We start from the raw sequence: 230,686 nt of genomic DNA, 5'->3' as shown, positions 1-230,686 counted from the left end.
CGATGCTGAACAGTAAGAATGCACCTACTCTGAGGGTTTCTGAAGAATATAAAGATATCCTGACGACGTATTCCCATGATAAGAATTCTTCTGAGCATAAACAGGCCGCTTTATTTATCAAGCAGAAACTGGATGCTGCCAAATGGTATATTGATGCCATTAATCAGCGTCAGAATACTTTATTGCAGACCATTACTGCAATTGTAAAGTTTCAGAAAGACTATTTTATCACCGGTGATGAAAAATCTTTAAGACCTATGATTTTAAAAGACATCGCTGACATTACGGGCTTTGATATTTCTACGATTTCCAGAGTGGTAAAAAGTAAATATGCTGATACTCCAAACGGAATTGTTTATCTGAAAGACCTGTTCTCAGACAGTCTTACCAATGACGACGGGGAAGAGGTCTCTACAAAAGAAATCAAGACACATCTTCAGGAAGTTATCAGCAAAGAAAATAAGAGAAAGCCTCTTACCGATGATGCTCTGGTAGTGATCCTGAAAGAACAGGGGTACAATATTGCCAGAAGAACGATTGCCAAATACCGTGAGCAGCTCAATATTCCGGTGGCGAGATTAAGAAAAGAACTGTAAAGTATTTCAACAATATAAATAATGCTCAGAAAAACTGAGCATTATTTTTTATAAGATATTCATAAACAAGAAGCATTACTATCAGCGTTTTTTATTTACATTTTTATTTTCTCTAAACCGAGTTCTTTTACGGAAATTTCACGCATTTCTACCTTCCGTATTTTTCCTGAAATCGTCATAGGGAACTCATCTACAAATTTCCAGTATTTCGGAACTTTATAGTGGGCAATCCTGTCTTTACAATAGCTTAATAATTCTTCTTCGGTTACCTCAAATCCTTTTCTCAGCTTCACCCATGCCATGACTTCTTCCCCGAATTTTTCACTCGGAACACCGATAATCTGAACATCAAGAATATTAGGATAGGTATACAAAAAATCTTCAATCTCCTTAGGTGAAATATTTTCGCCACCCCGGATAATCAGGTCTTTTATTCTTCCTGAAATGGTAATATATCCTTCTTCATCCATCACCGCCATATCGCCGGTGTGCATCCACCGGGCATCATCAAGCACCTTTTTTGTATTTTCAGGATCATTCCAGTACTTCAGCATGACAGAGTACCCTCTTGTGCACAATTCACCATGTTCACCGCGTCCGACCGTTCTCCCTTGCTCATCCACAATTTTTATTTCAAGGTGGTCCTGGACGGTTCCCACGGTATTCACCTGTTTTTCAAAAGGAGTGCCTATTAAAGTCTGGGTAGAAACGGGAGAGGTTTCGGTCATGCCGTAGCAAATGCTCATTTCTTTAATATTCATGAGGCTTTCTACCTTTTTCATGATCTCCGGAGGGCAGACAGATCCGGCCATGACTCCTGTTCTTAAACTGGAGAAATCAAATCTTTCAAAATCTTTTACCGCCAGCTCTGCAATAAACATCGTGGGTACTCCGTAAAGTGATGTGCACTTTTCCTCAGAAACTGTTTTCAGGGTAATTCCGGGATCAAAACTGTCATTCGGAATTACCATACAGGCCCCGTGGGCAGTACAGCATATATTTCCGATCACCATTCCGAAACAGTGATAAAACGGAACCGGAATGCAGACTCTGTCTTTTTCGGAATACCTCAGCCGTACACCGATAAAATAGCCGTTATTCAGGATATTATGATGGGAAAGTGTGACCCCTTTGGGAAAGCCGGTTGTTCCCGAAGTATACTGAATGTTTACAGGGTCATCAAACTGTACGTATTCCTCAAAGCTGTGTAATATATCATCAGAGATTTCCTGACCGTTGTTCAGGAATTCTTCCCAATTGTCATCAAAGAAAATTTCTGATTTTAGAGTGATGCAGAATTCCCTGGCGTCGGTAATCATTTTTTTATAATCGCTGGATTTGAAAGCCAGCGAGGAGAAAATATGTGACATTTCCGACTGATTGATCACAAAGATAAGCTCACTGGTCCGGTAAGCAGGATTGATATTCACTAAAACAGCTCCTATCCTTGCAGTGGCATACTGCAGAAGAACCCATTCGTAACGGTTGGTAGACCATACTCCTACGCGGTCCCCGGTCTTCACACCCAAAAAGATAAGCGCCTTGGCGACAGCGGTAGTCTGATTATAAAATTCCTGATAAGTAGCCCTGTAGCTTTGATGTATACAAACTAAAGCTTCGTGATTGGGAAATTTTTCAACCGTGTGTTTTAAGTTACTTCCGATCGTTTCTCCCAATAATGGAATCTCTGAAGCACCGTGAACATATGATAATTGCATAAAATAAGAGATTTGGATCAATAAAATTAATAATAATATCCTAAATCTCTTTATGTAACATTAAAATTCCTGCGATTCTATTTCTTTTAACTGCCTTAGATTTTTATCTAATTTTCTCATGATAATTCCGTACACAATTTTATAATAAAGCCAGATCAAAAGCACGGCGACCGCGGTACTGATGATGGCTCCGATGATAAAACCTGTAAGGGTGGAATTCGTCACCTCAATATTCTGGGTATTTAAAACATACAATATAAATAAAGTAAAAACAGAGGTAAATGAAATCAACAGGATAATATTAATCAGAATAAAAGCGTTCACGGTTTTCTTAAACTGAATAATTTTTAGAATTAACTTTTTTAAATTTTCTTCAATTTTTATTTTCTTGTAATTCTGATAGAATTTGTAAACAAAATAAGCAGTAATAGAAAGGCTCAACACTTTTAACACTACATAAATGTTGTCGAGCGAACCTTCAAGTTCCGTTGTTTTTCGGGCGCCCAGTTTTTCCAGGATACTGATGAAGCTGTTGGATTCTTTTCCCTGAAGAATGTAAAATAACCCCAATATGGAAAAGAATATAAATTCTACAACACTGATCCATAGTATATACTTCACATAATTCCGTGACTTTCTATTAAGCATCTCGAGGATGGCACTGTGGTCATATTTTTGCTGAACAGGTTGTTCCTGCCATGTTTTCTTGAAACTGTCTAAGTCAAATTCAGGCATATTTTTCCATTTGTTCCTTTAGGGTTTTCTTTAATCTGTTCATTTTCACGCGCGCATTTACTTCGGTAATTCCGAGGTTTTCTGCAATATCCTTATAAGGCAGGTCGTCAAGATACATCATTACGATGGCTCTTTCCACATTCGGCAGTGTTTTGATCACGGTATAGAGAAGTGAAATCTGCTGCTGTTTATCATCATCATCTTCTACAAAATCCCGGTGGTTGATATCCAGTTCATTGGTAGGGAGGCTTTTGCTTTTTTTTCTGAAAAGTGTAATGGCAGTGTTCAAAGCAACACGGTACATCCACGTAGAAATTTTGGAATTTCCTTTAAAAGAATCATAGCTTCTCCAGAGCTGTAGAACAATTTCCTGAAAAAGGTCTTCTTCATCTTCAAGAGAATTTGTATAGAGACGCGAAACCTTGATAATCAGTCCCTGATTATCTTTAATAAGCTGCGCGAATTCTTTTTCTTTTGAAGCCAATGCGGATGTATAAATTAAGTAGCGAAGATATAATATAATTTGAAAATTTGAAAATTAAGTAATTTGAAAAATGAGTGAATAAAGTTTTTTTTAAAATAATAGCATAAACCTTACTGTGAATTAAAAATTTTCAAATTATCACGTTGCCAAATTTTCAAATTCTCTATCTTTGCAGCCACGAGAAAATCGGCCTGTTGATTCTTATTTCGGTAAGGGTAGGAAAGTCCGGACACCGTAGAGCATCAAAGCGGATAACATCCGTCACCCGTGAGGGTAGGACAAGTGCAACAGAAAGCAGGTACAGTTCGGCTGTAGTGAAACCAGGTAAACTCTTTGTGGTGCAATGATAAGTATATCGGTTCTTTTCAGCAATGAAAATAGGGGTTGCTCGCCCTGAAAGCCGAGGGGTAATCAGCTTAATCCCTTTAGCAATAAAGGGAGTAGATAAATAACAGGCGTCTCATTCTTGCAGTGGGATACAAAATCCGGCTTATAGATTTTCTCGTTTTTATTATGAATGATCGGTGGAAATCATCAGAAATACAAAAGCGGAGAATATTCTCCGCTTTTCTGTTATAAATGAATTTTGTTTATATAAGGAATCGCACTTTGCTGATACGTTTAGTTTTCAGCTTTTACTTTATTGCGGATTTCATTATTTTTTTGTGAATAGATCTGGGTGGCCCAGACAATAATGGCACTCATATCTCCATTTGTTTTTCTGGTCAGTTCAGCTTCTGTAACACCGGTAGAAAGTATTAATGCTTTGGACGCAGGTACCAGTAAAGCTTTTCTGCGGTCGCTCAGTTCAGAGGTATTTCTTTTTTTCTCTTCTTCGGTAGGTCTGTTCTGAGGATCGCCCAGGCTTTTGAACGCCTTACTGAAATTGTCCATTTCGGGAGTTTTCATGCTTTCAACAGTGTTTACGGCTGCAGATTCATTATTACAGGACACCGCTGTAAGACTTAAAGTGGCAAAAGCTGCCAGTAGAAAATATTTTTTCATAATAGTTTTAGATGGATAGATTGTAGGTAATTGCTTAATTATTTCGATGTGACTGATATTTACGGATAATCGTAAACCTGCAGATAGGTATATACGCCTCCTATGGTAAACCATTCTGCTTCAGAGTAGGTTCCGAGATCGTAGTATACACCTCCGGCTGCGGGCTCTCCCATAGAAAACTCGTCTGTACCGTTACCCGCACTGTCTTTGGCTATGAAGTGAAATATTCCCCATTCTACCATTGAACTTACGGTATCCATAACCGGGTCGCTAAACAGATGAGTTCCTCCGTATACCGGATCTGTAACGTACCATGTGTCGATGGGTAAAGTAGAAAACCCTGAAGTGCTCAGCGTTTTATATTCAACATCGGTCACAAATTCAGGTACTGTATAAACACCGTACGGAGCATTAGGAGCCGCATAAGCTACCGGACTGCCAGTGGAAAGATTCCCTGCCATCAGTCTCCCCTGAAGACTGTAATGGCTGAAATTATTAATGACCAATGCTGTGCTTTGGGAAAAGGCGAATGTTCCGCAGATCAGCAATAATGAACATATTATTTTTTTCATATTAGAAAATTTGTATATAAGTGTAATTATTTCCTCCGGATGTTATCGTAAACCATTCAGCATCACCGTAAGGGGTCGTGATATAAGATTCATTGGTAATACAAGGGGCTACATCTGCCCCGAGGTTTCCGTTAAAGAAAGTTTCAGGATTATTGGTTCCTTTGTGATACATCTGGAATTTAGAGCCTACCCATTTGGTATTGTTGGAAATAACTCCTCCGGGCAGGAGGCTTGGGTGATTCCAGGCTCTTGGCATCTGATTGGTGGCAGAAAGCGAAACGTTCCATGCCGCCATTGGGTAAAGCGAGGTTCCAAACTGATCCCTGTAGTTTTTATATTCCAGGTGCAGTCCGTTTATTTCGTTGGAGTCTGCAGGAACCACGACCATATCCGGATTGTTGGAACTTATGATTGGATAGCAGCCCCCGGCAACATTCAGGGCCTGAATATTTCCGTGGAAATCATAAGCCAGTGAGTAGTTGTTTATGATAAGCGTGCTCCCCTGTGAGTACGCAAGGCATGCAGCGAATAAGCTTAATGATGTTATAATCTTTTTCATAATCTTAGTTTTCAGTTTTTACTTTATTACGGATTTCATTATTTTTTTGTGAATAGATCTGGGTAGCCCAGACAATAATGGCACTCATATCACCGTTTGTTTTTCTGGTCAGTTCAGCTTCAGTAACACCGGTAGAAAGTATTAATGCTTTGGATGCCGGTACCAGCAAAGCTTTTCTCCGGTCGCTCAGTTCAGAAGTATTTCTTTTTTTCTCCTCTTCGGTAGGTCTGTTCTGAGGATCACCCAGGCTTTTGAAGGCTTTACTGAAATTGTCCATTTCCGGGGTTTTCATGCTTTCAACAGTGTTTACGGCTGCAGATTCATTATTACAGGACACCGCTGTAAGACTTAAAGTGGCAAAAGCTGCCAGTAAAAAATATTTTTTCATGAGTATTATTTAGATATATTATATAATGTTATGGATAAATGGTAAAATAAGTCACCATATCGGCTCCTGAAGAAATCGTAAACCATTCTGCCTCTACTCCCGTGGTAGCACCGATTTGAGATGAGTTGACCACAAAACCTGCATTCGCGGCTATCGCTGGATCTCCTACTTGAAAAGAATCGTAATTTATTCCGGTGGAGATATCTTTAAGCGAGAATATATAGCCTGCCCAGTCATTATTGGGTTTCATATACGAGCTTATGAAAGGGTCATTATAATTGTAGGTTCCTGAGTTTGCCGGATTTGCCGGATCATTTACGTACCATTCATCAATGTCCATTATATTTCCCGTTCCTCCGGATGTATCAAAGCTTCCATATTTATGATAGATACCTGAAGGCATGGTATAGGCTCCGTAAGGAGTAGGATTGGGCGCTGCAAACATAGATAAACTATTACCCGGAGTCTTGCTTCCGGTAAAAAACCTTCCTACGGCATGAAAATTCGTATTGTAATTGTTCATCACAAAAATGGAACTTTGGGAATAGAGCATTGCGCCTGCTAATAACAACAGGGCTGCAGTTATCTTTTTCATGTTAATAATAGGTCATTAGTAAATTTCAAAATAAGTAGTTACAGTCGTTCCCGAACTTATGGTAAACATTTCAGCAGATCCTGAAGGACAAACAAAAGAATCCGGAATGAAAGAGGAATTACAGCTTCCGAATACCGCAATATTTGCATTAAATAATGGAACAGAAGCTCCCGTGGCAGGATCGGTCATGAAAAATTTAGATCCGGCCCATCTGGTATTATTAGAAACGGTACCACCGGGCATTACTGCGGGATGATTCCATGTTCTTGGGATAGACTGATTAGTTGCACTTGTACTGACTAGCCATGTAGAAACAGGGTATAATGAGTTGGTAAACTGATCTTTGTAGTTAGTGAATTCCAATTGGGTGCCTGTAATCGTATTGGAGTTTGCCGGAACCACAATAGGATCTGGCGTCCCGTTACCTACCATTGGATAGCAGTTACCTCCGGTAGGGGCTGGATTAGCGGCATAAATATATCCGTTAAAGTCATAAGACGAATAATTATTAAGGATAAGTGTTCCTTGTGCATAAGCTATAGCAGCCGCACAAATTCCGATTGCAGATAAAAATTTTTTCATAATCTTAGTTCTCAGTTTTTATTTTATTACGGATTTCAGCATTCTTTTTTGAATAGATTTCGGTAGCCCAGATAATGATAGCACTCATGTCACCATTTGTTTTTCTGGTCAGTTCGGACTCTGTAACACCGGTAGAAAGTATTAATGCTTTGGACGCAGGTACCAGTAAAGCTTTTCTGCGGTCACTCAGTTCAGAGGTATTTCTTTTTTTCTCTTCCTCCGTAGGTCTGTTCTGAGGATCTCCCAGACTTTTGAACGCTTTACTGAAATTGTCCATTTCCGGGGTTTTCATACTTTCAACGGTATTTACGGCTGCAGATTCATTATTACATGAAACGGTGCTAAGGCTTAGAACGGCCAATGCCGCTAATAAAAAATGTTTTTTCATGGATGAAATTTAGATGTTTGTTAATGTATTTTTTTTGCATAATCCTATCTGGCAGAATGTGAAATTCAGCTTAAAATAGTGACAATACGTTTTTTATGATAAGATTAATATACCTGAAGGTAGGTGTAGCCTCCGATATCAAACCATTCGGCTTCTGAATAGGAACCCAGTTGATAACTGGAGCTCGTAAACCCTATGCCTGATGATATTGCAGGGTTACCGATACGGAAATCTTCATAAGAATTTCCTGCATTATCTTTTGTCTGAAAATAAAAGGTAGCCCATTCTGAAACAGGTACAAGTGCACTTACAGCAGGATCATTATAAGGAAACATTCCGGCTGCCAGATACCAGTTGTATATGGGAAGCGTAGATAAACCTGACGTATCGAAAGATGTATATTGTATGTCGGTCATCAGCGCAGGTACGGTATATGAGCCGGGTGTGTTGGGTGCAGCGATTAAATAAGCATTGGCGACAGTCGGACTTCCTGCAATCAGTCTGCCGACCAGATTATAAGAACTGTAGTTATTAATGACTAAGCGGGTGCTTTGGGAGAAAGTGCAGCAGCCCAGAAGCATAAAAGCAAGCAGTATTGTTTTTTTCATATCAATATATATTTAAATAAGTAATGGTATTGGTTCCTGAGTTGATGGTGAATATTTCCGCACTTCCGGAAGGACATGTATAATAATCCGGAACGGTGGTATTACAGGTGCCGGCTACTGCAATGTTGGCATTAAATAACGGTACCGGAGCTCCCGTGGCAGGATCAGTCATATAAAATTTAGATCCTCCCCATTTTGTATTGTTGGAGACAGCTCCGCCGGGCATTACTGCAGGATGACTCCATGTTCTCAGAACGCCCTGATTAGTTGCGCTGGTGCTGACTTCCCAGGTAGCGATTGGATAAAGGGAAGCGGTGTACTGATCGCGGTAATTATCGATTTGTAATGCCAATCCGTTACCGATATGGGAATCTGCCGGAACAACAAGGGGATTTGGATTACTGCTGCTTACCAGCGGGTAACATGTACCTCCGGTAGGAGTCGGATTACCGGCGACAATGGCTCCGTTAAAATTATAAGCAGAATAATTATTAAGAATAAAAGTTCCCTGTTGTGCATAAGCTGATAATACCAAACAAATTCCGATGATGGTTAAAAACTTTTTCATCGTTTAATTTTCGGATTTTGCCTTGTTACGGATTTCAGCTGTTTTTTTCGAGTAGATTTGGGTGGCCCATACTATGGTTGCACTCATATCATTATTGGTCTTTCTGGTCAGTTCAGCTTCTGTAATGCCGGTGGAAAGAATTAATGCCTTGGAGGCGGGTACCAGTAATGCTTTTCTTCGATCGCTCAGTTCCGACGTATTTCTTTTCTTTTCCTCTTCCGTCGGTCTGTTTTGAGGATCCCCCAAGCTCTTGAAAGCTTTGTCGAAATTGTTCATTTCCGGAGTCTTCATGCTTTCAACAGAATTTACTGCTGCTGATTCATTATTACAGGAAGATAGCCCTAATATGATAAAGGCTGCTAATAATAGCTGTTTTTTCATAGTTATAATTTAGTGATTGGCTGAATAAAATAATTTTTTGATAAATATAAATAAATTATTCATTACATAGTTAAAATTTTTCACTTTTTGGTGTATTTTATTTAACCAATCACTTTATTGTCCTATGATTTATTGTAGATTATACACAGAATTACTCATCTTCCAGGTTTTTTTTTGCGGTCTGAAGTGCTACGATCTCTTCTTGTGACACCTGTGGGTAATGAAGATCCATTTTTTCTAAGGCATCGATAATAATCTGAACAGCGGCAACTCTTGCAAACCATTTATTGTCTGCGGGAAGGACGTACCATGGAGCATAATTTTTAGAAGTCTCATTAATTGCAGTTTCATAGCACTCCATATATTGATCGAATAAAGCCCTTTCCGGAAGGTCAGCAGCGGAAAATTTCCAGTTCTTATCCTGTTCATTAATTCTGTCGAGAAGCCTTTTCTTTTGTTCATCCTTTGAAACGTTTAAAAATATTTTAATAATGGTGGTTCCATTATCAGAAAGATGTTTTTCAAAGTTCCGGATACTTTCATATCTGTTTTCCCAGAACTTATCGTCAAAGTCTTTTACAGATTTCCATGTTTTTTCATTTAAATTATATTCAGGATGAACTTTACATACCAGTACACTTTCATAGTGAGAACGGTTGAATATACCAATCATACCTTTAGTAGGAAGAGCGAGATAATGTCTCCACAGAAAATCGTGGGAATATTCTCTGGAACTCGGCGTTTTGAAGCTGGTTACGGTACAGCCCTGAGGATTTACCCCTCCGAAAACATGCTCTATAAGGCTGTCTTTTCCGGCAGCATCCATCGCCTGAAGCACTACCAGAAGAGATTTGCTGCCGTCGGCATATAATTTTTCCTGTAAATCACGAAGTTTTTCTTTCTCCTGAATCAGTAACTGGGCTCCCTGATCTTTGGTGATTTTTCCTTCATATTTCGTAGAATATTTTTTCAGTGAAAATTTTCCTTTAACTTCAAAGTCATCTGAGAAATTGGTGTCCATATATTTTATTAATTAAGGTTATAATTTGCGTTCAGTGATAGCCCGCTATAATCCGGCCTTTGAAAATCCAAACGTTACATAAATATAATAAAAAAACCGCCTCTGAAGGAGACGGTTTTTCAATTTTTATAAGTAGAGCTTACTTTGCCGCTACTTTTTTGGCTTGTTTTTCCATTTTTTTTGCTGCTTTCGCTTCAGCTTTTGTAGCCGGAGCCGCCGGAGCTACAGTAGCAGTTGCCGGAGCATTGGCATCTACCGTTCCTTTGATGTAGATCACGCTTCTGCTATTGGCAGGGTCATTAGAAAAAACTTCAATCATTTTGTTAAATCCACCATTGATCGCAGTGTTGTATCCAACTTTGATTTTTGCAGATTTTCCCGGCATAATAGGATCAGTGCTGAATTCAGGAGTGGTACATCCGCATGAGGCTTTTACGTTTGAAAGAACCAAAGGCTTATCACCAGTGTTGGTTACCGTAAAAAATCTAATACCGTCAGCATTAGGCTTTACTGTACCATAGTCAAAAGTAGTCTTGTCAAATGTAATAGTTTGTGCAGATGCTAAAGCAAATGTTCCGAATAACGCAATTCCTGCGATTAATTTTTTCATATTCTTGAATGTTAATATGTTTGTTAGATAAATTTTGAGAAACAAAGTTAAAAATTATTTTAATTCATACTTAAAATTTTTTTTCTTTAGACTATTTTTGCAAATTGTAAATTAAAGAAACAGAATTTATGCAGATTTCAGAAAAGTATAATCCACAGGAAACAGAACAGAAATGGTACAATTACTGGTTGGAAAACAAGTACTTCCATTCAGAACCCAATGATAAGCCGCCTTATACTGTTGTTATTCCTCCGCCAAACGTTACGGGGATCTTACATATGGGCCATATGCTTAATAATACCATCCAGGATGTTCTGGTCCGCCGTGCAAGAATGCAGGGCTTTAATGCCTGCTGGGTTCCGGGAACCGATCACGCTTCTATTGCTACGGAAGCTAAGGTAGTTGCCAAACTGAAATCTGAAGGGATCAGCAAGTCTGAGATCACCCGCGAAGAATTCTTAAAACATGCCTGGGACTGGACTGATAAGTATGGAGGAACGATTCTGGAGCAGCTGAAAAAATTAGGCTGTTCCTGTGATTGGGACAGAACCCGCTTTACCATGGAACCGAAACTTTCTCAGCAGGTCATCAAATCTTTTGTTGATTTATATAATAAAGGACTTATTTACAGAGGATACAGAATGGTCAACTGGGATCCTGAAGCGAAGACCAATATTTCTGATGAAGAAGTCATTTTTAAAGAGCAGAACGGAAAATTATATTTCCTTAAATATAAGATCGAAGGTTCAGAAGAATTCCTTTCGGTAGCTACAACGCGTCCTGAAACTATTTTCGGGGATACGGCAGTCTGTATCAATCCTGATGATGAGAGATATGCTCATCTTAAAGGAAAGAGAGTAATAGTGCCGATTGTAAACAGGGTGATTCCTATTATTGAAGACGAGTATGTAGATATTGAATTCGGAACCGGTGCGCTTAAAATTACTCCGGCTCACGACATCAACGACTATGAAATCGGTCAAAAACACAATCTCCAGATGATTGATGCTTTGGACGATGATGGAAACCTAAATGAGCATGGTTTGCATTACGCCGGCAAGAACAGATTTGAGGTAAGAAAACAGATCGCGAAAGAGTTAGAAGAAAAAGATCTTTTGTTAAAAGCAGAAGATTATGTAAATAAGGTAGGAACTTCAGAAAGAACAGGCGCCGTTATTGAGCCTAAAGTTTCAGTTCAGTGGTTTTTAAAAATGTCAGAAATTGCCAAACCGGCTTTGGATGTTGTGATGGATGATGAGGTTAAATTTTACCCTGAAAAGTTCAAAAATACGTATAAACACTGGATGGAAAACATCCGTGACTGGAATATTTCACGCCAGCTTTGGTGGGGACAGCAGATTCCTGCGTTTTATTACGGTGATGGGGAAAATGATTTTGTAGTTGCCGAAAACATTGAAGAAGCATTAGTTTTAGCAAAACAAAAAACCAATAATGATCAGCTTACAGCTGAGAACCTGAAACAGGACGAAGATGCTCTTGATACCTGGTTTTCATCGTGGTTATGGCCGATGTCTGTATTCGACGGATTGCTGGATCCTGAAAATAAAGATATCAATTATTATTATCCGACTTCAGACCTGGTAACAGGTCCGGATATTATTTTCTTCTGGGTGGCAAGAATGATCATGGCAGGATTGGAATACAGAAAAGAAGTTCCGTTCAAAAATGTATATTTTACAGGGATTGTAAGAGATAAACAGAGGAGAAAGATGTCAAAATCCTTAGGGAACTCACCGGATCCGCTGGAACTGATGGATAAATACGGTGCTGATGGGGTCCGGGTAGGAATTCTGTTAAGTTCTGCAGCCGGGAATGACCTGCTTTTTGATGAGGATTTGATGCTTCAGGGAAGAAATTTCATGACGAAGATCTGGAGTGCATTCCGTTTGATTAACATGTGGAGTCATGAAGATAAGCCGGCGAATACAACAGAAAATCAGACCATTGAATGGTTTGAAAATAAATTAAACAAGACCATCGTTGAAATTGATGATCAGTTTGAAAAGTTCAGAATTTCTGATGCTTTACACCTGATTTATAAACTCATCTGGGATGATTTCTGCGGTTCTTATCTTGAAGCAGTTAAACCCAATTACGGAGAAGGAATTTCTAAAGAAGTTTATGGCAAAACAGTTGCTCTTTTCGAAGAATTAATGAAACTGGTTCATCCGTTTTTACCGTTCCAGTCAGAGGAAATCTGGCAGTTAATTTCGGAAAGGACTGCCGATGAGGCTTTGGTTATTGCTCAGCAGAAGAAAGCGGAAGCATTTAATGAAGACATTATCAGAAACTTCGAAACAGCCTCAGAAATCATTTCGGGAATCAGAAATTACCGTCAGACTAAAGGGATATCTCCAAAAGAAGCGGTAGAAATTTATACCAATACTTCGGAATTCGCGAATGAGCCTGTTATTAAAAAGTTAGCCAACGTTTCAGAAATTCATTTCCGAACGAAGACAGATAAACCAAGCTTTACCTTCCTGGTAGGCGCAACGGAAATTTCTATTCCATTAAGTGAAAATTTAGACTTGGGAGAAGAAAAAATAAAAACAGAAGAAGAATTGAAATATTTAAAAGGATTTTTAATTTCTGTTGACAAAAAATTATCTAACGAGAAGTTTGTGGCCAATGCAAAACCGGAAGTTGTAGAAGTAGAGCGCAAGAAACAAAAAGATGCTCTGGACAAAATTGCCATTCTGGAAGATAAATTAAAAACTTTATAAATAAACAAACCTTCAAGGTTGAAAAACTTGAAGGTTTCAAATACAATGACACACATAGAAAACATAAAAAAACTATTCTCTAAAGACTTTGTCGAAAGTCCTTTGCTGGAAAGTTTTGAAGTGGGTAAAATATATCTTTCCAGTGGAAAGCTGGTGGCCTGCGATCCTCTGATCACCAATGATATGCAGCCCTTTTCCGTACAATTTCCGAAAGGAGACTTTTCTGTTTTATTACACAAAGAAAGAGAGAGCAACTGTGTAGCGTATGCTGAGATTATTTTTAATAACTCAGCTGTTTCCGAATGGAAACTGGCCACAACACCCGGGCAAGACCTGAGAGATCTCTCCGAAGGAGAGGTTTTCGGATTTCCCGTGGAAAGCGGAATGGGATGTTTTATGGATGTTGATACCCAGAACAGCCTGAATGAATTGGAACAGAAATTATATAAAAGCAAAGGAGCCGATTTTCAGGGAATTTATGAGGAATTTTTCCATGAACATTTTTTTGATGAGAACGGCGCTATTGATCAATATGCTTTCTTAAAACCTAACGAAAAACACCCAGGAACAATATTCGCCTTTGAAACAGGTTATGGTGAAGGTTTTTACGCCAGCTATATCGCTTTTGATAAAAATAATGCACCGGTAAAAATAATTACAGAATTTATAGAGATTAGTTGATCAAAGTTATTATTTTTGAGAGCAGCTTGTCTGTTATCATTTATTAAATCAAATAAAACATTAAAACGATACAAAACACAATGAATTTCTCATCTGAACAACCAAAAATCATCGTTGTAGGAAGTTCTTCTATCGATCTTATATTAGAGACCGAAAAAGTTCCCGCATCAAACGAAACCGTTATCGCATACCATTCTGAAAGCTATTTCGGAGGAAAAGGAGCGAACCAGGCAGTAGCAACGGCAAGGCTGGGAGCCAGCGTTTATTTTGTGGGTTGTGTGGGGATGGATCCTCTGGGGCAGCAGATTATGAGAAATCTGGTCAATGAGAATGTGAATGTAGGCTTTGTACATGAAACGGATAAGGAAACCACGGGGACCGCTTATGTGACAACCTGTGACGGAGATGCAGCTATTGTAGTCGTTCCTGCAGCCAATAATCACCTCAGTATTGAGCATGTGGAAATGGCAGATAAGTATTTTCATACGGTAGACCTGGTATTGGTACAGCTGGAGGTTCCGATGAAAGTTATTGAATATACCGTACGGAAAGCCAAGAAATATCGTAAGATGGTCGGATTATATGCCTCTCCGGCGGCAAGAGTACATGATGATATTCTGGAAATGGTAGATTTTATTGTGGCAAAAAGCAGCGAACTCTATATTGTTTTTGGAGAAGAGGAGAGGGAGAAGATTCTTAAAAAATACTTCAATAAGGTTTTTGTAAGAGATGATACCAATTCTACCGTGTATTTCAATGGTACCGAAATGAAGTACTACCGGAATGATAATGATAAGACCTTTTATAAAATGGGAACCGGCGACGGTTTTACATCGGGTTTTGCCGTAGCATTATGTCACGGGAATTCTATTGAAGAATGTGTAAAGTTTGGAAATGATGTTTCTATCAGAGTTGCCGCTAAAAAAGGATCGCAAACCGGACTTCCACGAGTGTCGGATTTCTATTCATAAATTATTTATTACATATCGAAAGTTTAAAACTTAACGTAAATAACAAACTAAAATATCCACTTTTATAGTGGATATTTCTTTTACAATATGGAAAAGCTTAGTCTCATCACCAGGGATGATATTTCAGTCATTGCGCATCTCTTTTTGCCTGAAAGAAGCAATAACAAACTTCTGCTGATCAATTCTGCGACGGGAGTCAGACAGCAGGTCTATTTTTCTTTTGCGAACTATTTTTCTCAAAAAGGATTTACCGTCATTACCTACGATTACCGTGGAATCGGACTTTCAAAACCTGAAAAGATGAGAAATTTTAAAGCTTCAATGCGCGTGTGGGAATCCGAGGATTATAGAACAGTTACCGATTATATTAAAAACAATTACAACGACTATCAGAAATATGGTCTCGGACATTCTGTGGGAGCGTTAATTTTAGGGATGAACAAAGATTCAGAAATATTTGAGGAATTTGTTTTCGTAGGAACTCAGAATGCGTTTGTCGGAAACTTAAAATTCAGGACAAAAATAGAAGCGTATCTTGGCTTTGGAATTATGCAGCCTATAACTACCGGGTTATTAGGCTACTTTCCAGCACATTGGTTTGGATTGGGAGAAAGTCTTCCAAAAAATTGCGCTTACGACTGGAGAACCTTAATTTTGAACAGGAAATCTACCAACAGACTTTTGGAGAAAAGTGTTGATTTCTCTAAAGAATTAAACCAGAAAGTATTGGTGATCCGGGCAGAAGACGATGTATGGCTTACAGAAAAAGGTGTGAGAAACTTACTGGATGATACCTATCCGAACCTGAAACCTGTTTATCGGCTGGTAAAAACTTCAGAATCTGAAAAGGGAGAAATAGGGCACATTAATTTTTTCAGAAGCTATAATAAAAAGCTTTGGACTATTATTTTAAATGAATTGATATGATGAATACTTTAATCGAAAATACAATATCTTTTGTAAAAGAAAAACTGGCAGGTGCAGAAGCAGGACATGACTGGTTTCATATTGAAAGAGTATGGAAACTTTCAAAAAAGATAGCGGAGACAGAAAGATGCAATACCGATATCGTTGAACTTTCAGCATTACTTCACGATATCGCAGACCCGAAATTTCATAATGGAGACGAAACGATCGCTTTAACAGTGTCACGTGAGTTCCTGGAAAATCAGCATGCTGAAGAGCGTACGATTGAGCAGGTCTTGTTTATTATCAAGAATATTTCATTTAAAAACAGGGGAGAAGCTCCCGAAAATCTTCCTGTTGAATTAAAGATCGTTCAGGATGCTGACAGAATAGATGCCATCGGAGCGATCGGCATCGCACGGACCTTTAATTTTGGAGGATTTAAAAACAATCTGATGTATGACCCCAATATCGAACCGAAATTAGAGATGTCAAAAGAAGAGTATAAAAAATCTAACGGAACAACCATTAATCATTTTTACGAGAAATTATTGCTGTTAAAGGATTTAATGAATACAAAAGAGGGTAAAAAAATAGCCGAGGAAAGACATGATTTTATGTTGCTTTTCCTCGACCAGTTTTATAAAGAATGGAATGTAGACTAGAAAATGTTGTAGCCCAAAATAATAGATGCGTAGCTTATCTGTGCGCTTTCTGTAAAAGAACTTTCCAGAATCTCGTGAGACGTACTGTATTGGAATTCAATACTATATTTATTATTGTAAGTATACCCAGCTCCTACTGAAAAACTTTTAAAAAGTTGTGAAGGAGCTAAATTCGCCTGATCAAAAATGTTTCCTTCATAATCAAGGTCCATCGTTTTTGCCTTACCGGTTTTCAGTCTCAAAACATTTAATTGAGCATTCACAAAAAATTTAGACTTATCATTTAGGTACATATAATGTCTTATCCCTATCGGTAGGTTGATAAAAGAATAACTGTCCATGCTGATGTTATAAAGTTCATCATTAGCCGGTTGGGTTATTTTATCATTAGAATAAAAAGAATAGGTTGGTTCAAATAATATTGCCCATTTATTTCTGTTGAAAGGAAGTACTATTTCAGCCTCTATACCAATTCTGAAATTAGTTTTTGATGCGAAATTTTGATTTCCGAACATATTATTGATATCCATTTTAGAATAAAAATTGATCCCTGGTCTAATACTTAAATTAAATTTTGTTTTGTTTTTATCTGACAAGACAGGGCTGTTGGGAGTTACCCCGCTTATGGATTCATTGTGTGTTACAAATAATTTTTTCAGGCTGCTTTCCGTATATTTAGTGTTGGGAATTGATTTTTGAACATCAGCGTCATTAGAAAATATAATCTTTAATTCATTAATATATCCTTCATTTGTCGCAATTTTCATATTATCCCCATTAGGATAATATTTTTTATAGGTTAAAGGTTTGATATCTGAATTTTTACCTGTATCTGCATAAAAATATCTGGTGATGTTCTTTCCTTTATACAAATATAAATTTTTATCCCCGGAAGCAGTTTCTTTTAAGAATACCGTATTTTCCTTATATTCAGGTTCTCTTTTATAAGAAAGGAAAGAGATATCATCTGATGAATAATCAATAGGTCCGGTATAGGAAACATACTTATTATAATTATAGGTTCCGAATTCTTTAATCGCTAAAGGACCTCCTACTTCTTCCCTGGAGTTTTCATCTGCTTTATAGACAAACTCACCAGGACTGTTAAGCCAATCTACATTTTTAATCAGTACTTCCTTTTTTTCCCCGTCATTGGTGATAAGATATCCTTTTTCAAATTTCACCTGAGCATTTAAAAGAAATGCAAAAAATAATAAAAAAACTAAAAAAGTCTTTTTCATAGTTAATCGTTTTTAAATTTCCCGCAAAAGTATTGATAAAAAAGTATCTTTGCAACATGGTATTCATCATCTTTATCATATTTTGGGCATCTTTCATCTCTTTGTTTTTATCTAAAGTCAAAAAAGGGAAGACTGCTGAATGGGCAAGATTATTTCGTATTGCGACACTGGTTTTTTCGATTTCTATTTTTACCTATTGGTTTATCAAAAAAAGCGCGGTAGGAATAGTGAAAGATTCTGTATCTCTTCAGGTGATTAACAAACTTCCTCAGGCTTTAGATTTTTATGTTATTAATTTAAAAGATAAAGATAAAAATGGAATTCCTGATACCAAGCATATTGGTAAAATACGCCCTGAATATTACCGTATAGAATATCTTAAAATGGATACCTCTGATGAATACTGGATTGTGGGATATCTTGGAAAGAAAAATCTGGTGTATTTTTCACAGCATTCGGTACCCAATAAAAATATTGACCAGGTTATTGAAATCCAGAACTATATCAATCAAAGTCTGAAGCTTTCGGAAAAAGCGAAAAAAGAGGTTGAAAACTATAATTATGAAAATATAAAGCTTGGAATCTGGGTTACCCTGGATTTTCTTCTGGTATTTATTAACCTCGTTCTGCTTCTCAGGAAGCGTAAAATATAATTTTAAATACAGTTTCCTGATTATTCAGGGATAATCTAAAATCAGCATTATTTTTTCTTTGAGCTCCTCGGGACAATGTTTTATCAGGCGATCTTTGCTCTGTTCACTGAGTTCTGATCGGTCGAGCCATTCGGTAATATTGGGGCTGAGGTTTTCTTGAACACAAAATCTTTTTATTCTGCCATTTTCATAGAAAGTATAGCTGTCTCTGCGGCAGTTATTACTGGCAATACGGATGGTACAAATTTCTTTTTCCATTTTTTAATATTCAAATTAGATTGATCTAATATATTGAATTTTTCAGTGCATGGTGAGATTTGTAAAACCTTTTCGATTGTTAATCAATCAGTTAAACTTTTACATCCGATTGTTTTTTTTATAAATATTTATTAATGATTTAGTGCTATAAAATTAAAATTTAATTAGATTTAAAATAAGGTTTCCGTGCTTTCAGTTGCCATTTTAGGTATCGGAAGGTCTGTTTTCCATTCCTCATTCATCTTTTTAATAAAATAAGCGGAAAGAAGTGGCGAGGCTTTCTCTACGTTCTGATGGACAAAAAAATATAAATTTTGAAGTCCATCTTTTTTCCATTTCGTAAGATGTTTCAGCCAGTCGTCTAATCTTTCATAATCACTTTCTGCATTGGCACCTACATACCGTATAAATGCATTGGGAGTAGTAAGGCGCATATGAAGCATGTCTCTTCGTCCTGCAGTATCTACAATAATGTTGGTAATGCCATGGGTCTCGAAGAGCGTGCACGTTGTATTAAAGATGTCTTCACCGGTAAACCATTCTGTATTTCTCAGTTCGATTCCTAACGGAACTTCCCGGGGCCAGCTTTTTACAAATTTTTCTAATCGGTCATAATCTTTCGGTTTAAAATTATCATGAAGCTGCAGAAAGACCATGCCTAGTTTTTCATCAAAATTTAAAACAGCGCCGGCAAATTGAGTGACGGCATCATCAATATTAAGAAGTCTTCTGAAGTGCGAAACGGTATTGGTGATTTTAGGGAAAAATTTAAAATTTTCCGGGGTCTTTTCTTTCCATGTCTGTACCTGTTCGGGAGTCGGCATCCCGTAGAACGTAGCATTGAGTTCAATAGAATTAAACTGAGTGGCATAATACGTCAGTTCATCCTTAGTCCCTTTCGGGTAGAAACCTTTAAGGTCGGTTTTATTCCATTTTGCGCATCCCACAGAGATGGTCTCCAGTCCCTTTTTATTTTTCTTTAAAATGTCCTTTGTTCTGGGATGGTCTTTGGGTAATGTAAAATCTATTTTTGAAGGATCTTCTACTTGTCCGAATTTCATAATACTATTTTAAAAATTAAATGGTCTGACAAATATAACGAAAAGGCTAAAAACGCTTGATGTTTATCTTTCATTTAACAGTGTATCGGATAAAAATGCATCCGGCACGCTGAAAGCGTGCCGGATACTATATTGAATATTATTTGCAGGATTTATGCTTCACAAGCTGAACAGCTAACAAAATTAACCATCATTTCTTTGGAAACAGAAGAACTTCTTTGGTAGTAAAGTGTTTTTACTCCTTTTTTCCAGGCCTCAATATAAAGATAATTAACATCTTTTACAGGCATTGTAGAAGGAATCTGTAAGTTAAGAGACTGAGCCTGATCGATATATTGCTGTCTTTGTGCTGCCTGAGAGATAATTTCCATTGGAGAAATCTCTTTGAATGTTTTAAATACTGCTTTCTCTTCGTCAGTCAGCTCTTTTAAATGTTGCACAGAACCATGATTCAGCATGATCGTTCTCCAGGTTTCTTCATTGTCAAGGCCTTTTTCTTCTAACAATTTGGCTAAATATTTGTTTTTACGCATAAAGTTTCCTTTAGCTAAGCCGGCTTTGTAATAATTAGAAGCAAACGGTTCAATCCCGGGAGAGGTCTGTCCTAAGATCGCAGAACTTGAAGTGGTAGGAGCAATGGCCATGGTAGTGGTATTTCTCAAGCCATATCCTTTTAACAATTCCGGTTCCCCGTAGATATTTGCTAATTCTCTTGAAGCGAGTTCTGCCTGTTCTTTGATGTGTCTGAAAGCTCTCGCATTGAATTGAGTGGCTTCAAAGCTTTCAAACGGAATCATATTTTTCTGCAGGTAAGAATGATATCCTAAAACACCCAATCCAAGGGCTCTGTGACGCATGGCGAAGTTTCTTGCTCCCTGAAGGTAGTAGTTTCCTTCTGTTTTTTCGATAAACTCAGTTAAAACGGCATCCAGGAAATAAACGGCCAGCTGTACAGCATTCGTATCTTTCCACTCATCGTACAATTCTAAGTTCATGGATGATAAGCAGCAAATGAAAGATTCTTCTCTTGTAGACGGAAGCATGATCTCCGAACAAAGATTGCTTGCATTCACCGGCATTCCAAGATCTTTGTAAACCTGTGGTTTATTCCTGTTCACATTATCTGTAAAGAAAATATAAGGAAGACCTTTCTGCTGACGGCTTTCAAGAACTCTTGCCCAGATCTTACGCTTATCCATATCTCCATCGATCATATCCTGCATCCAGTAATCAGGAACGCAAATCCCTGTGAATAAATTTTGAATCGGGCTCCCGATATCTTTAATTGATAAGAACTCTTCAATATCACCGTGATCAATATCCAGATAAGCGGCAAAGGCTCCTCTTCGTACCCCTCCCTGAGAAACGACATCCATCGCGGTGTCAAACAGTTTCATGAAAGAAACGGCGCCCGATGATTTCCCATTATCAGTTACTGCAGTTCCTCTGTTACGGAGTTCTCCAAAATATCCGGAAGTACCGCCTCCGATTTTTGTCTGCATGATAACTTCACCCATTTTGTGGGTAATTCCCTCGATACTGTCAGGAATATGAACGTTGAAACAAGAAATAGGAAGACCTCTCTGTGTTCCCATGTTTGCCCACACAGGAGATGAAAAGCTGATCCATCCTTTGGTGATCATTTCTTTGAAAGCGGGCTGAAGTTCCGGTTTGTATAATTTTTTGGCAGCAGCAGTGGTGATTCTGTCGATTGCCCCGTCTACAGTTTCTCCCTTCAACAGATACCCTCTGTTAAGCATTTGCTCAGACTCTTCATTGAGCCACCATATATTTGAATTTTGTTCTTCCATAATTGTTGTATATTTTCGAATTCCTCTGTTTTTACCCTTGGGAATTTTGTGCTAAATTGATTGTAAAATTTTACTTCATAAGAACCATCAGGCCCGCTTTCATCTCTTAATTTCTAAACACTCAAAACCTAGTCATCGATGTGCTTGAATAATGTAAGTTACAATTACATTAATCCGTGTTTTGTTTTTGTTTTTATCCTTAATGTGTCATTCTGAGCTTGTCGGAGAATCTGTATTATAAATACTTCGGCAGGCTCGGCATTACATCGCGAATACTAACAGCTTTGACGCTCGCTTCGCTCGCGCATTTTCCAGTTAAATTCTAGAAAAGATCATTTGCCGTAATACTCTTATCGTGTTTTGTATAATCTACCGGTCTTTTGGCAAAGAAATCATCCATAGAATTGGCAAAAACTTCTTCTTCGAACCATACCATTGGTTTGTATTGTTCAGGAGAAACATCGTAGCGGGTGTCCATATTGATTTTCTTTAAACTGTCATCTACACGGTATTTCATAAAATTTAAAAGATCTTCTTTTGAGAAAACATTCAGCTCGCCCAATTCGAAAATCCAGTCCAGGATTTCACCTTCCAGTTCTATAGACTGGTCTACCAGGGTATAGATATCTTCGATATCAGAATCCGTTAACAGATCAGGCTGTTCTTCACGGATTTTGTTGATTAGATAAATTCCGCCGTTTGCGTGAATCTGCTCATCGATAGAAGTCCATGCGATGATATTGGAAACATTTTTCATGAATCCCTTAAATCTTGTGAAAGAAAGGATAATGGCAAACTGGGAGAATAGCGATACGTTTTCGATCAGGATGCTGAATAATAAAAGTGAAGAAACATATTCTTTAGGAGTTGTAGAATTAGCATGTTTCAAAACGTTTGATAAGAAATCAATTCTCTTTTTTATAGCAGGAATCTCTACTACGGAAGAGAATTCTTCATTGTATCCCAATACCTCCAATAAGCGGGAATAAGCTTCAGAATGGCGGAATTCACATTCTGCAAAAGTAGCTCCTAGACCATTAAGCTCAGGCTTTGGCATATGGTGGTACAGGTTCCCCCAAAATGTCTTTACGGACACTTCGATTTGTGCGATGGCCAGTAGCGCATTTTTTACCGCATGTTTCTCGTGTGGTTCTAACTGCGAATGAAAATCCTGAACATCTGCAGTAAAGTCCACTTCCGAATGCACCCAGAACGATTTATTGATGGCTTCTACAAATTGAAGAACCTCAGGGTATTCAAATGGCTTATAGCTTACTCTTTTATCAAAAATTCCCATATTAATATCTTTTAAATTAAATAATCAGATCACTATGAATAAGGCTCGGAAATTACTCAAAAACCTGATTTTATGTGACTTATCATTCGAAAGTTCTTCACAGAAAAAGTGGTTTTGTTTTGTGCCGTGCGAAGCACAAAGGTCGAAAAAAAGAACTGTATTTAAAAGGGGTAAAGAGTAATTGATTGAGTTTTAACCTTAAAAGTTTTCCACATTTACATAAAACATCGGCTGATATTGACTTACACGGGATTATTGTTCAAAAATGTACATTATTGATATGTTACAGTTAAACAGTTTTTCATAAAACCTTTTAAATAAAGGCTTATGTTATTAAACAATAATTTAATTAAAGAAATTTTTATTCTTGTAACAAATTGAGTTTAACATCTACTTATTAGGCATAAAAACATATGTCACTTAATGTTAGTAATTCAGGATCTACATAAATCATACGATACGGGAAAAAGTAAACTGCATGTTCTCAAAGGCATTAATCTTAACATTGCTGAAGGGGAGTTTGTTTCCATTATGGGAAGTTCCGGTTCCGGAAAATCTACCCTTCTTAATATTATAGGCATTCTCGATGAAAAGGATTCAGGAATTTATGAGCTGGATAATGTTCCTATAGAACATTTGTCTGAAATAAAAGCAGCGGAATACCGTAGTAAGTTTCTGGGGTTTATTTTTCAGTCTTTTAATTTAATCGGTTATAAAACCGCTCTCGATAATGTTGCACTTCCTTTATACTATCAGAATGTTCCAAGAAAAGAGCGAAGCCAGAAAGCGATGGAATATCTTGAAAAGGTAGGACTCGCGCAGTGGGCCCATCACTTACCGAACGAACTTTCCGGAGGACAGAAACAGAGAGTTGCCATCGCAAGGGCTCTTATTACCAACCCTAAAGTAGTATTGGCGGATGAGCCGACAGGAGCTTTGGATTCTAAAACAACCCATGATATTATGAAGCTCCTTCAGGATATTAATAATGAAGGAAAAACGATCATCATTGTAACTCACGAACCCGATGTGGCAGCACAAACCAAAAGAAATGTAATTTTAAAAGACGGGATTATAGAAAGTGATGAGTTTATAAAACAGATTGTTTTAGAATAAGAAAGAAATTTAGAGAAAGAGGCTTCTATTAGTAACATAAAAATCAGCGGGAAGATTGAAAACTTCCATTATTAGGCTTACCGCTTCAAATTTAAATATATGTTTGATCTAGATCGTTGGCAGGAAATATTCAGTTCCATTCGCAGTAATGTATTGCGAACAGTGCTTTCCGGCTTTACCGTGGCTTTGGGATTATTTATCTTCATTGTTCTTTTCGGGATTGGCACTGGTCTGCAGAATGCTTTTACCGAAGGGTTTGCGCGGGATGCCCAGAACCTGATTTCCATATTTACAGGAAAAACGACTCTTGCATACAATGGATTGCAGTCTGACAGACAAGTGGTCATGAACAACAGCGATTATGACTTCCTGGTGGGTGTTGATAAGGAGAAAGTAGGGAATGCCACGCCACGATATACCGCCAGCTTATTAGTGAAATATGGTAAAGAAAGTGGGAATTATCAGGTAAATGGTGCCGATGCGGAAGAAAAATATATCGAAAACCGAACGATGATTGAAGGGCGATATCTTGGTCCCATGGACCTGGAAAGAAAACAAAATGTTGCCGTCATCGGAAGAATGGTTCAGAGAGATCTTATTAAAAACGGAAGCCCCATTGGGAAAGATCTGGATATCAACGGGACCATGTTTAAAGTTATCGGTGTGTTTTCTGATGACGGAGGAGACCGGGACGAAAGACATATTACCGTTCCTATTACTGCTCTACAGCAGATGAAAAAAGGCTCTGATACGGTAAGCACAGTATATATTGCTTATAATGAAAAGCTGAATCCTCAGGAGGCCATCAAATATGGGGATGAACTTAAGGATAAACTGAAAGCCAGAAAAAGTGTGGCTCCCGATGATGAAAACGGGGTGCGGGTCTGGAATAACGCTCAGAATATGAACGATACTTTTACCTTTATGGCAGTTCTTACCGCCATTGTAGGATTTATCGGGATGGGAACACTCCTGGCAGGGATCATCGGGATCAGTAATATCATGGTTTATATTGTAAAAGAAAGAACCAAGGAAATCGGGGTAAGAAAAGCCATCGGCGCAAAACCCAGAAGTATTGTAGCCCTTATCGTTCAGGAAAGTGTTGTTATTACCGTCGTCTCAGGATTTGTGGGTGTGGGGCTTGGAGTACTGGCTTTACATCTGATAGGAGACGGTCTCGAAGAGTATTTTATAAAAAGTCCGAGTGTAGGATGGGGAACTATTTTCACAGCATTTATAGCACTGGTTTTTTCAGGACTTATCGCAGGATTTGTTCCGGCTTACAGAGCTTCCAGAATCAAACCGATTGAAGCTTTGAGAACAGAATAATTCAATTTGAAAATTTGAAAATTAGTTAATTAAATTAAATCTGAATTAACTAATAACTCATAACTCATAACTCATAACTCATAATTAATAATTAATAACTTAAAAGAGTGAACATCTTATTTAAAAAGGATACCTGGCAGGAAATTTATTATTCACTCAAGAATAATAAGCTTCGAACATTCCTTACCATGATCGGTGTAGGATGGGGCATGTTTTTATATGTAAGTCTGCTGGGCGCAGCGAAGGGAATGGAAAATGGTTTTGATAAACTGTTTTCAGGCTTTGCCACCAATTCTATTTTCCTTTGGGCTCAGAATACAAATATCCCTTATGAAGGTTTTCCAAAAGGCAGGCAGCTGCATCTTAATCTGCCGGATATCCAGATGCTTAAAAATAAAATTCCTGAAATAGATTATATATCTCCGCAGAATGCCAGGGGAAGTTTTACAGGAACCGCCGGAGAATCAATGTCCAGAAACGGTAAAAACGGAACCTATTCTCTTTCCGGAGATTACCCTATCGGAAATAAAATTTCAGAAAAGAAGCTGATCTTCGGGCGCTATATCAATGATGCGGATGTTTCAGGCAATAAAAATGTAGCCGTCATCGGTGAAGAAATTTATAAAAACTTTTTCGATTCCAAAAAAAATGAAAATCCATTGGGACAGTCGATCAATATAAAAGGCATCTTTTTTAACATCATTGGTGTTTTCAGGGTGAAAAAAGGAGGAGGTTTTGAAAATGACCAGACTGCCTTTATCCCGCTTTCTACGTATACCAAAATGTATAATGCGGGGGACCAGATCGACATGTTTGCTATTGTGAGTAAGCCGAATGCCAATGTAAATGAGGTGGAAGAAAAAGTAAAGCAGGTTTTGAAAACTAAAAATAAAGTATCGCCTGAAGATACCAACGCATTCGGCAGTTTTAATCTTGGAAAGGAATTCAAAAAACTGACCGGCTTTCTTACCGGAATGCAGCTTTTAACAATTATCGTGGGAACTTTGACAATTCTGGCCGGGGTAATTGCCATTTCGAATATATTGTTAATTACCGTAAAGGAAAGAACTAAAGAAATCGGTATCAGGAGAGCTTTGGGAGCAAAGCCATCCGAAGTCCGGAACCAGATTTTGCTGGAAAGTGTTGTGATTACGCTGTCCTCGGGCCTGCTCGGATTTATATCGGGAATCTTCGTGCTGATTATTTTAAATATGCTTACCCAAAACCAGGACGCGTTTCCGTTTTATAATCCTACCGTTAACTATGGAAATGTTTTTGCGGCTCTGTCCGTAATGGTTATATTGGGATTGGTTATCGGAATGATTCCTGCACAGAGAGCTGTAAAAATAAGACCCATTGAAGCATTAAGGACGGAATAAAGAATTACGTAAATAAAAAAATAAACTATTATATGAAAAAGAAATTCACCTGGAAAAAAGCCATTTATATTGTCTTGGGGCTTTTATTTGCAGTGGCATTGTTCTCGGGAATTGGATATCTCGTAAAATCAAATTCTAAGCAGAGCGAAGCTTTCCTGACCAGAAAACCTACCATTCAGAACATGGATGATAAAGTGATGGCAACCGGAAAAATCGTTCCCAAAGAAGAAATTGAAATCAAACCCAATATTGCGGGAATCATCGATAAAATTTTAGTGGATGAAGGAGATAAAGTAGAGGTAGGACAGTTGATCGCAACCGTAAGAATTATTCCGAATATTGCAGATGTAAACAATGCCCAGCAAAATGTAGATAATTCCCAGCTCCAGATTAACAATGCAAAACTCAATGTTGATAACATGCGCAAGCAATTTGAAATACAGGAGAAGTTGTACCGGCAGGGTGTTGCTTCAAAACAGGAATATCTGAATGCACAGCAGCAGCTGTATTCTACCCAACAGACATTGAAGAATGCACGGCAGCAGCTGGTAACTGCACAGAAAACATTACAGATCGTGAAAACAGGTTCTACTCCCGAACTGCAGGGGCTCGCTACAACCCAGATCCGTTCCAAAGCTTCTGGTACTGTTCTTGAAGTGCCCGTAAAAGTAGGAAGCCAGGTTATTGAAGCGAATTCATTTAATGCCGGAACGACCATATGCTCCATTGCTGATCTTAATTCCCTGATTTTCCAGGGCGAGATTGATGAAGCGCAGGCAGGAAAGCTAAAGCAGGGCATGGGAATGAATATTGTCATCGGAGCATTGCAGAACAAAACGTTCCCGGGCAAATTAACAATGATTGCTCCTAAAGGAAAAGATACAAACGGGACCATCAAATTTCCTGTAGAAGGGGATGTGAATAACCCAAATAATGAATACATCAGAGCCGGATTCTCGGCAAACGGAGAAATCGTCCTGAATTCTCAGAAAAATGCCCTGTTATTGGATGAATCCCTTGTTCAGTATGAAAAAAAGAATGGTAAGGATATCCCTTTCGTTGAAGTGAAACAAAAAGATGGTAAATTCAAAAAAGAATACGTAAAACTGGGAGCCAGTGACGGAATCAATGTTCAGGTTCTTCCCGGATCTCCCATTACAAAAGACTCTGAAGTCAAAGTCTGGAATCCTTCCGATAAAGATAAAGAAGAGTTAAAAGAAAAACAAAAATAATAAACGATCACTATAGGTTTTAACTGTAGGTCCCGGGAAATTTTCCCGGGATTTTTTGTTATAATAATAAAAATTAAAGCTTTATAGAAGCTTTGGAGCTGTTGTTAATATATCAAATGCTTCAATATTCCGGAGATAAGTAGTTAAAAGAAATTCTAAACAATTAATGAGAACAATCGGCACAATACCCTGAAATAAATCCATTAAAATTAACAGACCGGTAACCTTTCGGTAGCTTAACGTCCATTTCGTTGGGAAGACATTCTATTTTCTCACAGGCTAAGCATCTGAAATGAAAATGTTGATGATGGTGTTTCTTTTCTGAACAGTTGACGCAAAATGCAAAATAAAATTTACCATCATCACCTAAGATTTTATGCACAATACCATCTTCACAGAAACTGTTTAAAACCCTGTAAATCGTTGCCCGGTCTATCGTTTCTCCCAGTTCTTTCTGTAAAATTTCCTGACTGACTGCTGATTTCGAATTTTTTAATGAATCCAGGATCAGCTGCTTGGTGACGGTATTTCTTTTTGCCATGTTACAAATATAAAAATTATTATTGCGATTATGTCGCATTAGTGAAAATTTGTTTTACTTTTGCAATAAGCAATAAGCAATAAGCAATAAGCAATAAGCAATAAGCAATAAGCAATAAGCAATAAGCATATGAAAAATTTTGATGTTATCATTATCGGGGGCAGCTATGCGGGATTATCGGCTTCTATGGCGCTAGGAAGATCTTTACGCAATGTCTTGATTATAGACAGTGGAAAACCCTGTAACCGGCAGACTCCGTACTCACACAATTTTATCACGCACGACGGCAGTACGCCGAAAGAAATTTCAGACCTTGCAAAAGAGCAGGTTCTGAAATATGAAACCGTGCAATTTCACGAAGGGGAGGTTGTGAAAATGATAAAAAATGCCACAGAGTATACGGTTACTACAGCAAATAGTGAGGAATTTTATGCGAAAAAACTGATTATTGCGGCAGGAATTAAAGATGTTATGCCTGATATTCCGGGGTTTTCGGAATGTTGGGGAATCTCTATTCTGCATTGTCCGTATTGCCATGGTTATGAAGTCAGAAATAAAAAAACAGGCATTCTTTCTAACGGCGATATAGCATTTGATTTCTCAAAACTAGTATTTAATTTAACCAAAGATCTGACGTTATTTACAAATGGAAAATCAGGTTTTATCCTTGATCAGACTGATCAACTGGAGAGGAATAAAATCGAAATTACCGAAGATAATATTGCAGAAGTTCAGCATGAAAATGGTCAGATTCAGAAAATTGTCTTTGAAAACAGCCGGGAAGTCTCCTTAGAAGCTCTGTACGCAAAAATTCCTTTTAAGCAAAATATCAATACTGAAGATTTAGCATTGGAATTAACGGAACAGGGGTTTATTAAAGTGGATGCGATGCACAAAACGAATATTCCGGGAGTTTTTGCATGCGGAGATAATGTTACAATGATGAGGTCGGTTGCCAATGCAGTCGCCCAGGGGAATTTTACGGGAGCTGTTGTTAATAGAGAATTGGCAGAAGAAGAGTTTTAAAGTTTCAGTTCATATGTTTTTTTTATTCTTCATAGCGCTGCTGTGAAGAATTTTTCATTATAACGGTTAATACAGACAAAAAAAATAGGATAATTGTCCCGTAGGCTTCCATATACAGGAAATAGCAGTGACAATTATAAGTTTTATTGGCTGTGAACAGCCGGAACATAAATTCCGCCAATACTATATTCAACTTAATTTTCTGGCTCTTTAAAATCAACAGCCTGTTAAAATTCGTCAGAAATAAAGAATTATTGCGAAAAGTTCATTAGTGAAAAGCTTTACCGGTATTTTATTAAATTTTAAGACCAAAATCATATTTTACGATACCGAAATCTCAAAGTAATTTCCGTACATTTGGGGTGAAAAATTTCAAAAACTAAAAGTAAAATGGACATTATTTTCGACCTGATTGAAAAGGAAAGACAAAGACAAACTCATGGAATTGAGCTGATTGCATCAGAAAACTTTGTTTCTGATAACTTAATGAGTGCTATGGGAAGCGTATTGACAAACAAGTATGCTGAAGGATATCCCGGAAAAAGATATTACGGAGGATGTGAAGTAGTAGATGAGGTTGAAACGCTTGCTATCGAGAGAGCAAAAGAGCTTTTCGGAGTAGATTATGTCAATGTTCAGCCACATTCCGGTTCTCAGGCTAATGCGGCAGTTTATCTGGCTGTTTTAAAACCCGGTGATAAAATCATGGGGATGGATCTCTCTATGGGAGGTCACCTTACGCATGGTTCGGGAGTAAATTTTTCAGGAATTCAGTACAATGTGGTTTCTTACGGAGTTCAGCAGGAGACAGGCCTTATTGATTATGACCAAATGAGGGAAGTGGCTTTAAGAGAAAAACCAAAAATGCTTATTGCAGGTTTCTCAGCGTATTCCAGAGATCTGGATTATGCTAAATTCAGAGAGGTTGCTGATGAAATTGGGGCTACCCTATGGGCGGACATTGCTCACCCGGCAGGATTGGTAGCAAAAGGACTGTTAAATAACCCTTTTGAACATTGTCACGTCGTAACAACAACGACTCATAAAACCTTAAGAGGTCCCAGAGGAGGAATGATCATGATGGGTAAAGATTTCGAAAATACATATGGTCATAAAACACCAAAAGGCGAGATCAAAATGATGAGCCAGGTTCTTGACGGTGCGGTTTTCCCTGGAATTCAGGGAGGTCCTCTGGAGCATGTGATTGCGGGTAAAGCAGTTGCATTCGGAGAGGCTATCGACGGAAAATTCGAAATCTACGCCAAGCAGGTGAGATCCAATGCTCAGGCTTTATCAAAATCAATGATCGACAGAGGATTTGATATCGTAAGCGGAGGTACAGACAACCACCTGATGCTGGTGGACCTCCGGAATAAAAATGTAAACGGTAAGGAAACTGAAAAAGCACTTGTGAAGGCTGATATTACATGTAACAAAAATATGGTTCCGTTTGATGATAAATCACCATTTACCACTTCAGGGATCAGATTGGGTACAGCAGCCATCACGACAAGAGGCCTGAAAGAGAACGATATGGATACTATCGCAGAATTAATTTCTGAAGTAGTCGATAATATCAAAAATGAAGAGGTTCTTGGCTCGGTAAGAAAGAGAGTGAATGAATTAATGGAAGGGAAGGCCTTATTTAATTATTAATCGTTATCTTAAATTAAAAATATAGAGAATGGGCTTTTGCTCATTCTTTTTTGTATCCTATGGAAAAGAAATCTTTAACTTTTTCTGAAATTAAATTGAAGCTGGTAAACTACTGTGTTTATCAGGATCGATGTCACGCAGAAGTAGAGCAGAAAATGAAAGAATTTCTCTTAATCGAAGAAGCCAAAGAAGAAATTATGCTTTATCTTTTAAAAGAAAATTACCTGAACGAGGAGCGCTTCACCCGGAGTTATATCCGAGGAAAGTTTTATATTAAGCATTGGGGGAAAAATAAGATTAAAATCAATTTAAAGCTAAAGCAGATATCTGAAAAATTAATTAATGCCTGTTTTGATGAGATAGATGAGGCGGATTATGAAAAAACCATAAAAAAAATGTACGAAGATTACTACTCAAAACAAAATGGATTAAAAGAATACCAGAAAAAATCCAAGACAGTAAAATATTTAATAAGCAAAGGTTTTGAATATGAAAAAATAAATAATATTTTTGATTAATATTCATTTTTTTTACCTACAGTTTTAAATTTTTATCCGTTGTCAAATTAGCGCGTTATACCCATTATGATCTTATACCAGACTGCTGAGGCAGGTTTGTATGGTATGATTTTTGTTAATAGTTTGTTCCTATTTAAAATTTATTTTTTAAATTTAAAGTATAGATGGAATTTTATCTTAATTTTGCAGTGATGCATCATGATTATTTCGAGTTGGAATGATCAACTTAGACATTTTAAATATGAACACAAATACAGACAATGTACGATTCTCTTAGAAAAAGGATTTTTGGAGGAGATAATGTTGTCAATCTCTCGGATGTAAGGTATTTACCTAGATGGATAATTCTTGTAATAGATATTATTATTCTGGTTATATCTTTATTTCTTTCCACTTACATCATCGAAAAAATCAGTCAGAAAGAATTCATTTATCATGAAGATAAAAGCATTGTATTTGCCTCTATCATATTTGTAAATACGATTTTCATGTATTTATTCAAGACCTATGCCGGAATTATCAGACATTCTACTTTCATAGATCTTTTTAAATTGCTGATCTCCTGTTTTTGCACCATGTTTGTCATCGGGACAATAAATGTGATCTATTTCTGGATGACCGGCAGAAAGTTTATGCTTACTCCTTATCTCGTACTTTATTTTGTAATTTCTTTCATGGGATTATTCTTATTCAGATTATATGTAAAGGAGTTTTTCCATATTGTAAGAGAATACAGAAGAAGTTCTCTGAAAAAAAGGATTTTGGTATTGGGGATTGATGAGCAGTCTATTGCGATTGCACGGGCCATCCTTGATAATCCAAGCCTTCCTTATCAGGTGGTGGGTTTTCTGACGCAAAGAACAGATACCAAAAGAGCCTCTCTTTTGGGGAAGACGATTTATGAAAAAAAGAGAATAGAGGAGAGTTCCAAAGAAGATCTTTTTATCGACGGTATTATCATCGTAAAGGAAATGATGTCTAAAGATGAAATGAATTCCTGGGTAAATCTCTTTCTTGAAAAAGATCTAAATATTTTCAAAGCGCCGTCTGTACAGAAATTAAGAGACAGTGATCTTGGAGGTTCTATCCGAAATCTGCAGATCGAAGATTTACTCAACAGAAAACCTATTAAGATCGTTAATGAAGAAGTAAAAAGCAGACACTTCAATAAAGCTGTACTGGTAACAGGAGGCGCCGGTTCTATAGGAAGTGAAATTGTAAGGCAGGTAGCACAGTTTAATCCTTCCTTAATCGTTGTGCTGGACCAGGCTGAGACTCCGCTGTATGATATCGAACTTGAAATGAAGGAAAAGTTTCCCCATATCAGTTTTAAGTTTGTGTTAGCAGATGTTTCTAATAAATATAGAGTAGAACCCTTATTTCAGGCCTATAACTTTTCGATGGTCTATCACGCGGCTGCTTATAAACATGTTCCGCTGGTAGAAGAAAATCCGCACGAAGCAATTTTGGTAAATGTACTGGGATCTAAAATAATAGCCTCTTTATCGAGCAAATATGAAGTAAACAGATTGGTGATGGTTTCTACAGATAAAGCTGTAAATCCTACCAATGTAATGGGAGCTTCAAAAAGGGCTGCCGAACTGTTTGTTCAGTCTCTTCAGAATGTTGAAGGGAATACAACCAAATTTATAACCACAAGATTCGGAAATGTACTGGGATCAAACGGATCCGTGATTCCTCACTTTAAAAAACAAATCGAAGCCGGAGGTCCGGTAACAATTACCCATCCTGATATTGTAAGGTATTTCATGACCATACCTGAAGCATGTGAACTGGTATTACAGGCAGGTACAATGGGACAGGGAGGGGAGATTTTTGTATTCGATATGGGAGAGCCCGTGAAAATCCTGGATCTGGCAAGAAGAATGATAAAATTATCGGGATTTGAACCCAATATAGATATCAAGATTATCTATACAGGATTAAGGCCCGGCGAAAAACTGTATGAAGAATTGTTAAGTGACAATGCTAAAACACTTCCTACCCACAATGATAAAATCATGATATCCAAAGATCCGCTTATGGAGTTTTCAGATATCGATTCATTAGTAACTTCAATTACTAAAGCTTCTTTTAAGAGAGATAAGGTTGAAGTCGTAAAAATATTAAAAATAATAGTACCCGAATTTAAGAGTAACAACTCTATCTACGAGGTATTGGATAAATAAGAAAATGTATATTTGTACAATTTTTAAAATATGAAAACTAAAGTATTGGTTCTATTTTCTGCAGTGGTACTGGTTTCCTGTAAAACAAACCAGAACGCTCATAATGATTTGAATTATATGCAGAATATAGAACAAATCGCCACCGAAACATCCATTAAAAATTCTAGTTCTACGATACAGCCGGGCGATCAACTGGTGATTTTGATTACTGCAAAAGATATGGATGTTGTCAAACCTTTCAATCAGAATTATTCATCGGCAGAGTTGGTACAGACTAATACCTATGCCGGAGGAAATACTCCCAACCAAGGTGTAAGTACTATTTCCGGACCAACTTATATTGTGGATGCGGACGGCAACATTGATTTTCCGGTCTTAGGGGAACTAAATACAAAGGATAAATCTTTAATAGATTTTAAACAGGAGCTCAGGAATAAAATGACAAAATATATCATTAACCCCACGGTTAATGTAAGACTGGCCAATTTCAAAGTTACCGTTTTAGGAGAAGTAAACAGACAGGGAGATTATATTATCAGTAACGGACAGGGAACTATTCTGAATGCATTAGGGCTTGCAGGAGACTTAACGATGTATGGAAAAAGAAACGATGTCCTTGTCATCAGAACAGAAAATGGCATAGTCTCACATGGAAAAATCAACTTACAGGATGCCAACCTTATCAATTCCCCTTATTATAATCTTAAACAAGGGGACGCAATTATTGTCCCGGCTAATAATACAAAGGATTTGTCTTCTAAACAAAACCCCAATACAGGTCTCTATTTAACAGCAGCATCTATAGCAATTACGGCAGCAGCAGTTATTGTAAGTTTAATTAGGAAATAAAAACATTAATGGATAATCAGTATTCCGCAAAATCATCTGAAGAGAAAGATATTTTTAATAATATAAATATTAAAGAAATAATTAAGCCCTATACCAGAAGATGGGGATGGTTTATTTTAAGTGCCGTTATTGCTGTCATAGTAGGTTACACCGCTCTGAAATTTATGACTACTGTATATGACATACAGACCACCGTTTTAATTAAAGATGCAAAAGGTTCATCTTCACAGGTTTCTACAAATGATCTGGGTGTTCTGCCCGATCTTTCGAGTTTTGGAGGATTAAAAACAAACAGTATTGCTAACGAAATTGAAATCTTGAAATCTAAAAGATTAATGCGGGAGGTGGTTGTCAACCAAAATCTGCAGACCAATATCGTTGCAAAAGACGGAATCCGGAAGATCGAATTATACAAAGAGTCTTCGCCCATAGAGGTTAAGGTGATTAATGAAAAACAGTCTTCGCCCAGTGATGTTAATGTTTTACAGCTAAACATTAAAGGAGAAAAGCTTATCTTAAAAGATGAAAAAACAAAAAAAGAGATTATTTCAGGATTTGGCAAAACCATCAGTCTTCCTTATGCCAATATCATCATCATCAGGAATAAGAAATATAATCCACAATTAACAAAGAAAGTAGACGTAGGTGATTTAGAATTGGAGATTTCATCTGTTGAATCGAAAATTACAAGTTTGCAGGGCAGCCTGGATGTTAACCTTGTTAATAAAGATGCTACAGTCGTGAGGCTGGAAATGAAATATCCTCAAATTTCTAAATCTGCTGATATATTAAATTCTTTAGTTGTTGCCTATAACAATGATGCCATCGTAGATAAAAACTTAGAATCTAAAAAAACCCTTGACTTTATTGAAGACAGAATTAAAAAGTTATCAGTAGAATTGGGACAGGTTGAAAACGAGAAAGAAAGTTTTAAATCAAAAAATAACCTTACTGATTTAGAAACAGAAGCAAAAATAAATTTAGAGAGTTCTTCTGCTGCCAGAGCAAAACAACTGGATATTGATGCACAGCTGGAATTAACGAATGAGCTGCTAAGTTTCGTTTCAAAACAGGGTCAGTATCAGGCTTTGCCTTATAATATAGGCCTGAACAATCAGGATGCGCTGGCAGGTATTACGACGTATAATCAACTTGTTTTACAGAGAAACAGGTTATTAGAATCTGCGACTCCCGAAAACCCTACAGTCATTGATATTACACGACAGATGGCGACGATGCGCTCTTCAATTATGCAGAGTCTTCAGAGAAACAGATCGGGACTTGAATTGGCCAGAAATGAATACCAGGGAGAACAAAATAAAGTATCCAGTAAAATATCAAGACTTCCTTCTATTGAAAAAATATTCAGAGGGATAGAAAGACAACAGCAGATCAAGGAAAATCTTTACCTTTTATTACTTCAGAAAAGAGAAGAAACCGCAATCGCCCAGTCTATTACAGCCCCTAAGGCTAGGGTAATCGACACTGCTTTTGCTTCAAACGTTCCGGTTGCCCCTAAACGGAGTATCATCCTGATGATCGCATTGGTGATCGGATTGATAATTCCTTTGTTAATTATTTATTTAACGGAATTGTTTAATAATAAGCTAGTTACTAAACATGATTTGGAAAAATTAGCGCATGCTCCTATTATTGCTGAATTACCAAGTTTAGAAAAGGGTGATTCCGACATTGTTCAGATGAATGATATTACTCCTATGGCAGAAGCATTCAGAATTCTTATTACAAATATGAATTTTATGCTGGCGAAAATAACGGGTAGAGGGAAGGTTGTATTTGTTACCTCAACGGTTAAAGGAGAGGGAAAAACCTTTACCTCTGTTAATTTAGCTTTAACATTGGCGAATCCTAAGAAAAAAGCGATTATTATCGGATCCGATATCAGAAACCCTCAGCTTCAACGTTACAATCCTGCAAGAAAAGGGTTAGTAGGTCTTACCGAATATTTATATTCGGATCACACGACTATAGAAGATGTTATACATGTTTCATCATTTAATCCTTATTTAGATGTTATCTATTCAGGAATGATCCCTCCAAATCCGACTGAACTGTTATCGAATGGCAGATATGAAGGTCTATTGGATAAACTTAAGGAAAGATATGACTATATTATTTTAGATACGGCTCCATTATTGCTGGTTACAGATACCTTCTTAATTGCTGAATTATCTGATGTTACAATATATGTTTCAAGATCAAAATATACGGAGAAGTCTTTGATAGAATTCGCCAATAATAATATAGACCAGGGAAAAATAAGAAATGTAGGATTCGTATTGAATGATGTAAGCAGGGAGAACCTGGGTTACAGTAATAAATATGGGTACGGATATAATAATGTAGAAGAAAAAACATGGATACATAAACTGAAAAATATATTTAGTAAATAATGATGAAAAATTATAAAATTGCGATCATTGGACAAGGGTATGTAGGTTTACCTCTGGCTTTGGAATTTTCTGCTCATTATCCTGTATTGGGATTTGATATTAATACAGAAAGGGTCGATCAGTTAAATGAGGGCAGGGATGTTACTCTTGAGGCTGATATAGACAAACTTCATGATTGTCTTAAGAAAGGCAGAGAGTCTGATAAAACAGCAGGATACAAAGCTACAAGTACACTGTCTGATATCTCCGACGCAAATATATTTATCGTAACTGTTCCCACTCCGATTGATAAATATAATGCTCCGGACCTGAAACCTTTGATTTCTGCTTCAAAAATGCTGGGCGAAATCATTAAAAAAGGTGATGTCATCATTTATGAATCTACCGTTTTTCCTGGCTGTACAGAAGAAGAATGTGTACCTGTTCTAGAGGAATATTCGGGTTTAAAATTCAATGAAGACTTTTTTGTAGGGTATTCACCGGAAAGAATAAATCCGGGAGACAAGGTAAATACCCTTACCAGTGTAAAGAAAGTGACCTCAGGTTCTACCACAGAAATTGCAGAAGAGGTTGACAATTTATATAAAAAAATTATTACTGCCGGAACTCATAAAGCGCCCAGTATCAAAGTAGCTGAAGCATCCAAAGCTATTGAAAATGCTCAGAGAGATGTCAATATTTCGTTTGTGAATGAACTGGCACTGATATTTGATAGAATCGGGATAGATACCCATGATGTTTTAGAGGCAGCAGGAACCAAATATAATTTCCTTAAATATAAACCGGGCCTGGTGGGAGGACACTGCATTTCCGTAGATCCTTATTATCTTGCCCATAAAGCAGAACAATTAGGATATCATCCTGATGTTATTCTCTCCGGACGTAGAGTTAATGATTCTATTGCAAAGTTTATTGCTTCAAAAGTTGTAAAACTCCTTATCGAAAAAGGTGGAGTCATCAAAGGATCAAAATCACTCATTCTTGGAGTTACCTTTAAGGAAAATTGCCCGGATGTCAGAAATACTAAGGTTGTTGATATCTATAAAGAACTGATCGATTATGGTATTAATGTAAGCATTTTTGATCCTTGGGCAAGTAAAGAAGAGGTGAAACATGAATATGGTGTTGACATATTAGATCATTTGCCGGAAGGTGAAACATTTGATTCTATTATTATTGCCGTTTCACACGACGAATTTTTAAAAATGGATATCAATCTGCTGAAAAGAGAAAATGCCGTAGTATTTGATGCTAAAGCATGCTTAGACAGAAAATTGGTAGATGCTAGATTATAAATATAAAATATGACACCCAGACTCATTTCCCTTCCCAAAATTTACGACAAAAGAGGTAATTTATCTTTTTTCGAACATCCTGATCAGTTGCCTTTTGAAATACAGAGAACCTACTGGATTTATGATGTACCGGGAGGAGAGGTACGGGGAAGTCATGCCTTCAGAGAACAGCAGGAATTCATTATTGCACTTTCAGGAAGTTTTGATGTGGTGATTCATGACGGAGATGAAGAACAGCGATTTTCATTAAACAGATCCTATTATGGATTATATATTCCCAAAATGTACTGGCGAAGACTTGAAAATTTCTCTACCAACTCATTGGCGCTCATCGTATCAGATAAATCTTATACTGAGCATGATTATATCCGTGATTTTGAAGAATTTAAAAAGCTTTTGAATGGAAAATAATCTTTCAGTATTTGATTGTAGTGTTATTGATTTGGGAAAAATCAGTTTTGATGAAGGGAATCTTACGGTGGTTGAAAATAATTCCTCCTTTCCTTTTGATATTAAAAGAATATTTTATCTATACGATATCGCGGGCGGAGAAAGCCGGGGTGCGCATTCTCACAGAGAATGTCACCAGTTTCTCATTGCTGCCAGCGGAAGTTTTGAAGTTTCGTTAGATGACGGAAAATTCAAAAGACAGGTTCTTCTGAACCGTCCGGATTTGGGGCTGCATATTCCCCCTGGGATTTGGGCTTCCGAAGTTAATTTTTCTTCAGGTGCCATTTGTCTGGTTCTGGCCTCACATCCTTACAATGAATCCGATTATATAAGAGATTATGAAACGTATCTAAAAATACAGCATGGCAAATAGAATTCACAATTTAGCAGATGTACAGACCGAAAATGTGGGAGAAGATACCATGATCTGGCAATTTTGTGTAGTTTTGAAAGGGGCTAAGATTGGGAGAAACTGTAATATTAATTGTCAGGTTTTTATCGAAAATGATGTCGTGATCGGCGATCATGTCACGATAAAGCCGGGAGTTCAGATTTGGGACGGTGTGACATTGGAAGATCATGTATTCATCGGACCCAATGTTACCTTTACCAATGATTTGATACCGCGTTCCAAGCAATATCCCGTAGAATTCAGTAAAACATTGGTAAAGAAAGGGGCTTCTATAGGAGCCAATGCTACTATCGTTGCAGGAAATACGATTGGAGAAAATGCGTTAATCGGTGCAGGCAGTGTGGTTACAAAAGATGTTCCTCCCTATACCGTGTGGTTTGGAAACCCGGCAAAACAAAAAGGAACGATTAATGAAAAAGGAGAAATCTTATATATTTAAGCACTTATGATCAAATTCTTGGATTTACAAAAAATCAATCTTCAGTACAAAGAAGAAATTGAAGCAAAACTGCTGGAAGTTTTTCGTTCCGGATGGTATCTTATGGGAGGTCAGCTTTCTAAGTTTGAAGAAAATTTTAATCATTATACCGGATGCAGCCATTCTATAGGAGTAGCCAATGGTCTGGATGCGCTACGGCTTATTTTAAGAGCCTATATCGAACTGGGAGTTATGAACAAAGGGGATGAGATTATTGTTCCTGCCAACACCTATATTGCCTCCATTTTGGCTATTTCAGATAATGGTCTGGTTCCTGTCTTAGTAGAACCGGATCTTAATAACTATAATATTGATATTTCAAAAATTGAAGAAAAAATAACTTCAAAAACAAAGGGCATTTTAATTGTTCATCTGTATGGAAGAATCATTTTTTCAGAAACATTACAGCAATTAGCCCAAAAACACAGTTTAAAAATTATTGAAGACAATGCCCAGGCAATTGGAGCAGAGTGGAACGGTAGCAAATCCGGAAATCTTGGCGATGCGGCTGGTTTCAGCTTTTATCCCGGGAAAAATCTGGGTGCGTTGGGAGATGCAGGCGCTGTAACGACTAACGATGAGAACCTTGCTAAAACAATAAGAGCTTTGGCTAATTATGGCTCAAATCAAAAATATGTCAACCTTTATCAGGGGCTGAATTCGCGACTGGACGAAATTCAGGCGGCCGTTCTGGATGTTAAATTAAAATATATTGACCAGGAGAACGATATAAGAAGAAATATTGCAAAACGCTATATCAGCGAAATTTCAAATCCGAAAATTATACTTCCTGAAAGTCCCGAAAATGAAAAAGAACATGTATGGCATGTTTTTATCATAAGAGCCGAAAACAGGGAAGCACTTCAGGCTTATCTTACTGATAAAGGGATTCAGACCCTTATTCATTATCCTATTCCTCCACACAGACAGCATGCTTATAAAGAATGGAATGAAATGTCATTTCCCATCAGTGAGAAAATACATCAGGAAGTGCTCAGCCTTCCTATTTCACCTGTCATGAGTGATGAGGAGGTGCAGGAAGTGATCAGGGCTGTTAATACATTTTAATAATATGGATATTGCAATTTCCATATTAATGCCTGTATACAACGGAGCGCCTTTTTTACGGGAAACACTCAATTCATTAGTGAAGCAGACTTTCAGAAATTTTGAAGTTATCTGCATTGATGATAATTCCACAGACAACAGTCTGCAAATTCTTAATGAATATGCTGACCAATATGATTTTATAAAAGTTTTTACAAAATCGAACGGTGGGACAGCTGCAAAATCAATTAATTACGGACTGCAGTACTTAAGTGGTGAATACTTTATGTACAGTTCCCAGGATGATCTTTTTAGCGAGAAATTATTAGAGGCTAATTATTTAAAATTAAAAGAAACTGACGCAGATGCGATCGTTCCCAATACAGTATTCTATTATTCTGAGGATAATCAAAGCAAAGGTATTTTTGGACTTAATAATAATTATTCGCAGGTTTTATCAGGAAAAGAGGCATTTTCTTTATCATTAAATTGGGAAATTACAGGATTTGTACTATGGAGAACAAATTTACTTACGAATTTCGGTAATAAATTTTTTGATTTTGGGATCAATAGTGATGAATATACTACGAGATTACTATATTTCTACAGTAATAAAGTTGTTTTTACGGAAGAAAATTTTTATTACCGACAAAACAATCCGAATTCCATAACAAGAAAATGGAATCCCAGATTACTGGAGTCTTTTATAACCATAGAGATGCTTGAAAAATTTGTTAAAGATAAAGCGGGAAATAATCATTTGGATATTATCAAAATAAGGGAAACATTTTATCATGAAATACTCAGAATTACTTCTATATTTTATAAAAACAGAGAGGCTCTTACAGAGGATGATTTTAAAATAACAGAAAGTAAACTGAAAGAAATATACAGAAAGAACAAATATAAATTTAAAAGTGTGACCTTAAAGTCAGCAAAGCAAAATATGATTAAAATGTTTGTTCAGCAAAATTATAATTGTTTAAAGTACTTTCATTTATTTGTAAATGTAATTAAAAAATAAATGAAATCTCAAAAAGAATCATCAAAACAAATCCTTAAATCCATCTCTATATTTGGAGGCGTGCAGGTTTTTTTGATAATTATCAATTTAGTGAAGGTAAAAGCTGTTGCTATGTTCATCGGGGTAGATGGAGTAGGACAGTTTTCTATTTTTAATAATATTCTTACTTTAATCACTCTTTTTGCCTACCTGGGCTTAAACTTTAGTGCTGTAAGAAGTATCTCATTATCATTTGAAGAAAATGATCATCAAAAAATAAAAAGGACATATAACGTATTTAATTACTGGACCATTTTATGTGCTTTTTTTGGGATGATCATTACTTTAATTGGGGCTAAGTATATCAGTTTGGCTTCATTTGATAATGATTCACGTAAATTAGAAATCTCTATTTTGTCTTTGGGAGTACTTTTTACCATATTGTATAACGGTAATAATGCCTTTCTTCAGGGAAGCAGGAAACTTAAAGAGATGGCAAGATCATCTTTTTTAAGTGCCCTTATGGGAGTGGCTATAAGCGTTCCTCTGTTTTATCTTTTTAAACAGGAAGCTATCGTATATTCTATAGTACTTACCGCTTTGTTATCCTTTCTTTTTTCTTATTTTTTAGTCAAAAAAAGTAAGATAGGAAGTATGAAAATTCCTGTTCGTGAAATTTGGAATGAAGGAGGTGAAATGGTAAAGCTAGGCCTGGTTATGATGATATCATCCTTTATTGGAACTTTGGTAACGTATTTAATTAATATTTTTATTGTTAAATTTGGCTCTTTAACTGATTTGGGCTTGTTTTCTGCGGGTAGTGGAATAACGACCCAATATATAGGCGTTGTATTTACGGCAATGGCCGCAGATTATTTTCCAAAATTATCCTCAATTTCAAATGACCGGGACAAGGTAAACGATCTGGTCAATAATCAGGGAGAAATTCTGTTAATCATTGTTTGTCCGATATTACTCGCACTGATATCCTTCGCGCCGTTACTGATATCGATTTTGTTAAGTGAGAAGTTTCTGGCAATTTCCACGTTTATAGGTATCATGTCTTTAGCAATGCTTTTTAAAGCTGCATCTTATCCTATAGGATATATTTCATTTGCAAAGGGAGATAAAAAGGTTTTCTTTTTATTTGAGGGTATACTGAATAGTGTCCTTATCTTATTAGGGCACACATTGGGATATTATTTTGGAGGTATTAACGGTATTGCCTGGGGAGTCCTAATATTGTATATTGTCTATTTTGTAAGTATTAATGTATTAACAAGAAATAAATATCATTTTGTATTGCGAAAGGAATATCTTCATATTTTGGTGGTTTCTACACTGATATTAGGACTGGGGCTTTCAAATGTTTTATTTATTGATCATATTTATTTGAGATATGCCAACACGATGATATTAGGACTGTTTTCAGTATATTATTCGTACAATAAAATGAATAAAAAGATGGATATTTCTATATTTATTAAAAGTAAAATAGAAAAATTTAAAAATAAGAAAAAATGAAAATTATAATTCCCCTTATAGGCGCTTTCGGGAAATCGGGAGGCTACAGGGTTTTATCACAATTGGCCAACTTTTGGATCAAAATGGGGAATGAGGTAACATTTTTATCTCATAACAATGGTGAAGATCCTTATTTTCCTACTGATGCGGACATAATGTACTATGATAATTCAGGTAATGTTGAAAGCAGCAAAATAAATATAAAACCAAAATCTGTTTTCGACTTTTTTATATTAAGAAAGGCTCTTAAAAAGGCACTTGATAAAATGGAAGCTGATGTCGTTTTGGCAAATCATTCTTTTACAGCTGATCCTTTAAAAAAATCTATCATTAAAGCAAAGAAATTTTATTATGTTCAGGCTTACGAACCGGAATATTTTTACCACAGGAATTTAAAAGATTTTATACTTAAAAGAGCCAGTGAAAAATCTTATAGGCTAGGGTTAAATACAATAGTAAATGCGTCTATGTATATGGATTATAAAGGGATAAAAACCCACCGGGTTGTTTTTCCCGGCTTGGATCTTGATATTTTCAAACCTCTGTCTAAAATTAAAAACGATTCAAAGATCATACTGGGAACCATAGGGAGAGTGGAGGCATATAAAGGAACTTCATATATTATTGAGGCTTTTAAAAAATTGAGGAAATCCCACGGTGAAAAAATAGAATTACATGTAGCTTTCGGAGAAAAGCATCTGGAAGAAACAGAAGGCATCACCGTAGTAATACCTCAGGGAGATAACGAATTGGCTGAATACTATAATTCTCTGCATATATACATCAGTGCGGGAACAGTTCAGCTGGATGCAGTACATTATCCTGTTATTGAAGCGATGGCCTGCAAAACACCGGTCATTACAACAGGTTATTATCCTTCCAATAAAAATAATTCCTGGATTGTACCGATAAAAAATGCAGACGCAATTGCCGAGGAAGTTGACCATGTACTTAGAGATCCGGATCAAATTAAAAAAGTAAAAACGGGTTATACAGACATCAAAGAATTTGACTGGAACAATATAGCAGGAAAAATGCTGAAATATTTTAAAGAGTAATATATTATATTGCTACAACTGAAAGGGGCTAGAAAAAAATGGAAATCTATTATTTATTATTTATATTTATAACCGTCTTGGGTATACTACCGATTGACAGAAAACTCAAAACATCTGTCATTATAGCTGTTCTGACTATTTTTGCTGGGACAAGAGTAGATATCGACAGCGATTATCCTTTATATCGAGATGTATTTAATTTTATTCCTGATACCTTTTCCGAATATAAAAAACTCTATGAATTTGAAAGCTGTCTCTATTTTGTAACAGAATTTTCGAGATCTATTTTTTATACAAAAGAACATATCGTTAATTTTTCATTTTTAACCTTTGCATTTCTGGGAGTGACTACAAAAATCATTTCTATTTCGAAGTATGCGAACTATTATGTACTATCAATTTTAATATATCTCACAAACCTGTTCTTTATACAAGAAATGACCACGATAAGGGCAGGGGTGGCTGCGGGGATATTTTTACTCGCCATACCGGATATGATTGAAAAGAGATACTGGTTGTTTTTCCTGAAAGTAGCTTTATGTTTTGTATTCCACTCGAGTAGCGTATTTTTTATTATTGTTTTTGTTATAATAAAATTTATTCCTAATCTTAAATATTACTACATAGGCCTGGCTGGTGCTTTTATACTGTTAGTTTTAAATCTGGATATTGTATCTCTGCTAAGACTTGATTTAATATTTCCAAAAGTAGCGGTTTACCTGGAAATTATGCGGTGGCTGGATGAAGAGAAAGTAAATTTATTTAACTTCAGAATTATTTTCTCCATGTTTTTCTTTTTTTACTTTGCTTATCATTATAAGAAGTATATTAAAGATGATCCCTACTTCGATACATTGTTCAAAATACATATCATCTCACTGATACTTTTCTTCGCTTTAAGTTTATCAGCAGTAACTTTTTCCTTGCGTTCTTTTGAACTCTTAAGTGTAATACAGATACTTTTATACCCTTTACTGATAAAAACACTGGCCCCTAAATTTAAAATCTGGGGATATGCTGCTATTATCATTATTTGTATATTTCAGCTTTATTATACTGTAGAGATATCAGGTATCTTTAAACCATATAAAACCTGGCTTTAAAACAATGATTTTATTTGGAATAGTAACATACAGAGAAAAATTTTGGGAATGTAAATCTTTTAAGTCCCTTTATGATTCATTTAAATTAAATAAAAACGGAGCCAAAATGCATGTTTTTATTTTTGATAATACCGATATTGAAGACTGGAACTTAGTGATACCTGTTTTTGAAGATATCGAGCTTAAGTACATCAATGACAAAAGAAATCCGGGAATTTCTTTTGCGTATAATACCATTGCTGGCTATGCCCGAAATAATAACTGCAATTACATTACATTCTTAGATCAGGATACGGAACTGCCCGATAATTTTTATGATATTTATAAAAAATATTCATTAATGGATTATCCTTTATGTGTTCCGCAAATTTTTGCTGATAACAGATTGGTATCTCCGAGTCGCTATATAAATTTCAGATCTGTTTTGTATGAAAATTTTGATACTGATGAGTTAGCTCTTAAAGGAAATTCCTGTATCAATACAGGAATGATGATTAAAAATGAAATATTTTTCCTGAATAATGGATATAATCCTAAATTAAGATTAGATTTCTGTGATCATGAATTTATAGAAAGGCTATCTCAATTTGACTTAAGAATGAAAATAATGCCGATTAGAATTAATCAGAATTTTTCATTTTTAGACAATACAGAAAAACAGGATATTTTCAGGTATACATTATTTATAAAAGATCTAAAAGCATATGCACGTTCTACCAATAAACAAATGAAGATGTTCTTTTATGTCGATTTACCAAGATTGGCAAGTCTTACTTTGCGGCACAGAAGTTTAGCATTTGTAAAAATCAGATTAAAGTCATAACCATACATGAAAAGAAGATGAAAAATACGGGCGTATCGATATGCATGGCAGTTTACAACGGAAATAAATATATAGAAGGACAATTGATTTCCATTCTTAATCAGTTACATGAGGAGGATGAAATCATTATTGTGAATGATTTCTCCAGAGACAATACTATCGAAATTATCGAAGGATTTCAGGATCCGCGGATAAAAATTTTCCATAATGAAAAGAATAAGGGACATGTAAAATCATTTGAAAAAGCGATCAGCCTTTCTACAAATGAGTTGATATTTTTAAGTGATCAGGACGATATTTGGATGCCCGGAAAGATTACTTTTTTCAAAAAATATTTTGAAGAACAAAAAGTTCAGTTAATTTCATCAAGCTTTATTTGCTTTGATAATGATTATAATATTAATAGTGACGATAAATATAAATTGTATAATAGCGATTCTACAAAATATTATGAAAATATATTCAGAATATTTAAAGGGAATATCCCATACTTTGGATGCGCCATGGGATTTAGAAGAGAATTTTTAGAGGTGATTCTGCCTTTTCCTGATTATGTAGAAGCACACGATTTATGGATCGGAATGGCGGCAAATATTGTTAAATCCAATTTACATATTGAAGAAAACAGTATCTTGCACAGAATCCATGATGCTAATGCCACTCCTTTACAACGTCCCTTTTTCAAAAAAATAAAATCCAGAATTATTTTTATAAAATCATATCTGGAACTTAGAAAGAGAAATAAATATTTTGATATATTTAAAACATAATTCATATTCCAATGTTATTAATACTCATACACAAACATAAATGAGAAACTATCAAATTTGTACAAAAACTATAATGGACACTTCAGACCCCAGGATTTCTTTTAATGCTGCCGGAGAAAGTGATTATTATACTAATTTTATGAATAGTATTCTTCCGGAGTGGAATTATGGAGTGGGCAAAGAAGATGAATTAAATAAAATTTCAGAGAAAATAAAAAAAAGCTCTTTAAACAGAGATTTTGATTGTATTATTGGTGTAAGCGGAGGATTGGACAGCTCCTATGCCGTTTATGTTGCCAAAGAAATTATGGGTCTTAACCCCTTACTATATCATGTCGATGCGGGCTGGAATTCACATCAGGCTACCGGCAATATAGAAAAACTGATTAACGGACTGAATTTAGAACTTTATACGGATGTTATCAATTGGGAAGAAATGAAAGATCTGCAACGAGCCTTTTTCTATTCTCAAATCCCGGAGTTGGATTACCCTCAGGATACTGCTTTTTTTTCGAGTTTATATAAATTCGCCAAAAAGAATAAGATCAAATATATCCTGACCGGTGCCAATTACAGTACAGAATGTTGCCGTGAGCCGGAAGAATGGGGGGCATATCCTGGAATAGATAGAGTTCTGATTAATGATATTTATAAAAAATTCGGAAATAAAAAACTTAAAACATTTCCGATAATCGACATTCTTATGTATAAGGTTTTCTATAAGTATTTTGTCGGAATGAAAGTGATTCATCCTCTGAATTATGTGCCGTATGTAAAAAAAGATGTAGAGAAATTACTTCAGGAAAAATTCGGATGGCAGCCCTTTCAGCATAAACATCATGAATCGAGGTTCACCAGATTTTATGAGGACTTTTGGTTACCGAAAAAATTTGGATTTCATAAGAGACGGGCGCATTTTTCAAGCTTAATCTTAACAGGACAGATGTCCAGAGATGAAGCACTGGAGAGAATTGCAAAACCGGAGCTTGATGAACTTACTTTAAAAAATGAATTTGAATTTGTAGCCCATAAAATGGGATTTAAAGTAGAGGAATTATGGGAGATATTCAAAGGAAAAAACAGAACTTATAAAGATTTTAAATCTAAACGGGGGCTGATAGGAATGGGGATTGTTATCACCCGAATGTTAGGGTTAGAAAGAAGGCTATTCAGATGATCACAATTATAAATTACGGAATAGGAAATATAAATGCTTTTGTAAATATTTATAAAAGATTAGATATACCGGTAAATATAGCTGCAACTGTTGATGACTTAAATAATAAGGTAGATAAAATTATTCTGCCGGGTGTAGGTTCATTTGATTATGCGATGCAAAGGCTTACTGATTCAGGTATGGTAGACCGGTTAAATGAGCTTGTATTACAGGAAAAAAAGCAGGTATTGGGGATCTGCGTGGGAATGCAGCTTATGGCGGAATCCAGTGACGAAGGAACATTAAACGGATTGGGATGGATTAAGGGGCAGGTGAAAAAACTAAATGTAGAAAATATTCATCACCGGTCTAAATTACCACATATGGGATGGAACGATGTAGAGCCGGCAAAGAATCACAGTATTTTTAATGAGATCAATGAAAAACAGCTTTTTTATTTTTTACATTCTTATTATTATAAGCTTGAAAATCCTGAAAACTGTCTGGCTGTGACTCATTATGGACAAACATTTGCCAGTATTATCGGCAAGGATAATATTTTAGGGATACAGTGTCATCCGGAAAAAAGCCATGAGGCTGGAGAGCTGTTTTTAAAGAATTTTGCTAAATTATAATGTTTATGCTGAGACCAAGAATTATAGTTAGCTTGCTGTTGGAAAATGAGGGTTTGGTAAAGACTAAAAAATTTAAAGACCCCAGATATATAGGTGACCCTATCAACACAGTGAAAATCTTCAATGAAAAAAAAGTTGACGAACTTTGTATTTTTGATATAGGCGCCACTACCCAAAAATATGAACCCAATTATGATCTTATTGCCAAGATTGCAGCCCAGTCCGGGATGCCGATTTGCTACGGCGGAGGCATAAAAAGTGCAGAGCAGGCACAGAAAATTTTTAATCTCGGTATTGAAAAGATTGCTGTGAGCAGTGTTATTTTTACAGAACCCGATATCATCGAATCTATTGCAGAAAAAGTAGGGGTTCAAAGTGTGGTTGCTGTCCTGGATATTAAGAAGAAAATGTTCGGAGGTTATGAGATTTATATTAATAACGGAAAAAAAGTAATTACAGAAGATGTCTTTTCGCTCGTTTCCAGATTGGAAAAAAAAGGAGTCGGCGAAATAATAATTAACAATATAGATTTAGATGGAACAGGAAAAGGATATGATTTCAGCCTTATTGAAAAAATAACCGAAAAACTAGCAATCCCGGTAACAGTAGTGGGAGGAGCCGGCTCCCTAAATGATATAAAAAAATTAATTGAACATTTCGGTATAATTGGAGCAGCTGCCGGCAGTCTTTTTGTTTTCAAGGGGAAATATAATGCTGTCCTTATCAATTATCCGGATCATGAATTAAAAAATACTCTTTACTAATAATTATTATGCAAATACAAAATAAAACACTGCTCATTACAGGCGGAACAGGTTCTTTCGGTACCGCAGTCTTGAGAAAGTTTATCAATACAGAACATTTTAAAGAAATCCGTATTTTTTCTCGTGACGAAAAAAAACAGGATGATATGAGAAACCAGTTTAAAAACGATAAACTGAAATTTTATATCGGTGATGTAAGGGACTATAAGAGTATTGAGTCCGCGATGAGAGGAGTGGATTATGTTTTTCATGCTGCTGCTTTGAAACAGGTTCCTTCCTGTGAATTTTTTCCGATGCAGGCTGTAAAAACCAATGTGGAAGGAACACAAAATGTGATAGATGCCGCAGCAGAAAATAAAGTTAAAAAAGTAATTTGCTTAAGCACAGATAAAGCAGCTTATCCTATTAATGCCATGGGAATCTCCAAGGCAATGATGGAAAAAGTTGCTGTTGCCGCTTCCAGAAATTTAGACGAAACAGTGGTCTGTCTTACCCGCTACGGAAATGTAATGGCTTCCAGAGGTTCTGTTATTCCTTTATTTACAAAACAGATCAAAGAAGGAGGTGACATTACCATTACGGATCCCAACATGACGCGTTTCCTGATGTCATTGGAAGAAGCTGTGGATTTAGTATTATTCGCTTTTGAACATGGAAATCCGGGAGATCTTTTCGTAAATAAAGCACCGGCGGGCACCATTGGAGATCTGGCTCAGGCTTTGAAAGAAATGTTTAAGGCAGATAATCCAATAAAAATTATCGGAACCCGACATGGCGAAAAATTATACGAAACCCTTTGTACCCGTGAAGAAATGATTAAAGCCGAGGATATGGGAGACTTCTATAGGATTCCTGCGGATAACAGAGATCTGAATTATGCACAATATTTCTCTGAAGGAAGCAGAGATATATCCACAATTGAAGATTACCATTCTCATAATACCGAACAGCAGGGTGTTGAGGGGATGAAAAAACTGCTGATGAAACTTCCGTTGATTAGAAAAGAAATTTTAGGGGAAGATCTTCTACAGTATCCTGATTAAAAAAGTATGGAGATTCCCAAAATGATCAGCGGCGGAAAGTATTCGGATGAAAGAGGGCATATTATTTTTAATAATGATTTTGATATCTCTGAAATTAAAAGAATTTACTGTATAGAAAATACGGATACCGATTTTATAAGAGGCTGGACCGGTCATAAGGTTCAGCAAAGATGGTTTTCTGCTGTTCAGGGAAGTTTTACCATAAAGTTAATAAAAATTGATAATTGGGAAGCTCCGTCAAAAAAACTGGATATTTCAGAATTCAGAGTGAACTCTGAATCATTAAATATAATTTATATTCCGGGAGGGTACGCGACTGCAATTCAGGCTGTCGAAAGTGGCTCTAAACTGCTTGTTATGTCGGATTATTCCTTTGGGGAGATCGTGGATGATTATCGTTTCCCGATAGGTTATTTTGAAAAATTAAAATAATGAAAAAAATTGGTATTACCGGACAAAATGGATTTGTCGGTTCGCATCTATATAATACAATAGGTTTACACCCTGAAAAGTTTGAAATAATAAATTTCGAAAAAGAATTCTTTGACGATCAGGATAAATTAAACAAATTTGTTCGACAGTGTGATGTTATAGTGCATCTTGCGGCTATGAACAGAAATCCGGATCCTGAAGTGATTTATAACAATAATATCGATCTGGTAAAGAAGATCATTCAGGCTTTGGAAAGTACAGATTCTAAAGCACATGTTATTTTCTCATCATCCTCCCAGGAGGAAAAAGATAATCTTTACGGGAAATCCAAAAAAGAGGGCAGACAGCTTTTAGCAGAATGGGCGGAAAATTCAGGCGGAAAATTTACAGGAATGGTCATTCCAAATGTTTTCGGGCCTTTCGGAAAACCCAATTACAATTCTTTTATTGCTACTTTTTGCTATAAACTGACTCACGGAGAAACACCCACGATAGATCATGACGGCGAAGTAAACCTGATTTATGTAGGTGAACTTATTCAGGAGATTATTCAGGAAATTGAAAGCAATGAATCAAAAAAAGTATGTGAGATTTCACCTACTTCTGTGAATAAAGTATCTGAAGTTCTTCAGAAATTGGAAAATTATAAGAAATTATATTTTGAAAACGGAGAAATTCCGGCTTTGGAAACAAATTTTGATCTAAATCTTTTTAACACATTCCGCTGCTATTTTGATATCAGAAACCATTATCCTGTAAAATTTACCCAACATACAGATCCCAGAGGAGCGTTTGTTGAAGTGATAAGACTTGGAATCGGCGGACAGTGTTCTTTTTCTACCACAGTACCTGGAATTACAAGAGGAAATCATTTTCACACAAGAAAAATTGAAAGGTTTGCTGTTATTAGAGGAAAGGCATTAATTCAATTGAGAAAAATCGATACAGAGGAGGTTCTTGATTTTTATCTGGATGGTAATGAGCCGGCCTATGTAGACATGCCTGTTTGGTATACCCATAATATTAAAAACATAGGAGAAGAAGAGCTGTATACGATCTTTTGGATCAATGAAGCATTTAATCCTGAAGATTCAGATACTTATTTTGTTGAAGTCTAATTAGGAATCTTGGGAGACCGGAAAGAGGAATTTTTGTTTTTCAGAAGTTCCTCTTTTAATTTTGTGTTACCTTCAACACCGGTATCGATAGTATTTCTGGAATAATCTGAATCAGCTCCCAGTTTTATTTTATTAGGATTTACGCTTTCCAGTGAGTTAATGGTCACATTTTTTTCAAAGATATTATTAATAGAGCTTCCGCTAAGTTGATATAATGTTTGGTTTTTATCATTATTAGCAGTATCTCCCGTCACTGCAAAAAAGTTATTATTAATCAGATTATTATAGGAATCCTTTACAGAGATGCTTACGTAGTGCTGTTCAAAGTAATTATTTGTTATGATATTGTTTGATGCTCCATCAATAACGACTGCTCTGCCATTACTCTTTAGATTGGATAACTGTGAAGTCTTGTCCTGGACTAAATAACCTGCAAGATTATTTTCAATCATATTATCGTTAATAAAGTTCGCAAATGATCTTCCGGTGATGTAGATACCAATGGAATTATGCCTCACTTCACTCTTGGTGAGATAAACACTTGTAGATTCTTTATCAATAAGAATTCCTATACCATTATTACGTACGAAGCAATTATTCAGGAAAGTATAATATGCTGACAATATCTCTATTCCGTTGTTTGAAAAACCTTCTACCTGCACATCCTCAATACGGGTTCTTAACCCATAAATTTTTAAACCTGAACTGTTGGTAATATTGGATTTAATATTCTTTTGTGCTAATATATCTCTGTTATTACTGTTTGGACCTAAAAAAGTAATATTTTTTATATAATTATAGCCATTGTAAATTATATTTTCGTCATAGTTTTTCTCAAGTATGAGAGCTTCGCAATTAGCATCTTTTACTTTGATAATCGTACTGTTCACAAACTCGCCGGTTATACTGATGTACTTATTAAGCACTATTGGTTTAGAAATTAAATAGGTGCCGGAGGGAAGGTAAAGATTGACATGCTTTTTCTGACTGCTGTATTTTGCTTTGATATCATTAACGGCATTGGTGAAAGCTTTAGTATCATCAGAGAGCCCGTCACCTTTTGCACCATACGTTTTAATGTCTATATTTTGGGAATAGGCGAAAATACTTATGATTAAAAATAAAATTGTTGAATATCCTTTCATACTTTTTTTGTCAATCGTGGGTTTAAATATAATAAAAAATTATCTTTGTAACGGCAAAAAAATACAATGGAGAAACTAAAAGTAATGACAGTCGTTGGAACGCGGCCAGAGATTATTAGACTTTCAAGAGTCTTGTCTGCTTTAGATCATTCTGAAGCTATCGAGCACATTATTGTTCATACAGGGCAAAATTATGATTATGAGCTCAATCAGATTTTCTTTGAAGACTTAGGCCTTCGCAAACCTGATTTCTTTTTAGAAGCAGCGGGAAAAACAGCTACAGAAACGGTAGGAAATATTCTAATTAAAATAGACCCCCTTTTGGAAGAAATAAAGCCTGATGCTTTTCTCGTCCTGGGAGATACCAATTCCTGCCTTTGTGCAATACCTGCAAAGAAAAGACAAATCCCGATTTTCCATATGGAAGCAGGAAACAGGTGTTTTGATCAGAGAGTGCCGGAAGAAACCAACAGAAAAATTGTAGATCATACTTCCGATATTAATTTGACATATTCTGATATTGCACGCGAATATCTTTTAAGAGAAGGTCTTCCAGCCGACAGAATTATAAAAACCGGTTCTCCGATGTTTGAGGTCCTGAATCATTATCTTCCTCAAATTGAAAATTCAGATGTATTAACAAGATTAGATCTGGAAGAAAGAAAATACTTCGTGGTTTCGTCTCACAGAGAGGAAAATATCAATTCAGATAAAAACTTCAGAGGATTAATTGAAAGCCTTAACGCGATTGCTGAAAAATTTGGATATCCGATTATTGTCTCTACCCATCCGAGAACAAGAAATATGATCGATAAAATGAAAGTTGAAGTAAGACCTGAAATTCAGTTTCTGAAACCTCTGGGCTTTCATGATTATAATGCTCTTCAAATGAGAAGTTATGCTGTTTTATCAGATTCAGGAACGATTTCGGAAGAATCTTCCATACTGAATTTCAGAGCCTTAAATATCAGAGATGCCCACGAAAGACCGGAAGCAATGGAAGAAGCATCTGTCATGATGGTAGGCTTATCTCCTGAAAGAATTCTGCAGGGCTTAACTCAGCTTGAGCAGCAGAAAGTAGGATCAGAAAGAAATTACAGACCTGTCGCAGATTATTCTATGCCTAATGTATCCGAAAAAATGGTCAGAATTATTCTGAGCTATACCGATTATGTTAACCGTGTTGTCTGGAGTAAGAAATAAAAGAATGAATATATTATTTCTTACATTAGCCAAAATAGATACTTTACAGCAAAGAGGCATTTATCATGACCTTATGCGCCAATTTTCCAGTCATGGTCATCACCTCTACATCGTATCACCGTCGGAAAGAAGAGAAAAGGTAAAAACAAGTATAAAACAGGAAGAAAACACCAGGTTTCTAAATGTGAAAACACTTAATATCCAGAAGACCAATTTTATTGAAAAAGGAATTTCAACCCTTTTAATAGAAGAATTATTCTTAAGAGCAGTGAAGAAATATTTTCGGGATGTAAGGTTTGATCTCGTTATTTATTCCACTCCGCCAATAACCTTTACGAATCTCATCAGATATATTAAAAAAAGAGATCAGGCTAAAACATATCTTTTGCTGAAGGATATTTTTCCACAAAATGCAGTAGATATGCAATTGATGTCAGATAAAGGCTTTCTTTACAGATATTTCAGAAATAAGGAAAAAGAGCTATATACTATTTCTGATAAAATTGGATGTATGTCCAAAGCAAACGCAGATTTTGTATTACAGCATAATTCATATGTTTCAAAGGATAAAATTGAAATTAATCCCAATTCTATTGAATTACAACCTTTTAAAGAGCTGTCGGTTAAAGAAAAATCTGAAATTAAGACCCAATATAGTATTCCTGCTGATAAAATGGTTTTCATTTACGGCGGTAATTTAGGAAAGCCACAGGGAATAGATTTTCTGATAAAAACCTTACAAGCCAAGAAAGATGATGAAAAAGTGTTTTTTGTGATTGCTGGATCAGGAACAGAATACGGAAAGATAAAAAACTGGATTTCTGATGCTAATCCCAAAAATGTACTGTTATTGTCTGCCTTGCCTAAAGCTGATTATGATCTTCTTGTTCAGTCCTGTGATGTAGGTTTAATATTTTTACATAAAGATTTTACCATTCCGAATTATCCTTCGAGGCTTTTATCATACTTAGAATTTAAAATGCCTGTCATCGCTGCCACTGATACGAATACAGACATTGGCTCAGATATTGTTGCGAATGGTTGTGGATTTTCCGTAGAGTCCGGCAATATTGATGAAATGATGAAGGCAATTGATGAATTCGCTGAAATAAATGATGCTGAACTTGAAGAAATGAGACAAAGGAGTTTTAAATTTTTAGAACGAGAATTTCAGGTGCGTGCTTCTTATGAAAAAATAATAAAATCTGTTAATCAGGCTTTATAGTTTTAAATTTTAAAATACAATAATACCAATATATTTCAAGTGAATAAAAATTCTGTAATCTTCTTAATTTAAAATAAACAATGTATAAAGTATTTATAAAAAGGTTTTTAGATATCATTGTTGCTCTGTCAGTCATTATATTTTTGCTGCCTATATTTATTGTTATATATATCCTTGTAAAAATCGACAGCCCGGGTAATTTTTTTTTCTTTCAGGAGAGATTGGGATATAAAGGTAAAATTTTTAAAATATATAAGATAAGAACCATGTATGATAAGGAAAGGGTGGCCGATAGGGAAATTCTAAAAAACGATGTGGAAGTTACAAAAGTAGGATACTACCTGAGACGTTTCAAAATAGACGAACTTCCCCAAATTATCAATGTATTTAAAGGAGATATGTCTTTAGTCGGGCCACGTCCCTGCTTGCCACGACAGTTAGTAGAATTTAATGAAGATGGAAAAAAACGTATAGAAGTTGTTCCAGGTTTAACAGGACTATCTCAGGTAAATGGGAATATTCACTTAACCTGGGAACAAAGATGGAAATATGACCGTGAATATGTAGAAAATCAAAGCATCATTCTTGACGTTAAAATAATACTTAAAACTTTTTTAATACTTTTTCACGGAGAAGATAAATATCTAAGAAGTCCTGATGTATAAAATATTGGTTATAGGAGCTGTAAGTTCAACAGCTCAGATTATTAAAAAACTTGTTGAGCATAATTTGGAGATAACGGGAATCCTCGGTTATGAACCAAGACATACGGAAAAAGTTTCGGGATGGGAAGATTTATCTTCTATATCCTTATTATATAATATTAATTATAAAGGTTTTGTCAAAATTAATGATCCGGAGAACATTTCGTGGGCTATTGATAGAAAACCTGATATTATTTTTGCTGTCGGGTTTTCGCAGTTATTACATAAAAAGTGGTTTTCAGTATCAAAATTAGGTTGTATAGGTTTCCATCCTACAAAACTTCCGCTGGGTCGGGGAAGGGCACCGCTGGCATGGATTACCCTGGAGCAGTCCTATGGCTCGGCTTCTTTTTTTCTGATGGGAGAAGGAGCTGATGACGGACCTGTTTTTGTACAGTCAATTTTTAAAGTGGAACAAGACGATGATGCCGGAATTATTGAGAAAAAAATTATGCATCATATTGATTTGGCATTAGATCAATGGCTTCCGGAATTAAAAAAAGGATTTTGGAATCCTGTACCTCAATGTGACCATCTGGCTTCTTACTATGGCATAAGAAAAGAAGAAGACGGGTTAATCGACTGGAGCAATAGCGCGGGATACATTAACCGTCTTGTAAAGGCAGCATCCAGACCACATCCCGGAGCATATACATATTACAAGGATGAAAAATTACTCATCTGGTCTTGTAGAATAGAAAATGATATTCAGTTCAGGGGTGTTGTGGGTAGGGTTTTGTTAAAAAAGGATAGTGGAGAATTTCTTATTCAGACAGGAGAAGGACTTCTGTGGATTGAGCAATATACGTATAAAGACACCTCCGATATTTCAGTGAGCGTTGGAGACAAGCTTGGTTACAATATTGAAGATGAGATCTATAAAATAAAAGCAATCTTAAAAAAAATACAAAGTGAATAGAGTAATAGTAATAGCACCGCATTCGGATGATGAAATTATTGGTTGCGGAGCAACCATTGCCAGACATATTAAAAATGGTGATGAGGTAATTGTGGTCATTGCCACCAATGCTTCTATTGGAGCTCCTGAGCTTTATTCATCAGATCAGATAAAAAGTACCCGTGCTGAAGCAATAGCTGCTCATCAGTTTTTGGGGGTGAAAGAAACTATTTTCTGTGAGTTTCCTGCACCAGGGCTAAATGCATTTCCTGAATTTAAAATATCTTTAGAGATTTCTAAAATATTCCAAGAAATAAAACCGTCCCACCTGTATCTTCCACATCCGGGAGATATTCATCAGGATCATAAAGCCATCTACAGAGCCTGCCTGGTAGCGGCAAGACCACAGGGAGAAGAGAAAATATCTAACATATACTGCTATGAAACACTATCGGAAACAGAATGGACCCCAATGCAGGAAAAGGCTTTTGTGCCTAATCATTTTATAGATGTCACCGATGTTTTTTCAAAAAAACTGCAAGCCATGCAATTTTTTAAATCACAAATCAGAAAATTTCCTCACTCCCGTTCTCTTGAAGCATTTGAAGCTTTGGCAATGTACAGAGGAGCAACTGTGGGCGTGGCAAGGGCCGAAGCATTTGTTGTTGAGAGGCAGCTGGTATTGTGAAACTTTATAATACTGTACCTTAATTATAAAAATACAGCATTGGTACCGATAACAGTTTTTCTCTGATAAATAGAATATGAATTTTATCCGGGCAGCACAAGAATCACTTAAAGGAAATAAATAAATATGAAGAAAATAGCAATAATTGGAGCAGGAGGATTTGGACGTGAAGTTAAAATGTTAATTGATCAGATAAATCATAAGGAAAATCAATTTCAACTTGTGGGCTTTTATGATGATAAGCATTACGAAAATCATATCAATGGAGTTCCTTATCTAGGGAAAATTGAAAACATAAATATGATAAATGATCCACTTTGTCTTGCCGTAGCCATTGCAGACCCAAAAATTAAGCAAAGAGTATTAGACAAGATAGATAACGTAAATATCGAATATCCTAATTTGATCCATCCGTCTGTAATAATAGGTCAGGATAATGTTAAACTGGGTAAAGGAAATATTATTTGTGCAGGTGTCATTATTACAATTGATATTGAAATTGAAGATTTTGTTATTCTGAATCTGTCTTGTACAGTCGGGCATGATACACAAATTAAAAAATATTGTTCTTTTATGCCTACAGTTAATATTTCTGGAGAAGTCATTGTTAATGAAGCGGTATATGTAGGAACAGGAGCGAAAATTATCAATCTTTTGGAGATAGGAGAAAATACAATAGTAGGAGCAGGAGCAGTGGTTTCAAAAAGCCTTCCTGCAAACTGTACTGCAGTAGGAATTCCGGCAAAGCCAATTAAATTTCACTAATATTATAAAGTAAATGAACTCAAAAATCTGGCTCTCCTCCCCACACATGGGCGGAAACGAACAAAAATATATCAATGAAGCTTTTCATGAAAACTGGGTGGCACCGTTAGGTCCCAATGTTAATGGTTTCGAAGAAGACTTGGAAAAATTTTTAGGTAAAGAAGTTAAGGTCGCTGCTTTATCAGCGGGAACAGCCGCTATTCACCTGGCTTTAATAGAATCAGGTGTTCAGCACGGAGATGAGGTGATTTGTCAGTCGATGACGTTTTCCGCCTCCGCAAATCCCATAGCGTATTGTGGGGCAACGCCTGTGTTTATAGACAGTGAACCTGAAACATGGAATCTTTGTCCAAAAGCTTTACGGGAGGCAATCGAAAACAGAATGCTAAAAGGTAAAAAACCAAAAGCTATTATTGTCGTTCATCTTTACGGAATGCCTGCGAAAATGGATGAAATAGTAGCTATTGCCAATGAATATAAAATTACAATCATCGAAGATGCTGCAGAAGCCCTCGGTTCTTCTTATAAAGGTCAGGCTTGCGGAACATTCGGGCGTTTCGGTATTCTAAGCTTTAACGGGAATAAAATTATCACCACTTCAGGAGGCGGAGCTCTGGTTAGCCATACCATAGAAGATAAAGACAAAATTGTTTTTCTTTCTACACAGGCCAGAGATAACGCGCCTCACTACCAGCATTCTCATATCGGATTCAATTACAGAATGAGTAATATTGTTGCCGGTATCGGAAGAGGGCAGATGGAAGTCTTAAAAGATCGTGTTAAGGCAAGAAGAGCAATGCACGATTTTTATATTACATTATTCAAAGATATTGAGGGAGTAGAAGTTTTCTCAGAGCCGGATTCTGATTTTTATTCTAACCATTGGCTTTCTGCAATTACTGTAAATCCTGAAATAACAGGAAAAACAAGAGAGGATTTAAGGCTGGCATTTTTAGAAGATGATATAGAATCCAGACCGTTATGGAAACCGATGCATCTCCAGCCTGTCTTTTCAGGAGCTCCTTACTACGGGACTAACGTTTCTGAGAAATTATTCGATAACGGTTTATGCCTGCCGTCGGGATCCAATCTTACAGACGAGGAAAGAGAAAGAATTAAAAATGTAATCAATAAATTTTTTAAAGATTAATATATAAATCCGATGAATTATAGGTTTTGGAAAGTTATTTTTGACTGTACACTGTCAGTTCTTCTAATCATTCTCCTACTGCCTTTACTAATTCTATTGGTTATTATAACAAGCCTTGACATGGGATCCAACGGTATTTTCTGTCAGAAAAGAGTGGGGCAGAACGGCAGACTTTTTACCATTTATAAATTAAAAACCATTCACCCTGGAAATGCAAGAAGTTCTTCGATAGGATTGTTCCTCAGGAAGTATAAACTTGATGAGCTTCCCCAGTTATTTAATATCCTGAAAGGAGATATGAGCTTTGTAGGTCCGCGTCCCGATATTCAAGGATATTATGACAGACTCGCAGGCAATGATCGGAAGGTTCTGCAGCTGAAGCCGGGATTAACGTCTGAAGCGAGCATAAAATACAGTAACGAAGACTTTTTACTTAAATCACAGGCAGATGCCCGTTCTTATAATGACGAAGTACTATTTCCGGACAAAGTGAAAATGAATCTGGATTATCTGGAAAATATGTCTTTTAGAGAAGATATTAGAATTTTATGGAAAACATTTTTGAAAATAATAAAGTAAATTTACAAACCTTATAAGCCTGAATAAATACATTATGAAAATAAAAGAAACCCCCTTAAAAGACTGCTATATCATCGAACCCACAATTTTTGAAGATGACAGAGGTTATTTTTTTGAAAAATTTAATGAAAAGAAATTTGAAGAGCTAACGGGTTTGAACGGTCACTTCGTTCAGGATAATATTTCAAAATCCTCTTACGGTGTTTTAAGAGGTCTCCACCTGCAGAAAGGTGAGCATGCTCAGGCCAAACTGGTTTCATGTCTGGAAGGAAAAGTCTGGGATGTGGCAGTAGATTTAAGAGAAGAGTCCCCGACTTTCGGACAATGGTTCGGAATAGAGCTTACCGCGGAAAATAAACTTCAGCTCTATGTACCCCGTGGCTTCGGACATGGTTTTTCGGTACTGAGTGATCATGCCGTTTTTGCTTATAAATGCGACAACTTTTATAATAAAGAATCCGAGGGGAGTGTAAGATTTAATGATCCGGACCTGAATATAGACTGGAAGATTGGGGAGGAAAATGCTGTTCTATCTGAAAAAGATAAAACCGCTGCCGCCTTTAAAGAAAAAAACTTTTAATAGTTTATTGAAAACCACTTCATTAAGTGGTTTTTAATTTTTTAGGACAGACGCTCTAATATTTGTATCTTTGCACACTCAAAATCAAAAAGATGCGCACAAAATCTGTAGGTAAAAAGAAAATCAATGTTGTAACGCTTGGATGTTCCAAGAATGTTTATGATTCTGAAGTTTTAATGAGTCAGCTTAAAGCTAATGGTAAAGAGGTGGTTCATGAAGACAAAGGAGATATTGTAGTCATCAATACCTGCGGATTTATCGATAATGCCAAAGAAGAATCTATCAATACGATTCTTGATTATGTAGAGGCAAAAAACAGAGGTGAAGTAGAAAAAGTTTTTGTGACAGGCTGTCTTTCTGAAAGATATAAGCCGGATCTGATCAGGGAAATTCCCGATGTTGATCAGTATTTCGGGACCAGGGATCTTCCTATCTTACTGAAACACCTGGGTGCTGATTACAAGCATGAACTGGTAGGTGAGCGTTTAACAACAACCCCTAAGCACTATGCCTATTTAAAGATATCCGAAGGCTGTGACAGACCCTGTTCATTCTGTGCCATTCCTTTAATGAGGGGAGGACATGTTTCCACACCTATCGAAAAATTAGTTTCAGAAGCTCAGAAGCTTGCGAGAAAAGGGACAAAAGAGCTGATTTTAATCGCTCAGGATTTAACCTACTACGGTTTGGATATTTACAAAAAACGTGCCCTTGGAGATTTATTAAAAGAGTTGGTGAAAGTGGAAGGAGTAGAGTGGATTCGTCTCCATTATGCGTTCCCAAGTGGTTTTCCTGAAGATGTTCTTGATATTATCCGTGAAGAACCCAAAGTCTGTAATTATATTGATATTCCGCTTCAGCATATCAATTCTGATTTACTGAAATCGATGAGGAGGGGAACAACCCACGAAAAGACAGATGCGCTCCTGTCAAAATTCAGAGAGAAAGTTCCGGATATGGCCATCAGGACAACTTTAATAGTAGGTTATCCCGGCGAGACTCAGGAAAGGTTTCAGGAACTGAAAGATTGGGTAAGAGAACAGAAATTTGACAGGTTAGGATGTTTTACGTATTCCCACGAAGAAAATACCACTGCTCACGTATTGGAAGATGATATTCCGCAGGAAGTAAAAGAAGCGAGAGTAGAAGAAATTATGGAACTTCAGTCACAAATCTCCTGGATAAAAAATCAGGAAAAAATCGGAAAAACCTTTAAATGTATTTTTGACAGAAAAGAAGGAAGCTACTTTGTCGGCAGAACAGAGTATGACTCTCCTGATGTCGATAATACGGTACTGGTCCCTGCGGATAATACCTATATATCAATCGGAGAATTTGCAAATGTTAAAATTACATCAGCCGAGGAATTTGACCTTTACGGCGAACTCATCTAATGAGCAGATAATTAGATCTATATAATCTATAAGCAAAAATTTTTAAATCTAAATTTTTCTTACATTAACCGAAATTAATGCCTCTCGTACAATATTTGATTTTTGATAATAGATTGATTTTTAATTGATTGAATTTTTCAATCTTAATATTTTATATTTTTTTTAATATAATATGTACAAATTTTAAAATTATATCTTAACTTTGCGACATGAATAATTTTATTTCAATATTATTCACCGTTTTAGAATCTTATTCATTGAATGTTAATTGTTTAAATAAATCGAAGAGGCAATGATTTTTGAATGACCCTTATTTTTTATTAATTAATTGTTTTTCTGTATTTAATGATATCGTTAGTTGGATTAGTCCATCAGGATATATTAGCATCGGTGAAAAAAAATTGTAATTAAAATCTTTAAAAACTTATGAAAAAAATTTTATTAACAGCGACTGCATTAGTCGGCTTTGCAACAGTTGCTCAGGCTCAGCAAGGACGTGTTGGGGTTAACACGACAACTCCGGCTGCTACTTTAGATATAGCAGCAAACACGGGTGATGCTACAAGACCTGATGCACTATTGGTCCCTCGTATGACAAGAGCGCAATTGACAGCTAAAGATGCTGCTTATGCTAACACAGGAACAGGTGCGACCAACCAGACAGGGGGTCTAGTTTTTGTTACAGCGATTGATGGCACAGCCAGTGCTAAAACGACTAACGTAACCACTACAGGTTTCTACTATTATGACGGTCCAAACGCTGTTTGGGTTGCCGTAGGAGGAGGCGGTGCTGCTACTGCTGCAAGGTATGAAACTATAAGAGGAAATGTAACGACTGTTAATGCAGCTGCTTATACAGTTGCTCCTACAGATAATGTAATTGTTACACAATTTAACAATACCGTTACCATCACACTTCCTACTCTTACTAACAGCGCAGCAGATATCGGCCGTATTGTTAAAGTTGCGAATAATAATACTGCTGCATCAGGATTGGCTTTTTCAGGTCCGTTACCTACAGGAGCTAACTTAACGGTTAACCAGGGTAGAGGAATTGAATTCATTTGGACTGGAACTCTTTGGGCCGTTCCACAAAAATAATCCCGTTTGTTCCATAAAAAATTAATTTTAAAATTAGAAACAAGATGAAAAATATATTTAGTTTTTTAGCCTTTGCAGTTTTCGGTTCGGCAATTAATGCTCAGCTGGGTGTGAATATCGGCATGCAGACCAGTATCAATAATTCAAACGTAGGTTTGGATTTAAGTAGCTCTTTTAGCACAGAAGCAGGTGCTGGAGCGTATCAGGGTAAAGGTGTTATTATCCCGAGTGTGGATTTGGTAAACTTCCAGTTTGATACTTCTCTTGCAGATGGGATCACTTTCCCTACATGGTTCGATGGTATGATTGTATATAATAATGCTACGGGTACTACTTTAACAGCAGGTCAGAGATCTTCTACTGCTACTGCGGTAACGCCGGGTTATTATTATTTCTATAATCCTAGTGGTGCTGCAAACAGTGCGGTTCAGCAGGGTGTCTGGAGACCTCTTGGCGGAGGAACCTCAAGAGTAAATGTAGGTACTACTGAAACTGCTACCAATACAGCTATTAATAATGCTCAGGTTTATGCCATAAAAGGAACTTTTGCAGCTAACGGAACTTCAACAGCTGTAAATATTCCTTCTCCTACTGGAATGACTTCTTTGTACTCCATTACGATCTACAGAGCAGGAACCAATACGGTATATGACAGAAGCTTATATTCTTATACTTTAGGAACTGCTGCAGGAAATGCGATTACTGGTTCTCCTAGTATGTCTGTAGTGTATCCTAACGGTACCTATGACTATGTATTAGAATATTTAAAATAAGAGATACATTCTTTAATAAATAAAAAAACCAATGATTGATCATTGGTTTTTTTATTTTGTTATATCACGATGAACACAGTCGACATTTTTTTTAATTATTTGATTATGAATATGTTAAAGAAATCTGATTTGATAAAATATGCAATAGTTAGTTAATTATATTAACTTTTTACCATTTTTTTTAACACTTTTTAACATAGCCTTGTAAAACCCCTGTTAATAGGTAGTTGCAGTTATTTTTAAGATAATATTTAGAATATATTAACGCTTGTTAACAATTGGAATAGGGACTTAAGAAGAATCCTGATACATTTGTCCCCGTCAAAACCAATAAAAGTTCAAAATGATGAAAAGATTCATTCTCGTAATCATAATGATGATTTCAACCTTTGGTATATATTCTTTCAAGAATAATGCCATAGATGCGAAAAAAACAAGTTATGCATCGTACTACCACGATAAGTTTAACGGTAGAAAAACCGCAAGCGGAGAAATATTTGATAATGCAAAGTTTACCGCAGCAAACAGAACGCTTCCTTTTGGTACTAGTATTAAAGTAACCAATCTGAACAATGGTAAAGAGGTGATAGTGAAAGTAAATGACAGAGGTCCCTACCATTCATCAAGAGCTTTAGATATGTCTAAAGCCGCGTTCGATGAAATCGGAAGTACAGATCATGGTACTATTCCGGTGGAGTATGAAATTGTCGATTAAATTTATGATTTTAAATTAAAAGAAAGCCAACTGATTCAGTTGGCTTTATTTATGTGGCATTACAAGTTTAATTCCACCAGAGCAGGACAATGATCGGAATGTACCGCTTCCTTTAAGATAACAGCCCGGGAAAGCTTATCCTTCAGTGTATAGGAGGTAAAGTTATAATGGATCATGAACAAAAGTTGGGGACTATGCAAAAAGTTGAGAGAGTCTGAACAGGAAAAATGCTTTGTCTTTTACTCCCCGAAGCTGTAATCTGAAGTTTTTAATTTTAGCATTAAAAGATTCTGCCGAAGCGTTGGTACTTCTTCTGTCGAAAAAGTTTAAGATGCCGCTGTAATGATTCATTATTGTTTTTCTTAAAACTGAGAATGATTTAAAACCTGATGTTTCAACATCCCTGAACCAATGCGCTAACTTTGTCATGGCAATAGATTTGGGAATATTCTGATTGTAAATCTTTCTTAATCCATCCGATAACCCATATGCCTTCTTTAAATCAGGATATTCTGTAAATAAAATTTCAGCTCTCTGCATTTGAGAAGGCGTCCACTTTTCCCTGCTTTTGTAGAGTAAATACCTGCTTCTTGCCAGAAGCTGTTTGCGGGTATCACCGTTTTCAAACGTTTCTATCTCAATAGGCTCCCTGTTTTTCTTTGCTTCATCGAGCAGGCTATTTTCCCATTCTATAGCTTCCCAACGGTAGTTGATCCTTAATTCCTGAAGGGCTTCAGTGGCGAGCTTCTGAACATGGAACCGGTCTATGACCTTAATAGCATCAGGGAAACAGCGTTTGGCAATAAGCTTCATAGACCCGGCCATATCAAGGGTAATTTCCTTTACATTTTTGCGAAGCTTCCTGTTTATTTTCAGAAGCTGCTCAATGACCTCTTCACTCTGTGTACCTTTGATAATGGCAACAATACTGCCTTTCCTGCCTTTTGCTTTTTTGGAAGTAAGAACCGTGTATAATTCTCCCTGGGAAAGAGCAACTTCATCCAGAGACAGAGAAGAGGAGCAATTTTCCGGATAAAGAATCCAATCTTCCGCATGGGGCTTTTGGAGCCAGTCTTTGAACCCGCTTAATGATTTTTTGTATTGCCTGCGGAATGTCTTTCCCTGTACCCCATACATCTCACCGATGGTTTCTAAGGGAAGGGCTTTAGTATCGGCTGATTTTTTTTAAGAACTCCGCAAAGTCCTTTGTCATGCGGGTTCCAACGGCAATGAGATTCCAGTCTCTCTGCAGGATCTTACCAGATTTTATATCGGTCCATCTTCTTCGTCTGATGTGAAGTTTTACAGGTTTTCCACGGAGAGGAAAGTCATTAACCGTGATTTCTTCATGAAAGCCTTTGGATTGTAGATGCAAAGAGGAAAGCTCTTTGGGAACAGTATTTTTTTCCTCAAAATAAAGATGAAGCAATCCTTCTTTTTCTTCAAAATGGGTAATATCAAAGTATTCAACCAGATATTCCGGTAACAGTAATTTTAATAATTCTTTCTCAGATGACATCTGGTAAAATTACATTTATTAATTTTTCTCCCCAACTTTTTATACTGATCCGTTATAATCCAATCGCCAGCCTTTATTTTTTGCCCTTGAATTCTGTCTGTAACTCCACCAGGTATAATGGTCCGGTTCACGGTTAAAATATCTGAAGCTGTCGATCAGTTCACATTCATTGATGAAATCCGTCATCCATTCCCTTTCCATAGGCAAAAATCCTGAAACATTCTTTAAACGAACCGGATCATGAATATCAATAGCTTCATGACAGATATTAAAGTCTCCCGAAATGATCAGGTTTGGAATTTCTTTTTTTAATTTTTTTATATATTCTGAAAAGTCATGACAAAACTGCATTTTAAATTCCAGCCTTTCAATATTAGAAGCAGAAGGAACATAGACTGAAATCACAGAAAATCCGTCAAAGTCCGCGCGGATAATCCTACCTTCATTATCATAGCTTTCAATGCCACAGCCATACTCCACATGATGGGGTGCTGTTTTTGATGCTATTCCGACCCCACTGTAGCCTTTTCTTACTGCTGAGTGCCAGTAACTGAGATAGCCCGCTTTTTCAAGGCTTTCGATATCAATCTGGTCGTTTCCCGCTTTGCTTTCCTGAATGCAGATAATATCAGGATCTGCAGCTTGCAGCCAACTCAGGAAATCCTTTGTGAAAGCGGCACGGATTCCGTTGACGTTATAAGTAATTAATTTCATGATTCAAAAGTATTAATAAAAAAGAAGCGGAAAAAATCATTCGATTTTTTCCGCTTCCTCAAATTCTGAGTTAAATAAGTTATGAGAATTATTTAGGCTCTAAAATACTGATCGGGATGATGCATTCCTCCAGAGAAATACCGCCATGCTGATAGGTTTCTTTATAATAGTTCACAAAGTGGTTATAATTCTTAGGATAGGCGAGGAAAATATTATTTTTAGCAAAAATATACTTCGAGCTTAAATTTCCTTTTGGTAAGAATAATTTTTCGGGATTGGTGATGGCCCAGACATCGCTGTCATCATACGTTAGGCTTTTTCCTGTTTTGTAACGGATGTTGGTAGACGTTTCTCTGTCGCCCACCACTTTGCTTGGTTTTTTTACATATACCGTTCCGTGATCGGTGGTAATGACAAGCTTAAATCCGCTTTCTGCGGCTAACTTGATAATTTTAAGCAGGGATGAATTCTCAAACCAGTTCAAAGTTAAAGAGCGGAAGGTCTTATCATCACGAATTAACTGGTCAACAATGTGATTATCTGTCTTTGCATGAGAAAGAATATCAATAAAATTATAAACAATCACCAGAAGATCATTGTTTTTGTGCTGGTTAAAGTCATCATAAATCTTTTTTTCAAAATCGGCATTCAGCACTTTCAGATATTTCATTGATTTGGAACTTAGGCCAATTCTTTTCATCTGATCTTCCAGGAAATCGCGTTCAAATTCGTTTTTATTTCCGTCTTCATTATCATTAAACCACTTATCAGGAAAACGCTTTTCAATTTCTGAAGGCATCAGGCCGGCAAAGAATGAATTTCTTGCATATTGAGTAGCAGTAGGAAGAATACTGTAGTAATAATCTTCCGATACCTTATTGTAAAATTTGGTAAACAGGGGTTCAATAACCTTCCATTGGTCATAACGCAGATTATCTACCATAAGTAAAAGAACTTTTTCTTTCTCTACTTCGGGTTTTACCTTTTCTTTAAACAGGGTGTGGCTCATATTGGGCTTGTCATTTCCGGTGAGCCATTCCTCATAATTGTTTTCGATAAATTTTGCAAACTGGATATTGGCCTCTTCCTTCTGAGATTGAAGAAGATCGGCAAACTCATTATCAGCGACCTTGTCAAACTTAAGCTCCCAGTTCACAATCTTTTTGTAATATTCTGCCCATTCCTGGTAAGTTCGCAGATAAGAAAGTTCCATAGAAAGATTCCTGAACTCCTGCTGATACTGGAGAATGGTTTTCTGCTCAACCAGGTTTTCTTCCTGAAGATTTTTCTTGAGGGATAATAAAATCTGGTTAGGATTCACGGGCTTTAAAATATAATCGGCAATCTGTGAACCGATGGCTTCTTCCATAATATGCTCTTCTTCGCTTTTTGTTACCATTACGATTTTAAGAGCGTTGTCTTTCTCCTTAATCATCGGTATTGCTTCAAGTCCTGAAATTCCGGGCATATTTTCGTCAATCAGAGTTAGTGCGAACTTTTCAGAGTCCATTAAGTCCAATGCTTCATTCACATTATTAACGGGGGTTACGTGATACCCTTTTTTTTCCAAAAATACGATGTGAGGTTTGAGTAAATCTATTTCATCATCTATCCATAATATTTTTTCCGACATAAATCTTTTTTTTACATGGTTGTACTATCAAATCACCGACCATTTCCCTTATAAAAACCCACAAAAAAGTGGCTAAAAGGTTAAATATTAGTTAAAAACTATGGCGCAGTCTGTTTGCTGATCTGTGCATCAATTTACTGTTTTTAAACGATTGCCGAAAGAACTTTAAAAAAATAATTAATCCTCAAAGAAAAGCCAATTACAGATCTGCAATTGGCTTAAAAGTTTATTTATAAAATTTCCAGAATTTCTTCTACAATATCAAAACCACTGTTCCTCTCATAATACACCTGAAGATCATTTAAAAATACTGATCTTGGATACTGATCGGGATCGTGTTTGAATTTTGCCAGAAGTTCAAGTCCGTGCCGGGTTCGGGGACCCCAGTGGGAGATGAGATTGAAGTTTTCATCAAGAAAAATGACAATTGGTATTGCTTCATTGCCGTTCGTTAAAAATAATCTCATCAGATCAGGATTTTCGTTCCGATAAAGAATTTTCAGAGGATTTCTGCTATCAAAAAACTTTTCAATGACAGGAATAGCCTGGCTACAGTCACCACACCAGTCTTCAGCAATAATTAGTATCCTGCCGTGAAAATTTTTCTCTTCCAGCTTTTTTTGCTGTTTCAGATCCGGAATATAATTTTCCATGATATGATGAGCCCTTTGAATTGTTAACAGCTGCTTGTCTGCCAACTCATTGTTTTCCTGAGCCTCAATTTTACTTTGGATCCCGCCAATATAAGACTCAAAAGACATTCCTTTTTTCCAGAATTTTTCCATTTTGTGTCTTTATTGAATCAGTTTTGTTTTCTTTTATAGTAAGCCAGACCAAAAGGATTGGTTCCTACCGTGATGGTAGAGGATGGGGTAAGGGTTCCTGATGAAGCAATATTATAAGCAGACACCGTATTGGCAGAGGCCCCGGAATGAGTGACGAACATTTTGTTTCCCTGCTGATTTACTACAATATTGTGAGGAACAGGAGTAGGTGATGGTAGAGGATTGCTTGCCGGGCTACCTGTCGCGGTACTGATTGAGTATAGCTGCGCCCCGGTGATATTGCTTACGAAAAGGATGTGTTGATCCGGAGATGGGAAAACCCCGTGAGCTCCGGTATAGTCTTTTTCAAAAACCAGATCCATGGTATCTGCATTTAGGGAATATACTTTTCCGGACTGACAGGGAACATATAATCTGTTATCAGAAAGGCGGAAGAGATGAGGGTCTTTTCCGACCAGTACTTCATTGGTTTTTGTATAATTTGATGTTGAATATTTAAAAACCTTATCAGGAGAAGAATCGCTGGATATTACGGAAACGTAAGCTGCGGTACCATCAGGCGTCAAAAATACATCATGTGGCTTCATCCCTACATCGATGGTTTTTGTCACTGTGTTTGATGCCAGATTAATAACGGAAACCGTATTGTCTATGTCATTGGCTACCCATAATTCTTTTCCATTGCCATCGGCCCACATGTGGAACACACCGTTTCCAACGCTTACAGAGCTTTCAATTGCCTGGTTTTGCGGATTAATGATATATACTTTTTTTCCTGCCCTGTCCCCTACATAGAGTTTGTCCGTTTTTGGAACATAGACCACATACATGGGTTCCGAATTGGGAATAGGTAATGTTTTAGTCACAGAATTGGTAGCGGGATCAATGAAGCTGACACTGGCACTGCCACGGTTTGCAATAACGATTTTTTCCTCAAAAGGTTTAGGCAAAGGAGCGTTTTCATTGTTATTACTGCAGGAAATACTGAATGCTAAGCTCAAAAATAGAGTTGAGGCAAATAATTTTTTAGGTTGAATCATAAAATAATTTTTCATAATGTTTGTATTTATTATATTAATGCTGTTTTCAGATTTACATTTTATCTGCTGACAAACGTTTTTTGTGGAAATATTAATCAGCATGATAATATAGTCGGATGTCTCATTAGAACCTGACAGCTTGAATAAAAAAAATCAAAAAATATTTTATTGATTAATTATTGGGATTGGGCTGAATACACAATTGTATGCTGATCAACTGTTGAATTAACTTTAAAACCTTAATTTTGCAGCATAAAAAGGATATTTCTAATGCAGAATAAGCTTAAGATCATCAACGATCCGGTTCACGGATTTATAAGGATTCCTCATGAAATTCTATTTGATATCATTGAACATCCCTATTTTCAGAGATTAAGAAGAATAGGCCAGACCGGACTTCTGAATCTGATATTTCCGGGAGCAACGCACACCAGGTTTCATCATGCGTTAGGAGCAATGCACCTGATGTTTACGGCTATCGAAACGTTGAGACAAAAAGGGGTGAAAATTTCTGAAGAGGAAGAAAAAGGAGCAATGCTGGCTATCTTAATGCATGATATTGGTCATGGTCCTTTTTCTCACGCCCTGGAAAGTATGTTGATGGACGACTGGCATCACGAAAACCTCTCTTTATTACTAATGAATCGGCTGAATGATGAATTCAACGGGGAATTGTCCGTTGCCATTGAAATGTTTCAGGGGAAATATCACCGGAAATTTTTTAATCAGCTTATCTCCTCACAGCTCGATGTCGACAGGTTGGACTATTTAAAACGGGACAGCTTTTTTACAGGGGTTTCTGAAGGAAATATCAATACCCAGCGAATTGTTTCCATGATGAATGTCTGTGAGGAGGGAGAGCTGGTGATCGATGCAAAAGGAATTTACTCTATTGAAAACTTTCTTACTGCTCGGATGTTCATGTACTGGCAGGTATATTATCATAAAACCTCAGCTTTGGCCGAGTTTCTTCTGGTAAAAATTCTGGAACGCGCAAAATATCTTGTTTCCCGCGGCATATCTCTTACCGCTACAGAAAATTTAAATTACTTTTTACACCGAGGAAAAAGTGCAGCTACAGAGGAAGACATCCAAAGGTTTACCCAGCTCGATGATAATGATATTATTCAGGCCATGAAAAGCTGGCAAAACTCAGATGATTTCATTTTGTCATATTGGTGTCGGTGTGTCATCCAGAGAAACCTTCCGAAGACCGTGATTTCATCTCATGCCTATAACCGTGATTTTATTGAAGAAAAAATAAAGAATGTTAATGAATTTTTCGAAATTGACAATGGTGCTGAGCTGGTTCACGAAATCAAAAGAAAACTTCTTCCTTATGACACCGAGAAACAGCCCATTTATTTACTGCAGAAAAACGGTCAGAAAATCAGAATGGAGGAGTCGCAGGACCAGCTCTTGTCTGGCTTGATGATCAATAAAACGACCAGGTATATTCTCACCTTTCCCAGAGATATGCCTGCCATAATTTCTTAAAGTATATTAAAATTTACGATCCGAAAACTAAAAAATGTTTGCGAATTACAGAATTTCTTATCTTTGCAGAATATGGAATTTACAGCTTCGCAAATTGCAAGTTTTATTGACGGGAAAATAATAGGTGACGAAAATGCACTTATTACTGGCGTTTCACCAATTGAAAGTGGAGAAACGGGGCATCTTTCTTTTATAGCACAGGATCGCTTTTCCCATTATCTGGACACTTCAAACTGTTCCGTGATTATTGTTTCTGAAACCCTTCTGGAAAAAGATTCTTATAACTCAACTGTTATTGCCGTAAAAGATGCCTATCTTTCATTTCAGGTTTTAATGAACCTGTATCAGGAAATGCAGGGCCGAAAAGAAGGTATTGAAGATGGTTCTTCCATTCATCAGACTTCCGTAATCGGTGATAAAGTCTATATCGGTGCCTTTACCTATATCTCAGAGAAAGCAAAAATAGGAGAAGGATCTCAGATTTTTCCGCATGTGTACATCGGAAAAGGGGTAAAAGTAGGTAAAAACTGTAAAATAGACAGCGGAGCCAGAATTTATGATTACTGTATCATCGGCGATAATTGTGTGATACACTCCAATACGGTAATCGGGGGTGACGGGTTCGGTTTTCAGCCCACTTCTGAAGGATTCAAAAAAATTCCTCAGTTAGGAAATGTGATCATTGAAGATGACGTGGAAATCGGATCAAACTGCAGTATCGATAGAGCGACTATAGGCTCTACAGTCATTGGAAAAGGTACAAAAATAGATAACCTTATCCAGATTGCACACAATGTGAAAATAGGAAAGAATAATGTCATTGCAGCACAGGCGGGAATTGCAGGATCTACAACCATCGGTGACTGGAACCAGATTGGCGGCCAGGTAGGTGTGGTGGGTCACATTAAAATTGGCAGTCAGGTGAAAATTCAGGCTCAGAGCGGGGTGAATTCCAGTGTGAACGACAGGGAAACCTTGTATGGCTCTCCGGCAATTAGCTATAACGACTATCTGAGAAGTTATGTGCATTTCAGGAATTTACCTGAAATTGTAAACAAAATAAACAATCTTGAGAATACCTCAAAAGATAAAACTAATGAGTGATATGCAGAAAACACTTCAACAGGAAGTGACACTTTCCGGAATCGGACTTCATACTGGTAGAGAAGTAAAATTAACCATGAAGCCTGCAAAAGAAAATACAGGTTTTGTATTCGTAAGAACAGATCTGGAGGGGCATCCTCAGGTTGAAGCTGATGTTAACTATGTTGTAGCTACAGAAAGAGGAACGACATTAGAAAAACTAGGCGTAAAAATTACTACATGTGAGCACCTTTTAGCCGCTTTAGTTGGATGTGATATTGACAATGCAGTGTTAGAAATGGATGCTTCCGAACCTCCGATTTTAGACGGATCTTCAAAATTCTTTGTAGAAGCCATTGAAAGCGTCGGCGTTGTTGATCAGGGTGTGGCCAGAGAATACCTGGTGGTAAAAGAGGTTCTTACCTACAGCGATCCGGCTACAGGATCTGAAATCACCATTATCCCTTCAGATACGTACGAAATTACAACGATGGTTGATTTCGGAACTAAAGTTTTAGGAACTCAGAATGCGACCTTAAAAAATATTTCAGAATTTAAAGAAGAGATTTCATCTGCGCGAACATTCAGTTTTTTACATGAATTGGAAATGCTTTTAGATCATGGCCTTATTAAAGGCGGAGATATTTCTAATGCTATTGTATACGTAGATAAAGATCTGACTCCCGATACAACGGAAAAATTAAAGAAAGCTTTCGGAAAAGACGAAGTATCGATCAGACCCAACGGAATTCTTGATAATCTGAACCTAAATTATCCAAATGAAGCGGCAAGACACAAATTACTGGACGTAATCGGTGATTTAGCTTTGGCAGGAGTGAAAATAAAAGGAAAAGTCATTGCAAATAAGCCCGGGCATTTCGTCAATACCCAGTTTGCGAAAAAACTTAACCGTCAGTGGAAACTGCAGAAGAAGAAAAACGTTCCAGATTTTGATCTGACAAAAGAGCCGGTATTCGATATCAACGGAATTATGAAGCTGATGCCTCACAGACCTCCGTTTTTGTTAATTGATAAAATCCTTGAGCTTTCGGATTCTCATGTAGTAGGACTGAAGAACGTAACCATGAACGAACCCTTCTTCGTAGGTCACTTCCCTAAAGAACCTGTGATGCCGGGAGTTCTCCAGGTGGAAGCTTTGGCGCAGACAGGAGGAATTCTCGTATTGGCCAGTGTTCCGGATCCTGAAAACTATTCTACCTATTTCATTAAGATTGATAAGGTGAAATTTAAAAGAAAAGTAGTACCCGGAGATACGATCATTTTCAAAATTGAATTAATAGAACCTATCCGAAGAGGTATTGTGCATATGCAGGGTTACGGGTATGTAGGAGATGCTGTAGCGGTAGAAGCAGAATTAATGGCCCAAGTTGCAAAAAATAAAGTTGATTAAATGATTCATCAATTAGCAGCCGTAGATAAACGCGCGAAAATCAGCAAAAATGTAATTGTAGAACCTTTTACTACAATTGCCGGTGACGTAGAAATCGGGGAAGGAACTTGGATCGGTCCGAATGTCACCATCATGGATGGAGCGAGGATCGGAAAAAACTGCAGAATTTTTCCTGGAACGGTGATCTCAGCCATTCCTCAGGATTTAAAATTCGACGGTGAAGATACTCAGGTCATTATCGGTGACGAAACTACGATCAGAGAATGTGTAACGGTAAACAGGGGGACAAAAGCCCTTGGATTTACCAAAATTGGGAAAAACTGCCTGATAATGGCCACTTCTCATATTGCACACGACTGTGTCATCGGAGATCACGTTATCATTGTGAACGGTTGCGGTATTGCTGGTCACGTAGAAATAGGTGACTATACGGTAATGGGAGGTTTATCTGCTGTTCACCAATTTGGTAAAATCGGGAAACATGTCATGATTTCCGGAGGTACTCTGGTGAGGAAAGATATTCCGCCGTACGTAAAAGTGGCCAGAGAGCCAATGTCTTATGCAGGAATTAACTCTGTGGGACTCAGAAGACGAGGTTTTACCAACGAGAAAATCTTTGAAATCCAGAAAATTTACAGAGCGATCTTTCAGATGAAAATGAATGTTTCACAGGCAATCTTATATATTGAAAAAGAAATGCTTCCTACTGCAGAAAGAGATGAAATCCTTCAGTTTATACAAAATTCTCCGCGAGGGATCGTAAAAGGGTACGGAACCGGAAAAGACAGTTAGAAATCATTTTGATTCTGAACAATTTATATAAAAAACAAAAGATAATTATACATTAATGGCAACAAGTAACGATATCAGAAAAGGTCTTTGTATAGAATTTAGCAATGATATTTTCAAAGTAATTGAATTTCTTCACGTAAAGCCAGGCAAAGGTCCTGCTTTCGTCAGAACAAAATTAAAATCTGTAACCAACGGAAAAGTATTGGATAATACTTTCTCTGCAGGTCACAAAATCGATGAAGTAAAGGTAATTACAAGAAAATTCCAGTACCTTTATGATGATGAGAACGGATTCCACTTTATGAACAATGATGACTTTTCTCAGTTATATCTGAATAAAGAAATGATTGAAAACTCAAACCTGATGAAAGCAGGTGAAGAAGTTACCATCATCTTAAAAGAAGCAGATGAAACTCCGCTTTCTGCCGAACTACCGCAATCTGTTTATTTAGAGGTTGTAGAAGCTGATCCGGGTGTGAAAGGAAACACCGCAACGAATGCGCTTAAAAATGCAATTGTCGAAACAGGAGCTAGAGTAATGGTTCCCCTGTTCATTGAGCCGGGAGACAAAATTAAAGTAAGTACGGAGGACGGAGCTTACTTAGAAAGAGTAAAGTAATTATTAAGATAATATGAAGCTGGAAGCATAACAACTTTCAGCTTTTATTTTTATGGCAGCTCCTGTAGTGTACCCTGAGCCTGTCGAAGGGCCTTACTTAGTAGGGCTGCCGTCTGAACCTTAAAAAAATAAACCTTTTCGAGACTTTAAATCTTAAAAAGGGTGATAAAATTTAAACATCATTTAGAAAAATATGACGTTCCATCAGCCACAAAAACTGAAAACTATTGCAGATCTTATCGGATCAAAATTTATAGGTTCTGAAGACTTTCCGGTATTAGGAACTAATGAAATTCACAAGGTACGGCCAGGTGATATTGTTTTTGTAAATCATCCGAAATATTACGGTAAGGCTTTACATTCTGCAGCAACCGTTATCCTGATTGACAGGGAGGTAGAATGTCCCGCAGGAAAAGCACTTCTTGTCTCCGATGACCCTTTCAGGGATTTTAATAAGATCAATACTCACTTTACGAGAATAATCAATTTCACCGAAGAACTGCATGATGCCGAGATCGGAGAAGGCACGAAAATTCACCGTACGGCTGTCATCGGGAATAATGTTACTATTGGAAAGAACACCCTTATTTTCCCGAATGTGGTGATCGGAGACAGAACGGTCATCGGTGATAACGTGATCATCCAGTCCAATACGGTATTGGGAGGCGATGCTTTTTATTACAGAAAACTTCACGGAAACTTTGACCGCCTGATTTCTGTTGGAAATGTCATTGTGGAAAATAATGTAGAAATAGGAAACGGCTGTACCATAGACCGGGGAGTTACAGATTCTACGGTCATTGGCGAGGGCTCTGTGTTGGATAACCAGATCCAGGTCGGGCATGATACAGTAATCGGTAAAAAGTGTCTGATCGCTTCTCAGGTAGGAATCGCAGGATGTTGCATCATTGGTGATGAGGTAACTTTATGGGGCCAGGTGGGTATAGCTTCCGGTAACAAGATTGAAAGCGGATCTGTTATTCTTGGCAAGACGGGAGTAAACAGAGATCTTGAGAAAGGAACATATATCGGGATGTTTGCAGAAGATTTTAAAACCTATCTGAAGAAAGAGGTAAAACTGAGAAATCTCAAATAAACAAATGGAAAGTTTTATCTTAAATCAAAGAAAAATAAGTAAATTTGTGAGCATTAATAAAATAGTAAAATAAATTAAAACAACAATAAAATGTCAATTTTAGTAAACAAAGATTCTAAAGTAATTGTACAAGGATTTACAGGGAACGAAGGGACTTTCCATGCAAGCCAGATGATTGAATACGGAACAAACGTGGTAGGTGGTGTTACTCCGGGAAAAGGGGGTAGCGAGCACTTGGGAAAACCGGTATTTAACACGGTTGCTGATGCTGTTGAAAAAGCTGGTGCCAACGTAAGTATCATTTTCGTACCTCCTGCATTTGCTGCAGATGCAATCATGGAAGCGGCGGAAGCAGGTATCAAAGTTATCGTATGTATTACTGAAGGTATTCCGGTGGCGGATATGGTAAAAGTAAAATCTTATATCGCTGACAAAGACTGCAGATTAATCGGTCCGAACTGTCCGGGAATTATTACTTCTGAAGAAGCTAAAATTGGTATTATGCCAGGTTTTGTTTTCAAAAAAGGTAAAGTAGGAATCGTTTCAAAATCCGGAACACTTACGTATGAAGCGGCAGATCAGGTGGTAAGAGCCGGTTTCGGTATTTCTACAGCCATCGGTATCGGTGGTGACCCTATTATCGGAACAACAACCAGAGAAGCTTTGGAATTATTCATCAACGATCCTGAAACTGAAGCCGTAGTAATGATCGGAGAAATCGGTGGAGGTCTTGAAGCGGAAGCGGCAAGATGGTACAAAGCCAGTGGCTCTACAAAACCTGTTGTAGGTTTCATCGCGGGACAAACGGCTCCTAAAGGAAGAACAATGGGACATGCCGGTGCGATCGTAGGTGGTGCGGAAGATACCGCTCAGGCTAAAATGGAAATCATGAGAGAAAACGGAATCAACGTTGTAGATTCTCCTGCTGATATTGGCGTAACAGTGGCTAAAGTTTTAGCATAACATAAAAAAACAACAATATATGAAAAAAATTTTATTAACCTCAGCTGTGGCACTTTCTGCAATGTCTTTCGCCCAGATCGATTTCAGCAGTACAAGATTCGGTGTATCAGCAGGAGGTAATTATTCCGGTGTGAAAAATGCCCACAATCCCTCAGGAAAAAGATTTTCCATGCAAGCCGGCGTTTTAGCTTTGATCCCTATGGGGAAGTCCAATCAGTTTTTCCTTCAGCCTGAAGTTCAGTATTTCGGAGCAGGAGAAACGGGTAAGAATAAAGATGCTAAAGGTGTCGATGGTTATGATGCAGTCTATGCAAATAATTATTTAAGTGTGCCGGTAAATTTTAAAGCCTACTTCTCCGAAGCCGAATCGGAATTTTTCGGAGTAGCAGGACCAAGGTTCAATTTCTTATTAAGTCAGAATGTAAAGAACGTTCCTGCCTCAAAACCTTACTATGATCCGGATTATAAATCTGATCTTGGTAATCCAAAACTAAACGGGAAAGCCAAAAGCTTTAACTTTGGAATTGGAATTGGAGTAGGATACAGCTATAAGAGACAATTGGAGCTTACGGCAAGATATGATTTCGGTCTGTCGAATACCTATCCTGGTCTTGATTACGAACCTAAAGGAACGAGTAAAAATAAGTCTGAGCAGGTTCTCAGCTTAAGCTTAGGCTATATCTTTAATTAAGAATTTTTATTTCATAAGAAATCCCGAAACTCTGCAGTTTCGGGATTTTCTTTTTATGTATAATTTTAGGTGAACTTATCCTTTTATCCACTTCCAGATTTCTTTTAATGTTGCTTTATTACCATACATTAAAATACCCACTCTGTAAATTTTCCCTGCTAAGAAGATCATAAAAATCGTGGTCACCAACAGCAGAACGATCGATAAAGCAATCTGCCAGGCCGGAACACCGAAAGGAATTCTCGCGATCATCGCAACGGGAGAGGTGAAAGGAATAATCGATAACCAGAAGCCTAGAGGTCCGTCAGGATTATTCATTAAAGAAAAACTTCCATACATTCCCAAAGTCAGCGGTAAGATTGCAAATAAAGTAAATTGCTGCGTTTCCGTTTCATTGTCTACGGCAGAACCTATGGCTGCATAAACAGAGCTGTAAAATATGTAGCCAAGCAGAAAGAATACGATAAATACAAAAATGATTAACGGAAAATTAAGTTCCAGTAAGCTGTGAGAAACCTGAGTGGCAATCTGGGCGATGTCAAATTTATTTAATAGCTCTTCATTGGCACCCGGAATATTTTTCTGAAGCGACGAAAACCCGGTATTTAAAACCAGAGCGCCGATCACAGACATGGTAATCCAGATCAGAAACTGGGTTAAAGCGACCATCGTTACTCCAAGAATTTTCCCCATCATCAGTTCAAAAGGCTTTACTGATGAAATGATGATCTCTACAACGCGGTTGTTCTTTTCTTCTAAAACACTTCTCATAACCCGCACTCCATAGATGATGATAAACATAAAAGTTACATACATCAGGAGAATGCTCAGTCCGCTTTTGACTCCAAAAGTGATATCTGAATCTTCTTTATTGTTGTCAGAGACATTGATCGTTTTCAGGGTAAAACTTTTATCAAGATTATTCAGCTCGGTTTCAGCGATGCCTAATTGTTTGATTTTTTCTTTCCTGATGACCTCTGTAATATCAGAAACGATTCTTTTTTTCGTGTCCAGTCCGATTTTACTGTTGATCACCAGTCTCGTATTTTGCTGAAGACCATTAAAATCCTGATTTTTTAGTTCCGGCAGAATCAAAATCCCGTCCAGAGATTCATTTCCTTTTAAATTATTGATCTTGGATTTTTCATCAGCGGCAGAAACAAAAACATAATTCAGCTGATCGTCAGATTTCAGCTTACTTTTAAACAGTCCGCTTTTATCCACTACCTCAATAACGCTGTGGGATTCGTTCGCTTTGAACATCAGGCCGATCACTGCACCGAAAGCGATAAGCATGATCGGAGCCAGTAAGGTTAATATGATGAAGGATTTCTTCTTAACCTGCGTAAGAAACTCCCTTTTTGTGATTAAAAAAATATTATTCATGATTAAGAGTTGTTGCTTACCGCATTAATAAATACTTCGTTCATACTGGGAATTCTTTCGTCAAAAGATCTCACTTTTCCAACATGCACAAGGTCAAGAAGAATATGGTTCTGATCGGTTTCATTTTTTAAATCAAAAGACACAAGATTGTTTTCATGGATCATATTGAAAATTTCGTATTTGCCTTTGAATGTATCCAGCTGACTGTTATTTACCTCCGAAAGCGTAACTCCGAAGATGTTTTTTTTGAATTTTTCTCTTACGTCAAAAACCCTACCGTCGATAATTTTTTTAGAATTATCAATTAATGCGACATAGTCACACATTTCTTCCACACTTTCCATTCTGTGGGTAGAGAGGATGATGGTAGTGCCGTTATTTTTGAGATCGATGATCTGGTCTTTAATTAAATTGGCATTTACCGGGTCAAAGCCTGAAAACGGTTCATCAAGAATCAGCAGATGAGGTCTGTGAAGAACGGTTACCACAAACTGGATCTTCTGAGCCATCCCTTTTGAAAGCTCAGATAATTTCTTTTTCCACCATTGATCGATGTTGAGTTTGTCAAACCACTTTTTCGCCTCCTGTAAAGCATCATTTTTACTCATTCCTTTCAGCTCTGCGAAGTAAAGAATCTGATCTCCTACGCTCATATTTTTGTATAAGCCCCTTTCTTCGGGCATATAACCGATATCTTTAATGTGGTCCGGATTCAGCTTTTTTCCGTTGATGAGAACTTCCCCGGAATCAGCCTGGGTAATCTGATTGATGATACGGATGAAAGAGGTTTTTCCGGCTCCGTTCGGGCCTAAAAGTCCGTAAATGCTCCCTTTGGGTACGTGGATACTAAAATCATCCAGTGCTACCTTTTTCCCGGCATTGTAGGTCTTTCGAATATGTTCAGCTTTTAGCATTAAATTGTTTTTACAATTGGTATTAAAAAGTCCCGAAAGTTACGGAATAATTGAAACAGAATTAATGTAAAAGAAAAAATCCTGATGTTTATCAGGATTTAGTTTTATTGTTTTACGATTTGAGTAACTTTCTGTGTATTGTCGCTTAAGATATAGCGAATTAAATATTTGCCGGGTTTCAGTTTTTCGATATTGATCTCTCCCGAATTCATATTCACCGAGTAATTCGCAACCTGGGTACCCAATATCGAATAAAAAGTCACACTTTTGATTCGTAAAGAAGTGTCTTTTGCTTTAACGATAAGGAAATCCTTTGCAGGATTCGGATAAGCGACAAGAACTCCGTCATCAGCTTTTTGTGAGATGGAACCAGGCTCTCTGACTTGTGCTTTTAAATTGTTGGAAAATCCAACAAAACTGCCTGTAAATAATAATAAAAGTAAAAGTTTTTTCATCAAGTTTAATTTATCTAAGTATTTCCTAACAAAAGTAAAAAATTCTACAATCTCCTGCAATAGTTTTTTATAGAACTTATAGTAAATTTGTAGAAACTTATTCAAAAAGTATTCCAAATGATACATTCAAGAAATAGAAGACTCAGAGTCAATGATTCTATAAGAAGTCTGGTAAGAGAAAATGTTCTTACAACGAATGATTTTGTGATGCCCATCTTTGTCATGGAGGGCGAAAACAAACAGGAACCGATTCCATCGATGCCGGGAATTTTCAGGAGAAGCATCGATCTGACGGTAAAGGAATGTAAGGAATTATTTTCTTTAGGTGTGAAGGCGGTGAATCTGTATATGAAGGTGTCGGAACATGTAAAAGACAATACGGGGAAAGAAGCCTGGAATAAAGACGGGCTGATGCAGAATACCATCAGAGCCATTAAAAATGCTGTTCCGGAAATGATCATTATGCCTGATGTGGCTCTTGATCCATACTCCATTTACGGTCACGACGGAATTATCGAAAACGGTAAAATCGTAAATGATGCCACCAACGATGCACTGGCCAGAATGTCCGTTTCTCATGCGGAAGCCGGCGCTGACATTGTGGCACCAAGCGATATGATGGACGGAAGGGTTCAGGTGATCCGCGAAGCACTGGAAGATAGCGGGTTTACCGATGTAGGGATTCTGAGCTATGCGGCAAAATATGCAAGTTCTTTTTACGGACCCTTCAGAAGTGCATTAGACAGCGCTCCGAAAGATGATGTGGAAATTCCGAAAGATAAAAAGACCTATCAGATGGATTTTCATAACTCCCGTGAAGCATTGAACGAAGTTTTTAAAGATATCGATGAAGGAGCGGATATCATTATGATTAAACCAGGGCTTCCTTATCTGGATATCGTTTCAAAAGTTCGTGAAGCCATTGATCTTCCGGTTGCAGTATATAATGTAAGCGGCGAGTATGCCATGGTAAAGGCTGCAGCACAAAACGGCTGGCTGGATAATGATAAAACAATTATTGAAAGCTTGACATGTTTTAAAAGAGCAGGAGCCGATATGATCTTTACGTATTTCGCAAAAGAAGCGGCGATGATTTTAAACAGGTAATTCAATTACGAGTTATGAATTATGAGTTATGAGTTATAAGCTGGTCAGCATTGCGCGATGTGCATGGCTGTATACACTTATAACTCATAACTTCTAACTTAAAACTAATTTAAGAGATATCAAAATCTTTTCCCTTGGTAAACTTGGCTGCAAAAGGAGCCTGGTTTCCGTAATACTTTAACACGAAATGTTTTTTTGTGTCGGTATTAATTTTTGTCTCGACCTCAACATCCTGAGTCTGAAAGCTTACCTCTACACCGATTCCCGATTCTTTCTCAAGATAAATTTCCACACTTTCGGCATAAAAAAGAGAAGTACTCAAAAAATTAAACTTTACATTTTTCCGGTATGTTTTTGATTTAGCCTGGGTAAATGCAGAATAACTTCTTAAAATCTCAATTCCCGGAGAATCGATATTGGTAATTCTGGATTTGGTCACCCCGTTGACACGCACTGAGAAATCCCTGACACTTTTAATATTTCCGTTAATTCCGATATTAAATAATGAAGGAAGTGAAAGACCATACTCGATCATGTTATCTTTGGTAAACTCAAAGTCGGGGATAAGTGCCGGAAATTTTTTTACGTTCATTACCTGATCTTTAATCGTGCCAAGCTGATCTCCGGAAAATAAAAAACCAATCAGGTTATTTCCTGTTGTCCGCCAGTTCCGGCCATTCCATTCAAAAATTTCACAGAGTAAAGTGTCGGCAGAAGAGTGAGGCAGAAGATCCATGTCCTGCCATTTAAAAACTTCCTTTGCATAAGGCCTGCGGTTGATAATATTGAGTCCCAGGTCCAGCGCCAGAAGATCCGTTAGCTGTTGATTGTTTTCCATAATAAATTGTGTTGTTGATGTGCCATAAAATTATGGAAATAAAACAGAAAATAAGCACGTTCAGATTAAATCTTAAAGCCAGCCTTTTTTACCGTAAACATAGGTATCATCGAATTGTTTATCACTCATAAACAGATATAAAATACCTTCGATAAAAGGAATGATGGATGCAGCACCAAAGGTGATGATGTTCAGCACCAGCGGTATGATTCCTTCTTTGGTATATCCAAGGTAAAATTTGTTTAAAGCCAGCCATCCGACCAGAATTCCTAAAATAGCAGCAGGAATTTTCTTTTCAGAGCGGTAAGGACCGTTGTTCTGCTGATTATAACTGTATTGTGATTTTGTATATCCGTAATTTTCCATTTTAATATTTTTGATTAGATAAGTAGCACCTGACATAAAACGTTACATTTAAGAAACACCGGATATTAAAATTTCATAAAACTTCAGCTCCCGGTTTTTAATCTAAAATTTGAATTCAAAAAAACTTTATCTTTGCCACTATGATTTTACGAGGAGAAAACTTAATCAAAGAATACGGTCCTAAAAAAGTGGTAAAAGGCGTTTCTGTACAGGTTCAGCAGGGAGAAATCGTCGGTCTGCTGGGTCCGAACGGGGCAGGGAAAACCACTTCGTTTTATATGATTGTGGGTTTGGTTAAGCCTACTTCAGGGAAAATTTTTCTGGATAAGCAGGAAATTACCACCGACGCGATGTATCGCCGGGCTCAGAAGGGGATTGGTTATCTGGCTCAGGAAGCCTCGGTTTTCAGAAAACTTTCAGTGGAGGAAAATATCATGGGCGTTTTACAGTTGACGAAACTTTCAAAACGTGAGCAGCAGATCAAATGTGATGAACTGGTGGAAGAGTTTTCTTTGCAACATGTCCGTAAAAACCGCGGGGACCTTTTATCAGGAGGTGAAAGACGTAGAACAGAGATTGCAAGATGTCTTGCGACAGACCCCAGTTTTATTCTTTTGGATGAGCCTTTTGCCGGAGTAGACCCGATTGCGGTAGAAGATATTCAGAAAATTGTAAGAAGTCTTACAGATAAAAACATCGGAATTCTGATTACCGACCATAATGTACAGCAGACGTTAGCCATTACCAATAAAACTTACATCATGTTTGAAGGACGAATTTTGAAAGAAGGTCTCCCCGAAGAACTGGCAAATGATCCGCAGGTAAGGGAAGCCTACCTTGGTGAAAACTTCGTTTATCAGAATATTTTTGACAAACCGAAAAAGAAAAAATACGCCTATAATATCTGGGCCGGAAATTTTGAATCCAAATCTCAGTTTCAGGGTTTCGTTAATGAAAACTTTAATCAGTTTGATGACCTGCGGCTGATGTACGGTTTTGAAGATATCAGTTTTGCATCCCTTTCAAACTCGGAAATTGAGTACATTTTTAATAATGTAGTAGACAAAAATGCCAATAATTCTTTCATTTTTCAAAGAAAAGAAATCAATTCTCACTACACATTAGAACAGGCCGAGGCTGAATCTAAAGCAGCTGGGAAATCCGAATTGCATTATCTGACCACGTATTTTTACGAAGTATAAAATGTAAAATAAGCAATTAGACTTGCTGAAAAATAGAATAAAACGTACCTTTTCTCTCGGAAACGGTACGTTTTTTAGTTAAAATAATTCCTATGGCAAAACCTTTCAACAGAACCGTTACTTTATTCGGAATTTATAAGCAGCTTGTTCCCTTTATACGGCCTTATCGGCTGATGATCTACGGAACTTTGTTTCTTACTTTTTTAGGCGCGCTTGCGGCCCAGGTCAATCCTCTCGTTTTAAAATACACGGTAGATGAAGTTACAAAACTCACCCATCTGCCACATCCGATGTCAGAAGGAATTCATATTCTGGTGGTCATTTCGATTATTTTGCTGGGTAAAGAACTGCTGAATATCTTCATTAATTTCGGTCAGAAATTTTATGGGGAAAAAATAAGGATCAATGTAAGTTCGGTCCTGGCCCAGTCGGCGATTGACAAGATTCTGACCTATCGTGTCGCTTATTTTAACGATGAAAACCACGAATCCGGAAAACTGCAGATCAGGATCGACCGGGGAATTGAAAGCTTAACCAGACTCGTTCAGAACTTCTTTATCGATATGCTGCCCCTGTTTTCCAATTCTATTATTGCACTGGTGATCATGTACATACAGAATGTTTATGTAGGAATTGTTTCGACGATCATTGTCCCAATCTACTTTTACATCAGCTCACTACAGGCCAGGAAGCTCGGTGGGGTTAGACGTACATTGAGAAATCAGCGTGAGCAGAAAACTTCAGGTTTGTTAAATCTGATCAATTCCATTATGGTTATTAAAAGTTTTGTCCGCGAAAAATTCGAAGGGAAAAAACAATACGATCTGCAGATGCAGCTGATGGAAAGCCAGATGTTTACCCGAAAAACGAATTTTATCTATGACGGTTTAAAAACTTTTATCGAACAGTTTGGGGTTGTGCTCATTATTCTGCTGACAGTTTACCTGGTGTTGGATCAACAGATGACCATTGGTGCGATTATGCTTCACATTATGCTTTTTAATAATGTATCGGCTCCGATCCGGCAGCTGCACAGGATTTATGATGATATGAATGATGCGATGATCTATGCTGAAGGCTATTTCGATATCTTAAATGCTGATGCCGAAAAAGAACCTAACGGAAGCTTTACTGAAAAAGAAATTAAAGGACATTTTGAATTAAAAAATGTCAATTTTACTTATCCTAACGGTGCTCAGGCCCTGCATGATGTTACTATGAAGATTGAAAATGGAAAGACAACGGCATTGGTGGGCCTGAGTGGAGCCGGAAAATCAACAATAATTAATCTTCTATGCAAATTTTACCTTCCGGATTCCGGAGAAATTTTACTGGATCATGTTAATTTAAATGATTTTGACAATACTTTTTTAAGAGGTGACCTTGGATTGGTTCTCCAGAAAAACCATATTTTTCAAGGAAGTATTGAAGATAATATCCGTTACGGAAATATGAATGCCACTTTTCAGGAAATTGAAGAGGCTGCTAAAAAAGCATATCTTCACGAGCAGATTTTAGACCTTCCGGAAGGCTACAGACACGATGCCACACAGCTTTCAGGAGGACAGCAGCAAAGAATTGCCATTGCGAGATTGTTCCTGAAAAATCCTCCGGTTATTTTTCTTGACGAGCCGACAGCAAGTCTGGATGCCATCGCTACCGAACAGATCAAAAATTCCCTGGATGCCATAAAAGAGGGCAGAACGGTGATCATCATTTCCCATTCTCTGTCTCAGATTTTAGATTCGGACACCATTTATGTGATGAAGAAAGGCAGAGTCGTAGAAAGTGGGACGCACGACGAACTGGTACAGACCAATGGAACCTACCGCGAAATTTTCGACGCATCAGCAAGAAGTCTGAACCTGGATAAGCTGGTGAGTACTTTTAAAGATAATTAATTAGATATTAGATATTAGATATTAGATATTAGATATTAGATATTAGATATTAGATATTAGATATTAGATATTAGATATTAGATATTATTTTTGCTAAACTCTAAACTCTAAACTCTAAACTCTAAACTCTAAACTCTAAACTTCTCAACAAACAATGAACGACCATTACCTGAAAAAGCTCGACCGTGTAACTGCTATTCTTACCCAGCTGCAATCTAAACCACTGGTCAGGGCGCAGGATCTGGCCGCCAAATTTGATGTAAGTGTCCGTACGATTTACCGTGATGTAAAAACACTCGAAAATGCCGGAATTCCGATCGTCGGAGAGGCAGGCAGCGGATATTCCCTGATGGACGGCTACAGGCTCCCTCCCGTGATGTTCACCAAAGAGGAGGTTTTGAGTTTTATCACTGCTGAAAAACTGATGCAGAAATTTTTGCATCAAAGCCTGGGAAACCATTATCAGTCAGCTATGGAAAAGGTACGCTCAGTATTGAAATATTCGGACAGGAATTTGATTCATCATATTGAAAAACAGATTGATGTTTACAATTATCATCCAAAAACAGAAGATCACATCCGCAATATTATCCCTATCATTCTCGAAAGTATTGCCGAAAAAAAGCAGCTGACCTTAGAATATATGACGGTAGATTCTACAGTTTCCACGCGGACCATTGAAGTGGTGGGTGTCTTTTTTGAGTTTAATTATTGGTATATCATGGCGTTCTGTACATTGAGAAATGATTTCAGACAGTTTAGAGTAGACCGGATTCTCCAGATTTTTAAAACAGAAAATCCTTTCCTGCAGGAATACGGACAGATTAATGATTACCGGCAGAACCCCAATGGAAATAAGACAAGAGTCAGGCTTCTGGTCGAGAAAAAAATTATCGGACATCTTGTTAACTCAAAAAAATATTACGGTTTAATCGAAGAGATTGACAGAGAGCAGCGGGTTGAATTAATCTTTGAAACCGACTGGATAAAAGAGGGATTTCCCAGATGGTTGATTACCTTTGCTGATTATGCTGAAATTTTGGAACCAGAATCTCTGAAAGTAAGTCTGAAAGAACTGATATTTAAAATTTCAAAAAATTGTTAAGTATTTACTCAAAATTATGAAGTCTTTATTTTTACGTGGGTTTTTATTGTGCACAATCGGTTTTTCAATCTGGATTTCGGCCTGCTCCGTATTTGAAAAAAACTGGATTTCTCTAAAAATACCTCTGTCAAATTTTTAGATATTCATACCGAAAAGGAAGGACAGGTGAATATTAAATCTGCCACCCTTACCTTAAATAAAAATAATGAATATGTTGGGAAAGGTTTTCCAATAGGTTACGATAACAAAGAATTCGGGACATCGGAGACCTTTACAAAGCTTAAAGCAAACATCATTAAGTTTTTTAAAAATATACTTCCCACTCAATAATAAATGAAAGCTTTCAGAAATTCTGAAAGCTTTCTTGTTTGGAAATGTTTGAATGGACTGTATTATTTTCTATCAGTAGTTTCAGTCTCCACAAAGGCATTAAAGATCTTAAAATCTCGCCCAAAAAAAAGGAGGTTCTATTCCTAAAGCCCGTAAATAAACAAATCCCTGGCCACGGTGATGAATTTCATTATCAACAAAATACAAAATATTCTGGTATACCGGGAATTCATACTGGCCAAACAGGTTGAAGGTCTCCTGTAAGCGCTCTTCAGAAATCTGATTAAAATAAGTATTGATCACTTCGGTTTCCTCATCCCATTTTTTCAAAAGATCTTCTTTGGTCTTCGGATTAAAACCTTCTTCATTGTAAGCTTCCATATTTCTATCCACGATTCCCTTTAAAGCCGGTCCTCCGATACTAATGAGTTCAACGGTAAGTCTTGCAAAAGGTCGCATTCCGCCTATTGAAAACTCGAATAATTCTTTTTCAGGAAAAGCTTCAATGACTCTTCTTGTTAAGTTTCTATGTCCCTGCCAATGCTCTAATAGTTGTTCTGAGGTCATAAATTGTTTGGTGATGGTGGTTGTAGTTGACATAATCTATTTGTTTTAAGTGTTATTGTTGGTGCAAAGGTAAATCAGAGTTATGACAACAGTTTGTCAGTAGAGTTTCGGTAGGAAAAAAAAATTTTACTTACCTGAAATAATCCTGTGGGTTTTGCGTTAGATAAGGATACTTCAGACAAGGTCTGGTGGATAAATAATTTAAGAGTGGCCGGTCTTTTGGACCGGTCATTTGCTTGAAAGAGTATATAGACAGCAAATGTAAAGGTTTATAGAAATTCTGTTTGAGATGAAGATCCATAAAAGACTTGTCAGCCTTTCCGGAAAAAAGTAATTTAGTACGATGAAAATTTACACAAAAACAGGCGATAAAGGCCAGACAGCGCTTTATGGCGGAACGAGAGTGTCCAAAGCCAGTGCACGGGTCGACAGCTACGGCAATATAGACGAGCTCAACTCATTCATCGGAATCGCAAAAAGTCATATTGAAGATACAGAAGTCCTGAGACAGTTAAAAAAAATCCAGTTTGATTTATTTACGGTGGGTTCAGAAGCGGCCACTCCGGTTGATAAATTAATGCTGGCGAACGGAAAGTCGCGCCTTCCATTAGTCATTTCAGATACAGAAATTGAAGAACTGGAGAGCTGGATGGATGCTTTTGATGATACACTGGAACCGCTGCAGTATTTTATCCTTCCCGGCGGTGGAAAACCGGCAACATTTCTGCATGCGGCCCGAACCATCTGCAGGAGAGCTGAACGTTCATTGGTTTTTTTAAACGAATCAGAAGAAGTTCGCCCGGAGCTGATTAAATATCTAAACCGGCTTTCAGATTATCTTTTCGTTTTGGCAAGATATATCTCCAAAATCAATAACGAGCCGGAAGAATACTGGAACCCGAATGAAAGGTAGTATGAAGAAAATAGGTTTGTTATTGCTGTTTGCGTCGGGTCTCGTTTTTTCACAAAATTATCTTGAGGAGGGCAATAACCTGATGAGTCAAAACAGATTTGCAGAAGCAGAAGACGTTTTCCGGAAAGGTGTGAAACAGGAACCTGATAATTTAATTTTAAAGTCACAGCTGGCTTTAACCTTGACCAGTCAGAATAAAAATGATCAGGCTGAGAAAGTTATTACCGGAATATTAAAAAAAGATCCGTCCTTTTCAGCCGCTCTTTGGTATGGTGGAATAAATAATTTCTCAAAAGATCAACCGGATTTCAGAAAAGCCATTGGCTACTTTGAAAGATTGTATGCCATCATTGACAAAAATTCGGATCAGTATTTCGCCCTCAATTTCTATATTGGAAATTCATACCGCAATGTGCTGAATATAGAAGGTTTATCTTATGATGAGGTCAACAGAATGTTGGAAACGTATAAAGTATATATTGAAATGCAGCCGGATGCAGAAGATATACAGGAAGCCAAAGAATTTGTTCAGAAAATCGAAGAGAACAGACCCGGGAAAAATGTCAGAAAATGGAGAATGGTGACCGGATAATCAATTATTGAAAAGCAAAAGAAACAGATAAAATGGCAGAAAAGGCATTACTTTTTATCAACGGGGAACCGCCAAAGTCTTTTCCGGAGTATCAGGATTATACACTGATCGCCTGTACGGACGGAGCTTTCCATTACCTGAAAAACCGGAATTTTCCTTTGGATCAACTGGCTTTTATTTCAGGAGATTTTGATTCCCATTCCGGAAAAGATGAAGGTATTCATCATAAAAAATTCATCCATACACCGGATCAGGATAAAACAGATTTTCATAAAGCATTGGAGATCATTGCCGATAGAGGTTTTAAAAATGTCGACGTGTTAGGCGGAAGTGGCGGTGAGCAGGATCATTTTTTAGGAAATCTTACTGTGGCTTTCGGATTTAAAGATCATTTGGACATCAGATTTTATGATGAGTTTTCAGAGTATTATTTTATCCCCAAAAACATAATTATTCATCAGGTAAAAAATAAAATGGTTTCATTATATCCCTTTCCGTCCGTTGAAAATATTACGACAAAAGGATTAAACTGGCCTCTCAGTCATGGAAGTTTGAGCATAACATCAAGAATCGGAACCAGAAACTTCGCCGTGGAAGATGAGGTATCTATCCAGTATGAAAAAGGGGATTTACTGATTTTTGTAGGAAAAAATACTTTGCCACAGGAAACATAGATCTGATAAGTCATTCAATCCTTCCTGATTATGGACGGAGGCCTGTCGTCAGAAGGAGCAGACTTTAGCCAACCTTAAAAATCAAAATACACCCCTCTCTGAAATCCAATATCCTGCAAAACATGAAAGAATTGCTTAAAATATTATTTCTGATCATTACATCATGCTGTATTTATTCCTGTAAGACACAGCACATTTCTACACCCGAATACGGCAGGACTGAAACACGACAAAATATCACCGTTGAAAAAGTCTATAATTTCAGAACAATCGGAAATATAAAAAATAAGGATGGACGCACATTAAAGGAAGGAAAATTTTACCGCAGCGCACATCTTCACAGCCTGAAGAAAAGATCTTTCAGTGACCTCAAACGATTAGGAATAAGGCAAGTTATTGACCTTAGAAATTCGAAAGAAATTGCCCGTAAACCGGATCATCTTCCCGATAATATTGGGTATAAAAATTATTCGGCATTTGAGGATAAGGGCGATCAGCTGGATCAGGCAAAAAAACTTGTTTTAAAAGGGAAGGTAAACAGCGATGACGCGAATAGGAGAATGCTGGATTTCTATAAAGAATATGTCATCGAAAACCCTGAAATCATCAGGCAGATCATCATGGAAATTCTGGATTCGGATCATCCCGTTTTATACCACTGTACTGCCGGAAAAGACAGAACAGGAATGATATCTGCATTAATTTTAACGATTTTAAAGTTTGATAAAGAATCCATCTATAACGATTATCTCCTGTCAAATAATTACAGGAAAAAATTGGTGAACAAAAGGCTCAATCTGGCCACCTCCGTACATTTTCTGTATCCGAAAATGGATATCGGCGTACTGGAAAAGCTAAGCTGGATAGAATCGGATTATCTGGATTCCGCTTTTAATGAAATCAATAATAAATACGGTTCAACGGATGTTTATATTCAAAAGGTTTTAGGAATTTCTGAAAATAAGCGGGAACAATATATTCAAAAGTTTACGTATTGATAATTTATGTGAAGTTTTTACTAAGAAACACCTGGAAAATTATAATAATTTTAACGTTAAAAAACCAATCTTTTTTAGCAATTTTGCATTTCTTAATTCACTTGTTTAGAAATGAAAATAAAATACTCGGAACTTATTGATCAGACGTTGTATTTTCCTACGGAGGAATTCAATGTGTCTGAGAACAATTTGTTGTTTCACGACATTCCATTAATGGATGTTGTTGAAAAATTTGGCACCCCGCTAAAAATTAGCTACCTGCCGAGAATTTCTCAAAATATCCAAAAAGCCAAGAGCTGGTTTAAGGAAGCTTTTGAGAAAACCGAATATAAGAAAAATTATAGATATTGCTATTGTACAAAATCAAGTCATTTCAAATTTGTGCTTGAGGAAGCACTGAAAAATGATATTTCTATTGAGACTTCTTCTGCTTATGACATGGATATCGTAAAATCCCTTTACGAAAATGGCAAAGTAGATAAAGATATTGAAGTAATCTGTAATGGTTTCAAAACCGATGATTATCTGACCAAAATCTCTGACCTGATCAACAACGGATTCGAAAATATTACCCCGATTCTGGATAATTACCGTGAGCTTGATAAATTAACCGAAAGTATTGATACCACTTTTGACATCGGAATCAGAATCGCTTCTGAAGAAGAGCCGAAGTTCGAATTCTATACCTCGAGACTGGGAATCGGGTATAAGGATATTATTCCTTATTACAGCCAAAAAATTGCTGAACACCCGAATGCAAGATTGAAAATGCTTCACTTCTTTATCAATACGGGAATCAAAGATACGGCGTACTACTGGAACGAATTATACAAATGTCTCCGCGTGTATGCACGTCTTAAGAAAATTGCTCCGGAAGTGAATTCACTGAATATTGGTGGTGGTTTCCCGATCAAGACCTCTCTGCAGTTTGATTACGATTACCAGTATATGGTGGAGGAGATTGTTTCTCAAATTAAAAAATTCTGTGAAGAAGAAGGGGTAGAGGAACCTAATATTTATACTGAATTCGGAAGCTTCACCGTAGGTGAAAGTGGAGCGAACATTTATAAAATCATTTCCCAGAAACGTCAGAACGACAGAGAAAAGTGGAATATGATCGATTCTTCTTTCATGACCACCCTTCCTGATACCTGGGCTATCTCAAGACACTTTATCATGCTTCCGTTAAACCGTTGGGATGATACTTACGAAAGGGTATTCTTAGGTGGGCTCACTTGTGATTCAGACGATTATTATAACTCGGAACAGCATACCAATGCTATTTATTTACCGGTCTTCAGCGATACAAAACCTTTGTATATCGGGTTTTTCCATACCGGTGCCTACCAGGAAGCGATCAGCGGATTTGGTGGAATTCATCACTGCCTGATGCCTCAGCCGAGACACGTGCTGATTCAGAAAGATGAAAACGGGGAACTGCAATATGAGATATTCCGCGAAAAACAGGAACCTGAAGATGTGCTGAAACTTTTGGGATATAAATAAGGGCAGCATGGCCAAATAATTTATTAAATTGAACAGAATACAAGCTTGGGAAGGAAAGCTTTTTCTACTATTGATTTTTCTATTATCAGTAAATATTTTAGCACAAACCAATTGTGCATTTAAAGAGATACAGTATAGTAAATTAGAAAGGAATCAAATAAATTTTATCGGTCAGCCTCTGAGAGAATTTATTAAAACATTAGATTTACCCATATCATCTATCAGTTATCAAAAAGAAGATGAAGATGGATTAGATAGAATCGTATTAAGATTTGACAGCAGAGAATCTTATAATAAATTGAGGAGACAGAACATTATGCCTGGCAGAATTACACTTAGTTTTAAAAATGATCATATCACTAAAAGTGTCTTTAAAAGACTGAAGAATCATTATGGCATCATCGAAAGTGACCCTTTAAAAATAAAAGAATTCGAACTTTTAATAGTTCACGGGATAAATGTCAACGCTGACAGCAAGATACAAAATAGTAATCTATAAAGTAAAGCTCTCAATTTGAGAGCTTTACTTTTTAAAAATATTTTGAAACCTTATCCGTTTCAAGTTCCGTATAATCTGACACAACGGTGTCTGCCAATGTATAATCCTGGTTTTTGGAATGTGGGCTTCTGTAGGCGGCACAGAAAATATGAGCACGATGTGCTGCTAAAATGCCGTTGGTAGAATCTTCAATGACCATACAGTTTTCAACAGGTTCGCCAGCCATTTCAGCAGCTAACAGGAATACCTCAGGATGAGGTTTTGATTCTTTCAGATCGGCTCCGCTTATTTTTCCGCTGAAATATTTTTCGAGGCCGAATTTTTCAAAAACCATATTAATAGTGGTCATGGTTGCGGAAGAAGCCAAAATCAGGGTCACCCCATTTTCATGATAATGCTGGATGAGTTCTCTTACTCCCTGAATTAAATCAAATTCATCATCATTATAAAAGTAATCTTTAAAATGGGCTCTTTTGATGGCTGCAATATCCTCGTAGGTATGGCTCAGGTCAAACTCACTGATTAAAGTGTCGCAGACTCTCTTGGTAGAAGCTCCTGTAAAAGAAGTGTATAATTCTTCGGAAACGGCAATTTCCAATTGGTCGAAGGTTTTAAAATAAGCTTTTCTGTGTAATGGTTCTGTATCTACAATTACTCCATCCATATCGAAAAGAACAGCTTTTAAAGGCATATTTTGAATTTTTTACAAAGGTAATAATTTTGACTGGAAGGGAGTAGCTGGCAGTTGAAGCGGAATTATAAAAAGTCTGAATGATTCATGTCAGACTTTGCGTTTCCGTAAAAATTCTGGCTCGGGGTCTCCATCTCCCATCTTCTTTGTATCTTTGCCGAAATCATTTAATTTTTAAATAAGACATGAAAACATACGCGGGAATTCCTGAAGAAAATGCGTCGTTAGAGAACTCTAAAGTAATGTTGGTAACTGTTCCCTACGATGGAACTTCAACCTGGGGGAAAGGAGCTGATAAAGGTCCTGAACTGTTTTTGGATGCTTCTGAAAACATGGAGCTTTATGACATCGAAACCCAGACGGAACCTTATCTGGAAGGAGTTTACCTGGCCGGAGAAATTTCTGAAAAATCTTCGCCGGAAGCGATGACAGAAGCGGTGTACCAAAAAACAAAAGAACTTTTGAACCATGATGGCAAATTGTTTACGCTTTTCGGAGGTGAACACTCTGTTTCGATCGGTTCGATCCGCGCAGTTGGTGAGAAATATGAAAACCTGACGGTTCTTCAGCTAGATGCACACACCGATTTACGTCCTGAGTTCCACGGTTCTACTTCCAATCATGCATGTGCTGTTTTTGAAGCCAATCAGAAGCACAATCTGGTACAGGTCGGAATTCGTTCGATGGATATCGAAGAAGCGGAATATTTACCGGAGGGAAGGGTCTTTTTTGCCCATGAAATTGCGAATAACGGGAACTGGATCAATGATGTTCTGGAAAAGGTTTCAGGAAACGTGTATATTACGATAGATCTTGATGCTTTCGACCCGTCGATCGCTCCGTCAACAGGAACTCCCGAACCGGGTGGTTTGCAATGGTATCCGACACTGGAGCTGTTAAAAAAAGTATTTGAAAAATGTAATGTTGTCGCTTTTGATATTGTAGAATTAATGGATTCTCCAATGGCAAAGCCAAGTGCATTCCTGGCTGCAAAGCTCTACTACAAAATGCTTGCCTATTACCATATAAATCAAGATTAAAAACTTCACAGGAATCGGATTTTTTCTGCCAGAGATTCTTTGGAAATTTGTGAGGTAAAACAAAATGCTATGTCCACACAGAATCAAATAGATTATAACCGGATTGCAAAAGCCATCGCCTATATCCGGGAAAATTTTAAGCTTCAGCCGGGACTGGATAAAGTGGCAGAAGAGATAAATCTCAGTCCGGCTCATTTCCAGAAGATATTCACGGATTGGGCCGGAACAAGTCCTAAGAAATTTTTACAGTTTATCAGCCTGGAACATGCTAAAAAATTACTGAAGGAGGAAAAAGCAACGCTATTTGATACCGCTTATGAAACGGGATTTTCAAGTACAAGCAGATTGCATGATTTGTTCGTGAAAATCGAGGGCATGTCTCCGGCAGAATATAAAAACGGTGGGAAAAGCCTTACCATCAGTTACAGTTTTTCCGAAACGCCTTTTGGAAAAGTAATCGCAGCTTCCACAGAAAAAGGAATCTGTTACATGGCTTTTGAAAACGATAAAGATAAAGCATTGGGAGATTTGATTTTAAAATTTCCCAATGCTTCTTTTTTGAAAAACAGGATGGATTGCAGAAAAATGCCCTGTCCCTGTTTAATAAAGACTGGACGAAGCTCAATACCATCAAATTGCATTTAAAAGGAACCGATTTTCAACTGAAGGTGTGGGAAAGTCTCTTGAAGATCCCGATGGGGAAACTTACCACATATGGAAACTTAGCCGGAAAAATAGGACATCCTAAGGCCTCACGGGCGGTGGGAACGGCCATCGGAAGTAATCCGGTCGCTTTTTTAATTCCGTGTCACCGCGTCATTCAGGGTTCCGGTAACCTAGGAGGATACCGATGGGGAAGTGACAGAAAACAGCTGATGGTAGGATGGGAAAGCTCCAGGGTGTATTCTGAGGACTCTGTTTTATAGTACTTTTAATCCCAAAGTATACACAGAAGTATTTTGACCTGATTTCAATGATCCCATCGATAGAAACAGGCTTCAGTCCGTTTAAAAAGAAATAAGAAATTTACTGAAGTCTTCTTGAAATTTAACGGTAAATAAATGATTCCATCAGTAGGAACGGGCTTTAGCCCGTTTTAAAAAGAACAGTGAATCCATTGGCTTTAGCCGAAACTTATTGTAAATACAAAATTGGCATCATTCAATAAAAAATCCGCTTGCTTAAGAGTTACTAAAGAACTGCTTGGGTTATTCGGAACAACAGAAATGCTGATCATTAAACACAAAATTTTAAACTTTATGTTGACTTTATTCGAAGAACTATCAGATTATCCTGTAAACATCCTGCCGCATGACGGAACCGTTCACTATTACGGAAAAGTTTTCTCCAGTGAGAAATCCGGTTTTTATTATGATTATTTACTTAATCAGATTCCATGGGAAAATGATGAGGCGGTCATTTTTGGAAAATTAATCTTAACAAAAAGAAAAGTGGCTTGGTTTGGGGAGAAACCATTCGAATATACGTATTCTAAACGGACGAAACATGCTAAGTTCTGGACGCCGGAATTATTGGAATTGAAGCAGAAATGTGAAGAAGTTTCAGGAGAGACCTATAATTCCTGTCTGCTGAACTTATACCATGATGGAAACGAAGGAATGGCTTATCACAGTGATGGCGAAAAAGATTTAAAAAAACACGGAGCCATCGCATCACTTACTTTCGGAGCGGAACGGAAGTTTCTATTCAAACATAAAACAACAAAAGAGAAAGTGGAGATTTTCCTTGAAAACGGAAGCTTACTTGTCATGAAAGGAATCACACAGGATCACTGGCTGCACCGGCTTCCCCCGACTACAAAAGTAAAAACTCCCAGGATAAATTTAACGTTTAGAACCATCGAGGAAGATTAATAAATCTCCTGGAGATTTCAAAGATCATTACATTCTGAGCTGTATTTTGATATTCCCACAAATAAAAATGCCCCTAAAAAGTGTCTAACTTTTGGGGGCAACCTATATCTGAACAGCTTTTAAATTTATTTTAAAACCTCAACTTCAATTGCACTATCTTCGAAAATCTTAATAAACGCTTTCGTATAATCTTCCTTTGTTGCAAAATTCGGATTGTCTAAGAATTTCTGCGGATTAATGGCAAACAATGGAAACCAGGTGGAACTGATCTGTATCTGGATTTTATGTCCTTTTTTAAAAGTATGAACAACATCCTGCAGCCTGAAATTCACCGCCGTTTTCTGATTCGGCACCAAAGCTTCTGCCCTTTCTCTCGAATTCCTGAATCGGGCAGGCATAATTTCACTTCTTACCATCTGGTGATAATTTCCATAAATCACCCCTTCTTTTTTCTCAGCAGGTTTAAAGTCTTCAGGATAAACATCGATTAATTTCACTGCAAAATCTGCATCTGTAGAAGTGGAGGCAATATTTAATTTAGCCATCATTTCTCCTGCGAAAGTTAGGTCATCGGTAAGAACATCCGTTGTAAAAGTTAAGACATCGGGTCTCCCTTCTGCGAATCTCTGGTCCTCCGACATATAATTTCTCGGTGTAAATCCATTGAAATCTTTCAGGTTGTCAGAGCTCAATACAGGATTTTCAGGATCACTGTAATATTCGGAAAATCCTTGTCCGGAAGTGTTTTTCAGCGTTTTATTTGATAAATAAAACTTTACTTTCTGTGCTTCTTTCGGAGGGTAGGTTGTAAATTCGCGCCATTGTTTTGATCCTGTATCATACATTAATGCTTCCGGCAAACCGACATCCTGTTTTGTATTGCCTTTTAAATAATGACTGAAAAATTTTGTTTCGATATTTTTCTGATAATAGGTGGCAATGCTGTCTCCGAAATAGATCTCATTGTGAAAATGTTTTCCGTCTTCACGTCCCCAGCCTCCATGAGAGAAAGGTCCCATGACGATGGTATTTTTAGCTTTCGGGCTTGTTTTTTCAATGGTCTTATAAATATTTAGTGGGCCCGACAGGTCTTCTGCATCAAACCAGCCTCCGACCGTCATTACCGCATGATTTACATTTTTAAGATGAGGAAGAAGGTTTCTTTTCTGCCAGAATTCATCATAGTTGGTATGATTCATAATTTCCGTCATGAAGAAATTATCTTTATAATATTTTTCGTAACCGTCTTTTAAGGTTCCCATGTCTCTGTAAAATTTCAGACCGTCTTCAGAGGTTGTTTTGATCATAGAATCCGTGTACCAGGCCTTATTTTCAGGCTTCGTTTTCTGAACTCCGAAAACCGGAAAAGTCCTGAAATATCCCATCATAAATCTCCCGTTATGAAGAAAATCGTCATTCCAGAAATCTGAAATCGGAGCCTGTGGAGAAGAAGCCACCAATGCAGGATGCTGGGCCAGTACGCCTACAGCCGTGTAGAAACCTGGATATGAAGTTCCGTATTGCCCGACTTTACCGTTATTGTCTTTAATATTTTTCACCAGCCAGTCTATGGTGTCGTAGGTATCTGTACTTTCATCCACATCCTTCCTGGTTTTGCGCTCCACTTGTGGTGTCATATTGGTGAAGGTACCTTGACTCATGTATCTTCCGCGAACGTCCTGAAATACAAAAATATATTTGTCTTTCATTAAATACGGGTTCGGGCCAAGTTTGGTTCTGTACTCATTTTCACCGTAAGGCGCAATGCTGTAGCAGGTTCTCTGCATTAAAAAAGGATACTTATTCTTGCCGGAAATGTCCTTCGGAATGTAGGCAATTGTGAAAAGCTTTACACCGTCGCGCATGGTGATATAAAATTCTTTTTTGGTGAAGTTATCCTTTACAAACGAATCTGCAGGTGCCTGCTGGGTCTGTGAACTTCCAAAAATGAAAAAGAAAAGAAATAAAACAGTTACATGAATTCTCATACCTAAAATTTGACGCTAATTTAATGATAAAAATACTTTGGATACTCCCTTTAAAATAAATGACCGGAAAAAATTCCCGGTCATTTTGCTGCTGAACTGATTATTTTATTTTCCCGCCATTTTTTTTCCGGCAAATTTATTGAGCTTCATGGTCAGTGAAAACATGATGTAGCGTTTAAGAATCAAATCTTCACGGTCTTCAAAATAAGCGCTGGAAATGGTTCTTCTTACGCTTTGATTCTGGTTGAGGACATCATACACTTTTACTTTTGCGGTAAGTTGTTTGTCGAAAAATGCATATCCTAAACTCGTGTTCCAGAAATAAAAATCTTTTTTAAAACCCGGGGCAATATTGGAGTTGGTATTATATTCAAAATCATTACCAAATACCAGTCTGCTTTTGAAAAGGTAGTTGGTAAGTTCCAGCTTCAGTGACTGGTTGGAAGTCTGTACCTTATCAACACTGTAGTTGGTATAGTTTGAGAAATTATACCCTAATCGGTAAGAAGGGCGTATGGTCACTTTATCCTTAATCTCATAGGTAAGATTAAACCCGGGATTAATGTTGTAATTGTTGCTTGAGAACTCCTGGCCGTTGACGAAACCTCTGCTGTAGCCAAAGTTCATATTAAATCTCGGATTAATGGTCAGCTTATTATTTTTCCATTTAAATGTTTTGCTAAAGCTTCCTCCGAAATTGAAGTTTTTATTTCCGCTCACATTTTCATAGGTGACAAACTGTTTTCCGGATTCATCGTAATAAGAATAGTTGATGATGTCATTATTAGCATAGGTCAATCCGATATTGAGGTAATAACTTATATTTTTCACCAGATTGGATGTGTTGAAATAAAGGTACGTCCGGTTTGACCAGGTGTTTTTAAGATCCGGATTTCCTCTGTAGACGATCAAAGGATTCGAATAGTCCTCATAGGGGGTCAGCTGTTCTGCGCTCGGAATGGTGTAATCAGCAGAGTTGTAGATACTCAGGCTCTTACTTTGTGAAAACTGGTACTGTACACTTAAGCTGTATTTCGGCAGCGCAAAGTTTTTTTCAAGATTATACTGCTGGCCGTTGAAGATGGATCTTACTTTCATATCAGAAATGTCAAGTCCGACAGATCCCCATGTGCTTAGCTTCTTTTTATTGATTTCAAAGGTTAAATCCGGCGATATCTGGTTGATCCTCTGATTCATACTGTTCGAAAGAAGTATATTGTAATCTGAATATTGACCTGTATTCTCATCAAAATCATTAACATTTCTGATATCTCTGTTGTTCGCCGAACTGTAATTGACATTAAGACTTATGGTTATCGAATCTGATAAAGGTTCCGTATATCCTACACCGAAACGGTAATTATTGCTCTGATTTTTTATTCTTGCCAGCTGATTTCTGGAATCTATACTTACAGAGTCCGGTTTAGGATAAAATATAGTATTTGATCTGTTCAGATTATCATTTTTAGATTCTGAAATGGTTGTGCTCATGTTGGCATAAGCCACTCTACCTTTCTTTTTAAATCTTTTTGACAAATAAATATTGGGACTGAAGCTGTTGCTTTCCGATTTTGAGCTGGTATACGAATCACTTTCATTCAGAAGACTGTTATCACCGAATGTTTTGGATTTCAGGTTGTTAAAATTTAGACCTTCTGTTCTCGAAAATGAAGGCGAGATATAAACACTGGTCAGGGAATCAAGTTTAATTCTTGCTGAAGTGTCGAAGTTGTACTGCTTTGATTCATTTTCACCGTTGCTTTCAGAATCGGTTTTCAGGGTAGAGTCAGGCAGTAAAGTGGTTCTCGAGACTTTGGATCTGGTCTCCAGATTATTATCAGTATGCATCAGACTAAGGCTTTCAAGATCTGCGTTTTTCCCTAACTTGTCGCTGTAATTTAATCCGATCGTGGTAGATCTCTGAATCCCTTTTGCATTTCCGCCCGGCATGTAATAAGTGGTACTTCCCGAGGTCCTCACACTTCCGCCCTGCATCAGCCATGAATTTCTTCCATGCCCCATACTGTCGAAAACCTCGTCATTCGAAAAACCCTGCGAGTTGATGTTATTGGAAGAAGCAAGAAGACTTACTTTCGTATCATTTTTAAAATAACTGATCAGTCCGCTGCCTTCATATCTTTTGTCACTCCCGTATCCAAGAGTAAGCCTGGAGATCAGCCCTTTATTTTTCTTCTCATCGATATTAAAATTTATGGTCGCATTATTGGACTTGGCCTTTTTTCCGTTAAGTTCCTCTTCCTTCGTTTTTGTTGTTGTAAACTGGATGTTCTTAATGATATCGGCAGGGAGATTCTGTAAAGCGATTTTCCCGTCTTTGTCAAAAAAAGGTTTTCCATTGATCATAATCTGATCAACTTCCTTTCCGTTGACCGTTATTTTTCCGTCATTATCGATCTCCACACCCGGGATCTGTTTCAGGAGTTCTTCGATTTTACTGTCCGGACGGACCTTAATGGCAGAGGCGTTAAACTCTATCGTGTCTTTTTTTATTTTTACAGGAGAAGCCGTAATTTTTACTTCATCAATGTCGACCACCGAGTTTTTATCCAGTTCGATATCCCCAAGGGAAACAGATTGACTGATCTTATCAAATTTCTTGGAATAAGAATTTAGTTTTTCAGCATCCACTTTTAAAACGGTGGGTTCATTAATCTCATCTGTTTTTAATGAAAATTTACCGAAATTGTTGGTAGAGGTGTAGTTGATAATCGATGAATCTTTTTCTTTCAGGAGGTAGACCGTAGCATTTTCGACGGGCTTTTGATCAGAGTTGGATACTTTTCCGTCGATGTTTAATTTTTGTGCATGTAAAATAACAACATGAGTTGCTAAAAATAGCAATACGAGTAATTTCTTCATTAATAGTTTTTTTTGAAGGCACAAAGTAAAGAAAAAACATCCCTGGAATGGGATGTTCTTAAGTTAAATAGCGTTAAAATTCTATATTAAGCTCTCAAGTATCTCGAATAAGCATATCCTTCCTGACCTTCGGCATTCTTAACCTTCCACCAGTCATCGGAAGTCTGTTCAATAAGGGTAACGGATGAGCCTTTTGTAGCCTTTCCTACAACAGCAGCTTCTGTTGAAGGCTCCTGTCTGATATTTAAATTAGATTCTTCCGTGGCTACGGTAAGAGAAGCGCCGGCAGAAAGACCAGCAACCTGTACATCGATGTTAATATCCGAAGAAGAATAAGTAGAATCGATAGCTCCCAGAGCATTCCACACTGCATCTTTGGCAGCTGTATTAGTGGCATTTCCGGAAACATACAGAATTCCGTCCTGCTCCTGAACCTGTAAATTTGAAATTCCTGCAGACTGGGCCGCAGAAACTACCCCTGAATATTTATCCTGTAATGTGCTCATTTCTTAGTTTTTAACGGTGTAATTATAATTAACTTTTCCCACTTTCAAAGCGTCTACAGATTCTTTGATTTTTCTGGCCTGTGCTGCTGTAACGTTTCCTGTTAAGGTTAATTCACCATTCACAACCTCTACTTTTACAGTAGGGAAATCTTTCACGGCATCTTTTACTTTCTGCTGAACTTCAGGAGCTACCGCAGATTGTGTTTCAACCGGTGCCGGTGTTGCAGGTGTCGCCTCAACCCTTGTCATATCATGTACACTTTTGATTCCTGGAATTGCTTTCAACTGAGCGATCATATTATCTTTAGATGCCTGATCAGCAAAAGTTCCGCTCAGGTGAGCTTCTCCGTTTTTCACTTCTACACTTGCACCGGGATTAGACGTTACGATAGTAGTAGCCTGACTCTGAAGGTCTGCATCGGAAACTTTTTTCTTACAAGAGACTGCTCCGAAAGAGACTGCTATAGCCAATGCGGCCATTGCGATCGTTTTTTTCATAATTGTATATTTTAATGTTGTTAATACAGGTAAATGTAATAATAAAATTTATACCAAAGGGATGAAAGCCTGAAAAATCTTTTTATTTTTTTTTGCAATATTTTACAGGCCAGAGACTTAGTTTTAAAATATGGATTTTTCATGTGAAATTTATTGCCTTTTAACAAAATAGGGTGCCAATTGTAAAAATATTATATTTGCGGAACTTGAATTATAGATATGAAAGGACAGAATAAACTATTTATAGCAATTATTATTGCACTGATAATAGGAGTGGGAATCGGAGGATTCGTGCATACACAGTATCCCGGGAGTGCTGAACCTTTTTCTAAAAATATAAAACTTTTAGGAACCGTGTTTATCCGCTTGGTACAGATGATCATTGCTCCTCTGGTCTTCACGACCCTGGTGGTCGGAATCGCCAAAATGAGTGATATCAAGATGATCGGAAGAGTCGGAACAAAAGCCATGTTGTGGTTTATTTCTGCTTCTCTGGTATCTCTTTTTATCGGCTTGGTACTGGTCAACTGGATGGAACCGGGACATGTTACAAAACTTCCGATTCAGGATGCTGCATCGGCAGAAGAATTGTTGAAAAGCAGTAAAGGTTTCTCGATGGAAGATTTTGTAAAACACATTATCCCTAAGAGTATTTTTGAAGCTTTTGCCACCAACGAAGTCCTGCAGATCGTGGTATTTTCCATCATGTTTGGGGTAGCTTTAGCGAATATGGGGGAAGAGTACGTGCAACCGGTAATCAAATTATTTGATATTATAGCGCACGGAATCCTGAAAATGGTCGGATACATTATGTGGTTTGCTCCATTGGGAGTACTGGGAGCAATCGCTGCGGTAGTCGCCACGAACGGTTTTGAGATTTTTAAAGTCTATGCAGTGTATCTGAGAGACTTTTTCTTTGCCCTCGGAATCCTATGGCTGGTCCTGTTATTAGTAGGATATTTAATCCTGGGAAACAGGCTTTTCGAATTGTTGAGAAGAATAAAAGCACCGTTACTAATCGCATTTTCTACCACCAGCTCAGAAGCTGTTTTTCCGAAGCTGGTAGAGGAACTGGAAAGATTCGGATGCAACAGCAGAGTGGTTTCTTTCATCCTGCCGTTGGGATATTCTTTTAATTTGGACGGAAGTATGATGTACATGACATTTGCTTCTATTTTTATTGCTCAGATCTACGGTATTGAAATGACATTGGGACAGCAGATTACCATGCTTTTGGTATTGATGTTGACCTCGAAAGGAATTGCCGGGGTCCCGAGAGCTTCTCTGGTCATTATTGTGGCCACCTGTTCCATGTTCGGAATTCCGCCCGAAGGGATTGCTTTGATTCTCCCTATCGATCACTTCTGTGATATGGGAAGAAGTATGACAAACGTTCTTGGAAATGCCCTGGCGACGTCGGCCGTTTCCAAATGGGAAGGTCAGCTGGAACATGGCAATGGGAATGAGGTAGTCTAAATATAATATTATTCAGCTTAGGCTGATAGAATGGTCAATAGTGGGTATGTCTTCATTATTGACCATTTTTGTTTGGAGCCTGATCCCGCTTTCGCTACTCGCTATTTTCAGTTTCGGCGGCGGCAAAGCCGCCGCCGAAACTGAAAATAGCTCAGACATGCCGCTCAATCGGGGCTAGGGTAGTAGTCATTACTTTCACCGATTGCCATCTTTATAATATCATGACTGAAATCTTCTGTCCCTCAATTTTAATGATCCTGAGAATGATCAATAGTGCAGATCATAGGGCTTAGATCAATATTCTTCTGTAAGATCGCAAATACAATTTTTAAAGAAATCTTTACGATATTTGTTTCAGAAACGTGCTCACGCTCTATAATATTCTGTCGTTTGCACAGATGGAAGCTGTGTAGCATAAAATTTACAATTCATGAAATTACAAAATTATAAAAATTCGATTACTGAAAACGGATATACCATCATTAACCGTATTTTTTCTGACGAAGAAATTGAACAGATCAGTAAAGTGATTCAAAATGCGGATACTTCCAACGAGACTTTCCGCAAATCGGAAAACCTATTTGCCATAAGACAGTTTCTGAAGGAAATTCCCGAGGCTGTAAATTTGATTTTTAATGAAAATATTAAAAAGGTTATCAAAGAAATATTCGGAGACCGATATTTTGTGGTGAAGAGCATTTATTTTGATAAGCCTGAAAAATCAAACTGGTATGTTGCCTATCATCAGGATCTCACGGTTTCTGTAGATCAAAAGGTTGAATTGCCGGATTTTGGGCCCTGGACCACGAAGCAGAATCAGTTTGCGGTACAGCCACCCTTACATATTCTTGAAAATATTTTTACAATAAGAATTCATTTAGATGATACCGACGAACACAATGGTGCCTTAAAAGTGGTGCCCAAATCGCATGCAAAAGGAATCTACAGACCCGAGACCATCGATTGGAATACCGAAAAGGAAAAGATCTGTACCGTAGAAAAGGGCGGAATTATGATTATGAAACCTTTGCTTCTTCACGGTTCCAACCGGACGACAACCGGGAGGAAAAGAAGAGTCATCCATATAGAATTTTCTGATATGGAATTGCCGGAAGCACTTAACTGGGCTGAGAAAATGAACTAGCCTGATAAAAAATGATAATTGCTCCGCAATGGTCAGCAGACCTGTATGGAGTCGTCCCGTTAAAAAAGCAAAACCCTTCGGATCCGAAGGGTTTGTTGATATAAAATTTTCAAGATAATTATTTTACAGAAATTTCATCAATAAAAATATAAGCATCGCCACCCGCTCCCTGATGCCATTCCGGAAGCTTTCCGAAATGATAGGCTTTCACTTTGATATAACGTGCCTCGGTAGGCAGAATGTCTGTAGAGAAATCTTTAACCTGAACAGTTTCATCTTTCGGATCTAGTATATTGTCAACCGTTTTAAGAAGAATATAGTCTCGTCCATTCATAGATGCGTAATATTCTACCTTTTTAGGCATTAAAATCCATGCTTTACTGTCCTGAAGGAATGTCGATGACAGGGTACTGATCTGTTGGGGAGATTTCATGTCGATCACCGCTTCAAAAGTCTGTCCCTGATATCCCAGCCATTCTCCTTTTCTCCAGTTGGCATCACCGTTTATACCGTCAATCAAGGATAGTTTTCCGCTTGCCGTATACTGTGGAGTAGGAATAGTATTCACCGTAATAGCCCAGTTGTTGGGCCTCCTGTTGAAGTTGGCGGTAACGATTGAACTTTTCTCACCCTTTCTTTCTGCGTATGCGGAAACCTGGGTGGTCTTTACAATGGTGAACGGTCCTTTATAAGCGGTAAACGTCTTCCGGACATTTGCGTCACCCTCATCCATGGTCATGTAGTAGATTTTGTCGTTCGGATTCAACGCCGTGATTTCTACTTTTGTATTTAAATCAAAGATTCTGGAGGCAGAAATAACAGGCGTAGCTGTTAGCTCATCATATTTGTAATCTTTAGCCGGTTTTACATTCTCAAAGCCCAGCTTTCTAAGCTCATCCCGGCTTGTGTTTTTTGTGATGACTCTTGTCGTTCCGTCTTCCAGATGGATTTTAACCTCATCAAAATAAGGCTTTGTTGTCTGCCATTCGGGTAGCCCCGGCGTTACGGAATAAATTCCCATGCTGCTCAGAATATACCAGGCACTCATCTGTCCGCAATCTTCATTTCCGATCAGCCCGTCCGGTGCATTTTTATAATAATGGTCAAGAATATATCTGATTTTAGCATCTGTTTTTTCAGGTTTATCCACATAATTATACAGGTACGCGATGTGGTGGCTCGGTTCATTTCCCTGGGCATATTGTCCGATCAGTCCGGTAATGTCCACCTGCTCTCTCCCGGTCGTTTTATCCGGAGCGGAGAAAATAGCGTCAATAAACTGTTCGAATTTCTCCTTTCCCCCGTGAGCCGCAATCAGTCCCGGTATATCCTGCTGAACAGAGTAGGAGTAATGCCAGGAATTTCCTTCCGTATAATTGTTATTTACTTCCCTGGGCTCGAATGGCTCATACCAGTTTCCGTTTTTTCTCGGCTGCATAAATCCGTTCCTGGGATTATATAAATTCTTCCAGTTCTGAGAACGTTTCATGAAATATTGGTAATCTTCTTTTTTGCCCAATATTTTAGCCATCTGGGCAATACACCAGTCGTCATAAGCATATTCTACGGTTTTTGATACACTTTCATGCTCATCATCGATGGCAATATAATTATTTTGTTTGTAAGCATTCAGACCGAAAATATCCAGCATGGCAGAATTTTTGGAAGCCTGGAAAGCCTTCTCGTAGTCAAAACCCTGAATTCCCTTAGCCATCGCATCTGCGATTACAGATACGGCATGATAACCGATCATACATTCCGTTTCGTTGGAAGCGAGTTCCCACACAGGCAGTTTCCCACCCTGTTCATATTGTTTAATAAAGGTATTGATAAAATCGGACGTTCTTTTTCTGTCAATTAAGGTCATCAGAGGATGGGCCCCTCTGAAGGTATCCCAAAGTGAGAACACAGAATAATAATCGAAACCTTTTGCCATATAAAACTTATGGTCGCGGCCCCTGTATTTTCCATCGGCATCCATATTAATGTTCGGTTGTGTGAAAACATGATACATCGCAGTATAGAAAATGGTCAGTTTATCTTTATCAGAAGAGGTAACTTCAATTTTTGATAATTCTCTGTCCCAATCTGCAGCAGCCTGTTTTCTGACCAGTTCGAAATCATCGGACTGTCCTTCAGCCAGCATGTTTTTTGTGGCACCTTCATATCCTGTCGGAGAAACGGAAACTTTTACATTTATTTTTTCTCCCTTTCTGACCTGAGATGAAAATGCTAAGGCCAGTCTGGTTCCCGTGAAAAGATTATTTTCATCTTTTCCATTAACCAGTTTTTGTGAAATTTTCAATGGTTTTGAAAATTCAATTCTTGCGTAAATATACTGGTTGGTGGCCCAGGCTTCACTCCTGCGGAATACTTCAATGGTTTTATCATCAATGATTTTAACCTCACCTTCAAGCAGTTTATCCCTGTGATTAAGGTCCAGGATGATATTTGCATTTCCGGATTTGTTAAAAGTATACTCATGATAACCGACTCTTTTAGTTGCTGTTAGCCGGACATCAATATTGTTTTTGTCCAGTTTGACAGAATAAAATCCCGCCGAGGCTTTTTCGTTTTTATGAGAAAATTTTGAAGAATAGTCGCTGTTGTTTAAACCCGGATTTCCCATCGTAGGCATCAGCATGATATCCCCGTAATCGGAAACACCGGTCCCGTTTAAATGCGTATGTGAAAATCCGTAGATCACAGAATCTGAATAATGGTACCCGCTGCAGCCGTCCCAGCTTCCGTCTGTTCTGGTGTCGGGAGAAAGCTGTACCATCCCGAAAGGAACAATGGCGCCCGGGAACGTATGTCCGTGACCGCCGGTGCCGATAAAAGGATTTACATATTGCGAATAATTCTGAGAAAATAAATTATGAGCGATAATTCCTAAAAGAACGACTAATATTTTTTTCATCGTGTAAAAAATTAAAATTCCCCTAAAGTACTATAAAATTTGGATTCACAAAAGAAAATATCTATCATTGCGTTTACTTATTCTAAATAGGTAAAATTTCCGTAAATTTGTAAACAATTTATTTAGTTTATGTTGACGAAAGAAAAGGTACAAAATTTCCTTAAAGAGATAGAAGTTGATGACTTGGTAAGCAATTTCCAGGTAATGGGCAACGACGTATATATTGACATGACGGCACACTCGCCTGCCATGCACGAAAAGAAAAAACTGGAGGCTGCTATGAAACAGGCTTTCGCAAGTGAATTTGGAGAAGAGATTAACTTAAAATTGAAGATTGTTTCTCCTGAGCCCACCGAAATCCAGCAGAGCCAGATCAAAGGAAAACAAATTCCGGGAATTCAGAATATTATTGCCATTGCTTCAGGAAAAGGAGGCGTTGGTAAATCTACCGTTGCGGCCAATATGGCGGTAACTTTGGCAAAAATGGGTTTCAAAGTTGGATTACTGGATGCGGATATCTACGGACCTTCCGTTCCTACCATGTTTGATACGGAAGGGCAGAAACCGATTTCTGTAGAAGTAAACGGTAAAAACCTGATGAAACCTATTGAAAATTATGGCGTTAAAATGCTTTCAATAGGATATTTTTCAGGTTCCAATCAGGCAGTGGTATGGAGAGGCCCGATGGCTTCAAAAGCATTGAACCAGATGATCCGTGATGCAGACTGGGGAGAGCTGGACTTTTTATTAATCGATCTTCCACCGGGAACAGGGGATATTCACTTATCCATTATCCAGGAAGTTCCTGTAACAGGAGCGGTGATCGTAAGTACCCCTCAGCATGTAGCGTTAGCAGACGTAAGAAAAGGAATTGCGATGTTCCAGATGGAAAGCATTAACATTCCTGTACTTGGATTAGTCGAAAATATGGCGTATTTTACACCGGAAGAATTACCGGATAATAAATATTATATTTTCGGAAACCAGGGAGCACAATATCTGGCAGATGATTTAGGGATCCCGGTATTAGGAGAAATTCCTCTGATCCAAAGCATCAGAGAAGCAGGTGATGTCGGAAGACCGGCTGCCTTACAGGAAAATTCTAAAATCGCAGACATCTATACAGAAACTGCCCGTAAAATGGTGGAAAGTCTGGTCGAAAGAAATAAATTCCTTCCTCCGACAGAAGCCGTAAAGATTACAACAATGGCGGGATGCTCGCCGAAAGCAAAATAATTTTCAATTGTGAAAAAACCGAATTGAACTGAAGAAAAAATATGGAAACAAACATAACACACGAAGATACCGTAACAAGAGTAATGGAAGCTCTAGAAAGCATTCGTCCGTTTCTTAATAAAGACGGTGGAGACATTGAGCTTATTGACGTGAAAGACAATTTAGTGTATGTAAAGCTGTTGGGAAACTGTTCCGGTTGTTCATTAAATTATTCAACTCTTAAGTTAGGAGTGGAAAATACGATCAAACAGCACGCTCCCGAAATTGAAAAAGTGGTAAGCGTAGAGTAAAAAATGACAATACAATATTTTTTAAGGCAGGTTTTTAAACCTGCCTTTTTTTGTGGTTTTATTTTAAAACAGGATTTTCAGATTCTGAAGTGGGTTTTTGGCATCTGTCAGTTTGAAAATCTGGAATCTAAAACGACAAAAAAGCCCCGGAATGGGGCTCATTTCAATCAATTAAATAATATATTCTATTTTACAATGACTCTTTTTATGAGTCCTTCAGACGTTTTTACCAGATAAACGCCTGTAGAAAGTTTTGAAGTGTCAATGGTTAAAGCTTTTTTCTCTTTCCCGATCATTTTACCTGACATATCGTACAGTTCATAATCCTGAGCTCTGTTAAAATACAAAGTATTTCCTTTCGGAACCGGATTCGGGAATATATTGAAGGTGGCTTTTTCAGAAGGTGTTTCCCCTGTTGCCAATGCTCCTGAGCCGGCAACTTCGTACATAGATAATGTTCCGCTGATCTCATTGGCTACAATGACATATCCTTTTCCTGTGGTCGTATTTCCCGGAGCGATATAGATGATTCCTTCAGGACCATTATCGCCACCATATACCGAAGTCATACGGGAATGTTTATAATCGGCAAAAGTAGGATTATTGGGATCGGTAATATTGTAAGCCATCACGCCTCCCGTTCTTTCCAATGTGATGAACGCATACGTCTGTCCGCTGATGGTTCCCAAAGCGACACCTTCGGGCTCCGGACCTTTAGCACGGCTTCTGCTTTTTATGGTGTTTGATTCGTTATCCGCATTGAAAATTAAAGGATGATTGGCCGCGATGTATCTTTCAAACTGATCGCCGCTGTCATAAACAATTTGTTTCGTATCTGCATTGAAAATTGAGAAAGAACGTGCTCCCAGGGCTGCGATTTCTTCAAACTGTGGATCTGCGTCCGTATTTCCGGTGGCATTGGTAACCCTGAATCTTCCCAGGTTATAGGAAGCCTTTAAAATCGATGATTGCGGAAAAATGGCCGGATCTAAAGTGTAATCATTCGCCCCGACGGTTGTTCTTTCGCTGAAACCGGAAAGATCTTTTTCGTCCCCTTCGTTTGCGGTTATAATATAGTTCGTATTTCCTACCTTATAATTCTGAACGGCATCAGGAAGGTAATAGGCTTTTACAGGCCAGTTGGCAATCAGCACCTCTCCATTATTATCGGAAGCATCAAAACCATTCCCGGGAAGACTCATGTCTTTTTTACCTAATCCCCAGATTCCGGTAACGGTCTTAGTCTGTAAATTGATTTCTGCCACTGCATTGTTTTCCTGAAGGGTAACCCATGCTTTCTGGCTGTCAGAACTTATCGTTACATATTCTGGTTCCAGATCCTGTGAAAGCGTATTGTTGGTTCTCACTTTTCTCAGCCCTGTTGCGGATAAAGCAGCAATCTGGGAATCGAAGGCATTGAAATTTAGAGTCGTAACATTGGTCTGACTGAGATTTCCGATTCCTCCGGAAATATCAATTATGCTGACGGTTCCTTCGGGATCTACGGTATAGGCATCATTAGGCTCCCCTTCGTTGGCGGTGATTACTTTTGTACCGTCCGGAGAGAAGGCCACCATATCCGGTAAGGCACCCACGGTTACCTGCTTCAGGAAATTTCCATTGATATCGAAGAAAACCACAGAACCGTTTAGCTGTGGATTGGCATTCGGGGATGCAGCCGCGATGATTCCGTTTTTAACGGCAATACTTGTGATTCCGCCGTAAGGAGCCATATTAACGGTGTTGATAACCGTAGGTGTATTGGGATTGCTGAAATTGATAATATCAAAGACATCCGTTATTGAACTGATCGTAAACAGTCTCTGGGTGGAAGGATCATGAACAACAATTTCAGTCGAGCTGCTGTTGTTTCCCGAAGGATCAAAGCTGCCGATATAATTTAACTGAATCTGGTTTGACGGAACCGGAGCCGGTTTGTCATTATCCACAATATAGACTGTCGCGTTATTATCGCCCGAAATACTTGCTCCGACAGGATTTTCCAGACTCACCACAAAATATTCTGCCTGCTGCTCTTCCAGTGCATCATCGATAATAGGAATATTTACAGTATAGCTTGTTATAGAGGGAGTGATATTGATTGTTTGATTTGTTAAAGTAAAATCATTACCATCTGCTGTGCTGAAAGGAGCTGGTTTTACAACCAGGTTTACCGTGGAAGTGGAAGGATTGGCAATATTAATTTTAAATGCCAGATTTCCCGCATTTTCATTAACCTTAATAAAGTTTTTGTCTAAAGAAACCGACGTTCCGGCAGTGGTAAATACCGCAGAGGTCACGGATACGACTGCATTATCACTGGTATCTTCCACCATATTTGGTTTTAAAGCCAGATAATAGGTCTGGCTGGGAACCAGGCCGGAGGTTGGAATAACAGTGATTTTGTTATTGCTGAAAGTGGTTGTAAAGGGAATTTGAGCACCTGAAGCATTTCCAAGGCGGAAATCTACAAGCATTTGTGCATTAGAATTGTTAATCGGAGAATTGTCTGTTAATCTTACGTCCTCATTAAAAGTAATCGTAGGATGTACAGTTGTTGAGGCATTATTGGTGTTGTTTACCGGTAAATAGGTAACAGTAGGAGGATTGGTATCTGTACCGTTTACGGCGGTTGCATCCACCGTAAAATTATCAAAACGGTTATTTCCGACACTACCACCTGTACCTGCTGAAAATTCAACTTTTAATTTGAAATTCGGATTGTTTGCGACACCTGAAACGGCAGAAAAATCAAAAGTAATCAGTTGCGGGTTCGCATCCTGTGGAGAAACCGTCTGGTATGTCTGAAAAGTTGTTCCGTCTGTCGAATAAGACCAGGTCTGTGTTCCGGCACCGGAACCGGATCTTCGGGTTGTAAACTTTACAATTACATTGCTGTATCCCGTAGTCGGTAAGTTAAACTGTAAATTACCATTGATCGGAAAATTATATCTCAAATGGGTTCCGGAAGCATCTCCGTTTCTCGCATTTAAATTATCAACATTGAAGTTTTGTCCGGTACCGCCTGCGAAATCCACTTCGGTAGTTCCGTTTGTAACAGCAGCCAGGGTTCCTCCTACCAGTGTTGAGGTAGGTGCGGTAATGGCAGCAGCAGAAGTATTATTGTTAAAATTCCAGTAGTGGATAAGGGCCGATTGCCCGAAAAGTGCCCCCTGCAGAAAAAATGCGGCAATTACAGACCCTTTTAACAAGTAGTTATCAGTCATTTTTGAATTATATTAATTGATGCAAAAATGATCTTTATACTTTGTAAGTATTTTAAGGTAATTTTAATAAATGTTTAATAAATAGGTAATACAATTGGGAAACCCAAAACAGATAATCTCCCGGCAGTTGACTGGCAGAAACTTTAAAATAATTATTTATTTACTTTTTCGTGAGAGATTCATATCCTGTAATGCAGGTTTTTTCCCTTCCAGCGGATGTTTCTGCATGTAGAAAAATCCTGAAACGGCCGTCAGAACCAGCAGGATAAAAGCAACCAGAAAAATTCTTTTTAACATTTCTTTCATAGGGCTAGGTTTTTGATGTCCTTAATTTCTAAAACTGAGGTAGGGTATCCTTTCTGAACCGCATTGATCATTGCTTTCCCGACTTCATGTAAAGTTAATGATTTTGAAGGTAATATAACAGGGAAAATCCAAATAAAGGGTTTAAAAAACCATTTTATATTTTTCTGACCGTCAACAGGTTTCATAAATCCCGGACGAAAGTTGTATTCGCCTCTGAAGCCTAACTTTTTGAGAGCATTTTCCGTTCTTCCTTTTACCCTTGCCCACATCTGTTTTCCGCTTTCTGTTTTATCGGTATACAGCCCTGAAACATAGTTGAAAACCATATCCGGATTCTGATGTAATGCTGCTTTTGCAAAGTGCAGTGTAGTATCGTAAGTAACTTTGGTGTAGTCTTCTTCATTCATCCCTACACTGCTGATGCCGGCACAAAAGAAAACAGCATCATAGCCTTTTAGATTTTCATCATTCGGATCAATGTCCAGGAATTCCGGAACGATATATTCTTTCAGTTTAGCGTGTTTTTTTCCGGAAGGTTTTCTGCTGACACTTAGAATTTCTGAAACGTTAGGGTTTTCAAGACATTCCATTAGAACGCCTTCGCCAACCATACCCGTTGCTCCTGTTATGATTATTTTAATTGAGTTCATTTTCTTGTTGTTATTATTGTTGACGACGTTCCGTTCCTGCTTTTACTTTAAAATAAATGCGAAAATTATAATGTTTTATTCTTTACGAAAGACTGCTGATACAGGAATCATGTAAAAATAATGGTAAAAAAGGCAGAAAAAAACCGATCTGAATGACCGGTTCAATATGAGGAATTTTAAAATTATTTTTTATCGTGTAGCTGACTGTAAATATTATGAATCAACCCATCGGCAACAGAAATTTTCGGAACAAAAATTTTATTGATTTCCGACCACGACATTACATTGTTGAAAATCTTAATGGCATGAACCAGCACGTCGGCTCTGTCTTCTCTCATATTATATTTCGTCATTCTTTCTTCAACCGTCATATCATCAAATTCTTTGTGCACTTTTTTCAGATGAGCAAGAGACATCGGTTTTCCGTCTTTGGTTTTGCTCATGGAGAAAACTTTATTGATATTTCCTCCGGATCCTATCGCTACAACCGGTTTTTTACTGTTGATATTCTTTCTGATCTCCTCTTTCATCTCGTGCCAGTTATTAGGAGTCACCAAATTATTCAGCAGCCGGATGGTCCCGATATTGAAAGATTTTTCGTAGATCATTTTACCGTTTTCGTAGAATGTCAGCTCTGTGGAACCCCCGCCGACATCAATATATAAATAGGCAAATTCATTATCCAGACCTTCTGCGATGTGGTTTTCAAAAACCAGGGTTGCCTCTTCGTCACCGGAAATAATCTCAATATCGATTCCTGAAGTTTCCTTTACCTGCCGGATGATATCCTGACCGTTGGCAGCATCTCTCATGGCACTGGTGGCACAGGCCCTGTAATGTTCAACATGATAAATTTTCATCAGATCGCTGAAAATTTTCATTGAATCTATGACCATTCTTTCTCTTTCTTCCCCGATTTTCCCCAGCGTAAAAACGTCCATTCCCAATCGTAAAGGGATCCTGAGCAGATTAAGTTTGATAAATTCAGGTTTTTTATTGTTGATTTTTACTTCATTGATCAAAAGTCTGGCGGCATTACTTCCTATATCTATGGCTGCAATCTTCATTTCTTATTCGTTTTGGCTTTTAAATATCTGTATGTTTCTACCTGAGAACGGCATTCCTCTTTATCATTGCTGATATATTCGTTGCTCAGTTTTTTGTCTAAAATCCGGGCTTTTACATTATCACTCAACTGGATGTCGAGAATATCCTTTACTTCTTTCTTGAGATTTTTATCGCTTATTTTAGCAGCAGCCTCGATTCTGTAATCCAAATTCCTGGTCATCCAGTCTGCTGATGAAATATAGATATCTTCAGATCCTTTGTTATAAAAGTACATCACCCTGGCATGCTCCAGATATTCATCAACAATACTGATGGCTTTTATTTTTTCTTTAAAGTCTTTCTGATTAATTGCACAGTAGATCCCTCTTACAATCATTTTGATGACCACTCCCTCTTCGGCGGCTGAATACAGTTTTTCAATTAATCCCCTGTCGCTCACAGAATTCGCTTTGATAATCATTTCTGCTCTTCTTCCGGCTTTTGCCTCCTCGATTTCTTTATCAATATGATGAACGATCTTTTCACGCATAAACTGGGGGCAAACTAATAAATTCTTGCATGTTTTTAAAACCGGTAAATAATCTTCCTTCGGTTTTTTTAACACATTGAAAACTTTATTAATATCTGCCATTATATTCCGGTCCGCAGTCATTAATAAATGATCACCATAAATTCTGGCCGTTTTCTCATTGAAGTTTCCCGTACTTACAAATCCATACTGAATGGTTTTATTGTGCGCCCGTTTTTTGATCACACAGAGCTTGGCGTGTACTTTTTTATCCGGAATTCCAACCAAAACAGTAATTCCTTCCGGTTCCAGCATTTCTTTCCACTCAAGATTGGATTCTTCATCGAATCTTGCCTGAAGCTCAAGCATGACCGTTACTTCCTTACCGTTTCTCGCGGCATAAATCAATGCATTGATGATTTTCGAGCTGCTGGCCAGCCGGTATGCCGTGATCTGGATAGATTTCACGTCAGGGTCCATTGCTGCTTCACGTAAAAGATCGATCACAGGATTATATTTATGATAAGGGAAAGTAAGCAGGACATCATGTTTCAGAATGACATCTGTAACTCTTTCGCCATGTTCAAAAGCCTGGTGGGTAAAGGAGGTTCTTTCTACCGGTCTTTCATATTTTTCAAAAACATCCGGAAAGTCCATAAAGTGTTTAAAATTATGAATTTTTCCGCCAGGGATAATACTGTCTTTTTTGGTTAGGTTCAGTTTTCGGATCAGCAGTTCAAGCAAAGCTTTATCCATATCTTTATCAAAAACGAAACGCGTGGGTTTCCCTTTTCTTCTGTTTTTGAGACCCTTTTCTATTTTTTCAGCAAAATTGGTTCGGATATCATTATCCAGGTCCATTTCTGCATCTTTTGTTACTTTGAAAGCATGGGCGGCAAATTCATCATACCCGAAATAAGAAAAAATATGGGGAAGATTGAAGGTAATCACGTCTTCCAGCAGCATTACATCTTTTTCGTCAGGAGTCTCTGCAGGCAGAAGGACAAACCGGCCTACAAATCGTGAAGGAATTTCTATAATAGCATAGTTGCTTGAATATTGCCAGTCTTTTTTTCGCATAGCTACCCCCAGATAAAGGCTTTTATCTCTCATATAAGGCATTGGGGTATTTTCGTGAAGTAAAATAGGAATCACATTGGATTCTACCACTTCATCAAAATAATTTCTGACAAATTCTTTCTGCTTTGCAGTCAGGTTTTTCGATGTCCTAATAAATACTTTGTGGTCAGCCATTTCTTCCTGAATTGTTTTCCAGGTCTTATCAAAATTCTGCTGATGCCTTATCACGATCTCATTGATCTTCTGAAGAATCTTTGACGGTGGCTGGTAAAAAGACTCCGCTATCACTTTCTCCTTGAAATCCATGGCACGCTTTAATCCGGCAACCCGCACTCTGAAAAATTCATCTAAATTGTTGGAGAAAATTCCTAAAAAACGAATTCTCAGATGTAAAGGTACTTTTTCGTCCATCGCTTCCTGCAGAACCCTCTCATTGAAAGCAAGCCATGTGATATCTCTCGGATTAAAGTGTAATGACATTCTCTAGTTATATTTATCAAAAATAATGATTTGCAGGATTCTATTTTCTATTTTTTAAGTTAAACTTTGATTAATTTTTTACATTTTGTCTGCCTGGCATGTGCCTAAAGTACCGTATATAGCAATGTTTATCATAATGAAATGAAGGAATGTGTCAATTTGTCATGAATTTTTCTCTGGTACAGATATTGAGAAATTGAGAGTGTAAATTAAACTTTAAAATAGAAAAAATAAAAAATATTATGAGTAAAATAATTGGAATTGACTTAGGAACAACGAATTCATGCGTTGCAGTGATGGAGGGGAAAGACCCTGTAGTAATCCCTAACGCGGAAGGAAAAAGAACAACACCTTCTATCGTAGCATTTACAGAAGATGGAGAAAGAAAAGTGGGAGATCCTGCGAAAAGACAGGCTGTAACCAATCCGAAGAAAACAGTATACTCTATTAAAAGATTTATCGGTACGCACTTCAAAGAAGATGCAAAAGAAATCTCAAGAGTACCTTATGAAGTGGTTTCAGGACCAAACGATACCGTAAAAGTAAAAATTGACGACAGAGAATATACCCCACAGGAAATTTCTGCCATGACGCTTCAGAAAATGAAGAAAACGGCTGAAGATTATCTTGGTCAGGAAGTAACAAGAGCAGTAATCACTGTTCCTGCTTACTTTAACGATGCACAGAGACAGGCTACTAAAGAAGCAGGAGAAATCGCGGGTCTTAAAGTAGAAAGAATTATCAACGAACCTACCGCTGCTGCATTGGCATATGGATTAGATAAAAATCACAAAGACCAGAAAATTGCTGTTTATGACCTTGGTGGTGGTACTTTTGATATCTCTATCCTTGATTTGGGAGACGGTGTATTTGAAGTATTATCTACAAACGGAGATACCCATTTAGGAGGGGACGACTTTGATGATGTGATCATCAACTGGATGGCTGATGAGTTCAAAGCTGAAGAAGGAGTAGAGCTTAAATCTGATGCCATTGCATTACAAAGATTGAAAGAAGCTGCTGAAAAAGCAAAAATTGAATTGTCTTCTTCTCCACAAACGGAAATCAACCTTCCTTATATTACCGCTACGGCTACAGGTCCTAAACACTTAGTGAAAACTTTAACCAAAGCGAAATTCGAACAATTAGCTGCTGATCTTGTGAAAAGATCTATGGATCCGGTAGCGAAAGCATTAAAAGATGCAGGTTTATCAACTTCTGATATCGATGAAGTAATCTTGGTAGGAGGTTCTACAAGAATCCCGATCATTCAGGAAGAAGTAGAAAAATTCTTCGGTAAAAAACCGTCTAAAGGAGTTAACCCGGATGAGGTTGTAGCCATTGGTGCAGCGATCCAGGGTGGTGTATTGACAGGAGATGTAAAAGACGTTCTTTTATTAGATGTTACGCCACTTTCTTTAGGTATCGAAACCATGGGTTCTGTATTCACTAAATTAATTGAAGCGAACACGACAATCCCAACCAAGAAATCTGAAGTATTCTCTACAGCTTCTGATAACCAGCCGGCTGTGAGCATCAGAGTAGGACAGGGAGAAAGACCGATGTTCAACGATAACAAAGAGATTGGTAGATTTGATCTTACCGATATTCCACCGGCACCAAGAGGAGTTCCTCAGATCGAAGTTACTTTCGATATTGATGCTAACGGTATCTTAAGCGTATCCGCTAAAGATAAGGGAACAGGTAAGGAGCAGACTATTAAAATCCAGGCTTCTTCAGGTCTTTCTGACGAAGAAATTGAAAGAATGAAAAAAGAAGCTCAGGAAAATTCTGCAGCAGATGCTAAGAGAAAAGAAGAAGTTGAAGTATTCAACAAAGCAGACGGGTTGATCTTCCAGACTGAAAAACAATTGAAAGAGTTCGGAGATAAATTGTCTGCCGATAAAAAAGCAGCAATCGAAGCGGCTCACGCAGAATTAAAAACAGCTTTCGAAGCTAAAAACGGAGATGAGGTAAAAGCTAAAACAGAGGCTTTGGATGCAGCCTGGATGGCGGCTTCAGAAGAACTGTATGCAGCAGGACAAGGCACTCCGGGTGCCGATGCAGGAGCTCAGAATGCAGGAAACGCAGGAGGAGCAGAAGATGTGCAGGATGCAGACTTTGAAGAAGTCAAGTAAGTAGCAATTATCATCGATTAATATCGATTGAAATAAATTAGCAAATCGCTGTAAATGTAATGTTTACAGCGATTTTTTTTGTTTTTGCATTTTTTTTTAATAGTTGATTTTAATCGATTTTTGTTGTAATTTTGTATCTCATTTGTACCGCGTCTTAATAACGGAGTTTCTGCGTCTTATTATGTCTTATTCGGTCTAGTTTGATTTTTATTCTTTAAAATAGTTGTTTTATGGGCTTTAGTAATCTTAGAATACCAAAACTTTGCGAATTTTGTGAAAAACCATTTGAAGCGAAAAAAGTTACTGCTAGGTTTTGTAGTAAATATTGCTCAGAAAAGTCAGGAAAAAGACAGAAACAATTGGCTAAAGAAATGGAAGCGAGGCAAACGCTTTTAGAAAAGTCCGTTTCTAAAATTGCAGAGATACAAACTCGACCGTATATTTCCGTGAGTGAAGCAGTAACACTTTTTGGAATATCAAGAGATACTATTCACAGATTAATTAAAAGTAAAAAAATACCTGCCATCAATTTGGGAGAGCGACTTACTCGTGTAAGCAAAATCGATATAGAACAAATGTTTACGGCAGTTGAAATGCCAGATCAATCCAAGGAAATTCCTGAAAAACCCAATTTTGAAGTTGGTAATTGTTATACAATTTCCGAAATTAGTTCAAAATTCTACGCTGATCCAGGAACTGTAACAAACCTGATTAAAAGAAACAAAATTCCGACAAAGAAAGTTGGAAGTTTTGTGTATGTTCCTAAAAATTTAATTGATAAAATTTTTGACGGAAAATGAAAGAGCTATTAAAAACCAAAGTTACCGTGCGATTGCGAAAATCCGAATTCCGAAAAGAATGGTTTATTTATTTGGAAAGTTATCCTGTGATGATTCCTGGTAGAGATAAAGTTCAAAGAATCCGGGAATATTTGAACCGAAGCGTCACAACCGTAGATTTTGATAAGAAAAGACCTGCAAGAACAACCCAAGAATCCGTTTCATATAAACCTAAAAGAGATGACAATGGTATTATCGTTTGCAAAAGCGAAAATGATCGGGAAACAATGTTCTATGCTGATTCTATGCGTAAATTACGTCAGAGAGAATATGATAATATAGAGCTTTACAGCGAACTCGACAAAATTCAAGTAGAACAAAAAGAAAAATCGCAGGAGAATTTTGTGGGATATTTTGATCGGTTAGTTCATAAAAGACATAAAAACAATTCCGAATCTATTCAAATAAATTGGTATCGTTCGATAGAATTTCTAAAAGATTTTGGAGGCGAAAAAATTATGTTTTCGCAGATCAACACAAAATTCTGTGAACACTTTAAATCATATTTGTTGACTGCGAAAAGTGGTAGCAATAAAGAAGAAACTATTTCTCAAAATACGGCTTCAACTTATTTTTCTGTTTTCAAAGCTGCATTAAAACAAGCTTTTATTGATGGATATTTTACGACTGACATTTCTGCCAAAATAAAAGCGATTCCGCACGAGGAATCAAGACGAGAATATTTAACACTTGATGAACTTAATACTTTAGTTGAAACGCCTTGCGAACTTGAAGTTCTTAAACGAGCAGCACTTTTTTCAGCCTTAACAGGTCTGCGACATTCCGATATTCAGAAACTAACGTGGAACGAGATAAGTATTGAAAACGATCAGGCAAAAATAAATTTTACTCAAAAAAAGACAAAAGGTGTAGAATATATGCCGATGTCTAAACAAGCATTACAGCTTTGTGGTGAAGTAGGTCTTCCAAATGATTTGATTTTTAAAAATCTAACTAATCCGGCTTGGATTTCCCGACCACTTAAGAAGTGGATTGAAAGTGCTGGAATTACTAAAAAAATAACTTTCCATAATTTTAGACACACTTTTGCAACACTTCAACTTTCGAGTGGAACTGATATTTACACAGTGAGTAAAATGCTAGGTCATACGAACGTAAAAACTACGCAGGTTTATGCAAAGGTTGTTGATGAAAAGAAAAATAAAGCTTCTACAGCTATTCATTTAAAAAACTTATAAAATGCACTTGAAATATTTCGAATATATTGTCATCTACCTTTCTGTTCTATTAGTATGTACAATAGGGGGAGCGTTAGCAAGAATTTCTTTTCTTGGAAAAGGTGGTGACGAATATACCGCAAATATTGTATTTTGGTCAATCACAGCATTAAGTATATTATTTTATGCACTTATAATTTTATTTCTCGATGGGATAATTGTTTTATTCAGAAAGATTTTCCCTAAAAAAGCCAGTTCTGAAAATTCTACTGAAGATTTTATTCCATCTGAAAATCCTGAGAATGTTGGGGAGAAGCAAAAACAAATAATTGATGAAAATACACCAATTTACTTAGTCGAAAATTCGGAGAAAAGTATTGTGAATCAAACTACAGAATCCGTAAATCTGGAATCTGTAAGAAAAACTCAACTCCAGCAAAAGCAACAGAGTGAAATTGCAAAACTACAAATCGCTCTGGATTATACTAGGAATCAATTTGCGTTATATGTAACAGATGAAGATCTCGATGCACTCTGTAATGCCGTAAGTTCATACTCAAAAAAAGAAGAGATTCCTAACGGTATTTCTGTCCATACCAAAGAATTATCTAATCTAGATCTTTATCATTTCGGTTGGAATATTTGGAATTATTTTAGACCAATAAAACAGGAAGAAATTTCAAAATTATTAAAAAACTATTTTCGTTTCGCTTGACGATATTGATTTAGATAGTATCAAGTCACATTTGAAAGATGAACCTCAAAAAGGTAATATCAAAATTCAAGAAGACTTGACAGGCTACCAAAGAACATAAAAAATCACAAAATGAAGTGTATGTTTAGTGATTCCTCTGTGATTGCGTGTTTATAGCAATCACAGACGAATCACTTTTTTTCTTTGCACCATAACAATTAAAAACAATAGTTATGGATAGTAATGACATTTCATTTGAAAACCTGCCACGAGCAGTCGCACATTTGGTTAGCGAAATAGCTGAAATTAAATTTCTGGTAGAAAGGAAAGAACCTCCGATAATTCCCGTAAAAAGAATTCCGATTGATATTGCAGAAGCTTGCCAAATTATAGGTAAAGCAAAACCTACGGTGTACACTCTTGTGCGGAAAAGATTGATTCCTTGTTATAAAAATGGCAAGAAACTCTACTTTTTTGAAGATGAACTATTGGATTGGATTTCGAAAGGAAAGAAAAAAACCTTACAAGAAATCCAATCTGAAGCGGAAGCAAGTTTCAGAAAAAATTCAAGAAAGGCAAATGTGGATTCTAACCAAAATCTACAAGGATGAGCCAAAAAATCCCCTACATCCGAGTTGGAACCACCTATTATAAAGTGATAGAAAAGCCATTAATTTCTGGCGATAAAACTTCAGTTTTGGTAAGATGGAATCGAGAAACAATTGTGTGCGATCACGGAAAAACATATGTGTCAAATGTGCCAAAATTTGATGGTTTCTGTTGCATTCCGGAGCATTTAAATTATCAACAAATCGTTCAAGGTTTCTATAATATTTACAATGAAATCCCATTTCATCCTTCATCTGAAACAGAAGATTTGAAATCTAAAATTCCATTTTCTTTGAATTTTGTAGCGCACATTTTCGGTGAACAACTGGAAATGGGTTTGGATTATTTGAAAATTCTCCTGCAATTTCCAACACAAATTCTACCTATTTTATGTTTGGTGTCAAAAGAACGAGCTACCGGAAAATCAACATTTATCAAATGGTTGAGAGAGATTTTCGGATTGAATATGACGTACATCAAAGGAGATTCATTTGGAAGTCAATTCAACAGCGATTGGGCAGCAATGTTGTTGGTGGCAATCGATGAAGTTTTTTTCGATAAAAAAGAAATCACGGAAAGATTGAAATATCTATCGACAACTAATAAAGATAAACTCGAAGCCAAAGGAAAAGACAGAGAAGAAATCGATTTTTTCGCCAAGTTTATTTTGTGTTCCAATAACGAAGAGAATTTTATTCAAATCGATGAAAACGAAATCCGATTTTGGATTTTGAAAATCAATCCGATCAAAATGGAAAACACTGAGTTTTTAAATAACCTCATTTCCGAAATCCCCTATTTTCTTCGGTTTTTAATTGAAAGACCATTTTCAACGGAAAAGAAAACAAGAATGTGGTTTTCTGCCGATGAGATCAGAACAAAAGCACTGCAGAAATTAGTTTTCAAAAACAACAATAAACTCGAATCTAAAATTATAGAATTGCTTTATGAGTTTTTTGAAAGCAACAATGATGAGGAAATTAATGTCGTTCCGCAAGACTTGCTGAATATGATGAATAGGATGTTTCGCCCAACTTACTGGACAAGAAATGATATTCGAAATCTTTTAAAAGAAACTTGGAAATTGAATCCACAAAATAATGGTTTGACTTACATCAGATACGACCTTGATTTTGCAGGAATATTTTACCAAAACAATTCAGTTGGTCGCTATTTCACCATAAAAAAGGATTTTATTCTTAATAAACGTGTTGAAATGTTGAATTGATTGATAATGAATAGAAAATCAGATACTTCAAACTCAACAAAATCCTCAACAAACTTTTAAACCCAACTTTTTGTTGAATGTTTGTTGAGGGTAAAACCTCTAGTTTGTTGAATTGTTGAGCTTTTGTTGAGGTTTTAAAGATAATTAAATCAGTAAGTTACAAGATTTCCTCAACAATTCAACAAAAAATATCTCACCCAAAACACGGAAAATTTACAGCTATGAATTGCAAACAATTTAATACAATACCGTTGGAAGAAGTCCTCCTTTCTCTCGGACACCTTCCAACGAAACAAAATGAAAAAGAAGCTTGGTATCTCAACCCCTTTGCCAGCGAATCCCAAGCCTCTTTTAAAATCAATAAAAGTCTAAACAAGTGGTACTTATTCTCAGAAGGAATCGGTGGAAACAATACTGACTTTATGAAGAAGTATCTGAATACTTCAGTAAATGGAGTTTTAATTTGGGCAGAAAACCAGAACTTTTCTTCTTTTCAAAATCAAAATATTCCTGATCAGAAGTTCGAAAACCCGAGTAAAAATTATGAGATACTTGACGTTAATGAAATCCAGCATCCTGCACTTTTGGAATATTTAAGAGAAAGAAAAGTTGGAACCCAAACTCAGTTCTTAAACGAAATTCATTATCGGATGAAAGATAAAAAGTATTTCGGAATTGGTTTTAAGAACGATTCTAATGGTTATGAAATCCGTAATAAATATTCAAAAATTTGTTTGGGCAAAAAAGATGTTTCTACCATAAAAAATGGATCAGAATCGCTCCGAGTGTTTGAGGGGTTTTTCGATTTTATTTCCTTTAAAAATGTAGAGATTTTTTTAGAAAAAGAACCGTCGGATTACATCATTTTGAATTCCGTTTCAATGATTTCTAACATTAAAAACTCACTTGAAAATTATGAAAACATTGAGCTTTATTTTGATAATGATGAAGCCGGAAATCGTGCTGTTGAAATGATTAGAAATGAAAATCAAAACGCAGAAGATTGTCGGGTTTTGTATTCAGATTTTAAAGATTTGAATGATTGGCTGGTTCACAAAAATCCAACAAATGAAAGACAAGTGAAACTTAGGAGAAGGTGAGTAAAATAAACACAGGTAAAATACGGTGGGTAGTTAGTGCAAAAAGTACCCAAAGTTTACAATAAGCGTAACCGCTGATTGTAAAATTTGGCTTTTTGATTTCTTCCTATCGTCAGAAATGTTTTGAAATACACTTAAATATAACACAATGGAAAAAGACTTTTTACAGGATTTCATACAGCAAGCTGCCAAAGAAAATGCAGAAAAAATTGCTAGGGAAAAGAGAAAAAAATATTTCCAGGAATTAGGTCGGAAAGGTGGATTGAAGACCAAAGAAAATAAAAAGCTGGATAAGGTTGTTTCGATCAGAATGACCAATTCCGAATACGAAACTCTCATTCAAAAACAAGAAAAATATCCGTTAAAATTGTCCACGTATATTCGGAATGTTTTGTTCGAAAAAGAACTCAAAATTAATGAATTTCAAACTGATGAAGTCTTACTTCAATATGGAACTCACTTTAAAAAAATTACCAATCTTTTACGAAATCGTGAATGGAATGTTTTTGAAAACAAGAAAGAGATTTTATTAAAAATTGAAAATTTAGTCGAATTGATTCATCAATATATATATTCAAAAATGCAGAAAGATGAATAATTCTGCAACCACAAGAACCATTACAAAAATCGCTTTGGAATATAATGGAAATGACAAAGGTACAGCCGAAATGATTTCGTCAAATTGTCTTTTAAGTTCAAATCCGGAAGGTCAGTATTTAGAAATGAAAACAGTAGCCGACCGAAATCCCAAAGTAAATAAATGGGCATTGACGGGCTACATTTCTCAACCGGATGAAATTGGTAGAAAATTGAAGGATGAAGAATTTTTAGAAATCGCAGTCAAAGCTTTGGAAAAAATTGGAGTGACAAACAAAAATCAGTACCGATTGGATATTCACAACAGCACAAAGCATAAGCACATTCATTTTATCGTGAACAGGATTAATATTTCGGGGAAATGTACCGTGAAAGCACACGATATCGGAAAGAGATTTGGTGAAGCTGTCAGAGAAGTCTGCAAAGAAAAAGGATTATTGACTGATATAGAGATTGGAATTCAGAAAAAAGCTGAGATACTAAAAAACTTAACCGAAGTTATTAGGTCAGAAGATAATTTTGAGGATCTGATCTTGGGAATGAAGAAAAGAGGTTTTGAAATTCAATTGTCCTCAAATGTCAAAGACGGGATTTCGGGAATGCGAATTGTGATGGAAAAAGACAAAAATTTTCAAACTGAAAGGATCTATAAAGCTGGTTACAAATTATCTGAAATCTCAAATCAACTGAAAATTTCTGAAATAAAATCTCTGTTTGAAATAAAAAAAGCGGTTAAGGAAGCACAAAAACACGGTGATAATTTTAAGGAATTTCGGGAAAATCTACAACAAAAAGGATTTTCTATGAACATCCAATACAAAGGAGAAATTAAAGGCGGTCAAAAAAATAAAATTCAAGATTTCTGGATAAATAAAATTGATAATAGTCAAGAGAAAAACGAATTCTTTTTTCGGAAAAATGTAGGGTTCTCTCTGTCGTCAATAGATTCTGATATAGGTGATGTTCTAAAATCATTGAATCAAAATATTGTAAAAAATGATGCGAGTAATCATCTGAGATCAGAAACAAATGAAAGCTTAATAGAAATTGCAGGCGGATTATTAGGTGACTTCCTTAATCCAACCTATGTTTCTCAGGATGAAGATGTGCTCTGGAAAAAGAAGCGAAAATTAAGACGATAATCAAAAATTTAAAAAATAAATATGGAAAATGAAAATAAAGAATCTAAAAGTAACGGAATGGAACTTTTAGAAAATGTGATCAAATCAAATATGGAAAATAGTGAACAAAATATCAAACTTCAGTTTGCCATCCAAGACCTTACGACGCTGTTGAACGATGTACAGATGAGTTTGCAAGAAGGACATTCAATCAACAATGAAACTGTAGTCTTTTTTAAATTAGAGCAAAACAAAAGAGACGAATTCATTGCCAACATTCCTACTCATATAGAGACAATTCTTTCAAAAGAAGCTAAAGATTATTTAGAAGATTTTGGAAAGAATATAAAATGGAAGAAGCAATTTATTTGGATCGGAATTGGAGTTTTTGTCTTTACAGTTTTAGTATTTATTACCTCCATCAATTTCGCAACCAATTGGTACAAAGAAAGCATCAAGGCAAAAAGTGAACTACGCCAAGATATTTTAAATGAAATTGCTGATGAAGGGAGAAAAATCTACGATGAAAATGAGATTAAAATATTGAGTGATAATACTCAAGTAATGCAATTGTGGATTAAAAATAACCCTAAAAAAGCGGAAGATTTTTTAAGGTTTAAAGATGGATTTGAAGCAAATAAGAAAAAATAATGGTAGAAATTATCAATCAATATAATCTATCTATTCATTGTTAGGGTCTTACAGTTTACACCGTAGATATTAATGAAATCTAAGCAAATAATTGTACTTATAGATTTAAGTAAAAACTTAAACTGATAAATACAATTACTGACAAATCCTATTGATGCAATTCGTATATTTGAGATTTAGCCTAACTGCATCTTAAATCCTATTAATTATTATGACAATAAAAAAACCAAGTGAATTTGCAATAAATATGAATTTAGATAAGATGATGATATTGCAACAATCTGATTTACATTTAGTAACTAATATGCAGTATTTTGATGACCAATCTCCTTGTCATTTATATTTTATTGGAAAACGCCCGAGAGTAACCGTTGTTGAAAATAGCCTAAGATTGTTTGAGGATTATTTTGAATTAACATTCAGAATTCAGAAAAAAAATGATTTTGAAGAGCTCGGAGTTAAACTAGAAAATAATTTTTCAACAAATGATATAGAATTAAAAACAACTTACCCATTTAATATGTTTGAGATTTATGATGGAGGCACATTAGTATTAAATGCAAAATCGACTGTTTTTTTGCAATCTTTTCTTACATATCCATATGATACTGCTTTTTTAGATTTCGAAATATTATATGTTGGACAATCTTATGGAGTTGAAGGTGCAAGGACTGCTCCCGATAGATTAGTTAGTCATTCAACTTTACAAGGCATTTATTCAGAAGCAATTATAAATAATCCGGATAGTGAGATATGGATTGCTTTGGCTTCGTTTGAACAATTTAATTTAATGATGTTTGATGGTCGGACTAAATTCTCTGACGAAGAAAGAGATAATGATAGAGAAAGATTTGTAAATATTTATGACAAATTAAATTACGAGGGTATAAATGAGCAACAAAAAATAAATTTTACAGAAGCTGCCCTAATTAGATATTTCCAACCACCGTATAACAAGATTTATAAAGATTCATTTCCTAACCCAGCTCACAAAACATATTCAGAGTGTTATGATTTAGATATAAATTCTATCTGTATTGAGTTGCAAACTAGCGATATCGTTAATTGTATGTTTTTTTCAGAATCTGTAAATAGAAGTCCTATTCATATGAAGGATTTTCAATTGCACTCTACTGAAGAACGTAGAAGTATGTTCAATTTTTATTAAAAGCAACTAAAGAAAAATAAACTTTTGCTCTACACAAAATGAAATTCAACTTTCAAGTTTAACGTTTAGGTTGATATTTGTATTTTAGTAGAAATTCCCCTTGTATTGAAATTTTCAAATTATCAGAAAAATAGAGCACAATTCCAGACAAAAATAATTTATGCATCCATCAGATAAATTTTTGCTTGTTCGTAAGCATATTTTTTCGACCTTTAGGCTTCACGGTTTAACATCAGCTTTAAATATTATAGATAATTATCGTAAAAACAATGCTATAGATGATAAACATTACAAAGGAATTCGTGCTGAGTTAGGCTTTTTTTCTTCTCATAGAAAAGACTTTGGTTTGTTTGAAAGTCTAGATTCAGGAAATCACGCTGATTTTATTGGTAATATTAAGGGTTCAACTTATGGTATAGATGTCACAACCAATTTAGATTTTAAAGATTTAGAAACATATACTGAAAATCAAAAAGATGGTTACGAGTATCTTATTGCATTGGTAAATCCAGACACTTTAAAACTGGAAGAAATATTTAATATAAACTTTCCATTTTGTGCTGATTGCGGGGGAAGAATGATCGATATTTTATATTTAGAACCTTCAGGTTGTGATAACGAAGGCTTCATCAATTATTCATATAATCAAAGAGCAGTTGCTATTTGCAGTTTCAATCCAGAACACTCAATTTCAAAGAAAGAAACCAATTTTATGACAGTTGATTTTTCATCGCATATTAATGATTATGCTAATAATCTAAATTTTGGAGAATCTTTAACACATATAGATATTAAAAAAGAGATTGATAGATATGCTATTTCCAATTTAAAATTTTTTAGAAAAGAACTGAACTCAAATTTAATGGCTTGCGGATTCCCTGAATACATTGTAACTAATCCGCACTATGGAGAAGGCTATAATGGTACAAAAATCTATTTTAAAAGACCTTTTATAAAAAATGAAGTTGATGAAATATATGATTTCGATTTTAGAGATTTATTATAAAATCGATTGGAAAATATTCCCTACTATAAATTAAAATGCTTTTTTATTTCTTCTTCAGAACTGAGATATTGCTCATCAGTTAATTTCCAATTGATTTCTTGGCCAGTGATTTCATCACAATAATGCTCTCCATTAGCTATAAGAATTTTTTCAGGCGTTTTATAAAGTATTTGCGTACTGCATACTTGAGGTGTGAAATATTTATCAACAGTTTCGATTGGGATAACCAAATTTGCCCCAAAATAGTTGGTTTGAACACTGGGAAACATCACTCCTTCCACTTGAGGATGTTCTAAAATTAAATTTGTGTAAGCAACTGAAATTTTATAGTCATCATTTTTTTCAATCTTTCTTGCAAACTCTTCACTAATAAATATTAAAAATTCCTTGTAGAATTCGATATCATCTTCATCTAATTCATCTGCAAATCCAATCTGTTTTTCAAAACTCCTTTCAATGTCAGGATTGTTTTTAATTGCTTCTTCAGCAAATACCATTTCAGCAACAAAGAATTCCTCATTATTAATCCATCTGCTTATAGTGTACTTTTCTCCATCAAGGTTAGATCCATCTTTATCTTGAAATAATTTGGATGTTTCTGCAATTGCGGTTATTCGGGGCTTGTCAATCGGAGACGTTTTGATTGCACCATAGAACATAACCTGATGTGGTTTATTAGCACGTCCATATTCTGTAAGGAAGTTGTCAATTATGTTTCTATCCTTAATATATCCTAAATCATCTATACTGTTGTAGAGAGCGTCTCCTTTATTCAATCTTGCTCTGTCGAGTTCTCTATTTTTATGAAATTTCGCTAATGGAATTGGAATACGTCTAACAGATTCTCTTAATAATGTATAGATTTCATCATACGAGATTGTATCTAATTTTTTTGAAAACTCTTTTAATTTTTCAAATGCTTCTTCTTTGGTCATATTAATGAAATAGAAATGTAGAATTATTTATTAATAAGCTTTTCAAGTCGATCCATCATTTCATCTTTTTCTTTCAACATCCTTTCGTACAAAGCAATCTTTTCTTCGTGAAGTTTCACAAATTGGTCGATTTGATTTACCGTGGAATTGTAAAATACAGACGCAGGTTGTTGACAATTATCAAATGTATTTGAAATGATATTAATTGCTTGTTCTTCATCAAAGTTTTGAATCGCTTCTACCGGAATTTTCAATACTTCGGAAATCCTTTTTAGCAAAGGATCTTCTATTATTTCCTTCTGTTCAAGCAAAGAAATTTTCTTTTGATTCCAATCATCACCCAAGTCAAAAGCTAAAGCTTCCTGCTTTATCCCTAGCATCTCTCTAAAGCGTTTTACATTTCTTCCCTGATGTACTTTCTGTTCCATAGCGGTTATCAAATTTTAAAGGCTCAAAGATAAAGCCATTTCTGTTAAATCGTCTGAATTGTAAAGTTAAAAAATTATCCTGTAAAATATCCATTTCTTTAGATATAATATCCAGTTTTTGTATTGATTATGAGCTTTTGATAATGGTAATTCGTATCAAGATAAAACTTAATTATTATGAAAAAGAAGAAAATAGATTTTGAAGCTGAGTTTTGGGACAGCTACAGAAAACATACTTGTCTGTCATTGATTGATGCATTCTTTGAAATGGATTACCTATCTGCCGTAAAAGATAGATTGTTTGACATCATAAATTATTCTACGAAATGTGAAGTTCTAATGAAGGATGATCCTTCGCTCGTATTTCACTTTTACCTATGTATGCGCTCATTTATTAGAGCAAGTTATCTATTACAATTAAAAGCAAAAAAATGGAAATTGAATGATCCTCCGGAATATACATCCAGATTATTACAGGGCTCACTTTCCAATGAAGAGTATGATAATCCATTTCTTGTTTTCCAGAACGCTTTTAAAGAATTTACCTTAAAGGAGTTTGAGTATTTCAACACACAAATTGTTTATTTCTCTTTAGGAGCATATTCAGATGAACCGGAAGCTAATATCATCACTCTTTTTATCCACCTAAACAAAATGTTGGATGCCGCACAAATCATTCGTGAACGTGGCTTTGAAAAGATTAAAAAGTAAGATATGAACTCTTTAGAATATTTTATGCAATTTCAAACTTGAATAGGCTTTCGTGCTTTCCCAACTTTATCTAACAAAAAATTTGATATGAAAAAGAAAACAGAAAGCCGTTTGATCAAAAATATTGATCAAGCGCAAATTACTTTTCCAGTGCTTTTGGAAAAACGGCAGAGACAAGAATTGATAGACGGGATATTCAAACTAATTAAAAAATTAGAAAATCCTGAGATTGACAGACTTTTAAACCATTATGAAGATTTCATACAGAATTATGATCTCAAAGATCTACTCTATGGAAACATTGAAGTCCTGAATGCAAGCAGGCTTGACACCAAGACAGCAGCAATAATGTCCTGCCTGCTGGCAATGATCGCCTTCAGCTCAGAACTTTTAGATAATGAAGGAAGAATGATTCCACTAATCGACATACCAGAAGACAATATTGCTGTATCAGCAATTGAATATATTAGAAGCTCTATTGTGTTAGATGATCTTTTAGAATATTTGCTTTATAGCATAATTTCTATAGTAGGTGGTGAATACTATATGGCATTTCAGCAAAAAATAGCAAGCGAGAATTTCTCAAACGAAGATATTCTTCATCTTGAGAATGATGGAGAGTTGAATGAACACATCGATCTGATGGCATGGTTTGCAGTGATGCGATTATTCTTAGAATCTGTTTACTTTTATTTTAATGATGAAAATCACAATATCAAAAAACCATTATAATGAAAACTTCAAATCAATTTCAATTTACACAGATTGGTCACGAATTTATAGATAGTTCAATCAATCAACTTTTTAGACAACATTATCTTATAATTCAGATATTCTTTAACCAAACTGATGATTCAGGCTGCGCTCATCTCATAATTGTTGTGGAACACAAAAACGATGTTGATGAGTTAATGCGAAAAAAGTGGGTCGATAAAGCTTTCAAAGAGTACAAAGTCAAAGTCTGTGTGTTTTATTCTTCAGAAATCCACCATAGATTTTCTCTTGGAGATCCTTTCATTGAGCTGTATTGTAGACCATCAGCAATTATTTATCAAAATGCTGATTATGGAAAGCCATTGATTATTAAAAGGAATTGGAAAAAATTTAGTAATAAGTTTGAGGACTATAAAGATTCTCTGTTTCACGATCACGATCTTTTATTAACACAGGTTAGAGGATTTCTCACCGACGAATCATCAGTAAGTGCCTTGTTAGCTTATGAAAATGTTTTCAAATATGATTTCAGATACTTGGAAGAATTATATACTGGAAATGGATTCAATTCAGAAAATCTGAACGAAAGAATAAGGAACCTTTCAAAACATATTCCAGAAATACAAAGCCATTTCGTCTGTCAAAGCAGAAGCGAGTATTACCTTATTCATTTAATTGGGAAAGCTAGAGAAGCATCAAAAGATGATCTATTTTTTAAAAATGAAATGTTTGAAGCGTTCCGTATAGCTGAGGATAGTCTTTCCGGAATGATTGAAAAACGTTTGCATCAATTAAAGAACATGATAAAAATAGGATGTTCTGACAAGGAAGACATTAATGAAACAGCAGAGACAAACGATAAAGATGCGGTTCTAGATATTGCTGTGGAAGTAATTGTAAAATCCATCGAGGTCGAAGAAATCTATATCTTTCACAAAGCTGTTTATGGTAGTAATACAACTTATTACTTACTGTTGCTTGGTCTTAATATTGGTAATGATAAATTGAAATCCATAACACAGTCACTTAAAAGTCACACTGGTGATCAGTCTGATTTTGTTTTGATCAGCCACGACCGATATTGGATTCAGAAGAATCTGTACTTTTATCAAAGTTTCTTTGCAAATGTTATTCAAAGCAAAAATAAAATTTACCAATCTTATCCGTTTCATCCGGAGCCTCACTGGGAATATCCCCATACTCCGATCTATGCTGATCTTGACTATTACTTTGAAGCGGCCACGAAATTTTCTGAACAATTCCTTGCACTAGCTGAAGATGAGAAAGAAAATTATCAGGGTCTACCATACTTTTTTACATTGTTTTTTCTTTCATTTTGCAGAACATATATTTATGCAAAGCTTTACTATATGCCGAATTATCCAATTACAGTTTGTGGCGACTATGTGAGTTTGCAAATCCTGAATTGCGAAAATACAATTACATATTTGAAGAATTCTGGACTAAGTTCTTTCCGTATCTAGAATACCATATGGTTCTTCATCACCATATCACACATTTGAAAAAAAAAGATGTGGCTCAAATGAAGGTGATTGTCGAAAAACTAATGCAAAATTTACAAGAAATACCATCAAAAATTCGTTGAAAGATAATTTTCGGATTTATTATAATCCATAATCATTGAATTTTTGATTAAAACTTTAACATCAAAATATATGTCTCAATTAAAAGAAATAAAAAAAATACCTGTAAAGGAGGTACTTGAGTATTTTAAAAACGAAGGTATGATTGTCACCAAGGAGGAAGTGGAATTGATTATGGAATTTCTCTATTTTCTTACAGAGAGTGTTATTCGAAAATATTTTACTGATGATTGTGAGTAGAGGAAATGATTCCATAACTAAAGAAAAATTCCCAAGCATTGAATAATGTTTAATGATACAATCTATAAAATTGATTTGGAATGGCTCTAAAAATTAGTTATAATGATAAATGCAGATTTGTTTATTCCCCATTAACAAAAATTGGTTTCCAGTGTTCGGGAAATTTATAGCCATTCCACAAAATATTGAATCTTTGTTGAGTACAAACTCCAGCTCTCACATAAAACACTGCATAGAAAATTTTATAAACAGGATGGTTGGAATAACCTAGAACATCTATGAGTATATCCTCAATAGTTTTAATGAGTCTTGCTTCATCAGTTGCATACTTGTACTCAACTGCAACATTTAGTGATGGAATGAGGATATCTGGCTTGTAGCATTTTGCTTCTTTATAAAATGGTTCTGATAGACTTATGTAATCAGGAAAAGTAGCTTTTATTACGTGTTTTACAGAATTGTAAACTTTTGTTTCATTTAATGGCTTTACGTCAAGTTCTCTAATTATATAAGAGGTGTGAGAAAGAATGTTTTCAAGGTATATTAATCCAATATCTTTATTAATTCTTTTATCAAAAGCCTCAAAAGACAAGAGAAATTTATTTATTGAATATAATTCATTACGAAGTGATCTTGACTTATTAAAAAAAAATAGATTAGTTGTTTGCTATAAAAAAAGGGATTAGGAAATTAGTGCCGCTAAACAAAAAAAAATCCTATCCCTTGTACCAAGTACTAAGCAAAGATACAATAGAATTAGAAATTGCACCTTATATTCCAATTGGAAAAAGAGGTTTCAAATCAAAAGCACCTATTTGTGAGATTATTAACTGTATTTTATATAAACTTAAAACAGGCATTCAATGGTATCTTTTACCTGTTTTACAATTGTTCAGTAAAGAAGTTCTACATTATAAGACAGTTTTCGGCTACTACCGTCAATGGTGTAAAGCCGGAATATGGAGAGCCTGCTGGAGTGGTATTTTACAAAACAATAAATCAATGATCGATTTGTCCAGCGCAGATGTAGACGGCAGCCACACTCCGGCGTTAAGGGGAGGTGAAGCCGTTGGATATCAGGGTAGGAAAAAGCGTAAAACAACTAATGCCCTTTATTTGTCGGATCGAAATGGCTTGCCACTGGCCATGTCGATCCCTGTGTGTGGAAATCATAACGATTTGTTTAATATTGAAAAACATTTTACAGAAATGACCAATTTTTTACAGGAGTCGGGTATCTCATTGGATGGTCTTTTTGTGAATTTTGATGCCGGATTTGATGCGGAGAATCTACGTTTAAGAGCGTCAGAATTGGGGATAATAGCCAATATTGCTCATAATAAAAGAAACTCTAATACAGATAATGACCATTATTTTGATCATCAACTATACAAAGAGCGATACGCCATAGAAAGAACAAATGCCTGGCTGGATAGTTTCAGATCGGTGCTCAACAGGTTTGATACCACCATTACCAGCTGGATAGGATTTAATTATTTAGCTTTTATTGTTATTGCCTGTAAAAAGATGATGAAAAAGTCGAGATGAGTTCTACATATATAATAGGTTTGTCCAAAATCGTCATCTATTAAAACACTTATACCTACATAAGTTGGATTTAATATGTGTTCTAAATCTTTTTTGAAAATTTTCAAAAGCTCATTACTATTTTGTGTTTCAAAATAATTCAGTAAGAGCAAATAAAGTTCAATTATAGAAGAGTTGAATTTGTAGTGAATTTGATCAATTTCTTTCTCAACATATTCTTCTTCGCCTTGTTCACAGAAATCTAATTTTATATTTAAATGTTCGACTTGCGCAATATAGTTTTCTAACGCACTTATTTTTTCATTTATAATTTTTTCTTGATAATAAATGTTTCTCATTGCATAAATAATTAAATAGTTAAACTTGCGTGCTAGATAATGTGGTCTTGTTATAAAATGATGGTATGAAACATTTACAACTCAAAGTATTTTTACAATGATTTTTGTTTGAAGTTATAGCCTTCAATTACAGTTGAAGCGTCAAGTACTAGATTATCAAAGCCACATTACAAAAGTTAAAGTGTTTTTACACCTTTTAAGTGTGAGTGTTATATCACCCGCAATGAGTTTTTCCAGTTGTTATTTTATTTTATTTTATTTTATTTGAAATTTCACCTCATATAATTTATTGCTAATGTCTGAGTAGGCAAAAGTTATATTTTCATATAAAGTGCTGATTATTGCAATTTTATAAGTTTTTAAAGTTTCTATGGTTTTTTAAGCTTTTCAATTACTTTATAAACGTGTGATCCTAGTAATTTAGGATATGTACTATTATCTGCATCTAGTGCTTTTGCTTGTTGAATTGCAAAATCTACATTGGGAAGAAATAGTTCTGGTTTAGGGTTGCTTTTATTATAAGAACCTAAAATTTCTGTAATTTTAGAATCAACGTAATTTTTCTTATTGCTTATTCGGGCATTTTTCAAAATTAATTTTTGCTCATCGTCACTATATTCTGTCAAATCTTTAATATGAAGTAACAGCCAAAACTCGAAACAAGGATTACTTACTGCTACATACATGTTTGACTGCTTTTCACATTCAGAAATAATATCAGGAATACTTTTCCATTTATCAGTGTCTATTATCATCCACAGCTCATCAGTGTCTTTAAAATTATATTCGTCCTTTGCTTCTTTTTTTAATTTTCTAAAGACGTGATTAGGTGCGCTGTTAGTATCTGTTTTCGGTCTCTTTAAAAGATGTAGAAATATTAAAGCTTCATCAAATAATTCTGAATTTTTAAATTCCTCAAAGTATATTTCTTCTGTATCATTACCTTCAAAAGCTAATACAATGATTTTTTCTTTTTCTAAAGAATTGCTTTCTCGAAATAAGTCCTCTCTTTCTCTTGGCATAGCTTACAAATGATTGTGGTTTAAAATTGTAAGTTTGTTTCGATTTCCTATTCGAGGTATTGCTTTAAATCGTCCTAATAAATAGTCTTTCCTAATTTCTTTGTCAAATCGAACGTTATACTCTTCAAGTGAATGTAGTCTGCTTGCTCCTTCATTGTCTTTCACTACAAACCAAACTTCATCTTTGCGCAGCAATTTTTGGGTCAATAAAGAAGACTCGTGACTCGCTATAATGAGTTGACTATTTATATTTGTAGCTTTTGAAATGAAAAGGTCGATTAAATCGTACATTAAGTTTGGGTGTAAACTTCTTTCCATTTCATCAATGATAAATACGTTGTCACCTTTTAATAAATCCATCAACAGAGGTATGAAATCCATGATTCTATTAGTTCCATCAGATTCATCACTTGTGTCAAACTTTTCTAATTCGTCTTGCCCCTTGACAGGATGTTTTGTCATAAATTTTTCTACTACTAAATCACTATCCTTAACAGATAGGAAATATGTCGTATTTCTGTTAGATAGAATTGAAGCTCTTAAATTTTCAGACTTCTTACTTAAAAGATCTTCTTTAATTTTATTTAAAATAGACCTTGGTATATCAACACTTTCAAAATCAATCTTCTCAAGACACACACCATTAATTCCTGTATCAAAATATTTTAAGAACTGCTCAAAAGTTGTTAGTAATTCTTCGTCTTGGTTTAATTCGAATTTTAGGCCTTCATTATATTTGTCATCTGGAAAAATTACTTTTAGAGAATTTTGGAACCAATCTATGACATTTAATAAATCTTCAATCTCTGAAACATTTTCTTTAACTTTTCTAGTTCTGATTTCATTTAAAAACAATTGATTATTAGGTGTGCCTTTGGCTATGAATTTTAAAAATTGTTTCTCTTCTTCAGATTTTATTTTTCTTAAAATGTTGCTTAAATCATAAATCTGGTTATTCTCTATATTTCTTTCAAAAATTTTTATCTCATTTTTCAAAGTAATTTCAAATAACCATTCTTCCTTTATAGTAATAGAATCAAATACAAAACCGTAAGCATAATTTTTACCATTGTGTTGAATCACATATTCAATTCTTGAATCTTTATCATTGGAGTTTTTGTCTAATCTAAATTTTTGATATTCGATTATAGAGTCAGATTTTGTCCCTCGTAAGACCAATCTCTTTCCAAATTCTATAGCTTTAATGAGGTTTGATTTGCCAGAAGCATTTGCGCCAAATAATACAGAGGTTTTCAAGACAGAAATTCCTTTAACTTTTTTGGTTTTATGTTCTCCTTTTAAAGTTCCTTTCCCAGGTAGTAATGAGAAATTCTGTCTATCATTAAAGGACGAAAAATTCTCAATAGAAAACTTTATTAACATAAGATTTGTTTTATAATGAGTAAATGTAGTGATTTTTTCACATTCGTTTACTTTTATTTTTATATTTGTGTATAAATTTAATTTATTTTTAATGGGTAAAAATGCAAATAGCGATTAAAATTGTTGTAATATAATCCAAATTTGATTCTAGTAATTCAAAGATGATCAGAATATAAAACTTTTTGTCTTTAAACCATTTTAAGAAAAAACCTGTAGTTAGTAATGCGCAAAAGGATTTTGGTCACTGCGTAGTTTATTATAATATTCATTTTGTAACTTTTCATTTACTGAATTCCCAGCTAAAGTGATTTTATCTGTTAAAAGTAATCATTATGAAAATTCTTCTCAATAAAAAACTTTAGTCAAAGAAGGTATTAAGTAATTTAGTATCACTAAAGAATAAATAAAATATATTACGAACAAATGATTGGAAAAATACAGATGTTCTTCATGATAAGGTTCTAAAAAATAATGCAGTTAGGAAATAGTTTAATTAAAATACTACATTTGAAATGGAGTTTTTGCATATAACTTTAATTAAATTTACTTTAAAAAACAGCCATATCATTGGTGTGAAATAATATAACTGCTTTTTATGCTATAATAATCAATGTCTAATCAAATTTTTTCAAAACTAGAAATTCATTAAAATCATCTATACAATAATTACTTATTGCATATAAGGAAAATTTGTAATTTTCATTCTTGTAAACCTCTGACAAGAGAACTTCTCCCAAAATTTCCATATTCCTAAAAGCTGTTTTGATTATTTTGCTAAGGTATTGTTCAACATCATAGTTAAGATTTTCTGTTTCTAAAATATTTGGTAATAAATTGTCTTTGGTAAATAGATCCTTAATTGGCATTCTCATATAAAGTTTTCCGGATTCTCTAGTCAACATAATATCTTTTCCTTTGTGAATTATACTATCTCGGATTTTTTTAATGTCATCTAAATCCGATTGAATAAATTCTAAATATTGAATTATTTCAGTAGGTAATTTGTCGGCATTATTTGGTTTTTTAGCATAGCGCACCAAGGTATTTATGGAATCTGTTCCTGGATATTGTTTAAACTGTTTTTCGTCAAGACAGATTTTAATAAAGTGATAGAAGAAATCATACAAACTTCTCAGATTGGTAAAAATATTCTCAAATATTGACTCTAAGTAAATATTGCCTTTATAAATACCAATCTCAGTATTATTATTAATTTCCTTAAATAAACTGTAATTGATAGATATATTGTGGAGGTCATTAGTATATCCATTCAGTGCCAATCTAATTTTACCAAACTCTCTTAATTCTTCTTCCGAATAATCTCTTAGAGGCTCACCCGCACTTGAATAAGTCGAGTAATACCAAGAGGACATTACGGAAAGTAGTACTGATGAAAAAATATCTTCACCTACCTTAAAACTTTGTGGACCAACAAGGATGGTGCCTTTGATTACAAGTCTTTTCTTATCCATAAAATTTTAAATATGTCTAAAATACCTTAAATTCTATTTTTTCATTATGTTTTGTAAAATTAAAGATCAGCTCAGTTTCTAGAGACGATTGTTTTTTGAAACGGCAGCCTGTATTAATTTTGCGATTTACTTTATTATAATTTCTAAAATATTCTTGAAAGAAACAATATTTTATTAATTTTAACTTTTACCGAATATAGAAAACTAATATAAGATATTTTCAGAAAAATGAACAAGTTTGATTCCCACATATTTTCCGAGTCATTATTACTTAAAGCCCTCCAAGAAAAGTCAATGCAGAAATCTGCACATAACGATTATCTTGATATTTTTCTGACTTTTAAAAAGCAGGTGAGCTTAGAAGTAGATTTTATTGTGCAGAATTTTCCTGAATATACCCCGCACAATGAGGAGTACCATCTTAGGCGGTTATTAGTTTTGGCTGATGAAATACTTGGTTCAGAGTTAATTTCCCGTCTTAATGCAACTGAACTTCTGGTTCTATGTTTATCTATTTTTGGTCATGATTGGGGAATGGCCGTTTCTGCTGCTGAAAAAAAACAGATTTCAAGCCTGTTTCAAAACAAAGACGAAAACTTCGGGTTACTTAGAAATGAAAGAAGATGTTTTTCAGAACATTTGGAAAAATTTAATGAAAAACATGATAACGTTACCGAATTTGTCTGGCAGGAATATATTAGGCTAACACACGCAGAAAGAAGTGCGGAAAGAGTAAGAAAATATTTTTGGAACATAGACAGTGGAATAGGAGAAGCTGCAGCACGAGTTTGTGTAGGACATTGGCTTGATTTCAAAGATGTAAAGAATTCGTCCATATATCCAGTCAGTTACATGGTACGTGGAGAAAGTATAAATCTAAGGGCTATAACTTTATATTTGCGACTGATTGATCTCTTTGATATTTCAAACGAGAGGACTCCATATACAATTTATAAACATGTTGCCCCTCAATCCATGAGATCGAAAATGGAATGGGCTAAACATGAGGCAATTAATTCATTAGCAACGAAACATTTTCAGAATGGAAGGGAGATTCAAGTTGATGGTCAAACCGATGATTATGAGGTGTTTGCTGCATTAGAAGATCTTAAGTCCTTTTGTGAAGATCAATTGTTTGGATGCAATGATTTACTTCAGGAACTTAATGATAGTAGATATAATTTAAACATATTCGATCTGAAATGGAATATTTTACCGATTGATTTTGATCCAATTTCTATAAAATTTCAATTCGAAAGAAACAGAATGTTTGAGGTCTTGAGTGATGAAATTTATAAGGGAGATAAATATGTTTTTATAAGGGAACTTCTCCAAAATAGTATCGATGCCATAAAACTTCGGAAAGAATGGATAGAGAAAAAGACACAATTAACACTAAACTCATTCGGAGAGATAACGATTGATGTAAGAGATACACACAACAATAATATTGAGATTACTTTTACTGATGACGGTATAGGGATGGATCGTTATATTGTTGAAAATTATTTGAGTGTTGCGGGAAGAAGTTATTACAGTAGCGAAGAATTTAAAGAGCTTGGTCTCGAGATGGATCCTATTTCTAAATTCGGTGTTGGAATTTTAAGCTGCTTTATGGTGGCTGACAAGATACACATCACTACATACAGAGACCTAGTTATTAAGCCAGATGCAAAAGTTCTCCATATTGACATCCCTTATATTGATCAGCAGTTCCGTATTTCAGCAAATGACCCTGATAAGGATAAAGATAAGATTGGAACCAAGATCGTAATTTCTCTTTCTAAAGATAAAGTGAAAAGTAAGCTTGATGATAATCCTGACATTGACATAACTGGTTATCTAAAAAAATTGGTAGGATTTGTTGAGTTTCCTATTGTGATAACTGAGAATGATAATAAAACCGTTATAATAAATCCTTTTGAGGATGCTGTTTTCTATGGGAAAAAATATCAGGGTTATGAAATTTATAAATTGGATACATCACTTGATTTTAATAATGTTTTTCTACCCCAAAGTTTAAAATTAGCAAAAGATACTTTTACAACTAAACAATTTACAATTGAAAGTGATTTGGGAATGGAAGGAATCGTAGGATCAGTAACCTTTGTTGTTCCTAAAGATCCATTTCTTAAAATTAGGGAAGCAGCCGGCGGTAGTTGGCCCACTACTGACTTTTCTCTAATTTCTCCAGGAAAAAGAACCCAGGACAGAAAGATAAAAATTAGCAGAGAATGGGCTAATTTTACTCATGCTAATATGCCGAATACATATAAATATGGGGCTAGCTCTTTTTCGAAAGATGCGTACAAAATTTATTTAGATGGTATTATTATTCCCAAAGCAAATCCGCCTTATGCTATTGAAGGTCCTACCGAGGGTAGGGAATCTATGTATTTCGATTCATACTTTGTTAATGAAAGGTTTATGGTTCCCTTCGTAGTAGCTAAATATACCAAACGTCATTTTAGTAGTATTGATCTATCCAGAACTGAAGTAAGAGAAAAAGACTTTTCTTGGGATCAAAGTATTTCAGTACATCTTTTTGCCCATATAGTAAAGATCCATAGAGAATTTTTATTGGATGAAGATATTAAAATTAGAATAAAATATTTTACATATTTGATGTTTTTCTATAGAGTTCCTGTGAGCGTAATAGTTGCAGAAATTGGTCTGGATAATTGTCCCATTTTAACCATTGATTATGGAGGAGATCTTAAATTTGAAACATGGGGAAATTTTAGAGATAAGGAAATCTACATACAGCCAGAATATACCTACTGGTTCAAACAAATTTTACTTAAAGGTTTTGATGAATCATACAAGGAGAAGCACTTTCTCAGTGATTGGAAAAGTGATAAGTTTCTTATTAATGATATTATCTATCCGGAATTATATAATGAATACAACTCTTCATCACAAGCAATTCTAGCTAGTCAACTGGTAAAGTCTTATATAGATGATACTCACGATTTTCATTCTTACCGCTTTTTATCGTCACCTTGGGAAGACGGACCCGCATTGATCCAGCCAGTTTGGGTGCCAAAATCTCATGTGAGATCACTGGTAGATTACGAGTTGGTTAAAACTGCTGCAAAAGATATGAATCTGATAAATCCTGAAGAAGCTGATATTTTAGTTTATAGCTTATTTGATGCCTTAAGTGAAAACAATTTTGACGTTTTTCCAGATATAGGGGTATTTCAAAAACCTTACGATTCAAATTTTGCATATGGAGTAAGCATTTTAAATTTTAATCATCCTTTTACTAGAGGTCTTTTAAGAATATTGGCTTGCATCCAAGTATACGAAGAGACAAAGAAGGAAGTTTCAGTGCCGTGGGCAAAGCTTATTGATAAATGTATAGAGTTGCCATTTTTTGATCCCAATACCTATTTTGATAATGGATTTTCTCTAAATGAAGTGAATCTCATTATCGATGAAATGAATGAAATGATTATTAGTGCGAATTTAATAATGAATTATAAAACATTAAATCACATTGATTTCGATTCTTTTGTAGAAAACACCGTAATGTATTATGGTGATGATATTTATTACCAGTTTTTCAATAATATAGAGAATGAAGAACTCGATTTAAATGAAAACTATGGTAAAAAAATTTAACTTATATTTTTTCATTAATTTAAGCTGCACAAAATTTATTAGTGTGTTACGGTAGAACAAATAGTTCTCGATGAGAAAATAGCGAGTTTAACAAGAAGATTGTAATCACTATCAATTGAAAAAATACAGTTTTTTATTACATACGATTGTAGAAAATACATTTGCCAATTGTTATTAATCTTAATCTAATTAATTATTAGTATCATATTAGTACCATTGATTTGTAATTTGTTGATTTTCAGTATTTGTTATATTAGAAGAAGTGAAATAATCAGAAAATTATTATATATAGAATCCTTTCTTGAAAAAGAAAGGATTTTTTATTGCTTATGTAATAAGTAAAAATATTATTATCCTACGGTTAAAAACACATTGAATTTTCCGTAAAGAGCGCTTCAGCGGCAAAATGGTGTTGAATTTATCATAAAAGCGAAAAGTCAAAACCTATAAAATAATTTCATACGGTTAAAGGTGTTTACGAAAAAATTAATGCAAACTCCCCAGACAAAAATTGTCCGGGGCGTTATTTTAGTTAAGTTTTATTTACCGAAGAATATCTTATCCTGTTGCTGCTGATCATTATAGATTACCTGAAAGTTGACTGGCATATACTGATAAAGAACCTTCCAGTGCTGAATCTTTGTATGCTTTTTAAAACTTTCAAAAGACCTTACGAAAATGTTTTCGATAATATCTTTTACATAGGAATCGCCTACCTTGTAAATCAGATCCATCAGTTTAATGTGATGGGCAATAATGTTTATTTTTGATTCCTGTAAAAGTGTTTTCAGATAATTTATGGTTGCCTGAATAATTCCTGCGAAATTATTCTGGACAGACAATTGTGTAATTTCGTTTCTTAATGGCGGATAGAAAAATTTTAAATACTCTACAGCGAGATTCTGGTTAATCGTTTGCCTATTGACATTCATTATAATTAATTTTTCAAACATATCTACCGTAACGAAAAGTATACCAAAATTATAAGCATGCCGCAAAAATAAATACACCGATAATCACAGCAATGTGAGTTGCTAAAATCTCTGTATTCTGCCTGCTGGTCGAGGTCTTCAGCGTTTTCCAGTCAGATATTTTTCTAATTTTTGTTTTCATAAAGATTTGATTTTTAATAGGTTGATATTTGTATGTTTTAAGCAGTTTGTAACAAAGCGGGCAAAAAATGTAATAAAAATTTATATTCCATGGCTGTAGATCTGTCTGAAATATATTTTCTGCATATCATCGGAGAGATAACTGAATATTACTTTCCGGAATTCCTGATTACAGATTACCGTAAGCCCGTCAAAAGAATAGATGAAAATATTTTCAACGGCATTTTTCAATATCTGATCTCCGTTTCTGTAAATTTCATCCATTTTATCTAAGCTTTTAAATAGAATCTTTCTTTCGTCCTGCCGGACCATACCTTTTATGCGGTTGGTAAAAATCCGGATGACCGAATAAGGGTTTTGAGTTTTATCCTCCGTAAATTCATCCTGAATATCGGGAATAACCTTGCAGATTTCCTGAACAGCTTGTAAACAATTCATTTTAATAAGTTTTAATTATAGAATTTTGATAAGGGCGCCGAAAATTAAAATCACTAAAAATGCAATGAACAAAAGATGATAGGGTTTCAGCCATTCCGGTCTTTCAGGTCCTTTGCTTTTCGCTCTTCTCAGTGTATCCAGACGGTTAAGTGTTTTTAAGTCCATTTTCCTGTTTTGATGTTCATAGTGTCAAATAATATTCCTTTCGATGATTTTAAATACAATATCCTGATTAACAGTATTTTATGTTGTATATTCCAGTTTTTAGGGATGAAAAAAGGATATCAGAATGATAAGGTTTTTATCAGAATGAAATACTGCTGATTATATAAGATAATTAATATCTTTGCAGTCCAAAATATTTAAGATGTTTTCAAAAATCGTAGTACACAGAGTAGGAAATAAAATCAACGGAGAATCTTTAACGCTTTCTCAGGAGGAATTGCAATTGGAAGAAGGAATGGAAGAATTGCTTGAAGATTACTTTTTAGGATCATTTAAATCCGAAGAAACCTTCCATTTTTACAGTGACACCTACCTGGTGAATAATCCGGTTTTCAGTTCTGTATCTGAAATTTTTGATGATAAAGCCAAGTTTCTCTGGGAATCTGAAAATATAGCCAAACATTTGTTTGAGGCTGCTGAAAATCCCAGAGTGCAGGGAGGCGAATTGTTTATTGTGTACTTTGAAGATGAAAGAGAAGGAACAGAGCGGGTGGACAAGATCGGTATTTTTAAAACTGAAAAAAGAGAATCTTTCTTAAAAATTTCTCCTCAGGAAGAAAGCTTCGACATTGCTAAAGACCAGGGCATCGGTTTGTCTAAGATCGATAAGGCTGCTTTGATTTACAATAATGATAAAGAAACCGGATATGTACTTTCTGTGGTTGATAATAACAAAAACGGAGATATGTATTATTGGTTCGAAGATTTCTTAAAGGTTAAGCAGCGGGATGACGAATATTTTCATACGCAGGAAGCATTAATGGTGTATAAGGATTATATCACGAAGCAACTGCCTCAGGAATTTGAAGTTTCTAAAGCGGATCAGGCAGATTTCTTAAATAAATCCATTAATTTTTTCAAAGAGAAAGAAGAATTTAAGTTGGATGAATTTGCGACGGAGGTATTGGGAGATGAGCATGTGATCGAAAGCTTTAATAATTTTAAAACAGACTATGAGCAGGATATGCAGATCAATATTGCAGAAGAATTCCCTATCAGTGAAGCGGCTGTTAAGAAAACACAAAGGCATTTTAAAAGCATTATTAAATTAGATAAAAATTTCCACATTTACATTCATGGAGACCGTCAGAAATTGGCGACAGGAGAAGATGAAAATGGGAAATATTATATGCTGTATTTCGATAAGGAAGTGTAAAAAAAAAACAGTAAATTGTAAAAATAGGGCAAAAAATATTTGCCCTATTCTCATTATAACTGGTCTGATGATATTATTAGTCCGGATTTCATAAACTTCGCAACACTAAAGGGTTCAGAGAAAAATATTTTACACTTATAACTTTCTGAAAAACAATGCCCGGTTGTATTCATAATTCATTCTCGCAATATTCAGAACGGAAATTCCCTGCGGACATTCCACTTCACAGGCTTCGGTGTTGGAACAGTGGCCGAAAGCCTCGGCGTCCATTTGTTTTACCATATTTAAAACACGATGGCTCCGTTCTTCTTTTCCCTGTGGAAGCAAAACCAGATGCGTAACTTTTGCTGAGGTAAATAAAGCGGCACTTCCGTTTTTACAGGTAGCGACACATGCTCCACAGCCAATGCATGCTGCAGAATCAAAAGCTTCTTCGGCAGTCTGATGGGTTACTGCAATAGCTGTTGCATCAGGCGCCTGTCCCGTATTTACTGAAACAAATCCACCTGAAGAAATAATTCTGTCGAATGCGGAACGGTCGACCTTCAGATCTCTTTTTACAGGAAAAGCCTCTGCCCGGAAAGGTTCTATTAAAACAGTTTCGCCATCTTTGAAGGATCGCAAGTGCAGCTGGCAGGTTGTCGTATGTTCGAGAGGCCCGTGAGCAATCCCGTTGATCATCATGCCGCATTGTCCGCAGATTCCTTCACGGCAATCGTGATCAAACTCGACAGGTTCATCACCTTCAACGATAAGTTTTTCATTTAAAATATCCAGCATCTCAAGGAAAGACATATGAGGATTCAATTCTGTTAAATTATAATTCACCAGCTGCCCTTCGCTCTGGCGGTCTTTCTGTCTCCATATTTTCAGATGTAAATCCATAATTTTGTGTTTGTTGGGTTAAGTCTTATTTATAACTTCTTACCGTCGGCTGTATCTCTTCAAAAACCAAAGGTTCTTTAATGAGTTCCGGCTCATTATTTTCACCTGCCCAGGCCCATGCCGAAATAAACTGAAATTCGGCATCGTTTCGTACAGCTTCTCCATCCGGGGTCTGAAATTCTTCCCGGAAATGCGCTCCGCAGGATTCGTTTCGGGTGAGAGCATCGTAGCACATCAGTTCACCAATTTCAAAATAATCGGCTACACGACCTGCTTTCTCAAGTTCAGTATTCATGGTATTACCTTTGCCGGAAACTTTTACGTCCCTGTAAAACTCCTGTTTCAGCTTTTTTATTTCTCCGATGGCATATTTCAGCCCTTCTTCATTCCGGGCTAAGCCGCAATAATCGTATAGCAGTTTTCCTAAGGTTTTATGGAAATAATCCACTGTTTTTGTCCCGTTAATACGGATAAAATCTTCAATCTGCTGTTTGATATTACTTTCTGCTTTATCAAATTCAGGGGTGTCTGTTGAGATTTTTCCGGTATGGATTTCCTGTGATAAATAATTGGCAATCGTGTAAGGCGCGATAAAGTATCCATCTACAGAAGCCTGAAGCAAAGAATTTGCACCCAGCCGATTGGCTCCGTGGTCCGCAAAATTAGCTTCCCCCAATGCAAACAGCCCGGGAATTGTAGTCATTAATTCATAATCTACCCAGAGTCCGCCCATTGAAAAGTGGGCAGAAGGAGAAATCATCATGGGCTCCTGATAGGCATCATATCCCGTTATCTTAAGATACATATCAAAAAGATTCCCATATTTCTCCTGAATCTTTTCTTTCCCCTGTTCTTTTATCGCTTTTGAAAAATCGAGGTAAACGGCATTTTTCAGCGGTCCGATCCCAAAACCGGCATCAATTCTTTCTTTGGCCGCCCTCGAAGAAATATCCCTCGGGGCTAAATTTCCAAAAGCAGGATATCGCCTTTCCAGATAATAGTCTCGTTCGTTTTCAGGGATATCATTAGCTTTTCTGGTTTCATTTTCATTTAGCGGAACCCAGATTCTGCCGTCATTTCTTAAAGATTCAGACATTAAGGTCAATTTCGACTGATAATCTCCGGACTGCGGAAGTGAAGTAGGATGTACCTGAATCCAGCTGGGGGAAGCCATTAACGCTCCTTTCTTATGCGCGCGCCAGATGGCAGAACCGTTGCAGCCCATTGCCAACGTTGATAAATAATAGATTTTACCATAACCTCCTGTAGCCAGGATAACAGCATGGGCCGCATGCCTTTCGATTTCGCCGGTATCCAGATTCCGGACGACAATTCCTCTGGCTTTTCCGTCTACGAGAACTAAATCAAGCATTTCGTGCCTTGAAAATAACTGAACACTTTTCTTTCCGACCTGTCGCATCAAAGCCTGGTAAGCTCCCAAAAGCAATTGCTGCCCAGTCTGTCCTCTCGCATAAAATGTACGGCTCACCTGCACACCTCCGAAAGAGCGGTTATTAAGATAGCCGCCATATTCTCTTCCGAACGGAACACCTTGGGCAACAGCCTGATCGATGAGGTTAAGGGAACATTCAGCCATCCTGTAAACATTAGCTTCGCGGGCTCTGAAATCTCCGCCTTTCAGGGTGTCAGCAAACATTCTGTAGATGCTGTCGCCATCGTTTTTGTAATTTTTGGCAGCATTCACACCCCCTTGAGCTGCCACAGAATGTGCTCTTCTGGGACTGTCCTGGAAGCAGAATGATTTGACATTGTACCCCATTTCACCTAGTGACGCAGCGACGGAACTTCCGGCCAACCCGGTTCCGACAACAATGACTTCTAATTTTTTACGGTTAGCCGGATTTACAAGTTTGGCGGTTTTCTTGTAATTTTCCCATTTTTTTTCTAATGGCCCTTCCGGTATTTTTGAATTTAAAATCATAGTTTTCAACTTTAACGGTATGTGAAGAATACATAAACAGGCATTAAGGCAAATCCTGCGCTGATGATGACTGAATAGACAATTCCAATATTTTTAAACCATTTTACATATTTCGGGTGAAATAATCCTAAGGTTCTGACGGCACTGTAAATTCCGTGAATAAGATGATAGCACAATGCGATCATCGAAATGACGTAGATGATGACGTACCACCATTCTTTAAAAACAGTGACGACAAGAATATAGAGATCTTTGTTACCGTTTTCGTCTAATGGAGGATTTCCGAACTTATAGATATACCAGAAATTCTGAAAATGGATCACCAGGAAAATGAAGAGTAAAGTTCCCAGAATTCCCATATTTCTTGAATACCATTTGCTGGCTCTTCCACGTCGGTCGGTTTGGTATACAGCTCCCGATTTTTTATTTTTTAAGGTCATGATTAAACTTTCCACAGCATGAAGAATGATACTTGCATACAAAATGTATGAAACGATTTTGATGATTATATTTCCCGACAGAAAATGCGAATAGGCATTAAACTGAAGGTGTGCCTGCTCCTGCGGTAAAAAAAGCTGAAGATTTCCCAAGAAATGAATCAGCAGAAAGAAGCTAAGAAAAAGTCCTGTAAGACCCATCAGCATCTTTCTTGACAGCGTTGACAGCATATTTTTTGTTTTTGATGTTAAATAACTTGGGATGAAGAAGAATGCTCAGATTTTCCGGCGAATAGTAAAGTATTTCTACAACTTTCAGCTTCGTGCTTCCGGCATCCGGCTTTTAATAATACCCTAAAACTTTCATCCAGAGTCCGCCGATTCCCATATAAATAACCAACAGAACAATTCCGATTTCGAGCCCACGGAGCCACCAGGCTTTTAAATCTACATATCCGCTTCCGAAAAATACAGGCGCAGGACCGTGACCGTAATGCGTCAGAACTCCGTAAATGGAGCCCAAAAACCCCAGCATCATCGCCAGCAACATCGGAGGAATTCCTACAGCAACGCCTACTCCAAGTAAAGCGGCATACATCGCTGCGACATGAGCTGTCGCACTCGCAAAAATATAATGACTGAAGAAATAAACAAGAATAATTACCGGAAAGGCGACCGTCCACGTCATTCCGCCGATCTCAGCTTTAATCAGGCTACTGAACCATCCGATGAATCCCAGTTCGTTGAGTGAACTTGCCATCATTACCAGTACCGCAAACCATACGATCGTATCCCAGGCTCCCTTTTCCGATTTTACATCTTCCCATGTCAGTACCGAGGTTAGCAGAAGTAAAGTTAAACCTATGAAAGCCGTTGTCGTTGCATCAATAGATAAGGCTCCTCCAAAAATCCAAAGTCCCAGCAGTATGAAAAATGCCAGCAGCATCAGCCATTCATTTTTAGAAATAGGCCCCATTTCTCTTAATTTCTGAGCCGCCATTTTCGGAGCGTCACCGGTTTTTTTCAGTTCAGGCGGATACAATTTGTATAATACCAGAGGCACTACAAAGAAAGCAACCAGCCCGGGAACAAAACCCGCCGCAGCCCAGGACATCCAGGTAATATTAATACCTAAGTTAGCAGCAAATTTCTGACACATCGGGTTACTTGCTGTTCCTGTTAAAAACATAGAAGACGCAATGAGGTTCATGTAATAGCTGTTTAAGGTTAGATAAGAACCCAGCTTTCTGTGCGTTTCAGGTTTATCGGGTATGGAATCAAAGCTGATGGCCATTGATTTCATGATCGGATAAATAATTCCGCCCCCTCTTGCCGTGTTGCTTGGGATAGCAGGAGCAAGACATACATCTGCCAATCCCAGTCCGTAGGCTAATCCGAGTGAGCTCTTACCAAAAATACGGATAAACAGAAAAGCGATTCTGTTTCCCAGTCCTGTTTTAATAAACCCTCTTGCAATAAAGAATGAGATCCCGATCAGCCAGATCACTTTATCCCCGAATCCCGAAAGTGCTTTTGTGATCGACTTTCCTGCATCGCCTGGGGCTACTACCTGCGTAAGTGCGGTAAATCCGATGGCCATCATACACATGGTTCCCATAGGCGCTGCTTTTAAAATAATTCCTAATATGGTGGCTGCAAAAATGGCGAACAGATGCCACGCGTTTTCCGCTACTCCGGCCGGTACGGGAATAAACCATAGGATGAGCGCCACCGCAAAGGTGATCACTACATTTCTAATATTAATTTCTTTCATAATAGTCTGTTTTTTTATGTTTAAAATCTACTCTGTACCTGAACAATGAATAGATTATTATTATACTGTGATGTGTTTGCTATCTGGTATTTATATCGGTCAAACTGAACGCCGAGCTGAATTCTGGCCCCGTAATTTTTTAAGAATTCAAGTCCGAACATCGGCGTGATCGTCTGTCTTGGATTGGAATCGAGCCTGAAATTGGTGTCAAGATATTCATACCGGCATGAAAGTTCAAAGGCACTCAGGTTTTTATGATTGATTTCATATCGTAAATTCGGAAGGAAGTAAGCACCGCGAATTAAGTATTCGTCCGGATTTTCAGGTCGTAATTCCGGAGCAACAGCAAAATACAGCTGGTGATTGGTACCCTGTTTCGCTTCAAGCTGCATGTCCAGACTCCATCTCTGACCGAAATTAACGAGCGAACTTAAATCAACGCCCACCGCATAAATTTTCTTGCCGAAAACTTCTCCGATTCCCCCGTTTAAGCCAAGGTTTAAGTTATAATCTTTAACGAGACCGAAAACTAATCTGGTAGAGTACTGCTTTCCGTTATCGTTATCATTCACCTGGTTTTTTCCGTTTCCATTAACTACAGAAAGGGCATACTGAAACGGAATTTCACCTAATTTCAGCTGTCCGGTTGCTGACATCCCGATCTGAAAGCTTGTCCACCCCAATTTCCCAAATTCGGTATACTGATTGGACCAGTCCAGCGATTTAATAATATCGATAGGATAAGTTTCTTCAAGTCCGAACCAGGGTCTGAATTGTCCAACTGTAAGCGCCAGTTTTGGATTAAAGGTGTATTTTAAATAGGCATTTTCAAGAACTCTTGATTTGGGATCATTTTTAAAATCAGCTAAATTAGCCAATGCGACTACTTCAGTTCTTTTACTGATCTGCGCACGAACCTGGATCCTCATGTATTTTACCATAAAATTATTGCTGGTTCCTGAACCATCCGAATGGTGAAGTCCGTTGACATCTACATCTTCTGCCATCCCAACAAGATAGCGTGCCTGAAACAGCCCTTTTATCTGAAGCTGAGGATATTTTACTGTGCTTTCCTGCTGTTGTGCGGTCTGAATAGAATCCGGTATCTGAGCATGAACGGATAGGGAAAACAGCATAAGATAAAAAAGCAGATTGCTTTTTTTGGTTGAAAAAAAGGTCATATCGATTGTGTTTTAATAAATAAATCTTAATTAAGTTCCCGGAATACCTTTCCAATCATTATTGAAAGCCGGCTGTTCATTAAAGGTCGGAGAATGGATTGCCACGGTATATTCCGGAGAAAGATGAATAACTGGTTTTCTACTGATATATTCAAAAACGGAATGGTCACCGAAAGCCTCCGAATTAAAAATATGGACCGTGGTCAATCTTTCGGTTCCTTCAGGTAGAATCCAGGGATCAGCAAGGATCCTGTCAGACCATTGCATAGAGGGAGCAGTGATGATCATGTGTCCAGGTCCCTTGTAGAGCACTTCTTCGCAGGCGTGATATTCACCCCAGAGTACGGTGGATAAAATAAGAGAAAAAAGAATCGATGGGAAATTTTTCATAATAATATTTAGAGTTAGGTAGGTTGTGAGCTGAATTTCTAACAGGAATATTTTAATGATTTTTAAATATTTTCAATCTTTGGTGATATAAATTTAAATAATTTTGTTTAATTAACATAATTATTTTAAAAATTAATATTTAATTCATGTTAATGATCATATTTACAAAATTTTAAGGTGCAGATTTGATGTTTTTTAGCATATTACAAATAATTAACGGTTTAAATGTTAAATATTCAAAGAGTTTTTTTTGTGAAAATCATAAGTGATACAGGTTATACCATTAAAGAAAGGCATTTTAACACTTTTAAGAATACATACCACACAGTGGTATAGCTGTAAAAAAATCATTACATTTGATAGATCAAAAAAAATTATGAATTTTGTAGAATGTCATGAAGAGCCCATCCATATTCCGGGCCATATACAAAGTTTTGGATATCTGATTGGCATAGACACAATTTCTCATTCCATTACTTTTCTGAGCCAGAATATTAAGGATATTTTTACGGTCGAAAATGTTGAACAGCTTTTCGGTAAAAAAATTACGGACTTTCCTGAAAGTTTCCAAAATATTATAGCATCTGAAATTTATAACTCCCTTGATAGTTTTACCAAACGAGAGAACGAAACCTACTTTGATAAAATTACTATTAATCATACAGAGTATCATTTTTCGATTTTCAGAAGTGGAAAAAATATTTTTTTAGAGTTTGAAAAAGTTTTGGCAAATCCTAATAAACGTATTTCTAACAAATATGATAATTTTTATATTATCGGTGATGAGCAGGAGCTTTGGGAACAGCTTCTCGGTACTCTTTCCAAAATTGTGAATTATGACCGTATGATGGTCTACAAATTTATGATGGATGGCTCAGGAAAGGTGATCGCAGAAAAAAGAGATGATCATATGGAAAGTTATCTCGGACTGCACTATCCGGAATCGGATATTCCCAGACAGGCGCGCGAACTTTACATCAAGAAAAGGAAAAGAATTTTCAGCAATGTATATTCGGAGCCGGTACCTGTATTGAGTAAAAGCACCGAACCTGTAGATCTTACTTTTACAGCAACCCGTGCTATGTCACCTATTCATGGGCAATATATTAAAAACTCAGGAGCTTCTTCAAGCTTCAGTGTTTCTATTATTATTGATAATTATCTCTGGGGACTGGTAACCTGCCAGAATTCTGAACCAAAGCATATTGATCTTGAGGACCGGGTGCAGGCGGGGATTTTTACAGCCCTGGCATCAAATGCCTACTCTTCTTTTAAGTCTAAAAAAGAATTAAACTACAGACTGGAGCTTACTGAAATATCTTCCCAGCTGAAATCAGAATTCTTAAAGCATAACAGCTTATTTGATTCTTTGGTTGAAAACAAAACGGAAATAAGAAATCTTCCGGAAGCAGACGGTTTAGCTATTGTTTCCGGTGAAAATATAGTGACTGACGGGTTTGTTCCTGATAATAAGTTAATTAAAAGAATTATTAGCTGGGCGCATGAAAATACGGATGAAATTATTTATTCCAACAGAAGTTTTCTGAAAGAATACGGAGAGACGCTTCAGCTGAATGAAAAAAGCGCCGGAATTATTATTTACTTTGTTGAAAAGAGCAAGAATGAAATGTTGATATGGTTCCGCAAAGAATTTGATGAACACATCAACTGGGCCGGAAATCCTGAGAAGAAAGTCAGTGTATTTTCTCAGAACGGAGAAGAGAAACAGATCATTTCGCCGAGAACATCTTTCCGGTTATTTACAGAAAATATCAGAGGAAATTCAAAGAGATGGAATTCAAGAAATATCGCTGCGGTGCAGGCTGTTCGCGATCTTATTCTTGAAACTTCCCATAAAAATTATATTACGATCAAACGGCTTAATGATGAGCTGAAGAAAGTAAACGAAGAGCTGGACAGTTTTTCATATACCATTTCCCATGATCTCGGAACTCCTTTAACGGTGATGAAGCTGAATGCCCAGATGCTGTTGAAAAGTCTGACAGACGGGTCCGAAAAAAGCAAAAGTAAAATCAATTCTATAATTGAAGAGATCGATACAATGGCAGAAATGATGCATGACGTACTGCAGCTGAGCCGTGCAAAGCACAGTGAAATTCAGCTGGAGAATATCAAAACATTCAAAACCATTCAGAAGATCTCAGAAAACGCAAAGATTACCTTTGAAAGTCCCGAAAGTGAAATCATTATCAAAGACTGTCCTGATGTTTTAGCCGATAAAACAATGCTTCATCAGGTATTTTTAAATATTATCAATAATGCTGTTAAGTATTCTTCACAAAGTGAACACCCTAAGGTGGAAATTGAAGGAAGAGAGAGCGGTGATACGGTTGTTTACCGTATTTCTGATAACGGAATAGGAATTCCGGAAGAAGAAAAATATAAAATGTTTAAAATTTTCAACAGAATGGATAATGCTAAAAAATTTAAAGGGAATGGAGTAGGATTATCAATTGTACACCGGATTATGAAAAGAATCGGCGGAAATGTTGATTATGTTAGCAATAAAGAGGGAACAAGTTTCATTTTAACGTTTAAAAAGCCTTAAATTTGGGAAATTTTAAACCTTATTATGGTATCAGAATATCTTAAAAAAAATACTGCTGAATTTCACGATGCGGCTGAGAAATTGTTTAGTTCTGAAAAAATATTTAACAGAACCTTCACCTTAGAAGACTATAAAAAAATCATCCATAACAATTATTTAATGCTTCTTCACGCTGAGGACAAAATTTTCAGCAGTCTTGAAGAAAATTTTTCTGATAAACTTCAGTTGGCCGACCGGAAGAAACTCTCTCTCATAGAAAAAGACCTTGAAAGTCTTTCTTTGCATAATAAGGCTGTCTCCCATACTCTGGAATTCGATAATGAAAATGAAGCTTTAGGAGCAATGTATGTGATCGAAGGCTCTACTTTAGGAGGTAATGTAATAGCCAAACAGCTTTCAAAAACAGAAGGCTTTGACCAGGTGACCTTCAATTTCTTTGGATGTTATCAGGAAAATACAGGACCTATGTGGAAAAGCTTCAAAGAAGTTCTGGATACTGAAGTGAAAGAGGAACATTATAATGAAGTATTGTCCGGAGCTAAAAAGCTATACACATTCTTATTAAACGTTAATTAAACATCCGATAATTAAATTCCTGAAAGATTGCCCAATTTTTCAGGAATTGTTAAATTTGGGCTGTTACAATAATAAACTTAAACGAATAATTTAAAAATAAATCAAAATGAAAGTAACTGTAGTAGGAGCAGGCGCGGTAGGAGCCAGCTGTGCAGAATACATCGCAATGAAAAACTTCTGTTCGGAAGTCGTTTTAGTAGACATTAAAGAAGGATTTGCTGAAGGTAAAGCCATGGATTTGATGCAGACGGCATCTCTAAACGGATTCGATACCAAAATTACCGGAACAACAGGAGATTACAGCAAAACTGCAGGTTCTCATGTAGCAGTGATAACATCAGGAATCCCGAGAAAACCGGGAATGACGAGAGAGGAATTAATCGGTATCAATGCAGGAATCGTAAAAGATGTTACGGCAAACTTGGTAAAACATTCTCCTGAAGTAATCATTATTGTGGTTTCTAACCCGATGGATACCATGGCATATCTGGTACACAAAACTTCAGATCTTCCTAAGCACAAAATCATCGGAATGGGTGGTGCCCTGGATTCTGCAAGATTCAAATACAGATTGGCTGAGGCTCTGGAAGCTCCTATTTCTGACGTAGACGGAATGGTCATCGCTGCTCACAGTGATACCGGAATGCTACCTTTATTGAGCAAGGCAACAAGAAACGGTGTTCCTGTAACTGAATTTTTAGATGATGAACAACAGAAATACGTTATTGAAGAAACCAAAGTAGGTGGTGCTACCCTTACTAAATTATTGGGAACTTCAGCCTGGTATGCTCCAGGTGCTGCTGTTTCTGTAATGGTGCAGGCCATCGCTTGTGACCAAAAGAAAATGATTCCTTGCTCCCTGATGCTTGAAGGGGAATACGGACAAAACGATATCTGCCTTGGCGTTCCGGCTATTATCGGTGCCAACGGTGTGGAAAAAATCATCAATGTTACCCTTACTGCAGACGAGCAATTAAAATTTGCTGAAGCTGCCAAAGCGGTAAGAGAAGTTAATGGAGATCTGAAGTTTTAATTTCCAGATGATTTATAAATAAAGACTCCGCACCTTTTGGCGCGGAGTCTTCATTTTCATATATAAAATAAATATTAGCTGATAAATACGACGACATTACCATTAGCTGCAGGACCTATATAGTTCCACGTTACGGTAATACCGCTTGGTAAGGTGGTATTAAAGCCTCCGCCGCCACTGCTGACATATCCGCAATCTCTTCCCAGCTGCGTATATTCACCGTTGGCAAAATACAAATCGATAGACTGCCAGGATGTTACGGAAGTAATTACCGGGCTGATGGTAATTCCCGCTGATGTATTATAAGTCTGACCCGGAATTCCAACGGCATCGGAAATTACGTTCCACTCATTAATATGAGGAGCTGTGAGAGGGGTCGGGGTGTGGCTGGTATTGTACTGGGAGTAAGTGACCGTACTTGCCGGGAGTAATGGACTGGCAGAAGATCCTGCGACAATAGGCTGGCAGTCAATGGGCTGAGTGTTGTCATTGGTGCCTACCAATCTGTAGCTGACGCTGTGTGCAGAAAAATTATAGATCGTCATTGATCCGATCTGGGCGTATGCGAAAGTTCCTATTAAGAATAAAAGGAATAATGATATTTTTTTCATTTAGATTTTATTAGAGTAAAGATTAATGAGAAAAGTTCGGGTAATTGTTCTGGAAAATTTCCATTGCCCATACAATGATTTTTGATTTATCGCCATTGGTCGTTTTTTCAATTTGTTCCTCTTTTATTCCTGTTGACTTTATGAGTTGTCTCGCAGCGGGAAGAAGAATCTCTTTTCTTTGTTCACTCATTTCAGGAAACTGGAGATTCTTAGTTTTCTTCTCAAACATAGGAAGGTCCTTGGCATTATTGAAGGTGATAATGGCTTTCTTGAAGTTTTGTACAGCTTCTGCCGTAAGATTTTCCTGAGCTGCAACGGGGATGCTTTCATTACTGCATGAAGTCATGACAAAAAAGCATATCACCGCAAATAAAAAAGTTTTTTTCATAGGTATTAAATTAGCGTGTCGTTTTTATAATAGAATTAATTAATGAATATCACAACATTATTTCCCAAAGAGTTCCATGATGCTGTAATATTTCCGGTGGTCGTTCCAGTGAATATTCCGGTACCGCCACCTCCGCAGTGTACACCAAGGTTGATGAATCCGCCGTTGGAAAAATTGAGATCGATCGTGTGCCAGGATGTAAGATTTGAAAGTTGTGAAGGAATCGTAACTCCAGCAGATACATTATAGTTCTGGCTGGGAATGCTGTTTTCGTCCGAAATGACATACCATTCATTGATAGCAGGATTTTGCAGATGACTGGAATTATATGCTGAATATATTACTGAGCTTGCAGGAGCTAACGGAACTGCTGATTGGCCTCTGACTACCGGCTGGCAGTCAATATTATAAGCATTGAGCTGAGAGCCTACCAGTCGGTAAGTAATACTGTATGCTGAGAAGTTATAGATAGTGATGGTTCCTGTCTGAGCGTATGTGATAGTTCCGATTAATAATAAAAGGAATAATGATATTTTTTTCATAAGAATTCTTTTAAGAATAAAGATTATAAAGAAGAATTTTTGTAGTTGTTCCTGAAAATTTCCATGGCCCATAAAATGGTTGTCGTTTTATCACCATTGGTAGTCTTTTCAATCTGCTCGTCTTTTATTCCTGTGGATTTTATGAGATGTTTGGCAGCAGGCAGAAGAATGTCTTTTCTTTGTTCGCTCATCTGGAAAGACTGATATTCTGAGTTAAGCTTTCCATCAGTTACCGGAAGGTCTTTAGAATTATTCACGGTAATGATCGCCCGTTTAAAATTCTGGACGGCTTCAGCAGTGTTATTCTCCTGAGCTACAGTCTGAATACTTTCATTATTGCATGAGGTCACGATAACGAGGCATGCAACAGCTGAAAAAAGTGTTTTTTTCATGGTGATTAATATTTTATTAGTTCACCATAAAAATACTTAAAATATTATATATTTCATTAAAAAGTGATAAAAATAATCTTTATGGATACATTAAATATATAATGCAATGAATAATAGTTATTTATTGTTTGAAATTTGTATTAAAACTGATATTTTTCAAGCTTAAAAATGCCAGGTACTGTTATTCAGCCTGACATTTATGTTGTTAAAGAAGAGATAAGCCTGAATTCTCACGAATAAATCGCTAATTAAAGTTGTTTCTGAACTCCAGAGGGGTCTGGCTGGTTTTATTCTTAAAGAGTTTGTTAAAAGACTGAGGATGCTCAAAGCCCAGCTCATAAGCAATTTCACTTACCGAGAGCGGAGTGGTCGACAGTTTTTCCTTGGCTCTGTCGATCAGTTTTTCATGGATATGCTGTTGGGTGCTCTGTCCGGTTAAAGCTTTCAGAAGTCCTGTTAAATAACTCGGAGAGACGTGTAACTGCTCCGCAACAAATTGTACGGAAGGAAGTCCTTTGGTGATAAGATCTTCGTGGCTGAAATAATCCGTCAATAATTTTTCTAAGGAATCAAGGATTTGATGGTTGGATATTTTTCGGGTAATAAACTGTCTCTGATAAAAACGTTCAGCATAATTCAGCAGGGTCTCTATTTGTGAAATAATGATATTCTGACTGAACTGATCGATATTGGAATGATATTCCTGCTGAATATTTTCGATAATCCTGTAAATGGTGTTTTCTTCCTTTTCGGAAAGAAACAACGCTTCGTTGACCGCATAATCAAAAAATTCATACTGTCTGATGCTTTTGGCTAAAGAAGTATTCCAGAAAAAGTCGGGATGGATCAGTAAAATCCAACCCGTATGTTGGGACCGCCTGTTCGGATCAGGGTCAACGGTAACACTGAAAACCTGCCCGGGAGCCATGAAAAACAATACCCCTTCGTCAAAGTCATAAGCCTGCTGGCCGTACGTTATTTTGGCATTGGAAGTTCTTTTTGCCGAAATCGAGTAAAAATCGAGCACCCAGCTCAATTCTCTTACATCAGCATCATGACTGATGGTACTGTAATCAATCACGCTGATCAACGGATGTTCGGGTTTAGGTAATCCGCGGAACTGATGGAATTCGCTGATTGTTTTGAGTCTGACGGGCTGTTTCATCATACTAAATTAATTGTTTTTTGCAATTTTATATAGGAAAAGAACATGTTGTAAATAGTAACAGCTGTTTTTAGCAAAATTTCCTGATCGTCTTATTTTAAGATAAAGAAATTAACTGTTGACATAGACTTTAGCAAATTCCTTGGCAAATTCTTTTACTTTGGTTTTTCCTAAAACAGGTTTATTTCTATTATAATCCTCATACAATATACTTCCTCGCCTTGCCGTATTCATCTCCACAAAACCTTTTGCCGTTTCCGGGTTCATTCCTGCTTTTATTAGATTACCTAACAGATCTTCATCCGGAATTTCCAACCATTCTAAATCGGGTTTTCTGATGGCTTCCCCAAGTGTTGCTGCAATTTCGTTGGGTGAAATCTCTTCACTTGCAATATACCTGATCTCTCTGCCACTGAATGGCTTTTCGACTTCTTCGGCAATAGCGGAAGCAATGTCAAAAGGGGAAACCCATGGTTCTTTATCATTACCGCCATAATTCTGAATGATCAGGTTCTGTGATTTTATCGTTGGAATAAAAGAGAACATATTGTAGTAAAAACCTACAGGGCGCATAAATTTAATAGAAATGTCGCCAGGGAGTTCATTGAAGACCTTTTCTGCTTCATGATGAAACTTCAAAATGCCGTTACCGTTTTCCATATGAGCACCGATACTGCTCAGGTGAATTATATTTTTTACACCGGATCTTTGAATAGCTTCTTTATAATTTTTTGCAATCTGAATATTTGCCTGAATAAAATCAATATCATGATTGAAGAAAACGCCCGCGTTCAATGCTTCCATGGCATAGATAACATCAGCACCTTTAAAAGTTTCGGTTAAGAAGACAGTATCCTCCATCGTTCCGATGGCTGCTTTTGCTCCCAGAGATTCTATTTCAGACTGTCTTTCAGGCTTACTGCTGATGACCGTAACATCATGGCCTTTTCCGATAAGTTCTTTCGTCAGTGGCTTGCTGATATTTCCTAATGAGCCGGTTACGATAATTTTCATTTTTTAATTTTTTTATTGAAGCAAAGTTCAGGATTGCACAGAAACCGGCTGTAGCCGAATCTACTTTTTGCGTAGCCAAAAAAATCCATCTTCAGATGTATGAAAATGGATTTGTATCTGGATTAGGAAATCAATTAAACATTAATTTCCAAAAATGATCTGGTCATTTGCATAATTAAATGTCCAGCTCCAGGTATAATATTGTAAAACACTTCCGTTAAAGTCATATGTTTTGCTCTCATATAACCTGTAATTATTGTTAGAAAGAGATCGGTTGAAAATTTCCTCGAAAAGCATTAGTTTTTGGGTTGGGTTAAAAGAGTGATCGTAATTCTTAAGAGTCTGTACTGTTCTGTATTTTGTAATATAATCAACTTCCCAGGTCTGCGTGGTATCATGATAAGTAAAAGGTCTTGCCACGATGCTGTCTACATTTCCTGAGGTATTATAGTAATATTTCGATTCACTGACAGGAAATATTTTCTTTCTGTAAGATCTTGTTATTTTGTTATCAGTATAATAATAATTAATGGTGTCATTAGCATTCGGATAATTTACATTGACTTCCACTTTCCTTATTATTTTACCATTTTCCATTTTAAAAACAGTTTTCAGACGATCCGGAAAATTGTTTGGTTCTGGACTTTTTACAAAAAGAAATATTTCATTATTTCCATAAGTAACAGCTTCAGTATACGTACTTGAGTACAAGTAAGTATAGCCTGTAGAAGCAGGGAGTAGTGTCAATCCGCCAATGCGTTTTACAGGTCTGTTCTGATGATCATATTCTATTTTCACCATTCCGTTACCACCAGGCATAACGCCATTCGGATAATCCATATACCGGAAATGATAATTCTCGAAATTCGGAATATTATTTTGAGATTCATTTTCCAGAGTATCATCTGTCTGGCAATTGATAAGTATTAATGAATTAATGATTAAAAAAAAGCCGGTACGTTTAATCCGTTTCATAGTAATTTTCTGCAAAAATAAAATTATTTCTATAAAAAGTAAGTTTAAAGTAAATTCAAATGGTATGGTTTAAAAAAAGAGCGGAAAAAATCCGCTCTAAAAATATCTAACAAAATTTTAAAAATAGACGCATCCACATCCTGTCTCCCATGGTTCACAAAGATGTAGAGGTTCGTGGCATCCTCCTCCGGGACCTCCGCCGCCATTTGCCCTGTAGCAGATCCCGTCGCTGCAATAGGTTTGGGCATTAGACGGAAATGTCGGCGGGCACACGCCGCTTTCATCACAGAAAGCATACGCTGTATCGCCGCCCTGAATGAAAGATAATTCTTTTCTGGCTAATTTTTTTAGATTTTTCATAGTGATTAATATTTTAGTTTGCTGATTACTAATATACAAATAAATTTAATACACTTTATTGGGATTTAAAAACATCGAAAATCTTATTTTTTTGCATCCAATGATTATATTGGATAGAGTACTATATTTCCTTTAGCTTTTCGATCAAAACTTTTCCCTGCGCTCTTGCTTTCTCTTTTATCTCTTCTTCCGTATATCCTGCATTAACTGAAGTGCCGTGAAAATAAAAAGGCTCAACATAATTCATCTGTGCAAAATAAGCGGTCTGTTCCAGGTTTTTGCAGAACTCATAAACGCGGAAATGATGTTCACCCAGCGTCTGATATTCGCTCTCCGGCCCGCCGACCGTGAAACTGGGAATGAAGTTTTTCCCTTTTAGCTGATCTCCTTTTGAACCGTACGCGAATTGGTATTCAAAAACGATATCGAACCAGTGTTTTAAAACTGCGGGCATCGTATACCAATAAAGAGGATACTGAAAGATAACGCTCTGATGTCTCAATAATGCTTCCTGTTCAGCTTTTGCATCAATATGGTAATCGGGATAAAGCTGGGACAGATTTCTGATTTCAATATCCAGGTTGCTTTTTTCCAGCTCTTCAACAATGGTTTTATTGGCTAATGATTTTTCGATATTCGGATGTCCGAGAATAAGTAATGGCATAGTCTTATTTTTTATACTATAAAATTGATAGTTGCAAAATTAACTAGAGTGCCATACATTTGCAATACCTATCTATTGTGATAGGTCTGAAAAATGAAAAAGGAATGTTCCGGAAATTATGTTAAGATCGGTGAAAAACGATATCCATGCTCGGTAAGCCTGGCAATGGATCTGGTAGGTGGCAAGTGGAAAACTGTGATTCTGTATCATCTGAAAGACGGTGAAAAAAGATACAGCGAACTTAGAAAAGAATTATTTTCCATTACTGAAATGACCTTAAGCCTCCAGCTGAAACAGTTGGAAAAAGATGGCCTGATTACACGAAAAGTTTTCGGCGATAAACCTCCGATCCGTGTAGAATATTCGTTGACGGACTTTGGAAGAACTTTCATTCCTGTTTTGGATGCCATTACCCACTGGGGAAATACGATTGTGGATAAAAAAGGTGAATTTGTGGATAAGTTTTGAAAATGGTGGAAAACTCCTGCCAATTTTGCATACAGGTATTCCCGATAAGAAACAGTAACATTTTAGATATTCAAAGTTGCAAAACCCTTTTATTGGGGTACAGTAATAGCTGTAGATTATACCTTTATAACAATACATCAAAACTCATATACACCGCTGTTTCTGTAGAATCGCTGTAGTGCTGGGTGTTAATTCCCGTTATGGAAAACCCTGTATTCTGATAAAATTTTATTGCCGGATAATGGGTGTTCTGGGTTTCCAGTTCGACCAGGCTGCACTGTAATTCTCTAGCCTTTCTGTTGATATTCTTAATGAATAATTTTCCTAAGTTCTGACCCCGGTATTTTTCACTGATCAGTATACTCTCGATAAAAAGACTCTTGTTCCGCTTTCTGAAGCCACAGATGGCCCAGCCGACTAATTCATCATTTTCAAAGGCTCCGAACGATTTTCCCTGTTCAATAATTTTATTCAGATGATCAATATCTTTATCAGTGATTTCCCAAACCTTCCGGTAGTATTGATTTTTTTCCCGAAGGGTAAACTCAAAAGAGTTTTCGATTTTAATAACGGAAACAGCAAAGATTTTATCGGTTTCATAACCGTTGAATCCCCAATACAGCGTAGGGTTGGAAACTAATTTTTCCAGTGTTTTGATTTGCATTTTCTATAATTATTTTTACGGATATGGTGAGATTAAGCGAAGCGTCTTATCACTTCATACCATTTAAAAAACCGTCGGATTCTTTCATAATCAGGACTGGTGATGTTATAGGTTGAGAAGATTAATGATTATTCAATAAGCAGAAATTTCCTGCAATAATCATCAATATAAAATTCAGCATGATTATTTACTATTTTCTTTTTAAAGTGATGTTTTATGATATCAACGACAACCTTTACGTTACCATTTTGATTAACTAATCTGAAATCCTGAATTGTGTAGTGTAAGGGAAGTGTACATTGTAAATATTCAGTTTTTGTTCCTGTAAATTTATAATAATTTATAACTTGGAGCCCATTATAAAAATCTCCGATATCAAAAACTAATCCTCCCTTTTCCAAAATTACCGGATAATTGGTTGTAGAATATATAATTTGGTCCTGGGTATTAAAAAGCAGATAATGGTCTGTTTCGTATCCTTTTTCCTTAAAAATATAAAAGTTATATTCTTTATTAATCAGCGTTAATGTTGTTGCATCGTCACAATAAGAAAGATATTTTATACCTTCATTATAATCATATTTCGAATTAATACAATGTCGCGTAATTTTTTTTGGAAATTTTTCCTGAAATTCTCTGTACAGATCTGCATTTTCTTTGATAGCAGTTGGTTTACTTATTTTAATACTGTTTTTGATGATAGAAAAATATTTTTCTTCACTTATAAAACCAATAGAGTTAGCAGTATTAGAATTAATTTTTAAACTAAATTCATCACAATTTAGTGGTATGCCCTCCTGAGCAGATAAACTGACCGAAAAAATAAACAGGCTTAGAAAGAAGAGGTGTTTCATAAAAACGATAGAAATCAAATTTAATCAAAATTTCACACACTGAAACTTTCAAAACCCGTAAATTTGCTGTCAACAAAAATTTACCAGATGCTTAGGAAAATTTCAGTTGCGGCAGCTACATTTCTGTCCGTAATTACAATCAATGCGCAGAAGAACAAAAATTCTCAGTTAGAAAGGCCGAAACTGGTCGTAGGGTTAGTAGTGGATCAGATGAGATGGGATTATTTGTATCGTTTTTATAATAAATACGGTAATGATGGCTTCAAAAGACTTCTGAATACAGGATATTCTTTAAATAATGTACATATTCCTTACGTTCCCACGGTGACCGCGTTAGGGCATACCTGTATTTATACAGGCTCAGTTCCGGCGATTCACGGGATCGCAGGAAATGACTGGACCGATAAGGAAACAGGAAAAAATGTTTATTGTACGACCGATGAAGATGTAAAACCTGTTGGCACTGCCAATACAAGAGTAGGGAGCCATTCACCTAAAAACCTGTGGTCGACAACCGTTTCTGACGAGTTGAGACTGGCAACAAATTTTCAGGGTAAGGTAATCGGGGTTTCTTTAAAAGACAGAGCTTCCATTTTACCGGCTGGTCATACGCCCAATGGTGCTTTCTGGTTTGATGATTCTACCGGAAATTTTATTACCAGCACCTGGTATATGAATGATTTACCGCAATGGGTGAAATCTTTCAATTCACAGAATCTACCGGATAAATTGGTGGCAAACGGATGGAATACTTTACTTCCGATCAATGAGTACACAGAAAGTTCACCGGATAACTCTTCCTGGGAAGGGCTTTTGGGAAGTTCAAAAACACCTACCTTTCCTTACAGCAATCTGGCAGCGGATTATAAAGCCAAGAAAGACAATATCCGGTATACGCCTTTCGGAAATACACTGACCCTGAAGTTAGCCGAGGCTGCTGTAGAAGGAGAAAAGTTAGGGGGAGATGATATTGTGGATATGCTGGCAGTCAACCTTGCCTCTACCGATTATGCAGGTCACAAATTCGGTCCGAACTCTATTGAGGTGGAAGATGTCTACTTGAGATTAGATAAAGATTTAGCAGCATTTTTCAATTATTTAGATTCGAAAGTCGGAAAAGGAAAGTATACGGTTTTCCTTTCTGCAGATCATGGCGGAGCGCATTCGGTAGGTTTTTTACAGGAACATAAAATTACGACGGGCTTTTTCGGGGAAGACATGGAAAAGAAAGTCAATCAGAAACTGAAAGATAAATTCGGAGTTGATAAACTGATCAACGCCATCGACAATTACCAGGTTTACTTTGACAGAAAACTACTGAAAGAAAATAAGATTGAGCTCGATGACGTGATTGATTTTACAGTAAAAGAACTGGAAGAAGATCCTACCGAATTGTATGCCGTTTCTGTAACGAAAGTGGCTCAGGCATCTATTCCGGAACCGATTAAACAGCGAATTATTAACGGGATCAACAGGCAGAGAAGCGGAGATATCCAGTTGATTTCTCACGATTCTATGCTTCCTCCGTATTCAAAAACAGGTACCACACACAGTGTATGGAATTCTTATGATTCACACATCCCTTTAATTTTTATGGGATGGGGAATTCAGCATGGTGAAAGCAGTAAACCTTATTTTATGACTGATATTGCGCCGACCGTTTCTTCGTTATTAAAGATTCAGTTCCCGAGCGGAAATGTAGGAAATCCGATTAGCGAAGCTATCGGAAAGTAAAGCAGTATATTACTTAAATATATAATCCTTAGCAGTAGTGTTAAGGATTTTTTGTGTTTAAAAATAAATTTTACTGTTGTCTAATTTTACGATCTCCAGTTTTTCCATTTTTTTTATGGTTCTGATCACGGTTTCGGTACGCAGGCCTGTAAGTGAGGCCAATTGCTGTCTGGTGTAAGGAACCGCATAAGCGTATTTTTCTTTGAATCCGAAATAGTTTTTCATGTAATTCATCACAAGCTCCAGTTTGGCCAGCGGATCTTTGAATGAAAATGATGCGGACGTAAGATATCGGTAATGCATACGGTCGGCCGTATAAGAATAGATATTGAAAATGAGAGCAGGATTTTTTAACAGAAGTTCTTTTAATTTATTTTTTTCAAGTTTTATAATTTCAGAATCGTTGATGGTAATGGCATTGATGGCATATTTTTTATTATTAAAGATATAGGTTTCGGCGATGCAGTGTCCGTCAAAGGGAATCCCATGAATAAATTCCTTTCCGTCTTCAAGGACACTGGCAAGTTTCACAGTTCCGGATTTTATTTGCATATAATATTTGGGTTCGGTTCCTTCTTCAAAGATGAATTCGCCTGATGTGTAATTTTCAATTTTCGCGCCGTGAGAAAACAACAGGTTTTCACAGATGATCATAGCTGGTGTATTAATCTGATAAAAGTAGTAATAAAACTTATGGTCTGAAAACTAAAAAATACCACATCCGTGCCTCATTACAGAAAAGAAAATAAAATCTTTTAAATGAAATGCATGATGTTGAAGCTGCTTTTAATTTCATAAATGGATGATCGCCCGTTCAATTCTGTAAAAGAGCGTGTGAATGAATCATTATGGTCAAAATGAAAAATCATGTACTGCGAATTATCCTGAACGGCGAAGCTTTATATGCATTGAACAGTACAATAAAATTAAGCAAATTTTAAAATAACCCATCAAAAACCCCGCAGATCGGTCTGCAGGGTTGTATTATTCAGCAAGTGAAGCCAATTTATTCTTCATCATCTTCATATTGTTCAAGATAATATGTGAAAGTAAAGCCATCCACTTCATCTTCCGCATCCTCAAGTGTAGTCAGAAGATCTTCAAAGGTCTCAAGCTGATCTACGGTCATATTAACAAATTCTATATGCAGGGGCATCTCCAGTTCTCCGGTGATAACATCGGACAAAGCATCCAGATTGTCCCCAAAATGCTCCGGAAGTGCTGTTTTTTCTTTCAGTTGCGTGTAAAAATCTTCGTAATCACCTATGTCGGTAAAATTGATGTATATTGTTTTCATATGGATCTAAATTTCCAGTTTTTATTTTTTAAAAAAGTTTTACATTTTGTACAGAAGTCAGTTTCTTCATCAGTGTAGTTCTGTCCTTCTGCGGCTCTCATAAAACACGTTTTTTCGGGGCAGTGTGATAATCCCTGAGTATGCCCTAACTCATGAAGAGCAATTTTGAAAAACTGCTCGTCAGCGTTCTTTTTGCTTAGTCTGAATTTTGAGGCAATACAGGCTTTACCGGGTCTGTATCCCAATCCCATAACACCAAAATCTTTTGTTTTACCTTTTGTGACACTGATATCTTTAGAAGTGAGTCCGATAGTGACAAAATCTTCTTTCGTCCTTTGATTTAAAAATCCGATAAGAGAATCTGCCCTGTACCGGTTTCTCTCACTGTAATAGGCGTATTCGGGGAAATCGATTGCTTCCAAAACTTTTACCTGGGGATAAACCTTTCTGATTTTTTGAGTGACAAATATAAGACTTTCGGAATTTAAGTCTTTAAAAGGCTGAATTAAAATAGTCATCACCTGCTCATTCTTTACCTGTTTTTCCGTTTTTTCAGTACAGGAAAAGCTGAAGAGTAAAGAAAATAGAAACAGGCAGTAATTATTGTTTTTCAAAACTTCTATAATGGTTTTTGGTTAAATAAACATCTCCGTTTTTTGAGAACACAATACGGTCGGCATTTCTGTTACCGCAGTGATAATTAACGTCTGCTTCATAATATTGTGGTCCTATAGGTAAGGTTCTTTCTCTGTTGCCGAACTTATCACCACCAATGGCTTTTCCGGGTAAGACGTCACAGAGATTTCCCTGTGAAGGATCCCAGCCCTGTTTTCTCGCTTCGTTTTTGGTGAGGTACAAATCAGGAAGGCGATGATGCTGTTTAACATAGGAAATTACTGTTTTTTCGTCTGTCAGCCGGTCGATGGATTTACTGGCTGAAGAATAACCTGAATCATCAGGAGCACGGTATTTTGGTCGGGTGCCGGAGGTTACGGTTTTCTTATCAGCGATGAAATTATTATAGATGTACATCACGGACATGCCGAAGAGCAGCCCGAGACAGATAAAAAACAGAGCTCTTGTTTTACTGTTCATAATCTTGTGTAATAAAGGATCAATGTACCGGCGTAATATCAAACATCATTGGTAAGCCGGTACATTGGTAAATTCTTATTGTATTAGTTTTGTCTCCACTCCTCCGGAATATCACAGATCGGAATAGGAACCATTTTGTGTTTAGAAGCTTTATGCATTCTGTCGAAAATCATGAAAACTTCTTTGTCACGGCCTTCGTAGTCTTCTACTGCCTTTGTTCCGTATTCTTTCTGAATCTTCTCCAGCTCAGGATAAGTGGCCCCGATCTGGTCTTCATCGGTTCTCTCTGCATCCCATAGGCCATCGGTAGGAATTGCGTTTTTGATGCTCTCAATAAGATCTAAAGCCCCTGCCAGTTTATACACTTCAGTTTTGTAAAGATCAGCGATAGGGGAAACATCTACACCGCCATCCCCATATTTTGTATAAAATCCGATTCCGAAGTCTTCTACTTTATTTCCAGTGCCACACACCAGGAGACTGTGAAGCTGGCCGAAATAATATAGAGTCACCATTCTGAAACGGGATCTCGTATTGGCAAGCGCCAGATTATTGCTCTGTTTTCCTTCTGCGTGATCCTGCACTGTGGTTTCGAAGCTTTCAAAAACGGGAGTAAGATTTACGGTTTCACCTTTTACATTGGGAAACCTCTTTTTCAGATCTTCAATGTGATCTCTGGCACGGCTGGACTGGTCCTCCTTCTGACGGATCGGCATTTCCAGCAATAAAACATCCAGTCCGGTCATGGCACAAAGCGTCGAAACAACTCCTGAATCCACTCCTCCGGAAACGCCCAATACATATCCTTTTACATTGGCTTTTTCAGCATAATCCTTCAGCCAGTTTACAATATGATCTATTACTTTTTGTGTCTGCATTATTATTTTTTTAATCTGTTTTGTTAATTTTAACGGTTTTTATAAACCAGATATTGATCTTGTGATGAATATAAAAGCATGAAGCATTCCAAAATTACTGGTTTTTTAATAAAAAATGAGCTTATCGGCCATAAACACTTAAAATGATCAGCTCAATACATCTAAAATATTAAAATATCTATAGCATCATCACTTTTCAGATACAGTCTTAATTTCCCGGTGGTCTTTGCGGTGCAGTAGAGTTTGCAGCAGAAGAAGCAGCTGAAGCTGTTTTTTTACCTCTTTTGATATTTTCTTCTTTTAAGGTGTTGGTGTCGATATGTAAAGTTGACAAGTCCGGATTTTGAGAAATATCCAGTTTTCTGATGGATGTATCTTTTATATCAAGCACCGTTAATTTATTCAGAGCACTTACATCGATGGTCTGCAGATCTTTATTGCTGCTGAGATATAAATCGGTCAGGTTTTTTAAATTTTCACTTTTAAATGTCCGTAAATTACAGCCTACACATGAAAAAAGGTTAAGGTAATCCAGGTTTTTCACATCGATATCCAGGATAATACTGCCGTCTAAAACCACAGACTGTACATTTCTGAAAAGGCTGATGTCTGCGGCAGACCGTATTTTTAAATTATTGTTTCCGATGATAATCGTGCTTACTTTATCTGCTTCAGACTGATCAATTTCTCCGTCTCTGTTGAGATCATACCTGGCAATCATCTGTTTTTTGAATTCATGATCCGTAAACATGACTTTTTTGGCAGTAAGAAATTCTGACTCGTCTTTTGGGGCGGCTTTTATTTCTGAAATGTTGTCTTTAACAGGAGCTTTTTGTGCAGTAGCATACGAAATAGCGAGCACAAAACAGAGGGGTGTAAATATTTTGTTTTTCATCTTTAAATTATGTTTAATTCATTATTTTTGTATCTTAAATTTCATGTAAAAATATGAAGATTTTCAGAACTATTGCATTTTCTTTATTGTTCATTGTAAGCCTGAATTCCTGTAAAAAAGACGCTCAAAGCAGATGGAATATTGAAGTCAAAAATCCTGCCGATAAGGTGGAGGTTGCAGATATCTCAAAAGAGTTTTATGATCAGAACATCTCTCTGGAACAGTTTAAAGCTAAATATCCTTGGTTTCAGGGAACGGTATCTGATGAAGATTTTGTAAAAAGAAGAGCAGATGCTGAAGAAATAAAAATCTACAAAGAAGCAGCATCAAAAATTAATGTTCAGAAGCTTCAGAAAGAGCTTCAGGATTTGTTTTCTCATATAAAATATTATTTCCCTGAGTTTAAAAGTCCGAAAGTATATCTGTTTTCTTCTGCACTGCAAATGGTTCAGGATCCAATTTTTTATGATGCAAAAGGAAATCTCCTGTTTATCGATATAAGTGGATTTATGGGTGACGGAAACCCGAATTATAAAGGATTGGAACTTTATTTTCAAAAATCAATGAACCCTCAGAATATCGTTCCTAAGGTATCACAGATTTTTGCTGAAAATGCGGTTCCGGGATCACCGGACCATCAGAAATTTATTGACCAGGTCATTTTGAATGGCAAAATGATGATTTTACAGGATGCCTTTTTACCGGATACTCCGGACTATCTGAAAATGAACTATACCCAGAAACAATATGAATGGGCAGTCACCAATGAAGCGAATATCTGGAATTATTTTGTGGAGAATAATCTCATTTTCGGAGACGACCCGAGATTGGTCGGCCGTTTTATTTCGCCAGGACCCTTTTCGAAATTTTATACGGAAATAGACAATGAATCTTCCCCCCAGATCGGAATTTTTACCGGATGGCAGATCTGTAAAGCCTATTTAAAACAAAAACCTGAGACAAAATTAACAGATTTTCTTAAAATGGACGGTACGAAAATTTTTAATGAATCAGGATACAAACCAAAAATGGAATAATGAAAGCGAGAGGTCAGAAGTTTTCAAACAGGGAAACTTACCAAAGCGAACAGAAAAATAAAAATTTTTAGAAAATAGAAAGTTATGAGAAAGACTCAGATTACGATAGATGTAGAATTAGATGAGAACCATATTCCGGAAGTAATGACCTGGAATGCACAGGACGGAGGTGTTGACAAAGAAGAAACCAAAGCAGTGATGATTTCCGTATGGGACGAAAAAGCGATGGAAGCCCTGAGAATCGATCTCTGGACAAAAGAAATGCCGGTTGACCAGATGAAAATGTTCATGCACCAGATCTTAGTTTCCCTGGGAAATACCTACCAGAGAGCAACAGGTGAGGAAGATGTGGCCCAGTGGATTGAAGAGATGGCCGAGGAATTTGCCATCAAATCTGCAATAAAAATGTAACAAATAAATGTAATAATGAATCAGTCTGACCATGTACCCATCATTGGTAAACTGGTAAATTGCTATATTGATAAATTATACAAATTATGAATTTCAATACAAAAGTGATCCACGGAGGACAACATCATGAATCTGCAACAGGGTCTGTAAATGTTCCTGTATTTTTAACCTCTACATTTGCACAGAAAAGCCCGGGAGTACATTCCGGTTACGAATATTCAAGAGCTGCCAATCCTACAAGACAGGCTTTGGAAGACTCTTTGGCCAGCATAGAAAACGGAGCGAGGGGATTGGCTTTCGGTTCCGGTCTTGCCGCCATCGACTGTGTTTTAAAATTATTAAATCCCGGTGATGAGGTAATTGCTGTGGATGATTTATATGGAGGAACATACCGCATGTTCACAAGACTTTTTGAAAAATATCAGTTGAAATTTACGTTCGTGAATTTTGACGATGCTTCCAAAATTGCGGATGTTATTACAGATAAAACCAAATTAATCTGGATTGAGACGCCTACCAATCCGTTGATGAAATTAGTAGATATCAGGGCTGTTGTAGAAATTGCAAAAGGAAAAGACATCCTTGTGGCCGTTGACAACACTTTTGCTACACCCTATCTTCAGAGACCTATTGATCTGGGAGCGGATATCGTAATGCACTCAGCAACGAAATATTTGGGAGGTCACTCCGATGTTATTGCAGGTGCTTTAGTAGCAAAAGATGCTGAACTGGGCGAAAAACTTCACTTTATTCAGTTTGCAAGTGGCGGAATTTTAGGACCTCACGATTCCTACCTGGTGCTTAGAGGAATTAAAACCTTAGCGCTGAGAGTTCAGAGACACTCTGAAAACGGAATGGCAGTGGCAAAATATCTTGAGTCTCATCCTGCCGTTGCTCAGGTTATTTATCCCGGACTGGAATCTCACCCACAATATGAACTGGCAAAATCTCAGATGAAAGATTTCGGGGGAATGGTTTCATTTACCTTTAAATCCGGAAAAAAAGAAGATGCCGTTAAATTTTTAGAAAAAGTAAGAGTGTTCACATTAGCAGAATCTTTAGGTGGCGTAGAATCTCTGGCCAATCACCCTGCTCTAATGACTCACGCTTCTATTCCTGCAGAAAAACGTGCTGAATTGGGAATTACGGATGATTTGGTTCGTCTGAGTGTCGGGATTGAAGATGCGGAAGATCTTATCGCAGATCTGGAAAAGGCTTTTTCTTAATATAAAATAACAATTAAGATTTTGTTGAGAACTTCCTTACGTGAAATGTCTTTAAGCATAAGCATTTAGTTGTCAAAAAGTTTTTGCACGCTGCGTTTAAAACAAAAAATTAATTATTTAAATAAACATAATGAGAAAGATTCATATTTTATTATTGTTAATCTTAGGCCAAATTGCCTTTTCTCAGGTTAACAGTACTGATGAACTGTATAAAACGGCTAAAAAATTAGATAGTCTGATATTTGATGTCGGGTTTAACCAATGTGATCTTTCTCATTATGATTCTATCATCAGCAATGATCTGGAATTTTACCACGACAAGGGCGGAATTACTTCCGGGAAAGAGGCTTTCACCGCTTCTATCAGAAATAATATTTGCGGAGGACCGAATAAAGTCAGACGTGAACTGGTGCCCGGCAGCATGAAAGTCTATCCTTTGTATAATAAAAATGTCCTCTACGCCTTTATTCAGGAAGGTGAACATGATTTTGCCGAACTCGGTCAGGGAAAGTGGATTAAGGGGAGCCGCGCAAAATTTACCATTCTTTGGCTTTTAGAAGATAAAGGATGGAAAATGAAACGTGTTCTGAGCTACGATCATCACTTATAAACAATTATGAAAAATATAAGAAAAGCAACCCTTCAGGATATCCCTCAATTGGCTGAATTGTTTGATCAATACCGGATATTTTATCATAAAGACTCGGATATTTCCGCTGCAGAACAGTTTTTAACGGACAGAATCGAAAATAAGGATTCCGAGATTTTTATCGCTGAAAATGATGGGAAATTAGTGGGTTTTGTTCAGTTATATCCGTTGTTTTCATCTACCAGAATGAAGCGTTACTGGCTGCTGAACGATCTGTATGTGAATGAAGATCACCGCGGAAAAGGCTTTTCCAAAAAACTGATTGAAGAGGCCAAAGAACTGGCGCGATCTACCGATGCTTGCGGTATTCTCCTCGAAACAGGAAGATCCAATGATATCGGAAACAGGTTATATCCATCCTGTGGATTTGAAATGTACGATGAAGTGAATTTCTACGAATGGACGAATGGGTGATGTAGCAATATAACAATGTAGCAATGTAACAATGTAACGATATAGCAATGTAACAATGTAACAATGTAACGATGTAGCAATGGAACAGTGTAATAATGTTTTAAGTGGTTTAACTGATAGACTGCTGTATTGTAAATTCTTTAAAAGTAATGACTGATTTTCAAAAATATATTCAGAGATATTTAGATTATATTCCGTCGGTAAACTGGCTGGAAGAATTAAGACGTTCAGGTGAAAAAACGGTAGCTGTTTACTCAGAACTTTCGGACGAACAGTCGCATTTTGCTTATGATGAAGGAAAATGGACCCTGAAAGAGCTGCTTTTACATCTGTCAGATACCGAGAGGGTTTTTCAGTACCGCATTTTAGCATTTGCCAGAGGTGACCAAAATGAACTGCCTGGCTTTGATGAAGAATCATACGCCAAAAATTCTTTTGCCAATACCCGAAGTTTGCAGTCATTGCTGGAGGAATACCGGTTAATCAGAAAATCGTCTCAGATTCTGCTGGATACCCTTGATCCGACTATTGTCAATAATACCGGAACTGCCAATGGTAACCGGATTTCTGTCGAAACCATCGGAAAACTGATTGTCGGGCATAATATCCATCATTTGAATATTATTGAGGAGAGGTATTTGGTGAAGCTGTAAATTTTTATAATTTTATAGTCATTGCGAGGGGCGAAGCGACGAAGCAATCTTTAGAATTATTAATATTTAAATTTACACAGATGAAGCCCGGTTTTGTTTATATCATGACCAATAAAAATAATACTGTCCTCTATACAGGTGTGACATCAAATCTGCCAAAAAGAGTTAAGGAGCATAAAGAGAAATTTCATGAACTGAGTTTTACTTCTAAATATAACTTAAATAAACTGGTTTATTGGGAATCTTTTCAGGAAATAGGAGATGCCATTTTTAGAGAAAAGCAAATTAAGGCGGGTTCCCGACTGAAAAAATTAAATTTGATAAACTCATTCAATGGGGAATGGGAAGATTTAGCAGAAGATATTGAGGAGATTATGAATCCTTTTTGAGATTGCTTCGTCGCTTCGCTCCTCGCAATGACATAAATATAATGGAAAATATAATTAACATACTAAAATCCGGAGGCACTATTTTGTATCCCACAGACACCATCTGGGGAATCGGTTGTGACGCTACCAATACAGAGGCGATCAATAAAATTTTTGAGATTAAAAAGCGTGAAAAGAACAAATCCATGATCATTCTGGTAGAGTCTGAAAAAAGGCTGCAGGATTTGGTGGATGTTCCGGAAATGGCCTGGGAAATTATTGATTTAAGCGAGAAGCCGGTCACGATTGTGTATGAAAATCCAAAAGGACTGCCGAAGGAATTACTAGCCGAAGATGGAAGTATAGGAATCCGTTTGGTGAAAACTGATTTCTGTAAAAAATTAATTACAAAACTTAATAAACCCTTAGTTTCCACTTCCGCCAACTTCAGTGGAGATAAAAGTCCGTTGAAATTTTCTGATATTTCACCGGAGATTATTGATCTTGTGGATTATGCGGTGGAAGAAGACCGCGAAATAGTTTCCAAGTACTCAGGATCATCAGTGATAAAAATCTGGAGTGATAACAGAATCAAAGTACTTCGCGAATAAAAGAAAAGATTTTAATTATCTTTGCAAAATAAGGAGCCATTAAGAAGTCGGGAATTCAGTTTGTATACTTAAAACCCGATTTCTTAGTGGTTTTACATTAGATATTGGTAAACAGTTAAAACAGGTAGTTTTAAATCTGATATCTAGCATTTAATATCTAACATCTATTTAAAAAATGTTCATCAACTTAAATCAAAATAAAAATCTAAAACTTTTCAAACTCATTTCTGAAGTTGCAGACAAAAATAAGCAGTCTGTTTATATTGTCGGGGGCTTTGTCCGGGATTTATTAATGAAAAGAAAAGCTTCTGCGGATATTGATTTTGTGACCGAACAGAGTGGGATTGAACTGGCTCAACAGGTAGGGCATGAAATTGATCCGAAAATGAAAGTTTCGGTGTTCAAAACCTACGGCACAGCAATGATCAAATATAAGGATCTGGAGCTTGAATTCGTAGGGGCAAGGAAGGAGAGTTATACCGAAAACAGCCGGAAGCCTGAAGTTGAAGGCGGAACTATCGAAGATGATCAGAAAAGGAGGGATTTTACGGTGAATGCAATGGCAATCTCCTTAAATAAAGGTAATTTCGGAGAATTAATCGATCCGTTTAACGGAATTGGAGACCTTGAGAATGCGGTCTTAAGAACCCCTTTGGAGCCTGCTCAAACCTATTCTGATGATCCGTTGAGAATGATGAGGGCGGTTCGTTTTGCATCAACATTAAATTTTACAGTAGAAGAAAAATCACTGGAAGCCATACAACAGGAAGCAGAGCGAATCAAAATTGTTTCTATGGAAAGAGTGATGGTGGAATTTAACAAAATCATGCTTTCTGCCAAACCTTCCGTAGGCCTACGGCTGATGGAACAGACGGGTTTAATGAAATTAATTATTCCGGAACTGATTGATCTGAAAGGGGTAGAAGAAGTAGAAGGACAAACCCATAAAGATAACTTTTATCATACGCTGGAAGTGGTTGATAATATCTCCGAAAATACAGATAATCTGTGGCTTCGCTGGTCTGCACTGCTTCACGATATCGGAAAAGCACCGACCAAAAAATTTGTAGAAGGAACAGGATGGACCTTCCACGGACATGAGTTTCTAGGTTCGAAAATGGTGAAAACATTATTTCAGAGACTGAAATTACCATTGGGACCGGATATGAAGTATGTCCAGAAAATGGTAAAGCTTTCATCCCGGCCTATAGCTTTAATTACCGATGATGCGTCTGACGCTGCGTTGAGAAGATTGTTGTTTGACGCAGGAGAAAATCTGGAAGATCTATTTACCCTTTGTAAAGCGGATATTACGACCAAAAATTCCAGGAAACAGGAGAAGTTTAAAAAGAATTTTGAATATGTTGCGGTAAAAATAAAGGAGGTGGAAGAAAAAGATCAGGTAAGAAACTTCCAGCCGCCCATTTCCGGAGAAGAAATCATGGAGATGTTTAATCTCAAACCAGGTCGTGAAATCGGAATTTTAAAGGAAAAAGTAAAAGAAGCGATTCTTGAAGGCGAGATTGGAAACGACAGTGAAGAGGCCCGCAATTTTGTGATTGCTGAGGCTGAAAAATTAGGATTAACACCCGCTTAAATAATTTTCGGGCTATTTGACTGTATCATTTTGTCGATTATTGTCATCTTGAATATCGTCATTTGGAAATATAATATCATTAAAAAACGTAATTGGATACTGTATCTGATTGCGTTTTCACTTTTTGGATGGGTTATTCCGTTTTTTGCGGTATACTTTGAAGTTCAAAAAGCGATAAAAGATCAGTCATTGGTTGATAATTTTACTCTTTTATCCGCTTATTTCAGATTTCCAATTTGGTGGTTCATGGTAACCTTCGAATTGACATTAAAGCTGTTTAAACTTTTCTATTATCACAAAGTAGATCTGAAAGATTTTAAACACTTAAATTAATTAAAGTAATATACTTTACGCAAAAGAAGTACACTGAAGTTTTTTGAAAATCTTTGATTTTCACCTGATGTGAACTTAATTTTTCGGTTTTTTTTAAAACTTTCTAAAGTGTACTTAAGTGTGAGACAGTAAGTACAACACACCGCTACCACACTGCTACCGCACGAATCCCTTCGTGTGGTTGCCTGTAGCAAACCACAAAGAAAATCCCAGATTTCTAAACACATAAGTTAATTTAAGTAATATACTTTGCGCAGAAGAAGTACACTGAAGTCTTGTTAAAAATCTTTTGATTTTCTTCTGAAGCACACTAATTCTGCATTATTTTTTTTCCTGAAATAGACCTCTAACGAAAGTTTCTGCCACTGGCAGCCAGTTTTCAGCCGTTTATAATGATCTGAATTATTTTTACCAAGTCAACTTAGTAGAAAATCCTCTTTTCCCTCTGCTTAGATGGTAAAATCCATTTTTCTATTTTATCTTTGCTATGAGTTCCAGATTGTTAGTCTTTTACATTGCAATCCAAAATTGCTAATTTTCTCGGAGCTCTATCTTCCTGAATAAGTTTAAACAACATCATTGTTAAAAACTTTGATAAGAAAATAAAGTCGGGCGGTTTCAAAGAAACCGCCCGACCAAACACACAGGATGAAAAATAAAATATTTTAATACCAGGTAGGTGTTATTTTTAGTTGATGTAGAATCCGTTTGCTCCTTTTCCGGCTGTAAATGAGGTAAGTAGAGATCCGGTTAGTGAATATACGCTGATTTTACTGTCCTGAGTAAATCCATTGGCATCAGAAGTGAAAATTCTTCCGTTGATTACATTAAATCCATATAACGCAGAATACTGGTCCACACTGTCAGGTACTGTAAAAAGTGGTGTTGTAGGAGCGGCTGTCGCATTCATGCTCATAGCGTACACATTTTTTCCTGCTGTGAAGTAGTATCTGTCACCGTAGATTTCAAGATTAGTTGCATTGGCAATTCCTGTTAAAGTCTTGGTATTCACGATGTTTCCTGAGCTTGAAATCTGATAGATATAAGAATCTGCAGTTCCCTGAGCAATCACATAAACGTTATTATTTACGGCAATGGTCTTCGTAATATCTCCGTTTGGAACAGTGATCGTAGACTGAAGCTCATTGGTGGAAGTGTTGATCAGACTGATCTTGTTTCCGAAACCGAATGAAGCATTCTGTACAAAGATATTCCCGCCGGCCTGTACAATTCTCTCCACATTATCAGTGAAAGAAATTTTCTTTACAAAAGCATTGTTGGCAGCATTGTAGATGCTTACGTATTTATCCCCACCGTATTTGTCATTCGTTACATACAGGAAATTATTGGCAAAAGCTGAATAACGGGGATTGTCGATCTGTTCAGTAATCTCACCGTATTTCTTAAAAGTATAACGGTCTACCACCTGGATTTTATTCGACCCGTTCATCACAAGATAAGCCGCACCTCCGTTAAATCCTACACTCTGTAAAACGCTTCCCAGACTGGTATTGTTATTAAGAGAGTAAATATTATCCTGCTTAGCACTGAAATCTCCGGAAATATACGTTATATCAGCATTCGGCGCAGGAAAAGCACCTTCATTGGAAATCAAATATCCGTTACCATAAAATAATTCCTGTGTAAACTCGCTTTCGCTGTTACAGGAGATGTTGAAAAGCAATGCGAATGCTGCTACCAGAGTTAAAAGTCTAGTTAATTTCATATTATTTAAATTTAAAAATTTATTGTTGCAAAAATACTGTAATTTCTTTTGGGCATAGAATAGAATGCCACGGTTTCATAAACCGTATCTGTTATATTATTCACTTTAAAACCAAGAGTGTATTTTTTTGAAAGAGTTCCGGAAATCCCTGCATTTAAAATAAAATAAGGATCCAGCGCATCACTTCTTTTTTCATCACTCGTGGTATAGGTAAGTCCGTTAAAAACGCCCTGGGCATATATTTTTAAAAAGCCATAGTGATAATCGATATTTCCGACAGCTTTATGAAGCGGAACATACATTCTCTGCATGCCGGTGTCTTTATCGATTGATTTTGAGTAAGTATAGCCGGCATTCAATATCAGTGCATGTTTTCCGAAGTTGTAATGATAGCTGAACTGAGATTCCACACCGTAAGATTCCGCTCTTCTTACATTAAAAGCCGACCAATAGCCATATGGAGTAGGAAGCCAACTGATAAGATCTTTAACGTACATATAATACGGGCTAACCACTAATTTAAAATTTCCGAATGTGAACTCATGATCCATATCCGCCTGGACAGAAGTTTCCGGCCGTAGATCCAGGTTCCCGCCGGGCTGCCAGTAGAGATCATTAAATGAGGGATATCTGAAATTCCGGGACATGTTGACCCCTACATGATACCATGCTAGGGCATCCCATTTTCCGGCAAAGGAATATAAGATAGGGGCGCTGATATCTTCCACAAAATCCTTCTTGATTCCTGCTTCAAAACGAAGATCCCGGGTTGGGAAATATCTTAACAAGCCGGCCAGGGAACCGATATTTCTGCTCACGTCCTTAATTCCGGATTCATAGCCTTCAGCTTTATTTACCTGAAATTCCCCGATCACATTGACATTGATCTTTGAGGTGATGAAATAATTGAGATCATTTTTAAAAATATAGTTTTTCCCTTCAGCACCACTGCTTTTAAGCTTATCAATATCTCCGAAATACTGGAAATTATCTTCTGTATACGCTGCTTTTAAACTATTTGAAAAATGAGATTTATTAATATCCCAGGATAATAAACTTCTTAACGTCTGCGCTTTATATTTGGTCTTGGAGTCATTCTTAAGAAAAATAGGGTAGTGCTGCGAAGCATCAAATAGCTGGCTCTGCCAGGATAGCGTCTGATGTTTGGTAATTTTATAAGACACTCCGGTATTAAATCCAGTATTGTAGTACCTTCCGTTTCTGTTGATGTAGCCTTCTTCCGTCACTTTAGATTCCGGAACCGCATACTCATTCTGGCTGATGGAATAGTTACCGGAAACCTTAAAACTGAACCGGTCATTACTGAAAGAAGCCTTTAAAAAATTGTTGTAGGTATCAAATGAAGCCACCTCAGAGAAAAGACTTCCGTGAAATCCTTTATTAAAATCCAGCGTATTGTTCAGATGAATACTTCCTCCGATAGCACCACTTCCGTAAATCACACTTCCGCCACCCGCTTTTACCTCCAACTGATCATATCCGAATAATGAAGTATTATTAACGTCTGCCTGACCTAAAAACGTAGAGTTGATATTAATCCCATTCCAGACAAAAGCAGTCTGCTGAGCCGTACTTCCTCTGAAAGAGGGTGATGACACCGCTCCCCGTCCGTTCTCTTTGATGTAAATAGAAGACTGATAGCGTAAGAGATCAGAAAGACTGGTAGAATTTTTCTCTATATCTTTTGGGGTGAGGGTATTTACTTTATGAAAAAGTTTAACCCTGCTCATCTGGCTGTCGAAAACATAAATGGTATCAACGGTTTTCTCCTGGGCACAAAGAAAACTTCCATACGATGAAAAAATAAGCAGTAAAGACCTTTTTATATCCATTATTTTCACTTTTCCTCCGAAAGCAATTTATTTAAGTTATCATTCTTTTTGGCAGGTCTCCTGACTTTCGCTATTCTACACCTTCCCGTTGACACAGTGGTTTACTGTAGAAAATTCTTTTTGCGATTTACAGTTGCGGGGACAGTTTGGGAGTTTCACCCAATTCCCTATTATTTCCAATATCCTGGAAACCAAAATTTTTGCAAAGATAAGTTTTTAACCCGAGTTGCAATATGTTTAATCAGTACTTCTTGATCAGACTTTAAGCCTATAAAAACGTTGCATCAAAATAAAACGGCAGCAGATCTTTGATAGAATGTACTTTTACCACCTCATCATTCATGCTGGAGAAATACAGATCAATATTTTCGTTCTGCTTGGTTTCATACTCTATCAGACTTTGCCTGCATGCTCCACAAGGAGGAATAGGCGGATTTTTTTCGTCAGATTCCTTGGGGCCGCCTACAATGAAGATCTTCTTTACTTTTACATCCGGAAAATTCGCTGCTACCCAGAATAAGGTTGTCCTTTCTGCACATAACCCTGAAGGATAGGCGGCATTTTCCTGATTGTTACCCGAATAGATTTCTCCGTTTTCAAGAAGGACAGAGCAGCCTACGAGAAAGTTGGAGTAAGGGGCATAAGCATTTTCGCGGGCCTGCTTTGCTCTATCGAATAATTTTTTTTCAACATCACTTAGTTCGCTGCTATTCTTAAAGTGTTCGTAACTGATTTGAGCTTCTTTTTTCATATATTGTGGATTAAAAAAGGGGCGTAAAAATACCTATTTTAAATAAGGTAGGCAATATTATTTTATGCTACAGGATTTTAACAAAAAATATTCAGTTAAAAAATGTTATATACTCCAATACAATTCAGAAATGTAGAGTTGAAAAACCGTTGGGTAATGTCTCCGATGTGTATGTATTCATGTGAAAACGGTCTGGCCAATGACTTCCATTTTGTTCATTACGGAAGCAGGTCTCAGGGCGGAACGGGTTTGCTTATTGTAGAAGCTACAGGCGTAGAACCCAAAGGCAGAATTACCAATCACTGTATGGGAATCTGGACAGATGAGCAGGCAGAGAAACTGCAGAAAATTGTCGAATTTGTACACCAGAATTCGGACAGTAAAATCGGAATCCAGCTGGCACACGCCGGAAGAAAAGGTTCGACGTGGAATAATATTCAGATTCCGGTTGAAGAAGGCTGGGAAACGGTGGCACCAAGCCCTATTCCTTACCATCCCACAGAAAGAATTCCGCATGCTCTTACGGCTGAAGAAATCAGAGCGCAGGTTCAGCATTTTAAAATGGCCGCCAGAAGGGCAGTTAAAGCAGGTTTTGATGTCATCGAAATCCACGGGGCACACGGATATCTGCTCCATCAGTTTTTATCACCGCTTTCCAACATCAGAACAGATGAATATGGCGGAAGCTTTGAAAACAGAATCAGGTTTTTATTAGAAGTCGTAGATGCTGTGAATGAAGAACTGAATGACAATGTAGCCCTGTTTGTAAGGATTTCGGGAACCGAGTATGCTGAAAACGGCTGGGATATCGAAAGCAGTGCAGAACTGGCTAAGATTTTAAAAAACCATCATGTAGATCTCGTAGATGTTTCAAGCGGAGGAAATATCCACGGTGTGAAAATTCCGGTTTTCGACGGATATCAGGTACCGCTGGCTTCACAGGTCAGAAACCAGGCAGAAGTAAAAACGGGAGCGGTTGGACTCATCAAAACGGCAGAGCAGGCAGAAGAAATCCTTCAGAAAGGAGAAGCCGATTTAATATTTATAGCAAGAGAAATTTTGAGAAATCCTTATATTGCGGTTCAGGGATCCTTTGAAACGAAGGAAGACTGTTTTTTCCCTCACCAGTATTTAAGAGCTAAAATTTAACTTCTCATCAATTTCTGACAGATCATGAAAATGGAAGACTTTATGCTGCCCTGTCCCATAAAAAAGACCTTTGGAATAGAATGTCTGGGATGCGGATCCCAAAGAGCAATCGTTATGGTTTTTCAGGGAAGGTTTACAGAAGCTTTTCATCTGTATCCCGCAGTATATACGCTTCTCTTATTCTTTTTTATATTGGGAATAAGCTTTATAGACAGGAAAAGGAAATATGGAAATCTTTTAGTTATTCTGATCATGATCAATATTGTTGTGATGATCGTCTCTTACGTCTGTAAACACGCTGTTCATTAATTTCAGAATTGCTATCGAAATACATTCTAAAGATCACGAAAGTGGTCTTTTTTTATGATGCCATAATCTGTTTAATTTTTTTTGGAGCTTTTTCCGGCTCTCCGCACTCGCTATTTTCCTGATTTCGGCGAGCCACAGGCTCGCCGAAATCAGGAAAATGAGCTCAGACAAATGCTGCGATCCGGGCTGGGATCATGATTTTCTTTTCAACATTTTGAAAAGCATTGGCAATAGTGGGGTTTCATTAAAAATCCGGGCGGGATTTTCTGTCACAGGTAAAACCAAAGGCAATGCTGATTACTTACATTCGTTGAAATTAAGAATAAATAAAAGCCCTTCATTCGAGTGAAAGAAGGGCTTTAACATTAATTTGGTACAATGTATTATTTTACAATAAACTTCAGCGCTGAACCATCCAGTTTCAATAGGTAGACGCCCTGTTCAAGGGGTTTCATTCTTATTGAATTTCTGCTGTTTTTAAAAGGCTGATCGATGGTCTGCATCACTTTCCCCTGAAGGTTGTAGATCTCCGCTTTTTTGATATGCTGAGTTTCTCCTTTTATAAAAATTTCATTACTGGCAACAGGATTCGGATACACCTGCAACTCTCTTTGATCCGGAATCAGTTCCGAAGAAAAGATCTGACTTTGTCTGGATGTCCCGGAATAACAGGTCCAGCTTACATTATCAACAGCCACCCTGTTGCCTGATGAGGTATTCTCCAAACTCACCACTACATTTCCGGAGATATTGATATTGCTTAGGGTTGTAGTGGTCACATTCGTATTGTAGGGAACCATTCCCACGGTTGTTCCGTTTACTTTCACGTTAAGCGTTCCGTTGCTTCCTGAAAATTTCAATTGAGTCGTAACGGTTAATGAACCAATTCCATTGGCAGAACTGCTGGAAGAGAGAGAACCGTTTCGTATGGTAATCGCTTTTGCGGAAATGGTCTGGTCTGTTCTTGCATCGGTCGCCGTCCAGCTGACTCCCCCGTTAGACCAGGTTCTTGTTACATACGAAGCGGCACTCGCTGCCGGAATGGTTTCAAAAGACTCATTAATACAGTTCGTTCCCGAACTTGGAGTTCCCGGATTGGGTGTCGTTCCCCCTGAACTTCCGCCCCAGATCTGGTTCACATAACCCGGGTTGTCAATAAATGGATTCCTGTTTCCCTGATAGGTATAAGAAGCATTGTTCCTGTTGATTTCAGCCTGAGAAACAGGGTCCTGGGCATGCCAGGCCAGAAGAACATTCAGTTCCCAGGTTTGCAGTCCCGGAAAAGCAGAACTTCCCAGCATATTTCCTGTCGAGAAAGAAGAAAGCTTACTTTGATAACGGGTTACAAAGTAAAAGATCATCCTTGCCACATCGCCTTTAAATTCATCTATCGGTTCAAATACAGTTCCTCCATATCCTGAAGAAGCCGAATTCCCCAGTTTAGAGCCGTTTTTAGAAGTGAAAGTTGCCGTTCCCACCTTTCCGAACGGATAATTAGATCTCATTCCGTTTACTTTTCCGTCGGTAGCCCTGATAAAATGAATATCTGAAACCATGGGTGATGACTCGTTGAAGAAGCTTTGCGGAACAATATGTTCACGGTTATAGCAGTTTCCTTCCACAGAATACGTTCCGCACTGGTTGGTCCCCGGGTTATATTTATAAGGATCGGTTCCGGACGGCTTTTCCGAATAAATATCCAGGATAGAACCGTCGTTTTCATAAGTCTTATCGATATCTGTTGTTTTATAACCGGTCCAGAGTCCACTGTAGCCTTTATCCTGGTGACCACTGGAAATGATCGTACTTAAAGCTGTTTTAAGGGATGCTCCCGTAAGACCGTTCGCAGAATTATAATATCCCGCCGGAGCCTGCGCATTCGCCAGACCTGCAAAAGCACAAATGAATAGTATTTTTTTCATATCAATATAAATTTTGGTAAGAATAGTACAAATTAATGAATAAAAAATTACGGAATTGTTAAATTTCATTATGCAATGAATTATAGTAAAGTTCCATTGCTCATTCTTCACTGGAAAGCGCCATATGATATCATTACATAATTTTAAACCATTAAGACTGTGATCCCAGGCAAAAAGAATTTATGGAAGAGCATTTTAGGTAATGGTGTATTGATTTGTATTGTTAAAAATAATCCGAAATAGTATATGATTATATTAATCAACAGTAAACTGAAAATTAATTTTTATTTAATGGGTAAAAATCATGAAAAAATAAATTGAATGTAATAATGAAAATGATTATTTTCGCTATTATTATTTTTATTTAGAATGATTAAAAATTTATATTTAGCAGTCGGACTTCCCCTATTGAGTTATTTCTGCACAACTTACGGATTAAAGGCGCAGTGTAATATCGTTGACAGCTTTTCAGAAAATTTCGATACTTATAGTGCACCTGAAAGTATTGTTCCGACCTGTTGGGAAAGGTTGGTACTGAATGGCGCCAGCCAGATTATCTCAAGCACGCAGCCCGCTTCAGGCAGCAGCCAGATCTATCAGACCGGTTACGGGAGCGGAAAAGTTTCCGTCGTCATTATGCCCAGAATTTCCAATATCAGTGCCGGTACACACCAGTTCAGGTTTAAGGCGAAAGCCAATTCAGGCGGAGGTTTCCTGGAGTTCGGTTACATCACAGATCCTGCCGATGCCTCGACTTTTGTGGTACTGCAGCCGATTACCATTCTGAACAGCTCTTATGATGCTTCTTCGGAAAGAACTTTCACGGTACCGATAACAGTTCCTGACGGAGCGAGACTCGCCATCCGTAATCCTGGAACATCATTTGCCGGGCATTATTGGGACGATGCAGTATGGGAACCGATTCCGAACTTAGGAACGGATGATATGATAACGCCGGATCCTAAAATATATCCTAATCCATTCCATGATGTACTCCATATTTCTGATATTAAAAACATCAATTCAGTGACCCTTCATGATGCAACAGGCAGAGTTATCAGAACTGTCGGAAAACCTGAAAATCAATTGCCGGTGGGCGATCTCAAAACAGGAGCCTATTTTTTAACACTATATTATAAAGACGGATCAACAAAGTCTTCACAAATAATCAGGAAATAGTTTTTTTAAATTTACCCGAAAAGACTGTGATCATAGATCACAGTCTTTTCTATCATAAAGCAAAAAGTCAACACAAAATTTGCATTGACTTCTTTATCTATTAATTGACTTAATCTTACTTTCTCTGTGGAGGATAGTTTTTCATGATCTCCGCCATGATTTCAGGAATCTGTCTTTGTTTGGCTTTTGGCGAATCTACAGAAATTCCGCTTCCAATACCCTGCCAAACCAGTTTCTGGCTCTTGGCGTCCACCAGATCCACAATAATGGCTCCTTCATTATAATTGCTGGACCAGGTTCTGCTCATTCCGACTCCCCAACCGAAAGGACCGCCCCAACCATACATTCCATATGGAGAACTGCTGTTGATGTCTGTCACTTTCTTATGATTGGCTTTTACATTAACGATCAGATCAGGATTTTCTCCCGACTGTAAACCCTTGCTTTGAAGCTGTCTCGACAGTTCATTCAGAACCCTGTCTTTATCAATATCATTCAGTTTAAGATCGTCAATTCTAATTTTATACGTTTTATAAGACGGGAAATTAGCTGATTCAGCATAATCGGAACGTACCTGAAAAGGACTGCAGGATGTTAAACCCAAACCAGCCACAGCTAACAAAATAAAAATATATTTTTTCATTTTATTTATTTTTTTTATCGTTTTTAATGAATGTATCGGTCTTTTTATCGTATCCGTAAGGACAATGTCTACAGCCACTCTTACAGCAATGTCCTCTCTTCAGATGAAATTTTTCTGTAAAAACCTTATATCCCTGCTCATTGTAGTAAAAGTCTTCACCTTCTTTGATGTCAAAAAGTGCCATAGGTTAAATCTCTAAGTCAAAAAACTTTATATTTGTTATTATGATAATTGTATGCCAAAAGCCACTGGAAAAATTAAAAATCAACGGCATTGCTCTTTTTCCCTTTATCTTCATTAGGAAACCCGAAGATAAGGAAAATAAAATACTTGTCAACCACGAAAAAATCCATTTGAAACAACAATTGGAAATGCTCATCATTTTCTTTTATATTTTTTATATTATCGAATATTATTACTGGGTTTTCAAATTAAAAGACCCTTATTCAGCTTACAGAAGAATCTCATTCGAAAGAGAAGCCTATACGAACGAATCCGATTTGAATTATCTTAAAAAAAGAGAATTCTGGACTTTCCGGAAGTATCTGTGACCGGCAACTTCAGCCGGAGAAATCTGTATACCTTACCGGATGTCTGACTTCACTCCGAGATTAGATGACAAACGTCAATGCTTAAAAAATGCATCGGACTATAAAAAACATTAATTTTGTATGATATGATTTAAGTCAGACCATGATGTTGCCATTTCCTACAGAAAAAGTCCCTATTCAGGAAATCCCGGTTCATAAGAAAATAAAACTTTTCATGAAAAGGGAAGACCTTGTTCATCCTCAGATTTCGGGAAATAAATATTGGAAACTGTTTTTTAACATCAACAAGTATGTGGAAAAAAAAGTTGAAAAACCTTATATCATTACATTCGGAGGAGCTTTCTCCAATCACATCTCTGCCGTTTCTGCGGTAGGAAACTCAGCAAAAATTCCGACACTCGGAATCATAAGAGGTGAAGAGCTGAGGGAAAAATGGCGCGATAATCCAACATTGCTTTTTGCAAAAAGAAACGGAATGAATCTACGGTTTGTCACCCGGGAAGAATACCGTTACAAAGAAAAACTGACCGAATTTCTGCAGCAGGAATTTCCCGAAGCATTAATCATTCCGGAAGGCGGAAGCAACCAAGATGCCGTATCCGGCGTCAAAATGATGCTCAATGACGAAACAAAAGATTTTGATTATCTTTGCACCGCAGTCGGAACCGGAGGAACCGTTGCAGGAATTTCAGAATTTTGTGAAGAAAATCAGACTGTTATAGGGTTTAAAGCAGTAAACGATGAATCCCTGGAAGATAAGATCTCTGAATTAACTTTAAAAAGGAATTTTCATCTAATAGATTCTGGTTTTGGAGGTTATGGTAAAATAAAAGATGAAAATATTCGTTTTATCAATGACTTTAAAGAAAATTATGGCGTTCCTTTAGAACCTATTTATACGGGAAAAATGATGCAGAAAGTTTTTGAACTGATCAATGAAGATTATTTTCCTGAAGACAGCCGGATTTTGTGCTTTCACACTGGTGGATTACAGGGAATCGAGGGCGCAAATTTGCTCCTGGAAAAACAGAACAGAAATTTAATTATATAAGTAAACATTGAAAAACATGAAACACCAGGTGTTCCATCTTTCATTTTAAAACAATAAAAATTATAAGATGAAAAGACTTTTCTTACTTGCAAGCCTTTTAGTTTTATCAAAATTTCCGGCTCAGTCCTGGGCCACTGAAGACCAATACATCCAGAAATTTGCGAAGTATGCGGTAGAAGAAATGGAAAAATACAAAATTCCTGCTTCTATAACGCTTGCTCAGGGACTTTTGGAAACAGGCGGCGGACAGAGCCGGCTGGCTCTTGAAGGCAAAAATCATTTCGGGATAAAATGTAAAGAAGACTGGACGGGTAAAACAATGAAGCATACGGATGATGCTCCCAACGAGTGTTTCCGTGTATATGAAGATCCCAGACAGTCTTATGAAGATCATTCGGTTTTCCTGTCCACCAGAAAATATTATACCAATCTCTTCAGCCTGGATATGAAAGATTACAGAGGATGGGCCCACGGTTTGAAAAAAGCCGGATATGCAACGAATCCCAGATATGCTTCCATATTGATAGGTAAAATTGAAAAATATAAGCTGTACGAGTTTGACGATACCAATTCTAAAGAGGTTTTATATGCCGTACTGAAAATGTATCCGGGTCTGAAAGATGACCGGTCTTTTATGGCCCAGCTGGAACCTCAGAAATATGTGAAAAAGGCTAAAGAGCCCGTTACCGTAGTGGTTCCGTACAAGCAGACGTCTTTTGCACAGCAGCAGAAAAGGGTGGAAAGAATCAAAACAAAAGCTGAAATCCTTAATTCCATATTAATTAAAAGCCATCCCAATGACGGGTTGAAATATATCATTATCCCGGAAGATACGAATGTACAGTTTATCGCGAAAAAATTTAAAGTAAGCGAAAGCAAACTGACCAAATGGAATGAACTCCAGGGTGATTTTTTAAAGAAAAATGATATCGTATTCCTGGAATCAAAGAACTCTGAAGGAAATACAGCTACCTATAAAGCCGAGTATGGAGAAGATATGCACGATATCGCTCAGAAATTCGGAATTAAACTGAATAAATTATACGCCAAAAACAGAATGGATGAAGGACAGAAACCTTCTGCAGGACAGTTGATTTATTTAATTGATAAAAAACCCAGAAACTAATTTTTGCTGGATGGCTGATAGTCGGTGACCGATTAGCTCACGACTGTTAACCAATAACGACAACAACATATGAAATACCAAAGAAGTTCCGCTTTATTTGATGAAGCGTACCAATACATTCCCGGCGGGGTAAATTCTCCGGTCCGCGCATTCAAGTCTGTAGGAGGAGTGCCGGTTTTTATGAAATCTGCAAAAGGAGCGTACCTTACCGATGCCGATGACAACACCTATATCGATTATATCAATTCGTGGGGACCTGCCATTTTAGGACATACCCACCCTGAGGTGCTTGAAGAATTAAAAATACAGGCAGAAAAAGGTTTCTCTTTCGGTGCTCCGACAGAACTGGAAACTGAAATTGCAAAATTTATTGTAAACCATGTTCCGAATATCGACCAGATCAGGATGGTTTCTTCGGGAACTGAAGCGTGTATGAGTGCGATCCGACTGGCGAGGGGCTTTACGGGAAAAGATAAATTTATCAAGTTTGAAGGATGCTATCATGGCCACTCAGATTCATTTCTGATCAAAGCGGGAAGTGGTGCTGCCACCTTTGGGAATCCCAATTCTCCGGGAGTAACGCCCGGGACTGCAAAAGATACTTTACTGGCAAGGTACAATGATTTTGAACAGGTGCAGGATCTGTTCAGACACAATCAGGGTGAAATTGCCGCCGTTATTATCGAACCTGTTGCCGGAAACATGGGCTGCGTAATTCCTGAAAATGAATTTCTTCAGAAATTAAGAAAAATATGTGATGAAAATGGTGCCTTGCTTATTTTTGATGAGGTAATGACCGGCTTCAGGCTGGCTTTCGGAGGAGCCCAGGAGCTTTTCAATGTAAAAGCAGATTTGGTGACCTACGGAAAGGTAATCGGAGGCGGTCTTCCGGTAGGTGCTTTTGCAGGCAGAAATGAAATTATGGATCATTTGGCACCAAAAGGCGGCGTATATCAGGCCGGAACCTTAAGTGGAAATCCCCTGGCGATGCGGGCGGGACTAAAAACCCTCCAACTGATCAAAAATGACCCGGATTTTTTCAACCGACTTGCTAAGACCACGGAAACACTGGATTTTGAGATAGGGAAAATTTTGAATGAAAAAGGAATTCCGCATAAAATCAACAGAAAAGGATCGATGATGTCGGTCTTCTTTCATACCAACAGGGTTTCCAACTTTGATGAAGCTCAGGAAGCTAATCATGCCCTGTTCAATAACTTTTTCCACCAGATGCTCACGAACGGAGTTTATCTGCCGCCGAGCGGATACGAGACCTATTTCATCAGTGATGCAATAAAGGATACAGAAATTGACAGAACGCTTGAAGCCGTCAGGAAATTCGAATATGCCAATTAATACAATAAATTAATTTACAAAAGGACGGAGTTTCAGACTTCGTCCTTTTTTTATGGATGATTCTTCGGTATTCCTTAATGCAATCCGTATCTAGATCAGATCAGAATGGCTTTTATGACAAATCATACAAAGCCTGTTATAAACCATACCCTTTATTCCGTCCGGTTATTGATAATTGTCTGTTAAAGATATTGTTTACGATCTGGGTTTTTACGACCATGCCAGTTTTTCAAAATTCTTTAAAATTCAGACGGGAATGACGCCGTCTCAATTTAAAACAAATTGACAAACAAGATAATTGATATTCTTTTAACGAATGGTGGCTAAAGACATCTGACAATCTCTTATAAATAGATGGACTAACTGGATAGCGTGGAAGATAAATCCTGTTTCTTATATCTTCTTATAATCGTTTCGGGTCGGAAAGCGAAGCTTTCCGACCCGAAACCCATTTAAATATTTATTTTACTGGAGACCGGACCAGCCTGTTGCCCATGCCGGTGTAGCAATTCCGTTTCCGGCTCCGGTAGCGTCTGCTTTTTCAATATAGGTGCTGTCCAGTATCGCGACATTGTTTCCCGCGCTGGATTTTGCTGAAACTTTGGTAGTGACGTTGGAATCAAAAAATATATCTTTCATTCTCTTTTTACCGTTGAAATAAGCTACCGTGGAGTCGCTTTCCAGGTTGACACCCGTATTCCAGTTGGAGATCACCACATTTTCAAGGTTGGCATACGTGCCCGATTTCAGCTGGATCGCGTCTGCCTCCCCAGTAGTGCCTCCGATAAACGTGACATTTTTGATCGTCGGGTTAGACCTTGGAGCTGCATTTTGATTATTAGGATTATTCATCCCTTTTATTCCCGTATTCCCGGTACCATCCGCTTTTCTTTTGGTAAAAATATTACTGGCGGTTCCTTTCCAGCCTTCGCTCCACACAAAAGCATTATTGTCATTGGCGAGAGAAACGATATTGGAAACGTTTACGGTTCCTCCGTAAAGCTGTATTCCGTCATCGCCCCCGTTTACAAGGGCTACATTCTCCACTTTCGTGGTATTCCCGACTCCAAACAGAGAAAGACCATTGAATTTTTTATCACCGGTGTATACCGCCCCGGCATATTCTACTCTCACAAAGCTTAATGATCCGGAAGTATCAGCAGTATCAGTTCCTCCGTACATTGAATTCCCGATTTCTGATGTAGCGGAAGGCCCGACATTAATAGGTGCTTTACCACAGACTACGATGCCTCCCCAGCTTCCCGCTGTCTTATCAGAAGAGGTAAACAATACCGGAGATCCGGAAGTTCCGTTGGCAAACAATTGTCCACCCTGTTCCACGATTACAAAGGCTGATGCTCCTACTGTTGCTACGATCCTTGTTCCTGCCGGAATCACCAGCTTTCCGCCGTTTTTAATGACCACAGAACCGGTCAGCTGGTATGTTTGGGTAGGATCTAAGGTTACGGTCTGTCCACTGGGAATATCCCCTTTAAAATTACCAGGATCCTGAGCAATACCTATGGCAGGAATGGTAATGATGCTGTATTCATCTTCACTGCAGGACTGGATTCCCAAGGATGCGCTGATGATCAGTGCTGCAATGATTAATTTTAAAGGATTTTTTTTCATAATCTTTGACAAAATTTTGTACCAAATTACTGCTTTTTCTGATTACTGGGTTTATTTATTATAGAAATTGCATTTTTAGAGATGAATTATACATTAATTTTCAGTAATAATATTTACTACTTGTCAATAAATGTTAAATTTGAAAAATAAAATGAAAAAACTTTACATAGTTGCACCAGTGCACCTTTGTTTGTGGTCTGCGCAGGAATTAATCTGGTAGAAAGACATCCATCCCCACTCAGGATTTCTGAGCCAGGTTACGACGGTCATCGATGGTAAATACTTAATTTTATCAATCAGCATTCAGAGCCGTAATTTTCAGAAAGGTTCCTCGAACAAGTTTAAATGGAAGTAGAATTATTCAGCATCTACCAGGCAAATAAGGAGTAGTTATTGACCATGATTATCAAAAAAATATACAAATTCCAACAAGTAGTGCCTTAAAATGAAAATAGAGCTTTTATTAGAAAATAAGATTTTATTGTCTGCTAAATATATTAAATTAAAAAATGGAAATGGCTTAGATAAAATACTTATAAAGAAAATTGATATTAAATCTGTTGATCTTCAATGTGGAGAAGCCTTTACTAAAAATACAATTATAAGAATCTCGTTTAAAAATTTTGAAAACAGCTATAGTTTTAATATTTCGGATATTTTGTTTAAGACAGATCGTATTATTTTAATGGGTGTGCTTAAGGATCCTTTAGGAATATACAATCAGGGTTACATAGATAACTTCAAATTAATTTCTGACAAAAAGGAAAAAATACGATGGTATGAATTAAATAATAAACAAAAATATTATTACTTAAGAGGTTGCTATTTTCTAGGAGGAATAAGAAATACTATAGATAATATTAATCCGATAATAACTATTGATTTATCAAATGTTAAAATAGATTTGGATGTATATTATGAGATTGGAAAATCTTTTTTTAAATTATATGGTTATTTCGGAACGGAATTTCATCCTTTAGAGATTGCCTTATAAATATAGAAGAATCACTTCAAAAAAGAGAAAAAAGGGTTATTATAAAAATTAAAGGATACAAGAACTTTGAAAAATACTTTTCAAATAACATTTTATTTAATGATATTTATGAAGAATTTAATACAAGTGGTATCGAAATTCAAAATGTTTAATAATTTGTACTAATCGAAAGACAAAGGCTATGAAGGAATTAAGACGAAATTAATTAAGAACAATGATAGTCTGTTGGCCTCTATTATTATGATGTAAATGAGCAAGAACATCTAATTTTGATATATTTTGTTGATCATAAATACGGGTATTATTCACAGATACCTAAATAATTTTCAATAGAAAGGTCAACTGGTAAAGTTAGGGCGCAATAAACTTATACAGGATGGGACTCAATTGCATTTTGAATTTTTAGTACTTAATAAGATCTATACTCCAGGTAGTATAACAAAAATCCATCAGAATAAAACTCTGATGGATTTTTTAAATTTGATATGAAGAAACTAATTACTCATTATTGTAATCCAGCCAAAAGGTTTACGCCATCTACCGTAGCCCACGCTCCCGGAGTTAAAACTACTTTTGTAACTGTGGTAGCGTTTGTGAAAACCTTCGCTCCGTTAGGGGAGAATGCATATCCCCAAACCCCAGGATTATCAGAATTTAAATAAGTCATTGGAGTCACAGCAATTTTATTTGTGTTGACCTGACTGGTTTCTGTAGCAGCATCTTGGATAAGTACTGAATACGCTTTCTGAGTTCCGATATTTTTGTAACCGCTGATGTATACATTCGAGAAAATACCTGTTCCGTGTTTTTTGAACTGGATTGCAGAAATTTCAGGAGAGTTGGCAGATTCAGGATTAGTATTGACATCTCTGATTAGTGTAATGTTTGAGACTTTTGGCGCAACGTTATCTGCATTACCGGATGCTTCGATTTCCATACCGAAGTTTCCTGTTCCTGTTTGAAACGCATACCAGTTAGAGTTATTTTGACCACTCCAGGCATCCTGCCAGTCAAAAGAATCATCAAAATTACCATAAGAAACAATATTTTTTGCACTTACTGTTCCTCCGAAGAATTCGTAACCATCATCAGTACCTTTGTAAGTAACAAGATTTTCTAATGTTGTACCAGCTCCTACAGCGTAGAAGGTCATAGAGTTGGTTTCAGAAGTACCGTCACCAATTTTTTTACCTGCATATTCCACACGAACAAATTTCATGGTTCCGGAATTATCATTAGCATTATTTCCTCCATAGTAAACATTGTTACCATCTTCAGAAAGTGCTGACGTATTTCCGTTTACAGCTTTGATAGGTGCATTTCCGTAAATTGTAATTCCGCCCCAGTCACCCGGAGTTTTTGTGGAAGTAGTAAATACAATAGGCTCAGAGGCAGTACCCACTGCATTGATATTACCATCCTGAAGAATTACCAATCCACTTGTTTTAGTAGTGACAACATTAAATGTTGCTCCTGCTTCAATTGTAATAGTAGCGTTGTTGGTTACTTTTACGATTCCGTCTAATGTATAGTTTCCTTTTTTAATTAAAAGGTCTTTTGAGATAATTCCTGATAATGTGCCGCTTCCGCTCAATACACTTTCAGTAGTTCCAGGAGTGGTAACAGCAGTACCGTCTCCTAAGCCGTCATTCACTTCAATTGTACATGAGTTTAAGGCTATTGTTAACGCAAATGTTAATGTTACTAATGGTAAAAATCTTCTTTTCATTTTTATACTTATTTTATTCTTTATTACTTATTAAATTTATCTTTTAGAATGTATAACCTACAGTGAAATTGAATGTAATTCCTCTGTAGTAATTTACAAGAGCATTGTTACCATTCTCTAGGTTAAGTGGGAGGTAACTTTTTTCACCTAACATTATTTTATACTTACTGTCAAGGATATTCTGGACTGCAAATTTTAGATTCCAGTTTTTAGTCAATTGACCTTGATATACGAAATCTACTTGGTGAAAAGGCTTTTCATAATAATTATCTGTACCCGTTCCTCCTGTTGCATAAATCTTGCTTCCTGAAACATTGTATACGAGGGAGAAGGTCTGAGAAAGGTTATTACGATTCTTAATTTCATATTTTAAATCAGCATTGATCGTGTAAGGAGCTGCGCCTTGTAAACCTCTTTTGTGTAATGTTTCTCCAGTATTTTTAAACCATGTAGGTTCTTCCATATTTAACTGCTCCTGACTTCTTTCTACGTTAGAATGCATAATAGTAGCATTAGCACCTAATGTGAAATTTCTAAGAGATTCCGAGATTCTGTTTAAACCTATAATTCCTTCTAGTTCAACTCCGTATAATTCTGCTTTTTTTGCATTAAAGAATGTAATTGTAGAACCTGTCGCGTCTGCAGATGCTGTTAGTGAACGTTCGATTGCATTATCAATTCTTTTTGCAAATAAATTAACAGCAAACATCTCTTTTGAAGTTGGGAAGTATTCCCATTTCAAGTCAAAATTATAGTTTTCACTATTTTGAATATTTTGATTTCCTACAATATTTACATTATCAGGGCTAATATATTTAATAGGCATTGTCTCGATAAGAATAGGGCGGGTAACAGTCTTACTGAAAGCAAATCTTAAATTATTTTTATTATTAAGAGCTTTTTTTATTGCTAATGATGGTAAGAAAAAATCTTTATTTTTCTCAAGATTATTTTTTATGTCAGCACCTTGATCTGAATAACGGATAAGAGTCATATCATTTTCATATCTTGCTCCTACTAACACATCCCAAGAATCAGTAGGTTTAAAATTGATATTAGCATACCCTCCGTTAATGATCTGATAGAAACTTGAATAGAATTGGGAGATATCAGAACCTTCCTGATAAAATAAATCTCCATTTTTTATCGATGTATCGAATGTATTTTGTGGTGTATCAACATTTATCACAAATGGTGCTAAAGAAGCATTTGTGGTACGTCCAAATAAAAATCTGTAAGAAGTTTTTCTGAAATCAGAGAATCCATTATAACCTACTGCAATTTGGATAGGATAATCTTTTCGATCTCCTTTTTCACCTAAAGACAATTGATATTCAGCAAAAGCAGAACCGTAGAATCTGGAATCTACATCTAAATACTGACGAATAAGGTTATTTCCACCATAACGCATCTGAATCATATTTTCAGGTAATATTTCTCCAGTGTTTGGATCGGTACGGTTACCATCAATAATTTTTCTATCTGGTTGGCTGTAATTATTGATTACATAACTTGCTCCAGCTTTTATCTGATGTCTATCAGTGATTTTCTGAGAAGCAGTTAACTGTAGATCTAAAAATCTTGAAACATCCAATTGATTGGTTCTAAAGAAACCTGAATTTTTATTTTGTACTAGATTATCTTTATATCCGAAATTATCTTCGATAATGTTATTGGTATTCTGTAGATAAAATGCATTTAGATTAATAGCCGTCCCTTTATTTTTATACCCAAATCCTAGTAAAGCCGAAGATTCTGTTTCATAATTGTACTGCTTACGGCTAAGAAAATTCATATTGTCTATGAAGGAATTTTCACCCTGAGATCTAAATTGGTTATTATCTCCCTCCTTATATTCGAATTTAGTTCCTTGATTTAATGAAAATAAAATTCCTAAATTTCCAGTGCCTAATTTCACTTTCTGAGCAGTTGTAAACCCAATACTTGTATTAGGCATTGATTTTACATTATCTACATTCCAAGAGTCTTTAAAAGAATTTAAAGATTCATCACTTGTAAATTTGTAATTACTGGGTCTTGAATTTCTGATCTCATCTGGTAGCCTTCTGTCTTTGGAATTCAATCCTAAATATCCTTCCATTCCATCTGCCCCCTCAGAAACTTTAAAATTATCTCTGAAAGTGCTTAAAGTATTCACTCCGACACTGAACTCCACCTTCGTAAAAGGCTTGTCAATCGTTAAAGTTTCGATATCGAAAGTAGCTCCTGCAAAATCTCCGTAAAGATTGGAGTTGAATGTTTTATAGATGTTTAATTTACCTACAACGTCAGTAGGAAACTGCTTTAAGGCAATAATCTTCTGAAAAGGGTTGTTAGAAGGAGATCCCAGACCGTTAATCAACAGGTAGTTGTATCTTTCCTCCAGACCTCTTACGAAAAGCCCTCTTCCTTCTACCGTCGTGATTCCGGTTACCTTGGTAAGACCTTGTTCTACGTTGGAAATCCCTTTTCTGGAAATTTCTTCAGCACTTACAGCCTGCTTTTGAATAATCGCTTTCTTCTGTTCTCCCAATACGGCAGTTTCGGTTTTCTTACTGCTGTTTCCCTGGATTACTACGCCTTCAATTCTTTTCTCCTTCGTAATGGTATCCTGCTCTGTTTGCTGAGCATAGGCTACGGATCCGGACAAAAATAAGACTGCAACGCTAAGTTTATAAATTTTCATTATTTTACTTCCTTTATTTACTAGATTCTTTCGGTGCAAAGGAATAAAAGAATACAGTTGTAAATGGTTTAGTAAAATTTAAATTTTTCTTAACTAAACATTAACAAAAGGAATTTATTGTTAACTTTATGTGAACGATACCCGTTTTATCCATCTGTGATTAAAATATTATTAACTTTGAATCGTAAAAATTGAAAATGAACCAAAAGAAAATCCTCTTAATAGACGATGAACTGGATATTTTAGAGATTCTGTCTTACAACTTAGAAAAAGAAGGCTACGATATCCATACAGCCACAAACGGTAACGAAGGTATCGAAAAAGCTAAAGAAATCATTCCCGATCTCATCCTGTTAGATGTCATGATGCCCGAAAAAGACGGGATCGAAACCTGCCAGGAACTCCGAAAGATCAAAGAGCTGCAAAAATCATTAATCGTGTTCCTTTCTGCAAGAAGTGAAGAGTTTTCTCAGTTAGCCGGTTTTCAGGCAGGCGCCAATGACTATATTGTAAAGCTGATCAAACCGAAAATCCTTATTTCCAAAGTGAATGCACTCTTGCAGCTAACTTCCCAGGTTTCGGATAATGCTAAATTAATTGAAATCGGTGATTTGGTCATTGATAAAGATAACTTCAGGGTTTCTAAAAGCGGACAGCAGTTTCTGCTTCCGAAGAAAGAATTCGATCTGCTGTATCTTTTGGCTTCAAACACCGAAAAAGTTTTCAAGAGAGAAGAAATTCTGGAAAAAGTCTGGGGCAATGATGTGATCGTGGGCGAAAGAACGATTGATGTGCATATCAGGAGATTAAGAGAAAAGCTTGGTATCAATACCATTCAGACCTTAAAGGGAATTGGGTATAAACTTATTGTTTAATACTCAATTTCAATTTTTTACCTTTATATCAACCATTAAAAACTTTGTAAAATTGAAATTTTACAGACTTACCCTCGTCGCCTCCTGTCTTTTGACGTTGGTGATGTTTCTTTTAGTGATCATTTTTGATTCGCTGAAGGATATCTATTACAGCACTCCATTCTTTAAAATAGGCTTAGTTATATGTCTTGTTCTTATTTTTATCATCAATTATGTAGTCCTGGAGCTGCTTTTCAATTATTATGGTAAAAAGCAGGTGCGGGGTCTCTCGCAGCTTCTGCCTCAGGAAATTGTTCATGATAATGACGAAAATATTACCATCAAAGAATTAGGAGAAAGATTTTCCGACCTCAACCAGCAGAAAGTCACGGAAATTGACATGATGAAGGAGATGGAAAGCTACCGTAAGGAGTACATCGGAAATGTTTCTCATGAGCTTAAGACCCCGCTGTTTTCGATTCAGGGATATGTTGAGACACTCAGAGACGGTGGAGTAGACAACCTTACGATCCGGGATAAATATTTAGAGAGAATTGATAAATCCGTAGAGCGCCTGATTGCCATTGTGACGGATCTGGATATGATCAACAGGCTTGAAGCCGGAGAAATTAATCTTACCGTATCAAAATTTGATGTCAATCTCCTGATTAAAGAAATTTTTGACCTTCTTGATCTTGAAGCAGAAAAACACAATACCACATTACAGATCCAGACCCTACATCCTCAGATCTTTGTGGATGCAGACAAACAGAAAGTATCGCAGGTTTTCATCAATCTGATTTCCAATGCCATTCATTATGCCAACAGGCAGGAAGCAAGAGTCGTCGTGAAAACCAGCATTCTCAAAAACAAGGTCCTTATTGAAGTGATCGATAACGGAATGGGTATCAAGCCGGAAAGTCTGCCAAGAATTTTCGAAAGATTTTACCGGGTGGAAACCAGCCGCAGCAGACGTGAAGGGGGCTCGGGACTGGGATTGGCTATTGTGAAACATATTCTTGAAGCTCATAATGAAAACATTACCGTAGAGAGTGTCTACCTTGAAGGAACAAAATTCAGTTTTATGCTTGAAAAAAGTAAATAATTTTCGCAAAATGTAAGAAAAAAAAATATTTTAAAAAATCCAGAAATATTTTTTTGTCACCTTTCATTTATTTTATATTTGCAATACAGATTTATCATAATAATTAAGGCAAAAAGTAATTTAAAACTGATATGGTTTATAAAATCCGCGTAATATTAGATGCAAAAGAAGATATTTTCCGTGATATCGAGGTAAAAGGAAAACAAACGCTATGGAACTTACACTTAGGAATTAAAAGTGCGTTCAGTCTTCAGGGAGAGGAACTTTCCACTTTTAATTTATTGGAAGAAGATGGAACAATTGTAAAAGGGGTTCCGTTGGAAGACATGAGTGATGACGGAGATGGCGAGATTATGTCGGATGTATATATTGACGAGGCATTTGAAAATGCCGGCGATAAAGCTCAGTTTCAATATGGACTTCTTGATCTTTGGGAATTTTTCTGCGAGCTTGTGGAGGTTATTGAAGAAACGAAGGGTGTAAATTATCCGATTACGGTATACCGGTTCGGAAACGTACCTCTTAAAGCGCCCAGCAAAAGCGGAAATGCTGGAGGATCTAAGAAAAAATCGGCAATGCCTTTAATGGATGATGATTTTAGTTTCGATGATGATTTGGGAGGGAATACCAATTTCTCAGATGAGGACGATGACAGTTTCGATGACGACGAAGACGATGACTACAATGATGATGTTTTCGATGATGAAGATGATAATGATGACGACAGATAGTTAGAAAATATTTTAAATATACAGGCCCCGAATGCAGATTCAGGGCTTTTTTATTGATCCGGCTAAGAGATAATTTTTCATTTTTTTCGCCAAAAAAGAGATGCTTTTATAAACACAATACTTATTTTTGTTAAAAGAGAATTAATGAAGAGATTAATTTTATCAGCTGTAATCGGTCTGGGACTTGTTTCCTGTACCACTCAAAATACCAAAAAGATGACGGAATTGCCTAAAGACTGGAAGCACACCACCAATATTTATGAAGTAAACGTAAGACAATATACAAAAGAAGGAACCTTCAGAGCATTTGAAAAAGAAATGCCGAGACTGAAATCAATGGGAGTCCGGACACTTTGGTTTATGCCGGTTACTCCGATTGCACAGGAAAATAAAAAGGGAAGCCTGGGAAGTCCTTACGCCGCTTCAGACTATACGTCGATCAATCCGGAATTCGGAACGCTGGATGATTTTAAACATATGGTAAATGAAGCTCACAGATTAGGATTTAAGGTCATCATCGACTGGGTGGCCAATCATACGGGCTGGGACCACGTATGGACGAAGACGCATCCCGAATTTTATTTAAAAGATGAAGATGGGAGTTTTCACCGTGCTTCCGGAATGGATGACATTATAGAGCTGGATTATAAAAACCAGAAGATGCGCCTCGCCATGATTGATGCCATGAAATATTGGGTTCAGGAAACCAATATAGACGGATTCAGATGTGATCTCGCTTCCTGGGTGGAGGTGGATTTCTGGCAGCAGGCCCGTCCCGAAGTAGAAAAAATAAAACCTCTGTTCTGGCTGGGCGAATTTGATGAGCTGGAAAGCCCTGAATACGGAAAAGTTTTCGACGCTAGCTATTCCTGGAAGTGGATGCATAAATCGGCAGACTACTATAAAAAGAATGAACCGCTTCAGGGTCTGACAGATCTTTTAAGACAGTATTCAGCCATCGGAGATGGTTCGATGAGAGCCTGGTTTACAACCAATCATGACGAAAATTCCTGGAACGGTACGGAGTATGAAAAGTATGCAGTGATTACCAAACCCATGGCGGTGTTTTCCGCTACCTGGAACGGAGTTCCCCTATTATATTCCGGTCAGGAGCTGCCCAACATGAAAAGACTGGAATTCTTCGAGAAAGATGCGATCCAGTGGAAAAATACGTACCAGATGGCCGACTTCTATAAAACATTATTAAATTTAAAAGCTTCAAATCCTGCGCTGAGAGGAGGTGATCCTGCTGTGACGACGTATCTGTTAAATACCACCGCTGCTGATAAAATTCTCGCCTATCTCAGAAAAAATGGGAAAGATGAGGTTTTAGTCGTTTTAAATATGTCGAAAGAACCCGTAGACTTCAAAATCAACGATGAACATTTATCAGGAAGTTTCAGAAATGTATTTGACAGAACCAAAAGAGACTTTAATGAAAGTAAAGATTTTTATTTCAAAGTTTCAGATTTTGTGGTCTTTGAAAAATAATGGTTATTATCTTAAATAATTTTAGGATTTCGATACAGTGAAAGAGGCGTCTGCATCAGACTGCCTCTTTTTAATTTGTAAGATGTAGCGCTTAAAAGTCAGTTATACATAAAAATAAATGATGCAAAAAGAATACGGCTGTCGAAAATTAAAATAATTTGATACATTTGGAAAATTGATAGTAACAAATTTTTTTTAATATGGATAAGGAAAAGATTCTGGATACGGTAAAGCATAAAATTTCCGAAAAAATTCAGAATTTAGAAAAGCTCATTGCAGAAACCAGAGCCTCAAGCAATGATACCAAAAGTTCGATGGGAGATAAATATGAGACCGGACGGGAGATGCTACAGCAGGAAATCAACAACCTTCAGAGACAGCTGAATGAAGTTTTAAATCAGCAGAATCTTATTCAGAAAATAACGTCGGATCTTTCATTAAAGGTACAGAACGGAGCCTTGGTGAAGACAGACAGAGGTCTGTTTTATATTGCAGCGCCCATCGGAGAACTTATTCTTGAAAATCAGAAAATAATGACAGTTTCGGTAGAAGCGCCTTTGGCAAAAGCAATGCTGGGGCTGCATGCAGGTTATACTTTTTCTGTCAATAATACTACTCAGACCATTCAGGAGATATGGTGAGATCACAGCGGTATCCCTGTATTTTTAACTTTCAAAGTACTGAAATTTAAGAAAACTTTATTGCTTACTCTGAAACTAATAGAGATTTTAATCCGTAAATTGTATACAGTTAATTTAATAAAAATCATATTAAAATTTTATCAATATGGGAATTTTAAATAATAAAGTAGCTTTGGTAACCGGTGCCGGATCAGGGATAGGATTAGCCATTGCCCAGGCCTATGCAAAAGAAGGTGCAAAGGTTATTGTATCAGACATTAATGAGGAGCATGGTAAAAGTGCCGTTGAAAAAATTAAATCGGAAGGAGGCGAAGCTGCATTTGTAAAGGCAGATACTTCGAATGCAGAACAGGTGGAGGCGTTGATAAAGTCAACCGTAGAAATTTATGGAAAACTGGATATTGCCTGTAACAATGCCGGAATCGGAGGCGAACAGGCGCTGACCGGGGATTATAGCCTGGACAGCTGGAGAAAAGTATTAAGCGTTAACTTAGACGGTGTTTTCTACGGATGTAAATACGAGTTGGAGCAGATGAATAAGAATGGGGGAGGCGTTATCGTCAATATCGCTTCGATTCACGGGGCGGTTGCGGCACCACTTTCATCGGCATATACTTCTGCAAAACATGCCGTCGTAGGACTCACCAAAAATATCGGAGCAGAATACGGACAGAAAAATATCCGCTGCAATGCCGTGGGCCCGGGATATATCGAAACACCATTACTGGAAAGTGCAAGCGGAGATATGAAAGAAGCACTGATCGCAAAACACCCGATGGGTAGATTGGGAAGATCGGAAGAAGTGGCAGAACTGGTTTTATTTTTAAGTTCTGATAAATCGTCATTCATGACAGGCGGATATTATCTTGTTGACGGGGGTTATACTGCAGTCTGATTATATAATTTTGATTCATACATAAGAAACGGGCTTTTTGAGAGCTCGTTTTTTTTATGGTAATCAGGGGCGGAATAATAAAGGTAAATCCTATCTTTGAATAATGACACTAGGGATCAGCCGGTCTTTATTTTAAAAGCTCTTCCCGGTAATATACACCATCAGAGCATCTTTATAATTGGGTGCAATGGCGATCTGCTGGCTACCGATGACAATCTGATTTCTTTCAATCGCTTCGATTTTATCGAGGGCAATAATGTATGAACGGTGAATTCTCATAAAGTTTTCCGCGGGAAGTTCTTCCTCCAGCTTCTTTAGGCTCATTAAAGTCAATATCGGCTTCGGCTGTCCTTTCAGAAATATTTTTACATAATCTTTAAGGCCTTCAATGAAAAGAATCTCTGAAAAATTAATCTTGATCTGTTTGTACTCAGACTTTACAAAGAAAAATTCCTGCTTTTTTTCCGGAACCGACTGAAGATTTTCAAAATAGTTTCTTGCTTTCGTGGCTGCACTCAGAAACTCAGTGTAATCAAAAGGTTTCAGCAGATAGTCCAGGGCATTTACTTTATACCCGTCAATGGCATACCGGTCAAATGCCGTTGTAAAAATCACCTTACTTTTGGAAGGCAGCAGTTTAGAAAATTCCAGGCCGGTGAGATCAGGCATCTGAATATCAAGAAAAAAAAGATCAATGGTATTTTCATCTTCAAGTTTCTGCATGGCTTCAATCGCACTGCTGCATTTGGATCTTAAATCTAAAAAAGGAGTCTTAAGAACGTAGCTTTCGATTAAGTTCAGTGCCATTGGTTCATCATCAGCAATCAGGCAGGTCAGTTTTCTCATGAGTCTGTTGTAATTTTAATTTCCGCAATATACAGGTCATTGTTCAGACAGGAATGAAATTCATGTTTTCCCGGATAAAGCAGATGAAGTCTTTTTTTCAGATTCTCCACTCCAATTCCTGAACCACTTTTATCAGCATCTGTTTTCGGAAAATTAGAATTGGATGCTGTAAAATAAATGTCATTTTCTGAAATCTCCATTTTAAAATGAATATCAGAATGTTGTGTTGCAGAAATTCCGTGTTTAAAAGCATTTTCAACAATTGAAATAAAAAGAAGAGGTGCAATTTTCATGTCAGGAACGGACTTTGGAAAATTGGTGTAAACTTTGATATGATCCGTCAGTCTTAATGACATCAGTTCAATATATTTATTTAAAAACTCCACTTCTTCCGGGAGGCTTATGGCAGGAACATCAGTTTTATACAACAGATGCCGCATCAGTTTGCTCAGACTGTGAATGCTCTGCTTTGCCTTGTCCGGAGCAAAATCAATTAATGAATAAATATTATTCAGCGAATTGAAGAAAAAATGAGGCTGCAGCTGATACTTCAGGTGTTGAAGTTCGGACTGTAACTTGATGTTATCGGCTTCTATTTTCATTTCTTCCGCCTTCTGTATTTTTTTTCCGGCATTAATAGCAATGGAAAAGGCTACCGGAATCATATAGATCAGGGTATCCATAAAATAGAATAATGCCGCAGGGGGACGCTTCAACAGATGTCTGCGCCGATTGGGCTCAAGCCAGTCGGAAATTTGATTTTTCAGAAATATTAAAACCAAAATCAAGGCTAAATTAACCAGAAAGAACCCGATTTTTTTATCCTCAAAAAGATGTTTTACCAGATACGTGTAGTTCGCATAAAAAACAACCGCCAGGAAAATCAACTGGAGCCAAAAGTGACGGAACAGCCCTATCCAGTCTGTATCCGAACCCACAGAAAATGCGGCCGGAAGAAAGAATAAAGCCAGCCAGATCAAAAAATGCAGGCTGATTTCGACATTTCTATTTTTTAGATCGACCATTCTACTGTCTCAGTTAAATTTTATATTTCTTTAAACCTTCAAAAAATCCTGACTGATGAAACTTCTGAAGGAGTGAATTTAGAATTTTTTCTACCATTTCTTTTATATTTAATACTAAAGCTTCTTTTATATACCCTTGATGATAAAACTGTGCCGAAAAATCCCGGCTGATACCATACATGAGTTGCAGATGGTCACCAGCTACAGTCTCCCTTAAACCGAAAATGAATATTCCTACAGATAAGGGATATTTTCAGCATATAATTTACGATGACAAAATTCTATTCTGGGCAGGCAAAAATCAAAAGTAATAGACCAACAGCCCGATTTCATAGAAGTATTGGTTTTTTCTATCGTTACAGATTTCTATTTTCCAATTTTAAAAGATCTTTATTAATTTAAAAATCCTTTATTTTGCAAAAAATCAGCGTAGATTTTAACGATAAAATTTCAGGAAAATGCAGAATTATTTAGACCTTTTACGACATATTAAAGATCACGGAACCGATAAAACAGACAGAACAGGAACGGGAACCAGAAGTGTTTTCGGATATCAGCTGAGGTATGATCTGTCAGAAGGTTTTCCTTTGGTCACCACAAAAAAGGTGCATCTGAAATCTATTATTTATGAATTGCTGTGGTTTTTAAAAGGGGATACGAATATTAAATACTTAAAGGACAACGGCGTTTCCATCTGGGACGAATGGGCTGACGAAAACGGAGATTTAGGTCCTGTTTACGGAGCACAGTGGAGAAGCTGGAACGGAGCAGACGGAAAAGTAGTGGATCAGATTACCGAGGTGATCGATCAGATTAAGAAAAATCCGGATTCCAGGAGGCTTATTGTTTCAGCCTGGAATGTAGCTGAAATCCCTAATATGGCATTAGCACCCTGCCATGCTTTATTTCAGTTTTATGTAGCAGACGGAAAACTGTCGCTTCAGCTGTATCAGAGAAGTGCAGATGTTTTCCTGGGAGTCCCATTCAATATTGCGAGTTATGCACTGTTATTAATGATGGTGGCGCAGGTTTGTGATCTTGAAGTTGGAGATTATGTGCACAGTTTCGGGGATGTTCATATTTACAATAATCATTTTGAGCAGGTGAATAAGCAATTGTCCCGCGAAACGAGACTACTTCCCACAATGAAACTGAATCCTGACATTAAAGATATTTTCAGTTTTGATTTTGAGGATTTTACCTTAGAAAATTATGATCCGCATCCGGGAATTAAAGCGCCTGTTGCCATTTAATTTCAGTAATAATTTATTAACTTTGAGGTAAATTCAGTTAGTATGGAAATTAAAATCAGTTTAGACGAATACGCAGATGTTCCGTTCATTAAGAAACTTTTGTCACAGATTAAAGGGATTAACAGTATTGAAATTTCCGAAAATGATAAAGCAGATCTGTGGAGAAAAGCAGAGAATTCTGATGCGTTTAAAGATATGATCGCTAAAAGTCGCAATCAAATTAAAAATGGTGAATATCAGGAATATTCTCAGGATTTGATACATTCTATTTTTAAAAAGTGATGAAAATAATATTTTCAGATGACGCAATTGAGAGTCTTAGAAAAATAACTGATTTTCTGAATGAGCACTGGACACAAAAAGAACTTACCATACTTAACAGAGATTTAGATAAATTAATTCAGTCTTTTAAGGATAACATGATTTCGTATCCTACTATTGAAGCAGAACGTCAGTTACGATTTGCACTATTAGGAAAGAAACAGGTTAAAGTATATTTTGATCTGAAAGATCATTCTGTAGAAATCTTATTATTTCTGCCTTCTAAAGGAAATCCGGAAAGTATTCAAAAACTGTTTAATAAATAAAGTGAAGCCTCAAGCTTTACTTTTTTGTAATATCTTATTATCACAATAATCATTTAAACAGGTGAATAAGCAATTGTCCCGCGAAAAGAGACCGCTTCCCACAATGAAACTGAATCCTGACATTAAAGATATTTTCAGTTTTGATTTTGAGGATTTTACCTTAGAAAACTATGATCCGCATCCGGGAATTAAAGCGCCTGTTGCCATTTAATTTCAGTAATAATTTATTAACTTTGAGGTAAATTCAGTTAGTATGGAAATTAAAATCAGCTTAGACGAATACGCAGATGTTCCGTTCATTAAGAAACTTTTGTCACAGATTAAAGGGATTAACAGTATTGAAATTTCCGAAAATGATAAAACCTATTCATGGGATGAAATTGAAAACTCCGAATATTTCTCAAAAGTAATGGAGCAAAGTGAAAATGAATATATAAACGGAAAGACTGAGGAACTGACAGATGATTTATTAAATGAAATATTTGATAAAAAATGAAAATAACAATTTCAGAAACAGCGAAAATATCGTTGAAAGAAATTATATATTTTCTTGAAGCTAAATGGACTGCAAAAGAAATTGCTGTTTTAAAAAATGATATTGCACAATTCAGGCAGACAATCATTGATGATATTGTGAAACATCCGTCTTTAGAAAAATTTCCGGATTTAAAATATACACTTATCGGAAAGAAACAGATTAAGTTGATCTATGAGATCAAAACAGAAGAAATACTTATTACATTATTTTGGCACTGTAAACAAGATCCGGATATTAAAACATCTTATAAAATAATAAAAGTGAAGCCTCAGGCTTTACTTTTTTTGTAATATCTCATTATCAATAATCATTTAAACAAGTGAATAAACCATTGTCCCGGGGAATGAGTCCGCTTCCCACGATGAAACTGAATCCTGACATTAAAGATATTTCCAGTTTTGATTTTGAGGATTTTACCTTAGAAACCAATATCTTTATCAACAATAATAAATGGATGACTAAGGCTAGGGCACAGGATGCATTTTCGCTTTAAATAAATTTGAATAAAAGTTCACATTCGAAACTGCAGGGATAGAGATAGAATTTTCCCAGTCCAAAAATCAGTTTTGTGATCACCCAGGGAGAAAAAGAAAATACTTTTACTAAAGAATATATTATGAAATATTTAAAAATAAATACCGAAGACCCTACGGATATTGAAGCATTGAAAAATGCAGTCCTTCAGATGAAAGGGGTCGCCTCTGTAGAAATCATCGATGATGAGAACCCGGAAAGTGAGTTGAAAAAAGCATTTGTAAAAACAAAAGAGCAATTCAAGAAAGGAGATTACGAAACCTTAGTTAATGATATTTTTGATATCTTAACAAAAAAATAATTCTAAAATTTTTTAATATATAAAAATGAAAAAGGCCATTTTATCGATTGCTTTACTGAGCGGGATTTTCTTGGGTACCCATCTGTCTGCCCAGACAGAAACTTCCGGAAGAGAAAAGGTGTACAGAGCGACTCATACCAAAGTCACGGAGCTGAAACACACAAAGCTGAAGGTGAATTTTGATTACCAAAAGGAACAGATGAACGGGGAAGAGTGGTTAACGGCGTCTCCTTATTTTTATCCTACTAACGAGCTTACACTCGATGCAAAGGGAATGCTGATTCATGAAGTTGCTCTCGATAACAACGGTAAAAAGTCCCCGCTGAAATACGATTATAAAAATGACGTATTGAAGATCACTTTAGATAAGACCTATCAGAAAAATCAGGATTACACCGTCTACATCAGATATACCTCCCGTCCAAATGAAGTGAAACAGGAGGGAAGTATGGCCATCAATGATGCAAAAGGGCTTTATTTTATCAATGCCCAGGGGAAGGAAACAGGAAAGCCTACCCAGATCTGGACTCAGGGAGAAACAGAATCTTCTTCCGCATGGTTTCCAACCATTGATAAGCCGAATCAAAAATCCACCCAGGAAATTTATATGACCGTTCCTGATCGATTTGTGACCCTTTCAAACGGGATTATGAAAAGCTCCCAAAAGGAAGCCAACGGATTGAGAACCGATCATTGGGTAATGGATAAAAGACACGCTACCTATCTCTTCTTTATGGGCGTTGGAGAGTATGCCATTGTAAAAGATAAGTGGAAAAATATTCCGGTAGATTATTATATCGAAAAAGAATATGAACCTTATGCAAAACAGATTTACGGAAACACCCCTGAAATGATCGAGTTTTTCTCTAAAAAAATGGGTTATGATTATCCGTGGGCAAAATATGCGCAGATTTCCGGCAGAGATTATGTAAGCGGAGCCATGGAAAACACGACAGCGACTTTACACGGCAGCGATATTTTACAAAAACCGGGACAGCTGATCGACGAAAATAAGTGGGAAGATACCATTGCCCATGAGTTATTTCATCATTGGTTCGGAGACCTGGTAACTGCAGAAAGCTGGAGTAATCTTACGGTAAATGAATCTTTCGCCAACTATTCCGAGTATCTCTGGAACGAATACAAATACGGAAAAGACCAGGCAGATTATCATCAGATGGAAGACGTTAACCGGTATCTTCATAATCCGGGTGACTTCAGAAAAAATCTGGTAAGGTTCGGATATGATTCCCGTGAAGATGTTTTCGATCTGGTGACCTATCAGAAAGGGGGCGGAATTCTGCATATGTTAAGAAACTATCTTGGTGATGATGCCTTCTTCGCCGGGATGAATGATTATTTAAAGACTCATGAATATCAGAATGCTGAAGCGCACCAGCTAAGACTGTCTTTTGAAAAAGTATCCGGAAAAGATCTGAACTGGTTCTTTAACCAGTGGTATTTCGGAAGCGGAAATCCTAAAATTACCTATTCTTCTACTTTTGAACCCGTAAAAAAGCAAGTTTCGGTAACAATAAGCCAGAATCAGGAGCAGCCATTCGAATTCCCTTTGGCGATTGACATTTATGACAATGGAAAGCCCAAAAGATTCAACGTCTGGGTAAATGCCGAATCGAAAAATACATTTAATTTTGAGGTTTCTAAAAATGCAGATTTGATCAACATTAATGCAGATGGTGTTTTGCTGGCAGATGTTACGGAAACGAAGACTCCGGAGCAATATTTAATGCAGTTTACGGGTTCCAAAGAACTGAAAAACCGATATAATGCCTTGAACGGAATTAAGGATCAGATGGGCAAAAGCCCTGCAGCTGTAAAATTATTATCCGCAGCACTGAAAGATCCTTATTTCAGGGTGAGGATAAAAGCATTGGAACTTATGGACTCTTTCCGTTCCGGATCAGTTTAAAGCACTGGGATCTGATGTAGAAAAATTAGCCTCTAACGATCCTAAAACATTGGTGCAGGCTGCTGCTCTTAAAGCCCTGGCTAAAACGAAAAATAGAAAATATGCACCGGTTTTCGAAAAAGGAATGAGTGCTGTTTCCAATGCCGTAAAAGCGAATTCACTGGCAGGAATTATAGCGATTGATCCCTCACAGATCAATGCTCTGGCAGATAAAATCGATCTTGAAGGAGCATCTGATGACCTGGTGGAAATATTGCTGCCGGTGGTGGTCAAGAATAAAGTAACTTCTCAGATGTCCAATATTGCCCAGATTGCTGCTTTCTATCCTTTTATCATTCCTCAGAATCCCGAATTGGGAAAAGCGGGGGAAGCCGGTTACCAATGGATCATGAGTTCCGATAACATAGAAGCCACCGAAAGCATCACTAAAATGCTGAGCCGTACCAAAGACCAGATGGGAGATAATCCGCAGGTCAAAATGATGATTGTTCAGATGTTAAAAGATGGACTTGCCAAAAAAATGGATTTACTAAAACAAAATCCACAGAACGCAGCAAGCATCAACAAGCAGATTGATGCCATTAATAAAACGATCGAAGATTTTAAAAAATAATTAAAATAGATAATATTCTGAGGCACTTCCGACAGGGGGTGCTTTTTTTATGCCGTCTCGTCAAGATTAACGAACAGTTTATAATAAATATATTTTTAACAGGTGTTTTCTTAAAATATAATAAAAATCATATGTGATTAAACGTTTACATTTTTTAAATTCGTATAAAAATTTAGAATAATATGACTTTTGGAATCGAAGCGGCAAGCTATTATGTACCCTCATTATACCTTGAAATAAAGCATCTGGCAGAGAAAAGAGGAATTGAACCTGCAAAACTGGAAAAAGGATTGGGCCTGCATAAGATGGGATTACCGGATGTTCATGAAGATGCAGCCACTTTTGCGGCAGAGGCTTTATTAAAGCTCATTAAAGACTATAATATCCACCCAAAAGAAATTTCAAGAATTTATCTGGGAACGGAAAGTGCCCTGGATGCTGCGAAACCAACCGCCTCTTATGCAATGCAGATGGTAGAGAAAGTGCTGGAAGAAGACTTCGGGGCACGGTGTTTGAGGAACTGTGATGTAGTAGACCTCACTTTTGCCTGCATCGGAGCAGTAGATGCACTTCACAATTCCCTGGATTTTGTAAGAGTAAATCCGGATAAAAAAGCGGTGGTGATCGCAAGCGATTATGCAAAATATGAATTGGCTTCTTCAGGAGAATACACCCAGGGAGGCGGGGCTGTTGCTGTTCTAGTTTCTTCAGAACCCAATTTAATCGAAATTGAAAACAACTGGGGAGTGGCTACAGAAAGTGTTTTTGATTTTTTCAAGCCAAGACGGCATTTCAAAAAGGAGGAACTGACGAATGCTCCTGAAAATTTCCCTGAAAAAATTGAGGTCTTTACCGATGAGCCTGTTTTTGACGGACAGTATTCCAATCAGTGTTATCAGGACAGGATCCGGGAGGCTTACCAGCATTATAAAGACGTTACAGGAAAAGATAAACCCTACCAGGATTGGAAATACCTTATTTTTCATCTTCCCTATGCATTTCACGGAAAAAGAGTTTTTACTGAAATTTACAGCTTGGAAAACGGAATTTCCTTTGAAACGCCTGAAGAGCAGAAAGCAGTGGCGAAGTCTGAAAATTATATCCGGTTTATTAATGATAAAATCGAAAAGTCTCAAAGAGCATCGTCTGAAATCGGAAATATGTATACGGCTTCTATCTTTATGGCTTTACTTTCCGCATTACAGACTTCGTTTAATGAGAATGAGGAACTGTCAGGACAGGAAATAGGATTTTTAGGCTACGGAAGTGGTTCTAAGTCCAAAGTTTTTGCAGGAAGGATGTCACAAAACTGGAAAAGCGTAGTTGAGAAATGGAATCTGTTTGAAGAGTTGAAAAACAGAACAGCAATTGATTTCGATACCTATGAAAAACTGCATCGGAAGCAGCTGGAAATTTCTGTTAACAAAAACTATAAAGGTTTTGGGCTGAAATCTGTAGAAACGGATGATCCTGTATTAAAGGGAGCGAGGTATTACGGATACCAAAAATAGACTAAATTTTGTGTACACATTAAAACATCTCAATATTGAGGTGTTTTTTTTATTAATTCAGTCATTAAATCACCATATTTATATGGTATTCATATCAGTGTGAGTTATTTTTTGGTTAATGTATTACATACAATTTGCCATTTTAACAAATTGTTTTAAGTCGTATAAAAAGATTATAAGATGATTACATTTTTTTTTCGTTAGAAAAAAATTATATCCCTGGATATTTTTGTTAGAAATTTTTTAATTTAAATTATACAATCATGTTTTTAGTATCATAAAATAGTAAGAATTTGATGGATATATTACGGTTAACCTGTTGCTTTTCAGGTAAGTATTCATTTGATTTATTAACGGTTATTAACATATTTGTCCCGGTTAATTACTAAAATTGAAAAAAATGAATATGAAACTATGCATGATAACCACGGCTGCCCTATTCTTTACCGGGCAGATTGTCATGGGACAAAAAAAAGCAAATGACTCACTAAGGGAAAATAACATTGAGGAGGTAGTGGTAACGGGGTATCAGAAAAAATCTAAAGATGAGGTAACTTCAGCTATAACTGTAGTATCAGGAAAGGCTTTGTCTAATTTTTCGCCTGCAACGATGGGGACGAATGCCTTACAGGGAAAGGCGGCAGGATTGGATATTACTGCCCTAAATGGTAAGCCAGGTGGTGGGTCTGCGATAAATATCCGGGGGCTTGGAAATATTACGACAACAGTAGGTGCTTCCAATCCATTATTTGTTATTGACGGTTTCATTGTAGGAAATGATCAGAGAGCTCAGGATGTATTCAACAGTATAAATCCCAACGATTACGAAAGTATGTCGGTTCTAAAGGATGCGGCAGCATCTGCAATCTATGGATCTCAAGGGGCAAATGGGGTAATCGTTTTAACAACCAAAAGCGGAAAATTAGGGAAGCCTGTAATTACATTCAGTTCAAAAATAGGATTCTCTGAAAAAATTAAAGACATCAACTTTAGAATGATGAATTCTGCAGAGAAGATAGAGTATGAAAAGAAAATGTTGGGGCTGGGTATTGGTGGTTATGCCGCCTGGACGGATTCGAAGATTGCCTCTGCTCTGGCATTAGATCATAATTGGCAAAATGATATCCTCAGAACGTCTTCTATTGAATCTTATCAGATAGGGATAAGGGGAGGGACAGAAAAATCCAAGTATACCTTTTCATTAGGTTATGACTCAGATAATGGGATTGTGCAGAATATTGATGCCTATAAACGTTATACCGGAAGGATGAAATATGAAGCTAATCCTAGTGATAGATTGAGTTTCGGATCGTCCATAGGAATTAATTATACAAATTCACAGGAGATTCGCGACAGGAATAACGTTCAGAATCCCTTCAGGGCAATGTATTCATATAATCCTTATGAGCCAGTTTTTAGGGCAAACGGTAGTTATAATCCTACCAAACAAGGATTCCCTGTTTTGGAAGCCCTGAAAAATAATCCTGAAACTATTAATTCTTTAATATTTGACGGTAATATTTTCGCTCAGTATAAAATTCTGGAAGGCCTGAATTTTAAAACGCAGTTAGGAGGATATTTTAATAATATTAGAAGAACTTCTAAGATTTTAAGAGGATCCTATTTAGATACTATTTTAGGGATTAACGGAAGTGATGTTGAACAAAACCAAAACCGTTTCAGGTATACCAATACAAATACCTTAAACTATGTGAAAAAATTTGGTCAGCACAGCATTGATTTACTTGGATTGGTAGAATATACCGAATTCAGAAATGACTTTATAGGCGCCACAGGAAGGAATTTTTCTTCACCTTCATTAAGTGAATTGGATAATGCTTCGACACCATTTAATGTTCAAGGGTATGATGAACTATACAGAACTTTTTCTTATGGAGCATTTTTAACATATGATTTTTCAAAGAAATACATTTTAACAGCGTCAATAAGACAGGATAAAGATTCCAGGTTTGGGAAAAATAATACTTTATCAGAACCTTTCTGGTCATTAAGTGGTGCCTGGAATCTTACGAATGAAGATTTTTTAAAAAATAATGACATTATAACTTTGTTAAAGCTTAGAGCATCCATAGGAACAAGAGGATACAATAATATTCCCCTTAATATAAATAATATTCTGATGAGTGGGAATGTCTATGGTACACTTCCTACGATCTCTCACAAAAGTGAATATGGAAATATTGATCTTCAATGGGAAGTTACCAAATCACAAAATTATGGGGCTGAGTTTGGCTTTTTAAATAATAGAATCAGAGGTACTGCAGACTATTTTATTGATCAAAAAAAGGATTTTATATTATCTGTACCTAATCTTAGTTCGGAAGGGGGAGAGTATTCTCAATTTATAAATGCGGGAGATATGAAAAATAGAGGTCTGGAAATCAGCTTATCCGGAGATATTATAAAATCCAAAGATTTTGTATGGAGTCTTAGGGCCAATACCAGTATAATGAGTTATAAGCTCAACAAACTAAGGGATGGAGAGACAGAAAGAATTGTAGGAGGTATTAATATGCTAAGAGAGGGAGATGAGCCGTTTTCATTCTACCTGGTGAGAAGTGCCGGGATAAATCCGGATAACGGAAACGAAGTATATTATACAAAATCAGGCGGGACAACGGAGGTATACAATTCAGATGATGCTGTCCTACTTCCCGGAAAATCTCCTTTACCAAAATTGTATGGTGGATTTGGAACAACATTTTCGTATAAAGGATTAGATTTACAAGCCGATTTTACCTATAAATATGGAAATTATACATACAATTATATGGCTTTTGATATGTTGGATTATACTAATGGAACTAGGAGCAATATGAGAGCAGATGCTGTAAACTACTGGACGGCCCCTGGACAGACCGGTGTACTGCCGAGACCTAACAATACCAATAATGCTCCGGGAGGAATTACGGGCTTAAGAATAACAGACCGGTTTTTGCAGGATGCTTCATATATACGGTTAAGAAATGTAAGCATCGGATATACTTTTGATAAGAGAACATTCGGAGAATCAGTTCCCATAAATAAAATCAGAGTATCGTTAAGTGGTCAGAATCTAGCTACCTGGACGAAGTTCGAAGGTGATCCCGAAGTATCTATCGGTTCAGGAGAGAATCAGACCGGAGCCGGGCAGACCTTTATCAACGGAGCTTTTGCATTATACAGCTATCCTGCAGTAAAAACGTATTTATTTGGACTTGAAGTTGAATTTTAAAACACAATACAATTATGAAAAAAATAGTTAACATATCCATACTTTCTTTGACAACATTGTTTCTACATCAGTGTAGTGATGAGAGGTTTGACATTCTGCCTAACAGTCAAGATGCACCATCAACAATCTTCACAACAGAAGCTAATTATAGATTAGTTTTAGATGGTGCCTACGACGCGTTTAAAAGTCCGACTTATTACAACGGTGATACGGGGAGTTCCATTATACTAGGAGATGTTCTGGCTGATAATCTTATTTTGAATACACAGGGAAGACAATCAAATAAATCGGCCTATGAATGGTCATATAATCCTCAGACGGGTGCCGTCACAGCTTTATATTCGTCTGCATACTTTGTAATTTCAAGGGCAAATACAATATTGGATAACCTCAATAAAGTTCCTTACACAGACTATATGAAAAATATCGAAGCTGAAGCAAAAGCGATAAGGGCAATTGCACATTTTGATCTGGTAAGGGCTTATGCAAAGATCCCAACACAAAGCAGTGATGCTTCTTCGTCATTAGGTATTGCCTATGTCACTACGTTTGATCCCAATATAAAACCATCTAGAGATGCCACCGTCAGTATCACCTATGATAAAATCATTGCAGACTTACAAGATGCTTTAGCAAAGATAAATACAAGCAATGAAACAAACGGAAGATTGAACAAGACATCTGTATTAGGATTTTTATCAAGAGTATATTTATATAAAGGCGACTACGATAAGGTTATTGAGTTCGGGGAGCAGTGTATCTCGGCATATCCTTCAGTAGGGAGGAATGCTAATTTCGTTAATATCTGGAGAGACGCAACGGATGATGGAGAATTATTTACCATTTTAAACTCAAACCTAAATAAAGATAATGTAAATGTAGGGGTAGCGTATAATCAGAATGTATCAGGAATTCTTTCAGAATATAATGTGAATTATGATTTATTTACAAAATATCTAGATTCCGATGTTCGGACTTCTGCCTATGTTTTAAGAGCAGATTCTGATTCGACACCATTTAATCATGTGGTAAAACACAGGACAAGAATAGGTTCAAGTGTAGGCCAGGTTGTTGATATTAAATTTTTACGATCTGCAGAGGTATATTTAAACGTTGCAGAAGCGTATATGAAAGCTTCTGCCCCTAACCCTGTAAGAGCACTTCAATTACTGAATATTTTAAGAGCTGAAAGATATGGTACAACAGCTTCTCCTTACGTTCCGGGTACTGAAACAGGAACAGATTTACTGAACGCCATTTATTATGAGAGAAGATTGGAACTGGCATTCGAAAATGACAGATTCTGGACCATAAAAAGATTGGGACAGTCTGTTGTAAGATCAGATTTTGGATCTGCTGCTGATGGCGGCGGAGGAGATGCTCCTACTGGCGCATTAAAAACTCTTCCGGCAGGAAACTTCAGATTTGTATTACCAATTCCTCAAGATGCAATTAATTTAAATCCAAACTTAATTCAAAATAGCGGATATTAATGAATGACCTTTCACAGCAAATTTTTTTAATCAAACTCTATCTCCGGATAGAGTTTTTTTATTCCGGAAACAAGATTTTATCCTGATAATGTTTTGGCGTTACCCCGACGAGCTGCTTAAAAACCCGGGTGAAATAGTTGGTGTCAGAAAAGCCGGTCTGATAGGCAGTTTCTTTGATACTGTTCCGGTATGCCAACAGTTCTTTTGCTTTACTAATTCTTTCCTGCAAAATAAATTCGTTGGGTGAAGTGCCCAGCTCATCCCTGAACATTTTAAAGAAATTGGATTTACTCACATAAGCCAGCTTGGCAATACTGTCGATGGATAATTTCTGATGCAGGTTCTTTTTAATATAATCCACGGCAAAGCCTATTCGCGATTTATTTTTAGCAATATTTTTTTCTACCATGCTTCTTGCCTGGGTCTGCATCAGCCGGATTAACAGTTCCTTTAATGCAAAATCAGCCATAATATCTTTTTGCGAATTATCATCCATCGCAATTCTCATGATATTATCGGTGGCTGAAGCTAAAGATTTATTATTAAAGAGAAAATATTCATTGAGCTCAATATTCCATCCGGTGGTTTCATCCATTTTCGGGAGATGATAATTCAGATGATTCAGAGAATTCTCTATAAATTCAGGATTCAGACTCAGAGAAGATGCATTGTGAAGGCGTTTCATCAGCTTCCGGAAAATCGATAACCATCGTCTCTCCGGGTGAGACCAATACACTCTGGCCCGGAAAATAATCAAAATAACCGGTCCTGTTATCCAGTTTCATATGCTTTTTTCCACGAAGCATTGCCGTAAAAGCCATTGTGTCAAAATGCAGTTTAACATCGAAGGCAGATTGGTGCGTCTCATAAATACTGAATTCACAATTGTTCAGATTGAATTTCGTCTGATTTTCAACCAAGGTCGTCAGCTGATGTTCTCCCTTTAATTCAGGTGTTTTTAATAAAATCCTACGGTTATTCATTTCTAAACATTTTGTATGGCCTGGCTACTCAAATATAGAAAATTATCACCGGAAACAACTGTTAATGAAATGATAAAATTCGAAATCTGTACGATTTTGATATTTTTTTGTACGATTATGCTATATGAATATCGAAGGGAAGTGTAATTTGGCAATAGATAAAAATTAAAATACACTCCTATGAGCACGACAGCACAACCCCAATCAGATACTTTACTGCAGTGGCCTGAATTCAAAAAAAGATATGACAACTATATTGACGGAAAATTTACAGCACCGGTAAACGGACAGTATTTTGATGTTGTTTCGCCGGTGGACGGTAAAAATTTTACGCAGGCCGCCCATTCATCCAAAGAAGATCTGGAATTGGCCGTAAATGCTGCAGAAAAAGCATTCCAGACCTGGAAAGATACCTCTTCCACACAAAGAAGTATCATTCTAAATAAAATTGCAGACAGGATCGAAGAAAATCTCGAATATTTAGCAACCGTTGAAACAATCGATAACGGAAAAGCGGTACGAGAAACTCTGGCGGCAGATTTACCCCTGGCCATCGATCATTTCCGGTATTTTGCCTCAGTCATAAGAGCAGATGAAGGCTCTCACAACGAACTGGATAAAGATACCGTATCATTAATTGTACATGAACCCCTTGGGGTAATCGCCCAGATTATTCCCTGGAATTTTCCTCTATTAATGGCCATCTGGAAACTTGCCCCGGCTTTGGCAGCGGGAAACTGCGTCGTATTAAAACCTGCAGAAAGCACACCGGTTTCCATTATGGTTTTAATGGAGGTTATCGGAGATCTGCTTCCTGACGGTGTAGTGAATATCGTTAACGGGTTCGGGGCAGAACTCGGAAGAGCATTGGTTACCAATCCGAAAGTGGCGAAAGCAGCCTTTACGGGTTCTACAGCGACGGGCCGCCTGGTTATGCAGTATGCCACCGAAAACATCATTCCGGTAACATTGGAATTAGGAGGAAAATCTCCGAATGTTTTCTTCAGTTCAGTAATGGATGCAGATGACGAGTTTTTAGATAAAGCTATTGAAGGAGCAGTACTTTTCGCTTTAAATCAGGGTGAAATCTGTACGTGTCCTTCAAGATTACTGGTTCAGGAAGATATTGCAGAGGCATTTATCGCAAAAGTGATCGAAAGAGTAAAAGCCATCAAGGTGGGAAATCCATTGGATAAAACCGTAATGATGGGAGCTCAGGCCTCTCAGATCCAGAAAGATAAAATCCTTTCGTACATCAAATTAGGGAAGGAAGAAGGGGCAGAAGTACTGGTTGGCGGGGATGTCAATACCGTAGGCGAAGGCCTCGAAGATGGCTATTATATCCAGCCGACGATCTTCAAAGGAAATAACAGGATGAGAATTTTCCAGGAAGAAATTTTCGGTCCTGTGCTGGCATTTACCACGTTCAAAGATGAAGAAGAAGGAATCAGCATTGCAAATGATACCATTTATGGTCTTGGAGCCGGAGTATGGACAAGAGATGCCCATCAGCTGTATAATGTTCCGCGCAGGATTCAGGCGGGTAGAGTATGGGTCAATCAATACCATTCATACCCTGCAGGAGCACCGTTTGGTGGTTATAAGCAGTCGGGAATCGGTCGGGAGAATCATAAAATGATGTTGGATCATTACCGTCAGACCAAAAATATGTTGATTTCATACAACAAAAACAAACTGGGTTTCTTTTAATTTTAAATACTAGGGCGTGCCCGTTTGCCCCGGCCTGAGCCGGGGCAAACGGTCGGGCTTTCCAGGGCTCCACTTCGTTTCGGTGTTCCGCTTTGCTTCACACTCCCGTTCTTCTGAACGGGACCCTTCCTATCCCTCACGCGAAAATATTCGTCTAAATATGAAATTTTCAGTGGGGCAGAAATTCTGCTTTTTTTAGGTTGGGTCATGCGAAATTATGTGCGCACGCTACCTAAAATAATCATCAGTTCAGATTAATAACTCAAAAACCAAATCAAAAAATCAAATTAGAACATGATCCCAAAAACAATGAAAGCTGCCGTTGTCCAGGGCTATGGACAACCCTTAAAAATAGAAGAGGTTCCCGTGAAAGTACCGGGAAGATATGAAGTGTTGGTAAAAGTAATGGCCTGTGGAGTCTGCCATACGGATCTACATGCTGTTGACGGTGACTGGCCGGCAAAACCGAAAATGCCTTTAATTCCCGGTCATGAAGGAGTAGGAATCGTAGTTGCCTGCGGACCGGAAGCTCAGGTGAAGGAAGGTGATGCCGTAGGTGTCCCATGGCTGTACTCTGCCTGCGGATGCTGCGACTATTGCATCACAGGCTGGGAAACATTATGTGAAGCCCAGAAAAACGGAGGATACAGTGTAGACGGAGGTTTTGCAGAATATGTTATTGCCGACTCAAGATATGTCGGACATCTGAAATCCGATGTTAACTTTTTAGAAATTGCGCCTATTCTCTGTGCAGGCGTAACGGTATATAAAGGTTTAAAAGAAACAGAAACAAAACCCGGAGAATGGGTGGCCATTTCCGGAGTCGGGGGACTGGGACATGTTGCCGTACAGTATGCCAAAGCCATGGGGATGCACGTCGCAGCCATTGATGTCGCAGATGATAAACTGGAACTGGCAAAAAAGTTGGGAGCAGACCTGGTTGTCAACGCAAAAAATACAGACCCGGGTGAATATCTGCATAAAGAGGTCGGCGGAATGCATGGCGCACTGATTACAGCAGTTTCTCCTATCGCTTTTAAACAGGGAATTGATGTACTGAGAAGAAAAGGAACCATTGCCCTGAACGGACTTCCTCCGGGATCTTTTGAACTTCCGATTTTTGAAACGGTGCTGAAAAGGATTACGGTAAGAGGATCAATTGTGGGAACCCGGAAAGATCTTCAGGAGGCATTGGATTTTGCTAATGAAGGATTGGTAAAAGCTACAGTGACTCCGGCAAAGCTGGAAGACATCAACGATGTTTTTGATAAAATGAAAAAAGGGCAGATTGATGGCAGAATCGTACTTGATATGGCCGGAAGCACCCACTAACATTAGAATAAATTATGAGGTCCGGCGAAATTTTATTTCGCCGGACTTTTTAACTTAATATGGTAAAACGATCTGGGAGATCAAGATGTAAAAATGATTTAAAATGCTACAAAGAACTCAGTTTTCTGGAATAAAACATTTACAGCGTCTGAGAATAAATCCTGAACTTTACTCCGTGTAAAACAATAATACTTAAAAAATTATGGGAACTAAAATATCCAGAGTATCAGTCACAGAAAAAGCTTTGGAAGTGATCTGGCAACTCGAAAAAAAGTATGGAGACCTGATGTTTTATCAGGCCGGTGGATGCTGTGAAGGAACTCAGCCCCAATGTTTTGAAAAAGGTGGCTTTTACCCGAGGATGAACGATGCGATGATCGGAACCATTAACCATCATGAATTCTGGATAGACCGCGACCTCTTTGAATACTGGCAGTACTCCCATTTCACCTTGGATGTCACTGATGGATTTGGCCCTGGCGGATTTTCCCTGGAAACCCCTTTAGGAAAAACGTTCAAAGTACATTACAGACTTTTTACCCCTGAAGAATATGAAAATTTAGAGCCGGTAAAACGGAGTGAATAAACCCTCTCAATCAGTCGGATCTGCATGAGAAATCATTGATATCTGTGTTCCGGAAAAACCCTATTTTACATGATGAGGTTAAAATATTTATATAGTTACACTCAGACAAAAAATCAGACCTTCACAAACCGGCTCACAAACATCGAAGCGACCAGTTGGCCCACTGCGTTTAAAACCGTTGCCAGAGGGTCTACCAAAGTTCCGATGATCATTACCGCCGGAATGGCTTCCTGAGGTAATTGATATACTGAAATCATCAGCATTTCCCCAATATATCCTCCATTGGGAATTCCGCCCGCAACGATACTCACAAAAACCGTTATTCCTAATGCCAACAGTAAGTTCATCGGATCAAAAAAATCCCGTCCTATAATTAAAAAAGCAACGTAAATTTTAATAATGGAAGACATGGACGAACCATTTTTATGTAATGTAGTTCCTATCGGAACCACAATATTAGAGATCTGACCCGGAATTCCTATTTTTGCTGCCGCCTGTAGATTGGCAGGCATAGTAGCAAAGCTGCTGCATGTACTCAATGCCGTTAAGGTCGGATAAATGGCATTTTTCCAGAAACTTTTTACCCCGTTTTGCCCGTTGGCCATAAAAGCATACAGTGAAAAAAATACCAGGAAATAGATAATTCCGGCGATATAGTAAAGGCCCAAAGGTTTAGCATAGAAGCCGAAAAGCTGAGGTCCCAGCGTGGCTACCTGATAGGCAAAATAGGCCCCTAAACCCACAGGTGCAATTTTCATTACTAACAGCAGTAACTCTTTCATGACTTCATATCCTGAAGCGATAAAAGCTCTGAAAACCTGCCCGGATTCACCTGCTTTTCGTGCTGAAAACCCGGTCATAAAAGCAAAAATCAAAAGGGCCAGCATATTCTGTCTCGAAAAAAGCTGTGTAAATTCTCCTACCGTGAAAAAACTGACGATCCTGTTGCCCCAACTGTCATTATCCGATGCTGCTTCCACAACCTCCTTACTACCTGAAATCCCTGAAAGCGGAAAAAGATAGACTGCAAAAATGGTAAAAACAGCGGCGGTTAAAATGAAAAACAGAAAAGTAAAAGCCATCGTGACCATGATTTTTCCAAACCTGGACTGCTGTTCCAGAGATGCAATAGAATTGGATACCGCAAAAAAAACCAAAGGAACGACACTGACAAAAAGTAAATTAAGAAAAATATCCCCCAGAGGTTTTATATAATCTGCAACACCGGGAGCAACGATTCCGATGATGCTCCCGACCGTGATTCCCAATAATAAAAATAAGATTCCGGAGTAGTTTTTCAACACTTCTTTCATACGGTGCTTTTTAGTCAAAGATAACTTAATTTTTAACATTCCGTTATATAAATTTCAGTCATAAAATTCTTAAATTTGAGTAAATATCGTTTCTATGGCTTATATAGATTACTATAAAATTTTAGGTGTAGATAAAAGCGCAACACAGGAGGACATCAAAAAAGCATATCGGAAACAGGCCAGAAAATGGCATCCCGATCTTAATCCCGATAACAAAGAAGCTGAAAAGAAATTCAAAGATCTGAATGAAGCGAATGAAGTTCTCAGTAATCCCGAAAACCGTACAAAATATGATAAATATGGTGAAAACTGGAAACATGGTGATGAGTATGAAAAGGCTCAGCAGCAGCGCAGATCCTATACAGGGGAAGATACGGATGGTGGATTTTCCGGTTCCGGTTTCGGGGGAGAAGAAGATTTCTCGGATTTTTTCCAGAATATGTTTGGCGGAGCGGGTGGCGGCTTTGGAAAAAGTTCCAGAGGCCGTGCTTCAGGCAGATTTAAAGGTAATGATGTGAATGCAGAACTTAATTTAAGCTTAAGAGAAGCGGCTGCCACGCATCAGCAGACTTTTGATATTAACGGAAAAAAGGTAAGAATCACCATTCCTGCCGGAGTTTATGACGGGCAGCAAATCAAGTTAAAAGGTCACGGAAGCCCGGGTTTTAACGGAGGCCCGAACGGAGATCTGTACATCACTTTCAACATCGCAGCTGATACTGAATTTGAAAGAAGCGGGGACGATCTGAAAGCAAGAATTACAATTGATCTGTACACTGCTGTTTTAGGAGGTGATATAAAAGTGAATACGCTGGACGGAAGCGTAAATCTTAAGGTAAAACCGGAAACCCAGAACGGAACGACGGTAAGACTGAAAGGGAAAGGCTTTCCTGTCTATAAAAAAGAGGGGCAGTTCGGTGATCTGTTTGTCACTTTTGACGTGAAATTGCCAAAAAATCTGACTGAAAAACAGAAAGAACTTTTTGAACAACTTAAAAATTCATAAGCCATGAGTGAAAGAATATCGAGGGAAGAGCTCGTAAAAATATACAATATTGAAATCACCTTTTTTGACGAACTGGTAAGTTCCGGGCTGCTGAATATTCAGACGGAAAATGAAATCCGCTATCTGATGTACGACGATTTACCGTCTTTTGAGAGATTTACCAACTGGCATTATGATCTGGAGATCAACCTGCCGGGGTTAGAAGTTATTCACGAAATGCTTCAGAAAATGGAACATTTAAAACAGAAGAATAAAGAATTGATGAACAGACTTTCGGCACTCAATAATAAATTTGAAGACGGTTAATGTAACGGCGATTGATAAAAACATCATATCGGTACTGTTTAGAATGAATTCCTGTAAGACTTAGAGATGAATTTCTGAAATTTTCTTTTAGCTTTGCAGACAGAATTATAATTATGAGTGAAGAAAAAGTAATTGTTTTACAACCTAAAAGACAGGATTTCGAAGAAATATATTTCAACGGAAATCAGGGAAGTCTGTTGTTTTCATCTTCAACAAAAGGAAAAATGGTTACAACATTGGTTGTAGGCCTGATTTTGATCATCATGTTTGTCTTTAAAGATGATTTTACAAAAGAAAAATTCGGAATTCTGTATTTTGTAAGTTTCCTGTTTTTGCTTTGTGCAGTTTTTCTTTCAGTAAGCATTAATAAAGTATCACGGTGGAAAAAACAGGTAAACAGTTATTTAACAAAGCTTGAAAACTGTAAAGTTTATGAAATTACATTCGATCAGAATTTCTTTACGGTAAATATTGATGACGAAAAAGAAACCAGCGAATGGAAAGATTTTCAATACTTTGACAGTAATGAAAAATATATTGCTCTGGAAGGGAAGTACAGTTATATGTTTCCGAAAAAATCGATGAGTGAAAGAGATTATACACTGTTAAAGCAGACTCTTAAGAAAAATATTAAAGAACAATAAAGAAAAATAAAAAACTCAGAGCATATACTCTGAGTTTTTATTATAATGGAAAGCATATTAATCTAACCAACCCATCTCTTTCATCCATTCATCATTGTAGATTTTCCCGACATATCTTGAGCCATGGTCATGAAGAAGGACAACAATGACATCGTCTTCAGTAAACTGATCTTTCATCTGGACTAAAGAAGCAATAGCACTTCCAGCAGAATATCCGCAGAAAATTCCTTCTTCCTTAGCCAGTTTTCTGGCATAAACCGCTCCGTCCTTATCCGTTACTTTCTCAAAATGATCAATAACGGACATATCGTAATTTTCAGGAAGAATATCTTCACCAATACCTTCTGTGATATAAGTATAGGCATTGCCTAAATTAATTTCACCCGTTTCGTGAATTTCCTTTAGAATAGAACCATAGGTATCAACCCCGATTATTTTGATATCAGCATTTTTCTCCTTGAAAAAAGTTCCACAGCCCGTAATGGTACCTCCGGTTCCTGCACCGACTACAAAGTGTGTAAGCTTTCCTTCTGTCTGTTCCCAGATTTCAGGCGCTGTAGATTCATAATGAGCCGCTCTGTTTGATAAATTATCATATTGATTTACGTACCATCCGTTTTCTGTCTCCTTGGCTAATCTCTTGGAAACCGAATAATAAGAACGCGGATCTGTAGGCTTTACATCTGTAGGGCAAACGATTACTTCAGCTCCTACGGCACGAAGGATATCACATTTTTCTTTTGACTGTTTAGAGTTGGTTACAAAAATACATTTGTATCCCTTAATGATGGCCGCAAGAGCCAATCCCATCCCCGTATTTCCGGAAGTCCCTTCGATAATAGTTCCTCCGGGTTTTAATCTTCCGTCTTTTTCTGCGTCTTCAATCATTTTCACGGCCATTCTGTCTTTTACAGAATTTCCGGGATTGAAAGTTTCAACCTTGGCCAGAACTAAGGCAGGAAAATCATCTCCTAAAACTTTATTAAGTTTTACCAATGGTGTATTCCCGATCGTCTCAAGGATGTTGTTTGCGTATTTCATAAACGTTTTTTATAGCACGGCAAAGATACGCCTTTAAAATTATTATTCGAGTTAAGAGGGCGTTAAAGAATCTGAATTTCAAACGAAATCATAAATCCAGGAGCATCTACACTTTAATGATCAGGAACTGTTTTTCCATGCTCAACATTTGCTTGTTTTTATCAGTTTCGGCTGGCCACAGGCCAGCCGAAACTGATAAAAAGAGTTAACCAACACTAACAGCTCTTTCAGGACCGACCGCTTTTTAAGAGTAGCTTAAAACTTCTGCCACTAGCCGGTTTTATGATTCCGCAAAAAATAAGAGGAGTATTAATTATATTTAATAGCCTTCACCGGCGAAATTTTACTGATCAGGTAACTTGGAATGATCAACGCCAGGCCTGAAATAATTAAAATCCCTGCAGAGATAGAAATAATGGCGATGGGATTCAGATCTACCGGAACGGTGCTTACGTAGTAGTTTTCAGGATTCAGTTTAATGATTCCAAAGAATTTTTGAAGCAGAATCAACCCAAGACCGATCGCATTTCCGTATAACAGCCCCGGAATCATAATGATGAGGGTATAGTTAATGAAGGTTGCTCTGATCTGAGAATTGCTGGCTCCCAGTGTTTTCAGTAAACCAATAGAATTTGTTCTTTCAATAATTAAGATCAGAAGAACCATAATAATATTAATCACCACTACAATGAGCATAATAATAATGATCAATGCGATATTGGTATCAAAAATACTGATCCAGTCTGTGATCTGGGGGAATTTTTCCGTAGCCTTTTCAGCATAGTTTTTATACCCGATCAAACTTTCGATTCCTGGAAAATCGCGGTCGATGTCATTGACATTTTTTAAAAAAATATCGATACCTCCGATATCCTCAGGTGTCATATCCTGAATCTTTCTTACATGGTTGATATCCCCGAGAACGAACTGCTCGTCAATCATTTTAATATCGGTCTTATAAATTCCCAATACTTCAAATTTTCTGTAAATAGGCTTCTGATCAGCTTTTGAAAAAATGGTAACGATGCTGTCTTTTACCTTTAGATGAAGGTCTCCGGCTATTTTCTGAGAAATTGTAACCCCGTTATTATACCCTGTACCCGTCATTTTTGGAGTGGTTCCCGCAACAAGAAATTTTTTAAACCTTGCGCTGTCGAAGTCCTTGCCTACACCCTTAAAAATAATTCCGGCAAAATTATGCTCATTACGCATGATCCCTGTAACCGTAGCGTATTGCTGAACACTTTCCACATCCGGAAGATCTTTTATTTTTTTCAGATCTAACCCATCATGATCGAGAATTGACGTATTGTATGAAGAATTGGATTTTGTAGATCGTACTGTAATGTGGCCGCTGAAATCTGCCAGTCTCTCTTTAATTGCTTTTTTCGAGCCGAATCCTGTGGAGACGGTGATCAGAGAAACAATAATTCCCAAAGCTACAGAAAGCCTGCCAATGAAGATGATAACTCTAGAAAGGTTATTTTTGTTATCTTTGGAGAATGCTATTTTTTTAGAGAAATATAAAGGAAATTTCAAGCTTATGAATTTAGATTTCAAAATTAAAAATTTACTTCTTATTTGCCTAATTTTTTTAGGAGTATTCAATCAATATTATTCTCAGACTCCCCATAAGAATGATTTTAAAACCGGAGCAGACCAGCCGGAGCTTTATTTACCCTTACTGAAAGGAAAAACAGTCGGAGTAGTGACGAATCAGACGGG

At 36.9% G+C, this 230,686-nt stretch carries 230 protein-coding genes, 1 other RNA gene, 5 pseudogenes and 1 riboswitch (2 of these 237 running past the window's edge); of the genes and pseudogenes, 139 read left to right on the top strand and 97 right to left on the bottom strand.

The features are described from left to right. A protein-coding gene (rpoN, locus tag ODZ84_RS09335) for an RNA polymerase factor sigma-54 (RefSeq protein WP_266176738.1) crosses the window boundary here: on the top strand, window positions 1-596 show its final stretch. Its footprint begins 868 nt before the window's first position; only the last 596 of its 1,464 coding nucleotides appear in the window; its start codon lies beyond the left edge, outside the window; its stop codon occupies window positions 594-596. Between the two features lie 95 nt (window positions 597-691). Here the strand turns inward: rpoN and ODZ84_RS09330 are convergent, their stop codons facing one another. The 3 genes from ODZ84_RS09330 to ODZ84_RS09320 are packed head-to-tail and all read right to left on the bottom strand — an operon-like array spanning window position 692 to window position 3,533. Continuing rightward, window positions 692-2,314 (bottom strand): AMP-binding protein, encoded by a 1,623-nt coding sequence (locus ODZ84_RS09330; protein WP_266176737.1) that lies wholly within the window; start codon window positions 2,312-2,314, stop codon window positions 692-694. A 60-nt stretch (window positions 2,315-2,374) separates the two neighbouring features. Further along, a complete protein-coding gene (locus ODZ84_RS09325) occupies window positions 2,375-3,049 on the bottom strand; it encodes a beta-carotene 15,15'-monooxygenase (protein ID WP_266176735.1) in 675 nt (224 codons plus the stop codon). Then, window positions 3,042-3,533 (bottom strand): RNA polymerase sigma factor, encoded by a 492-nt coding sequence (locus tag ODZ84_RS09320; RefSeq protein ID WP_259111651.1) that lies wholly within the window; start codon window positions 3,531-3,533, stop codon window positions 3,042-3,044. Before ODZ84_RS09320 ends, ODZ84_RS09325 begins: the two co-directional genes overlap by 8 nt. Before the next feature lie 178 nt (window positions 3,534-3,711). Between ODZ84_RS09320 and rnpB the strand changes: the two genes are divergently transcribed. After that, an RNA gene (gene rnpB / locus ODZ84_RS09315) (RNase P RNA component class A) lies at window positions 3,712-4,042 on the top strand. Between the two features lie 112 nt (window positions 4,043-4,154). Here the strand turns inward: rnpB and ODZ84_RS09310 are convergent. From ODZ84_RS09310 to ODZ84_RS09255, 12 genes are all read right to left on the bottom strand, one after another. Further along, window positions 4,155-4,538, bottom strand: a complete 384-nt coding sequence (locus ODZ84_RS09310) for a hypothetical protein (protein WP_266176732.1) — start codon at window positions 4,536-4,538, stop codon at window positions 4,155-4,157. A 59-nt stretch (window positions 4,539-4,597) separates the two neighbouring features. Next, window positions 4,598-5,110, bottom strand: coding sequence for a hypothetical protein (locus ODZ84_RS09305; protein ID WP_266176731.1), 513 nt, complete (start codon window positions 5,108-5,110; stop codon window positions 4,598-4,600). A gap of 1 nt (window position 5,111) precedes the next feature. Then, a complete protein-coding gene (locus tag ODZ84_RS09300) occupies window positions 5,112-5,669 on the bottom strand; it encodes a hypothetical protein (protein ID WP_266176729.1) in 558 nt (185 codons plus the stop codon). Between the two features lie 4 nt (window positions 5,670-5,673). Next, window positions 5,674-6,057 (bottom strand): hypothetical protein, encoded by a 384-nt coding sequence (locus ODZ84_RS09295; RefSeq protein WP_266176728.1) that lies wholly within the window; start codon window positions 6,055-6,057, stop codon window positions 5,674-5,676. Window positions 6,058-6,085: 28 nt separating this feature from the next. Then, window positions 6,086-6,652: a hypothetical protein gene (locus ODZ84_RS09290; protein WP_266176727.1), complete on the bottom strand. Its 567-nt coding sequence runs from the start codon at window positions 6,650-6,652 to the stop codon at window positions 6,086-6,088. Between the two features lie 15 nt (window positions 6,653-6,667). Continuing rightward, window positions 6,668-7,234 carry a hypothetical protein gene (locus ODZ84_RS09285; RefSeq protein WP_266176726.1) on the bottom strand — a complete coding sequence of 189 codons (567 nt, stop codon included), beginning with the start codon at window positions 7,232-7,234 and terminating at the stop codon, window positions 6,668-6,670. 4 nt (window positions 7,235-7,238) lie between these two features. Further along, window positions 7,239-7,622: a hypothetical protein gene (locus ODZ84_RS09280; protein WP_266176724.1), complete on the bottom strand. Its 384-nt coding sequence runs from the start codon at window positions 7,620-7,622 to the stop codon at window positions 7,239-7,241. Between the two features lie 104 nt (window positions 7,623-7,726). Continuing rightward, window positions 7,727-8,230 carry a hypothetical protein gene (locus tag ODZ84_RS09275; RefSeq protein WP_266176723.1) on the bottom strand — a complete coding sequence of 168 codons (504 nt, stop codon included), beginning with the start codon at window positions 8,228-8,230 and terminating at the stop codon, window positions 7,727-7,729. 1 nt (window position 8,231) lies between these two features. Further along, window positions 8,232-8,798, bottom strand: a complete 567-nt coding sequence (locus tag ODZ84_RS09270; RefSeq protein WP_266176722.1) for a hypothetical protein — start codon at window positions 8,796-8,798, stop codon at window positions 8,232-8,234. A gap of 3 nt (window positions 8,799-8,801) precedes the next feature. Then, window positions 8,802-9,179, bottom strand: a complete 378-nt coding sequence (locus tag ODZ84_RS09265) for a hypothetical protein (protein WP_266176721.1) — start codon at window positions 9,177-9,179, stop codon at window positions 8,802-8,804. Between the two features lie 151 nt (window positions 9,180-9,330). Continuing rightward, window positions 9,331-10,200, bottom strand: a complete 870-nt coding sequence (locus ODZ84_RS09260; RefSeq protein ID WP_266176720.1) for a polyphosphate kinase 2 family protein — start codon at window positions 10,198-10,200, stop codon at window positions 9,331-9,333. A gap of 139 nt (window positions 10,201-10,339) precedes the next feature. Continuing rightward, window positions 10,340-10,810 carry a DUF1573 domain-containing protein gene (locus tag ODZ84_RS09255; protein ID WP_266176718.1) on the bottom strand — a complete coding sequence of 157 codons (471 nt, stop codon included), beginning with the start codon at window positions 10,808-10,810 and terminating at the stop codon, window positions 10,340-10,342. Window positions 10,811-10,938: 128 nt separating this feature from the next. On the opposite strand from ODZ84_RS09255, the gene ODZ84_RS09250 reads away from it, so the two are divergent. From ODZ84_RS09250 to ODZ84_RS09230, 5 genes are all read left to right on the top strand, one after another. Further along, window positions 10,939-13,554, top strand: coding sequence for a valine--tRNA ligase (locus ODZ84_RS09250; protein ID WP_266176717.1), 2,616 nt, complete (start codon window positions 10,939-10,941; stop codon window positions 13,552-13,554). Between the two features lie 45 nt (window positions 13,555-13,599). Beyond that, complete coding sequence (locus tag ODZ84_RS09245; RefSeq protein ID WP_266176716.1) at window positions 13,600-14,235, top strand: DUF4241 domain-containing protein; 636 nt, start codon at window positions 13,600-13,602, stop codon at window positions 14,233-14,235. Between the two features lie 80 nt (window positions 14,236-14,315). Next, the gene (locus ODZ84_RS09240; protein ID WP_266176715.1) at window positions 14,316-15,206 is read left to right on the top strand and encodes a ribokinase; all 891 of its coding nucleotides are present in this window, start codon (window positions 14,316-14,318) and stop codon (window positions 15,204-15,206) included. Window positions 15,207-15,293: 87 nt separating this feature from the next. Next, complete coding sequence (locus ODZ84_RS09235) at window positions 15,294-16,133, top strand: alpha/beta hydrolase family protein (RefSeq protein ID WP_266176713.1); 840 nt, start codon at window positions 15,294-15,296, stop codon at window positions 16,131-16,133. Further along, window positions 16,133-16,777, top strand: coding sequence for an HD domain-containing protein (locus tag ODZ84_RS09230; RefSeq protein WP_266177341.1), 645 nt, complete (start codon window positions 16,133-16,135; stop codon window positions 16,775-16,777). The genes ODZ84_RS09235 and ODZ84_RS09230 overlap by 1 nt, the downstream gene beginning before the upstream one ends. Here the strand turns inward: ODZ84_RS09230 and ODZ84_RS09225 are convergent. Further along, on the bottom strand, window positions 16,774-18,018 hold the full coding sequence (locus ODZ84_RS09225; protein ID WP_266176711.1) for a hypothetical protein: 1,245 nt from the start codon (window positions 18,016-18,018) through the stop codon (window positions 16,774-16,776). The genes ODZ84_RS09230 and ODZ84_RS09225 overlap by 4 nt on opposite strands. Window positions 18,019-18,074: 56 nt before the next feature. Between ODZ84_RS09225 and ODZ84_RS09220 the strand changes: the two genes are divergently transcribed. Next, window positions 18,075-18,671, top strand: coding sequence for a hypothetical protein (locus ODZ84_RS09220; RefSeq protein ID WP_266176710.1), 597 nt, complete (start codon window positions 18,075-18,077; stop codon window positions 18,669-18,671). A gap of 24 nt (window positions 18,672-18,695) precedes the next feature. Here ODZ84_RS09220 and ODZ84_RS09215 read toward each other — a convergent pair whose 3' ends face one another. The 4 genes from ODZ84_RS09215 to ODZ84_RS09200 all read right to left on the bottom strand — a co-directional run bounded on the left by ODZ84_RS09215 (window position 18,696) and on the right by ODZ84_RS09200 (window position 23,098). Beyond that, window positions 18,696-18,929: a hypothetical protein gene (locus ODZ84_RS09215; RefSeq protein ID WP_266176709.1), complete on the bottom strand. Its 234-nt coding sequence runs from the start codon at window positions 18,927-18,929 to the stop codon at window positions 18,696-18,698. A 170-nt stretch (window positions 18,930-19,099) separates the two neighbouring features. Further along, complete coding sequence (locus ODZ84_RS09210) at window positions 19,100-19,990, bottom strand: DUF72 domain-containing protein (protein ID WP_266176708.1); 891 nt, start codon at window positions 19,988-19,990, stop codon at window positions 19,100-19,102. 152 nt (window positions 19,991-20,142) lie between these two features. Then, window positions 20,143-21,801: a ribonucleoside-diphosphate reductase subunit alpha gene (locus ODZ84_RS09205; RefSeq protein ID WP_266176707.1), complete on the bottom strand. Its 1,659-nt coding sequence runs from the start codon at window positions 21,799-21,801 to the stop codon at window positions 20,143-20,145. A 322-nt stretch (window positions 21,802-22,123) separates the two neighbouring features. Beyond that, the gene (locus ODZ84_RS09200; protein WP_266176705.1) at window positions 22,124-23,098 is read right to left on the bottom strand and encodes a ribonucleotide-diphosphate reductase subunit beta; all 975 of its coding nucleotides are present in this window, start codon (window positions 23,096-23,098) and stop codon (window positions 22,124-22,126) included. Between the two features lie 423 nt (window positions 23,099-23,521). Here ODZ84_RS09200 and ODZ84_RS09195 point away from each other — a divergent pair, with 423 nt between their 5' ends. From ODZ84_RS09195 to ODZ84_RS09180, 4 genes are all read left to right on the top strand, one after another. Further along, a complete protein-coding gene (locus ODZ84_RS09195; protein WP_266176703.1) occupies window positions 23,522-24,214 on the top strand; it encodes an ABC transporter ATP-binding protein in 693 nt (230 codons plus the stop codon). Window positions 24,215-24,313: 99 nt separating this feature from the next. Then, window positions 24,314-25,543, top strand: a complete 1,230-nt coding sequence (locus tag ODZ84_RS09190) for an ABC transporter permease (protein ID WP_266176702.1) — start codon at window positions 24,314-24,316, stop codon at window positions 25,541-25,543. 107 nt (window positions 25,544-25,650) lie between these two features. Beyond that, entirely contained in the window at window positions 25,651-26,922 is a 1,272-nt protein-coding gene (locus ODZ84_RS09185; RefSeq protein ID WP_266176701.1) for an ABC transporter permease, read from the top strand. Window positions 26,923-26,954: 32 nt separating this feature from the next. Beyond that, window positions 26,955-28,154: an efflux RND transporter periplasmic adaptor subunit gene (locus ODZ84_RS09180; RefSeq protein WP_266176700.1), complete on the top strand. Its 1,200-nt coding sequence runs from the start codon at window positions 26,955-26,957 to the stop codon at window positions 28,152-28,154. 163 nt (window positions 28,155-28,317) lie between these two features. Here ODZ84_RS09180 and ODZ84_RS09175 read toward each other — a convergent pair whose 3' ends face one another. Then, window positions 28,318-28,695: a Fur family transcriptional regulator gene (locus tag ODZ84_RS09175; protein WP_266176698.1), complete on the bottom strand. Its 378-nt coding sequence runs from the start codon at window positions 28,693-28,695 to the stop codon at window positions 28,318-28,320. A 129-nt stretch (window positions 28,696-28,824) separates the two neighbouring features. Here ODZ84_RS09175 and ODZ84_RS09170 point away from each other — a divergent pair, with 129 nt between their 5' ends. From ODZ84_RS09170 to ODZ84_RS09060, 23 genes are all read left to right on the top strand, one after another. Then, complete coding sequence (locus ODZ84_RS09170) at window positions 28,825-29,721, top strand: NAD(P)/FAD-dependent oxidoreductase (RefSeq protein ID WP_266176697.1); 897 nt, start codon at window positions 28,825-28,827, stop codon at window positions 29,719-29,721. Window positions 29,722-30,111: 390 nt separating this feature from the next. After that, the gene (gene glyA, locus ODZ84_RS09165) at window positions 30,112-31,377 is read left to right on the top strand and encodes a serine hydroxymethyltransferase (RefSeq protein ID WP_266176696.1); all 1,266 of its coding nucleotides are present in this window, start codon (window positions 30,112-30,114) and stop codon (window positions 31,375-31,377) included. A gap of 59 nt (window positions 31,378-31,436) precedes the next feature. Then, the gene (locus ODZ84_RS09160; RefSeq protein WP_266176695.1) at window positions 31,437-31,895 is read left to right on the top strand and encodes a regulatory protein RecX; all 459 of its coding nucleotides are present in this window, start codon (window positions 31,437-31,439) and stop codon (window positions 31,893-31,895) included. Window positions 31,896-32,155: 260 nt separating this feature from the next. Then, the gene (locus ODZ84_RS09155; RefSeq protein ID WP_266176694.1) at window positions 32,156-34,084 is read left to right on the top strand and encodes a polysaccharide biosynthesis protein; all 1,929 of its coding nucleotides are present in this window, start codon (window positions 32,156-32,158) and stop codon (window positions 34,082-34,084) included. A gap of 30 nt (window positions 34,085-34,114) precedes the next feature. Continuing rightward, the gene (locus ODZ84_RS09150; protein ID WP_266176693.1) at window positions 34,115-34,933 is read left to right on the top strand and encodes a polysaccharide biosynthesis/export family protein; all 819 of its coding nucleotides are present in this window, start codon (window positions 34,115-34,117) and stop codon (window positions 34,931-34,933) included. Window positions 34,934-34,941: 8 nt separating this feature from the next. Next, window positions 34,942-37,347: a GumC family protein gene (locus ODZ84_RS09145; protein ID WP_266176692.1), complete on the top strand. Its 2,406-nt coding sequence runs from the start codon at window positions 34,942-34,944 to the stop codon at window positions 37,345-37,347. Further along, window positions 37,347-38,642, top strand: coding sequence for a nucleotide sugar dehydrogenase (locus ODZ84_RS09140; protein ID WP_266176691.1), 1,296 nt, complete (start codon window positions 37,347-37,349; stop codon window positions 38,640-38,642). Before ODZ84_RS09145 ends, ODZ84_RS09140 begins: the two co-directional genes overlap by 1 nt. A 9-nt stretch (window positions 38,643-38,651) precedes the next feature. Continuing rightward, a complete protein-coding gene (locus tag ODZ84_RS09135) occupies window positions 38,652-39,053 on the top strand; it encodes a sugar 3,4-ketoisomerase (protein WP_266176690.1) in 402 nt (133 codons plus the stop codon). Then, complete coding sequence (locus ODZ84_RS09130; RefSeq protein ID WP_266176688.1) at window positions 39,043-39,465, top strand: sugar 3,4-ketoisomerase; 423 nt, start codon at window positions 39,043-39,045, stop codon at window positions 39,463-39,465. The genes ODZ84_RS09135 and ODZ84_RS09130 overlap by 11 nt, the downstream gene beginning before the upstream one ends. After that, window positions 39,455-39,943: an acyltransferase gene (locus tag ODZ84_RS09125; RefSeq protein WP_266176687.1), complete on the top strand. Its 489-nt coding sequence runs from the start codon at window positions 39,455-39,457 to the stop codon at window positions 39,941-39,943. The genes ODZ84_RS09130 and ODZ84_RS09125 overlap by 11 nt, the downstream gene beginning before the upstream one ends. A 6-nt stretch (window positions 39,944-39,949) precedes the next feature. Next, complete coding sequence (locus tag ODZ84_RS09120) at window positions 39,950-41,050, top strand: DegT/DnrJ/EryC1/StrS family aminotransferase (protein WP_266176686.1); 1,101 nt, start codon at window positions 39,950-39,952, stop codon at window positions 41,048-41,050. Window positions 41,051-41,054: 4 nt separating this feature from the next. Continuing rightward, a complete protein-coding gene (locus ODZ84_RS09115) occupies window positions 41,055-42,053 on the top strand; it encodes a glycosyltransferase family 2 protein (protein ID WP_266176685.1) in 999 nt (332 codons plus the stop codon). Then, a complete protein-coding gene (locus tag ODZ84_RS09110) occupies window positions 42,054-43,556 on the top strand; it encodes an oligosaccharide flippase family protein (RefSeq protein WP_266176684.1) in 1,503 nt (500 codons plus the stop codon). Next, window positions 43,553-44,614 (top strand): glycosyltransferase family 4 protein, encoded by a 1,062-nt coding sequence (locus ODZ84_RS09105; protein ID WP_266176683.1) that lies wholly within the window; start codon window positions 43,553-43,555, stop codon window positions 44,612-44,614. Before ODZ84_RS09110 ends, ODZ84_RS09105 begins: the two co-directional genes overlap by 4 nt. Window positions 44,615-44,652: 38 nt before the next feature. After that, window positions 44,653-45,717 (top strand): EpsG family protein, encoded by a 1,065-nt coding sequence (locus tag ODZ84_RS09100; protein ID WP_266176682.1) that lies wholly within the window; start codon window positions 44,653-44,655, stop codon window positions 45,715-45,717. A gap of 106 nt (window positions 45,718-45,823) precedes the next feature. Beyond that, window positions 45,824-46,540, top strand: a complete 717-nt coding sequence (locus ODZ84_RS09095) for a glycosyltransferase family protein (protein WP_266176681.1) — start codon at window positions 45,824-45,826, stop codon at window positions 46,538-46,540. A gap of 17 nt (window positions 46,541-46,557) precedes the next feature. After that, window positions 46,558-47,310, top strand: coding sequence for a glycosyltransferase (locus ODZ84_RS09090; RefSeq protein ID WP_266176680.1), 753 nt, complete (start codon window positions 46,558-46,560; stop codon window positions 47,308-47,310). Window positions 47,311-47,350: 40 nt separating this feature from the next. After that, entirely contained in the window at window positions 47,351-48,487 is a 1,137-nt protein-coding gene (locus ODZ84_RS09085; protein ID WP_266176679.1) for an N-acetyl sugar amidotransferase, read from the top strand. Further along, entirely contained in the window at window positions 48,484-49,101 is a 618-nt protein-coding gene (gene hisH / locus ODZ84_RS09080; protein WP_266176678.1) for an imidazole glycerol phosphate synthase subunit HisH, read from the top strand. The genes ODZ84_RS09085 and hisH overlap by 4 nt, the downstream gene beginning before the upstream one ends. Before the next feature lie 5 nt (window positions 49,102-49,106). Beyond that, window positions 49,107-49,865 carry an AglZ/HisF2 family acetamidino modification protein gene (locus ODZ84_RS09075; protein ID WP_266176677.1) on the top strand — a complete coding sequence of 253 codons (759 nt, stop codon included), beginning with the start codon at window positions 49,107-49,109 and terminating at the stop codon, window positions 49,863-49,865. Between the two features lie 8 nt (window positions 49,866-49,873). Then, on the top strand, window positions 49,874-50,908 hold the full coding sequence (locus ODZ84_RS09070) for a polysaccharide biosynthesis protein (RefSeq protein WP_266176676.1): 1,035 nt from the start codon (window positions 49,874-49,876) through the stop codon (window positions 50,906-50,908). A 6-nt stretch (window positions 50,909-50,914) separates the two neighbouring features. Further along, entirely contained in the window at window positions 50,915-51,340 is a 426-nt protein-coding gene (locus ODZ84_RS09065; protein WP_266176675.1) for a WxcM-like domain-containing protein, read from the top strand. Next, window positions 51,340-52,458, top strand: a complete 1,119-nt coding sequence (locus tag ODZ84_RS09060) for a polysaccharide biosynthesis C-terminal domain-containing protein (RefSeq protein WP_266176673.1) — start codon at window positions 51,340-51,342, stop codon at window positions 52,456-52,458. Before ODZ84_RS09065 ends, ODZ84_RS09060 begins: the two co-directional genes overlap by 1 nt. Here the strand turns inward: ODZ84_RS09060 and ODZ84_RS09055 are convergent. Beyond that, entirely contained in the window at window positions 52,455-53,603 is a 1,149-nt protein-coding gene (locus ODZ84_RS09055; RefSeq protein ID WP_266176672.1) for a glycosyl hydrolase family 28-related protein, read from the bottom strand. The two genes, ODZ84_RS09060 and ODZ84_RS09055, sit on opposite strands and share 4 nt — an antisense overlap. A gap of 66 nt (window positions 53,604-53,669) precedes the next feature. On the opposite strand from ODZ84_RS09055, the gene wecB reads away from it, so the two are divergent. The 13 genes from wecB (at window position 53,670) to ODZ84_RS08990 (ending at window position 65,378) form a co-directional block, all read left to right on the top strand. Continuing rightward, entirely contained in the window at window positions 53,670-54,806 is a 1,137-nt protein-coding gene (gene wecB / locus ODZ84_RS09050) for a non-hydrolyzing UDP-N-acetylglucosamine 2-epimerase (RefSeq protein ID WP_266176671.1), read from the top strand. A gap of 4 nt (window positions 54,807-54,810) precedes the next feature. After that, window positions 54,811-56,031 carry a glycosyltransferase family 4 protein gene (locus ODZ84_RS09045; protein ID WP_266176670.1) on the top strand — a complete coding sequence of 407 codons (1,221 nt, stop codon included), beginning with the start codon at window positions 54,811-54,813 and terminating at the stop codon, window positions 56,029-56,031. An 80-nt stretch (window positions 56,032-56,111) separates the two neighbouring features. Continuing rightward, a complete protein-coding gene (locus ODZ84_RS09040; RefSeq protein WP_266176668.1) occupies window positions 56,112-56,696 on the top strand; it encodes a sugar transferase in 585 nt (194 codons plus the stop codon). Next, window positions 56,689-57,654, top strand: a complete 966-nt coding sequence (locus ODZ84_RS09035; protein WP_266176667.1) for a formyltransferase family protein — start codon at window positions 56,689-56,691, stop codon at window positions 57,652-57,654. Before ODZ84_RS09040 ends, ODZ84_RS09035 begins: the two co-directional genes overlap by 8 nt. Continuing rightward, a complete protein-coding gene (locus ODZ84_RS09030) occupies window positions 57,647-58,321 on the top strand; it encodes a PIG-L deacetylase family protein (protein WP_266176666.1) in 675 nt (224 codons plus the stop codon). Before ODZ84_RS09035 ends, ODZ84_RS09030 begins: the two co-directional genes overlap by 8 nt. 126 nt (window positions 58,322-58,447) lie before the next feature. Then, complete coding sequence (locus ODZ84_RS09025) at window positions 58,448-59,086, top strand: NeuD/PglB/VioB family sugar acetyltransferase (RefSeq protein WP_266176665.1); 639 nt, start codon at window positions 58,448-58,450, stop codon at window positions 59,084-59,086. Window positions 59,087-59,099: 13 nt separating this feature from the next. After that, complete coding sequence (locus ODZ84_RS09020; RefSeq protein ID WP_266176664.1) at window positions 59,100-60,236, top strand: DegT/DnrJ/EryC1/StrS family aminotransferase; 1,137 nt, start codon at window positions 59,100-59,102, stop codon at window positions 60,234-60,236. A 12-nt stretch (window positions 60,237-60,248) separates the two neighbouring features. After that, on the top strand, window positions 60,249-60,815 hold the full coding sequence (locus ODZ84_RS09015; protein WP_266176662.1) for a sugar transferase: 567 nt from the start codon (window positions 60,249-60,251) through the stop codon (window positions 60,813-60,815). 34 nt (window positions 60,816-60,849) lie between these two features. After that, complete coding sequence (rfbC, locus tag ODZ84_RS09010; protein WP_266176661.1) at window positions 60,850-61,395, top strand: dTDP-4-dehydrorhamnose 3,5-epimerase; 546 nt, start codon at window positions 60,850-60,852, stop codon at window positions 61,393-61,395. A gap of 92 nt (window positions 61,396-61,487) precedes the next feature. Next, window positions 61,488-62,789 (top strand): 30S ribosomal protein S12 methylthiotransferase RimO, encoded by a 1,302-nt coding sequence (rimO, locus tag ODZ84_RS09005; protein ID WP_266176660.1) that lies wholly within the window; start codon window positions 61,488-61,490, stop codon window positions 62,787-62,789. 591 nt (window positions 62,790-63,380) lie between these two features. Then, entirely contained in the window at window positions 63,381-63,890 is a 510-nt protein-coding gene (locus tag ODZ84_RS09000; protein WP_266176659.1) for a hypothetical protein, read from the top strand. 44 nt (window positions 63,891-63,934) lie between these two features. Next, window positions 63,935-64,663 (top strand): hypothetical protein, encoded by a 729-nt coding sequence (locus tag ODZ84_RS08995; RefSeq protein WP_266176658.1) that lies wholly within the window; start codon window positions 63,935-63,937, stop codon window positions 64,661-64,663. 343 nt (window positions 64,664-65,006) lie between these two features. Further along, window positions 65,007-65,378 carry a septal ring lytic transglycosylase RlpA family protein gene (locus ODZ84_RS08990; protein WP_266176657.1) on the top strand — a complete coding sequence of 124 codons (372 nt, stop codon included), beginning with the start codon at window positions 65,007-65,009 and terminating at the stop codon, window positions 65,376-65,378. 59 nt (window positions 65,379-65,437) lie between these two features. On the opposite strand, the pseudogene ODZ84_RS23425 reads toward ODZ84_RS08990, so the two are convergent. The 7 genes and pseudogenes from ODZ84_RS23425 to ODZ84_RS08955 form a co-directional block, all read right to left on the bottom strand. Further along, window positions 65,438-65,551, bottom strand: a pseudogene (locus tag ODZ84_RS23425) (exodeoxyribonuclease III); the annotation flags it as partial. 19 nt (window positions 65,552-65,570) lie between these two features. Further along, entirely contained in the window at window positions 65,571-66,515 is a 945-nt protein-coding gene (locus ODZ84_RS08980) for an ISAon1 family transposase (RefSeq protein ID WP_266172842.1), read from the bottom strand. A gap of 28 nt (window positions 66,516-66,543) precedes the next feature. Beyond that, window positions 66,544-66,897 (bottom strand): ISAon1 family transposase N-terminal region protein, encoded by a 354-nt coding sequence (locus ODZ84_RS08975; protein WP_266172843.1) that lies wholly within the window; start codon window positions 66,895-66,897, stop codon window positions 66,544-66,546. A gap of 39 nt (window positions 66,898-66,936) precedes the next feature. After that, window positions 66,937-67,611, bottom strand: coding sequence for an exodeoxyribonuclease III (xth, locus tag ODZ84_RS08970; protein ID WP_266176655.1), 675 nt, complete (start codon window positions 67,609-67,611; stop codon window positions 66,937-66,939). An 88-nt stretch (window positions 67,612-67,699) separates the two neighbouring features. Further along, a complete protein-coding gene (gene porX, locus ODZ84_RS08965) occupies window positions 67,700-69,244 on the bottom strand; it encodes a T9SS response regulator signal transducer PorX (protein ID WP_266176654.1) in 1,545 nt (514 codons plus the stop codon). A gap of 230 nt (window positions 69,245-69,474) precedes the next feature. Then, window positions 69,475-70,029, bottom strand: a complete 555-nt coding sequence (locus ODZ84_RS08960; protein WP_266176652.1) for a thioredoxin family protein — start codon at window positions 70,027-70,029, stop codon at window positions 69,475-69,477. A gap of 17 nt (window positions 70,030-70,046) precedes the next feature. Further along, complete coding sequence (locus ODZ84_RS08955; RefSeq protein ID WP_266176651.1) at window positions 70,047-71,084, bottom strand: YncE family protein; 1,038 nt, start codon at window positions 71,082-71,084, stop codon at window positions 70,047-70,049. A 255-nt stretch (window positions 71,085-71,339) separates the two neighbouring features. Between ODZ84_RS08955 and ODZ84_RS08950 the strand changes: the two genes are divergently transcribed. From ODZ84_RS08950 to ODZ84_RS08915, 8 genes are all read left to right on the top strand, one after another. Next, the gene (locus tag ODZ84_RS08950) at window positions 71,340-72,566 is read left to right on the top strand and encodes an HD domain-containing protein (RefSeq protein WP_266176649.1); all 1,227 of its coding nucleotides are present in this window, start codon (window positions 71,340-71,342) and stop codon (window positions 72,564-72,566) included. Between the two features lie 72 nt (window positions 72,567-72,638). Then, window positions 72,639-73,670 (top strand): UDP-3-O-(3-hydroxymyristoyl)glucosamine N-acyltransferase, encoded by a 1,032-nt coding sequence (gene lpxD / locus ODZ84_RS08945; protein WP_266176647.1) that lies wholly within the window; start codon window positions 72,639-72,641, stop codon window positions 73,668-73,670. Next, window positions 73,663-75,060 carry a bifunctional UDP-3-O-[3-hydroxymyristoyl] N-acetylglucosamine deacetylase/3-hydroxyacyl-ACP dehydratase gene (locus tag ODZ84_RS08940; RefSeq protein WP_266177340.1) on the top strand — a complete coding sequence of 466 codons (1,398 nt, stop codon included), beginning with the start codon at window positions 73,663-73,665 and terminating at the stop codon, window positions 75,058-75,060. Before lpxD ends, ODZ84_RS08940 begins: the two co-directional genes overlap by 8 nt. Further along, window positions 75,061-75,852, top strand: coding sequence for an acyl-ACP--UDP-N-acetylglucosamine O-acyltransferase (gene lpxA, locus ODZ84_RS08935; RefSeq protein ID WP_266176646.1), 792 nt, complete (start codon window positions 75,061-75,063; stop codon window positions 75,850-75,852). A 55-nt stretch (window positions 75,853-75,907) separates the two neighbouring features. Continuing rightward, window positions 75,908-76,471: an elongation factor P gene (gene efp, locus ODZ84_RS08930; RefSeq protein WP_266176644.1), complete on the top strand. Its 564-nt coding sequence runs from the start codon at window positions 75,908-75,910 to the stop codon at window positions 76,469-76,471. 193 nt (window positions 76,472-76,664) lie between these two features. Then, the gene (locus ODZ84_RS08925; protein WP_266176643.1) at window positions 76,665-77,567 is read left to right on the top strand and encodes an LpxD N-terminal domain-containing protein; all 903 of its coding nucleotides are present in this window, start codon (window positions 76,665-76,667) and stop codon (window positions 77,565-77,567) included. A 90-nt stretch (window positions 77,568-77,657) separates the two neighbouring features. Further along, window positions 77,658-78,530, top strand: coding sequence for a succinate--CoA ligase subunit alpha (gene sucD, locus ODZ84_RS08920; RefSeq protein WP_266176642.1), 873 nt, complete (start codon window positions 77,658-77,660; stop codon window positions 78,528-78,530). Between the two features lie 19 nt (window positions 78,531-78,549). After that, complete coding sequence (locus ODZ84_RS08915) at window positions 78,550-79,221, top strand: porin family protein (RefSeq protein ID WP_266176641.1); 672 nt, start codon at window positions 78,550-78,552, stop codon at window positions 79,219-79,221. A gap of 75 nt (window positions 79,222-79,296) precedes the next feature. Here ODZ84_RS08915 and ODZ84_RS08910 read toward each other — a convergent pair whose 3' ends face one another. The 3 genes from ODZ84_RS08910 to ODZ84_RS08900 all read right to left on the bottom strand — a co-directional run bounded on the left by ODZ84_RS08910 (window position 79,297) and on the right by ODZ84_RS08900 (window position 81,976). Continuing rightward, entirely contained in the window at window positions 79,297-80,607 is a 1,311-nt protein-coding gene (locus ODZ84_RS08910) for an ABC transporter permease (RefSeq protein WP_266176640.1), read from the bottom strand. A gap of 2 nt (window positions 80,608-80,609) precedes the next feature. Continuing rightward, entirely contained in the window at window positions 80,610-81,521 is a 912-nt protein-coding gene (locus ODZ84_RS08905) for an ABC transporter ATP-binding protein (protein ID WP_266176638.1), read from the bottom strand. A 104-nt stretch (window positions 81,522-81,625) separates the two neighbouring features. Beyond that, window positions 81,626-81,976 (bottom strand): T9SS type A sorting domain-containing protein, encoded by a 351-nt coding sequence (locus ODZ84_RS08900; RefSeq protein WP_266176637.1) that lies wholly within the window; start codon window positions 81,974-81,976, stop codon window positions 81,626-81,628. Between the two features lie 117 nt (window positions 81,977-82,093). Between ODZ84_RS08900 and hemB the strand changes: the two genes are divergently transcribed. Next, window positions 82,094-83,083 carry a porphobilinogen synthase gene (gene hemB / locus ODZ84_RS08895; protein ID WP_266176636.1) on the top strand — a complete coding sequence of 330 codons (990 nt, stop codon included), beginning with the start codon at window positions 82,094-82,096 and terminating at the stop codon, window positions 83,081-83,083. Between the two features lie 109 nt (window positions 83,084-83,192). On the opposite strand, the gene ODZ84_RS08890 is transcribed toward hemB, so the two are convergent. Together ODZ84_RS08890 and ODZ84_RS08885 are read right to left on the bottom strand one after the other, a co-directional pair. Beyond that, on the bottom strand, window positions 83,193-83,921 hold the full coding sequence (locus ODZ84_RS08890) for a hypothetical protein (protein WP_266176635.1): 729 nt from the start codon (window positions 83,919-83,921) through the stop codon (window positions 83,193-83,195). 72 nt (window positions 83,922-83,993) lie between these two features. Continuing rightward, window positions 83,994-84,287: a TM2 domain-containing protein gene (locus tag ODZ84_RS08885; RefSeq protein ID WP_266176634.1), complete on the bottom strand. Its 294-nt coding sequence runs from the start codon at window positions 84,285-84,287 to the stop codon at window positions 83,994-83,996. Window positions 84,288-84,427: 140 nt separating this feature from the next. Between ODZ84_RS08885 and lptB the strand changes: the two are divergent. The 3 genes and pseudogenes from lptB to ODZ84_RS08870 form a co-directional block, all read left to right on the top strand. Further along, window positions 84,428-85,153 (top strand): annotated as a pseudogene (gene lptB / locus ODZ84_RS08880) (LPS export ABC transporter ATP-binding protein); the annotation flags it as partial. Window positions 85,154-85,662: 509 nt separating this feature from the next. Continuing rightward, complete coding sequence (locus ODZ84_RS08875; RefSeq protein WP_266177339.1) at window positions 85,663-87,390, top strand: ABC transporter ATP-binding protein; 1,728 nt, start codon at window positions 85,663-85,665, stop codon at window positions 87,388-87,390. Between the two features lie 154 nt (window positions 87,391-87,544). Then, window positions 87,545-88,495 carry a helix-turn-helix transcriptional regulator gene (locus ODZ84_RS08870; protein WP_266176632.1) on the top strand — a complete coding sequence of 317 codons (951 nt, stop codon included), beginning with the start codon at window positions 87,545-87,547 and terminating at the stop codon, window positions 88,493-88,495. Between the two features lie 438 nt (window positions 88,496-88,933). Here the strand turns inward: ODZ84_RS08870 and ODZ84_RS08865 are convergent, their stop codons facing one another. Continuing rightward, window positions 88,934-89,425 carry a DinB family protein gene (locus tag ODZ84_RS08865; protein ID WP_266176631.1) on the bottom strand — a complete coding sequence of 164 codons (492 nt, stop codon included), beginning with the start codon at window positions 89,423-89,425 and terminating at the stop codon, window positions 88,934-88,936. Window positions 89,426-89,735: 310 nt separating this feature from the next. Between ODZ84_RS08865 and ODZ84_RS08860 the strand changes: the two genes are divergently transcribed. From ODZ84_RS08860 to ODZ84_RS08835, 6 genes are all read left to right on the top strand, one after another. Then, complete coding sequence (locus ODZ84_RS08860; RefSeq protein ID WP_266176630.1) at window positions 89,736-90,305, top strand: cob(I)yrinic acid a,c-diamide adenosyltransferase; 570 nt, start codon at window positions 89,736-89,738, stop codon at window positions 90,303-90,305. 1 nt (window position 90,306) lies between these two features. Next, the gene (locus ODZ84_RS08855; protein ID WP_266176629.1) at window positions 90,307-90,897 is read left to right on the top strand and encodes a tetratricopeptide repeat protein; all 591 of its coding nucleotides are present in this window, start codon (window positions 90,307-90,309) and stop codon (window positions 90,895-90,897) included. A 32-nt stretch (window positions 90,898-90,929) separates the two neighbouring features. Next, the gene (locus tag ODZ84_RS08850) at window positions 90,930-91,571 is read left to right on the top strand and encodes a thiamine diphosphokinase (protein WP_266176628.1); all 642 of its coding nucleotides are present in this window, start codon (window positions 90,930-90,932) and stop codon (window positions 91,569-91,571) included. 122 nt (window positions 91,572-91,693) lie between these two features. Further along, on the top strand, window positions 91,694-92,569 hold the full coding sequence (locus ODZ84_RS08845) for a tyrosine-protein phosphatase (protein WP_266176627.1): 876 nt from the start codon (window positions 91,694-91,696) through the stop codon (window positions 92,567-92,569). Between the two features lie 111 nt (window positions 92,570-92,680). Then, window positions 92,681-94,075 (top strand): type III PLP-dependent enzyme domain-containing protein, encoded by a 1,395-nt coding sequence (locus tag ODZ84_RS08840; RefSeq protein WP_266176626.1) that lies wholly within the window; start codon window positions 92,681-92,683, stop codon window positions 94,073-94,075. Between the two features lie 28 nt (window positions 94,076-94,103). Then, window positions 94,104-94,574, top strand: a complete 471-nt coding sequence (locus ODZ84_RS08835; protein WP_266176624.1) for a hypothetical protein — start codon at window positions 94,104-94,106, stop codon at window positions 94,572-94,574. Window positions 94,575-94,605: 31 nt separating this feature from the next. Here the strand turns inward: ODZ84_RS08835 and ODZ84_RS08830 are convergent, their stop codons facing one another. Further along, window positions 94,606-95,265, bottom strand: coding sequence for an HAD family hydrolase (locus ODZ84_RS08830; RefSeq protein ID WP_266176623.1), 660 nt, complete (start codon window positions 95,263-95,265; stop codon window positions 94,606-94,608). Window positions 95,266-95,450: 185 nt separating this feature from the next. Between ODZ84_RS08830 and speB the strand changes: the two genes are divergently transcribed. The 3 genes and pseudogenes from speB (at window position 95,451) to ODZ84_RS08815 (ending at window position 98,179) form a co-directional block, all read left to right on the top strand. Then, the gene (speB, locus tag ODZ84_RS08825; protein ID WP_266176621.1) at window positions 95,451-96,305 is read left to right on the top strand and encodes an agmatinase; all 855 of its coding nucleotides are present in this window, start codon (window positions 95,451-95,453) and stop codon (window positions 96,303-96,305) included. A gap of 69 nt (window positions 96,306-96,374) precedes the next feature. Beyond that, a pseudogene (locus ODZ84_RS08820) lies at window positions 96,375-97,231 on the top strand (bifunctional helix-turn-helix domain-containing protein/methylated-DNA--[protein]-cysteine S-methyltransferase). A 333-nt stretch (window positions 97,232-97,564) separates the two neighbouring features. Continuing rightward, on the top strand, window positions 97,565-98,179 hold the full coding sequence (locus tag ODZ84_RS08815; protein ID WP_266176620.1) for an alpha-ketoglutarate-dependent dioxygenase AlkB family protein: 615 nt from the start codon (window positions 97,565-97,567) through the stop codon (window positions 98,177-98,179). Between the two features lie 125 nt (window positions 98,180-98,304). On the opposite strand, the gene ODZ84_RS08810 is transcribed toward ODZ84_RS08815, so the two are convergent. The 4 genes from ODZ84_RS08810 to ODZ84_RS08795 all read right to left on the bottom strand — a co-directional run bounded on the left by ODZ84_RS08810 (window position 98,305) and on the right by ODZ84_RS08795 (window position 104,051). Further along, window positions 98,305-100,167 (bottom strand): CocE/NonD family hydrolase, encoded by a 1,863-nt coding sequence (locus tag ODZ84_RS08810; protein ID WP_266176619.1) that lies wholly within the window; start codon window positions 100,165-100,167, stop codon window positions 98,305-98,307. A 105-nt stretch (window positions 100,168-100,272) separates the two neighbouring features. Beyond that, window positions 100,273-103,047, bottom strand: coding sequence for an outer membrane beta-barrel protein (locus ODZ84_RS08805; protein WP_266176618.1), 2,775 nt, complete (start codon window positions 103,045-103,047; stop codon window positions 100,273-100,275). Window positions 103,048-103,133: 86 nt separating this feature from the next. Next, window positions 103,134-103,553 carry an SH3 domain-containing protein gene (locus ODZ84_RS08800; RefSeq protein ID WP_266176617.1) on the bottom strand — a complete coding sequence of 140 codons (420 nt, stop codon included), beginning with the start codon at window positions 103,551-103,553 and terminating at the stop codon, window positions 103,134-103,136. A 3-nt stretch (window positions 103,554-103,556) separates the two neighbouring features. Beyond that, window positions 103,557-104,051, bottom strand: coding sequence for a BON domain-containing protein (locus ODZ84_RS08795; protein ID WP_266176616.1), 495 nt, complete (start codon window positions 104,049-104,051; stop codon window positions 103,557-103,559). A gap of 219 nt (window positions 104,052-104,270) precedes the next feature. On the opposite strand from ODZ84_RS08795, the gene ODZ84_RS08790 reads away from it, so the two are divergent. Both ODZ84_RS08790 and ODZ84_RS08785 read left to right on the top strand, forming a co-directional pair. Beyond that, window positions 104,271-105,527, top strand: coding sequence for a dicarboxylate/amino acid:cation symporter (locus ODZ84_RS08790; RefSeq protein ID WP_266176615.1), 1,257 nt, complete (start codon window positions 104,271-104,273; stop codon window positions 105,525-105,527). 430 nt (window positions 105,528-105,957) lie between these two features. Then, window positions 105,958-106,671 (top strand): phytanoyl-CoA dioxygenase family protein, encoded by a 714-nt coding sequence (locus tag ODZ84_RS08785; RefSeq protein ID WP_266176614.1) that lies wholly within the window; start codon window positions 105,958-105,960, stop codon window positions 106,669-106,671. A 118-nt stretch (window positions 106,672-106,789) separates the two neighbouring features. On the opposite strand, the gene ODZ84_RS08780 is transcribed toward ODZ84_RS08785, so the two are convergent. Further along, on the bottom strand, window positions 106,790-109,591 hold the full coding sequence (locus ODZ84_RS08780; protein ID WP_266176613.1) for a GH92 family glycosyl hydrolase: 2,802 nt from the start codon (window positions 109,589-109,591) through the stop codon (window positions 106,790-106,792). 129 nt (window positions 109,592-109,720) lie between these two features. On the opposite strand from ODZ84_RS08780, the gene ODZ84_RS08775 reads away from it, so the two are divergent. Together ODZ84_RS08775 and ODZ84_RS08770 are read left to right on the top strand one after the other, a co-directional pair. Next, window positions 109,721-110,827 carry an Mrp/NBP35 family ATP-binding protein gene (locus ODZ84_RS08775; protein WP_266176612.1) on the top strand — a complete coding sequence of 369 codons (1,107 nt, stop codon included), beginning with the start codon at window positions 109,721-109,723 and terminating at the stop codon, window positions 110,825-110,827. 41 nt (window positions 110,828-110,868) lie between these two features. After that, on the top strand, window positions 110,869-111,117 hold the full coding sequence (locus ODZ84_RS08770; protein WP_266176611.1) for a NifU family protein: 249 nt from the start codon (window positions 110,869-110,871) through the stop codon (window positions 111,115-111,117). A gap of 185 nt (window positions 111,118-111,302) precedes the next feature. On the opposite strand, the gene ODZ84_RS08765 is transcribed toward ODZ84_RS08770, so the two are convergent. The 5 genes from ODZ84_RS08765 to ppk1 form a co-directional block, all read right to left on the bottom strand. Next, on the bottom strand, window positions 111,303-114,344 hold the full coding sequence (locus ODZ84_RS08765; protein WP_266176610.1) for a choice-of-anchor I family protein: 3,042 nt from the start codon (window positions 114,342-114,344) through the stop codon (window positions 111,303-111,305). Between the two features lie 156 nt (window positions 114,345-114,500). Further along, the gene (locus tag ODZ84_RS08760) at window positions 114,501-114,650 is read right to left on the bottom strand and encodes a hypothetical protein (RefSeq protein ID WP_266176609.1); all 150 of its coding nucleotides are present in this window, start codon (window positions 114,648-114,650) and stop codon (window positions 114,501-114,503) included. Further along, window positions 114,647-115,300 carry an NAD-dependent epimerase/dehydratase family protein gene (locus ODZ84_RS08755; protein ID WP_266176608.1) on the bottom strand — a complete coding sequence of 218 codons (654 nt, stop codon included), beginning with the start codon at window positions 115,298-115,300 and terminating at the stop codon, window positions 114,647-114,649. Before ODZ84_RS08755 ends, ODZ84_RS08760 begins: the two co-directional genes overlap by 4 nt. Before the next feature lie 182 nt (window positions 115,301-115,482). Next, window positions 115,483-116,367 carry a Ppx/GppA phosphatase family protein gene (locus ODZ84_RS08750; RefSeq protein WP_266176606.1) on the bottom strand — a complete coding sequence of 295 codons (885 nt, stop codon included), beginning with the start codon at window positions 116,365-116,367 and terminating at the stop codon, window positions 115,483-115,485. Beyond that, on the bottom strand, window positions 116,364-118,436 hold the full coding sequence (ppk1, locus tag ODZ84_RS08745; protein WP_266176605.1) for a polyphosphate kinase 1: 2,073 nt from the start codon (window positions 118,434-118,436) through the stop codon (window positions 116,364-116,366). The genes ODZ84_RS08750 and ppk1 overlap by 4 nt, the downstream gene beginning before the upstream one ends. Window positions 118,437-118,678: 242 nt before the next feature. Between ppk1 and dnaK the strand changes: the two genes are divergently transcribed. From dnaK to ODZ84_RS08685, 12 genes are all read left to right on the top strand, one after another. Next, window positions 118,679-120,574, top strand: coding sequence for a molecular chaperone DnaK (dnaK, locus tag ODZ84_RS08740; RefSeq protein ID WP_266176604.1), 1,896 nt, complete (start codon window positions 118,679-118,681; stop codon window positions 120,572-120,574). Window positions 120,575-120,804: 230 nt separating this feature from the next. Next, window positions 120,805-121,374 carry a helix-turn-helix transcriptional regulator gene (locus ODZ84_RS08735; protein ID WP_266176603.1) on the top strand — a complete coding sequence of 190 codons (570 nt, stop codon included), beginning with the start codon at window positions 120,805-120,807 and terminating at the stop codon, window positions 121,372-121,374. Further along, complete coding sequence (locus ODZ84_RS08730) at window positions 121,371-122,612, top strand: site-specific integrase (protein WP_266176602.1); 1,242 nt, start codon at window positions 121,371-121,373, stop codon at window positions 122,610-122,612. Before ODZ84_RS08735 ends, ODZ84_RS08730 begins: the two co-directional genes overlap by 4 nt. A gap of 1 nt (window position 122,613) precedes the next feature. Continuing rightward, window positions 122,614-123,306 (top strand): hypothetical protein, encoded by a 693-nt coding sequence (locus tag ODZ84_RS08725; protein WP_266176600.1) that lies wholly within the window; start codon window positions 122,614-122,616, stop codon window positions 123,304-123,306. Between the two features lie 212 nt (window positions 123,307-123,518). Continuing rightward, window positions 123,519-123,896 carry a helix-turn-helix domain-containing protein gene (locus tag ODZ84_RS08720; RefSeq protein ID WP_266176599.1) on the top strand — a complete coding sequence of 126 codons (378 nt, stop codon included), beginning with the start codon at window positions 123,519-123,521 and terminating at the stop codon, window positions 123,894-123,896. Next, window positions 123,893-125,122: a primase-helicase family protein gene (locus ODZ84_RS08715; RefSeq protein WP_266176597.1), complete on the top strand. Its 1,230-nt coding sequence runs from the start codon at window positions 123,893-123,895 to the stop codon at window positions 125,120-125,122. Before ODZ84_RS08720 ends, ODZ84_RS08715 begins: the two co-directional genes overlap by 4 nt. Before the next feature lie 221 nt (window positions 125,123-125,343). Next, window positions 125,344-126,222, top strand: a complete 879-nt coding sequence (locus ODZ84_RS08710) for a toprim domain-containing protein (RefSeq protein WP_266176596.1) — start codon at window positions 125,344-125,346, stop codon at window positions 126,220-126,222. A 148-nt stretch (window positions 126,223-126,370) separates the two neighbouring features. Then, a complete protein-coding gene (locus ODZ84_RS08705; protein ID WP_266176595.1) occupies window positions 126,371-126,820 on the top strand; it encodes a plasmid mobilization protein in 450 nt (149 codons plus the stop codon). After that, window positions 126,813-127,961, top strand: a complete 1,149-nt coding sequence (locus tag ODZ84_RS08700) for a relaxase/mobilization nuclease domain-containing protein (protein WP_266176594.1) — start codon at window positions 126,813-126,815, stop codon at window positions 127,959-127,961. The genes ODZ84_RS08705 and ODZ84_RS08700 overlap by 8 nt, the downstream gene beginning before the upstream one ends. A gap of 21 nt (window positions 127,962-127,982) precedes the next feature. Beyond that, window positions 127,983-128,591, top strand: a complete 609-nt coding sequence (locus tag ODZ84_RS08695) for a hypothetical protein (protein ID WP_266176593.1) — start codon at window positions 127,983-127,985, stop codon at window positions 128,589-128,591. Between the two features lie 211 nt (window positions 128,592-128,802). Continuing rightward, window positions 128,803-129,759, top strand: a complete 957-nt coding sequence (locus ODZ84_RS08690) for a hypothetical protein (protein ID WP_266176592.1) — start codon at window positions 128,803-128,805, stop codon at window positions 129,757-129,759. A gap of 160 nt (window positions 129,760-129,919) precedes the next feature. Beyond that, the gene (locus tag ODZ84_RS08685; RefSeq protein WP_266176591.1) at window positions 129,920-130,765 is read left to right on the top strand and encodes a hypothetical protein; all 846 of its coding nucleotides are present in this window, start codon (window positions 129,920-129,922) and stop codon (window positions 130,763-130,765) included. 23 nt (window positions 130,766-130,788) lie between these two features. Here ODZ84_RS08685 and ODZ84_RS08680 read toward each other — a convergent pair whose 3' ends face one another. Next, entirely contained in the window at window positions 130,789-131,700 is a 912-nt protein-coding gene (locus tag ODZ84_RS08680; protein ID WP_266176590.1) for a hypothetical protein, read from the bottom strand. A gap of 23 nt (window positions 131,701-131,723) precedes the next feature. Next, window positions 131,724-132,128, bottom strand: a complete 405-nt coding sequence (locus ODZ84_RS08675; protein ID WP_266176588.1) for a helix-turn-helix domain-containing protein — start codon at window positions 132,126-132,128, stop codon at window positions 131,724-131,726. Window positions 132,129-132,305: 177 nt separating this feature from the next. Between ODZ84_RS08675 and ODZ84_RS08670 the strand changes: the two genes are divergently transcribed. The 3 genes from ODZ84_RS08670 (at window position 132,306) to ODZ84_RS08660 (ending at window position 135,037) form a co-directional block, all read left to right on the top strand. Next, window positions 132,306-132,839, top strand: a complete 534-nt coding sequence (locus ODZ84_RS08670; protein WP_266176587.1) for a hypothetical protein — start codon at window positions 132,306-132,308, stop codon at window positions 132,837-132,839. A gap of 87 nt (window positions 132,840-132,926) precedes the next feature. Beyond that, window positions 132,927-133,571 carry a hypothetical protein gene (locus tag ODZ84_RS08665; protein ID WP_266176586.1) on the top strand — a complete coding sequence of 215 codons (645 nt, stop codon included), beginning with the start codon at window positions 132,927-132,929 and terminating at the stop codon, window positions 133,569-133,571. Further along, window positions 133,571-135,037, top strand: coding sequence for a hypothetical protein (locus ODZ84_RS08660; RefSeq protein WP_266176585.1), 1,467 nt, complete (start codon window positions 133,571-133,573; stop codon window positions 135,035-135,037). The genes ODZ84_RS08665 and ODZ84_RS08660 overlap by 1 nt, the downstream gene beginning before the upstream one ends. Before the next feature lie 481 nt (window positions 135,038-135,518). Here ODZ84_RS08660 and ODZ84_RS08655 read toward each other — a convergent pair whose 3' ends face one another. After that, on the bottom strand, window positions 135,519-135,989 hold the full coding sequence (locus ODZ84_RS08655) for a hypothetical protein (RefSeq protein WP_266176584.1): 471 nt from the start codon (window positions 135,987-135,989) through the stop codon (window positions 135,519-135,521). A gap of 101 nt (window positions 135,990-136,090) precedes the next feature. Between ODZ84_RS08655 and ODZ84_RS08650 the strand changes: the two genes are divergently transcribed. Beyond that, window positions 136,091-136,945, top strand: a complete 855-nt coding sequence (locus ODZ84_RS08650; RefSeq protein ID WP_266173844.1) for an IS5 family transposase — start codon at window positions 136,091-136,093, stop codon at window positions 136,943-136,945. On the opposite strand, the gene ODZ84_RS08645 is transcribed toward ODZ84_RS08650, so the two are convergent. From ODZ84_RS08645 to ODZ84_RS08630, 4 genes are all read right to left on the bottom strand, one after another. Then, window positions 136,891-137,283, bottom strand: a complete 393-nt coding sequence (locus tag ODZ84_RS08645; protein WP_266176583.1) for a hypothetical protein — start codon at window positions 137,281-137,283, stop codon at window positions 136,891-136,893. The two genes, ODZ84_RS08650 and ODZ84_RS08645, sit on opposite strands and share 55 nt — an antisense overlap. 368 nt (window positions 137,284-137,651) lie before the next feature. Then, window positions 137,652-138,305: an RloB family protein gene (locus ODZ84_RS08640; protein WP_266176582.1), complete on the bottom strand. Its 654-nt coding sequence runs from the start codon at window positions 138,303-138,305 to the stop codon at window positions 137,652-137,654. A 3-nt stretch (window positions 138,306-138,308) separates the two neighbouring features. After that, entirely contained in the window at window positions 138,309-139,688 is a 1,380-nt protein-coding gene (locus ODZ84_RS08635) for an AAA family ATPase (protein ID WP_266176581.1), read from the bottom strand. Window positions 139,689-140,302: 614 nt separating this feature from the next. After that, a complete protein-coding gene (locus ODZ84_RS08630; RefSeq protein WP_266176580.1) occupies window positions 140,303-141,160 on the bottom strand; it encodes a hypothetical protein in 858 nt (285 codons plus the stop codon). A 228-nt stretch (window positions 141,161-141,388) separates the two neighbouring features. On the opposite strand from ODZ84_RS08630, the gene ODZ84_RS08625 reads away from it, so the two are divergent. Next, window positions 141,389-144,787 (top strand): HD domain-containing protein, encoded by a 3,399-nt coding sequence (locus ODZ84_RS08625; RefSeq protein WP_266176578.1) that lies wholly within the window; start codon window positions 141,389-141,391, stop codon window positions 144,785-144,787. Between the two features lie 539 nt (window positions 144,788-145,326). Here the strand turns inward: ODZ84_RS08625 and ODZ84_RS08620 are convergent. The 4 genes from ODZ84_RS08620 to ODZ84_RS08605 all read right to left on the bottom strand — a co-directional run bounded on the left by ODZ84_RS08620 (window position 145,327) and on the right by ODZ84_RS08605 (window position 146,502). Beyond that, window positions 145,327-145,719 (bottom strand): DUF7674 family protein, encoded by a 393-nt coding sequence (locus tag ODZ84_RS08620; protein WP_266176577.1) that lies wholly within the window; start codon window positions 145,717-145,719, stop codon window positions 145,327-145,329. 49 nt (window positions 145,720-145,768) lie between these two features. Further along, window positions 145,769-145,900 carry a hypothetical protein gene (locus tag ODZ84_RS08615; RefSeq protein ID WP_266176576.1) on the bottom strand — a complete coding sequence of 44 codons (132 nt, stop codon included), beginning with the start codon at window positions 145,898-145,900 and terminating at the stop codon, window positions 145,769-145,771. A gap of 80 nt (window positions 145,901-145,980) precedes the next feature. Then, on the bottom strand, window positions 145,981-146,337 hold the full coding sequence (locus tag ODZ84_RS08610; RefSeq protein ID WP_266176574.1) for a DUF7674 family protein: 357 nt from the start codon (window positions 146,335-146,337) through the stop codon (window positions 145,981-145,983). A gap of 15 nt (window positions 146,338-146,352) precedes the next feature. After that, window positions 146,353-146,502, bottom strand: a complete 150-nt coding sequence (locus ODZ84_RS08605; RefSeq protein WP_266176572.1) for a hypothetical protein — start codon at window positions 146,500-146,502, stop codon at window positions 146,353-146,355. A gap of 202 nt (window positions 146,503-146,704) precedes the next feature. Between ODZ84_RS08605 and ODZ84_RS08600 the strand changes: the two genes are divergently transcribed. Next, complete coding sequence (locus ODZ84_RS08600) at window positions 146,705-147,718, top strand: nucleoid-associated protein (RefSeq protein WP_266176571.1); 1,014 nt, start codon at window positions 146,705-146,707, stop codon at window positions 147,716-147,718. A gap of 135 nt (window positions 147,719-147,853) precedes the next feature. Here ODZ84_RS08600 and ODZ84_RS08595 read toward each other — a convergent pair whose 3' ends face one another. The 6 genes from ODZ84_RS08595 to ODZ84_RS08570 form a co-directional block, all read right to left on the bottom strand. Next, window positions 147,854-148,603: a succinate dehydrogenase/fumarate reductase iron-sulfur subunit gene (locus ODZ84_RS08595; protein ID WP_266176570.1), complete on the bottom strand. Its 750-nt coding sequence runs from the start codon at window positions 148,601-148,603 to the stop codon at window positions 147,854-147,856. 25 nt (window positions 148,604-148,628) lie between these two features. Then, entirely contained in the window at window positions 148,629-150,545 is a 1,917-nt protein-coding gene (locus tag ODZ84_RS08590) for a fumarate reductase/succinate dehydrogenase flavoprotein subunit (RefSeq protein WP_266176569.1), read from the bottom strand. A gap of 11 nt (window positions 150,546-150,556) precedes the next feature. After that, on the bottom strand, window positions 150,557-151,213 hold the full coding sequence (locus ODZ84_RS08585; protein WP_266176568.1) for a succinate dehydrogenase cytochrome b subunit: 657 nt from the start codon (window positions 151,211-151,213) through the stop codon (window positions 150,557-150,559). 112 nt (window positions 151,214-151,325) lie between these two features. Continuing rightward, window positions 151,326-152,756: an anion permease gene (locus ODZ84_RS08580; RefSeq protein ID WP_266176567.1), complete on the bottom strand. Its 1,431-nt coding sequence runs from the start codon at window positions 152,754-152,756 to the stop codon at window positions 151,326-151,328. Window positions 152,757-152,776: 20 nt separating this feature from the next. After that, a complete protein-coding gene (locus tag ODZ84_RS08575) occupies window positions 152,777-153,937 on the bottom strand; it encodes a porin (RefSeq protein WP_266176566.1) in 1,161 nt (386 codons plus the stop codon). 30 nt (window positions 153,938-153,967) lie between these two features. Next, window positions 153,968-154,327 carry an Ntn hydrolase family protein gene (locus ODZ84_RS08570; protein ID WP_266176564.1) on the bottom strand — a complete coding sequence of 120 codons (360 nt, stop codon included), beginning with the start codon at window positions 154,325-154,327 and terminating at the stop codon, window positions 153,968-153,970. 376 nt (window positions 154,328-154,703) lie between these two features. Here ODZ84_RS08570 and ODZ84_RS08565 point away from each other — a divergent pair, with 376 nt between their 5' ends. The 3 genes from ODZ84_RS08565 to ODZ84_RS08555 all read left to right on the top strand — a co-directional run bounded on the left by ODZ84_RS08565 (window position 154,704) and on the right by ODZ84_RS08555 (window position 158,505). Next, the gene (locus tag ODZ84_RS08565) at window positions 154,704-156,896 is read left to right on the top strand and encodes an ATP-binding protein (RefSeq protein ID WP_266176563.1); all 2,193 of its coding nucleotides are present in this window, start codon (window positions 154,704-154,706) and stop codon (window positions 156,894-156,896) included. Between the two features lie 24 nt (window positions 156,897-156,920). Continuing rightward, entirely contained in the window at window positions 156,921-157,472 is a 552-nt protein-coding gene (locus ODZ84_RS08560) for a biliverdin-producing heme oxygenase (protein WP_266176562.1), read from the top strand. Window positions 157,473-157,578: 106 nt separating this feature from the next. Then, window positions 157,579-158,505 (top strand): malate dehydrogenase, encoded by a 927-nt coding sequence (locus ODZ84_RS08555; protein ID WP_266176561.1) that lies wholly within the window; start codon window positions 157,579-157,581, stop codon window positions 158,503-158,505. 74 nt (window positions 158,506-158,579) lie between these two features. Here ODZ84_RS08555 and ODZ84_RS08550 read toward each other — a convergent pair whose 3' ends face one another. From ODZ84_RS08550 to ODZ84_RS08510, 9 genes are all read right to left on the bottom strand, one after another. After that, entirely contained in the window at window positions 158,580-159,116 is a 537-nt protein-coding gene (locus ODZ84_RS08550; protein WP_266176560.1) for a hypothetical protein, read from the bottom strand. A 22-nt stretch (window positions 159,117-159,138) separates the two neighbouring features. Beyond that, window positions 159,139-159,504 carry a hypothetical protein gene (locus ODZ84_RS08545; RefSeq protein WP_266176558.1) on the bottom strand — a complete coding sequence of 122 codons (366 nt, stop codon included), beginning with the start codon at window positions 159,502-159,504 and terminating at the stop codon, window positions 159,139-159,141. 35 nt (window positions 159,505-159,539) lie between these two features. Continuing rightward, a complete protein-coding gene (locus tag ODZ84_RS08540) occupies window positions 159,540-160,046 on the bottom strand; it encodes a hypothetical protein (RefSeq protein ID WP_266176557.1) in 507 nt (168 codons plus the stop codon). Between the two features lie 23 nt (window positions 160,047-160,069). Further along, window positions 160,070-160,438, bottom strand: coding sequence for a hypothetical protein (locus ODZ84_RS08535; RefSeq protein ID WP_266176556.1), 369 nt, complete (start codon window positions 160,436-160,438; stop codon window positions 160,070-160,072). Window positions 160,439-160,682: 244 nt separating this feature from the next. After that, a complete protein-coding gene (locus ODZ84_RS08530; protein ID WP_266176555.1) occupies window positions 160,683-161,606 on the bottom strand; it encodes a helix-turn-helix domain-containing protein in 924 nt (307 codons plus the stop codon). Window positions 161,607-161,714: 108 nt separating this feature from the next. After that, complete coding sequence (locus tag ODZ84_RS08525; RefSeq protein ID WP_266176554.1) at window positions 161,715-162,617, bottom strand: NmrA family NAD(P)-binding protein; 903 nt, start codon at window positions 162,615-162,617, stop codon at window positions 161,715-161,717. A gap of 141 nt (window positions 162,618-162,758) precedes the next feature. Beyond that, window positions 162,759-163,592, bottom strand: a complete 834-nt coding sequence (locus tag ODZ84_RS08520; RefSeq protein WP_266176553.1) for a hypothetical protein — start codon at window positions 163,590-163,592, stop codon at window positions 162,759-162,761. A gap of 117 nt (window positions 163,593-163,709) precedes the next feature. Next, window positions 163,710-163,952 carry a bacteriocin-like protein gene (locus tag ODZ84_RS08515; RefSeq protein WP_266176552.1) on the bottom strand — a complete coding sequence of 81 codons (243 nt, stop codon included), beginning with the start codon at window positions 163,950-163,952 and terminating at the stop codon, window positions 163,710-163,712. Between the two features lie 121 nt (window positions 163,953-164,073). Continuing rightward, complete coding sequence (locus tag ODZ84_RS08510) at window positions 164,074-164,616, bottom strand: NAD(P)H-dependent oxidoreductase (protein WP_266176551.1); 543 nt, start codon at window positions 164,614-164,616, stop codon at window positions 164,074-164,076. A gap of 93 nt (window positions 164,617-164,709) precedes the next feature. Here ODZ84_RS08510 and ODZ84_RS08505 point away from each other — a divergent pair, with 93 nt between their 5' ends. Continuing rightward, window positions 164,710-165,084 (top strand): winged helix-turn-helix transcriptional regulator, encoded by a 375-nt coding sequence (locus tag ODZ84_RS08505; RefSeq protein WP_266176550.1) that lies wholly within the window; start codon window positions 164,710-164,712, stop codon window positions 165,082-165,084. A gap of 124 nt (window positions 165,085-165,208) precedes the next feature. Here the strand turns inward: ODZ84_RS08505 and ODZ84_RS08500 are convergent, their stop codons facing one another. After that, on the bottom strand, window positions 165,209-165,748 hold the full coding sequence (locus ODZ84_RS08500) for a GNAT family N-acetyltransferase (RefSeq protein ID WP_266176549.1): 540 nt from the start codon (window positions 165,746-165,748) through the stop codon (window positions 165,209-165,211). Window positions 165,749-165,876: 128 nt separating this feature from the next. Then, window positions 165,877-166,602 (bottom strand): hypothetical protein, encoded by a 726-nt coding sequence (locus tag ODZ84_RS08495; RefSeq protein ID WP_266176548.1) that lies wholly within the window; start codon window positions 166,600-166,602, stop codon window positions 165,877-165,879. Window positions 166,603-166,689: 87 nt separating this feature from the next. Between ODZ84_RS08495 and pafA the strand changes: the two genes are divergently transcribed. Next, window positions 166,690-168,336 (top strand): alkaline phosphatase PafA, encoded by a 1,647-nt coding sequence (pafA, locus tag ODZ84_RS08490; protein WP_266176547.1) that lies wholly within the window; start codon window positions 166,690-166,692, stop codon window positions 168,334-168,336. 57 nt (window positions 168,337-168,393) lie between these two features. Here the strand turns inward: pafA and ODZ84_RS08485 are convergent, their stop codons facing one another. From ODZ84_RS08485 to ODZ84_RS08460, 6 genes are all read right to left on the bottom strand, one after another. After that, window positions 168,394-168,990: a Crp/Fnr family transcriptional regulator gene (locus ODZ84_RS08485; RefSeq protein ID WP_266176546.1), complete on the bottom strand. Its 597-nt coding sequence runs from the start codon at window positions 168,988-168,990 to the stop codon at window positions 168,394-168,396. Between the two features lie 352 nt (window positions 168,991-169,342). After that, entirely contained in the window at window positions 169,343-169,633 is a 291-nt protein-coding gene (locus ODZ84_RS08480) for a barstar family protein (protein ID WP_266176545.1), read from the bottom strand. Beyond that, window positions 169,630-170,247 carry a matrixin family metalloprotease gene (locus ODZ84_RS08475; RefSeq protein ID WP_266176544.1) on the bottom strand — a complete coding sequence of 206 codons (618 nt, stop codon included), beginning with the start codon at window positions 170,245-170,247 and terminating at the stop codon, window positions 169,630-169,632. The genes ODZ84_RS08480 and ODZ84_RS08475 overlap by 4 nt, the downstream gene beginning before the upstream one ends. Further along, on the bottom strand, window positions 170,234-170,728 hold the full coding sequence (locus tag ODZ84_RS08470) for a ribonuclease domain-containing protein (protein ID WP_266176543.1): 495 nt from the start codon (window positions 170,726-170,728) through the stop codon (window positions 170,234-170,236). Before ODZ84_RS08470 ends, ODZ84_RS08475 begins: the two co-directional genes overlap by 14 nt. An 83-nt stretch (window positions 170,729-170,811) precedes the next feature. Further along, entirely contained in the window at window positions 170,812-171,606 is a 795-nt protein-coding gene (gene nadE, locus ODZ84_RS08465) for an NAD(+) synthase (protein WP_266176542.1), read from the bottom strand. 208 nt (window positions 171,607-171,814) lie between these two features. Then, complete coding sequence (locus ODZ84_RS08460; RefSeq protein WP_266176541.1) at window positions 171,815-172,501, bottom strand: leucine-rich repeat domain-containing protein; 687 nt, start codon at window positions 172,499-172,501, stop codon at window positions 171,815-171,817. Window positions 172,502-172,554: 53 nt separating this feature from the next. Between ODZ84_RS08460 and gldB the strand changes: the two genes are divergently transcribed. From gldB to ODZ84_RS08415, 9 genes are all read left to right on the top strand, one after another. Beyond that, entirely contained in the window at window positions 172,555-173,538 is a 984-nt protein-coding gene (gene gldB, locus ODZ84_RS08455; protein ID WP_266176540.1) for a gliding motility lipoprotein GldB, read from the top strand. Between the two features lie 84 nt (window positions 173,539-173,622). After that, a complete protein-coding gene (gene gldC, locus ODZ84_RS08450) occupies window positions 173,623-173,949 on the top strand; it encodes a gliding motility protein GldC (RefSeq protein WP_266176539.1) in 327 nt (108 codons plus the stop codon). An 86-nt stretch (window positions 173,950-174,035) separates the two neighbouring features. Further along, a complete protein-coding gene (locus tag ODZ84_RS08445; RefSeq protein WP_266176538.1) occupies window positions 174,036-175,175 on the top strand; it encodes a cystathionine gamma-synthase in 1,140 nt (379 codons plus the stop codon). Between the two features lie 130 nt (window positions 175,176-175,305). After that, entirely contained in the window at window positions 175,306-175,785 is a 480-nt protein-coding gene (locus tag ODZ84_RS08440) for a nuclear transport factor 2 family protein (protein WP_266176537.1), read from the top strand. 6 nt (window positions 175,786-175,791) lie between these two features. Then, window positions 175,792-176,238: a GNAT family N-acetyltransferase gene (locus ODZ84_RS08435; protein ID WP_266176536.1), complete on the top strand. Its 447-nt coding sequence runs from the start codon at window positions 175,792-175,794 to the stop codon at window positions 176,236-176,238. Between the two features lie 149 nt (window positions 176,239-176,387). Next, the gene (locus ODZ84_RS08430; protein ID WP_266176535.1) at window positions 176,388-176,891 is read left to right on the top strand and encodes a DinB family protein; all 504 of its coding nucleotides are present in this window, start codon (window positions 176,388-176,390) and stop codon (window positions 176,889-176,891) included. 80 nt (window positions 176,892-176,971) lie between these two features. Continuing rightward, window positions 176,972-177,280: a GIY-YIG nuclease family protein gene (locus ODZ84_RS08425; protein WP_266176533.1), complete on the top strand. Its 309-nt coding sequence runs from the start codon at window positions 176,972-176,974 to the stop codon at window positions 177,278-177,280. 41 nt (window positions 177,281-177,321) lie between these two features. After that, on the top strand, window positions 177,322-177,870 hold the full coding sequence (locus tag ODZ84_RS08420; protein ID WP_266176532.1) for an L-threonylcarbamoyladenylate synthase: 549 nt from the start codon (window positions 177,322-177,324) through the stop codon (window positions 177,868-177,870). A 175-nt stretch (window positions 177,871-178,045) separates the two neighbouring features. After that, window positions 178,046-179,467, top strand: a complete 1,422-nt coding sequence (locus tag ODZ84_RS08415; RefSeq protein WP_266176531.1) for a CCA tRNA nucleotidyltransferase — start codon at window positions 178,046-178,048, stop codon at window positions 179,465-179,467. A 1,021-nt stretch (window positions 179,468-180,488) separates the two neighbouring features. Here the strand turns inward: ODZ84_RS08415 and ODZ84_RS08410 are convergent. From ODZ84_RS08410 to ODZ84_RS08400, 3 genes are all read right to left on the bottom strand, one after another. After that, the gene (locus ODZ84_RS08410; protein WP_266176530.1) at window positions 180,489-181,526 is read right to left on the bottom strand and encodes a YncE family protein; all 1,038 of its coding nucleotides are present in this window, start codon (window positions 181,524-181,526) and stop codon (window positions 180,489-180,491) included. Between the two features lie 11 nt (window positions 181,527-181,537). Beyond that, window positions 181,538-183,379 (bottom strand): TonB-dependent receptor plug domain-containing protein, encoded by a 1,842-nt coding sequence (locus tag ODZ84_RS08405; protein ID WP_266176529.1) that lies wholly within the window; start codon window positions 183,377-183,379, stop codon window positions 181,538-181,540. 33 nt (window positions 183,380-183,412) lie between these two features. Beyond that, window positions 183,413-183,590: riboswitch (cobalamin riboswitch) on the bottom strand. A gap of 57 nt (window positions 183,591-183,647) precedes the next feature. After that, a complete protein-coding gene (locus tag ODZ84_RS08400) occupies window positions 183,648-184,130 on the bottom strand; it encodes a cytidine deaminase (RefSeq protein ID WP_266176528.1) in 483 nt (160 codons plus the stop codon). A 102-nt stretch (window positions 184,131-184,232) separates the two neighbouring features. Between ODZ84_RS08400 and ODZ84_RS08395 the strand changes: the two genes are divergently transcribed. Together ODZ84_RS08395 and ODZ84_RS08390 are read left to right on the top strand one after the other, a co-directional pair. Further along, window positions 184,233-185,279, top strand: coding sequence for an NADH:flavin oxidoreductase/NADH oxidase (locus ODZ84_RS08395; RefSeq protein WP_266176527.1), 1,047 nt, complete (start codon window positions 184,233-184,235; stop codon window positions 185,277-185,279). Window positions 185,280-185,303: 24 nt separating this feature from the next. Next, window positions 185,304-185,588 (top strand): DUF2752 domain-containing protein, encoded by a 285-nt coding sequence (locus ODZ84_RS08390; protein WP_266176526.1) that lies wholly within the window; start codon window positions 185,304-185,306, stop codon window positions 185,586-185,588. 383 nt (window positions 185,589-185,971) lie between these two features. Here the strand turns inward: ODZ84_RS08390 and ODZ84_RS08385 are convergent, their stop codons facing one another. Further along, complete coding sequence (locus tag ODZ84_RS08385) at window positions 185,972-187,510, bottom strand: endonuclease (protein ID WP_266176525.1); 1,539 nt, start codon at window positions 187,508-187,510, stop codon at window positions 185,972-185,974. Window positions 187,511-187,879: 369 nt separating this feature from the next. Between ODZ84_RS08385 and ODZ84_RS08380 the strand changes: the two genes are divergently transcribed. Continuing rightward, the gene (locus ODZ84_RS08380) at window positions 187,880-188,689 is read left to right on the top strand and encodes a T9SS type A sorting domain-containing protein (protein ID WP_266176524.1); all 810 of its coding nucleotides are present in this window, start codon (window positions 187,880-187,882) and stop codon (window positions 188,687-188,689) included. Window positions 188,690-188,804: 115 nt separating this feature from the next. Here ODZ84_RS08380 and ODZ84_RS08375 read toward each other — a convergent pair whose 3' ends face one another. Both ODZ84_RS08375 and ODZ84_RS08370 read right to left on the bottom strand, forming a co-directional pair. Then, window positions 188,805-189,332, bottom strand: coding sequence for a DUF4136 domain-containing protein (locus ODZ84_RS08375; RefSeq protein ID WP_266176523.1), 528 nt, complete (start codon window positions 189,330-189,332; stop codon window positions 188,805-188,807). 1 nt (window position 189,333) lies between these two features. Next, window positions 189,334-189,516, bottom strand: coding sequence for a DUF5522 domain-containing protein (locus tag ODZ84_RS08370; RefSeq protein WP_029294953.1), 183 nt, complete (start codon window positions 189,514-189,516; stop codon window positions 189,334-189,336). A gap of 40 nt (window positions 189,517-189,556) precedes the next feature. On the opposite strand from ODZ84_RS08370, the gene ODZ84_RS08365 reads away from it, so the two are divergent. The 5 genes from ODZ84_RS08365 to ODZ84_RS23420 all read left to right on the top strand — a co-directional run bounded on the left by ODZ84_RS08365 (window position 189,557) and on the right by ODZ84_RS23420 (window position 193,702). Then, on the top strand, window positions 189,557-189,883 hold the full coding sequence (locus ODZ84_RS08365) for a hypothetical protein (protein WP_266176522.1): 327 nt from the start codon (window positions 189,557-189,559) through the stop codon (window positions 189,881-189,883). A 142-nt stretch (window positions 189,884-190,025) separates the two neighbouring features. Then, a complete protein-coding gene (locus tag ODZ84_RS08360; protein WP_266176521.1) occupies window positions 190,026-190,934 on the top strand; it encodes a 1-aminocyclopropane-1-carboxylate deaminase/D-cysteine desulfhydrase in 909 nt (302 codons plus the stop codon). 67 nt (window positions 190,935-191,001) lie between these two features. After that, window positions 191,002-192,060, top strand: coding sequence for a glucosaminidase domain-containing protein (locus ODZ84_RS08355; protein WP_266176520.1), 1,059 nt, complete (start codon window positions 191,002-191,004; stop codon window positions 192,058-192,060). A 69-nt stretch (window positions 192,061-192,129) separates the two neighbouring features. After that, window positions 192,130-193,416, top strand: coding sequence for a glutamate-1-semialdehyde 2,1-aminomutase (hemL, locus tag ODZ84_RS08350; RefSeq protein ID WP_266176519.1), 1,287 nt, complete (start codon window positions 192,130-192,132; stop codon window positions 193,414-193,416). A gap of 175 nt (window positions 193,417-193,591) precedes the next feature. Further along, a complete protein-coding gene (locus ODZ84_RS23420; protein ID WP_266176518.1) occupies window positions 193,592-193,702 on the top strand; it encodes a helix-turn-helix domain-containing protein in 111 nt (36 codons plus the stop codon). Window positions 193,703-193,881: 179 nt separating this feature from the next. Here ODZ84_RS23420 and ODZ84_RS08340 read toward each other — a convergent pair whose 3' ends face one another. Then, window positions 193,882-195,048 carry a hypothetical protein gene (locus tag ODZ84_RS08340; RefSeq protein WP_266176517.1) on the bottom strand — a complete coding sequence of 389 codons (1,167 nt, stop codon included), beginning with the start codon at window positions 195,046-195,048 and terminating at the stop codon, window positions 193,882-193,884. A gap of 445 nt (window positions 195,049-195,493) precedes the next feature. Here ODZ84_RS08340 and ODZ84_RS08335 point away from each other — a divergent pair, with 445 nt between their 5' ends. Then, on the top strand, window positions 195,494-196,042 hold the full coding sequence (locus ODZ84_RS08335) for a hypothetical protein (protein ID WP_266176516.1): 549 nt from the start codon (window positions 195,494-195,496) through the stop codon (window positions 196,040-196,042). 505 nt (window positions 196,043-196,547) lie between these two features. On the opposite strand, the gene ODZ84_RS08330 is transcribed toward ODZ84_RS08335, so the two are convergent. Both ODZ84_RS08330 and ODZ84_RS08325 read right to left on the bottom strand, forming a co-directional pair. Further along, window positions 196,548-197,771 carry a hypothetical protein gene (locus ODZ84_RS08330; RefSeq protein ID WP_266176515.1) on the bottom strand — a complete coding sequence of 408 codons (1,224 nt, stop codon included), beginning with the start codon at window positions 197,769-197,771 and terminating at the stop codon, window positions 196,548-196,550. Between the two features lie 43 nt (window positions 197,772-197,814). After that, window positions 197,815-200,457, bottom strand: a complete 2,643-nt coding sequence (locus ODZ84_RS08325) for a TonB-dependent receptor plug domain-containing protein (protein ID WP_266176514.1) — start codon at window positions 200,455-200,457, stop codon at window positions 197,815-197,817. Between the two features lie 197 nt (window positions 200,458-200,654). Here ODZ84_RS08325 and ODZ84_RS08320 point away from each other — a divergent pair, with 197 nt between their 5' ends. The 6 genes from ODZ84_RS08320 to ODZ84_RS08295 all read left to right on the top strand — a co-directional run bounded on the left by ODZ84_RS08320 (window position 200,655) and on the right by ODZ84_RS08295 (window position 206,174). Continuing rightward, window positions 200,655-201,332 carry a response regulator transcription factor gene (locus ODZ84_RS08320; protein WP_266176513.1) on the top strand — a complete coding sequence of 226 codons (678 nt, stop codon included), beginning with the start codon at window positions 200,655-200,657 and terminating at the stop codon, window positions 201,330-201,332. Between the two features lie 52 nt (window positions 201,333-201,384). After that, complete coding sequence (locus ODZ84_RS08315; protein ID WP_266176512.1) at window positions 201,385-202,416, top strand: sensor histidine kinase; 1,032 nt, start codon at window positions 201,385-201,387, stop codon at window positions 202,414-202,416. A gap of 131 nt (window positions 202,417-202,547) precedes the next feature. Further along, window positions 202,548-203,147: an IS1096 element passenger TnpR family protein gene (locus tag ODZ84_RS08310; RefSeq protein WP_266176511.1), complete on the top strand. Its 600-nt coding sequence runs from the start codon at window positions 202,548-202,550 to the stop codon at window positions 203,145-203,147. A 144-nt stretch (window positions 203,148-203,291) separates the two neighbouring features. Further along, complete coding sequence (locus ODZ84_RS08305) at window positions 203,292-204,638, top strand: alpha-amylase family glycosyl hydrolase (protein ID WP_266176510.1); 1,347 nt, start codon at window positions 203,292-203,294, stop codon at window positions 204,636-204,638. A gap of 200 nt (window positions 204,639-204,838) precedes the next feature. Continuing rightward, window positions 204,839-205,279, top strand: coding sequence for a hypothetical protein (locus ODZ84_RS08300; protein WP_266176509.1), 441 nt, complete (start codon window positions 204,839-204,841; stop codon window positions 205,277-205,279). Between the two features lie 145 nt (window positions 205,280-205,424). After that, window positions 205,425-206,174 carry an SDR family NAD(P)-dependent oxidoreductase gene (locus ODZ84_RS08295; RefSeq protein ID WP_266176508.1) on the top strand — a complete coding sequence of 250 codons (750 nt, stop codon included), beginning with the start codon at window positions 205,425-205,427 and terminating at the stop codon, window positions 206,172-206,174. Window positions 206,175-206,306: 132 nt separating this feature from the next. On the opposite strand, the gene ODZ84_RS08290 is transcribed toward ODZ84_RS08295, so the two are convergent. After that, on the bottom strand, window positions 206,307-207,020 hold the full coding sequence (locus tag ODZ84_RS08290; RefSeq protein WP_266176507.1) for a LytR/AlgR family response regulator transcription factor: 714 nt from the start codon (window positions 207,018-207,020) through the stop codon (window positions 206,307-206,309). Next, window positions 207,017-208,045, bottom strand: a complete 1,029-nt coding sequence (locus ODZ84_RS08285; RefSeq protein WP_266176506.1) for a sensor histidine kinase — start codon at window positions 208,043-208,045, stop codon at window positions 207,017-207,019. Before ODZ84_RS08285 ends, ODZ84_RS08290 begins: the two co-directional genes overlap by 4 nt. A gap of 458 nt (window positions 208,046-208,503) precedes the next feature. On the opposite strand from ODZ84_RS08285, the gene ODZ84_RS08280 reads away from it, so the two are divergent. The 12 genes and pseudogenes from ODZ84_RS08280 to ODZ84_RS08225 all read left to right on the top strand — a co-directional run bounded on the left by ODZ84_RS08280 (window position 208,504) and on the right by ODZ84_RS08225 (window position 220,040). Then, a complete protein-coding gene (locus ODZ84_RS08280; RefSeq protein ID WP_266176505.1) occupies window positions 208,504-209,298 on the top strand; it encodes a thymidylate synthase in 795 nt (264 codons plus the stop codon). 42 nt (window positions 209,299-209,340) lie between these two features. Further along, window positions 209,341-209,580, top strand: a complete 240-nt coding sequence (locus ODZ84_RS08275) for a hypothetical protein (protein WP_266176504.1) — start codon at window positions 209,341-209,343, stop codon at window positions 209,578-209,580. Further along, window positions 209,577-209,885: a hypothetical protein gene (locus tag ODZ84_RS08270; protein WP_266176503.1), complete on the top strand. Its 309-nt coding sequence runs from the start codon at window positions 209,577-209,579 to the stop codon at window positions 209,883-209,885. Before ODZ84_RS08275 ends, ODZ84_RS08270 begins: the two co-directional genes overlap by 4 nt. A gap of 55 nt (window positions 209,886-209,940) precedes the next feature. Beyond that, window positions 209,941-210,096, top strand: a pseudogene (locus tag ODZ84_RS08265) (thymidylate synthase); the annotation flags it as partial. Between the two features lie 42 nt (window positions 210,097-210,138). Continuing rightward, window positions 210,139-210,381, top strand: a complete 243-nt coding sequence (locus tag ODZ84_RS08260) for a hypothetical protein (protein WP_266176502.1) — start codon at window positions 210,139-210,141, stop codon at window positions 210,379-210,381. Continuing rightward, window positions 210,378-210,713 (top strand): hypothetical protein, encoded by a 336-nt coding sequence (locus ODZ84_RS08255; RefSeq protein ID WP_266176501.1) that lies wholly within the window; start codon window positions 210,378-210,380, stop codon window positions 210,711-210,713. Before ODZ84_RS08260 ends, ODZ84_RS08255 begins: the two co-directional genes overlap by 4 nt. A gap of 29 nt (window positions 210,714-210,742) precedes the next feature. Continuing rightward, window positions 210,743-210,916 carry a hypothetical protein gene (locus ODZ84_RS08250; protein ID WP_323136886.1) on the top strand — a complete coding sequence of 58 codons (174 nt, stop codon included), beginning with the start codon at window positions 210,743-210,745 and terminating at the stop codon, window positions 210,914-210,916. Window positions 210,917-210,991: 75 nt separating this feature from the next. After that, window positions 210,992-211,258 carry a hypothetical protein gene (locus ODZ84_RS08245; RefSeq protein WP_266176500.1) on the top strand — a complete coding sequence of 89 codons (267 nt, stop codon included), beginning with the start codon at window positions 210,992-210,994 and terminating at the stop codon, window positions 211,256-211,258. 25 nt (window positions 211,259-211,283) lie between these two features. After that, window positions 211,284-213,801, top strand: a pseudogene (locus ODZ84_RS08240) (M1 family metallopeptidase). A 182-nt stretch (window positions 213,802-213,983) separates the two neighbouring features. Continuing rightward, window positions 213,984-215,312: a hydroxymethylglutaryl-CoA synthase family protein gene (locus ODZ84_RS08235; RefSeq protein ID WP_266176499.1), complete on the top strand. Its 1,329-nt coding sequence runs from the start codon at window positions 213,984-213,986 to the stop codon at window positions 215,310-215,312. A 400-nt stretch (window positions 215,313-215,712) separates the two neighbouring features. Continuing rightward, window positions 215,713-218,547, top strand: coding sequence for a SusC/RagA family TonB-linked outer membrane protein (locus tag ODZ84_RS08230; protein ID WP_266176498.1), 2,835 nt, complete (start codon window positions 215,713-215,715; stop codon window positions 218,545-218,547). A 14-nt stretch (window positions 218,548-218,561) separates the two neighbouring features. Further along, complete coding sequence (locus ODZ84_RS08225; protein WP_266176497.1) at window positions 218,562-220,040, top strand: RagB/SusD family nutrient uptake outer membrane protein; 1,479 nt, start codon at window positions 218,562-218,564, stop codon at window positions 220,038-220,040. Window positions 220,041-220,098: 58 nt separating this feature from the next. Here the strand turns inward: ODZ84_RS08225 and ODZ84_RS08220 are convergent, their stop codons facing one another. Then, window positions 220,099-220,725, bottom strand: a complete 627-nt coding sequence (locus ODZ84_RS08220) for a helix-turn-helix transcriptional regulator (RefSeq protein WP_266176496.1) — start codon at window positions 220,723-220,725, stop codon at window positions 220,099-220,101. Further along, window positions 220,682-221,023, bottom strand: a complete 342-nt coding sequence (locus tag ODZ84_RS08215; protein ID WP_266176495.1) for an AraC family transcriptional regulator N-terminal domain-containing protein — start codon at window positions 221,021-221,023, stop codon at window positions 220,682-220,684. Before ODZ84_RS08215 ends, ODZ84_RS08220 begins: the two co-directional genes overlap by 44 nt. 180 nt (window positions 221,024-221,203) lie before the next feature. Between ODZ84_RS08215 and ODZ84_RS08210 the strand changes: the two genes are divergently transcribed. Further along, a complete protein-coding gene (locus ODZ84_RS08210; protein WP_266176494.1) occupies window positions 221,204-222,733 on the top strand; it encodes an aldehyde dehydrogenase family protein in 1,530 nt (509 codons plus the stop codon). A 2-nt stretch (window positions 222,734-222,735) separates the two neighbouring features. Here ODZ84_RS08210 and ODZ84_RS08205 read toward each other — a convergent pair whose 3' ends face one another. Continuing rightward, window positions 222,736-222,942, bottom strand: coding sequence for a hypothetical protein (locus tag ODZ84_RS08205; protein WP_266176493.1), 207 nt, complete (start codon window positions 222,940-222,942; stop codon window positions 222,736-222,738). Window positions 222,943-223,027: 85 nt separating this feature from the next. Here ODZ84_RS08205 and adhP point away from each other — a divergent pair, with 85 nt between their 5' ends. Together adhP and ODZ84_RS08195 are read left to right on the top strand one after the other, a co-directional pair. Then, window positions 223,028-224,065 (top strand): alcohol dehydrogenase AdhP, encoded by a 1,038-nt coding sequence (gene adhP / locus ODZ84_RS08200; RefSeq protein WP_266176492.1) that lies wholly within the window; start codon window positions 223,028-223,030, stop codon window positions 224,063-224,065. 202 nt (window positions 224,066-224,267) lie between these two features. Then, entirely contained in the window at window positions 224,268-224,651 is a 384-nt protein-coding gene (locus ODZ84_RS08195; protein ID WP_266176491.1) for a DUF779 domain-containing protein, read from the top strand. A 113-nt stretch (window positions 224,652-224,764) separates the two neighbouring features. Here ODZ84_RS08195 and ODZ84_RS08190 read toward each other — a convergent pair whose 3' ends face one another. After that, the gene (locus ODZ84_RS08190) at window positions 224,765-225,964 is read right to left on the bottom strand and encodes a dicarboxylate/amino acid:cation symporter (protein WP_266176490.1); all 1,200 of its coding nucleotides are present in this window, start codon (window positions 225,962-225,964) and stop codon (window positions 224,765-224,767) included. Window positions 225,965-226,058: 94 nt separating this feature from the next. Here ODZ84_RS08190 and ODZ84_RS08185 point away from each other — a divergent pair, with 94 nt between their 5' ends. From ODZ84_RS08185 to ODZ84_RS08175, 3 genes are all read left to right on the top strand, one after another. Continuing rightward, a complete protein-coding gene (locus tag ODZ84_RS08185) occupies window positions 226,059-226,970 on the top strand; it encodes a J domain-containing protein (protein WP_266176489.1) in 912 nt (303 codons plus the stop codon). A gap of 3 nt (window positions 226,971-226,973) precedes the next feature. Continuing rightward, window positions 226,974-227,276: a chaperone modulator CbpM gene (locus ODZ84_RS08180; protein ID WP_266176488.1), complete on the top strand. Its 303-nt coding sequence runs from the start codon at window positions 226,974-226,976 to the stop codon at window positions 227,274-227,276. Between the two features lie 113 nt (window positions 227,277-227,389). Further along, window positions 227,390-227,920, top strand: a complete 531-nt coding sequence (locus ODZ84_RS08175; RefSeq protein ID WP_266176487.1) for a sodium/calcium exchanger protein — start codon at window positions 227,390-227,392, stop codon at window positions 227,918-227,920. A 57-nt stretch (window positions 227,921-227,977) separates the two neighbouring features. On the opposite strand, the gene ODZ84_RS08170 is transcribed toward ODZ84_RS08175, so the two are convergent. Together ODZ84_RS08170 and ODZ84_RS08165 are read right to left on the bottom strand one after the other, a co-directional pair. Further along, entirely contained in the window at window positions 227,978-228,961 is a 984-nt protein-coding gene (locus ODZ84_RS08170) for a PLP-dependent cysteine synthase family protein (protein ID WP_266176486.1), read from the bottom strand. Window positions 228,962-229,270: 309 nt separating this feature from the next. After that, window positions 229,271-230,500: an ABC transporter permease gene (locus ODZ84_RS08165; RefSeq protein ID WP_266176485.1), complete on the bottom strand. Its 1,230-nt coding sequence runs from the start codon at window positions 230,498-230,500 to the stop codon at window positions 229,271-229,273. Between the two features lie 4 nt (window positions 230,501-230,504). On the opposite strand from ODZ84_RS08165, the gene ODZ84_RS08160 reads away from it, so the two are divergent. Continuing rightward, window positions 230,505-230,686, top strand: partial view of an exo-beta-N-acetylmuramidase NamZ family protein gene (locus tag ODZ84_RS08160; RefSeq protein ID WP_266176484.1) — the 5' portion only. Its footprint extends 1,015 nt past the window's final position; the window shows 182 of its 1,197 coding nt (coding positions 1-182); the start codon lies at window positions 230,505-230,507; its stop codon lies off the right edge, out of view.

It is taken from the genome of Chryseobacterium fluminis (genome assembly GCF_026314945.1).
GTDB lineage: Bacteria > Bacteroidota > Bacteroidia > Flavobacteriales > Weeksellaceae > Chryseobacterium > Chryseobacterium fluminis.
Note: the sequence above shows the minus strand (reverse complement) of the source record. Positions and strands in the feature narration are given on the sequence as shown.

Bases quoted from the DNA above. Each gene is read 5' to 3' on its own strand.
- ODZ84_RS09330 (WP_266176737.1), bottom strand. From the start codon at position 2,314: ATGCAATTATCATATGTTCACGGTGCTTCAGAGATTCCATTATTGGGA.
- ODZ84_RS09325 (WP_266176735.1), bottom strand. From the start codon at position 3,049: ATGCCTGAATTTGACTTAGACAGTTTCAAGAAAACATGGCAGGAACAA.
- ODZ84_RS09310 (WP_266176732.1), bottom strand. From the start codon at position 4,538: ATGAAAAAATATTTTCTACTGGCAGCTTTTGCCACTTTAAGTCTTACA.
- ODZ84_RS09305 (WP_266176731.1), bottom strand. From the start codon at position 5,110: ATGAAAAAAATAATATGTTCATTATTGCTGATCTGCGGAACATTCGCC.
- ODZ84_RS09300 (WP_266176729.1), bottom strand. From the start codon at position 5,669: ATGAAAAAGATTATAACATCATTAAGCTTATTCGCTGCATGCCTTGCG.
- ODZ84_RS09295 (WP_266176728.1), bottom strand. From the start codon at position 6,057: ATGAAAAAATATTTTTTACTGGCAGCTTTTGCCACTTTAAGTCTTACA.
- ODZ84_RS09290 (WP_266176727.1), bottom strand. From the start codon at position 6,652: ATGAAAAAGATAACTGCAGCCCTGTTGTTATTAGCAGGCGCAATGCTC.
- ODZ84_RS09285 (WP_266176726.1), bottom strand. From the start codon at position 7,234: ATGAAAAAATTTTTATCTGCAATCGGAATTTGTGCGGCTGCTATAGCT.
- ODZ84_RS09280 (WP_266176724.1), bottom strand. From the start codon at position 7,622: ATGAAAAAACATTTTTTATTAGCGGCATTGGCCGTTCTAAGCCTTAGC.
- ODZ84_RS09275 (WP_266176723.1), bottom strand. From the start codon at position 8,230: ATGAAAAAAACAATACTGCTTGCTTTTATGCTTCTGGGCTGCTGCACT.
- ODZ84_RS09270 (WP_266176722.1), bottom strand. From the start codon at position 8,798: ATGAAAAAGTTTTTAACCATCATCGGAATTTGTTTGGTATTATCAGCT.
- ODZ84_RS09265 (WP_266176721.1), bottom strand. From the start codon at position 9,179: ATGAAAAAACAGCTATTATTAGCAGCCTTTATCATATTAGGGCTATCT.
- ODZ84_RS09260 (WP_266176720.1), bottom strand. From the start codon at position 10,200: ATGGACACCAATTTCTCAGATGACTTTGAAGTTAAAGGAAAATTTTCA.
- ODZ84_RS09255 (WP_266176718.1), bottom strand. From the start codon at position 10,810: ATGAAAAAATTAATCGCAGGAATTGCGTTATTCGGAACATTTGCTTTA.
- ODZ84_RS09250 (WP_266176717.1), top strand. From the start codon at position 10,939: ATGCAGATTTCAGAAAAGTATAATCCACAGGAAACAGAACAGAAATGG.
- ODZ84_RS09245 (WP_266176716.1), top strand. From the start codon at position 13,600: ATGACACACATAGAAAACATAAAAAAACTATTCTCTAAAGACTTTGTC.
- ODZ84_RS09240 (WP_266176715.1), top strand. From the start codon at position 14,316: ATGAATTTCTCATCTGAACAACCAAAAATCATCGTTGTAGGAAGTTCT.
- ODZ84_RS09235 (WP_266176713.1), top strand. From the start codon at position 15,294: ATGGAAAAGCTTAGTCTCATCACCAGGGATGATATTTCAGTCATTGCG.
- ODZ84_RS09230 (WP_266177341.1), top strand. From the start codon at position 16,133: ATGAATACTTTAATCGAAAATACAATATCTTTTGTAAAAGAAAAACTG.
- ODZ84_RS09225 (WP_266176711.1), bottom strand. From the start codon at position 18,018: ATGAAAAAGACTTTTTTAGTTTTTTTATTATTTTTTGCATTTCTTTTA.
- ODZ84_RS09220 (WP_266176710.1), top strand. From the start codon at position 18,075: ATGGTATTCATCATCTTTATCATATTTTGGGCATCTTTCATCTCTTTG.
- ODZ84_RS09215 (WP_266176709.1), bottom strand. From the start codon at position 18,929: ATGGAAAAAGAAATTTGTACCATCCGTATTGCCAGTAATAACTGCCGC.
- ODZ84_RS09210 (WP_266176708.1), bottom strand. From the start codon at position 19,990: ATGAAATTCGGACAAGTAGAAGATCCTTCAAAAATAGATTTTACATTA.
- ODZ84_RS09205 (WP_266176707.1), bottom strand. From the start codon at position 21,801: ATGGAAGAACAAAATTCAAATATATGGTGGCTCAATGAAGAGTCTGAG.
- ODZ84_RS09200 (WP_266176705.1), bottom strand. From the start codon at position 23,098: ATGGGAATTTTTGATAAAAGAGTAAGCTATAAGCCATTTGAATACCCT.
- ODZ84_RS09195 (WP_266176703.1), top strand. From the start codon at position 23,522: ATGTTAGTAATTCAGGATCTACATAAATCATACGATACGGGAAAAAGT.
- ODZ84_RS09190 (WP_266176702.1), top strand. From the start codon at position 24,314: ATGTTTGATCTAGATCGTTGGCAGGAAATATTCAGTTCCATTCGCAGT.
- ODZ84_RS09180 (WP_266176700.1), top strand. From the start codon at position 26,955: ATGAAAAAGAAATTCACCTGGAAAAAAGCCATTTATATTGTCTTGGGG.
- ODZ84_RS09175 (WP_266176698.1), bottom strand. From the start codon at position 28,695: ATGGCAAAAAGAAATACCGTCACCAAGCAGCTGATCCTGGATTCATTA.
- ODZ84_RS09170 (WP_266176697.1), top strand. From the start codon at position 28,825: ATGAAAAATTTTGATGTTATCATTATCGGGGGCAGCTATGCGGGATTA.
- glyA (WP_266176696.1), top strand. From the start codon at position 30,112: ATGGACATTATTTTCGACCTGATTGAAAAGGAAAGACAAAGACAAACT.
- ODZ84_RS09160 (WP_266176695.1), top strand. From the start codon at position 31,437: ATGGAAAAGAAATCTTTAACTTTTTCTGAAATTAAATTGAAGCTGGTA.
- ODZ84_RS09155 (WP_266176694.1), top strand. From the start codon at position 32,156: ATGTACGATTCTCTTAGAAAAAGGATTTTTGGAGGAGATAATGTTGTC.
- ODZ84_RS09150 (WP_266176693.1), top strand. From the start codon at position 34,115: ATGAAAACTAAAGTATTGGTTCTATTTTCTGCAGTGGTACTGGTTTCC.
- ODZ84_RS09145 (WP_266176692.1), top strand. From the start codon at position 34,942: ATGGATAATCAGTATTCCGCAAAATCATCTGAAGAGAAAGATATTTTT.
- ODZ84_RS09140 (WP_266176691.1), top strand. From the start codon at position 37,347: ATGATGAAAAATTATAAAATTGCGATCATTGGACAAGGGTATGTAGGT.
- ODZ84_RS09135 (WP_266176690.1), top strand. From the start codon at position 38,652: ATGACACCCAGACTCATTTCCCTTCCCAAAATTTACGACAAAAGAGGT.
- ODZ84_RS09130 (WP_266176688.1), top strand. From the start codon at position 39,043: ATGGAAAATAATCTTTCAGTATTTGATTGTAGTGTTATTGATTTGGGA.
- ODZ84_RS09125 (WP_266176687.1), top strand. From the start codon at position 39,455: ATGGCAAATAGAATTCACAATTTAGCAGATGTACAGACCGAAAATGTG.
- ODZ84_RS09120 (WP_266176686.1), top strand. From the start codon at position 39,950: ATGATCAAATTCTTGGATTTACAAAAAATCAATCTTCAGTACAAAGAA.
- ODZ84_RS09115 (WP_266176685.1), top strand. From the start codon at position 41,055: ATGGATATTGCAATTTCCATATTAATGCCTGTATACAACGGAGCGCCT.
- ODZ84_RS09110 (WP_266176684.1), top strand. From the start codon at position 42,054: ATGAAATCTCAAAAAGAATCATCAAAACAAATCCTTAAATCCATCTCT.
- ODZ84_RS09105 (WP_266176683.1), top strand. From the start codon at position 43,553: ATGAAAATTATAATTCCCCTTATAGGCGCTTTCGGGAAATCGGGAGGC.
- ODZ84_RS09100 (WP_266176682.1), top strand. From the start codon at position 44,653: ATGGAAATCTATTATTTATTATTTATATTTATAACCGTCTTGGGTATA.
- ODZ84_RS09095 (WP_266176681.1), top strand. From the start codon at position 45,824: ATGCATGTTTTTATTTTTGATAATACCGATATTGAAGACTGGAACTTA.
- ODZ84_RS09090 (WP_266176680.1), top strand. From the start codon at position 46,558: ATGAAAAATACGGGCGTATCGATATGCATGGCAGTTTACAACGGAAAT.
- ODZ84_RS09085 (WP_266176679.1), top strand. From the start codon at position 47,351: ATGAGAAACTATCAAATTTGTACAAAAACTATAATGGACACTTCAGAC.
- hisH (WP_266176678.1), top strand. From the start codon at position 48,484: ATGATCACAATTATAAATTACGGAATAGGAAATATAAATGCTTTTGTA.
- ODZ84_RS09075 (WP_266176677.1), top strand. From the start codon at position 49,107: ATGCTGAGACCAAGAATTATAGTTAGCTTGCTGTTGGAAAATGAGGGT.
- ODZ84_RS09070 (WP_266176676.1), top strand. From the start codon at position 49,874: ATGCAAATACAAAATAAAACACTGCTCATTACAGGCGGAACAGGTTCT.
- ODZ84_RS09065 (WP_266176675.1), top strand. From the start codon at position 50,915: ATGGAGATTCCCAAAATGATCAGCGGCGGAAAGTATTCGGATGAAAGA.
- ODZ84_RS09060 (WP_266176673.1), top strand. From the start codon at position 51,340: ATGAAAAAAATTGGTATTACCGGACAAAATGGATTTGTCGGTTCGCAT.
- ODZ84_RS09055 (WP_266176672.1), bottom strand. From the start codon at position 53,603: ATGAAAGGATATTCAACAATTTTATTTTTAATCATAAGTATTTTCGCC.
- wecB (WP_266176671.1), top strand. From the start codon at position 53,670: ATGGAGAAACTAAAAGTAATGACAGTCGTTGGAACGCGGCCAGAGATT.
- ODZ84_RS09045 (WP_266176670.1), top strand. From the start codon at position 54,811: ATGAATATATTATTTCTTACATTAGCCAAAATAGATACTTTACAGCAA.
- ODZ84_RS09040 (WP_266176668.1), top strand. From the start codon at position 56,112: ATGTATAAAGTATTTATAAAAAGGTTTTTAGATATCATTGTTGCTCTG.
- ODZ84_RS09035 (WP_266176667.1), top strand. From the start codon at position 56,689: ATGTATAAAATATTGGTTATAGGAGCTGTAAGTTCAACAGCTCAGATT.
- ODZ84_RS09025 (WP_266176665.1), top strand. From the start codon at position 58,448: ATGAAGAAAATAGCAATAATTGGAGCAGGAGGATTTGGACGTGAAGTT.
- ODZ84_RS09020 (WP_266176664.1), top strand. From the start codon at position 59,100: ATGAACTCAAAAATCTGGCTCTCCTCCCCACACATGGGCGGAAACGAA.
- ODZ84_RS09015 (WP_266176662.1), top strand. From the start codon at position 60,249: ATGAATTATAGGTTTTGGAAAGTTATTTTTGACTGTACACTGTCAGTT.
- rfbC (WP_266176661.1), top strand. From the start codon at position 60,850: ATGAAAATAAAAGAAACCCCCTTAAAAGACTGCTATATCATCGAACCC.
- rimO (WP_266176660.1), top strand. From the start codon at position 61,488: ATGCGCACAAAATCTGTAGGTAAAAAGAAAATCAATGTTGTAACGCTT.
- ODZ84_RS09000 (WP_266176659.1), top strand. From the start codon at position 63,381: ATGACAAGAGCGCAATTGACAGCTAAAGATGCTGCTTATGCTAACACA.
- ODZ84_RS08995 (WP_266176658.1), top strand. From the start codon at position 63,935: ATGAAAAATATATTTAGTTTTTTAGCCTTTGCAGTTTTCGGTTCGGCA.
- ODZ84_RS08990 (WP_266176657.1), top strand. From the start codon at position 65,007: ATGATGAAAAGATTCATTCTCGTAATCATAATGATGATTTCAACCTTT.
- ODZ84_RS08980 (WP_266172842.1), bottom strand. From the start codon at position 66,515: ATGTATGGGGTACAGGGAAAGACATTCCGCAGGCAATACAAAAAATCA.
- ODZ84_RS08975 (WP_266172843.1), bottom strand. From the start codon at position 66,897: ATGTCATCTGAGAAAGAATTATTAAAATTACTGTTACCGGAATATCTG.
- xth (WP_266176655.1), bottom strand. From the start codon at position 67,611: ATGAAATTAATTACTTATAACGTCAACGGAATCCGTGCCGCTTTCACA.
- porX (WP_266176654.1), bottom strand. From the start codon at position 69,244: ATGTCGGAAAAAATATTATGGATAGATGATGAAATAGATTTACTCAAA.
- ODZ84_RS08960 (WP_266176652.1), bottom strand. From the start codon at position 70,029: ATGGAAAAATTCTGGAAAAAAGGAATGTCTTTTGAGTCTTATATTGGC.
- ODZ84_RS08955 (WP_266176651.1), bottom strand. From the start codon at position 71,084: ATGAAAAATTATTTTATGATTCAACCTAAAAAATTATTTGCCTCAACT.
- ODZ84_RS08950 (WP_266176649.1), top strand. From the start codon at position 71,340: ATGCAGAATAAGCTTAAGATCATCAACGATCCGGTTCACGGATTTATA.
- lpxD (WP_266176647.1), top strand. From the start codon at position 72,639: ATGGAATTTACAGCTTCGCAAATTGCAAGTTTTATTGACGGGAAAATA.
- ODZ84_RS08940 (WP_266177340.1), top strand. From the start codon at position 73,663: ATGAGTGATATGCAGAAAACACTTCAACAGGAAGTGACACTTTCCGGA.
- lpxA (WP_266176646.1), top strand. From the start codon at position 75,061: ATGATTCATCAATTAGCAGCCGTAGATAAACGCGCGAAAATCAGCAAA.
- efp (WP_266176644.1), top strand. From the start codon at position 75,908: ATGGCAACAAGTAACGATATCAGAAAAGGTCTTTGTATAGAATTTAGC.
- ODZ84_RS08925 (WP_266176643.1), top strand. From the start codon at position 76,665: ATGACGTTCCATCAGCCACAAAAACTGAAAACTATTGCAGATCTTATC.
- sucD (WP_266176642.1), top strand. From the start codon at position 77,658: ATGTCAATTTTAGTAAACAAAGATTCTAAAGTAATTGTACAAGGATTT.
- ODZ84_RS08915 (WP_266176641.1), top strand. From the start codon at position 78,550: ATGAAAAAAATTTTATTAACCTCAGCTGTGGCACTTTCTGCAATGTCT.
- ODZ84_RS08910 (WP_266176640.1), bottom strand. From the start codon at position 80,607: ATGAATAATATTTTTTTAATCACAAAAAGGGAGTTTCTTACGCAGGTT.
- ODZ84_RS08905 (WP_266176638.1), bottom strand. From the start codon at position 81,521: ATGCTAAAAGCTGAACATATTCGAAAGACCTACAATGCCGGGAAAAAG.
- ODZ84_RS08900 (WP_266176637.1), bottom strand. From the start codon at position 81,976: ATGAAAAAACTTTTACTTTTATTATTATTTACAGGCAGTTTTGTTGGA.
- hemB (WP_266176636.1), top strand. From the start codon at position 82,094: ATGATACATTCAAGAAATAGAAGACTCAGAGTCAATGATTCTATAAGA.
- ODZ84_RS08890 (WP_266176635.1), bottom strand. From the start codon at position 83,921: ATGGAAAACAATCAACAGCTAACGGATCTTCTGGCGCTGGACCTGGGA.
- ODZ84_RS08885 (WP_266176634.1), bottom strand. From the start codon at position 84,287: ATGGAAAATTACGGATATACAAAATCACAATACAGTTATAATCAGCAG.
- ODZ84_RS08875 (WP_266177339.1), top strand. From the start codon at position 85,663: ATGATCTACGGAACTTTGTTTCTTACTTTTTTAGGCGCGCTTGCGGCC.
- ODZ84_RS08870 (WP_266176632.1), top strand. From the start codon at position 87,545: ATGAACGACCATTACCTGAAAAAGCTCGACCGTGTAACTGCTATTCTT.
- ODZ84_RS08865 (WP_266176631.1), bottom strand. From the start codon at position 89,425: ATGTCAACTACAACCACCATCACCAAACAATTTATGACCTCAGAACAA.
- ODZ84_RS08860 (WP_266176630.1), top strand. From the start codon at position 89,736: ATGAAAATTTACACAAAAACAGGCGATAAAGGCCAGACAGCGCTTTAT.
- ODZ84_RS08855 (WP_266176629.1), top strand. From the start codon at position 90,307: ATGAAGAAAATAGGTTTGTTATTGCTGTTTGCGTCGGGTCTCGTTTTT.
- ODZ84_RS08850 (WP_266176628.1), top strand. From the start codon at position 90,930: ATGGCAGAAAAGGCATTACTTTTTATCAACGGGGAACCGCCAAAGTCT.
- ODZ84_RS08845 (WP_266176627.1), top strand. From the start codon at position 91,694: ATGAAAGAATTGCTTAAAATATTATTTCTGATCATTACATCATGCTGT.
- ODZ84_RS08840 (WP_266176626.1), top strand. From the start codon at position 92,681: ATGAAAATAAAATACTCGGAACTTATTGATCAGACGTTGTATTTTCCT.
- ODZ84_RS08830 (WP_266176623.1), bottom strand. From the start codon at position 95,265: ATGCCTTTAAAAGCTGTTCTTTTCGATATGGATGGAGTAATTGTAGAT.
- speB (WP_266176621.1), top strand. From the start codon at position 95,451: ATGAAAACATACGCGGGAATTCCTGAAGAAAATGCGTCGTTAGAGAAC.
- ODZ84_RS08815 (WP_266176620.1), top strand. From the start codon at position 97,565: ATGTTGACTTTATTCGAAGAACTATCAGATTATCCTGTAAACATCCTG.
- ODZ84_RS08810 (WP_266176619.1), bottom strand. From the start codon at position 100,167: ATGAGAATTCATGTAACTGTTTTATTTCTTTTCTTTTTCATTTTTGGA.
- ODZ84_RS08805 (WP_266176618.1), bottom strand. From the start codon at position 103,047: ATGAAGAAATTACTCGTATTGCTATTTTTAGCAACTCATGTTGTTATT.
- ODZ84_RS08800 (WP_266176617.1), bottom strand. From the start codon at position 103,553: ATGAGCACATTACAGGATAAATATTCAGGGGTAGTTTCTGCGGCCCAG.
- ODZ84_RS08795 (WP_266176616.1), bottom strand. From the start codon at position 104,051: ATGAAAAAAACGATCGCAATGGCCGCATTGGCTATAGCAGTCTCTTTC.
- ODZ84_RS08790 (WP_266176615.1), top strand. From the start codon at position 104,271: ATGAAAGGACAGAATAAACTATTTATAGCAATTATTATTGCACTGATA.
- ODZ84_RS08785 (WP_266176614.1), top strand. From the start codon at position 105,958: ATGAAATTACAAAATTATAAAAATTCGATTACTGAAAACGGATATACC.
- ODZ84_RS08780 (WP_266176613.1), bottom strand. From the start codon at position 109,591: ATGAAAAAAATATTAGTCGTTCTTTTAGGAATTATCGCTCATAATTTA.
- ODZ84_RS08775 (WP_266176612.1), top strand. From the start codon at position 109,721: ATGTTGACGAAAGAAAAGGTACAAAATTTCCTTAAAGAGATAGAAGTT.
- ODZ84_RS08770 (WP_266176611.1), top strand. From the start codon at position 110,869: ATGGAAACAAACATAACACACGAAGATACCGTAACAAGAGTAATGGAA.
- ODZ84_RS08765 (WP_266176610.1), bottom strand. From the start codon at position 114,344: ATGACTGATAACTACTTGTTAAAAGGGTCTGTAATTGCCGCATTTTTT.
- ODZ84_RS08760 (WP_266176609.1), bottom strand. From the start codon at position 114,650: ATGAAAGAAATGTTAAAAAGAATTTTTCTGGTTGCTTTTATCCTGCTG.
- ODZ84_RS08755 (WP_266176608.1), bottom strand. From the start codon at position 115,300: ATGAACTCAATTAAAATAATCATAACAGGAGCAACGGGTATGGTTGGC.
- ODZ84_RS08750 (WP_266176606.1), bottom strand. From the start codon at position 116,367: ATGAAGATTGCAGCCATAGATATAGGAAGTAATGCCGCCAGACTTTTG.
- ppk1 (WP_266176605.1), bottom strand. From the start codon at position 118,436: ATGTCATTACACTTTAATCCGAGAGATATCACATGGCTTGCTTTCAAT.
- dnaK (WP_266176604.1), top strand. From the start codon at position 118,679: ATGAGTAAAATAATTGGAATTGACTTAGGAACAACGAATTCATGCGTT.
- ODZ84_RS08735 (WP_266176603.1), top strand. From the start codon at position 120,805: ATGGGCTTTAGTAATCTTAGAATACCAAAACTTTGCGAATTTTGTGAA.
- ODZ84_RS08730 (WP_266176602.1), top strand. From the start codon at position 121,371: ATGAAAGAGCTATTAAAAACCAAAGTTACCGTGCGATTGCGAAAATCC.
- ODZ84_RS08725 (WP_266176600.1), top strand. From the start codon at position 122,614: ATGCACTTGAAATATTTCGAATATATTGTCATCTACCTTTCTGTTCTA.
- ODZ84_RS08720 (WP_266176599.1), top strand. From the start codon at position 123,519: ATGGATAGTAATGACATTTCATTTGAAAACCTGCCACGAGCAGTCGCA.
- ODZ84_RS08715 (WP_266176597.1), top strand. From the start codon at position 123,893: ATGAGCCAAAAAATCCCCTACATCCGAGTTGGAACCACCTATTATAAA.
- ODZ84_RS08710 (WP_266176596.1), top strand. From the start codon at position 125,344: ATGAATTGCAAACAATTTAATACAATACCGTTGGAAGAAGTCCTCCTT.
- ODZ84_RS08705 (WP_266176595.1), top strand. From the start codon at position 126,371: ATGGAAAAAGACTTTTTACAGGATTTCATACAGCAAGCTGCCAAAGAA.
- ODZ84_RS08700 (WP_266176594.1), top strand. From the start codon at position 126,813: ATGAATAATTCTGCAACCACAAGAACCATTACAAAAATCGCTTTGGAA.
- ODZ84_RS08695 (WP_266176593.1), top strand. From the start codon at position 127,983: ATGGAAAATGAAAATAAAGAATCTAAAAGTAACGGAATGGAACTTTTA.
- ODZ84_RS08690 (WP_266176592.1), top strand. From the start codon at position 128,803: ATGACAATAAAAAAACCAAGTGAATTTGCAATAAATATGAATTTAGAT.
- ODZ84_RS08685 (WP_266176591.1), top strand. From the start codon at position 129,920: ATGCATCCATCAGATAAATTTTTGCTTGTTCGTAAGCATATTTTTTCG.
- ODZ84_RS08680 (WP_266176590.1), bottom strand. From the start codon at position 131,700: ATGACCAAAGAAGAAGCATTTGAAAAATTAAAAGAGTTTTCAAAAAAA.
- ODZ84_RS08675 (WP_266176588.1), bottom strand. From the start codon at position 132,128: ATGGAACAGAAAGTACATCAGGGAAGAAATGTAAAACGCTTTAGAGAG.
- ODZ84_RS08670 (WP_266176587.1), top strand. From the start codon at position 132,306: ATGAAAAAGAAGAAAATAGATTTTGAAGCTGAGTTTTGGGACAGCTAC.
- ODZ84_RS08665 (WP_266176586.1), top strand. From the start codon at position 132,927: ATGAAAAAGAAAACAGAAAGCCGTTTGATCAAAAATATTGATCAAGCG.
- ODZ84_RS08660 (WP_266176585.1), top strand. From the start codon at position 133,571: ATGAAAACTTCAAATCAATTTCAATTTACACAGATTGGTCACGAATTT.
- ODZ84_RS08645 (WP_266176583.1), bottom strand. From the start codon at position 137,283: ATGAGAAACATTTATTATCAAGAAAAAATTATAAATGAAAAAATAAGT.
- ODZ84_RS08640 (WP_266176582.1), bottom strand. From the start codon at position 138,305: ATGCCAAGAGAAAGAGAGGACTTATTTCGAGAAAGCAATTCTTTAGAA.
- ODZ84_RS08635 (WP_266176581.1), bottom strand. From the start codon at position 139,688: ATGTTAATAAAGTTTTCTATTGAGAATTTTTCGTCCTTTAATGATAGA.
- ODZ84_RS08630 (WP_266176580.1), bottom strand. From the start codon at position 141,160: ATGGATAAGAAAAGACTTGTAATCAAAGGCACCATCCTTGTTGGTCCA.
- ODZ84_RS08625 (WP_266176578.1), top strand. From the start codon at position 141,389: ATGAACAAGTTTGATTCCCACATATTTTCCGAGTCATTATTACTTAAA.
- ODZ84_RS08620 (WP_266176577.1), bottom strand. From the start codon at position 145,719: ATGAATGTCAATAGGCAAACGATTAACCAGAATCTCGCTGTAGAGTAT.
- ODZ84_RS08615 (WP_266176576.1), bottom strand. From the start codon at position 145,900: ATGAAAACAAAAATTAGAAAAATATCTGACTGGAAAACGCTGAAGACC.
- ODZ84_RS08610 (WP_266176574.1), bottom strand. From the start codon at position 146,337: ATGAATTGTTTACAAGCTGTTCAGGAAATCTGCAAGGTTATTCCCGAT.
- ODZ84_RS08605 (WP_266176572.1), bottom strand. From the start codon at position 146,502: ATGGACTTAAAAACACTTAACCGTCTGGATACACTGAGAAGAGCGAAA.
- ODZ84_RS08600 (WP_266176571.1), top strand. From the start codon at position 146,705: ATGTTTTCAAAAATCGTAGTACACAGAGTAGGAAATAAAATCAACGGA.
- ODZ84_RS08595 (WP_266176570.1), bottom strand. From the start codon at position 148,603: ATGGATTTACATCTGAAAATATGGAGACAGAAAGACCGCCAGAGCGAA.
- ODZ84_RS08590 (WP_266176569.1), bottom strand. From the start codon at position 150,545: ATGATTTTAAATTCAAAAATACCGGAAGGGCCATTAGAAAAAAAATGG.
- ODZ84_RS08585 (WP_266176568.1), bottom strand. From the start codon at position 151,213: ATGCTGTCAACGCTGTCAAGAAAGATGCTGATGGGTCTTACAGGACTT.
- ODZ84_RS08580 (WP_266176567.1), bottom strand. From the start codon at position 152,756: ATGAAAGAAATTAATATTAGAAATGTAGTGATCACCTTTGCGGTGGCG.
- ODZ84_RS08575 (WP_266176566.1), bottom strand. From the start codon at position 153,937: ATGACCTTTTTTTCAACCAAAAAAAGCAATCTGCTTTTTTATCTTATG.
- ODZ84_RS08570 (WP_266176564.1), bottom strand. From the start codon at position 154,327: ATGAAAAATTTCCCATCGATTCTTTTTTCTCTTATTTTATCCACCGTA.
- ODZ84_RS08565 (WP_266176563.1), top strand. From the start codon at position 154,704: ATGAATTTTGTAGAATGTCATGAAGAGCCCATCCATATTCCGGGCCAT.
- ODZ84_RS08560 (WP_266176562.1), top strand. From the start codon at position 156,921: ATGGTATCAGAATATCTTAAAAAAAATACTGCTGAATTTCACGATGCG.
- ODZ84_RS08555 (WP_266176561.1), top strand. From the start codon at position 157,579: ATGAAAGTAACTGTAGTAGGAGCAGGCGCGGTAGGAGCCAGCTGTGCA.
- ODZ84_RS08550 (WP_266176560.1), bottom strand. From the start codon at position 159,116: ATGAAAAAAATATCATTATTCCTTTTATTCTTAATAGGAACTTTCGCA.
- ODZ84_RS08545 (WP_266176558.1), bottom strand. From the start codon at position 159,504: ATGAAAAAAACTTTTTTATTTGCGGTGATATGCTTTTTTGTCATGACT.
- ODZ84_RS08540 (WP_266176557.1), bottom strand. From the start codon at position 160,046: ATGAAAAAAATATCATTATTCCTTTTATTATTAATCGGAACTATCACA.
- ODZ84_RS08535 (WP_266176556.1), bottom strand. From the start codon at position 160,438: ATGAAAAAAACACTTTTTTCAGCTGTTGCATGCCTCGTTATCGTGACC.
- ODZ84_RS08530 (WP_266176555.1), bottom strand. From the start codon at position 161,606: ATGATGAAACAGCCCGTCAGACTCAAAACAATCAGCGAATTCCATCAG.
- ODZ84_RS08525 (WP_266176554.1), bottom strand. From the start codon at position 162,617: ATGAAAATTATCGTAACCGGCTCATTAGGAAATATCAGCAAGCCACTG.
- ODZ84_RS08520 (WP_266176553.1), bottom strand. From the start codon at position 163,592: ATGAAACGGATTAAACGTACCGGCTTTTTTTTAATCATTAATTCATTA.
- ODZ84_RS08515 (WP_266176552.1), bottom strand. From the start codon at position 163,952: ATGAAAAATCTAAAAAAATTAGCCAGAAAAGAATTATCTTTCATTCAG.
- ODZ84_RS08510 (WP_266176551.1), bottom strand. From the start codon at position 164,616: ATGCCATTACTTATTCTCGGACATCCGAATATCGAAAAATCATTAGCC.
- ODZ84_RS08505 (WP_266176550.1), top strand. From the start codon at position 164,710: ATGAAAAAGGAATGTTCCGGAAATTATGTTAAGATCGGTGAAAAACGA.
- ODZ84_RS08500 (WP_266176549.1), bottom strand. From the start codon at position 165,748: ATGCAAATCAAAACACTGGAAAAATTAGTTTCCAACCCTACGCTGTAT.
- ODZ84_RS08495 (WP_266176548.1), bottom strand. From the start codon at position 166,602: ATGAAACACCTCTTCTTTCTAAGCCTGTTTATTTTTTCGGTCAGTTTA.
- pafA (WP_266176547.1), top strand. From the start codon at position 166,690: ATGCTTAGGAAAATTTCAGTTGCGGCAGCTACATTTCTGTCCGTAATT.
- ODZ84_RS08485 (WP_266176546.1), bottom strand. From the start codon at position 168,990: ATGATCATCTGTGAAAACCTGTTGTTTTCTCACGGCGCGAAAATTGAA.
- ODZ84_RS08480 (WP_266176545.1), bottom strand. From the start codon at position 169,633: ATGAAAACAATATACATCAATTTTACCGACATAGGTGATTACGAAGAT.
- ODZ84_RS08470 (WP_266176543.1), bottom strand. From the start codon at position 170,728: ATGAACAGTAAAACAAGAGCTCTGTTTTTTATCTGTCTCGGGCTGCTC.
- nadE (WP_266176542.1), bottom strand. From the start codon at position 171,606: ATGCAGACACAAAAAGTAATAGATCATATTGTAAACTGGCTGAAGGAT.
- ODZ84_RS08460 (WP_266176541.1), bottom strand. From the start codon at position 172,501: ATGAAAAACAAAATATTTACACCCCTCTGTTTTGTGCTCGCTATTTCG.
- gldB (WP_266176540.1), top strand. From the start codon at position 172,555: ATGAAGATTTTCAGAACTATTGCATTTTCTTTATTGTTCATTGTAAGC.
- gldC (WP_266176539.1), top strand. From the start codon at position 173,623: ATGAGAAAGACTCAGATTACGATAGATGTAGAATTAGATGAGAACCAT.
- ODZ84_RS08445 (WP_266176538.1), top strand. From the start codon at position 174,036: ATGAATTTCAATACAAAAGTGATCCACGGAGGACAACATCATGAATCT.
- ODZ84_RS08440 (WP_266176537.1), top strand. From the start codon at position 175,306: ATGAGAAAGATTCATATTTTATTATTGTTAATCTTAGGCCAAATTGCC.
- ODZ84_RS08435 (WP_266176536.1), top strand. From the start codon at position 175,792: ATGAAAAATATAAGAAAAGCAACCCTTCAGGATATCCCTCAATTGGCT.
- ODZ84_RS08430 (WP_266176535.1), top strand. From the start codon at position 176,388: ATGACTGATTTTCAAAAATATATTCAGAGATATTTAGATTATATTCCG.
- ODZ84_RS08425 (WP_266176533.1), top strand. From the start codon at position 176,972: ATGAAGCCCGGTTTTGTTTATATCATGACCAATAAAAATAATACTGTC.
- ODZ84_RS08420 (WP_266176532.1), top strand. From the start codon at position 177,322: ATGGAAAATATAATTAACATACTAAAATCCGGAGGCACTATTTTGTAT.
- ODZ84_RS08415 (WP_266176531.1), top strand. From the start codon at position 178,046: ATGTTCATCAACTTAAATCAAAATAAAAATCTAAAACTTTTCAAACTC.
- ODZ84_RS08410 (WP_266176530.1), bottom strand. From the start codon at position 181,526: ATGAAATTAACTAGACTTTTAACTCTGGTAGCAGCATTCGCATTGCTT.
- ODZ84_RS08405 (WP_266176529.1), bottom strand. From the start codon at position 183,379: ATGGATATAAAAAGGTCTTTACTGCTTATTTTTTCATCGTATGGAAGT.
- ODZ84_RS08400 (WP_266176528.1), bottom strand. From the start codon at position 184,130: ATGAAAAAAGAAGCTCAAATCAGTTACGAACACTTTAAGAATAGCAGC.
- ODZ84_RS08395 (WP_266176527.1), top strand. From the start codon at position 184,233: ATGTTATATACTCCAATACAATTCAGAAATGTAGAGTTGAAAAACCGT.
- ODZ84_RS08390 (WP_266176526.1), top strand. From the start codon at position 185,304: ATGAAAATGGAAGACTTTATGCTGCCCTGTCCCATAAAAAAGACCTTT.
- ODZ84_RS08385 (WP_266176525.1), bottom strand. From the start codon at position 187,510: ATGAAAAAAATACTATTCATTTGTGCTTTTGCAGGTCTGGCGAATGCG.
- ODZ84_RS08380 (WP_266176524.1), top strand. From the start codon at position 187,880: ATGATTAAAAATTTATATTTAGCAGTCGGACTTCCCCTATTGAGTTAT.
- ODZ84_RS08375 (WP_266176523.1), bottom strand. From the start codon at position 189,332: ATGAAAAAATATATTTTTATTTTGTTAGCTGTGGCTGGTTTGGGTTTA.
- ODZ84_RS08370 (WP_029294953.1), bottom strand. From the start codon at position 189,516: ATGGCACTTTTTGACATCAAAGAAGGTGAAGACTTTTACTACAATGAG.
- ODZ84_RS08365 (WP_266176522.1), top strand. From the start codon at position 189,557: ATGATAATTGTATGCCAAAAGCCACTGGAAAAATTAAAAATCAACGGC.
- ODZ84_RS08360 (WP_266176521.1), top strand. From the start codon at position 190,026: ATGATGTTGCCATTTCCTACAGAAAAAGTCCCTATTCAGGAAATCCCG.
- ODZ84_RS08355 (WP_266176520.1), top strand. From the start codon at position 191,002: ATGAAAAGACTTTTCTTACTTGCAAGCCTTTTAGTTTTATCAAAATTT.
- hemL (WP_266176519.1), top strand. From the start codon at position 192,130: ATGAAATACCAAAGAAGTTCCGCTTTATTTGATGAAGCGTACCAATAC.
- ODZ84_RS08340 (WP_266176517.1), bottom strand. From the start codon at position 195,048: ATGAAAAAAAATCCTTTAAAATTAATCATTGCAGCACTGATCATCAGC.
- ODZ84_RS08335 (WP_266176516.1), top strand. From the start codon at position 195,494: ATGAAAATAGAGCTTTTATTAGAAAATAAGATTTTATTGTCTGCTAAA.
- ODZ84_RS08330 (WP_266176515.1), bottom strand. From the start codon at position 197,771: ATGAAAAGAAGATTTTTACCATTAGTAACATTAACATTTGCGTTAACA.
- ODZ84_RS08325 (WP_266176514.1), bottom strand. From the start codon at position 200,457: ATGAAAATTTATAAACTTAGCGTTGCAGTCTTATTTTTGTCCGGATCC.
- ODZ84_RS08320 (WP_266176513.1), top strand. From the start codon at position 200,655: ATGAACCAAAAGAAAATCCTCTTAATAGACGATGAACTGGATATTTTA.
- ODZ84_RS08310 (WP_266176511.1), top strand. From the start codon at position 202,548: ATGGTTTATAAAATCCGCGTAATATTAGATGCAAAAGAAGATATTTTC.
- ODZ84_RS08305 (WP_266176510.1), top strand. From the start codon at position 203,292: ATGAAGAGATTAATTTTATCAGCTGTAATCGGTCTGGGACTTGTTTCC.
- ODZ84_RS08300 (WP_266176509.1), top strand. From the start codon at position 204,839: ATGGATAAGGAAAAGATTCTGGATACGGTAAAGCATAAAATTTCCGAA.
- ODZ84_RS08295 (WP_266176508.1), top strand. From the start codon at position 205,425: ATGGGAATTTTAAATAATAAAGTAGCTTTGGTAACCGGTGCCGGATCA.
- ODZ84_RS08290 (WP_266176507.1), bottom strand. From the start codon at position 207,020: ATGAGAAAACTGACCTGCCTGATTGCTGATGATGAACCAATGGCACTG.
- ODZ84_RS08285 (WP_266176506.1), bottom strand. From the start codon at position 208,045: ATGGTCGATCTAAAAAATAGAAATGTCGAAATCAGCCTGCATTTTTTG.
- ODZ84_RS08280 (WP_266176505.1), top strand. From the start codon at position 208,504: ATGCAGAATTATTTAGACCTTTTACGACATATTAAAGATCACGGAACC.
- ODZ84_RS08275 (WP_266176504.1), top strand. From the start codon at position 209,341: ATGGAAATTAAAATCAGTTTAGACGAATACGCAGATGTTCCGTTCATT.
- ODZ84_RS08260 (WP_266176502.1), top strand. From the start codon at position 210,139: ATGGAAATTAAAATCAGCTTAGACGAATACGCAGATGTTCCGTTCATT.
- ODZ84_RS08255 (WP_266176501.1), top strand. From the start codon at position 210,378: ATGAAAATAACAATTTCAGAAACAGCGAAAATATCGTTGAAAGAAATT.
- ODZ84_RS08235 (WP_266176499.1), top strand. From the start codon at position 213,984: ATGACTTTTGGAATCGAAGCGGCAAGCTATTATGTACCCTCATTATAC.
- ODZ84_RS08230 (WP_266176498.1), top strand. From the start codon at position 215,713: ATGAATATGAAACTATGCATGATAACCACGGCTGCCCTATTCTTTACC.
- ODZ84_RS08225 (WP_266176497.1), top strand. From the start codon at position 218,562: ATGAAAAAAATAGTTAACATATCCATACTTTCTTTGACAACATTGTTT.
- ODZ84_RS08220 (WP_266176496.1), bottom strand. From the start codon at position 220,725: ATGAAACGCCTTCACAATGCATCTTCTCTGAGTCTGAATCCTGAATTT.
- ODZ84_RS08215 (WP_266176495.1), bottom strand. From the start codon at position 221,023: ATGAATAACCGTAGGATTTTATTAAAAACACCTGAATTAAAGGGAGAA.
- ODZ84_RS08210 (WP_266176494.1), top strand. From the start codon at position 221,204: ATGAGCACGACAGCACAACCCCAATCAGATACTTTACTGCAGTGGCCT.
- ODZ84_RS08205 (WP_266176493.1), bottom strand. From the start codon at position 222,942: ATGACCCAACCTAAAAAAAGCAGAATTTCTGCCCCACTGAAAATTTCA.
- adhP (WP_266176492.1), top strand. From the start codon at position 223,028: ATGATCCCAAAAACAATGAAAGCTGCCGTTGTCCAGGGCTATGGACAA.
- ODZ84_RS08195 (WP_266176491.1), top strand. From the start codon at position 224,268: ATGGGAACTAAAATATCCAGAGTATCAGTCACAGAAAAAGCTTTGGAA.
- ODZ84_RS08190 (WP_266176490.1), bottom strand. From the start codon at position 225,964: ATGAAAGAAGTGTTGAAAAACTACTCCGGAATCTTATTTTTATTATTG.
- ODZ84_RS08185 (WP_266176489.1), top strand. From the start codon at position 226,059: ATGGCTTATATAGATTACTATAAAATTTTAGGTGTAGATAAAAGCGCA.
- ODZ84_RS08180 (WP_266176488.1), top strand. From the start codon at position 226,974: ATGAGTGAAAGAATATCGAGGGAAGAGCTCGTAAAAATATACAATATT.
- ODZ84_RS08175 (WP_266176487.1), top strand. From the start codon at position 227,390: ATGAGTGAAGAAAAAGTAATTGTTTTACAACCTAAAAGACAGGATTTC.
- ODZ84_RS08170 (WP_266176486.1), bottom strand. From the start codon at position 228,961: ATGAAATACGCAAACAACATCCTTGAGACGATCGGGAATACACCATTG.